Annotated in this window: 185 protein-coding genes (2 of these 185 cut by a window edge); 113 read left to right on the top strand and 72 right to left on the bottom strand. The window is 47.7% G+C overall.

The features are described from left to right. From B5Z18_RS04210 to B5Z18_RS04165, 8 genes are all read left to right on the top strand, one after another. A protein-coding gene (locus tag B5Z18_RS04210) for a homogentisate 1,2-dioxygenase (protein ID WP_079468135.1) crosses the window boundary here: on the top strand, window positions 1-541 show its 3' portion. The gene continues 617 nt to the left of window position 1, outside the view; the window shows 541 of its 1158 coding nt (coding positions 618-1158); the start codon falls outside the window, past its left edge; its stop codon occupies window positions 539-541. Window positions 542-590: 49 nt separating this feature from the next. Then, window positions 591-1721, top strand: coding sequence for a 4-hydroxyphenylpyruvate dioxygenase (gene hppD, locus B5Z18_RS04205; RefSeq protein ID WP_079468134.1), 1131 nt, complete (start codon window positions 591-593; stop codon window positions 1719-1721). A 700-nt stretch (window positions 1722-2421) separates the two neighbouring features. Next, the gene (locus B5Z18_RS04195; protein ID WP_079468132.1) at window positions 2422-3255 is read left to right on the top strand and encodes a hypothetical protein; all 834 of its coding nucleotides are present in this window, start codon (window positions 2422-2424) and stop codon (window positions 3253-3255) included. A 263-nt stretch (window positions 3256-3518) separates the two neighbouring features. Continuing rightward, entirely contained in the window at window positions 3519-4268 is a 750-nt protein-coding gene (locus B5Z18_RS04185) for a L,D-transpeptidase family protein (protein ID WP_079468130.1), read from the top strand. 181 nt (window positions 4269-4449) lie between these two features. Next, window positions 4450-5025, top strand: coding sequence for a gluconate 2-dehydrogenase subunit 3 family protein (locus B5Z18_RS04180; protein ID WP_079468129.1), 576 nt, complete (start codon window positions 4450-4452; stop codon window positions 5023-5025). A 30-nt stretch (window positions 5026-5055) separates the two neighbouring features. Next, window positions 5056-6753, top strand: a complete 1698-nt coding sequence (locus tag B5Z18_RS04175) for a GMC oxidoreductase (protein WP_079468128.1) — start codon at window positions 5056-5058, stop codon at window positions 6751-6753. Between the two features lie 80 nt (window positions 6754-6833). Beyond that, window positions 6834-8531: a GMC oxidoreductase gene (locus B5Z18_RS04170; RefSeq protein WP_079468127.1), complete on the top strand. Its 1698-nt coding sequence runs from the start codon at window positions 6834-6836 to the stop codon at window positions 8529-8531. A 181-nt stretch (window positions 8532-8712) separates the two neighbouring features. Beyond that, complete coding sequence (locus B5Z18_RS04165) at window positions 8713-10524, top strand: glycoside hydrolase family 35 protein (RefSeq protein ID WP_079468126.1); 1812 nt, start codon at window positions 8713-8715, stop codon at window positions 10522-10524. Window positions 10525-10836: 312 nt separating this feature from the next. Here the strand turns inward: B5Z18_RS04165 and B5Z18_RS04160 are convergent, their stop codons facing one another. Beyond that, window positions 10837-11535, bottom strand: a complete 699-nt coding sequence (locus B5Z18_RS04160; RefSeq protein WP_079468125.1) for a response regulator transcription factor — start codon at window positions 11533-11535, stop codon at window positions 10837-10839. After that, the gene (locus B5Z18_RS04155) at window positions 11507-12688 is read right to left on the bottom strand and encodes a sensor histidine kinase (protein ID WP_079468124.1); all 1182 of its coding nucleotides are present in this window, start codon (window positions 12686-12688) and stop codon (window positions 11507-11509) included. Before B5Z18_RS04155 ends, B5Z18_RS04160 begins: the two co-directional genes overlap by 29 nt. A 221-nt stretch (window positions 12689-12909) precedes the next feature. Here B5Z18_RS04155 and B5Z18_RS04150 point away from each other — a divergent pair, with 221 nt between their 5' ends. The 14 genes from B5Z18_RS04150 (at window position 12910) to B5Z18_RS04085 (ending at window position 28167) form a co-directional block, all read left to right on the top strand. Beyond that, on the top strand, window positions 12910-13353 hold the full coding sequence (locus tag B5Z18_RS04150) for a CBS domain-containing protein (protein WP_079468123.1): 444 nt from the start codon (window positions 12910-12912) through the stop codon (window positions 13351-13353). 252 nt (window positions 13354-13605) lie between these two features. Beyond that, window positions 13606-14088: an NADH-quinone oxidoreductase subunit A gene (locus B5Z18_RS04145; protein WP_079468122.1), complete on the top strand. Its 483-nt coding sequence runs from the start codon at window positions 13606-13608 to the stop codon at window positions 14086-14088. 49 nt (window positions 14089-14137) lie between these two features. Next, window positions 14138-14776: an NADH-quinone oxidoreductase subunit B gene (locus B5Z18_RS04140; RefSeq protein WP_079468121.1), complete on the top strand. Its 639-nt coding sequence runs from the start codon at window positions 14138-14140 to the stop codon at window positions 14774-14776. Between the two features lie 92 nt (window positions 14777-14868). Continuing rightward, a complete protein-coding gene (gene nuoC, locus B5Z18_RS04135; RefSeq protein ID WP_079468120.1) occupies window positions 14869-16614 on the top strand; it encodes an NADH-quinone oxidoreductase subunit C/D in 1746 nt (581 codons plus the stop codon). Window positions 16615-16625: 11 nt separating this feature from the next. Then, window positions 16626-17090 carry an NADH-quinone oxidoreductase subunit NuoE gene (nuoE, locus tag B5Z18_RS04130; protein WP_079468119.1) on the top strand — a complete coding sequence of 155 codons (465 nt, stop codon included), beginning with the start codon at window positions 16626-16628 and terminating at the stop codon, window positions 17088-17090. Between the two features lie 2 nt (window positions 17091-17092). Further along, window positions 17093-18376 (top strand): NADH-quinone oxidoreductase subunit NuoF, encoded by a 1284-nt coding sequence (nuoF, locus tag B5Z18_RS04125; protein WP_079468118.1) that lies wholly within the window; start codon window positions 17093-17095, stop codon window positions 18374-18376. After that, window positions 18354-21047: an NADH-quinone oxidoreductase subunit NuoG gene (gene nuoG, locus B5Z18_RS04120; protein ID WP_079468117.1), complete on the top strand. Its 2694-nt coding sequence runs from the start codon at window positions 18354-18356 to the stop codon at window positions 21045-21047. The genes nuoF and nuoG overlap by 23 nt, the downstream gene beginning before the upstream one ends. Before the next feature lie 4 nt (window positions 21048-21051). Continuing rightward, window positions 21052-22002, top strand: a complete 951-nt coding sequence (nuoH, locus tag B5Z18_RS04115; RefSeq protein ID WP_079468116.1) for an NADH-quinone oxidoreductase subunit NuoH — start codon at window positions 21052-21054, stop codon at window positions 22000-22002. Between the two features lie 10 nt (window positions 22003-22012). After that, window positions 22013-22528 carry an NADH-quinone oxidoreductase subunit NuoI gene (gene nuoI, locus B5Z18_RS04110; RefSeq protein WP_079468115.1) on the top strand — a complete coding sequence of 172 codons (516 nt, stop codon included), beginning with the start codon at window positions 22013-22015 and terminating at the stop codon, window positions 22526-22528. Beyond that, complete coding sequence (nuoJ, locus tag B5Z18_RS04105) at window positions 22525-23055, top strand: NADH-quinone oxidoreductase subunit J (RefSeq protein ID WP_079468114.1); 531 nt, start codon at window positions 22525-22527, stop codon at window positions 23053-23055. Before nuoI ends, nuoJ begins: the two co-directional genes overlap by 4 nt. Then, window positions 23052-23360, top strand: a complete 309-nt coding sequence (nuoK, locus tag B5Z18_RS04100) for an NADH-quinone oxidoreductase subunit NuoK (protein WP_079468113.1) — start codon at window positions 23052-23054, stop codon at window positions 23358-23360. The genes nuoJ and nuoK overlap by 4 nt, the downstream gene beginning before the upstream one ends. 13 nt (window positions 23361-23373) lie before the next feature. Further along, complete coding sequence (nuoL, locus tag B5Z18_RS04095; protein ID WP_079468112.1) at window positions 23374-25263, top strand: NADH-quinone oxidoreductase subunit L; 1890 nt, start codon at window positions 23374-23376, stop codon at window positions 25261-25263. A gap of 23 nt (window positions 25264-25286) precedes the next feature. After that, window positions 25287-26741, top strand: a complete 1455-nt coding sequence (nuoM, locus tag B5Z18_RS04090; protein WP_079468111.1) for an NADH-quinone oxidoreductase subunit M — start codon at window positions 25287-25289, stop codon at window positions 26739-26741. After that, window positions 26728-28167 (top strand): NADH-quinone oxidoreductase subunit N, encoded by a 1440-nt coding sequence (locus tag B5Z18_RS04085; RefSeq protein WP_079468110.1) that lies wholly within the window; start codon window positions 26728-26730, stop codon window positions 28165-28167. Before nuoM ends, B5Z18_RS04085 begins: the two co-directional genes overlap by 14 nt. Here B5Z18_RS04085 and B5Z18_RS04080 read toward each other — a convergent pair. The 3 genes from B5Z18_RS04080 to B5Z18_RS04070 all read right to left on the bottom strand — a co-directional run bounded on the left by B5Z18_RS04080 (window position 28164) and on the right by B5Z18_RS04070 (window position 32287). Continuing rightward, window positions 28164-30608, bottom strand: coding sequence for a TonB-dependent receptor (locus B5Z18_RS04080; RefSeq protein ID WP_079468109.1), 2445 nt, complete (start codon window positions 30606-30608; stop codon window positions 28164-28166). The two genes, B5Z18_RS04085 and B5Z18_RS04080, sit on opposite strands and share 4 nt — an antisense overlap. Before the next feature lie 54 nt (window positions 30609-30662). After that, window positions 30663-30944 carry a hypothetical protein gene (locus B5Z18_RS04075; protein ID WP_079468108.1) on the bottom strand — a complete coding sequence of 94 codons (282 nt, stop codon included), beginning with the start codon at window positions 30942-30944 and terminating at the stop codon, window positions 30663-30665. A gap of 74 nt (window positions 30945-31018) precedes the next feature. Beyond that, window positions 31019-32287: an aspartate kinase gene (locus tag B5Z18_RS04070; protein WP_079468107.1), complete on the bottom strand. Its 1269-nt coding sequence runs from the start codon at window positions 32285-32287 to the stop codon at window positions 31019-31021. Window positions 32288-32426: 139 nt separating this feature from the next. Here B5Z18_RS04070 and fbp point away from each other — a divergent pair, with 139 nt between their 5' ends. The 5 genes from fbp (at window position 32427) to B5Z18_RS04045 (ending at window position 36043) form a co-directional block, all read left to right on the top strand. Then, on the top strand, window positions 32427-33437 hold the full coding sequence (fbp, locus tag B5Z18_RS04065) for a class 1 fructose-bisphosphatase (RefSeq protein WP_079468106.1): 1011 nt from the start codon (window positions 32427-32429) through the stop codon (window positions 33435-33437). A gap of 158 nt (window positions 33438-33595) precedes the next feature. Next, on the top strand, window positions 33596-34084 hold the full coding sequence (locus B5Z18_RS04060; protein ID WP_200817195.1) for a CAP domain-containing protein: 489 nt from the start codon (window positions 33596-33598) through the stop codon (window positions 34082-34084). 81 nt (window positions 34085-34165) lie between these two features. Further along, window positions 34166-34930, top strand: coding sequence for an ABC transporter ATP-binding protein (locus tag B5Z18_RS04055; protein WP_079468105.1), 765 nt, complete (start codon window positions 34166-34168; stop codon window positions 34928-34930). A gap of 15 nt (window positions 34931-34945) precedes the next feature. Beyond that, entirely contained in the window at window positions 34946-35473 is a 528-nt protein-coding gene (locus B5Z18_RS04050) for a YfiT family bacillithiol transferase (protein WP_079468104.1), read from the top strand. An 18-nt stretch (window positions 35474-35491) separates the two neighbouring features. Further along, window positions 35492-36043, top strand: a complete 552-nt coding sequence (locus tag B5Z18_RS04045) for an NUDIX hydrolase (RefSeq protein WP_235015871.1) — start codon at window positions 35492-35494, stop codon at window positions 36041-36043. A 1-nt stretch (window position 36044) separates the two neighbouring features. Here B5Z18_RS04045 and B5Z18_RS04040 read toward each other — a convergent pair whose 3' ends face one another. The 3 genes from B5Z18_RS04040 to B5Z18_RS04030 form a co-directional block, all read right to left on the bottom strand. Beyond that, window positions 36045-37334, bottom strand: a complete 1290-nt coding sequence (locus B5Z18_RS04040) for a bifunctional folylpolyglutamate synthase/dihydrofolate synthase (protein ID WP_079468102.1) — start codon at window positions 37332-37334, stop codon at window positions 36045-36047. Window position 37335: 1 nt separating this feature from the next. After that, the gene (locus B5Z18_RS04035) at window positions 37336-38808 is read right to left on the bottom strand and encodes a DUF5723 family protein (protein ID WP_143313484.1); all 1473 of its coding nucleotides are present in this window, start codon (window positions 38806-38808) and stop codon (window positions 37336-37338) included. 186 nt (window positions 38809-38994) lie between these two features. Beyond that, on the bottom strand, window positions 38995-39882 hold the full coding sequence (locus B5Z18_RS04030) for a hypothetical protein (RefSeq protein ID WP_079468100.1): 888 nt from the start codon (window positions 39880-39882) through the stop codon (window positions 38995-38997). A gap of 142 nt (window positions 39883-40024) precedes the next feature. Between B5Z18_RS04030 and B5Z18_RS04025 the strand changes: the two genes are divergently transcribed. The 3 genes from B5Z18_RS04025 (at window position 40025) to B5Z18_RS04015 (ending at window position 42819) form a co-directional block, all read left to right on the top strand. Then, complete coding sequence (locus B5Z18_RS04025; protein WP_079468099.1) at window positions 40025-41236, top strand: MFS transporter; 1212 nt, start codon at window positions 40025-40027, stop codon at window positions 41234-41236. Window positions 41237-41316: 80 nt separating this feature from the next. After that, window positions 41317-42204, top strand: a complete 888-nt coding sequence (locus B5Z18_RS04020) for an AraC family transcriptional regulator (RefSeq protein ID WP_079468098.1) — start codon at window positions 41317-41319, stop codon at window positions 42202-42204. Between the two features lie 180 nt (window positions 42205-42384). Beyond that, window positions 42385-42819, top strand: coding sequence for a VOC family protein (locus B5Z18_RS04015; RefSeq protein WP_079468097.1), 435 nt, complete (start codon window positions 42385-42387; stop codon window positions 42817-42819). Window positions 42820-42924: 105 nt separating this feature from the next. Here B5Z18_RS04015 and B5Z18_RS04010 read toward each other — a convergent pair whose 3' ends face one another. Genes B5Z18_RS04010 through B5Z18_RS04000 form a run of 3 tightly spaced genes read right to left on the bottom strand, consistent with a single transcriptional unit; the run spans window position 42925 to window position 45882 of the window. Further along, a complete protein-coding gene (locus tag B5Z18_RS04010; protein ID WP_079468096.1) occupies window positions 42925-44220 on the bottom strand; it encodes a radical SAM family protein in 1296 nt (431 codons plus the stop codon). A 14-nt stretch (window positions 44221-44234) separates the two neighbouring features. Beyond that, window positions 44235-44822 (bottom strand): hypothetical protein, encoded by a 588-nt coding sequence (locus B5Z18_RS04005; protein ID WP_079468095.1) that lies wholly within the window; start codon window positions 44820-44822, stop codon window positions 44235-44237. 16 nt (window positions 44823-44838) lie between these two features. Next, a complete protein-coding gene (locus B5Z18_RS04000; RefSeq protein WP_079469967.1) occupies window positions 44839-45882 on the bottom strand; it encodes an agmatinase family protein in 1044 nt (347 codons plus the stop codon). A gap of 239 nt (window positions 45883-46121) precedes the next feature. Here B5Z18_RS04000 and B5Z18_RS03995 point away from each other — a divergent pair, with 239 nt between their 5' ends. The 18 genes from B5Z18_RS03995 to B5Z18_RS03905 all read left to right on the top strand — a co-directional run bounded on the left by B5Z18_RS03995 (window position 46122) and on the right by B5Z18_RS03905 (window position 64955). Further along, window positions 46122-46520, top strand: coding sequence for a cytochrome c maturation protein CcmE domain-containing protein (locus B5Z18_RS03995; protein ID WP_079468094.1), 399 nt, complete (start codon window positions 46122-46124; stop codon window positions 46518-46520). Between the two features lie 72 nt (window positions 46521-46592). Further along, window positions 46593-49076: a cytochrome c biogenesis protein CcsA gene (gene ccsA / locus B5Z18_RS03990; RefSeq protein WP_079468093.1), complete on the top strand. Its 2484-nt coding sequence runs from the start codon at window positions 46593-46595 to the stop codon at window positions 49074-49076. A 132-nt stretch (window positions 49077-49208) separates the two neighbouring features. After that, window positions 49209-50210 (top strand): alpha/beta hydrolase, encoded by a 1002-nt coding sequence (locus tag B5Z18_RS03985; RefSeq protein WP_235015870.1) that lies wholly within the window; start codon window positions 49209-49211, stop codon window positions 50208-50210. Window positions 50211-50289: 79 nt separating this feature from the next. Beyond that, window positions 50290-50913, top strand: a complete 624-nt coding sequence (locus B5Z18_RS03980; RefSeq protein WP_235015869.1) for a DUF4294 domain-containing protein — start codon at window positions 50290-50292, stop codon at window positions 50911-50913. A gap of 46 nt (window positions 50914-50959) precedes the next feature. Continuing rightward, a complete protein-coding gene (locus B5Z18_RS03975; protein WP_079468091.1) occupies window positions 50960-51454 on the top strand; it encodes a hypothetical protein in 495 nt (164 codons plus the stop codon). 35 nt (window positions 51455-51489) lie between these two features. Further along, window positions 51490-52218 carry a bacillithiol biosynthesis deacetylase BshB1 gene (gene bshB1, locus B5Z18_RS03970; protein WP_079468090.1) on the top strand — a complete coding sequence of 243 codons (729 nt, stop codon included), beginning with the start codon at window positions 51490-51492 and terminating at the stop codon, window positions 52216-52218. Window positions 52219-52983: 765 nt separating this feature from the next. Further along, the gene (locus tag B5Z18_RS03965) at window positions 52984-53538 is read left to right on the top strand and encodes a peroxiredoxin (protein ID WP_079468089.1); all 555 of its coding nucleotides are present in this window, start codon (window positions 52984-52986) and stop codon (window positions 53536-53538) included. A gap of 110 nt (window positions 53539-53648) precedes the next feature. Continuing rightward, window positions 53649-54236: a carboxymuconolactone decarboxylase family protein gene (locus B5Z18_RS03960; RefSeq protein ID WP_079468088.1), complete on the top strand. Its 588-nt coding sequence runs from the start codon at window positions 53649-53651 to the stop codon at window positions 54234-54236. Between the two features lie 193 nt (window positions 54237-54429). Beyond that, on the top strand, window positions 54430-54666 hold the full coding sequence (gene rpmB, locus B5Z18_RS03955) for a 50S ribosomal protein L28 (RefSeq protein ID WP_079468087.1): 237 nt from the start codon (window positions 54430-54432) through the stop codon (window positions 54664-54666). A 30-nt stretch (window positions 54667-54696) separates the two neighbouring features. Then, complete coding sequence (rpmG, locus tag B5Z18_RS03950) at window positions 54697-54879, top strand: 50S ribosomal protein L33 (protein ID WP_079468086.1); 183 nt, start codon at window positions 54697-54699, stop codon at window positions 54877-54879. 75 nt (window positions 54880-54954) lie between these two features. Then, the gene (locus B5Z18_RS03945) at window positions 54955-55128 is read left to right on the top strand and encodes a DUF4295 family protein (protein ID WP_079468085.1); all 174 of its coding nucleotides are present in this window, start codon (window positions 54955-54957) and stop codon (window positions 55126-55128) included. Window positions 55129-55288: 160 nt separating this feature from the next. Next, window positions 55289-56251, top strand: coding sequence for a signal recognition particle-docking protein FtsY (gene ftsY / locus B5Z18_RS03940; protein WP_079468084.1), 963 nt, complete (start codon window positions 55289-55291; stop codon window positions 56249-56251). A 208-nt stretch (window positions 56252-56459) separates the two neighbouring features. Continuing rightward, window positions 56460-57341, top strand: coding sequence for a cupin-like domain-containing protein (locus B5Z18_RS03935; protein WP_079468083.1), 882 nt, complete (start codon window positions 56460-56462; stop codon window positions 57339-57341). A gap of 215 nt (window positions 57342-57556) precedes the next feature. Then, entirely contained in the window at window positions 57557-58873 is a 1317-nt protein-coding gene (gene rimO, locus B5Z18_RS03930; RefSeq protein WP_079468082.1) for a 30S ribosomal protein S12 methylthiotransferase RimO, read from the top strand. A 124-nt stretch (window positions 58874-58997) separates the two neighbouring features. Next, the gene (locus tag B5Z18_RS03925) at window positions 58998-60794 is read left to right on the top strand and encodes a DEAD/DEAH box helicase (protein ID WP_079468081.1); all 1797 of its coding nucleotides are present in this window, start codon (window positions 58998-59000) and stop codon (window positions 60792-60794) included. A gap of 146 nt (window positions 60795-60940) precedes the next feature. Then, on the top strand, window positions 60941-62890 hold the full coding sequence (glgB, locus tag B5Z18_RS03920) for a 1,4-alpha-glucan branching protein GlgB (RefSeq protein ID WP_079468080.1): 1950 nt from the start codon (window positions 60941-60943) through the stop codon (window positions 62888-62890). A gap of 330 nt (window positions 62891-63220) precedes the next feature. Then, window positions 63221-64132 carry a DUF4382 domain-containing protein gene (locus B5Z18_RS03910; RefSeq protein ID WP_079468078.1) on the top strand — a complete coding sequence of 304 codons (912 nt, stop codon included), beginning with the start codon at window positions 63221-63223 and terminating at the stop codon, window positions 64130-64132. A 223-nt stretch (window positions 64133-64355) separates the two neighbouring features. Continuing rightward, the gene (locus B5Z18_RS03905) at window positions 64356-64955 is read left to right on the top strand and encodes a toxin-antitoxin system YwqK family antitoxin (protein ID WP_079468077.1); all 600 of its coding nucleotides are present in this window, start codon (window positions 64356-64358) and stop codon (window positions 64953-64955) included. Window positions 64956-65600: 645 nt separating this feature from the next. On the opposite strand, the gene B5Z18_RS03900 is transcribed toward B5Z18_RS03905, so the two are convergent. Then, the gene (locus B5Z18_RS03900) at window positions 65601-67997 is read right to left on the bottom strand and encodes a glycoside hydrolase family 31 protein (RefSeq protein ID WP_079468076.1); all 2397 of its coding nucleotides are present in this window, start codon (window positions 67995-67997) and stop codon (window positions 65601-65603) included. A 254-nt stretch (window positions 67998-68251) separates the two neighbouring features. Beyond that, window positions 68252-69355, bottom strand: a complete 1104-nt coding sequence (locus B5Z18_RS03895; RefSeq protein ID WP_079468075.1) for a WD40/YVTN/BNR-like repeat-containing protein — start codon at window positions 69353-69355, stop codon at window positions 68252-68254. A 145-nt stretch (window positions 69356-69500) separates the two neighbouring features. Between B5Z18_RS03895 and B5Z18_RS03890 the strand changes: the two genes are divergently transcribed. Next, the gene (locus B5Z18_RS03890; RefSeq protein WP_079468074.1) at window positions 69501-72602 is read left to right on the top strand and encodes a sensor histidine kinase; all 3102 of its coding nucleotides are present in this window, start codon (window positions 69501-69503) and stop codon (window positions 72600-72602) included. Window positions 72603-72650: 48 nt separating this feature from the next. Further along, window positions 72651-73319: a response regulator transcription factor gene (locus tag B5Z18_RS03885; protein ID WP_079468073.1), complete on the top strand. Its 669-nt coding sequence runs from the start codon at window positions 72651-72653 to the stop codon at window positions 73317-73319. Window positions 73320-73612: 293 nt separating this feature from the next. On the opposite strand, the gene B5Z18_RS32440 is transcribed toward B5Z18_RS03885, so the two are convergent. After that, the gene (locus B5Z18_RS32440) at window positions 73613-73762 is read right to left on the bottom strand and encodes a hypothetical protein (RefSeq protein ID WP_159454179.1); all 150 of its coding nucleotides are present in this window, start codon (window positions 73760-73762) and stop codon (window positions 73613-73615) included. A gap of 337 nt (window positions 73763-74099) precedes the next feature. Here B5Z18_RS32440 and B5Z18_RS03880 point away from each other — a divergent pair, with 337 nt between their 5' ends. From B5Z18_RS03880 to B5Z18_RS03865, 4 genes are read left to right on the top strand one after another with little or no spacing between them, the layout of a single operon-like run. Further along, the gene (locus B5Z18_RS03880) at window positions 74100-76007 is read left to right on the top strand and encodes a DNA topoisomerase IV subunit B (protein WP_079468072.1); all 1908 of its coding nucleotides are present in this window, start codon (window positions 74100-74102) and stop codon (window positions 76005-76007) included. Between the two features lie 8 nt (window positions 76008-76015). Beyond that, window positions 76016-76882 carry a DUF1835 domain-containing protein gene (locus B5Z18_RS03875; RefSeq protein WP_079468071.1) on the top strand — a complete coding sequence of 289 codons (867 nt, stop codon included), beginning with the start codon at window positions 76016-76018 and terminating at the stop codon, window positions 76880-76882. Then, window positions 76879-77283, top strand: coding sequence for a hypothetical protein (locus tag B5Z18_RS03870; RefSeq protein WP_079468070.1), 405 nt, complete (start codon window positions 76879-76881; stop codon window positions 77281-77283). Before B5Z18_RS03875 ends, B5Z18_RS03870 begins: the two co-directional genes overlap by 4 nt. A gap of 17 nt (window positions 77284-77300) precedes the next feature. Further along, on the top strand, window positions 77301-79838 hold the full coding sequence (locus tag B5Z18_RS03865) for a DNA gyrase/topoisomerase IV subunit A (RefSeq protein ID WP_227024584.1): 2538 nt from the start codon (window positions 77301-77303) through the stop codon (window positions 79836-79838). A 71-nt stretch (window positions 79839-79909) separates the two neighbouring features. On the opposite strand, the gene B5Z18_RS03860 is transcribed toward B5Z18_RS03865, so the two are convergent. The 12 genes from B5Z18_RS03860 to B5Z18_RS03805 all read right to left on the bottom strand — a co-directional run bounded on the left by B5Z18_RS03860 (window position 79910) and on the right by B5Z18_RS03805 (window position 89113). Further along, a complete protein-coding gene (locus B5Z18_RS03860; RefSeq protein ID WP_079468068.1) occupies window positions 79910-80335 on the bottom strand; it encodes a MarR family winged helix-turn-helix transcriptional regulator in 426 nt (141 codons plus the stop codon). A 10-nt stretch (window positions 80336-80345) separates the two neighbouring features. Continuing rightward, window positions 80346-80717 (bottom strand): VOC family protein, encoded by a 372-nt coding sequence (locus B5Z18_RS03855; RefSeq protein WP_079468067.1) that lies wholly within the window; start codon window positions 80715-80717, stop codon window positions 80346-80348. A gap of 101 nt (window positions 80718-80818) precedes the next feature. Then, window positions 80819-81208, bottom strand: a complete 390-nt coding sequence (locus tag B5Z18_RS03850; protein ID WP_079468066.1) for a cupin domain-containing protein — start codon at window positions 81206-81208, stop codon at window positions 80819-80821. 9 nt (window positions 81209-81217) lie between these two features. Next, the gene (locus tag B5Z18_RS03845) at window positions 81218-82192 is read right to left on the bottom strand and encodes a hypothetical protein (protein ID WP_079468065.1); all 975 of its coding nucleotides are present in this window, start codon (window positions 82190-82192) and stop codon (window positions 81218-81220) included. Window positions 82193-82218: 26 nt separating this feature from the next. After that, entirely contained in the window at window positions 82219-82740 is a 522-nt protein-coding gene (locus tag B5Z18_RS03840; protein WP_079468064.1) for a D-glycero-alpha-D-manno-heptose-1,7-bisphosphate 7-phosphatase, read from the bottom strand. After that, window positions 82737-83432 carry a nucleotidyltransferase family protein gene (locus tag B5Z18_RS03835; RefSeq protein ID WP_079468063.1) on the bottom strand — a complete coding sequence of 232 codons (696 nt, stop codon included), beginning with the start codon at window positions 83430-83432 and terminating at the stop codon, window positions 82737-82739. Before B5Z18_RS03835 ends, B5Z18_RS03840 begins: the two co-directional genes overlap by 4 nt. Further along, complete coding sequence (locus B5Z18_RS03830; RefSeq protein ID WP_079468062.1) at window positions 83429-84007, bottom strand: D-sedoheptulose-7-phosphate isomerase; 579 nt, start codon at window positions 84005-84007, stop codon at window positions 83429-83431. Before B5Z18_RS03830 ends, B5Z18_RS03835 begins: the two co-directional genes overlap by 4 nt. 27 nt (window positions 84008-84034) lie before the next feature. Continuing rightward, on the bottom strand, window positions 84035-85060 hold the full coding sequence (locus B5Z18_RS03825) for a GHMP family kinase ATP-binding protein (protein WP_079468061.1): 1026 nt from the start codon (window positions 85058-85060) through the stop codon (window positions 84035-84037). A 67-nt stretch (window positions 85061-85127) separates the two neighbouring features. Further along, entirely contained in the window at window positions 85128-86264 is a 1137-nt protein-coding gene (locus tag B5Z18_RS03820) for a glycosyltransferase (RefSeq protein WP_079468060.1), read from the bottom strand. A 30-nt stretch (window positions 86265-86294) separates the two neighbouring features. After that, the gene (locus tag B5Z18_RS03815; protein ID WP_079468059.1) at window positions 86295-87293 is read right to left on the bottom strand and encodes a glycosyltransferase family 2 protein; all 999 of its coding nucleotides are present in this window, start codon (window positions 87291-87293) and stop codon (window positions 86295-86297) included. 15 nt (window positions 87294-87308) lie between these two features. Continuing rightward, a complete protein-coding gene (locus B5Z18_RS03810) occupies window positions 87309-87842 on the bottom strand; it encodes a DUF4199 domain-containing protein (RefSeq protein WP_079468058.1) in 534 nt (177 codons plus the stop codon). Window positions 87843-87847: 5 nt separating this feature from the next. Next, complete coding sequence (locus B5Z18_RS03805; RefSeq protein ID WP_079468057.1) at window positions 87848-89113, bottom strand: dihydroorotase; 1266 nt, start codon at window positions 89111-89113, stop codon at window positions 87848-87850. A gap of 152 nt (window positions 89114-89265) precedes the next feature. Here B5Z18_RS03805 and B5Z18_RS03800 point away from each other — a divergent pair, with 152 nt between their 5' ends. The 3 genes from B5Z18_RS03800 to B5Z18_RS03790 all read left to right on the top strand — a co-directional run bounded on the left by B5Z18_RS03800 (window position 89266) and on the right by B5Z18_RS03790 (window position 93761). Further along, window positions 89266-90213 (top strand): hypothetical protein, encoded by a 948-nt coding sequence (locus B5Z18_RS03800; protein ID WP_079468056.1) that lies wholly within the window; start codon window positions 89266-89268, stop codon window positions 90211-90213. A 36-nt stretch (window positions 90214-90249) separates the two neighbouring features. After that, complete coding sequence (locus tag B5Z18_RS03795; protein ID WP_079468055.1) at window positions 90250-92418, top strand: S9 family peptidase; 2169 nt, start codon at window positions 90250-90252, stop codon at window positions 92416-92418. 113 nt (window positions 92419-92531) lie between these two features. After that, window positions 92532-93761 (top strand): alkaline phosphatase family protein, encoded by a 1230-nt coding sequence (locus B5Z18_RS03790; protein ID WP_079468054.1) that lies wholly within the window; start codon window positions 92532-92534, stop codon window positions 93759-93761. Window positions 93762-93976: 215 nt separating this feature from the next. On the opposite strand, the gene B5Z18_RS03785 is transcribed toward B5Z18_RS03790, so the two are convergent. Beyond that, complete coding sequence (locus B5Z18_RS03785; protein ID WP_079468053.1) at window positions 93977-95002, bottom strand: LacI family DNA-binding transcriptional regulator; 1026 nt, start codon at window positions 95000-95002, stop codon at window positions 93977-93979. A 282-nt stretch (window positions 95003-95284) separates the two neighbouring features. Between B5Z18_RS03785 and B5Z18_RS03780 the strand changes: the two genes are divergently transcribed. Continuing rightward, a complete protein-coding gene (locus B5Z18_RS03780; RefSeq protein ID WP_079468052.1) occupies window positions 95285-96145 on the top strand; it encodes an OmpA/MotB family protein in 861 nt (286 codons plus the stop codon). 244 nt (window positions 96146-96389) lie between these two features. Here B5Z18_RS03780 and B5Z18_RS03775 read toward each other — a convergent pair whose 3' ends face one another. Next, entirely contained in the window at window positions 96390-99092 is a 2703-nt protein-coding gene (locus tag B5Z18_RS03775; RefSeq protein ID WP_159454178.1) for an outer membrane beta-barrel protein, read from the bottom strand. A 233-nt stretch (window positions 99093-99325) separates the two neighbouring features. Between B5Z18_RS03775 and B5Z18_RS03770 the strand changes: the two genes are divergently transcribed. Next, a complete protein-coding gene (locus tag B5Z18_RS03770; RefSeq protein WP_079468050.1) occupies window positions 99326-99796 on the top strand; it encodes a DinB family protein in 471 nt (156 codons plus the stop codon). Here the strand turns inward: B5Z18_RS03770 and egtD are convergent. The 5 genes from egtD to B5Z18_RS03745 all read right to left on the bottom strand — a co-directional run bounded on the left by egtD (window position 99793) and on the right by B5Z18_RS03745 (window position 105974). Next, entirely contained in the window at window positions 99793-100782 is a 990-nt protein-coding gene (gene egtD / locus B5Z18_RS03765; protein ID WP_079468049.1) for an L-histidine N(alpha)-methyltransferase, read from the bottom strand. The genes B5Z18_RS03770 and egtD overlap by 4 nt on opposite strands. An 88-nt stretch (window positions 100783-100870) precedes the next feature. After that, a complete protein-coding gene (egtB, locus tag B5Z18_RS03760; protein WP_079468048.1) occupies window positions 100871-102022 on the bottom strand; it encodes an ergothioneine biosynthesis protein EgtB in 1152 nt (383 codons plus the stop codon). 12 nt (window positions 102023-102034) lie between these two features. Continuing rightward, on the bottom strand, window positions 102035-103603 hold the full coding sequence (locus B5Z18_RS03755; protein WP_079468047.1) for an ABC transporter permease/substrate-binding protein: 1569 nt from the start codon (window positions 103601-103603) through the stop codon (window positions 102035-102037). A 9-nt stretch (window positions 103604-103612) separates the two neighbouring features. Continuing rightward, entirely contained in the window at window positions 103613-104551 is a 939-nt protein-coding gene (locus B5Z18_RS03750) for an ABC transporter ATP-binding protein (protein ID WP_079468046.1), read from the bottom strand. 34 nt (window positions 104552-104585) lie between these two features. Then, on the bottom strand, window positions 104586-105974 hold the full coding sequence (locus B5Z18_RS03745) for a mercuric reductase (protein WP_079468045.1): 1389 nt from the start codon (window positions 105972-105974) through the stop codon (window positions 104586-104588). Between the two features lie 167 nt (window positions 105975-106141). Here B5Z18_RS03745 and dusB point away from each other — a divergent pair, with 167 nt between their 5' ends. Then, window positions 106142-107179, top strand: coding sequence for a tRNA dihydrouridine synthase DusB (dusB, locus tag B5Z18_RS03740; RefSeq protein WP_079468044.1), 1038 nt, complete (start codon window positions 106142-106144; stop codon window positions 107177-107179). A gap of 67 nt (window positions 107180-107246) precedes the next feature. After that, the gene (locus B5Z18_RS03735) at window positions 107247-107843 is read left to right on the top strand and encodes a nuclear transport factor 2 family protein (RefSeq protein WP_079468043.1); all 597 of its coding nucleotides are present in this window, start codon (window positions 107247-107249) and stop codon (window positions 107841-107843) included. A 58-nt stretch (window positions 107844-107901) separates the two neighbouring features. On the opposite strand, the gene fusA is transcribed toward B5Z18_RS03735, so the two are convergent. Next, window positions 107902-109977 carry an elongation factor G gene (gene fusA / locus B5Z18_RS03730; protein WP_079468042.1) on the bottom strand — a complete coding sequence of 692 codons (2076 nt, stop codon included), beginning with the start codon at window positions 109975-109977 and terminating at the stop codon, window positions 107902-107904. Window positions 109978-110539: 562 nt separating this feature from the next. Between fusA and B5Z18_RS03725 the strand changes: the two genes are divergently transcribed. Continuing rightward, window positions 110540-111718 carry an MFS transporter gene (locus B5Z18_RS03725; protein ID WP_079468041.1) on the top strand — a complete coding sequence of 393 codons (1179 nt, stop codon included), beginning with the start codon at window positions 110540-110542 and terminating at the stop codon, window positions 111716-111718. Window positions 111719-111730: 12 nt separating this feature from the next. Continuing rightward, window positions 111731-112564: an aldo/keto reductase gene (locus B5Z18_RS03720; RefSeq protein WP_079468040.1), complete on the top strand. Its 834-nt coding sequence runs from the start codon at window positions 111731-111733 to the stop codon at window positions 112562-112564. 35 nt (window positions 112565-112599) lie between these two features. On the opposite strand, the gene B5Z18_RS03715 is transcribed toward B5Z18_RS03720, so the two are convergent. Next, window positions 112600-113721: an aminotransferase class V-fold PLP-dependent enzyme gene (locus B5Z18_RS03715; RefSeq protein WP_079468039.1), complete on the bottom strand. Its 1122-nt coding sequence runs from the start codon at window positions 113719-113721 to the stop codon at window positions 112600-112602. Window positions 113722-113851: 130 nt separating this feature from the next. Here B5Z18_RS03715 and B5Z18_RS03710 point away from each other — a divergent pair, with 130 nt between their 5' ends. Then, window positions 113852-116008 carry a glycoside hydrolase family 3 protein gene (locus B5Z18_RS03710; protein ID WP_079468038.1) on the top strand — a complete coding sequence of 719 codons (2157 nt, stop codon included), beginning with the start codon at window positions 113852-113854 and terminating at the stop codon, window positions 116006-116008. Window positions 116009-116057: 49 nt separating this feature from the next. On the opposite strand, the gene B5Z18_RS03705 is transcribed toward B5Z18_RS03710, so the two are convergent. Next, window positions 116058-117293 (bottom strand): cation:proton antiporter, encoded by a 1236-nt coding sequence (locus B5Z18_RS03705; RefSeq protein ID WP_079468037.1) that lies wholly within the window; start codon window positions 117291-117293, stop codon window positions 116058-116060. A 107-nt stretch (window positions 117294-117400) separates the two neighbouring features. After that, window positions 117401-117745 carry a TfoX/Sxy family protein gene (locus B5Z18_RS03700; protein ID WP_079468036.1) on the bottom strand — a complete coding sequence of 115 codons (345 nt, stop codon included), beginning with the start codon at window positions 117743-117745 and terminating at the stop codon, window positions 117401-117403. Window positions 117746-117915: 170 nt separating this feature from the next. Here B5Z18_RS03700 and B5Z18_RS03695 point away from each other — a divergent pair, with 170 nt between their 5' ends. Beyond that, on the top strand, window positions 117916-118488 hold the full coding sequence (locus tag B5Z18_RS03695; protein WP_159454177.1) for a Crp/Fnr family transcriptional regulator: 573 nt from the start codon (window positions 117916-117918) through the stop codon (window positions 118486-118488). Between the two features lie 70 nt (window positions 118489-118558). Further along, window positions 118559-119284 carry an SDR family oxidoreductase gene (locus B5Z18_RS03690; protein ID WP_079469965.1) on the top strand — a complete coding sequence of 242 codons (726 nt, stop codon included), beginning with the start codon at window positions 118559-118561 and terminating at the stop codon, window positions 119282-119284. Here the strand turns inward: B5Z18_RS03690 and B5Z18_RS03685 are convergent. Then, window positions 119281-120519 carry a multidrug effflux MFS transporter gene (locus B5Z18_RS03685; protein WP_079468034.1) on the bottom strand — a complete coding sequence of 413 codons (1239 nt, stop codon included), beginning with the start codon at window positions 120517-120519 and terminating at the stop codon, window positions 119281-119283. The two genes, B5Z18_RS03690 and B5Z18_RS03685, sit on opposite strands and share 4 nt — an antisense overlap. Before the next feature lie 112 nt (window positions 120520-120631). Beyond that, window positions 120632-123490: a triple tyrosine motif-containing protein gene (locus B5Z18_RS03680; RefSeq protein WP_079468033.1), complete on the bottom strand. Its 2859-nt coding sequence runs from the start codon at window positions 123488-123490 to the stop codon at window positions 120632-120634. 184 nt (window positions 123491-123674) lie between these two features. On the opposite strand from B5Z18_RS03680, the gene B5Z18_RS03675 reads away from it, so the two are divergent. After that, entirely contained in the window at window positions 123675-125399 is a 1725-nt protein-coding gene (locus tag B5Z18_RS03675; RefSeq protein ID WP_079469964.1) for a cellulase family glycosylhydrolase, read from the top strand. A gap of 183 nt (window positions 125400-125582) precedes the next feature. Next, on the top strand, window positions 125583-126800 hold the full coding sequence (locus B5Z18_RS03670; protein ID WP_079469963.1) for a family 16 glycosylhydrolase: 1218 nt from the start codon (window positions 125583-125585) through the stop codon (window positions 126798-126800). A gap of 68 nt (window positions 126801-126868) precedes the next feature. Here the strand turns inward: B5Z18_RS03670 and B5Z18_RS03665 are convergent, their stop codons facing one another. Next, window positions 126869-127540 (bottom strand): MgtC/SapB family protein, encoded by a 672-nt coding sequence (locus B5Z18_RS03665; protein ID WP_079468032.1) that lies wholly within the window; start codon window positions 127538-127540, stop codon window positions 126869-126871. 108 nt (window positions 127541-127648) lie between these two features. Here B5Z18_RS03665 and B5Z18_RS03660 point away from each other — a divergent pair, with 108 nt between their 5' ends. The 4 genes from B5Z18_RS03660 to B5Z18_RS03645 all read left to right on the top strand — a co-directional run bounded on the left by B5Z18_RS03660 (window position 127649) and on the right by B5Z18_RS03645 (window position 131798). Then, window positions 127649-128551 (top strand): BPSS1187 family protein, encoded by a 903-nt coding sequence (locus tag B5Z18_RS03660; protein WP_079468031.1) that lies wholly within the window; start codon window positions 127649-127651, stop codon window positions 128549-128551. A 112-nt stretch (window positions 128552-128663) separates the two neighbouring features. Beyond that, window positions 128664-129080 (top strand): hypothetical protein, encoded by a 417-nt coding sequence (locus B5Z18_RS03655; protein ID WP_143313483.1) that lies wholly within the window; start codon window positions 128664-128666, stop codon window positions 129078-129080. A gap of 79 nt (window positions 129081-129159) precedes the next feature. Continuing rightward, the gene (locus tag B5Z18_RS03650) at window positions 129160-130599 is read left to right on the top strand and encodes a DNA/RNA non-specific endonuclease (protein WP_079468029.1); all 1440 of its coding nucleotides are present in this window, start codon (window positions 129160-129162) and stop codon (window positions 130597-130599) included. 389 nt (window positions 130600-130988) lie between these two features. Further along, window positions 130989-131798 carry a glycosyltransferase family 2 protein gene (locus tag B5Z18_RS03645; protein ID WP_143313482.1) on the top strand — a complete coding sequence of 270 codons (810 nt, stop codon included), beginning with the start codon at window positions 130989-130991 and terminating at the stop codon, window positions 131796-131798. A 50-nt stretch (window positions 131799-131848) separates the two neighbouring features. On the opposite strand, the gene B5Z18_RS03640 is transcribed toward B5Z18_RS03645, so the two are convergent. From B5Z18_RS03640 to B5Z18_RS03630, 3 genes are all read right to left on the bottom strand, one after another. Beyond that, window positions 131849-133669 (bottom strand): ABC transporter ATP-binding protein, encoded by a 1821-nt coding sequence (locus B5Z18_RS03640; protein WP_079468028.1) that lies wholly within the window; start codon window positions 133667-133669, stop codon window positions 131849-131851. 237 nt (window positions 133670-133906) lie between these two features. Beyond that, complete coding sequence (locus B5Z18_RS03635) at window positions 133907-135442, bottom strand: sulfatase family protein (RefSeq protein WP_079468027.1); 1536 nt, start codon at window positions 135440-135442, stop codon at window positions 133907-133909. A gap of 172 nt (window positions 135443-135614) precedes the next feature. Further along, complete coding sequence (locus B5Z18_RS03630) at window positions 135615-136217, bottom strand: DUF1349 domain-containing protein (protein WP_227024582.1); 603 nt, start codon at window positions 136215-136217, stop codon at window positions 135615-135617. A gap of 130 nt (window positions 136218-136347) precedes the next feature. Here B5Z18_RS03630 and B5Z18_RS03625 point away from each other — a divergent pair, with 130 nt between their 5' ends. The 4 genes from B5Z18_RS03625 to B5Z18_RS03610 all read left to right on the top strand — a co-directional run bounded on the left by B5Z18_RS03625 (window position 136348) and on the right by B5Z18_RS03610 (window position 140044). Then, window positions 136348-137007, top strand: coding sequence for a PIG-L family deacetylase (locus tag B5Z18_RS03625; RefSeq protein WP_079468026.1), 660 nt, complete (start codon window positions 136348-136350; stop codon window positions 137005-137007). Further along, window positions 137004-138149, top strand: a complete 1146-nt coding sequence (locus tag B5Z18_RS03620) for a glycosyltransferase family 4 protein (RefSeq protein WP_079468025.1) — start codon at window positions 137004-137006, stop codon at window positions 138147-138149. Before B5Z18_RS03625 ends, B5Z18_RS03620 begins: the two co-directional genes overlap by 4 nt. A gap of 2 nt (window positions 138150-138151) precedes the next feature. Continuing rightward, window positions 138152-139336, top strand: a complete 1185-nt coding sequence (locus B5Z18_RS03615) for a glycoside hydrolase 100 family protein (RefSeq protein ID WP_079468024.1) — start codon at window positions 138152-138154, stop codon at window positions 139334-139336. Between the two features lie 84 nt (window positions 139337-139420). Then, entirely contained in the window at window positions 139421-140044 is a 624-nt protein-coding gene (locus tag B5Z18_RS03610; RefSeq protein ID WP_079468023.1) for a hypothetical protein, read from the top strand. Between the two features lie 47 nt (window positions 140045-140091). Here the strand turns inward: B5Z18_RS03610 and B5Z18_RS03605 are convergent, their stop codons facing one another. Continuing rightward, a complete protein-coding gene (locus B5Z18_RS03605; protein WP_235015868.1) occupies window positions 140092-141357 on the bottom strand; it encodes a hypothetical protein in 1266 nt (421 codons plus the stop codon). A gap of 116 nt (window positions 141358-141473) precedes the next feature. Between B5Z18_RS03605 and B5Z18_RS03600 the strand changes: the two genes are divergently transcribed. After that, window positions 141474-142025: a GNAT family N-acetyltransferase gene (locus B5Z18_RS03600; protein WP_079468022.1), complete on the top strand. Its 552-nt coding sequence runs from the start codon at window positions 141474-141476 to the stop codon at window positions 142023-142025. An 89-nt stretch (window positions 142026-142114) separates the two neighbouring features. Here B5Z18_RS03600 and B5Z18_RS03595 read toward each other — a convergent pair whose 3' ends face one another. Beyond that, window positions 142115-142432, bottom strand: a complete 318-nt coding sequence (locus tag B5Z18_RS03595) for a hypothetical protein (protein WP_079468021.1) — start codon at window positions 142430-142432, stop codon at window positions 142115-142117. 198 nt (window positions 142433-142630) lie between these two features. Here B5Z18_RS03595 and B5Z18_RS03590 point away from each other — a divergent pair, with 198 nt between their 5' ends. The 13 genes from B5Z18_RS03590 to B5Z18_RS03530 all read left to right on the top strand — a co-directional run bounded on the left by B5Z18_RS03590 (window position 142631) and on the right by B5Z18_RS03530 (window position 157720). Next, window positions 142631-143770, top strand: coding sequence for an NAD(P)/FAD-dependent oxidoreductase (locus tag B5Z18_RS03590; protein ID WP_079468020.1), 1140 nt, complete (start codon window positions 142631-142633; stop codon window positions 143768-143770). Further along, window positions 143761-144471 (top strand): methyltransferase domain-containing protein, encoded by a 711-nt coding sequence (locus B5Z18_RS03585; protein WP_079468019.1) that lies wholly within the window; start codon window positions 143761-143763, stop codon window positions 144469-144471. Before B5Z18_RS03590 ends, B5Z18_RS03585 begins: the two co-directional genes overlap by 10 nt. Then, window positions 144468-145520 carry a type III polyketide synthase gene (locus B5Z18_RS03580; protein ID WP_079468018.1) on the top strand — a complete coding sequence of 351 codons (1053 nt, stop codon included), beginning with the start codon at window positions 144468-144470 and terminating at the stop codon, window positions 145518-145520. The genes B5Z18_RS03585 and B5Z18_RS03580 overlap by 4 nt, the downstream gene beginning before the upstream one ends. Beyond that, window positions 145514-146287 (top strand): SDR family oxidoreductase, encoded by a 774-nt coding sequence (locus tag B5Z18_RS03575; RefSeq protein ID WP_079468017.1) that lies wholly within the window; start codon window positions 145514-145516, stop codon window positions 146285-146287. The genes B5Z18_RS03580 and B5Z18_RS03575 overlap by 7 nt, the downstream gene beginning before the upstream one ends. Window positions 146288-146290: 3 nt before the next feature. Next, complete coding sequence (locus tag B5Z18_RS03570) at window positions 146291-146737, top strand: 3-hydroxyacyl-ACP dehydratase FabZ family protein (RefSeq protein WP_079468016.1); 447 nt, start codon at window positions 146291-146293, stop codon at window positions 146735-146737. Then, on the top strand, window positions 146730-148004 hold the full coding sequence (locus tag B5Z18_RS03565) for a beta-ketoacyl-[acyl-carrier-protein] synthase family protein (RefSeq protein WP_079468015.1): 1275 nt from the start codon (window positions 146730-146732) through the stop codon (window positions 148002-148004). Before B5Z18_RS03570 ends, B5Z18_RS03565 begins: the two co-directional genes overlap by 8 nt. A 10-nt stretch (window positions 148005-148014) precedes the next feature. Continuing rightward, the gene (locus B5Z18_RS03560; protein ID WP_079468014.1) at window positions 148015-148269 is read left to right on the top strand and encodes an acyl carrier protein; all 255 of its coding nucleotides are present in this window, start codon (window positions 148015-148017) and stop codon (window positions 148267-148269) included. Further along, window positions 148266-148847, top strand: coding sequence for a 4'-phosphopantetheinyl transferase family protein (locus B5Z18_RS03555; RefSeq protein ID WP_079468013.1), 582 nt, complete (start codon window positions 148266-148268; stop codon window positions 148845-148847). Before B5Z18_RS03560 ends, B5Z18_RS03555 begins: the two co-directional genes overlap by 4 nt. A gap of 290 nt (window positions 148848-149137) precedes the next feature. Then, window positions 149138-151456: a PSD1 and planctomycete cytochrome C domain-containing protein gene (locus B5Z18_RS03550; RefSeq protein WP_079468012.1), complete on the top strand. Its 2319-nt coding sequence runs from the start codon at window positions 149138-149140 to the stop codon at window positions 151454-151456. Between the two features lie 21 nt (window positions 151457-151477). Continuing rightward, on the top strand, window positions 151478-152932 hold the full coding sequence (locus tag B5Z18_RS03545) for a DUF1501 domain-containing protein (protein WP_079468011.1): 1455 nt from the start codon (window positions 151478-151480) through the stop codon (window positions 152930-152932). Window positions 152933-152948: 16 nt separating this feature from the next. Beyond that, window positions 152949-153974 (top strand): NHL repeat-containing protein, encoded by a 1026-nt coding sequence (locus B5Z18_RS03540; RefSeq protein ID WP_079468010.1) that lies wholly within the window; start codon window positions 152949-152951, stop codon window positions 153972-153974. Continuing rightward, entirely contained in the window at window positions 153974-156148 is a 2175-nt protein-coding gene (locus tag B5Z18_RS03535) for an FN3 associated domain-containing protein (protein ID WP_079468009.1), read from the top strand. The genes B5Z18_RS03540 and B5Z18_RS03535 overlap by 1 nt, the downstream gene beginning before the upstream one ends. Window positions 156149-156304: 156 nt before the next feature. Then, window positions 156305-157720: a GDSL-type esterase/lipase family protein gene (locus tag B5Z18_RS03530; RefSeq protein ID WP_079468008.1), complete on the top strand. Its 1416-nt coding sequence runs from the start codon at window positions 156305-156307 to the stop codon at window positions 157718-157720. 45 nt (window positions 157721-157765) lie between these two features. Here B5Z18_RS03530 and B5Z18_RS03525 read toward each other — a convergent pair whose 3' ends face one another. Beyond that, window positions 157766-158308 (bottom strand): hypothetical protein, encoded by a 543-nt coding sequence (locus B5Z18_RS03525; protein ID WP_133256209.1) that lies wholly within the window; start codon window positions 158306-158308, stop codon window positions 157766-157768. 171 nt (window positions 158309-158479) lie between these two features. Next, complete coding sequence (locus B5Z18_RS03520) at window positions 158480-161878, bottom strand: ATP-binding protein (protein WP_200817194.1); 3399 nt, start codon at window positions 161876-161878, stop codon at window positions 158480-158482. A 95-nt stretch (window positions 161879-161973) separates the two neighbouring features. On the opposite strand from B5Z18_RS03520, the gene B5Z18_RS03515 reads away from it, so the two are divergent. Beyond that, on the top strand, window positions 161974-163116 hold the full coding sequence (locus B5Z18_RS03515) for a glycoside hydrolase family 130 protein (protein ID WP_079468006.1): 1143 nt from the start codon (window positions 161974-161976) through the stop codon (window positions 163114-163116). 65 nt (window positions 163117-163181) lie between these two features. Here B5Z18_RS03515 and B5Z18_RS03510 read toward each other — a convergent pair whose 3' ends face one another. The 5 genes from B5Z18_RS03510 to B5Z18_RS03490 form a co-directional block, all read right to left on the bottom strand. Next, window positions 163182-165422 carry a GH92 family glycosyl hydrolase gene (locus B5Z18_RS03510; protein ID WP_079468005.1) on the bottom strand — a complete coding sequence of 747 codons (2241 nt, stop codon included), beginning with the start codon at window positions 165420-165422 and terminating at the stop codon, window positions 163182-163184. Next, the gene (locus tag B5Z18_RS03505; RefSeq protein WP_079468004.1) at window positions 165422-166873 is read right to left on the bottom strand and encodes a RagB/SusD family nutrient uptake outer membrane protein; all 1452 of its coding nucleotides are present in this window, start codon (window positions 166871-166873) and stop codon (window positions 165422-165424) included. The genes B5Z18_RS03510 and B5Z18_RS03505 overlap by 1 nt, the downstream gene beginning before the upstream one ends. 22 nt (window positions 166874-166895) lie before the next feature. Next, entirely contained in the window at window positions 166896-170309 is a 3414-nt protein-coding gene (locus B5Z18_RS03500) for a SusC/RagA family TonB-linked outer membrane protein (RefSeq protein WP_079468003.1), read from the bottom strand. Between the two features lie 139 nt (window positions 170310-170448). After that, window positions 170449-171459, bottom strand: coding sequence for a FecR family protein (locus B5Z18_RS03495; protein WP_079468002.1), 1011 nt, complete (start codon window positions 171457-171459; stop codon window positions 170449-170451). A 50-nt stretch (window positions 171460-171509) separates the two neighbouring features. Then, window positions 171510-172100 carry an RNA polymerase sigma factor gene (locus tag B5Z18_RS03490; RefSeq protein ID WP_079468001.1) on the bottom strand — a complete coding sequence of 197 codons (591 nt, stop codon included), beginning with the start codon at window positions 172098-172100 and terminating at the stop codon, window positions 171510-171512. A gap of 168 nt (window positions 172101-172268) precedes the next feature. Between B5Z18_RS03490 and B5Z18_RS03485 the strand changes: the two genes are divergently transcribed. Beyond that, entirely contained in the window at window positions 172269-172862 is a 594-nt protein-coding gene (locus B5Z18_RS03485) for an NADPH-dependent FMN reductase (protein ID WP_200817193.1), read from the top strand. A 230-nt stretch (window positions 172863-173092) separates the two neighbouring features. Here B5Z18_RS03485 and B5Z18_RS03480 read toward each other — a convergent pair whose 3' ends face one another. Beyond that, window positions 173093-175051, bottom strand: a complete 1959-nt coding sequence (locus B5Z18_RS03480; RefSeq protein ID WP_079468000.1) for a sialate O-acetylesterase — start codon at window positions 175049-175051, stop codon at window positions 173093-173095. A gap of 264 nt (window positions 175052-175315) precedes the next feature. Between B5Z18_RS03480 and B5Z18_RS03475 the strand changes: the two genes are divergently transcribed. The 5 genes from B5Z18_RS03475 to B5Z18_RS03455 all read left to right on the top strand — a co-directional run bounded on the left by B5Z18_RS03475 (window position 175316) and on the right by B5Z18_RS03455 (window position 182139). Further along, window positions 175316-175528, top strand: a complete 213-nt coding sequence (locus tag B5Z18_RS03475) for a heavy-metal-associated domain-containing protein (RefSeq protein ID WP_079467999.1) — start codon at window positions 175316-175318, stop codon at window positions 175526-175528. 46 nt (window positions 175529-175574) lie between these two features. Beyond that, entirely contained in the window at window positions 175575-176075 is a 501-nt protein-coding gene (locus B5Z18_RS03470) for a DUF3347 domain-containing protein (protein ID WP_200817192.1), read from the top strand. Between the two features lie 16 nt (window positions 176076-176091). Beyond that, a complete protein-coding gene (locus B5Z18_RS03465) occupies window positions 176092-178299 on the top strand; it encodes a multicopper oxidase domain-containing protein (protein WP_079467998.1) in 2208 nt (735 codons plus the stop codon). A gap of 11 nt (window positions 178300-178310) precedes the next feature. After that, window positions 178311-180332, top strand: a complete 2022-nt coding sequence (locus B5Z18_RS03460; protein ID WP_079467997.1) for a copper-translocating P-type ATPase — start codon at window positions 178311-178313, stop codon at window positions 180330-180332. A gap of 112 nt (window positions 180333-180444) precedes the next feature. After that, complete coding sequence (locus B5Z18_RS03455; protein ID WP_079467996.1) at window positions 180445-182139, top strand: ATP-binding response regulator; 1695 nt, start codon at window positions 180445-180447, stop codon at window positions 182137-182139. Here B5Z18_RS03455 and B5Z18_RS03450 read toward each other — a convergent pair whose 3' ends face one another. Continuing rightward, window positions 182140-183105 carry a terpene synthase family protein gene (locus tag B5Z18_RS03450; protein WP_079467995.1) on the bottom strand — a complete coding sequence of 322 codons (966 nt, stop codon included), beginning with the start codon at window positions 183103-183105 and terminating at the stop codon, window positions 182140-182142. It abuts the gene before it with no gap. Window positions 183106-183372: 267 nt separating this feature from the next. On the opposite strand from B5Z18_RS03450, the gene B5Z18_RS03445 reads away from it, so the two are divergent. From B5Z18_RS03445 to B5Z18_RS03415, 7 genes are all read left to right on the top strand, one after another. After that, window positions 183373-186807: a SusC/RagA family TonB-linked outer membrane protein gene (locus B5Z18_RS03445; RefSeq protein ID WP_079467994.1), complete on the top strand. Its 3435-nt coding sequence runs from the start codon at window positions 183373-183375 to the stop codon at window positions 186805-186807. Between the two features lie 35 nt (window positions 186808-186842). Further along, on the top strand, window positions 186843-188531 hold the full coding sequence (locus B5Z18_RS03440) for a SusD/RagB family nutrient-binding outer membrane lipoprotein (RefSeq protein WP_079467993.1): 1689 nt from the start codon (window positions 186843-186845) through the stop codon (window positions 188529-188531). Window positions 188532-188714: 183 nt separating this feature from the next. Continuing rightward, the gene (locus tag B5Z18_RS03435) at window positions 188715-189311 is read left to right on the top strand and encodes an RNA polymerase sigma factor (RefSeq protein ID WP_159454175.1); all 597 of its coding nucleotides are present in this window, start codon (window positions 188715-188717) and stop codon (window positions 189309-189311) included. Between the two features lie 84 nt (window positions 189312-189395). After that, window positions 189396-190574 (top strand): FecR domain-containing protein, encoded by a 1179-nt coding sequence (locus B5Z18_RS03430; protein ID WP_159454174.1) that lies wholly within the window; start codon window positions 189396-189398, stop codon window positions 190572-190574. Between the two features lie 246 nt (window positions 190575-190820). Beyond that, complete coding sequence (locus tag B5Z18_RS03425) at window positions 190821-194432, top strand: SusC/RagA family TonB-linked outer membrane protein (RefSeq protein WP_159454173.1); 3612 nt, start codon at window positions 190821-190823, stop codon at window positions 194430-194432. Window positions 194433-194443: 11 nt separating this feature from the next. Next, window positions 194444-195907 (top strand): RagB/SusD family nutrient uptake outer membrane protein, encoded by a 1464-nt coding sequence (locus tag B5Z18_RS03420; protein WP_079467989.1) that lies wholly within the window; start codon window positions 194444-194446, stop codon window positions 195905-195907. 57 nt (window positions 195908-195964) lie between these two features. After that, entirely contained in the window at window positions 195965-197401 is a 1437-nt protein-coding gene (locus tag B5Z18_RS03415) for a TlpA family protein disulfide reductase (RefSeq protein WP_079467988.1), read from the top strand. Window positions 197402-197746: 345 nt separating this feature from the next. On the opposite strand, the gene B5Z18_RS03410 is transcribed toward B5Z18_RS03415, so the two are convergent. The 13 genes from B5Z18_RS03410 to B5Z18_RS03345 all read right to left on the bottom strand — a co-directional run bounded on the left by B5Z18_RS03410 (window position 197747) and on the right by B5Z18_RS03345 (window position 212988). Beyond that, window positions 197747-198241, bottom strand: coding sequence for a hypothetical protein (locus B5Z18_RS03410; protein ID WP_079467987.1), 495 nt, complete (start codon window positions 198239-198241; stop codon window positions 197747-197749). Window positions 198242-198456: 215 nt separating this feature from the next. Beyond that, on the bottom strand, window positions 198457-199617 hold the full coding sequence (locus B5Z18_RS03405) for a PepSY-associated TM helix domain-containing protein (protein WP_079467986.1): 1161 nt from the start codon (window positions 199615-199617) through the stop codon (window positions 198457-198459). A gap of 66 nt (window positions 199618-199683) precedes the next feature. Then, a complete protein-coding gene (locus B5Z18_RS03400) occupies window positions 199684-202032 on the bottom strand; it encodes a TonB-dependent receptor (RefSeq protein WP_079467985.1) in 2349 nt (782 codons plus the stop codon). A 205-nt stretch (window positions 202033-202237) separates the two neighbouring features. Beyond that, the gene (locus tag B5Z18_RS03395) at window positions 202238-203329 is read right to left on the bottom strand and encodes a serine hydrolase domain-containing protein (protein WP_079467984.1); all 1092 of its coding nucleotides are present in this window, start codon (window positions 203327-203329) and stop codon (window positions 202238-202240) included. A 132-nt stretch (window positions 203330-203461) separates the two neighbouring features. Beyond that, a complete protein-coding gene (locus B5Z18_RS03390) occupies window positions 203462-204820 on the bottom strand; it encodes an amidohydrolase family protein (protein WP_200817191.1) in 1359 nt (452 codons plus the stop codon). 195 nt (window positions 204821-205015) lie between these two features. Then, on the bottom strand, window positions 205016-206158 hold the full coding sequence (locus B5Z18_RS03380) for an FAD-dependent oxidoreductase (protein ID WP_079467982.1): 1143 nt from the start codon (window positions 206156-206158) through the stop codon (window positions 205016-205018). Between the two features lie 13 nt (window positions 206159-206171). After that, entirely contained in the window at window positions 206172-206768 is a 597-nt protein-coding gene (locus B5Z18_RS03375) for a TetR/AcrR family transcriptional regulator (RefSeq protein WP_079467981.1), read from the bottom strand. 129 nt (window positions 206769-206897) lie between these two features. Beyond that, window positions 206898-207893, bottom strand: coding sequence for a S1C family serine protease (locus tag B5Z18_RS03370; protein WP_079467980.1), 996 nt, complete (start codon window positions 207891-207893; stop codon window positions 206898-206900). Window positions 207894-208258: 365 nt separating this feature from the next. After that, complete coding sequence (locus tag B5Z18_RS03365) at window positions 208259-208519, bottom strand: hypothetical protein (protein ID WP_079467979.1); 261 nt, start codon at window positions 208517-208519, stop codon at window positions 208259-208261. Between the two features lie 18 nt (window positions 208520-208537). Further along, on the bottom strand, window positions 208538-209176 hold the full coding sequence (locus B5Z18_RS03360) for a hypothetical protein (RefSeq protein WP_079467978.1): 639 nt from the start codon (window positions 209174-209176) through the stop codon (window positions 208538-208540). Window positions 209177-209196: 20 nt separating this feature from the next. Beyond that, window positions 209197-211179 (bottom strand): TonB-dependent receptor plug domain-containing protein, encoded by a 1983-nt coding sequence (locus B5Z18_RS03355; protein ID WP_079467977.1) that lies wholly within the window; start codon window positions 211177-211179, stop codon window positions 209197-209199. 97 nt (window positions 211180-211276) lie between these two features. Continuing rightward, window positions 211277-211969 carry a LytR/AlgR family response regulator transcription factor gene (locus B5Z18_RS03350; RefSeq protein WP_079467976.1) on the bottom strand — a complete coding sequence of 231 codons (693 nt, stop codon included), beginning with the start codon at window positions 211967-211969 and terminating at the stop codon, window positions 211277-211279. Beyond that, on the bottom strand, window positions 211966-212988 hold the full coding sequence (locus B5Z18_RS03345) for a sensor histidine kinase (protein ID WP_079467975.1): 1023 nt from the start codon (window positions 212986-212988) through the stop codon (window positions 211966-211968). The genes B5Z18_RS03350 and B5Z18_RS03345 overlap by 4 nt, the downstream gene beginning before the upstream one ends. Before the next feature lie 207 nt (window positions 212989-213195). Between B5Z18_RS03345 and B5Z18_RS03335 the strand changes: the two genes are divergently transcribed. The 5 genes from B5Z18_RS03335 (at window position 213196) to B5Z18_RS03315 (ending at window position 223018) form a co-directional block, all read left to right on the top strand. Then, the gene (locus tag B5Z18_RS03335) at window positions 213196-214647 is read left to right on the top strand and encodes an alpha-L-fucosidase (RefSeq protein WP_079467973.1); all 1452 of its coding nucleotides are present in this window, start codon (window positions 213196-213198) and stop codon (window positions 214645-214647) included. A gap of 132 nt (window positions 214648-214779) precedes the next feature. After that, the gene (locus tag B5Z18_RS03330; RefSeq protein WP_079467972.1) at window positions 214780-216921 is read left to right on the top strand and encodes an outer membrane protein assembly factor BamB family protein; all 2142 of its coding nucleotides are present in this window, start codon (window positions 214780-214782) and stop codon (window positions 216919-216921) included. Between the two features lie 34 nt (window positions 216922-216955). Then, entirely contained in the window at window positions 216956-217870 is a 915-nt protein-coding gene (locus tag B5Z18_RS03325; RefSeq protein ID WP_079467971.1) for a sugar phosphate isomerase/epimerase family protein, read from the top strand. Between the two features lie 27 nt (window positions 217871-217897). Beyond that, window positions 217898-219682: an SGNH/GDSL hydrolase family protein gene (locus B5Z18_RS03320; protein ID WP_079467969.1), complete on the top strand. Its 1785-nt coding sequence runs from the start codon at window positions 217898-217900 to the stop codon at window positions 219680-219682. A 123-nt stretch (window positions 219683-219805) separates the two neighbouring features. Next, the gene (locus B5Z18_RS03315) at window positions 219806-223018 is read left to right on the top strand and encodes a chemotaxis protein CheB (RefSeq protein ID WP_079467968.1); all 3213 of its coding nucleotides are present in this window, start codon (window positions 219806-219808) and stop codon (window positions 223016-223018) included. Between the two features lie 53 nt (window positions 223019-223071). On the opposite strand, the gene B5Z18_RS03310 is transcribed toward B5Z18_RS03315, so the two are convergent. The 5 genes from B5Z18_RS03310 to B5Z18_RS03290 are packed head-to-tail and all read right to left on the bottom strand — an operon-like array spanning window position 223072 to window position 227343. Further along, the gene (locus tag B5Z18_RS03310; RefSeq protein WP_079467967.1) at window positions 223072-223842 is read right to left on the bottom strand and encodes a LytR/AlgR family response regulator transcription factor; all 771 of its coding nucleotides are present in this window, start codon (window positions 223840-223842) and stop codon (window positions 223072-223074) included. Beyond that, the gene (locus B5Z18_RS03305) at window positions 223839-224915 is read right to left on the bottom strand and encodes a sensor histidine kinase (RefSeq protein WP_079467966.1); all 1077 of its coding nucleotides are present in this window, start codon (window positions 224913-224915) and stop codon (window positions 223839-223841) included. The genes B5Z18_RS03310 and B5Z18_RS03305 overlap by 4 nt, the downstream gene beginning before the upstream one ends. A gap of 18 nt (window positions 224916-224933) precedes the next feature. Beyond that, window positions 224934-225908 (bottom strand): NAD-dependent epimerase/dehydratase family protein, encoded by a 975-nt coding sequence (locus B5Z18_RS03300; protein WP_079467965.1) that lies wholly within the window; start codon window positions 225906-225908, stop codon window positions 224934-224936. 9 nt (window positions 225909-225917) lie between these two features. Further along, window positions 225918-226721 (bottom strand): SDR family NAD(P)-dependent oxidoreductase, encoded by an 804-nt coding sequence (locus tag B5Z18_RS03295; protein WP_079467964.1) that lies wholly within the window; start codon window positions 226719-226721, stop codon window positions 225918-225920. Continuing rightward, window positions 226708-227343 (bottom strand): START domain-containing protein, encoded by a 636-nt coding sequence (locus B5Z18_RS03290; protein WP_079467963.1) that lies wholly within the window; start codon window positions 227341-227343, stop codon window positions 226708-226710. Before B5Z18_RS03290 ends, B5Z18_RS03295 begins: the two co-directional genes overlap by 14 nt. Window positions 227344-227551: 208 nt before the next feature. Between B5Z18_RS03290 and B5Z18_RS03285 the strand changes: the two genes are divergently transcribed. The 4 genes from B5Z18_RS03285 to B5Z18_RS03270 form a co-directional block, all read left to right on the top strand. Further along, window positions 227552-229150 carry a beta-N-acetylhexosaminidase gene (locus B5Z18_RS03285; protein WP_079467962.1) on the top strand — a complete coding sequence of 533 codons (1599 nt, stop codon included), beginning with the start codon at window positions 227552-227554 and terminating at the stop codon, window positions 229148-229150. Window positions 229151-229227: 77 nt separating this feature from the next. Then, a complete protein-coding gene (locus B5Z18_RS03280; RefSeq protein ID WP_079467961.1) occupies window positions 229228-229722 on the top strand; it encodes an anthrone oxygenase family protein in 495 nt (164 codons plus the stop codon). Between the two features lie 24 nt (window positions 229723-229746). Beyond that, a complete protein-coding gene (locus B5Z18_RS03275) occupies window positions 229747-230541 on the top strand; it encodes a helix-turn-helix transcriptional regulator (RefSeq protein WP_079467960.1) in 795 nt (264 codons plus the stop codon). An 83-nt stretch (window positions 230542-230624) separates the two neighbouring features. After that, window positions 230625-230686: the start of a VOC family protein gene (locus tag B5Z18_RS03270; protein ID WP_079467959.1), read on the top strand. It continues 310 nt past the right edge of the window; 62 of the gene's 372 nt are visible here — the first part of the coding sequence; the start codon lies at window positions 230625-230627; the stop codon falls past the right edge of the window.

The following is a 230686-nucleotide window of genomic DNA, read 5'->3' as shown; positions in this document are numbered from 1 at the left end:
CCTGGAAACCATTGATGAGGAAGGCGACTTCCTGATCCGGATTAAAAAGAAAGGGGTGATTTATCCCATTCATTATAAACATCATCCCTTCGACGTAGTTGGCTGGGATGGATGCGAATACCCGTTTGCCTTTTCCATCCACGATTTTGAACCGATCACCGGGCGGGTACACCAGCCGCCACCGGTGCATCAGACTTTTGAGGGCAACAACTTTGTAGTGTGTTCCTTCTGTCCGCGGTTATTTGATTACCACCCGCAGGCCATCCCTGCGCCGTATAATCACAGTAACATCGACAGTGATGAGGTATTATATTATGTAGACGGTGACTTTATGAGCCGTAAGCATGTAGTGCGGGGGATGATTACCCTGCATCCTGCGGGGATTCCGCACGGGCCTCACCCCGGAGCCGTGGAAAAAAGCATTGGCGCAAAGGAAACAAAGGAGCTGGCAGTGATGGTAGACACCTTTCACCCGCTCCAGATCACCGAAGCAGCACTGGGTATTGAAGATGGCAGCTATGTAATGAGCTGGGCAGAATAAATGATACACAAAAACCAACCAACTTATAAAACCAAAACAATTGAATGTTATGGAAACAGCATTAGTGAATGCGGACAACTTAACCGGTCAGCAGGACTTTTTACCACTCAACGGTACCGACTACGTTGAGTTTTATGTAGGCAACGCCAAGCAGGCGGCTCATTATTATAAAACTGCTTTCGGCTTTCAGTCGGTAGCTTATGCCGGTCCTGAAACCGGTGTAAAAGACAGGGTTTCCTATGTGCTGGTGCAGAATAAACTGCGCTTTGTACTCACCACCTCCCTGTTACCGGATACGGAAATCGCCCGTCACGTTGCCAAGCATGGCGACGGCGTGAAAGTACTGGCGTTGTGGGTAGACGATGCCCGCTCTGCTTACGAGGAAACGGTGAAACGCGGCGCTACGCCTTACCTGGAGCCGGTTACAGAGAAAGATGAATTTGGCGAAGTAGTACGGAGTGGTATCCATACCTATGGCGATACCGTGCATCTTTTTATAGAACGTAAAAACTATAAAGGGCTGTTTATGCCGGGTTTCAAGGAATGGAAAACGAATTACAATCCAACTGACACCGGCTTATTATATGTAGATCACTGCGTAGGTAATGTAGGCTGGAATGAGATGAATACCTGGGTTGGATTTTACGAGCGCGTGATGGGTTTCCGGAACCTGATCTCTTTCGACGACAGCGATATTTCCACCGAGTACTCTGCCTTGATGAGTAAGGTGATGAGTAACGGTAACGGCCGTGTGAAATTCCCGATCAACGAACCGGCAGAAGGAAAGAAAAAGTCGCAGATTGAAGAGTACCTTGATTTCTATGGCGGGCCGGGTGTGCAGCATGTGGCCATTGCTACCAACGACATTGTGAAAACAGTAACTGAGCTGCAGAACAGGGGAGTAGAGTTCCTCACGGTGCCGCCGGTGTACTATGAAACCTTGCTGGACAGGGTGGGTAAGATTGATGAGGAGATTGCACCGTTGCAAAAGTTAGGCATCCTGGTGGATCGTGATGATGAGGGGTACCTGTTGCAGATTTTCACCAAGCCTATCCAGGACCGGCCAACGGTGTTTTTTGAAATTATTCAGCGCAAGGGCGCGCAGTCTTTTGGTAAAGGCAACTTTAAAGCGTTGTTTGAGTCTATAGAAAGAGAACAGGCGCTGCGCGGTAATTTATAATTCTTCAACTCCCGGTGGGAGGTTACAACTATTTTAACTGCAGTCCGCTCCGGTTTCCCGGAGCGGACTTTGTCTTTTCAGGATTAGGCTGATTACATTGATTTTACTTTTTTCTTTAGGAGATGAGAATTTATGGCGTGAACAGGGAATAGCTCATGCTTAGCTGATGCTTTGCATATACTTAGTTCATACTTAGCACATGCCTTTGGTATGGACTTGACGCGGAGGTGATGTGGAGGTGACGTGGACTTGATCGGTAACGTATTGTGTATCAATGTGCTATAGGGGGTTCTGAAACATTCTTTCAACAGGTTCCGTCAGAGGAATAAACTGAATATCAATGTTTTAAGCACTTTATAAAGATAAACATAATCTGGCAAAATCCGCACTTTTTTGGATGTAAAAGATGAGGGAAGATCGCAGCGCATTTCGCTGTGATCTTCCCTCATCTTTTTATTAAAATCAAAATAATTCTAAAAAATAAAATCAATGTAATCAGCCTGATCAGTCTAATCGGGAGAAAGACAGAATCCGCATCGCCGAAGGCGATTATAAAATATATTCGAATGTTAACGATATGTAAATAACGCGTTATTTTAAACCGTCCGCTGAAAATGCGCGTATATATTGCGTCTTTTCCCACATTCGCCACACTTTAGTTATTTTTACACAGTATATTTATATTTAATATTTGTAACCTATGCTCACAACTTCCGTAGCCCGCGGGGCTATCTATGCCGCTTTGGTGACATCGTTCACCGTCCTTACTGCTTTCCGTAGCGAAGGCAACCATATCAATCTCCACAACGGAGGCGATCAGCAAACGTACCTGCACAAAGTAGTATCACCGGCGGGGCAAACCCTGGTGGAGTACAACACGGACAAAACCATCCGCAGAATTGTACAACTGCGCAAATCAGAAAATGATACCTACAGCGACATCCAGCTGCCGGTATACGAAAATGGCCGCCTGGTGAAGTGCCTGTCGGCTGCCGATGAAAAAGCCGTTACCGGCGAGCCTTACCTGTCGTTTGAGTACAAGAGCGACAAGGTATCGAAGATCACCTACTATCGTGACAATGCCCTGTATTCCTACGATTCCCTGGTGTATGACAACAGTGGTAAATTAGCCAGGCGCTACCAGTTTGGCCGTAACACTGCCAAAGCCGGCTGGGAAAACAGTGGGTACCTGGAGTATGCCTGGAACCAGGAAGGAGATGTAGAACGGATGGATACCTATGGAAAACAGCCAGGGTACAGCAAGTTCGTGTATACGTCGTCCGTTAGTTATACCTACGACCGCAAACTGAACCCGCAGCAGCTGCAGCCCGAGCTGGGCATCCTGCTGGAAGGCGGCGCCGGAAGCCTGTCGGCCCACAACGTGCTTACCGAAAACATCAGCAGCCCAAACACTTCCAGGGTGGTTACCAATACCTATACCTACGCCTATAATGGAAAGTACCCGGTTCGTGCCACTTTCAGTTCCGGCATGGACGCGGCTACCGTAAAACTGGAATGGATAAAGCTACAGTAACGTAATAAACGCGTAACTTTACAATATAAAAATAAGAGTTCCGTTTTTTATGAGGATGCAAACGCTGTTCGGTGTATTGTTTTTGTTAGGTGGGATTTTCCAGGCCTTTACGGCTATATTGATCTATCAGGGGCACAAGCACTATATATTGAAGATTGCCAACAGGAAAGTGAGTATGGTAATATATTTTATTTTTGCCCTGTTATTGTTTTATCTTGCTTATATAAACCTGGTATAAACATTAAAATTTGTTGAATAGTATTATGAAGCGACTTGTTGTAATCGTCCTGATTTTGTTGGGTGCAGGTAAAATTTTTGCCCAGCAATCTTTCCTCGACAATCAGAAAATGTTTCCCAAAGTAGGGGAGGCATACCGTGAAAAGGAGGAGTTGCTGAAAAAAGAATTCGAAAAGAAGGGTCTTGTTTACCCTGCGAGATATATGTTTGTCCGTTCCTTCAAACTGGACAGTGAAATGGAAATCTGGGTGAAAAATAACCCCCAGGATACTTTCCGTTTGTTCAAATCTTACCGGGTGTGTACGCTCTCCGGTAAAATGGGACCTAAACGTAAGGAAGGCGACCGGCAGGTACCGGAAGGATTCTACTATATCAACGATTTTAACCCGAACAGTAACTATCACCTGTCGCTGGGGATCAACTACCCGAATTTTTCAGACCGCATCCTGAGCGATCCGAAAAACCCGGGCGGTGAAATCTATATCCACGGCAATTGTATCACCGTAGGCTGTATTCCTTTAACTGATGAGTTCATTGATGAGGTATACATTTTAGCAGTAAATGCAAAGAATGCAGGACAGGACTTCATACCGGTGCATGTGTTCCCTGTGAAATTTGGCAACCCAGGTTCCATGAACTACCTGGGCACCTTTACAATGACAGACAATTCCTCCAAACAATTCTGGGCGGAACTCAGGTCAGCGTACGATTATTTTGAAAAACACCACCGCCTGCCGGTTGTACTGGTAGACGACAAAGGAAAATACATCCTGTAGCAGTTGCCACATTGCACAGGCCGATGGGTAGATGGAAGTCGTCATACAGACTTACATCTACCCATCTTCTTTTTTTACTTCTTCCTGTTTTTTAACTGCTCATGCATATTTCACCCCTCTTTATTTGGTTTTTAGAAGAATTTTTTCCAACTTGTTCGAAGGTCAAATCAACTTACTATTTATGCACAGAAGAGACGCAATAAGGAATGTGGCGATTTTGTTGGGCACCGCCATTTCCGCTTCCACGTTATCAGCTTTAGAAAGCTGTACAGGTTCCGCTCCTAAGAAATACGATCTTCAAAAGCCGGAAACCAAAGCTTTATTAGCGGAGATAGCGGAAACCATCATACCCAAAACCAGTACTCCTGGTGCAAAAGATGCCAAAGTAGAAGACTTTATCATTGTGATGATGAACGATTGCTACAAGAAAGAAGATCAGCAGGTGTTCCTCGATGGGTTATTAAAAATTAATGAGGCAAGTGAGAAGCAATTCAAAAAAGGCTTCATGGATATTACTCCGGAACAACGTACCGAACTCCTGACAGGGATTGAAAAAGAGCGCGTAGAGTACAACAAGCGTAAAGATAAAAAAGAAGGGGATCCTACCCATTATTTCCAGTACCTGAAAGAATTAACCCTGCTGGGTTATTTCACTTCCGAACCGGGTGCCACCAAAGCACTGCGCTATGTAGCCGTTCCCGGTAAGTACGAAGGTTGCACTCCTTACACCAAAGGAGAGAAGGCCTGGGCGATATAATCTTCTTTTTACTTTCTAAATCCAAATTAAATGAACCTGAATATAAAAGCACAGGCTGAAAATACTTATGATGCCATCGTAATTGGCTCAGGTGTGAGTGGTGGATGGGCAGCCAAAGAGCTGACAGAAAAAGGCTTAAAAGTACTCATGCTGGATCGTGGTAAACCACTGGAGCATGTGAAAGACTATGAAACCGCTACCAAAGATCCGTGGGAGTTTAAACACCGCGGCCGTATCACCGTAGATCAGCGCGAAACACATCCTAAACTGAGCCGCGACTATCCCTACAGTGAACACAACGAAAAATACTGGATCAACGATTCCGAAAGTCCGTATAATGAAGTAAAGCGTTTCGACTGGTACCGCCCGGATATTGTGGGTGGTAAATCCATTATGTGGGGCCGTCAGTCGTACCGCCTGAGCGATATTGATTTTGAAGCCAACCTGAAAGACGGCATTGCCGTAGACTGGCCTATCCGTTATAAAGACATTGCTCCCTGGTACGATTATGTAGAGAAATTTGCCGGTATCAGCGGTACCCGTGAAGGGCTTCCGCAGCTGCCTGATGGCCAGTTTATGCCGGCCATGGAAATGAACTGCGTGGAAAAAGATTTAAAGGCCAGCGTGGAAGGAAAGTTCAAAGGCCGTAATATTACCATGGGGCGTGTAGCCAACATTACGCAGCCGCTTCCCGGCCGTGAGAAATGCCAGTACCGTAACCTTTGCAGCCGTGGATGTCCGTTTGGCGCTTATTTCAGCACGCAGTCCTCCACACTGCCGGCAGCAAGAGCTACCGGTAACCTCACGCTTCGTCCGGACTCCATTGTAAATTCCATCATCTATGATGAAAAGCAAGGCAAGGCAACGGGCGTAAAGGTGATTGACAAGCACACGAAGCAAATGGTGGAATACTATGCGAAGATCATCTTCATCAATGGTTCTACCCTGGGTTCTACCTTTGTAATGATGAACTCTATTTCCTCCCGCTTCCCGAATGGGTTGGGTAACGACAGCGGCGTACTGGGCAAATACCTGATGGATCACCATTTCCGTACAGGCGCCGGCGGTACTGCAGAAGGATACGACGATAAATACTATTTCGGCCGCCGTGCTAACGGGATCTATGTTCCCCGTTACCGCAACATCGGTAGCGATAAACGTGATTATATCCGTGGATTTGGTTACCAGGGTGGCGCCAGCCGCTCAGGCTGGAGCCGCGGTATTGCTGAAATGGGTGTGGGTAAAGACTTCAAGGAAATGCTCACCGAACCGGGTCAATGGAGCATCGGTTTAGGTGGCTTCGGTGAATGTTTGCCTTATGAATCCAACCAGGTAACCCTGGATACCTCTGTGAAAGATGCATGGGGCCAGCCTGTGTTGAAATTTGATGCAGAGTTCAAGGAGAACGAAAAGAAAATGCGTGTGGACATGATGAATGACGCCGCAGAAATGCTGGAAGCCGCAGGTATTAAAAACGTGAAAACATACGACAACGGATCTTATCCGGGTATGGCCATTCATGAAATGGGTACCGCACGTATGGGCCGCGATCCTAAAACATCGGTGCTCAACGGCTTTAACCAGATGCATGCTGTGAAGAATGTATTTGTAACAGATGGCGCATCCATGACCTCCGCTTCCTGCGTAAACCCTTCTCTCACGTATATGGCGTTAACTGCCCGCGCAGTAGACTATGCCGTGAAGGAACTGAAGAAAGGCAATATTTAAAAAATGATAAGTGCGTAGCGGTCAGGGATAGCTTTTGGGAAAGCTGATCCCTGGCCGCTTGTCGCGTTAAACACAACGATATGAATCTTAATATCAAGGCAGAGAAGGAAAATACGTATGATGCCATCGTAGTAGGTTCCGGTATCAGCGGCGGATGGGCAGCCAAAGAGCTGAGTGAAAAAGGATTGAAAACGCTGGTATTGGAAAGAGGGCGTAATGTAGAACACGTTAAAGACTACACCACCGCTATGAAAGCGCCGTGGGAATTTGCGCACCATCTTCACACCACCAATGAAATGCGGGAGAATCATCCCATCCAGAGCCAGTGTTACGCTTTTGATGAAGCCACGCAGCAATTCTGGGTAAATGATAAAGAGAATCCTTACAACGAAATAAAGCCCTTCAACTGGCTGCGGGGATACCATGTTGGTGGCCGCTCCCTCATGTGGGGCCGCCAGGTGTATCGCTGGAGCGACCTTGACTTTGAAGCCAATGCAAAAGACGGTCATGGTGTAGACTGGCCTATCCGCTATAAAGACATTGCCCCGTGGTATAAATATGTAGAAGAATATATCGGCGTAAGCGGTCAGGCGGAAGGGTTACCCCAATTGCCCGACGGCGTTTTCCTGCCGCCAATGGAAATGAACTGCCTCGAGAAGCACGTTGCTGCGCGCATCAAGGAAAAGTATAACGACCGTATCCTCACCATTGGCCGTGCAGCGCATCTCACCAAAGGATTAAAGGACCGTGGTCCGTGCCAGTTCCGTAACCTGTGCGCCCGTGGCTGTCCGTTTACCGGTTACTTCAGCAGCAACGGCGTTACCCTGCCGGCAGCCGCCAAAACAGGTAATATGACCCTTCGCCCGGATTCTATTGTACTGGAAGTATTATATGACAAAGATAAAAGTAAAGCTACCGGCGTAAGGGTGATGGATTCCCATACCCTGCAAACAGTAGAATACTACGCTGATATTATTTTCCTGAACGGCTCCACGCTGGGTACCAGCTGGATCATGCTCAACTCAGTTTCTGAACGTTTCCCTAACGGATTTGGCAACGACAGCGGACAACTGGGGCACAACCTCATGGATCACCATTATGGTGTAGGCGCCGGTGGAGAGTTTGATGGTTTTGAAGACCAATACTACAGCAGCGGTCGCAGACCAAACGGTATTTATATTCCGCGTTTCCGTAACACCAATGCCAACACCCTGCAAAAAGATTATGTGCGTGGATTTGGCTACCAGGGCGGCGCACAAAGAGGCCGTGGTATCAGCATGGATGGCATTGGCGTTCAGCTGAAAGAAGCCCAGGGCGAACCCGGTAAATGGAATATGGGCATCGGTTCCTGGGGCGAACACCTGCCTTATTTTGAAAATAAGGTAGTGCTGAATAAAAATAAGAAAGATAAATACGGACTGCCTACTCTTGATATCGACTGTGAATTTAAAGAGAATGAAATGGCCATGCGCAAGGATATGCAGGCCAGTGCGATAGAAATGCTGGAAGCAGCAGGACTGAAAAATGTACATGGCTACGACAGTGCGCCTCCTCCGGGACATTGCATTCACGAAATGGGAACGGCCCGCATGGGTAAAGATCCTAAAACGTCGGTGCTGAATGGTTTTAACCAGGTACACGCTGCTAAAAATGTATTTGTAACAGATGGCGCCTGTATGACGTCTTCCTCCTGTGTGAATCCTTCTATCACTTATATGGCGCTTACCGCGCGGGCATGTGATTATGCTGTTAAAGAACTGAAGAAAGGAAATATTTAATTTTCGCAAAAGGGGAACCAGCTTACCGGTTTCCCTTTTGCTTTTTAGCAGGTATACTGCAACGATCATTGTTATCTCCCTGAACAATCCCCCGGAAGTATCCGTTAAGCCTCCTATAAAAATCTTTAGAATCAAAGATTTTTGGCGTATTTTGTACGCTTATCTGCAACTTATTTGAACAATGAAGAAAGTAATCCTAAGCGGCATGCTGGCGCTATCCTGTTGGATGGGGCAGGCAGTGCAGGCGCAAAACAAACATTCTTTTGCATTAAGTAAAACTGATTTTATGCTGGATGGTAAACCCTTCCAGATGATCAGCGGAGAGATGCACCCGGCCCGTATACCGCATGAATACTGGCGTCACCGCATTCAGATGGCGAAGGCAATGGGTTGTAATACCATTGCGGCATATGTTTTCTGGAACTATCATGAAACTGTGAAAGGGCAGTTTGATTTCAGTACCGGTAATCACAACATTGCCGGATTTATTAAAATAGCGCAGGAAGAAGGCATGTGGGTATTACTGCGCCCCGGTCCTTATGTATGTGCGGAATGGGAGTTTGGCGGTTTACCTCCTTATCTTCTGCAAACACCGGATATAAAAGTGCGTTGCATGGATCCGCGTTATATAGCAGCAGTAACCACCTACGTAGATCGTTTGGCCGCAGAAGTAAAGCCATTGCTGGTAACCAACGGCGGACCGGTAGTAATGGTGCAGATTGAAAATGAATATGGCAGCTACGGTAACGACAAAGAATATTTAAATACGCTGAAAGATATGTGGGTAAAGAATGGCATCAATGTTCCATTCTACACGGCCGACGGCGCCACTGCCTATATGCTGGAAGCAGGAGGCGTGGAAGGCGCTGCCATCGGACTGGACTCCGGCGGATCGGAAGCGGATTTTGCCGCTGCCAAAAAACAGAATCCCGATGTACCTGCCTTCAGCAGTGAATCCTATCCGGGTTGGTTAACCCACTGGGGCGAACAATGGCAACGGCCGGGCATAGATGGCATTGCCAAAGAAGTGAAGTTCCTCATGGACACCAAACGTTCTTTCAACCTGTATGTAATTCATGGCGGCACCAACTTCGGTTATACTGCCGGCGCTAACTCCGGCGGAAAGGGTTACGAACCTGATGTAACCAGTTACGACTACGATGCGCCTATCAATGAGCAGGGAAATGCGACGCCTAAATACGAAGCGCTGCGTAAGCTGATCGGTTCCTATCTCCCGAAGGGCAAAAAATTACCAGCCATACCAAAACCAATTCCGGCAATTACAATTCCTGAATTTAATCTTACACCCTTTACTTCTGTATGGGATCATTTGCCGCAACCGGTTAAATCCCCGCAACCGAAGCCGTTTGAAGCATACGGACAGGACTATGGTTTTATGGTGTATAAAACCACGCTGATAGGGCATAAGAGCGGCAAGCTGAGTGTAAAGGATTTGCATGACTATGCTACCGTGTTTCTGAATGGCAAGTATATCGGTAAAATTGACCGCCGGCTTGGTGAAAAAACAATTGATCTGCCGGTGAGTGATGTAAAGAATCCTGTACTGGAAATCCTGGTAGAGGGAATGGGCCGCATCAACTTTGCAGAAGCGCTGATTGACCGTAAAGGAATCACGGATCGTGTAGTACTTAACGGTATGACGCTGATGAACTGGGAAGTATACAGCCTGCCAATGACGGAAAAGTTTGTAGAGGAGTTGAGTGCTTCTTCCAATAATGCTGCTAAACCAGGTCAGTTTTTTAAAGCCACTTTTAACCTTGATAAAACCGGTGATACTTACATCGATATGTCGGGATATAAGAAAGGAATTGTTTGGGTAAACGGTCACAATCTTGGCCGCTACTGGGAAATAGGACCGCAGAAGAACCTGTACTGTCCTGCTCCGTGGCTGAAGAAAGGCGCCAATGAAATTGTGGTGTTTGATTTGCACCAGGAAACGGCTGCACCGGTGAAGGGAGTGGTGAGTTTGTAATTAGTAAATATTTATTAAGGATTTGCGGGGAGATAGTAAATAGTCAGACTATTTGCTGTTTCCCCGCAGTTGCTTGAGGCTGTTGTTCCAGTGTGTGCGTTGACAGGAGCTGACCGCGGATGGTGATAAATTGTAATAATAATTTTACAAGGTACTTTTTCCTGTACTTTATTCTGCATCAAAGTAATGCCACATAACATAAACATACCAGTAGTGAGCGTGTTTTTTTTCATAACTGTTTATTTTCGTACAAAGCTAAACACTACGTGTATCCCTTGGCGTTAATGAATCTTAGTATTTTGTGAAAGAGTGTTAAAGTGGCTCGTTGCAAACAAGCCTGTATCCTAGTCCTCTTACATTAATAAGTCGCACCGTAGTGTCATACAGAAGATATTTCCGGAGCTTACTGATATAAACGTCCATATTACGGGAATTATCAATATTATCATCTCCCCAGAGTTTCTCCAGCATTATTTTACGAGAAGTAGTTTTATTCGCATTTTCTGAAAACATGCGTAGCATATCTGCTTCTCTTAGAGAAAGACTTTGATTGTCTTTAGGATGCTTTAGTTCCTGTCTGTTATAGTCGAAAATATATTTTCCTAGAGAAAATATACCGGGTATGTTTCTTTGTGGAACGAGAGGAAGAGAACGTTTGAGAAGGTTTTTTATACGGAGCATCAGTTCTTCCAGGCTGAATGGTTTTTTTATATAATCGTCAGCGTATTCCAGGCCACGTATCACGTCGGCGTTTCCAAGCTTTCCCGTAAGAAAGATAATCGGTGTTTTTTCGTCAACGTCACGTATGTCCTTTACCAGTGAGAAACCATCTTTTTCTGGCATCATGATATCGATTAGACAGGCATGTGGTTGATGGGAGAGATATTTTTCCCATCCCTGCCGTCCATCAGCGGCGTGTACAATATCGAACCCATTATGTTCGAGGGTTTCTTTGACAACGCTTGCCAATATCGGTTCATCTTCAACCAGCAGTAGTTTTATTTTTTGCATAATAAGGGAATTGAAGCGTGAATTGGGTGCCGTTACCGGGAGTGCTTTGTACATGGATCTGTGCGTTAAGTTTTTGTATTAATAGTTTTACATGACTTAGACCTATGCCGAATCCTTTTACATCGTGTCTGTCCCCCTGATGAACCCTATAGAACTTGTCAAAGATAAAAGGAAGATCTTTTTCATGGATACCATCGCCATTATCGGCAATTGTAAGGATGATGCCGGTGGGGTTAGCTTTAACCGTTATCCTGATTTCGGGAACGGGATGATGGTTGTATTTGAGAGCGTTATCCAACAGATGATTTAAGATAGTTTCAAAGTCATGTTGATCTGTTTCTATTACCGGTTCTGGCGACAGTATGTCTATTGTGATGATAGCTTGTGATTTGTAAGAGAAGCGCTGTTTGATGTTGTCAAGGATTTCCTCCGGAAATAGAGGTGCTATCTTTATATCACGTTCCTGTTCTTCCAGTCTTACAATGTTAATGATGCGCAGAATGAGCTCCTGAAGGTTATCCAGTTCCTTCTTATTATGTTTCAGGTAGCGTTCTGTCATTTCGGGATTGTTCATGCCTTTGTAGGTAAGCAGGGCTTCATTGGTGGCATGTAATACAGATAGGGGAGTATTTAGCTCATGGGTAATGTCCGTAATAAAGTTTTGTTTCAGTTGCTCCAGTTTTTTCTCTCGGTTCAGATTGCACCAGGATTCCCGCCCCCAGCGGATTATGTGCATCATGATCACAACGGAGATGGCAATGGAAAACGATGTATAGTCGAATCCGTAACCTGTCTCTTTCCCAAAAATAACACCGCTTATTTTGCCTGTATTGTTGACCGGAGGGATGATCCTTAATAAGCGAGGGTCATTTTTAACACGGTATATTGAGGTGTCTGCATAGAGTTGAAAAGGCGTGAAGATGCATTCTTCCTCTAGTCTTTGACGATACTGTTCCTGAAGGGTATAGACATTGAGATCTGTTGCATCTTTCGCCATTGTCTCATAAACCTGCTCCAGTATTTTTGTAGCATAGGATCTGAAGATCGTTTTTTCAGATCGATATGTCTGGTATATCCAATTTGCCAGGAGGCAAACAACTATAATGGAGGGAAGGATTATCCACAGGCGAATAATTTCGAGGTAACTTTTCATACCAACAAATATAAATGCCTACCTATTTATTTTCGTGTTTTTTTAACAATCATTAAGAAAAGAAATGCGATAAAGTTGCTTTTACGTTTTAGCAACTATTGATCTGCCTTTGTGTACTATTTACACAAACGATTTATTTTCACTGCCTTGCTTTTAACAATGAAAATTGGTAACTTAGAAATGGTGGTTTTTCATTTATTTACTCTTCTAAAAGTCTTGCCATGGGAAAGGTACGTAATATCCTGCAGGTAAAGGGTCATGCAGTATACTCCATAAATCCCGACAACACTGTTTTTGAAGCGCTCCAACTCCTTGTAGATCACAACGTCGGCGCATTGACAGTAGTTGATGAAGATGAACATTTCATGGGAATTTTTTCCGAACGTGATTATGCCCGCCGGGTGATCCTGAAGGGGCGTGCTTCAAAGGAAACTTTGATCCGGGAAATCATGACAGAGCGTCCTATCACGGTTACTGAGGATGATTCCATTGAGGACTGTATGGGATTGATGACAGATAAAAGGATCCGTCACCTGCCGGTAGTTGACCAGCAGAACAGGCTGATGGGTTTGATATCTATTGGTGACGTGGTGAAATTTATTATTGACGACCAGCAGCACATTATCACCAGTCTTGAATGTTATATTACGGGTACACATACCTGAGTATCGCATTTTAATCTTTTGTTTAATCGTTGTATTTTTTGTAACTTCAGTTTCATATAGTCTTTACCGTATAGCAGCATTTGAAACGTTATGAAACCGGGTCCGTATCCGGTCTTCCCTCTTGATTTGGCGGTTTACAGACTAGCATTACCAATAATAGACATGTTCAGTAGATTGGAAAGCATACTACTGGTTTTATCTGATAGACAGGCATAACGGACTTTTAAGTAAATCGCTCGGAGGGCGAACACTTTGAAAAGCGCTGTTTCTGACATCACTCCCATCTGGCCATTTTTAGCATATGGAGCTATTGTGGTGATACTCATCAGTATCATACTGGGGCTCTCTTATGTACTGGGGCAGCGGCATAAAGACCGCGCCACCGGTGAGGCTTATGAGTCCGGCATCATCTCCACCGGCTCTGCACGACTACGGTTCCCTTCCCAGTTCTACCTGGTAGCGATGCTCTTCGTTATTTTCGACATTGAAACGGTATTAATTATATCCTGGGCAATTGCCTACGAAGAAGTAGGCTGGACCGGCTTCCTCGGCGTTTCTGTTTTTATCTTCATATTACTGGCTGTACTTATTTACGAATGGCGTAACGGCGCATTGGACTTCGGGCCCGATGGGAAAAAGATTTTACGCGCGTATAAAAAAATGCGGAAGAAAACTTCCACTCACGTTAACGGTTACACGGACATTAAGACTCCAACACCACAGGCACTGACGTAGCAACAGCATGTTGATTTTATGAATCATGCATAGGTAAATCAACTTTTATATGAAATGGTGGCTGACCAACGCAAATGATGTAACGGGTAAGATATCCGGCAATACTTCTATGGAAGAAGTGATACAGCAAAGTGTAATGCTCACTTCCGTAGAAAGCCTGCTGGCATGGGGACGGAAAAATTCGCTATGGCCCTTCCATTTCGGCCTTTCCTGTTGTTTTGTAGAAATGGCTACCGCTATGACCCCTAAGTATGATATGGCCCGGTTTGGCGCGGAAGTAATCAGAGGTACTCCCCGCGAAGCTGATGTCATGATCATCGCAGGCACCGTATTTATAAAAATGGCGCCCGTCATTCAACGTTTGTATGAGCAGATGATGGAGCCCCGCTGGGTAATATCCATGGGCTCCTGTGCCAATTCCGGCGGTATGTACGACATCTACAGCGTAGTACAGGGAGTAGATAAATTTCTACCTGTAGATGTCTATGTACCCGGTTGCCCCCCGCGCCCGGACGCATTCATGTCGGGCCTCGTTATGCTGCGCGACAGCGTAGGTAAAGAGAAACGCCCCCTCAGCTGGGTGATCGGTGAACAGGGCGTAATCCGGCCGGAAAAAATCTCCATGAAAGATACCCTGCGGGAGAAACGGCAACAAATGACAAAGTTTAAAACACCCGATGAAATTTAATAACAATACTTACTAACATTAACGGATATATGAAAAATTAAACCGGAAAAGGACCACAGTATTTATCTTACCCCATCTAAACTTAATACGCCATGCCAGAGCGCATTGCAGCGGAATTAAGCTCCCGTTTTGGTGATATCACCTTCGAACCTCAGGTTACACGGGATGGGACGCCCACCTTCTGGACGCCACAGGAGCATATTGTGGCCGTACTACAGTTTCTTAAATCTGAAATACAAATGCCTTATCGCATGCTCTATGACCTCACGGCCATTGACGAGCGTGCGTATAAACGGCAACAGAACGGGCACAAACCCTATGACTTTACCGTTGTTTACACACTTTTTTCCTTCGACAGAAACGAATTCCTGCGAATAAAGGCCGGTCTCCACGGCGAATACCCAACGCTGGAAAGTATCACCCCCATCTGGACGGCAGCCAACTGGTATGAACGCGAAGTGTACGACATGTTCGGCATCCGGTTCAATGGTCACCCCTTGCTGAAACGCATCCTCATGCCTTCCACCTGGGAAGGGCACCCGCTCCGGAAGGAGCACCCCGCACGCGCAACTGAAATGGGGCCGTTTAAGCTCTATGACGAGAAGCAGGACAGGGAGCAGGAGGCCCTGCGGTTTAAACCCGAAGAATGGGGCTTAAAAAGCCATAGCGAGGACGCCGACTTTATGTTCCTCAACATCGGTCCGCAACATCCGGGTACCCACGGTGTTTTGCGCATCATCCTCCAGCTCAACGGCGAAGATATTGTAGACGCCGTACCCGATATCGGGTTCCATCACCGCGGCGCGGAAAAGATGGGAGAGCGGCAATCCTGGCACACGTATATTCCTTACACTGACCGTATCGATTATCTCGGCGGCGTGAATAATAACCTGGCCTACCTCTTATCGGTGGAGCAGCTGGGCGGCATAGATGTACCGCTCCGCGCACAGGTGATCCGCATTATGCTCTGCGAATTGTTCCGTATTGCCAGCCACCTGGTGTGGTATGGCACCTTTGCCCAGGACCTCGGGCAGCTGTCGCCCGTATTCTATATGTTCACCGACCGTGAACGCGTGTTCGAAATTATAGAAGCCATTTGCGGCGGCCGCATGCATCCCAACTGGTTCCGTATTGGCGGCGTAGCCCAGGACCTGCCCAACGGCTGGGAACCGCTCGTGAAAAACTTTATCAGCTATTTCCCGAAACAGCTGAAGGAGTACGACAGCATGGTGATGAAAAACTATCTCTTTAAAGCCCGTACCAAAGGTATCGGCATCTATACACTGGAAGAAGCCATTGAATGGGGCGTAACCGGCCCCGGACTACGGGCCTGCGGCCTGGAGTGGGATATGCGCAAGAAGCGGCCATATAGTGGTTATGAGAATTTTGCTTTCGAGATCCCGGTCGCACACAACGGAGATTGTTACGACCGCGCGGTAGTACGGGTGGAAGAAATGCGACAGAGCCTCCGCATCATTGAACAATGCGTGGCCTACATGCCGTCCGGCGATTATAAGTCGCACCACCCGCTGGCTACCCCTCCGGTAAAAGCACGCACCATGCAGGACATCGAAACCCTCATCCATCACTTCCTCAACGTAAGCTGGGGACCGGTAATACCCGCCGGGGAAGCTGCTGTTTGCACTGAGGCCACCAAAGGATGGAACAGCTACTACCTGATCAGCGATGGCAATACCGCTTCTTACCGTACCAGGGTACGAACGCCTTCTTTCCCGCACATGCAGATGATTCCGCTGATCAGCCGCGGATATACCGTGGCCGATCTGTTATCGATACTCGGAGGAATGGATTACGTACTCGCAGATATTGACAGATAATATAACAACATATGCTTTCTGCAATTGAAATAGAACAGATCACACATGAAATGCAGCAGGTGCCGGTTAAAAAAGCGGCCTGTATTGAAGCATTAAAAATTGTACAGGGACAGCGCCGCTGGGTATCTGATGAAAGCGTGGCAGACATTGCCGCTATACTGGATATGAGCACCGCGGAAGTAGACAGCGTAGCTACTTTCTACAACCTCATCTTCCGGCGGCCGGTAGGCAGGCACGTGATCCTGTTGTGCGATAGCATCAGCTGCTACGTGATGGGCTATACGGAGATCAAACAACAACTGATGGAACTGCTGCAGATCAAATACGGACAAACCACGCCCGATGAACGCTTTACGCTGCTGCCCAATGCTTGTCTTGGTACCTGCGACCATGCACCGGCAATGATGATAGACAACGACCTGTACAGGGATCTGACAACAGCTTCCCTTTCACAAATACTGGATCAATATTTATAAAGATGGAAAAACCGCTCACACAACATATACCCGCTTCCGGAGCACCTCTTCATCTGAAGGAGTATGAAGCAGTGGGCGGCTATGCCGCATTACGCAAAGTATTGCAGGAACTCACCCCTGCGGAAGTGACGGACAAAGTAAAAGACGCCAATCTAAAAGGCCGTGGCGGCGCAGGTTTCAGCACCGGTATGAAATGGAGTTTTGTTCCGGCAGAAGCAACCGGCCCGCGTTACCTGATCTGTAACGCCGATGAAATGGAACCCGGCACCTTCAAAGACCGCTGGTTACTGGAAGGTAATCCGCACCAGTTGCTGGAAGGAATGATCATTGCCGCTTATGCCATACAGGCCACACAAGGTTTTGTGTTTATGCGCTGGGCCTATAAAGAAGCCGCGCAAATCATGAACCAGGCCATTGCAGATGCCTATGCCGCAGGTTATCTCGGTAAAAATATACTCGGTAAAAATTATAACCTGGAGATGCAATTGCATACAGGCGTTGGCAGATATATGTGCGGAGAAGAAACCGCGCTGCTCAATTCGCTGGAAGGGAAACGCGCTGTACCCCGCGCCAAACCGCCCTTTCCACAGGTAAGCGGGTTGTTTGGCAAACCTACTATTGTGAACAACGTGGAAACGTTGTCTTATATACCGCATATTATCAGTAAGGGGGGCGACTGGTTCAAATCATTGAGCTATACCGCCGACGGGGGTACGAAAATATACGGTGTAAGTGGAAAAGTTAACAAGCCCGGTGCCTGGGAACTACCTATGGGCGTTACTATGCGGGAATTACTGGAGGAACATGCGGGTGGCATGAAAGCAGGATACCGTTTTCGCGGTGCATTGCCCGGTGGCGCTTCCACTGATTTCTTAACTGATGTTCACCTCGATGTAAAAATGGATTTCGCAGGAGTAGCTGCTGCGGGAAGCCGCCTGGGTACCGGCACTATGGTGATACTGGACGACCGCACCTGCCCGGTGGGATTTGTCCATAACCTGGAGCATTTCTTTGCACAGGAGTCGTGTGGTTTCTGCACGCCCTGCCGCGAAGGACTGCCCTGGACGGAGAAGATACTATACGCACTGGAACAGGGACAGGGCACTTATGCAGACCTCGAGCAACTGGAAATGCATACGAAGCTGTTAGGCCCCGGTAATACTTTCTGCGCGCTGGCGCCCGGCGCTATGGAGCCGTTGCAAAGCGCACTGAAATATTTCCGGGAGGATTTTGAACAACACATCAAAGAAAAAAAATGTCCATATGCCGATCATACACATCGATAATAAACCCTACGAGGTAAAGGAGGGAAAGAACCTGCTGGAAGCTTGCCTGTCGCTGGGTTTAAACCTTCCTTACTTTTGCTGGCACCCAGCCCTGGGTGCGGTGGGCGCCTGCCGTCAATGCGCCGTTAAGGTGTTTAAGGATGAGGAAGACAAGAAGGGCAGGATCATCATGTCGTGCATGGAGCCGGTAAAAGACCAGCTTCGTTTATCCGTTGACGATACCGATGCCCGCAACTTCCGGGAGCATGTGATCGGCTGGCTGATGACCAATCACCCGCACGACTGCGCCGTGTGCGATGAAGGCGGCTCCTGCCATTTGCAGGATATGACGGTGATGACAGGCCACTCTTACCGCGATTATCATTTCACCAAAAGAACTTATAACAACCAATATCTCGGACCATTCCTGAATCATGAAATGAACCGTTGCATCCAGTGCTACCGTTGTGTGAGGTTTTACAAAGACTTTGCCGGTGGTAAGGACCTGGATGTTTTTGCCGCGCATAACCATGTATATTTTGGCCGGCAGGAAGAGGGCACGCTGGAAAGCGAGTTTAGCGGCAATCTTGCCGAAATATGCCCTACCGGTGTGTTTACGGATAAAACACTGAAGCAGCATTATACCCGCAAATGGGATCTGACCTCTGCTGCTTCGGTATGCCAGGGCTGTGGCCTGGGCTGTAATATCCTCGCCGGTGAGCGTTATGGCGCCGTGCGACAGATCACCAACCGGTTTAATGGCGCAGTAAACGGTTATTTCCTTTGCGACCGTGGCCGCTATGGCTACGAATTTGTGAACAGCGGACAACGGATCAAAACGCCGATGGTGCATCATGGCCCTGCAGATAAGGCCAATGGCATCCCGGTGCTGCAACATGTACATCAACGGATGAAGCCAGGGAAGACTATCGGCATCGGATCGCCGAGAGCTTCCCTGGAATCCAATGCTGTACTGAAGGAGCTGGTAGGAGAAGAAAACTTTTACCTCGGTGTGTCGTCGGCAGATCACGACCTGGTATCCCTTTCCCTTAAAATACTGGAACAGGGGCCGGTGCGCAGCGCCTCCCTGCAGGAAGCGGCAGCAGCAGATGTAGTGCTGATCCTCGGAGAAGATGTAACCAATACCGCGCCGATGCTGGCGTTGTCGGTACGGCAGGCGGTACGCCGCATCCCGGTGGAAGATGTGATCAACCATATCCACATGCCCGCCTGGCAGGATGCTGCGGTGCGGGAAGCCGTGCAGGATAGCAAAGGCCCCCTGTATATTTTAAATGTACAGGAAACAAAACTGGATGAACTGGCAAAAGGAGCCTATCATACTGCGCCAGATAATATTGCCCGTATAGGCTTTGGCGTTAGCCACCTGCTAAGCAGCAAAATGCCGGAAGTAAAAGGAATGTCGGAGCAGGGAAAAGCGATTGCTGAAGAAATAGCCGGCGTGCTGAAAGCTGCTAAGAACCCGCTTATCATTGCGGGCTACGGCGGTGGCAGTGAAGCCATCATCAAAGCCGCTGCAAATGTGTCATGGGCGCTGCGGGACCTGGGTATTGATGCCATGCTTACTTACACGGTGCCGGAATGCAACAGCGTGGGGCTTGAAATGCTGGGCGGCCATCGCCTGGATTCGGCGGTAGACCGTGCATTGAATAACGAAGTGGATACCGCGATTATTTTGGAAAATGACCTGTACCGCAGGCTGAACCAGCACCGTGCAGAGAAGTTTTTTGGAAAAGTGAAAGACGTGATCCTGCTGGATCATCTTTATAATCCTACCGCAGAAAAAGCAACCATCATTTTACCGGCCGGCACGTTTGCAGAATCGGATGGTACATTGGTTAATAATGAAGGCCGCGCCCAGCGCTTCTTCCAGGTATTTGCGCCCGACTCCGCAGTGCAGGAAAGCTGGCGCTGGCTGTTACAGATCGCCGATATAAATGGTCATGCTACCCTCTCTGGTTTACAACACCTTGATGATGTGGTAAGTCACATTGCACACGCATACAAAAAATTTGAAGGGATAGATAAGCTTGCACCGCATGCTGATTTTCGTATTGCCGGTCAGAAGGTACCACGGGAGCCACATCGCTTCAGCGGCCGCACCGCCATGCAGGCCAATGTAAATGTAAGCGAGCCACGTCCGCCACAGGACCCGGATACGGCGCTATCCTTTACCATGGAAGGCTACCGGGGAGAGCCACCTTCTTCCATGATTCCTTTCTTCTGGGCGCCGGGATGGAACTCGGTACAGTCGGTGAATAAATTCCAGGTGGAAACCGGCGGACCGCTGCACGACGGTAACCCAGGCAAGCGGCTCATTGAACCTCACGCTAACGGACAAACGCCGTTCTATACAGAGGTGCCGGAACCCTTTCTGCCACTCAAAGAACACCTGTTACTGGTACCACTCTATCATATTTTCGGATCGGAAGAACTGAGCGTGCATACACCGGGCATTGCAGAACGCATTCCTGCCCCGTACATCATGCTGCACAGTGAAGACGCAAAGCGGTTGCAGGTAACCGCCGGATACCTGCTGCATTTCACGGATAACGGGCATCAATATACGTTGCCGGTGATCATTAACGATACATTACAGGAAGGCGTTGCCGGAATACCTGTAGGCCTTCCCGGCATGCAGATTTCAGAGGCGCCGCAACTGATAAAAGTATAATGCTATGATAAACATTTGGTGGATAATAGGCGGGGTGCTTTTTGCACTGTTAAATACGGCGGCGGGTCTTATTTGGGTGGAGCGCCGTATGCTGGCACTGTGGCAGGACCGCTACGGACCCAACAGGGCAGGTCCTTTCGGGCTGCTGGTGGTGTTGGCGGATACTATCAAGTTGTTTTTTAAGGAAGACTGGATTCCGCCGTTTGCCGATAAAGTAGTGTTTGTATTTGCCCCGGGCGTGGTGATGTTGAGTGTGCTCATGAGCTTTGTGGTGATGCCCTTTGCACCTGGCATTGTGGTGGCCGACCTGAATATAGGGTTGTTGTTTTTCCTGGCCATGTCGTCCCTGGGCGTATACAGCGTGGTGTTGGGCGGTTGGGCTTCCAATAATAAGTATGCGTTGCTGGGCGCTATGCGCGGGGCTTCGCAGATGATCAGCTACGAAGTGTTTATGGGATTGGCGCTGATGGGCGTAGTGGTATTGAGCGGCTCTTTTAATCTTGCTGAAATAGTAGAGGCGCAGCGGAAAGTATGGTTTATCATTCCGCAGTTTATAGGCTTCCTCATTTTCCTGGTGGCGGGCGTAGCAGAAACACACCGTTTGCCTTTTGATATTCCGGAGGCGGAAAGTGAGCTGGTAGCGGGTTTCCACTCTGAATATTCCGGGATGAAGTTCGGTATGTTCTTCATTGGTGAATACCTGGGCGTAACGCTGATTTCCGGCATGCTGGTAACGCTCTATTTTGGTGGCTGGCTTGGTCCTGCTTTTCTGCCGCCGGTATTATGGTTTGTGATAAAAACGTTTGCCTTTATTATGCTGTTCATCCTGTTCCGCGCTTCTATGCCGAGGCCGCGGTATGATCAGCTGATGGAGTACGGCTGGAAGGTATTGTTTCCTTTGTCGATTTTGAACCTGATGGTAACAGCTGCCATTAAGCTGTGGTTAAATTCTTAAAACGAAAAACATGTTTAGTCTGGTAAGAAGTATGTGGCTGATATTCCTGCATATGTTCCACAAGCGGGAAACATTTCAGTACCCGGAACAGAAGGCGCCGTTGCCGGCCCGCTGGCGGGGCCGCATTGCGTTAACCCGTGATCCGGACGGAGGTGAGCGATGTGTGGGTTGTTACCTGTGTGCTGCGGCCTGCCCGGTGGATTGTATCTCCCTGCAGGCAACAGAAGATGATTCCGGCAGAAGATACCCCGAGTTTTTCCGGATCAATTTCTCGCGTTGTATTTTCTGTGGCTTTTGTGAAGAGGCTTGTCCTACTTATGCGATACAGTTACTCCCTGATTTTGAAATGGCGGAATATAACCGTCAGAACCTGGTATATGAAAAGGAAGATCTTCTCATCAACAGTGAGGGCAAGTATCCCGGATATAACTATTACAATGTAGCCGGTATGGCCATTCGTGGAAAAGATAAAGGTGATGCGCAACAGGAGGAACCACCGGTAGATATTAAAAGCCTGATACCATGATAGGGACCGCATTTTATATTGCTGCGTTAATTGCGGTATTGTCTACCGTAATGGTGATCACCCGGTATAATATTATGCATGCCCTGTTGTATCTGGTAGTGTCTTTACTGGCGGTGGCGGTGGTATTGTATCTCTATGGCGCGCCTTTTATGGCGACGCTGGAAGTGATTGTGTATGCGGGCGCCATTATGGTGTTGCTGATTTTTTTTGTGATGATGCTGAACCTGGGGAAGGAGTCGGCAGCGCAGGAAAAGCTATGGCTGAAGCCGCGCATCTGGATCTTTCCATCGTTGCTTTGCATCATCCTGCTGGGAGAGTTGGTATTCCTGGTATTGCAGAACCGTCAGCCGGTATCCGGCGTCCAGGTGGTGAATCCGAAAGAGGTGGGTATTGCTTTATTCGGCCCTTATATCCTGGCGGTGGAACTTACCGGGATGTTGCTGATGGCGGGCATTGTAGGGGCTTATCATTTAGGGCGGCAGAAAGAGAAAACATTGCACCGGTTCCTTGAAAATAATCAATCATGATAGTACATCCTACCACAGCGGGCATGCTGCTTGCCGGCGTTTTATTTGTGCTGGGGCTGATCAGTATCCTGGTTCGCCGCGACATTATTTTTATGTTGTTGTCGGTGGAGATAATGCTGAACGCCGCGGGACTGGCTTTCGTAGTGGCTTCTTCCCACTGGGGTACTGCCGACGGACAGGTGATGTTCATCTTCATACTGGCGATGGCGGCAGCGGAAGTATCGGTAGGACTGGCATTGATCTTACAGTTATATCATCAGCTCAAAACACTGGACAGCGACGAAGCAGCAAAAATGAACGGATAAAATATTCAATTGTATGTTTCCTGCACTCATACCGCTCATTCCTTTTATAGGCGCCTTCCTGCTCATGCTGGGCTGGAAGCGTTTCGACCGTATAGGCGTTACCGTGATCGGATGCGGCAGTATCGCATTAGCGGCCATTGTGGCCATCATCATTGCCATGCAGTTTGCCACGAACGGCGAACAGGCGATTGTTCAGCATGCCGGCAACTGGCTGGAAGCCGGCGGCTTTAAAACAGGTTTCGATTTCCGGATGGATGCCTTGTCGGTGGTATTTGTGCTGGTGATCACCATTGTGGGTTTCCTGATTCATGTGTATGCATCCGGTTATATGCACGACGAACCGGACTACGCCCGTTTCTTTGCCTGTATGAACTTATTTGTAGGCGCCATGCTTACGCTGGTGATGGCAGATAATTTATTGCTGCTGTACTTCGGCTGGGAAGGCGTGGGCCTTTGCAGTTACCTGCTGATCGGCTTCTGGTATAAAGATCCTGCCAACGGATATGCAGCGCGGAAAGCTTTTATTGTAACACGTGTTGGCGATACCGCTATGGCCATTGCGTTGTTTATGTTATTTCAGTACACCGGCACCTTGAGTATTCCCGGCTTACTGGAAAACAGTACACATATCTGGTCGGCAAACGACGGGGTGATTACTATTATCGCTTTGTTGCTGTTGGGCGGCGCGGTGGGTAAGTCGGCCCAGCTACCGTTGCAAACATGGTTGCCGGATGCGATGGCCGGGCCTACACCGGTGAGTGCATTGATCCATGCTGCCACAATGGTTACAGCAGGCGTTTATCTTATTGCACGTACGCATACTTTATTTGAACTGGCGCCGGCAGCGCAAACCACTACGGCCGTAATAGGCGCTATCACTTTGGTGCTGGCGGGTTTCAGCGCCCTGGTGCAAACGGATATTAAAAGAGTACTGGCTTATTCTACGGTGAGCCAGATCGGGTATATGTTCCTCGCGCTGGGTTGCGGCGCATGGTCGGCGGCGGTATTTCATTTTGTAACGCATGCTTTTTTTAAGGCGCTGTTGTTCATGGCTGCGGGCGCTATTATTGTAGCGCTGCACCACGAGCAGGATATGTTTAAGATGGGTGGATTGAAGAAGCAGCTGCGTAGTGTTTACTGGGTATTCCTGATTGGCTGTGCTTCCCTGGCCGCCATTCCTTTTGTAACAGCGGGATTTTATAGTAAAGACCAGATCATCTGGTTGTCGTGGTCGGCGGCAGGGGGCCATGTGGGCTTCTGGCTGGCGGCCTTGCTGGGCGCGTTACTCACGGGCATGTACACTTTCCGCATGTTCTTCCTGGTATTTTATGGAGAAGAAAAAACGAAGGTGCATCACCGGCCGGGAGGCAGTATGATGATTCCGCTGTATGTTCTGGCGGTATTGTCCACTGTGGCCGGGTTTATAGAACTGCCACATACGATGGGGCATGTAACCTTGTTCAGTAACTGGCTGCAACCGGTGCTGCCGGCGGTATCCATGTTGCATGAAAGCCTTGCGATGGAATGGACTTCGCAGGCATTATCGGCTTTGCTGGCGCTGGGCGGCATTGGGCTGGCGTATGCCTGGGTGGTGAAGCATCCCAAAGGGATGTCCGATTTCCTGGAGATGCCTGCCATTATGTGGCTGCGCGGCTACTGGAGCAGGGGGTGGGACTTTGACGAATTATACAATGTGCTGCTGGTGCGTCCTTTTGTGTACCTGTCGCGTATCAATAAAAGGGATTTGATAGACACGCTCTATACCGGGCTGGCGGCGTTTATGGAATGGTGTCATAACGTGCTCGCACGTACGCAGAGTGGTTTGCTGCGATGGTATATACTGGGCGTGGTACTGGGAGCGGTGGCGATATTGTCGGTATTGATCTGGCGGATTTATATATAACCGGAACGATTAAACGAAAAGTTATGATATTGCTGGTATTGATATTAATCCTTTTTGGCGCGGCATTGTTGTCGTGGGTAGCCGGCGTGAAAAGCCACGCTGCCAGCCGCTGGATAGCCCTTTGCAGCCTGCTGGTGAACCTCGGAATTATTGCAGGGGTGTGGATAGAGCATAGCCATAGCAGCAGCAGCCGGTGGTGGTACCAGTTCCGGATGGATTGGGTACCGCATTTCGGGATCAGTCTGCACCTGGCAATGGATGGTTTAAGTATGCTGATGCTGGCGCTGACATTTTTCCTGGGGGCGCTGGCGGTACTCATTTCCTGGAAAGAGATTCAGACCCGTGTAGGGTTCTTTCACTTTAACCTGTTGTTTGTGTTGTGTGGTATCACGGGTGTTTTCCTGACAATGGATCTTTTCCTGTTTTATTTTTTCTGGGAGATGATGCTGATACCGATGTACTTCCTGATTGGGATCTGGGGCCATGAGCACCGGGAATATGCGGCCAACAAGTTTTTCCTGTTCACACAGGCGGGCGGCTTGCTGATGCTGCTGGCAATACTCGGTTTGTACTTTATACATAAAGCTAACACCAACGTATATACGTTTAATTATTTCGATCTGCTTAATACACCGATGACGCCCTTTATGGAACGTTGGCTGATGCTGGGTTTCCTGATTGCCTTCCTGGTAAAACTGCCGGCAGTGCCCTTTCACACGTGGCTGCCGGATGCGCATACGGAAGCGCCTACTGCGGGTAGTGTCGTGCTGGCCGGGCTGCTGCTGAAAACGGGCGCTTATGGCATCCTCCGGTTTGTATTGCCGCTGTTTCCCGCTGCCGCAGCAGAGATAGCGCCGGTGGCCATGTTGCTGGGCGTAATTGGTATCCTGTATGGCGGCATGCTGGCCTATGCACAAACAGATCTTAAAAGACTGATCGCCTACACCAGCGTGAGTCATATGGGCTTTGTACTGCTGGGTGCTTTCGCCTTTAACGAAATTGCTTACCAGGGAGTAGTGATGCAGATGATTACCCACGGTATCAGCACAGGCGCGTTATTCATTATTGCAGGGGCGTTGTACGAGCGCATACATACCCGCAACCTGCGGCAGATGGGCGGGCTCTGGCTACGGTTGCCTATGATGGGCAGCGCTGCCATGATTTTTGTAATGGCCTCTCTGGGCTTGCCGGGGTTAGGCAATTTTGTAGCGGAATTCCTGGTGCTGCTGGGTAGCTGGCAGGCCAATCATGTGCTTACTATCCTGGCTACTATTGGCCTGGTGGTGGCAACAGCTTATTCGCTGCGCATTATGCAGAAAGTTTTCTTCGGTCCGTGCGACCGGCAATATGCTGTGCCCGATTTAAACGGGCGTGAGCTGGTGATCATAATAGCATTGGTAATAGTAATATGCTGGCTGGGCTTCCATCCGCAACCGGTATTGAACACTTCCCAAAACATTGACTATGTCGTTCGCTGATTTTTTAAGTCTGGGGCCGCTGATAACCCTGTGCGCTGCGGCAGTGATAGCCATGTTGCTGGTAGCAGCCTGGCGTAATCACCGCATCGTGTACAGCTTTTCCCTTCTTGCTTTTGGTATGGCTATGGCGGCGGTGATTCCCGCCATTAAGTATATTCCGCACCCGGTGCCACCGCTGCTGGTAATCGATGAATTTTCCCTCTTTAATTCCGGGTTGATCCTGGTATCGGGATTCATTATCCTGTTGTTGTCGTTTAATTATTTTGAAGAAAGGGAAGAGCGGAAGGAGGAGTACTACATTCTCCTGATCCTGGCTACTATTGGCGCTTTGGTGCTGGTGGTGAGCCGTCACTTTATGTCGCTGTTCCTGGGATTGGAGATACTTAGCATTAGTTTGTATGGATTAATTGCGTACCTGCGTGCCCGTGAGCGGTCTGATGAAGCGGGGATCAAATACCTGATGCTGGCGGCGTTGTCGTCTGCATTCCTGTTGTTTGGGATGGCGCTGGTGTATGCGTTTACCGGTCATATGGATTTCCCCGGAATAGGCGCGGCTTTGCGGGAGGCGGGTTACTTGCCGGTGAGCGTAATGGCGGGTTTTGGTTTGATGTTGATAGGAGTAGGGTTTAAACTGGGCATTGTTCCTTTTCATATGTGGGCGCCGGATATTTATGAAGGCGCACCATTGCCGGTAGCGGCGTTTATTGCTACGGTTTCCAAAGGGGCCATGCTGGTGCTGCTGATCCGTTTTTACCAGGACATTCACGGTAACGACTACCCGATGTTGTGGTGGATAGTGGCTATTATTGCGGTAGCGTCTATGTTTGCTGGCAACTGGCTGGCACTCACACAGCAGAATATCAAACGTATCCTGGCGTATTCTTCTATTGCGCATATGGGTTATATCCTGGTAGCTTTTTTGTCGGGTGTGCAAACCGGGCTGGAGGCATTGGCGTTTTACCTGGTGGCTTATTTTATTACAAGCATCGGCGCTTTTGGGGTGGTGATTGTGATGTCGAGCAGTTCGCAGGATGCGGAAACGATTGCCGATTACAGGGGGCTGTTCTGGCGTTATCCCTGGGTGGCTACGGTGTTTACAGCAATGCTGTTATCGCTGGCGGGTATTCCGCTTACCGCAGGTTTTATCGGTAAGTTTTACGTGGTGCTGGCGGGAGTGGACGGGCACCAGTGGTTCCTGTTGTTTATGCTGGTGATCAATAGTGTGATCGGGTTGTATTATTATATCCGGTTGGTGGCGGCTATGTTTGCGGTGCCTGCAAAGGGGCAGCAAACAACGGTGGTACCGGCCCTGCCCATGGCCGGTAATATTACCCTGGTTATTTTAACCATACTGTTAATAGGGCTGGGTGTATATCCTACTGCTATGATGGCGCTTATTCAGCAAATGATGCGTATCCTGGTTTAACCTGCCCTGTTCTGTTCATCGCTGGTACCGGTTTTCCTTTCGCGGGCGGCTTTAATAGTGGCGCTGCCAAATTTATAGCTGAAGGAAAGGTTTACGGTGCGGAACTGCCAGGTATTGAAGATACTCATGTTCAGGTTGGCAAATTCTGCCGCCCCGCGGTAGCTTTCATTCCGCAGGATATTGTTGTAGCTCAGTTTTACGGTAGCGTTTTTATTCAGGAACATTTTCTGAACACCCAGGTTCAGGTTATACTGTGCATAGCCCCTGAAAATACCAAAAATAAAAGGCGAGTTATAGTAGCCCATTACTTCTACCTTAAAATCTTTTGGAAGGGTAATGGTATTGGTGCTGCTGATATAATAATTAAGGTTAGACCGGTAATAAGGATCATTCGTTACAGGATCTTCAAAGCGGTATTTATTATAGGAGAAATCCGCGTTGTTATCGCTGGTCCACCATTTTGTAAACTGGAAGGGCAGTGTAAACAGGATGCTGTAAATATCTGTTTTGTCGTAGTTGCGTTCCGTGCTGATGGAGGCTTTGGTACTGTCATCCTGCGTAATAAATTCTTCCATCATATCTTTAATCCGGCTATAGCGGAAGGTGACGATGTATTTGTCTTTGAACGTATAGGCCACTTCCGCGATGTTGCTGTATTGCGGCCGGAGGTACGGGTTTCCCCTGAAGTAGGTGTACTTGTCCAGGTAAAACATAAATGGATTCAACTGGCCGTATTGTGGCCTTTCTATCCTGCGTGACATGGCCAGGCTCACTTTATTTTTATCATTGAGCTTTTGTTCCACGGTGATGTTTGGAAAGAAGTCGACATAAGAGCGTTTCACATTTGTGCCGGTCGTAAAAGAAGTCCCGGTAGACTCGGTGTTCTCTACTCTCAGTCCCAGTTGCACATTTGTTTTCTGTATTTGTTTTTTATAAGTGGCGTATGCGGCATAAATATTTTCCTGGTAGTTAAAGCGGTCGCTTAAGCCAGGGGAGGGTTTATAGCTGCCATGAAACAACGAATCAAACTGCAATAGGTTGGTGGTGGTAACGAAGCTGGTTTTAGCGCCTGCTTCCAGTTTACCTTCCTTCCCGAGCGGCCAGCTCAGGTCTGCTTTCAGACTTTTGATAAGCACCTGTGTGCTGCCTGTGGTGCGGATGCTGTTGGGGTTGCGGTTCAGTTGTGTTTTGGCATCGTAGAGGCTATCGTTCAGCTGCATTAAGCGGTGGTTGTTGAACTGTGCATAGTCGGCATCAAAACTGATTTCCCTTCCGCCGGCGGTATCCAGGATTATTTTATAGTTCAGGTTAAGCGCAATGTTATCGAACTTATTGTTGTTGGTGGTGAGGGAATTTACGATAGAATCCGGCGGCATATTTGCCTGACCCAGGTTGGCATCGCTGTAAATCTGGTTGCTAAAGGAATTCTTATAGCCGTTGGCCAGTACGCCGATGGTTTGTTTATCGTTGATAAAGTAATCCATTCCTATTTTCAGGTAGTTGTTTTTAAAGCGGTTGCGCTGAAATATATTTTGCTGAAGATAGGTGGAGCTGCCATCGTTTTCCTTTACATTCCGGCTGTATACGCGGGTAACCTGCCGGGGATAGTCGCCCTGGTCGAAATTACCGAACAGGTTGAATTTTTCCGTTCTCCAGTTAACATTACCGGAAATACCATAGCGGCCGTATCTCGACTGGGTAAGGGTAGCATTTACGTTACCATTGATCCCCGTCATTTTTCCTTTTTTAGTTTTTATGTTGATGATACCACCATTCCCGGAGGCATCATATTTGGCAGATGGACTGGTTAATATTTCAATGGAGGCGATGCTTTCCCCGGGTGTTGTTTTCAGGAGATTGGTTAACTGTTCGCCACTGAGGTAGGTCAGTTTACCATCGATCATTACGGTTACGCTTTGTCCTTTCAGGGTTACGTTTTCGTTGTTATCTACCTGTACGCCCGGCGCCCGGCGGAGCAGGTCCAGGGCGGTATTGCCGGCGGCGCTTACGCTGTTTTCGATGTTCATTACGGTTTTCCCGGCAGAACTCTCAATAAAAGGTTTCTGTGCGGTTACATTCACGGCCTGGAGGTTTTTGCCTAAAGTGTTCAGGCGGATGGTATCCAGGGTGATGGCTTTATGGGAGGCATTGAGCAGAAAAGTTTTGCTGTAGGAGGTGTTGTATCCCATCTGGGACGCCTGGATAAAATAATGGCCGTAGGCTATTTTTTCAAAGGCGCAGCTGCCGTTGGTGGTGGTCAGTTCTCCTTTCACAAGGGACGAGTCCTTAATATTCCTCACCATTACGCTGGTAAAGGGGAGCGGCTTGCCTTCGTGGTCTGTAATTGTCAGTGTAATTTTTCCTGTGGAGTTAGTTTGTTGTGCGAGGGTTGTTTGCACACCAATAAAAAGCATTCCCAGGGCTACGATGATTGTTCTCATACTATCGTTTCCGTTGTAAATTTCTCAAAAGCTAATACCAAAAAAGGGGGGCTGTTATTTCCTGCTGCAGTTCTCCTGGTAGTATTGAAGTGCCTGTCTTAAAACATCCTGTATCTTACCGAGGGGCATGTTTGTTGTTTCATTCATAACACACGACGACGACGGGGTAGTGGAACAAGCAGGCGTTTCCCTGAAATTTCCGAGGGTGATCAGGTAAATAGGCAATTCATCCGGGTTGCTGGCGGAAAGGTAGCCACGGTTGACCATTTTCCCTCCGCATGCTATGATCAGCATAACCACGGTACTCAGGCTTAAAACGATAGCAACTTTTTTCATACCACATTTTTACTAAAGACGAACGGGTACGAAAAAAGTTGCACGGAGGGCGGGAATATTTTTACTGGATAAATTTATCTTTTCCAGAGACGCTGTATGGTAGCGGGTGAACGTTGTTCCAGGAGTATAGTGTGGCCGTCGCTGAGTTCTTCCAGCAGGCCGGTTTGGTAGTAACGTACGGTAAGGAGCTCCAGTCCTTCGTTGTAAACGATTTTAAACTGCTCGTGGAGCGTTTTGATCAGGAGTTCTATCTTCTCCGGGTTATTATCAATACAGCAGGAGAAATTGATCGCCCCGTTCTGCATCAGGTTAATTTTCACCTTCAGCCCGTGGAAGATCTCATAGATATCGCTGATCTTATCTTCGGTAATAAAAGAATAGTCTTTGGAGGTAATATTCAGTAAAACCTGGTTCTTTTTCAGCACAATGATGGGGGGCAGCTGTTTTACATCTACGGTTTCCTTGATCACCGTGCCGGGGAGGTTTTTATCCAGGAAGCATTTCACCAGCAGGGGGATCTGTTTGTTCTGCAGTGGTTTAATAGTTTTCGGGTGAATCACCTGGGCGCCATAGTAGGCCATTTCTATCACTTCACCGTAGCTGATCTCTGGTATATTTACGGTGTTGGGGAACAGCTTGGGATCGGCATTTTTCAGTCCTTCCACATCTTTCCAGATGGTTTGGCTTTCGGCATCGAGCATATTGGCGAAAACGGCGGCAGAGTAATCGCTGCCTTCCCTGCCCAGGGTAACGCTTTCGTTCTGGTCGGTGCTGCCTATAAAGCCCTGTGCAATCACAATATTGGTGCTGTTAAACAGGGGAACCACTTTTTCGGTTACCTGCCGCTGGGTGTAGGGCCAGTCTATATTGGCGTCGCGGAAGTTATCGTCTGTCCGGAAAATATCCCTTACGTCCAGCCAGGTATTGTGGATGCCTATGCTGTTAAAGAAAGCGCTTACAATGGAAGTGCTGAGCAATTCACCCAGTCCAACCAGCTGATCGTAATAGTAATCGTAGGTGCGCAGGGGTTTTTCGCCCAGCGTCCATTCTGCTTCGGTGAAGAATTGCTGCAGCTGGATAAATAAAGGATGATCCTTTGTTCCCAGCAGGGCCTCGGCTACATTTACGTGTTGCTGCTCGATGTTAAAGAGGAGTTGCGCGGCGATTTCCCTTTTGCGCAGGAAAAAGTTCTGTGCTACTTTTTCCAGCTCATTGGTTGTTTTGGCCATTGCAGAAATAACAATGAGGAGTTTCTCGTCCGGAAATGACTGTACAATCTGAGCCACCTGCCGGATACGTTCAACACTTTCTAAACTTGCGCCACCAAACTTGAAAACCTTCATATGATAGTTTATCTTCTTTTAAAAAATTATTTGGCAAAGTAAGACAAGTTTAGAATTGTTTTAAAATCTGTTTGCAGATAAATGACAGTTCTGTTAAAATAGTTTCAATTGACTAAATTCGCCCATACAACCTAACGTTATGAATCTTAAGCAAAAAGTAATGACACTGGATGAATTTACTATCCAGGAGTTACGGAATTACCCGGGAGCCACCGGTCAGTTATCCGGTTTACTGCGTGATATCGGTCTCGCTGCTAAAAGGGTAAATGTGGAAGTAAATAAAGCGGGTATTGCTGATATCCTGGGAGAAGCCGGCAAAACCAATGTGCAGGGCGAATCAGTAAAGAAGCTGGATGAATTTGCCAATGAGCAGTTCATTGATGCACTGGAAACCAGTATTTACTGCTGTGGCGTGGCCTCAGAAGAAAATGAAAACTTCATCCCTTTTCATGATGAGCATTCCAAAAAATCGAAATATGTGGTGTTGATGGACCCCCTGGATGGTTCCGGCAACATTGATGTGAATGTATCTATCGGTACCATTTTCTCCGTATACCGCCGGCTTACACCGGAGGGCTCGGAGTGTGAGCTGGAGGATTTCCTGCAGCCGGGCACCAAGCAGATAGCCGCCGGGTATATCATTTATGGCTCCTCTACCATGATGGTATATGCCACGCGCCGCAGCGTGCAGGGCTTCACCCTGGACCCGTCTATCGGGGAGTTCTGCCTGTCGCACCCCAACCTGAAATGCCCGCCCGACAGTGATATTTTCTCCGTAAATGTGGGTTATTACCACTTATATGAGCATAAAATCCGTAAGTCGATCGATCATTTTATGGCGAGGAACGAAAATGACCGTATTTACCGTCACCGGTTTGTAGGCTGTATGGTAGCTGAAATACACCGTACCCTCATCCAGGGTGGTATTTTCATGTACCCGGCTTTTGGGAAGTACCCGGCCGGCCGTTTAAGGCTTTGTTACGAGTGCAATCCCATGTCGTTTATCATGGAGAAAGCCGGCGGTGTGGCGATGGCTAACGGCAAACAGCGCCTCCTGGAGCTGAAACCTGTACAGCTGCACCAGCGGATGGCCATTTTTATAGGGTCCAAAACAATGATGGACACCTGGCAGCGGATCATGAACGAGTAAGCGTAAAAAAATAATATAAAAAACGGTGTATAGCGGATACAAAATATCCTTTATACACCGTTTTTAATTTCTGGCACCCGGCTTGCTAAACCTGGCCTGGTTTTAATAGTCATATTAGTACTCTTTATTCATTTTTAATTATTAACCATTTTATTTCTATGTCGATTTTGAAGAACCAGCGGATCATTGCGTTATTAGTCGCCCTGTTGGCCGTTTTCCAGGTTAGCGCGTGTTCACGTGCCACCCATGCGGCAGACAGCAGTAATGCAGGTGCCAGCATGGATGACCAGATCCTGTACTACACCAACAAGTTCCGTCAGTCGAAAGGGTTGAAGCCTTTACAGCTGGATGCCACCATCAGCCAGCAGGCGCGCCGCCACAGCCGGGATATGGCCAACGGCAGCACCGGTTTTGGTCATGAGGGATTTGAAGAACGCGTGGCCAACGTTTCCAAAAAAATGGGCCGCGTAGCCAGCGCCGCTGAAAACGTGGCTTATGGCACCCTTGATGCCGAAGCAGTGGTAAATGGATGGATCAAGAGTCCGGGGCACCGTAAAAATATGCTGGGCGATTATACGCTCATTGGTATCGGCACCGCGGATAAAGGGAGGATTACCTTCTTTACGCAGGTGTTTATCAAGCAGTAATTAAAGCGAAGGGGACGGCCGGTGGCTGTCCCCTTCGCTTATGCGCTCTTTTTTTTCGCATTCTTTCTGTAATTTGGCGGCATGGAAAAGAAAAAGATCATTGAGGTAAGTAACCTGGTAAAAAAATACGGGGAGTTTACCGCGGTAAAAGGAATCAGCTTTGAAGTGTTTGAAGGAGAGATCTTTGGCCTGCTGGGGCCCAATGGCGCCGGTAAATCCACTACCCTGGAAATTATTGAAACCCTGCGGGAAAAAACAGCCGGCAAAGTGATGGTGGGAGGTTATGACCTCGACAAAGACCCTAACGATATCAAGAAGATCATCGGCGTACAGCTCCAGAGTTCCGGCTATTATCCCGGACTGAATCTCACAGAACTCATCGAAATGTTTGGCGGCCTGTATAACCAGCCCGTGGAGCCTATGAAGCTCCTGGGGATGTTTAACCTGGAAGATAAGGCCAAAGCAAAATTCAAAGAACTTTCCGGCGGTCAGAAGCAACGTTTTTCCATTGCCACTACGCTGATCAATAAACCACAGATCATTTTCCTGGATGAACCCACTACCGGTCTGGATCCGCAGGCCCGCCGCAATTTGTGGGAGCTGATCCAGCAGGTGCGCAGCCAGGGCACCACCGTGGTGATTACCACGCATTATATGGATGAAGCAGAATTCCTCTGCGACCGTTGCGCCATCGTCGACAGCGGTCTTATTATCGCTATCGACTCACCGGATGCCTTGATTGATAAACTGGTATCTTCCGGTTTTGAAAGAAAGAAAGAAGTGAAGAAAGCGAACCTGGAAGATGTGTTCATTCACCTCACAGGAAAAGACTTACGCGAAGAATAAACCAACACATAACGGATGGAATCACTGAAATATCCTATTGGCCGCTTTGAACCATTGCCGGACTACACGCCGGAAATGCTGCGGGGATTTATTAACGACATCCGCTATTTGCCCCAGCTGGTGGAAATTGCTGTGCAGCAACTGGACGAATACCAGCTGCAAACACCCTACCGCCCGGAAGGGTGGACGGTAGCACAGGTAGTACATCACCTGGCCGACAGCCACATGAACGGATACACCCGCATGAAGCTGGCCCTCACAGAAGAACAGCCGGTAATAAAACCTTACGAGGAACAACTGTGGGCGGAACTACCTGATGTGAAATTTACGCCGGTAAATGTATCTATCACCCTGCTGCATGCCCTGCACAACCGTTGGGTAAGTTTAATGGAGCATTTATCTGAAGCCGGGTGGGAACGTACTTTTGTGCATCCTGCCAATGGCACCAGGCATAATCTGAAAACCCATGCCGCCAATTATTCCTGGCATGGTAAACATCACCTGGAGCATATCCTGCGCCTGAAAGAACGAATGGATTGGTAAAGCATTGTTATTATGAATATGGACTGGAAATTACTCTCATCGGAATATCTTTTTAAAGATGCCTGGCTTACTGCACGTATAGATACCTGCGAAACGCCTGCTGGCAAAATAGTAGCGCCCTATTACGTACTGGAGTACAATAACTGGGTAAACGGTGTGGCGCTCCGGGAAGACGGGCAGGTGATCATGATCCGGCAGTTCCGGCAGGGAGTAGGCAAAACATTGCTGGAAATCCCCGGCGGCACCATGGACCCCACTGATCCGGATCCTTTATTTGCCATGAAACGGGAGATGCTGGAAGAAACCGGGTACGCATTTAAAGAATGGGTGTCGCTCGGCACTATTGCGCCTAATACTGCTTCCAGTAACAACTACACGCATATGTTCCTGGCAACGGGAGGAGTGAAGGTGCAGGACCAGCAACTGGATCACAACGAAGATATTGAAGTGGTGATTATGCCGCTGGAAGAACTACAGCAACTGTTACTGGATAACAAAATAGTACACAGTTTGCATACCACCTGTATCTTTTACGCGTTGCTGTATCTCGGTAAAATGACGATGAAATAACTTACATCACTTCTGCCACAATAAAAAAGCTACCGCAAACGAGGATCATATCATCCGGCTGGGCATGTTGCCTGGCCGCCTGCAGGGCTGCCTGAACGGAGGCATAAGCATGGCCCTGTAACCCGCTGGCAGCCGCCATTTCCGCCAGCGCCACTTCGTCCATCGCGCGGGGAATCTGCGCTTTACAGAAATAATAATGCGCAGTAGGTGGGAACAACGGCAGCACTTTTTCTACTTCCTTATCTTTCACAAATCCTACTACAATGTGTAACTGCTGGTAATTAACATGTCCCAGTTGTTGCATCACTTCGCGGATGCCGGCTTCATTGTGGCCCACATCCAGTACGGTGAGCGGATGCCGCTGAATAACTTCCCAGCGGCCTCTCAGGCCGGTTAGTTTCTTTACATGCGATAACGCCTGGGTGATGTGATCCCAGGTGATGTGCCAGCCATTTTGCTGTAATATTTTTACCGCCGACAATACGCCCATCACATTTTTTTCCTGGTACCGGCCATTCAGATCCAGTTGTAAACGGCGCATCTGCTGTTGGCGTGTATCCAGTAACGTTATAGTGAAGTGATTGCTTTCAATGGCGCCGGAAGCTTCCATCCATTCCTGGTCTGCGAAGTGAATGGGGGCATTCAGTGCGTTGGCGGTATTGATAAATACGTCCTGTACTTCAGACTGTGTTTCGCTGATCACCACCGGTACACCGGCTTTGATGATCCCGGCTTTTTCACCGGCAATTTGCGGGAGGGTATCACCGAGGATATTTTTATGATCATAGCTGATATTGGTGATCAGCGATAGTTCGGGTGTAATCACATTGGTGCTGTCCAGCCGGCCACCGAGGCCCACTTCAATGATGGCAATGTCCACCGCTTCCTGCTGGAAGTAGCGGAATGCCATTGCTACGGTGAGTTCAAAAAAAGAGGGCTGGATGTCTGTAATGTGTGTGCGCATCTGTTCAGTGAAATCCACCACAAAATCTTCCGGTACCATTTGCCCGTTGATGCGGATACGTTCCCTGAAATCCAGCAGGTGGGGAGACGTATATAATCCTGTTTTGTAACCGGCCTGCTGAAAGATAGCGGCCAGCATGTGGCTGGAAGAACCTTTCCCGTTGGTACCGGCTACGTGTATGGTTTTAAAGCTGTGTTGCGGTTGATCCAGCTTATCCAGCAATGCAATGGTGTTATGCAGGTCTGTTTTAAATGCACTGGCGCCTACCCTGGTAAACATGGGCAGCTGTGCATACAGATAGTCCAGCGTTTCTTTGTAAGAGGTCATATCAGTAATTGTTAACCACCGGGCAATCCAACTGGCGGTTACGCTTCTTAAAGAGGCCACCACCGCCCTCACCCCGTTCGAACATGCTTGAGTTTAAGCGCAAAGCTACGAAAGCATTTGCACGGTCCACATGTTTTTGAAAGAGGTTCGTAAAAATTGTACTGGAACCAATCAGGAGGGGACCTATGCGGATACCTGCTCCTACATCGGCCTGGCCGTTGCGGTTAATAGTGAATGGCATATAGGCGCCAAACAGGTAGGTTTCATAGCGTGGCGTAATATTGAATTGCGTTAAAGCGTATGTTTTGGAGACATCGCGGTTACCGGCGGTTAATGCAATAACGGCATGTGCGCTGATAAAAAAGCGGTTGTCGATATTATAATCACCCATCAGGTTGAGCGCTGTGGGCAGCATCATATTAAAAGTAGAATCGGTGCCCAGTGGTGTGAAATAATTATTGAGCCGGCGGGCGTATTGCTGCAGGCTTTCTTTGCTCCGGTACTGGATATCTTTTGGCACTACATTATCCTTCACGAGGCTAAGGTTGGTGTTGGTAGGAGACCGGTTATATTTTATCCTGCCGATGTCAGTAATGGAAGCGCCTATACGAAATTTGTAGTCGTCTGCGTCGGAGTTTTCAGAAGCCCCGAAGCCGCCGTTATCCGGGCGGTATTCGTAGATCACACCGATATCTGCGCCGATGCCGTTATTCTGGAACAGCTGAAGGTTTTTTTGCGCGGGCGATTGCCAGTCGTCCAGTTCTTTATTATAGCCGTAATACAGGGTACCGCTGGTAATAGTGGCATTGCTGGAAGAGTTCAGTCTGAAGTTGGCATCTTTTACGGATGCGTAACCTGCGGCTACACCACTGAGCAGTTTCAGGGTAACGCCGGCTTTCCAGCGGCCGCTGTAGGTTTCTTTGATGGTGCGTGCATAACTAAAGCCCAGTTCATGCCAGATGTGGGAAGAAACGCCTGCCTGCGGGATACTCAAATTTTTGTTGACATAGCCCGGATTGGGAAAATCCACTCCAAAGAAATTAGCGATGGGCGTGGTGATGTTACCACCGCTGCTACTGCTGCGCATACGCCATACAAAGGAAACGGATTGTTTTTCATCGATGGCATATAATACAGATGGTAATACAATTTCCGCCATTTCCCAGCCCATTTGTTTCCTGTTGGCACCTTCATCAAGGAAGTAATCGCGGTTCCGTACAAAAGAGTCAGGTCTGTTAAACAGTAAGGATTTTGGACCGCTTACATAAGTGTTGCCAACGTTTACATCTGCACCAATAATGTTTACATCCCATTTATAGCGATAGCCGGCTGCACTGGCGGGGTTGGAGAATACTCCGTAAATACCCGCGTAGTTACTGTTATTGTAACCCGGGAAAGTTTGAGCCACAGCGGCTTGCATCAGCACGAGCAATATTGCGGTGCCGGAAAAGATACGGTTAAGTTTTACAATCATCGTTGGCGATAAAAAATAGGTTCCTCGAAATGACACAAAAAGTTTGCTCTTGTCAGTTTTTACAATCATAGGTAGAGATGTAGGAACGAATCAAATTTTTGGATGAAGCTATGCCGTTTCGGATCAGTTCCTGGTCCGATAAATAAAACAGCTTCTTTAAAAATCTGTATATATTATTTACTCTGCTTATTCTGCTTTGAAAAAGAAGCGTATCACTCCAAACTGCTCTTCCGGCGCGTCTGGGTTAGCATTGTATTTCAGTTGTCCGCTGGAGGCAGCCTTTTTGGCTATCTCAATCAGGCGGGGGTTACTGATAGTAGATCCTTTCATACTAAAAGTGGCGGAAGTCACATTTCCCTTTTGATCTACTTTTATATTGATGGCTACATAGCCTGTTTCGGTGCCGTCGTAAGTAACCTGTGGTCTGCCGATGAGGCTTCTGCCGTTCAGGTGGAAATCGGAGCGTCCGCCGCCGAGTCCACCGCCCGTATATCCGCCGCCGTTAGGGTTACCACCCAATTGGCCACGATCGCCGGGTTTGCCGGTATTACCTTCTCCTGTAGCATTATTGGAGCCATTGGCGCTGTTACCGCTGTTGGCACTGTTGCCGGTGCCGCCCGAAAATACCGCCTTTGGTTTTGGTGCGGGAGGTGTTGGCGCCGGTGGTGTTTCTGCAGGTTTCTTTGTAGGTTTTACAGGTTTTGGTTCTAATTTCTTTGGAATTTCTTTTGGTTTCTCTACCGGCTTTTCCGGTTTTTTTATTTCCGGTGCATCCTCTTCATCCTGGGTGGCAATGTCCTGCTGAGGCTCGGTGTTGGCCGGAGCGGTAGCAGTCGGACTTTCGGCAGCTGCTGGTTCAGGCGCCGCTGCACTGGGCGGGTTGGGGTTTAATGGTTGTTCATCTCCCATGCCATCGTCGGAAGTACCCAAATTCACTTCCATGCCCAGATCCTGGTCCGGTAACGGGGGAGGTGCAGAAAAACCGGTAAATACCAGCGCCACTAACAGCAATGCATGCACGCCGATAGTGATCCCTAAAGCCTGTATATTTTTTTTACCGTTTTTTTCCTCCATGATAACCTTATTGAGTGCCTGTTCAGACCAAAGTTAATGTTTTGATCCAGAAAAAATAATCGCTCATCAAAAGATGAATTCCGGATCTTTGCAAAAACTGTGCTGTTAATCCAATTATACTAAATTATTTTTCACCGATTTTATGAACCTTGCCAGACAAACGATCCGTCTTTATCAAAATGCTTATACTGGTCTTGCTCCTGCTACCTGGTGGTTGTCGCTTGTATTGCTGATCAACAGGAGCGGAACGATGGTCATTCCCTTTATGACCGTATATCTCACGCAACATCTTCATTTCAGTATTGCCCAGGCAGGCCTGGTAATGGCCTGTTTTGGTACCGGTGCCATCGTTGGCGCCCTTTTGGGCGGATGGCTGTCTGATAAGATCGGTTTCTACCAGGTACAGTTCTGGAGTCTTTTCTCTAACGGATTATTATTCATTTTATTGGGTCAGATGCGCACCTTTGAGCAAATATGTGTATGCGTATTTGTGATGAGTTCTGTGGGTGATGCCTTCCGGCCGGCCAACAGTATTGCTATTGCCGCCTATAGCCTGCCGGAAAACCGTACCCGGTCATATGCGCTGAACCGGCTGGCGGTAAACCTCGGATGGTCGGTAGGTCCCGCTGTTGGCGGTATCCTTGCCAGCTTCAGCTACCAGCTGCTTTTCTGGGTAGATGGCTTCACCTGTATGCTGGCCGCCATCCTGATGCGGATTTTCCTGCCACCGGTACCGGCGCCGCCAAAGACAGCCAAAACAGCCGTAAAGAAAGAAGATAAGGTATGGAGGGATCATATTTACCTTTGGTTCCTGCTTTTTGCTACCGTGAATGCGATCTGCCTGTTCCAGTTTTCCAGCATTGTGCCTTTATATTTTAAAGAAGTGATGCACATGGAAGAATGGGCGATTGGTTTGAATATGTCTGTGAACGGAATCCTGATTGCACTGGTGGAAATGGTGATGGTATACCGCCTCGACGGGAAAATGCCTAACCTGTCCTTTGTGGCCCGTGGCGCTATGATGGTTTGCTTCTCCTATATGTTGCTTTGTTTCCTGCCACCCGTATGGGCGTTGGCGGTGGTGTTTATGGTAGTGATCACCTTCGGGGAAATGTTTTGCCTTCCCTTTATGAACAGTTTCTGGATTGGCAGGAGCCTGGACCATAACCGCGGGCAGTATGCCGCGCTTTATACCATTTCGTACTCCCTGGCCAATATTGTATCGCCCACAACCGGGGCTTTTGTGGTACAGCATCTTGGATTTAAGCCGTGGTGGGGGATTACAGCGCTGGGGTGCGTGTTGTCGGGCGGCGGGTTTTTATGGTTGCAGAAGAAAGTAGGACGGGCAGCCTGAGTATTTGAGATATTGTCCAACACTTTACCATTATTGCCACATAATCGCTAATTTTGCAGAGAAATTAGTAAAATTGGTTAATGAAAGTAATTCAATTTACTGTCCCGGTTGCCGATGAAGGTGCTGTAGTAATACAGGAAGATATCCTCCCTTACTTCTATAATTACCTGCATCGTCACAAAGAGGCGCAGGTAACACTTATTATAAAGGGAGAAGGCACCCTGATTGCCGGGAACTATACCCAACCATTCAAGGCCGGAGATATTTATGTGATTGGCGCCAATCAGCCCCATATGTTTAAAGGGGATGCCCGGTATTTTGAAAATTTACAGGAGAAGAATATCCATGCCATCCATATCTTTTTCGATCATGAACATGCACTACAGGGTTTATTTTCCCTGAAAGAGATGGACTCCGTAAGGAAGTTCCTGCAACTCACTGCCAACAGTTTGCAACTGCCTGCTGAATACGCAGAGAAAACAGCTACAGATATATTAAAGATTTCCCGGCTCAGCGGTGCAGAAAGGTTACTGGCGTTTGTGGGCATGCTGGTGTATTTCTCCAAACAGGTGAAGGACTGGAAGTCGTTATCCACGGGCTTTTCCCGGCACTCTTACAGCGAGTCGGAAGGGCTGCGGATGAATGATATTTACCAGTATACGCTGGAGCATTATGCAGAAAATATTTCGCTTGGACAAATTGCCAGTGTGGCACATCTTACTACCTACGCTTTTTGCAAATACTTTAAAAAACATACGCGCAAAACCTACCTTGAATTTCTGAACGAGATCAGGATCAATGTGGCGTGCAAGAATATTATCAACGGGGATTTTGACAGCATTGCAGCAGTAGCATATGCTACCGGATATAATAACCCGATCACCTTTAACCGGGTATTCAGAAAGGTGACCGGTATGTCGCCTTCCGCTTATGCGAGGCAATACCGCTTTGCGGAAGAACTAAAGTAGCAGCAACCCCATTAAAGCCCACCTCTAATAAAGGCGCCACCTGCGAATGCTGGCCGATCACATCGTTATTATTCTCTTTGATGCAGGCTTTATCACGACCTTAAAAAACCTGGAAGATCTGTTAACCACTTTATCGCAGAAATAATAAACCGAAAGATCAACAATCTAAAAATAAAAGTTATGAGAACAATCAATCCGTGGATCAACTTCAATGGGAATGCCGAAGAAGCATTCACTTTTTACAGATCTGTTTTCGGCGGAGAATTCACCAGGGTCATTCGTTTCAAGGACCTGGCAAGCGATGAATTTCCGGTACCGGAAAAGGAAGCAAACAAAATAATGACCATCGCTTTGCCTCTTGGCAAACACAATGTGTTAATTGCCAATGATGTTCCTGAATTTATGGGACGGGTAAACGAAAACGAGAACAGGTCGAAAATTTCAGTTAGTGCAGAAAGCCGTGAAGAAGCTGACAAAATATTTAACGGATTATCGGCAGGCGGAGAAGTAGAGGGACCTATTGGTGACAGTCCGTGGGGTACATACGCCGGAATGTTTAGAGACAAATATGGTATTGAATGGATTGTAGAGTTTGACCCGGCTTATAAGGGGTAAGGTTAACAGTGTTCTTTCGTTGGCACCCCTGCTGCTTGTGCAGCACCCAGGCAAAGAGGCTACCCCTTTTTGAGACAGCCTCTTTTTTAATGTTCCTTATTATTTTCAGTGAGCAAAGTCGCTCATATAATCACCGGTAATACGCTCCATCGGAGGATTAAAGTAACCGAATTTCAGATCCGGGAATTCTTCATGGATCAGTTCCTGTAACTGTTTTATCCCTAAGCATTCTCCCGTTTCCGTTACGCCCAGTTTACCGAGGTACCAGTCGGGATCAATATTGAAATTACGCCACTGGATCATATTCAGACCGGTTTCCCGGATCAGTTTACGCAGTGCTTCATATTCATCTGCGCTGTCTGTCATGCCCGGAAATACGAAGTAGTTGATAGAGGTCCAGCCGCCGAATTCACGCACTACTTTCAGGCTTTCGATGATGTCTTCAAAAACGTAGTTGTTAGGGCGGTAATACGGGGTGTAATATTTTTCCTGTGCGGAGTTCAGGCTTACGCGGATACTGTTCAGGCCCGCTTCACACAAGGCTCTTACGGCATCCGGTTTGCTGCCGTTGGTGTTGATATTGATACTGCCTTTTGGCGTGTGTTTACGTATTTCCAGGATGGATTCGCGGATGGTTTCCCACATCAGCAGCGGTTCGCCTTCACAGCCCTGTCCGAAGCTAACGATAGGGAAAGGAGCTGATTCCAGGTGAGGTACGGTGTATTCCACAATTTCCTCCGCGGTTGGTTTAAAGCGCAAACGATCCTGTGTAGAAACAATGCTTTCTTCTTCCGGCTGGAATGAAATGCATCCAACACAATTGGCATTACATGCAGGAGAGGAAGGAATAGGGCATTCCCATCTTCCCATAAAATAATTACGCGCGGCAGGACACTCATAAGTGAGTGCGCAATTTTCCGCGAGATGCTGTACCAGCCTGTTATGCGGATATGCTTCCACCAGGGTTTTTACGCCCTGCTTTACCTTTTTATCATCAAAGCCCGCGCATTCCTGGCGGATATCTGCTTCAATACGGGTGGCGGGTACGTAAAACTTACCATCCAGCCAGCCTACTGCGGTATAGCAGAACAGCGGCAGGGTGGGGGCATCCGGCATGGTTTCGTAGGCAGCCAGGTAAAAGCCGGTATGCGCCGGCGGTATAAATGCGGCTACGGCCCATCCTTTATCACAAAGCTGCATATCGCCGGTGGTGGCATTGATACCAATACCCCGGCGGCCGGGCAACTCATACAAATTACCTCCTTCCGGTAATTCAATCCATTCATCTGCTTCTACCGGCCACGCATCCCAGCCGCTACGGCCGGTTACATGCATGGTAGTATCTTCAAAAATATTACCGTTACCGTCTGAGTATAATATGTAAGGTGTTTGTTTTAGCATTTTTTGTTTTTATGTTATTGAACCCTGCTCCGGAAAAAATCATTCAGTGCTTCCCTTTGTGCTGCGCCTGGTTCATCCAGTATTTCCAGTTGCAGAATCTTATTGTTCTTAAAGTCTATTGTGAGCAGATCGTTCCGCAAAATTACGTTATTCAGTTCGTTCCAGCCAACCAGCCTTTTTGAGAAGGTAGTGGGCAGGGTAATCCCGGTGGTATCCATCTTTACGTAAGAAGGTTGGAAAATACGGTATTCCATCCAGCCTACGTAGGCGAGCCCGGCGCCTACCAGGAACAGCAGCAATGCGGTAACCGGGTTGAGGTGCGACAGGAAGTACAAACTGCCGGTAAGACAAATGAGCGCTTCTATCATCCGTGCTACAGTGTTGGCTTCGGTAAATTTCTTAAACCTTCTCATGGTAAAAGGGAAGCCAATACATAATATGCCTATTACCAGGAAAAAAAACACCAGGAACCAGTTAGGTTGCGGACTGCGGTAAATACCGATCGCGTTAAACAGGAACAGTATGCCGGTAAGCCCATGCATTACCGGGAGCAACCGGATTCTGCTGGGGGTATTCGGATGCAGGATGCGCAAACTATGCATGAACAGGAATGTGAGATTAAGAATTAGAACTGATCAACAGGTTGCAAAGTTTGAACAACACACGGGCGCCTACGTTGGCATCCCATTCGTCGTGTGAAGTGCTTACTTCGTTCAGGTCAAAACCGATCAGTTTTCTACCGCTTTCGAGTACTTTTTTAAAGAGATAGTATACCTGTTCTGCTTCAAAACCGCCTGCTACCGGGGTGCCGGTATGCGGGCATAATTTCGGATCCAGTCCGTCGATATCAAAACTGATATATACCTGTTGTGGTAAAGCAGCTACAATGCTGTCGCAGATAGCTTTCCAGGATTCTCCTTCAAATTGTCTTTCCTTGATTTGTTTATCAAAGAAGGTAACTACGCGGCCTTCGCTGTTATTGATATAATCCACTTCTTCTTCGCAATAATCGCGGATGCCTACCTGTACCAGTTTAGAGAGCTGCGGTACTTCTGCCAGCGCATTAAACATAATAGAGGCGTGGGAGTATTTGAATCCTTCGTATGCATCACGGAGGTCGCAATGGGCATCGATCTGGAGGATACCAAATTCGCCCTTGTGTTCACCGATTGCTTTGAAGAAGCCGAGTGGCGTACTGTGGTCGCCGCCCACCAAACCAACCAGCTTACCTTTTTCCAGGAGCGCTTTGGTTTGGGTGTATACCCATTCATTCATGGCCCTGGTACCGTTGCTCACGTCTACCAGTGTTTTTTTCAGGAATTCATTTTCAGAAATATCTCCCCCTTCGGTCAGGAATTTCAGGTACAGCTCTGCTTCCTTGCGCAGGTAATCGCTGCGCAGCAGGAGGTGCTTGTCTGGTTCCCGCATGTAGAAACCCTGTTTCCAGCCGTCTTTTACATCTGCGTCGTACAGGTCTACCTGGAAGGAAGCCCTGAAAATATGTTCGGGGCCGCGGGCCGTACCATTATTATAGGAAACGGTTACTTCCCAGGGAACAGGTAATAACACCAGTCTTGCCTCTTCTTCGGAAAAAGGTAAGCCAAAAACGTTGTTGGACAGCAGGCCAACCGAGTTAGGGTCAAATTGAGATAAATCTGCCATGATAAAGTCGTACTTTTCTAAATTCCGCGCAAAGATAGGATTATGTTTACTTACAGCCGTCCTTCTCATAAAAAGAATTGCCTTTTATATAAAATTTGTCGGAAGAAGGTCATTTTGACTTAATTTTGCCGATTAATCGGAAACAAATAAAGTAAGGCAAAAAGGAAGGAATAGTAGAAGCGGCGTTGGTAAAGGGTTTTTGCAGCTTGTGTCTAATCAATAGGGAAGATAATTTTCATATGAAAAAAACAAATATTATTCTGCTGGTGGTAATTGCGGTGGCAATTGGAGTGATAGTGACTATGGTGGGTGATTTCAGTACCTATGAAACTTTCGCAACAGCCCGTGAGAAAGAAGGGAAGGAGTTTCACGTAATTGGTAAACTCGATACCCTGAAAGCAATGAGCTACGATCCGGCTAAAGATGCCAACCTGTTCAGCTTCTATGTCCACGATAAAACCGGGGAATCCCATAAAGTAGTTTTCTACGGCGCCAAACCTACCGACTTTGAAAAAGCCGAATCCATTGTACTGACCGGTAAAATGGAAGGCTCAGAATTTCACTGCAGCAAAATACTGATGAAATGTCCTTCCAAGTATAAGGACGACCAGGTTGCAGTAAGCAACAAACAGATATAATTAGCTATATGTATATGATTGTCGTCGTAGGATGATCAATGCCACAATATTCACATCTCTCAGAGGAATTTTATGAAGTTTGTAGGGGAACATTTACTGCCGGGCCAACTTGGCCACTTCTTTGCCATACTGGCATTTGTAGCATCTATGGTAGCCACTGTGGCTTATTATAATGTAGTTAAAGGAAAAGAACCCCTGATCAGGGATTCCTGGAAACGACTGGCACGCTGGTCTTTCATTATCCAGTCGGCCGCCGTAATAGGTGTATTCACCTGCCTGTACTTTATCCTGTATAATCACTATTTCGAATATAAATACGCATGGCGCAATACTTCCCGCGACCTGCCTATCCAATACCTGCTGTCCAGCCTCTGGTCCGACCAGGAAGGCAGCTTCCTGCTGTGGAGCATCTGGAACAGCATCCTGGGGATTTTCCTGATCCGCACTTCCAAAAACTGGGAAGCGCCGGTAATGACCATCTTCTCTCTCGCGCAGCTGATTATGGCCAGCATGTTGCTGGGTATTTTCATCCTGGGTTATAAAGTGGGCAGCAATCCTTTCATGCTGTTGAGGGAAGCGCCTGAAAACCAACTGGCGCCTATCTTCCAGACAGCAGACTATATGCAGCATATCCACGACGGAAACGGATTGAATGTTACGTTGCAGAACTACTGGATGGTAATCCACCCACCGGTACTGTTCCTGGGTTTTGCTTCCATGATCATTCCATTTGCTTTTGCGTTTGCCGGTTTATGGACAAAAGATTACACCGGCTGGGTAAAACCGGTACAACCCTGGGGGTTGTTTGCCATTATGATGCTGGGAACCGGAATTATGATGGGCGCTGCCTGGGCCTATGAATCGCTCAACTTCGGCGGGTACTGGGCATGGGACCCGGTAGAAAATGCGTCGCTGGTACCGTGGCTTACCATGGTGGCAGGCGTGCATACGCTCCTGGCTTATAAAGCCACCGGGCACTCGTTGAAATCTACCTTCTTCTTCTTCTTTATTTCCTACGTTCTGATCCTGTATTCCTCTTTCTTAACAAAGAGCGGCGTATTGGGCGATACTTCCGTACACTCCTTTACCGATATGGGAATGAGCGCACAGCTGTTGATTTCCATGCTGGTATTTACGGTTCCGGCCATCGCCCTGCTGATTGTACGCAGAAAGGAAATTCCTTCTGTAAAGAAAGAAGAGAACAGCTACTCCCGCGAGTTCTGGCTGTTTGTGGGTTCGCTGATCCTGCTGATTGCAGCCATCCAGATCACCTTCACTACTTCTATTCCCGTATGGAATAAATTACTGAGTCTCACCGGGCTGAAGTCAGCCTTCAACATGAACGATATTGCGCCGCCATCTGACAGTATTTTCCACTACAATAAAATCCAGATCTGGATTGCGATTGTACTGGGCGTATTAACGGCCATCGTGCAGTTTATGCGGTACAAGGATACCCCGCGTGGCGAGATCACAAAGAAACTGCTGGTACCTACTATTGTAACCATCTTATTAACGGCGCTGGTGGCCTGGAAAGGTACTATCACCTATGATAAATACGGTGCAGGTTTTCTCACGGCTATTTACCTGATGTTGTTTGCCAGCATTTATGCAATTGTGGGCAACTTCTTTTATATTTTCTCCGGTCTGAAAGGCAAGCTGAAAAATGCAGGCGCCTCTGTAGCGCATATCGGTTTCGGTATGGTGTTGCTGGGTGTACTGATTTCCTCTGCCAAAATGGAAGTGATTTCGCTGGACCGTATGAAGATGCTGGGAGATGGCATTTTCACAAAGGAAAGCAAACAGAATCCGCGCGAAAATATTATGCTGCCAAAGGATGTGCCGGTGGAAATGGGCGACTATCATGTTACCTATACCGGTGATTCCGTAGCGCAGGGAGATCCCAAAACATATTACGTAGTGCATTACGAGAAAAAGGATAAACAAACCGGCAAGGCGCTGGAGCGTTTCACCCTTTATCCTGATGCGTTTGTGAATAAAAAGGAAAATGCTTTGTCGTCCAACCCGGCTTCCAGGCATTACCTGACAAAAGATATCTTTACCTATGTATCTGCCGCGCCTAACCGCGATGAAGCCGCCCAGGCAGATACCACGCCTTATGTGACCCATGAAATGAAACAGGGCGACTCGGTATTCTTCTCCAAAGGATTTATTGTGCTGAAAGGATTAAACACCAAACCGGAAAGCCGCAACTACATTCCGCAGAATGGCGACCTGGCCGTAGGCGCAGAGCTGGAGGTATACACACAAACAGATGATCACTTCAAGCTGCAGCCGATCTATTTTATCCGCGACAGCAGCTACCAGTACAGCGTGGAAGATACGCTGGCGCCGCTGGGACTGAATGTACGGTTCTCGAAAATTATGCCCGCGGAGAATAAAATAGAACTGAAAGTAAAAGAAGCAGCCGGCTTCAATGATTATATAGTGATGAAAGCGCTGATATTCCCTTACATCAACGTGTTGTGGCTGGGTATCATTATTACCGTGATTGGTACCGCCATGAGTATTTATCAGAAAGTAAGAAGAAGATAACAGCAGATATTTTTTTAGGAAGAATCCTTCAATGGCGTGGCTGTTGAAGGATTTTTTATTAATTAAATAACCGGCGGGGCTGCGGCATTTCAGAATTCTTATCTACATTTAGCTGGAATAAATATCCTTATGATGCGTAGGTGGTTGCGTATATCCCTGATCGTTATAGCCACAGCTTCCGTGGTGTATCTTCTTGGCCCCAAACCGGCGGAACCGGTTTATGAACACAATCTGCCGGCAGTACCGGCTGCAGGTCCCGCCCTGGAAGCATATATAAAGCATAAAGAAGCCGCGCACCGGCTGAAACCCGATAATGAAGCACGTATTGTATGGCAGGATTCCGGGTTTCATAAAACGCCTTATTCCGTGGTATACCTGCATGGCTTTTCCGCCAGCCAGGAAGAGGGGAACCCTGTACACCGCAATTTTGCCGCGCGTTATGGGTGTAACCTTTACCTGTCGCGGCTCGACGGGCACGGGATTGACACCAGCGATCCGCTGCTGCATATGACGGCAGCAGGTTTGTGGAAAGACGCAGAAGAAGCGTTGAGCATAGGCAAGGCGCTGGGCGACAAGGTGATCCTGATGACCACCTCCACCGGCGGCACGCTGGCACTGAAGCTGGCAGCGGCGTATCCCAATGATGTATATGCCATGATCAATATGTCGCCCAATATTGCCATCAACGACAACCTGGCTTTTCTTGCCAATAACCCCTGGGGGTTGCAGCTGGCCAGAACGGTGAGTAAAGGTGATTTCAGGCGGAGCGATGACAAGAACCCGGAAACCGCAAAGTACTGGTACAATGATTACCGCCTGGAAGCGGTGGTGCAACTGCAAAACCTGCTGGAGTCCAGCATGGTACCAGCAACGTTCAAAAAAGTACATCAGCCGGTGCTGAACCTGTACTATTATAAAGATGAACTGCACCAGGATAAAACGGTGCGGGTGGCCGCCATCCTGGAGATGGAAAAGCAGCTGGGCACACCGGATTCTTTAAAGGAGGCCATGGCTATTCCGGGCGCCGGCAACCATGTAATGGGCTGCGCGCTTACAGGACACGATATCCCCGCGGTGGAAAAAGCGATAGACAATTTCGTAATGAATAAGTTACATATGAGGCCGGTGCGATAACACTTTTTAGTTAACCCGGATTCTGAAATCTTTTATAACTTGTGGTAACATTCTATCTATAAGCAACGTTAAGTTAACTATGCGTATCCGTATTAAACAGATCATCGTTTCATTATTCCTGGCACTGGGCGTATCCCTTTGTCACACGGAGGCGATGGCCCAGGAGGCGCATGGTGCGGATGTAATACCGTTGCATGCCATGATAGTGGGACGTGATACCGTTCCGGTAATTACCCTGGCCATATTTGATGTAGTGGCTAAAATGCCAAAGGCGCTGCGTAAGGAACGCGAGCGCTGGAGCCGTTTACGCAATGCGGTATATGTAACCTATCCTTTTGCCAGATCGGCGGCGAAGGTGCTGAAAGATGTGAACACCCGCATGGCTACCATGAATAAAAGGGAACGCAAAGCCTTCCTGGCCAGCAAGGAAAAAGAACTCAAAGCCCAGTTTGGCGATAAACTCGAAAACCTCTCCGTTTACCAGGGCAAAGTACTCATGAAACTGATTGACCGCGAAACGGGTCAGAACTGCTTTGAAATCATCAAGGAACTCAAAGGCGGCTTTAATGCCCGTGTATGGCAAACCGTTGCTTTCTTTTTTGGAGGCAACCTGAAAAGCGATTACGATAAGCAGGAAGACCGCGACATCGAGGTGATTGTACAGGAGCTGGAAATGTACCAGCAATTCCGCGCCTATAATTAATTGGGCTATCTTCGTAATATTCGCCTGTCATGAAAAAGGGCTTATTATGAAAGCAAGGATCTCACTTATCAGCTTATTATTTATTTCTGTTGGGGCAGCGGCACAGGTAGCCGATGACGATCCCGTGTATGTACTGGACAGCGTGGTAGTAACGCAGGCCGCCATCGGGCAGGTTTCGCCCGACCGTATTGGTGTGATCACCATTGCCAAAGGCGCCAAAGCCGTGCTGAAGTACGGCAGCCAGGCGGAGAACGGCGTAGTGTATATAGAAACCAAACCCTTTGCCCGTAAAAGGGTGAATGCCTTATTGAGCAGTGAATCCCCCGCATATGACAGTTTGTTGCGTAAATACGGCAACGACAGCAGCTTTTACTTCATCGTAAATGGAAAACCGGTTACCCCTACCAATGAAACCGGTTTGATGACTGTAGACCGGAAAACTTTCCGCTCCGTAAAGGTTATTTCCGACAAAGAAGTACAGGATAAGTACCAGGTGATGGACCGGAAGGCCGGGATCGTTATCACCAGTTCAGAAGATTAAATATTTTCCCATCTTTGCACCTCAATTTACAGCATATGAAACTAGATATACTGGCTATAGCGGTGCACCCGGACGATGTGGAGCTGGGGTGCGCCGGCACACTGATGGTGCATGCACGGCAGGGAATGAAGGTAGGCGTGGTGGATCTCACCCGCGGGGAACTGGGCACCCGGGGCACCCCGGAACTGCGTGAGCAGGAAGCACAGGCAGCGGCGAAGATCATGGGACTGGAAGTGAGGGAGAACCTGGGGCTTGCTGACGGCTTTTTCAGAAACGATACCATGGAGCAAATGGCGATCATTACGGCGATCCGGAAGTACCGCCCGGACATCGTGCTGGCCAATGCGATGGACGACCGTCATCCTGACCACGGAAGGGCCGGTAAACTGATTGCCGACAGCTGTTTCCTGGCGGGATTAAGAAAAGTGGAGACTATGGCAGATGGACAGCCGCAGGAAGCGTGGCGTCCGAAGCAGGTTTTTCACTTCCTGCAGGACCGTTATCATGAGCCGGATTTTGTAATAGATATCAGTGCCGTGATGGAGCAGAAACTGGATGCGATTAAAAGCTTCAGTTCGCAGTTCCTGGCGCCGAAAGACCATGAGCCGCAGACTTACATTTCCGGTACGGGCTTTTTCGACAGTGTTATTTACCGTGCAAAGATGTTGGGTAAGATGGTGGGGGTGGAGTATGCCGAGGGGTATACTTCTGCTAAAATGATCGGTATCCGGAATTTTGCGGATATGATCAGTGAAACTACCTGATTACATACCTGGGATATACCTGGAAGTGGCTGTGGACATGCTTAGGAGTAGCCTTTGACATGGAGTAATGGTGGAGGTGACGTGGAGGGGATGTGGACTTGATCTGGAAACCTTTTACTGTATTGGGTTAGCGGGGATTTTGATAGCGCTGGTTATTCACCTGGAAGCGATTGGGAGACGATAACGGAATTATCCGGTATGGTTTCCCAATCGCTTTTTAATGATAAAATATGAGTAAGGTGAAAGATAATAAAAAAAGTTAAGGGGGCAGGAGTGCAGTCCGGTCGCATCAGTACCTACCGGCATATAAAAGTCCGACCCCACTTTGGGGTGTTTTCAGAAACGGTCAATGGGACCCGCTAAACACTAAATGAACAGATCTCGGGTAGCGTCAAATTCATCGTGTTTGATGATGCTGTTTTTAATAAACGGGATCAAAGCAAGTCCAATCGTGATAACCACCAGTAAAAAGTATTTTTTCTTCATTTCCATGCTAAATTGATTAAAAAAAGTCCACTTATATAACTAAATAACGTGCCAAATTGTTACAGAAATAGCATAAAAATGTTAAGTCCGGAACATTTTTTTTGCTTATAGTTGCCGTGTTCGTTGTTACCCGCTCCACCGCAGTAAAAAGCCACATATATAGAGAAACTCAATACCACATTTTTAAAATCTATTTGATTAATAATGAATGTAATGTGATCTTTGCGCCGTCAAAGAATAAAATCATTAGTCTGTAAATCAAAAAGAGAATTAGTTATTATGAAAAATGTTATCTTATCCGTAGGGTCAGAGTTTCCCGAATTCAAAAAAACGGCTGTAGTATCAATTGAAAAAGGTAAAGAATTTTATGAATTGTCTTCTGAAGAACTGAAGAACTCCGGCAAATGGATGGTGATGTTCTGGTGGCCTAAAGACTTTACTTTTGTATGTCCTACTGAAATAGCTGAATTTAACAAACATGCGCAGGATTTTGCTGATCGTGATGCGGTGTTGATCGGTGCATCTACTGACAGTGAGTTTGTACATGCTGCATGGAGAAGAGATCATGAAGATTTACGTGGCCTGCAGTTCCCTATGCTGGCTGATACTTCCAAATCCCTTGCTACTGAGCTGGGTATCCTGGAAGCCAATGAAAAAGTGGCTTACCGTGCTACCTACATCGTAGACCCTCAGGGTATTGTACGTTGGGTTTCCCTGTACGACCTGTCTGTAGGCCGTAGCGTGAAAGAAGTACTGCGTGTACTGGATGCCCTGCAAACAGATGAGCTGTGCCCTTGCAACTGGAGTAAGGGTGAAGCTACGCTGACTGCTTAATTAATCAGGTCATTTACTGTTTTATTAGGAAGAAGGTTGTTCTGCCGGGATAAACATGGCAGGACAGCTTCTTCTGCTAATAAAATTATTAAATAAAAAAATTACATATTATGTTTGCAACTACAAATCAGGATACGGCTGTTCAATTACTGGAAGCGGTAGGGTTAGCGGCAGATTCGGTTTCAGGAAAACTGCAATCCCTTGTAAATGTGGATGCGCGGTACCTGAAGGATCTGAAGATCAATGTATCCAATTCGCTGGCGGCAGCTACCTTGTCGAAGAAAGAGGCGTATATGATCGGGCTGGCTGTGGCGGTGAATGAGAAGCATGCGGATCTGCAGGCATCATTTGAGAAGCTGGCGGTGCAGGAAGGAGCAACGGACAAGGAGATTGCAGAGGTGATCAGCTGTACTTCCCTCATGAGTGCCAATAACGTATATTACCGTTTCAGGCATTTTGTGAACAAGGAATTTTACACCACTACACCTGCAGGCATCCGGATGAGCATTATGGCGAACCCGGTATTGGGGAAAGAATTTTTTGAGTTACTGAGCCTGGTGGTATCTGCATTGAACGGATGTGAAATGTGCGTAACTTCGCACGAAGAAGCGTTGCTGAAACATGGAACGGATCAGCAAAGAGTATTGGAATCGGTAAGATTAGGAGCCGTTTTACGTAGCCTGATCGTACTGTTGTAAAAAATATTTTTCGGCAAAAGACAGATGTAAATTTGCCTGATAACCGAATGGTTGTCAATATTTTGCATTGTGTTCACTTATTAAGAAGCCGCTTTTTACAGGTGACTTTTATGCATTTGTGAATAAATTCATTTAATAATATTTGCAAAATCCATAAATAAATTGGACTTTTGCATTCCTAAATTTTTAGATCATGGCAAGAGTATGTCAGGTGACAGGAAAGAAGCCGATTACAGGTCACCATGTTTCCTTCTCCAACATTAAGACGAACAGAAGGTTTCTTCCTAACCTGCAAAAGAAACGTTTTTTCCTGGCAGAAGAGGACAAATGGATATCATTGAAAGTTTCTGCTGACGGTTTAAGAACCATCAACAAGAGAGGTTTGTATGCAGTTGTGAAGGAATTGCGTGCAGCTGGTCAGGCAATCTAATTCTAAGACTCACTTAATTTGTAATACACAATGGCAAAAAAAGGTAATAGAGTGCAGGTAATTCTGGAGTGCACAGAGCACAAAGCTTCTGGCCAACCCGGAACTTCCCGTTACATCTCTAACAAGAATAAGAAAAATACTCCTGAGCGTCTGGAGTTGAAAAAGTACAATCCTATTTTAAGGAAAGTGACTGTACACAAAGAAATTAAATAAGTAATTGTTAATGGTGAAATGGCTGTATTAGCATACTGCCAATTAGCCATTGGACCATAAAAACAATAGAATACCATGGCAAAAGTAGCTTCAAAGAACGCGAAAGTAAAAGATACTAAAGCAGCAGCTGAATCAAAGGTATGGACCAAGGTTATCAGAGCTATCCGCTCTCCTAAAACCGGTGCTTATACTTTTAAGGAAGCAATCGTGCACAAGGATAAGATCCAGGAGTACATGACCCAAAAGTAATTCGGCTTTACTAATAATACTGAAAGGCTGTCCTGTTAAGGGACAGCTTTTTGCGTTTGTGCGGAGGTTGTCTGAAGACAAAATTCGCGTCGTTAACACAAAAGATGTATTTTAGCACCCTAAAAAAACCGGAATGTACCGGACCCAATTAATCTAAATTATGAGCTTTTTCAATAAACTATTTTCCAGGGAGAAGAAGGAAAATCTGGATCAGGGTTTACAAAAAACCAAAGAGAGCTTCCTGAGTAAAATAGGACGCGCCATCGCAGGGAAGTCCACCGTAGACACCGAAGTATTGGATAACCTGGAAGACGCCCTTATTTCTGCAGACGTTGGCGTAGACACAACCGTAAAGATCATTGACCGGATCGAGCAGCGCGTGGCTAAGGATAAATACCTGGGAACCAGTGAATTGAACAGAATGTTGCAGGAAGAGATTGCAGCATTGCTGGTAGATGCGCCGGATAGTGGCTTCCGTGATTTCGACATACCGGCTGGTAAGAAGCCTTACGTGATTATGGTGGTAGGCGTAAATGGTGTGGGCAAAACCACTACCATTGGTAAGCTGGCCTACAACTTTAAGAAAGCGGGTAAGTCGGTGATGCTGGGTGCGGCGGATACTTTCCGTGCAGCAGCGGTAGATCAGCTGACGATCTGGAGTGAAAGAGTGGGCGTGCCTATTGTAAAGCAGCAGATGGGATCCGATCCCGGCGCAGTGGCTTTTGATACGGTACAGAGCGGCGCAGCCAAAGATGTGGATGTAATTATTATAGATACCGCCGGCCGTTTGCACAACAAACTCCACCTGATGGATGAACTGGGCAAAATTAAGCGGGTGATGAAGAAAGTGATTCCTGACGCCCCGCATGAAGTACTGCTGGTGCTGGATGGCTCTACCGGGCAAAATGCGCTGGAACAGGCTAAACAGTTCACCGCTACCACAGAGGTAACAGCCCTGGCTATTACCAAACTGGACGGTACCGCGAAGGGCGGTGTGGTACTGGCCATTGCCAACCAGTTTAAGATACCGGTAAAATATATTGGTATTGGTGAGAAGATGGAGGATTTGCAGGTATTTAATAAAGAATCTTTCGTGGATTCGCTGTTTAGCGTAAATGCCTGATTTTCTGACTATTGTGAATGTTATTTATCAACCAGCATAAACCTTATCTAATATTTTACTTTAAGTAAAGGCAATCGGGCTCCAACAGGAGCCCGGCTCATTTTTTGATCAACATTAAAGCTCTTTGTTTGTAATTATAAAATCGCACTGCATTTATTAAATTTGGATAATTGTTCCCTTTTTGTACCCTTTTTAACAATTCGTAAGTATGATAGTACAGCACATAGATCGAGTTGAAGATATTACACCAGCGGAATTCAAGAAGAACTATTACCAGCCACGTAAACCTGTAATTATTCCGGCGGCGGCACTTAGCAAACACTGGCCGGCCTACAACAAGTGGACATGGGATTATTTCAAATCAATAGTCGGCAGCAAAACGGTTGGGGTATACAATAATGAGCGCGCCAACGAAAATACCCTTGTAAACGGGGCGGATGATTACATTACTTTCGGGGCATACCTCGACATGATACAGCAGGGACCGGTAGCGCTCCGGATTTTCCTGTTCAACATTTTTCAGCATGCTCCCCAGCTGGTGGAAGATTTTACTTTCCCGGATGAATTTGCCTCCGGGTTTCTGAAAAAGTACCCGATGTTATTTGTGGGTGGCGCCGGTTCGGTGGCACACATGCATTATGACATTGACCTTTCGCACATTTTCCATACCCAGTTTATTGGGCGTAAGCGGGTATTGCTGCTGGAGAATAACCAATCGCCCCTCATTTACCGGATGCCTTTTACCGTGGAGAGCGCGGCTAACTTCGTGAACTGGCATGAGCAGCTGGACCAGGACCAGTTTCCGGCGCTGAAACATGCGCGGGGCTACACTACCATCCTGAACCACGGGGATACCATGTTTATGCCGGCGGGCTACTGGCATCATATGGAGTACCTGGATGGCGGTTTTGCCATGAGTCTCCGGGCGCTGGACCCTTCTTTCGTCAATAAACTCAACGGGCTTTACCACCTGGTAGGGCTGCGGGGAATGAATAACCTCATGATTAAGATGGCACCCAAGTGGTGGTACCATTATAAAAGACAAAAGGCCCGCGAGCGTGCCGACAAGGCCATGCAAACGCTGGGCTGACCTGGTTCCAACGTTATGCTAAGTAACTAATGAACAGTTACTTAGCATTAATTTCCAATTGTCAAATCTTTTTACTACCTTTGCACCTTCCTTAACCCCCACTAAGACTCAAGTCACATACAGTAAGTCTGCTGTTACATTCAATCAGTGTCTGTGTGTCTTCGTGGCGGTAGCGGCTCAACAAATGATTGACCGCTTGTTTAAAACATTCGCGCTTGAAGACAAAAACTTTAAAGAAAGACAAGGTTAATATTATTACGCTTGGTTGTTCCAAGAACATGGTGGATTCAGAAGTACTGAGCGGTCAGCTCATGGCTAATGAAATCGATGTGGTGCATGAAAGTGCAAAACGCGATCATAACATTGTTGTGGTGAACACCTGCGGATTTATTGACAAGGCCAAAGAAGAATCGATTAACACCATCCTGGAGCAGGTAGAGCTGAAACAACGTGGCAAGCTGGATAAGGTTTATGTAACGGGTTGTTTGAGTGAACGCTACCGGGGCGACCTGGAATCAGAAATAGGAGGAGTAGACGCATGGTTTGGAACGATGGAATTGCCCCTGCTACTGAAAAAATTTGATGCAGATTATAAAGCAGAACTGATTGGAGAAAGATTACTGAGTACCCCGTCTCATTATGCTTACCTGAAAATAGCAGAGGGTTGTAACCGTACCTGTTCTTTTTGCGCTATTCCGCTGATGCGGGGTGGCCATGTTTCCAAGCCTATTGAGGACTTGGTAACAGAAGCGCAGAAACTGGTGAAATCCGGTGTAAAGGAAATCATGCTCATTGCGCAGGAGCTGACCTATTATGGTTTGGACCTGTACAAGCAACGCCGTTTGGGTGACCTGATGCGTGCGTTGGCCGGAGTGGAAGGACTGCAATGGATTCGTCTCCATTATGCTTATCCCACCAAATTCCCGATGGAGATCCTGGATGTGATGAACGAGTTCCCGAATATCTGCAAGTATATTGACATGCCGCTGCAACATGCTTCCAATGCCATGTTGAAGGCTATGAAGCGTCAGATTACGAGGGAGGAAATTGAACAGCTGGTGCATGACATCCGTGCCAAAGTACCGGGTATCTGTTTACGTACTACCCTGATTGCCGGTTTCCCCGGTGAAACGGAAGAAGACGTGGAAGAGCTGAAAGGTTTCCTGGAAAGAATGCGTTTTGACCGTGTAGGGGTGTTTACCTACAGTCATGAAGAAGGAACCAGCGCCTACGAGCTGGAGGATAATATCCCGGCAGAAGAAAAGGAGAGCAGGGCGCAGGAAATTATGGAAGTACAGCAGGAAATCTCCCTGGAAAAAAACCAGGAGAAAGTAGGGAAGATCTTTAAAGTAATAGTAGATAAAAAAGAGGCAGGCAGATACCTTGCCCGTACCGAGTTTGATTCGGTGGAAGTAGACAACGAAGTGATTATAGACACTACCAAACGCCTGAAACCGGGCGACTTTGTAGAAGTACGGATCACCAAGGCGTTTGATTACGACCTCGAAGGAGAACTGGTAGCTAACAGCTAATCACTGAAAGCCACCAACAGCCGATAGCTAACGCTAAAAGCTGAAATAATATTTCTAACAGCTGATAGCTAACTGCTAAAAGCTATATCCACAGCTCCCGACGGAGCTTGATTAATGCAAATCAATGACTACATTTGAATCACTGGGCTTACAAGAGCCTATCTTAAAGGGAATTACGGACCTGGGCTTCGTTTCCCCAACTCCCATCCAGGAACAGGCAATACCAGTATTGTTAGGAGGTGACCGCGATTTCGTAGGTCTTGCCCAGACGGGCACCGGTAAAACTGCTGCATTTGGCCTGCCTTTGCTACAGCAACTGGATCTGAAAATAAATAAACCACAGGGACTGATTTTATGTCCTACCCGTGAACTCTGTTTACAGATCACCAATGATCTGAAAAACTTCAGCAAATACCTCGGCGATGTGAGCATCGTAGCGGTATATGGCGGTTCCAGCATTGTTCAGCAGCTGCGTGAACTGAAAAGAGGAGTACACATTGTGGTGGCTACTCCCGGCCGTTTACTGGATATCATTGACCGTGGTGCGGTTAATTTTGACAATGTGCGTTATGCTATACTGGATGAAGCAGATGAAATGCTGAACATGGGATTCCAGGAAGACATCAACAGCATCCTGTCTAACACCCCTGAAGGTAAAACTACCTGGTTGTTTTCTGCTACCATGCCACAGGAAGTTCGCCGTATCGCCAAGAAATACATGGAGGATCCGTTTGAACTGACCGTAGGTAACAAAAACAGCGGTAACGTTAATATAGAACACGAATACTACGTAGTGCGCCCGCGTGAAAAATATGCGGCCCTCAAACGTATCGTGGATTTCAACCCTGAGATTTTTGGTATCATCTTTACCCGTACCAAAATTGAATCCCAGGAAATTGCTGAATCGCTGATCAAGGACGGTTACAATGCAGATGCCCTGCATGGCGACTTAACCCAGCAACAGCGTGATAAGGTGATGAAACGCTTCCGCGAAAGAGCGCTGCAGGTATTAGTAGCTACAGATGTGGCTGCCCGTGGTATCGATGTGGACAACGTAACACACGTTATCAACTACGATTTACCGGATGACGTAGAAAACTACACACACAGAAGCGGCCGTACCGGTCGTGCCGGCAAATCAGGTATCTCTATTGCTATCATCAGCAGCCGTGATACCGGAAAGATCCGCCAGATTGAACGTGTGATCCAGAAGAAATTTGTAAAAGCTGAAGTACCCGATGGTTTCGCAGTATGTGAAAAACAACTGTTTGGCCTGGTACATAAAGTACATAACGTAGTAGTAAACGAAGAACAGATTGAACCTTACATGGAACGCATCAACGAAGAGTTTGCCTCCATGACCAAGGAAGACCTGATCAAACGTTTTGCTTCCCTGGAATTCAACCAGTTCCTGGAATACTACCAGGATGCGCCTGATCTGAATGCAAAAGACGACAGACGCGCCGGTACACTGGGCGATGACAGAGGTCCGCGCAGAAGCGATGGCAAATTCACCCGTTTATTCATCAACCTGGGTTCAGTAGATGACTTCAACCGTGGCGATATGCTCCGTTACCTGTGTGACAATACTGGTCTCCGTGGCAATAAAATCGGCCGTATCGATCTGAAGGGTGTTTATTCCTTCTTTGAAGTAGAGAACGAAGAACTGCCAAAAGTAACCGAAGCTTTCAAGAAAGTGGAGTACAACGGCCGCAGCGTGAGGATAGAAATGTCCCAGGATGGCGACAGACGCCCCCGCACCGGTGGTGGTGGCGATCGTGGTCCACGTCGTGAAGATGGTCCGCGTAAAAGAAGCTGGAGTGCAGAAGGTGGCAGCCGCCCGGGTGGTAGCCGCAGCGGTGGCGACAGACGTGAGTCTTTCGGCAGCGGTGGCAAACCTCCGTACAAGAAAAAATACTAATCCGGTAACGGAATAGCGATATAAAAAGAGAAAAGGTGTCCATCGGGCACCTTTTTCTTTTTATGTAAATATCTGTTTCATAGTATAGGTCATTTTCCCAAATTTAAACTATCTTGTTCATCAAGACACCCAATTCACACGTTATTATGACCGGAGATACAAATCGCGCTTTACAGTACGTAGAACCATTTACTCTTTTTTCTTCCAGTGATATAACGCTTTTCCAGGCAGGCTCACATTACCGGCTATACGAAAAGTTTGGCGCTCATGCTACGGAGGTAGAAGGCGCCCATGGTACGTACTTTGCCGTTTGGGCGCCGGACGCAGCATTTGTAGCAGTAATGGGGGATTTTAACGGATGGGATCATTACACCCATACGCTTTACCCGCGGTGGGACAGCTCCGGTATCTGGGAAGGTTTTGTGCCCGGCGTGAAGCCTGGCGCACTCTATAAGTATTTTATCCGCTCCAACAGCGGGGAAGAGCTGATCAAGGGAGATCCTTATGCCAATCACTGGGAGGTACGTCCTAAAACGGCGTCGGTGGTATGCCCGCTGGATTATGAATGGGATGATAAGAAGTGGATGGATCACCGACGGAAAAACAATGCGCTCGACAGTCCTTTTGCCGTATACGAGGTACACCTCGGTTCCTGGCGCCGCCCTGATCCTTCTGATCCGGAGCGGGTGTATTCTTACCAGGAAATAGCCGATATGCTGGTGCCTTATGTAAAGGAGATGGGCTTTACCCATGTGGAGATGATGCCCATTATGGAGCATCCTTTTGATGGTTCCTGGGGGTACCAGATCACCGGGTACTTTGCGCCTACTTCCAGGTATGGTACGCCGCAGGATTTTATGGAGATGGTGGAAGCTTTTCACCTGGCGGGTATTGGCGTGATCCTGGATTGGGTGCCATCGCATTTTCCGTATGATGCGCATGGGTTGTTCCGTTTCGACGGATCGCATGTGTATGAATATGCGGATATGCGTAAGGGTTATCATCCGGACTGGAACAGTTATATTTTCAATTATGCGCGGAATGAGGTGCGGTCGTTTTTACTGAGCAATGCTGTTTTCTGGTTCGACCGGTTCCATGTGGATGCCATCCGTGTAGATGCGGTGGCGTCGATGATCCACCTGGATTATTCCAGGGAGCGGGGCGGGTGGGAACCCAATGAAGTGGGGGGCAATGAGAACCTGGAAGCCATCAGTTTTCTGAAGAAGCTGAATGAAACGATATACGCCCTGTTCCCGGATGTACAAACCATTGCGGAAGATTCTACTTCCCACTATGGCGTATCCCGGCCAACTTTTATGGGTGGACTGGGCTTTGGTATGAAATGGATGATGGGCTGGATGAATGATACCATCGACTATTTTAAAAAGGACCCTATTCACCGGAAGTGGTACCAGAACGATCTGACATTCAGTTTGGTGTATGCGTTCGGAGAAAACTTTATGCTGCCGCTGAGTCATGATGAAGTGGTACACGGGAAGTCGCCCATGCTGTATAAGATGCCTGGCGACGACTGGCAGAAGTTTGCCAACCTGCGGTTGTTGTATAGTTATATGTATACCCATCCCGGCACCAAGTTGCTGTTTATGGGGGATGAGTTTGGGCAAACATCTGAATGGAATTACCGTGGGGAGCTGGACTGGCACCTGATGAAGCATCCCACCCATCAGGGTTTGACAGCTTTTGTAAAAGACATTAACCAGTTTTACGCCACTACTACCGCGTTATATGAACAGCAGTTTGATGCTGCGGGTTTTGAGTGGATCACGGTGAATGATTATGATAACTGTGTGCTGGCTTATGTGCGGAAAGGAAAAGAAGCCGGTGATATTTTGCTGGTGGTATTGAACATGACGCCGGTAGTGCGGGAAAACTACCTGGTGGGGCTTCCCGTAGCAGGTGAGTGGGAAGAAGTAATGAACAGCGATGCCCCGAAGTACTACGGCAGTGGCGTGGTGAATACCGGTGTAATCCGTACCGTTAAACAGATATATAACGGCAGGGATTATACGATTTCTTTGCGTTTACCACCTTTGGGGGCCACTATACTAAAGCTTCTGAGCCTGGGTGAACGTTGAGTGCCGGCCGGTAATAGTAATCGTAGTTGACTGATTATTTATTGAGATAAAATTTTTAAAGGAGATAAAGCAGGAAGATCCTGTTTTCATCTCCTTTATTTTTTTAAGATAAAAAAAAACAGAACATACAGTTTCAAGTGAATCAATCTGTTTAAAAAAACTCTCAAAAAAAGTGTTTACCCGGTTAAACTTTGCCTTCTTTTTTCCATCTATCAGCAATCTGATCCTGTTGCAATAACCGGCTATGGTGGTACGTTTTATGAGGTATCAGTATTTCAACCAGGTCAATTCGTCCATATTTTTATTTAGTTACATAAAACCGTTCTTTTTATGAAAAACATTCTCCGCAAACCGGGGCATGGTTTGGTGATAGCAGTGTTGGCTGCTGTTACATTAGCAGGCGCCTGTAAAAAGGATAATTCTGCTTCCACCACGCCGATTCCGGACAATAAGCAAAAAGTAAGTCTTTATTTGTCAGATGATCCGGGTTACTTCGACAAAGTATTACTGGACATCCGCAGTGTGGAAGTGCTGGTGGACACCTGCGGGAAAACGGACGACGACAACTGGTCGGACCGGGACCGTTGCTGGTGGGATGAGGACCGCGACCACGACCGGAACAGCGGGCGGGATACCTGCCAGTTGTGGGATTCATTGGATATTAACCCTGGTGTTTATGACCTGCTGACATTGAGGAACGGAGCGGATACCCTGCTGGCCGGCGGCGTGGTGGCAAAAGGAACGATGGAACGGATCCGTATTACCATTGGCGACCAGAATTCGCTGGTAAAAGATGGCGTTACTTACCCGGTGAAATCGATCTCGGGTCAGTCTAAGATCATTGTGAGGGTGCGTCATAACGAATGGGATGAGCTGAGTGCGGATAATCTGCAGTTGTGGCTGGACTTTGATATACAGCGTTCTATTATCAAAGTACGGAATGGACAATTCATCCTCAAACCCTACATTAATGTATTTACCATTCTTAAAATGGGCAGCATTTCAGGTAAGGTAACCCCGTGGGACGCTTACCCGGTAATTTCTATTTACAACAACAGCAATGATACTTTATATGCACTGCCGTGGAGAAGCGGAGAGTATAAGGTACGTGGTTTGAAAGTGGGCGACGACTGGAATGTTTTTGTAAATGCCTCCAACGGTTACCAGGATACTACGGTTACCGGTGTGAAGGTAGAACGGGGGAAAGACACGCGGATAGGGAATATCCAGCTGCATAAGTAACGCGGATGTTGTCTTTCTCAGGATTAGACTGATTATACTGATTACTTTGATTTTACTTTTTGGATTATAAAGGATTTGGGAAGATGAAAATGGGGGGCCTGTTTTTATCTTCCCAAATTATTTTTATGCAATACAGCGTTTAATAGCAGGGAAGGCAATACGGGAGTTGATACCTGCGTTAAATACATGCGTAAAATATTTAACTTGAGACAAAGTAATATCTATGAAGAAACTGTTGTTTTTATACCTGTTGTTATTGAGTGTTTGCAGCATGGGGATGGCCCAGGCGAAGGTGAACCAGCGCGACGGGCAAAGCCGTAAGCAGGGGCGTTGGGTAGAGGAAGTGGGGGAAGTGAGGGGAGAGCCGGGTTATACGTGGGAAGGCGTGTATAAAAACGGCCGGAAGGAGGGTGTTTGGAAAAAGACTTCTGCCATTGGTAATTTACTGGCGGAGGAAACTTATAAGAACAACGTGCTGGATGGTTATTGCAAATATTATTTCCCTAACGGGAAGCTGAGTGAGGAAGGTGCTTTCCTGGCTACTGAAATTGAGGGGCAGCGGGATACCATCATGATCATTGATCCGGTGACCAATGCAGAAACGCCCACGGAGATTGTAAGGTTAGGTAATTCCGTTCGTAACGGGGTGTGGAAGCTATATGATGAAGAAACGGGGAAGATGGTGAAGGAGTATTACAAACGGGGGGAAACCGTTACTGCAGATGAGTTGGGAGATAGTACCGAAGTTGCCGCACCTGCTGTAAAGAAGGCTCCGTTGCAGCTGCCGCATGAAAATGCCGGTAAGCAGAAAAAGAAGGGGTAACCAAAATGAACAGACGGGAGGCTAAAATGAACAAAAAGAATTGTCTGTTTTAGCTTTTTTTTATGTAATTTCATCAATAGGATGTGATCTTATAGAACCCGTAAGTCACCAATAAATTTTTATTGCAGATCCTTTTAACTTGTTTGTATGAAAAGCCTTACTATCAACCACGCGGAAAATCCTCAGGAACTACACGGAATGGAATATACTACTGACAGGATGGAAATCCTTTTCAGAGCTATTTTTATCTTTTTGGTGTTTTGTGCATTGACCTCTATTTTCTTTCTGTCTATTTTTTATTAAGCATAAACAAATATCATCAATGTGAAAAAGGCTCAATGATGGTGATTCGTCATTGAGCCTTTACGTTTTTGTGAATATTGCTAAATTGATTTTTTAAGATGTAACCCTTATCCAGAGTGAATCTACAGGTTACTTTCTGTGATTTCTGATTCCGGGACTCTTAATTCAATGTTAAGGAGTTATTCATTTTGTTCATTGTGCGTTTATCGCCTGTGAACATTTTGTACAATGATATTAAGCATCTATTTTTATATCTCTAAAGTTGGCATAGGTTATGAAACCGGCGCGAGATCTCTATCTGAAGTGCCTTTCTTTTTTCTTACCACTTTATCGGATCTGTTTCTACTTCATTGATATTTCTTCAAAGTTTCTGGGTACCACAAATGACACGGTATTATCTGCCAGCAGGTTTTCCGGCAGTAAGGCAATGGCTTGTCCGTCTACCACGAGCGTAGTGGGTTTGAAGGGAAGGCCATGTACAATAATCCGGTGATTTTTGTATGATGTTTCGTAGTTGATATAAAATTGTTTTTTAAGATAGAATTGTTGTGCGGTAGAACGTTGCTTGAAGCGGATTACGTTATACTGTCCGTTTTTGTAGCCGTAGTGATCGCCGGCATCTTCGTACAGTACGCTTTTCACTTCTGTGTCATCAAAGTAAACATGCAGCAGCATTTCTGTAACCGGTGTTTGCTGGGTGTACTGCATTTCCGGGAATTCCGGTAATACAGCGCCGGCCTTTACAAACAGGGGGATTTCATCCAGCGGTGTTTTTACTTTGATTTCTTTTGCGCCTGCATATTTCTGATCGTTCCAGAAATAGTACCAGTTGCCTGCGGGGAGGTATACTGCTTTTTCCTGCATGCCTTTTTCGCTTACATGACTGATCAGCAGGGAATCGCCGAACATAAATTCGTGCGAGCAGTTATGCGTGGCCACATCTGTTTGTGCCACAAAAGCCAGGGGGCGCAGCATGGGCGTACCGTGGGTGGCGTATTGCCAGAAGGTGGTGTACAGATACGGGAGCAGCTTATATCTTAACGTAATAAACTTGGTCACTACTTTTTCGTACTCCGGCCCGAAGCTCCAGGGTTCCTGGTTAAAGCCGGTTTCATTACTGGCGGAGTGCGTACGCATGAGCGGGTGGAAAACGGCCAGCTGAATCCAGCGGGTATACAGCTCGCCATCGGGTTCGCCGATGAAGCCGCCGATATCGCTGCCGGTAAAGGAAATACCGGAAACGGCTAAACGTTGGCATTGCACGCTGGCCAGCCAGAGGTGTTCCCAGCTGGATACGTTATCGCCGGTCCATACGGAAGACCAGCGCTGAGCGCCTGCATAGCAGGAGCGGGTAATGAGAAAGGAGCGGTTGGGCATCAGGTATTTTTTCATACCGGCTGCGGTGGCCTTGCTCATCAGGTGGCCGTATACGTTATGGGCTTTGCGGTGACTTACCTCTTCGCCGTCGTAGTCGTGGCGGACATCTTCGGGGAAGGAGCCCATTTCAAATACGGCGGGTTCGTTCATATCGTTCCATACGCCGCGTACGCCGGTTTCGGCCAGGCTTTTGAACAGGCTGCTCCACCACTCCCGTACTTCGGGGTTGGTGTAGTCGGGGAATACGCATTTGCCGGGCCAAACGTCTCCTTCCATGAGTGCGCCATCGGCGCGTTTGCAGAAGTAGTTGTTTTTGATGCCTTCCTGGTATACAGCGTAGTCGGTGTCTACCTTAATGCCGGGATCAATGATCACTACTACTTTAAAGCCTTCGGCGGCCAGTTCTTTGATCAATCCTGCGGGATCCGGGAACCATTCCTTGTTCCAGGTAAAGCAGCGGAAGCCGTCCATATAATCGATATCCAGGTAGATGACATCGCAGGGGATCTTCCGTTTCCGGAATTCTTTTGCGATTTCCTTTACGCGGGTGTCGGGGTAGTAGCTCCAGCGGCACTGGTGGTATCCTAATGCCCATAGTGGGGGCAGTTCGGGGGTACCGGTGATTTTTGTATAGGACTCGGCCACTTCCAGCAAGTCGGGGCCATAAATAAAATAATAGTTCATTTCACCGCCGCGGGCCCAGAAACTGCAGGCATCTTCCCTTTCTTTACCAAAATCAAAGATGGTGCGGAAGGTGTTATCGAAGAAAATGCCGTAGCCGACGCCATGATGCAGGCCGTAATAAAAGGGGATGTTCCGGTACAGCGGATCGGTATCTTTCTGATAACCATAGGCATCTGTTCCGTAGTTTTCCAGGCGTTTGCCCCGGAGATTCAGCTCGGTGGGCTTGTCGCCCAACCCGTAGAAGCATTCCCCTTCCTGTACTAACTTGCTGCAATACTGGATTTTACCTCCTTTGAGGAGGTAGTGTTGCCAGTGGTAACCCATTTCATCCTGGTTGATCACTTTTCCTTCCTTATCTGAAATGGTGATGCGGAGGTTATCGCGTGCTATAAATACCTTTAGTTCGTCTGTATAGATCTCAAAAGTTTCTTCCCACTCTTTGATCCCGAATGCGATGGGGGATTCTTCCAGCGTATCGCTGGTGGCGTAGGAGAAGTCCCGTTGAAAAGAGCCTTCCGCAGCATATCTGAAGCGGATGATCTTGTCGGCAATTACCCTTATTTCGAGAATTGTTTCTGTAGTATAAAAACAAAAGTAGTTTCCTTCTTTTTTCCAATCCCTGATACCATCGGGATAGTGTTTGGCGCCGTATTTACTGGACGAGGTTTCAACTTGCATAATCTCTTTTTCTGGATGCGCGGTAATGCGTTAACGAGGTCTTAAATTACATAAAAAAATCAGAGTAGTGGTAGTCCTTTTGCGTTAGATGCTTCTTTTTCTACGTTTACCCTTTAAATTAGCTGCTTTGCAAAATATCTCAGCAAGTAAATAAATTACTTATTAACTTCATATCAATAAATTTACTTTTTGCTTTAACCTATTTTAGTGGGTGCACCTTTCCAGGAGCACCTTTTTGTTGGCAGCGGGCCGGGTTAACGGTTGTCCAGCACCCCGATCTCTTTTGCGGCTACATATACTTTTGTTCCTTTTCTTGCTTTTGCGGCGACATTAAATCCTTTACCGATCGTTTTCCAGTGATGACCGCCATCTTCTGAAATATCAGTGCCGGAGGTGCCGGTGGCGATGAGCAGCTGTGGGGTGATCCAGGCCACGCAGGAGCGGTATCCGCCGGGAGGGACAGCGGGAGCTTCCCAACTCCGGCCGCCGTTGGCGGTGAGCATACAGTTGCCTTTCCGGGCGGTGTCCTGCTTATAGTCGCCCCCTACGGCGATCCCGTTGGCAGTGTCGCGGAAGGCGATGGAAAATACGCCGGTAGTACTGCTGCCCTGTATCAGCGGGATCGTGTAGGCTTTTCCGTTATCCGCGCTTTTAAAGAGCCGGGCTACCTGGCCGCCGGTGGCGAAGTAAACCTTGTTCCCGGGAAACAGCACCATGCTGGTGCCGCTGGCGGCGAAGATGGCTTCTCCTTCTGCCGCGGCCGGCAAAGTGGGCGTGGGGTCGGCTTTCCAGCTGCGGCCGCCGTTATGTGTCCGGATGACAGTAAATTTCCCGTCGATCGGATCACCGATAGCGATACCTTCCCGTTCGTTAAAAAACTGCATGGCATCAAAGAAAATGCCCGGCCTGTTATCGTAGAATACCTGCTTCCAGGAATTCCCCCCATCTTCCGTTAAAAAAATCAGCGCCGGGGCGCCGGCATTCAATACAATGGCTTTACGGGCATTAAAAGCGTACAGCGAACGCCAGTCGCAGCTATCGCAACCGGTAACGGTGGTCCATTTCCAGTGTTTACCGCCGTCGGTGCTGCTGCCTACCTTGCCGCCGGTACCGGAGGCCCATACCACCTCATCTGTTACCACGCTGAGGCCCCGGATACTTTGAACCGGAGTAGCCGATATGATGTTTATATGATAACCGGCTGCTGTTTCCTGGGCGGCTGCCGGGTGAAACGTAAATATTAAAGTATAGCATCCCAACAGCAACAGGCGGCGCAGCGCCCTGCATTTGTGAGTGATAAAGGGCCACTGCCGGGTATCTAAGCCTGGCCTGCCGGATGTAGTGTTGGCTGTATTCATAAAGTATTTCGTTTATTCCCAATCTGTTACCGGGAAGAAAATTACAAAATTGCTACAAAGTGTGACACAGATTTATATATTTGCAGATTACCTAACCTGCTTACTCATTAACAATATTCCAGTGCATCAACCGCGTCGCTTAAAAATGTTTATCCTATGCTGTATATGGGGACTCTTCTCCGGGGTACTGTATGCGCAGGACAAACCATACATTTTTGACAGCTACAGCGTTAATGAGGGCCTTTCTCAAAGCACGGTATTCGATATTACCCGCGACGATCAGGGATTTATGTGGATTGCCACCCGCGACGGGATCAACCGTTTCGATGGCTATACCTTTAATGAATACCGGTATAAACCAAGCGCTCTTTACAAGGCGGGCGAAGGAAAGGGAGAGCTGGTAGCCCGCGGATCTACCGGCAACCGCGCGGTTATCAACCGTTTTGATCTGAAAGGGTATAAAGGTTTTTCTTTTTATAAAGACAGTCGCTCCCAACTGCTGCTGGCCCATAACAACGGGATCAGCGTGTACGATAAATACAAGAACAACTTTAGCAAACTGCTGGAAGATACCACCATTGTAAATGCCGCGGAACGTGATAGTAATGTGAAGTTTGCGATCCTGGGAGAAGACACGGCCTCTAATACGCTGTGGGTATGGCGACCAATGAAAGGCATCTACGTGCTGGATAATACCACTTACGCCATACGCCGTATCATCCTGTATCCGCCGCAGTTTACACAAAGACGGATATTGCCTTCCGCGGTTATGAAAGATGGGAATACCATCTGGATGAACGGAGATCAGGGCGAGCTTTTTTCCCTGAATATCAAAAACCTCCGCATCTCCACCTATTGTTTGCCCGGTGTGGGCGATAAGCCGTTGTTGCGTAACCTGAACAAAGACTCCATGATCATCATCAGTGCAGGTCATATTACGCTCTTTAACAAGCAACGCAACAAATTCAGCGACCTGGTTTTTGATATGAAGAATGAAAAGGGGGAACCATTCATTCCTGCTGTGTCTGAACTGGATCAGTACGGCAACGTATGGATAGGCGGGAGCGATGGCGTGCTGATATACAGTATTGCGCGTAATGAAATTGTGCGGCATATTGTGAGCTTTAATACTTTTGAAACGCGGTCGTTCAATGATGTATCATGGCTTTACCGGGATGTGGCCGATAACATGTGGGTAGGCACCGATGGCGACGGTCTGAAAAAATATTCCCCGCATAAAAAAGTGTTTAACCTTTACCGGTCGCCTTACATCACGCACAACATGGTGCAGGCTGTGTACAAGCATGATGATGGCAAGTTGTATGTGGGACTGATGCGGGACGGATTGAATATTTATGAAGATGGAGGAAAATTCCTGGAGCGTATTTCCAATGAGTTATATCCCGGGAAGTTTCCCGGCAACGATCTGGGCGCTATTTGCAGGGAGAATGGAGATCAGCTCTGGCTGCACTTTGCGGGTATGCACATCGGGTTGTTCAATGTAGAAACCAAATCTTTCCTGGATCTTACAGGAAAGGTAACGGCATTGGGTTTACCTACGCAGCTTGCACCTTTTCCCTTCCTGTTTAAACGTACCAACGGACAATTGTATTTCAATTATGGCGGCTACCTGCTGATGTTTGATAATACTGAGAAAGGATACGAAGTAGCGGTAGTACATAATTTTTCGGATGAAGTATTGACTGCTTTTTATGAAGACTACCTGGGTAACCAGTACGTGGGTACGAAATCGGCGCTGTATATAAAACGTGTGGCCGACTCCCGTTGGAAAAGCGTGTTTCTTGCTCCCGGCACTACTGTAAAATCCATCAATAAAAATGCGCATAAAGAGTTGCTGGTGGCCACTAATAAAGGATTGTTCATCCTGGATGATGCAGGCCGCATCAAGCAACACTACAACAGTTATGATAATCCCAAACTGATCAATGATTATATGTACGGCGTGTTGCTGGATGATAAAGACCGGATCTGGGTGAGTCATAATAAAGGGTTGTCGCAGATCAATCCGTTGACCGGTGAAATCACTACTTATAATTATGAAGATGGATTACAGTCGAACGAGTTTAACACCGGTGCATTTTACAAGTCAATCGACGGCGAATTATTTTTTGGTGGTATCCGTGGTGTAAACGGATTTTATCCAAAAAATTTCCGCGACAATTTATCCAATGCCAAAGTGATCATCCGCCGGATGGAAGTGCTGGACAAGCCTTACGAATCTGACACGGCTATTTCGTTACTGAAGAAAATAGAGTTGCCTTATAACCAGAATACTATTGCGATAGAATTTGTGCCGCTGGAGTATACCAATCCATTAAAGAACAAGGTGCAGTATAAGCTGGAAGGCGCGGATGAGGACTGGGTGCAGGCCGGAACTTTCAGGATGGCGCGTTATACCAACCTGCATCCCGGCAGTTATGTTTTTAAGCTGAGAGCATCGAATAATGATGATATCTGGAGTACTGTTCCTACCACGCTGGAGATCGTGATCCGGATTCCTTTCTGGCAGTCGTTGTGGTTCCGGTTTTTACTATTGCTGCTGCTGCTGGGCATTGCTTATTATTTCTCCACCCTGTATCTGGATTATAAGATACGGCATGAGAAGCTGAAGCTGGAAAAGGAGCAGGCGGTAGACCAGGAGCGGGCGCGTATTTCCAGTGACATGCATGATGATCTTGGGTCAGGGTTATCTACTATCCGGTTGCTGAGTGAAGTGGCTAAACGGAAAATCCAGGATCCTTCCCAGACGCGGGAAGTAGAGCGTATTTCTGAAACGGCGGGAGAGATGGTGGACAAGATGAGTGAGATCATCTGGGCGATGAGTTCATCCAATGATTCGCTGGCCAACCTGATTGCTTATATGAGAAGTTTTGCGGCAGAATTCCTGGAGCATGCGCACATCACGCATCAGTTTTATATTCCTGAAACGATTCCCAACATTAAGCTGAGTGGAGGTACACGAAGGAATATTTACCTGGCGGTGAAAGAATCATTGCATAATGTAGTGAAACATGCGAAGGCGACAGAGGTAATTGTGGAAGTGAAGATGCATAAAAATATGACGATAATGATTAAGGACAATGGAAAAGGATTTGACCAGGAGAAGGTTAGATTATTTGGAAACGGATTAAAAAATATCCAGAAAAGAATGATATCAGTTGGAGGAAATGCGGATATCAGCTCGAATAATGGAACAATAGTTTTTCTCGATATCCCACTAAATTAACATACATTTGTTTTTAATAACATTTAAGTGTTATAATTCCTTTTAAACATGACGGTATACTCAAAGAAGAAGTCCCAGGATAACATGGACACTATCACTATTGCGATAGTAGAAGATAATCATGATATCCGCACGGCTATGGAATTGCTGATTAATGGTTCTGACGGTTACGCCTGTGTAGGGACATTCAATAATGCGGAAACTGCCGTGGAGCAAATCCCTCAACTGATGCCTAACGTGGTGTTGATGGATTTCAACCTGCCGGGTGGCATGAATGGTATTGAATGTATTGCGCAGTTAAAGCGGGAGCATCCTGATATGCAGTTTATGATGCTGACAGTGTATGAAGATGATGATAAAATCTTTATGGCGCTGGAGGCAGGTGCAAGTGGTTATATTCTTAAGAAAACATCTCCGGGCGAATTACTGGAAGCTATCCGTGATTTGTATGATGGAGGTTCCCCGATGAGTTCGCAGATAGCGAGAAGGGTGGTGGCATTTTTCCAGAAGCAGGCCAAGCCGAATCCGGCGCTTGAAGCATTGACTACACGTGAAAAAGAAATCCTGGATCAGTTGTCGAAAGGTTATTTGTACAAAGAAATTGCGAGTAACTTGTTTATCAGTATTGAAACGGTAAGACGCCATGTACATAATATTTACGAAAAGCTGCACGTACGTAGCCGTACTGATGCAGTGAACAAATATTATAACAGATAAGTCAGTAATTCAGGGATTTTATTGTTTTCTGAATAAGAAGCAATAAAATCCCTGAATGTTTTTCAACGGTGTTCTGTTTTAGGTTTGAACACCAGGTGCACAGATAATACCACAGCAGCAATCAACAGGCAGGCAAGTTTAAATAACAGACCAGTTTTCATAGGATAAGGGATTTACGGTTAATAGGTAATATGGTTAAGACATAACACTCCCTGATGGCTATTGCCAGGCTGATGTGACCAGTTGTGAATATTGTATGAAAGCCGTTTGTTGGTAAAAGCAGGTAAAATTGATCATCGCATCATTTGCCATGCATCAAATTTCCGGATAAGGCGAAGGAATTTATTTCCGATGCTGTTATCCTCTTCTTTTTTAATGAAGTAAGTAGCTACGAGTGCTACCAGAAAAACTGCGGTAAGCAGGATTAGAAATAGTATTTTCATAAGGACATAGGTTAGGATATCTCAAAATTGTTGACTTATGTAAATATAAATAAAATTCTGATATAAGGATTCATTCACATTAGTTTTTTTTATACCATTTTCATGTGATACTTCCCGAAAATCCCCAAAACTGTTCATTATCTCCCGGAAATATAAAATTTAACAGTCTTAATACATTGGTAATAAATAATGTAAGCATAGTGTATAACTTATACTTGGGATGATTCCCTGAATCCTTTATTTTTGCCAGCAATCAGATTTTGCTAAAAGATTTAGTATCCTTGCAAAACATTGCATGACCTGCGAAACAATAGTATTTTGGAAATTATAATATATTATGGCAAACACGGACAAAACGGATAACAAAGATCTATTTGCTTCCTATACGGAAGACTCCATACGGTCGCTGGACTGGCGGGAGCATATCCGCCTCCGGCCTGGTATGTATATCGGTAAACTGGGTGATGGATCGAGTATGGATGATGGTATTTACATCCTGCTTAAAGAGGTAACGGATAACTGTATTGACGAGCATACGATGGGCTTTGGCAAACAGGTGGATATCAAAGTAACGGAGCATCACGTCACCATCCGGGATTTTGGCCGGGGGATTCCTTTGGGAAAGGTGGTGGATGTAGTGAGTAAGATCAATACCGGCGCGAAGTACGATAGCAAAGCCTTTCAGAAATCAGTTGGTTTGAACGGGGTGGGTACCAAAGCGGTAAATGCTTTGTCCAGCTACTTCAAGGTGCAGTCTGTTCGTGACGGCCGCATGAAAACCGCTGAGTTTGAAAGAGGGGTTTTAATAAAAGAGCATAAAGAAACCGCGACTACGGAACCCAATGGTACCCTGGTTACGTTTACACCGGACGATACGGTATTTAAGAACTACCGTTTTATCCCGGAATTCCTGGAGAACCAGATCTGGAACTATTGCTTTTTGAATGCGGGTCTTACCGTTAGCTTTAACGGCAAGAAATACATTTCAAAGAATGGTTTGCTGGATCTGCTGCAGCGTAAAACGAATGAAGAGGATCTGCGTTACCCGATCATTCACCTGAAGGGAGAAGATATTGAGGTAGCCATTACCCATGAAAGCCAGTACGGAGAAGAGTATTATTCTTTTGTAAACGGGCAGCATACTACCCAGGGTGGTACGCACCTGGCGGCTTTCCGCGAGGCGTTTGTAAAAACGGTGCGCGACTTCTACAAGAAAGATTATGAGGCTACTGATATCAGGGCTTCTATTTGTGCGGCGGTATCCATCCGGGTACAGGAGCCGGTGTTTGAATCGCAAACGAAAACCAAGCTGGGTTCACAGGTAGTTTTTGAAAATGGTCCGTCTGTAAAGGCGTTTGTACTGGAGTTCCTTTCCAAGCACCTCGATGATTACCTGCACCGTAACCCGGCGATTGCTGATGCACTGAAGAAGCGTATTGAACAGAGTGAACGTGAGCGTAAAGAGCTGGCCGGTATCAAGAAACTGGCGAATGAAAGAGCGAAGAAAGCGAACCTTCACAATAAGAAGCTGCGCGACTGCCGTTTGCACCTGAACGATGAGCTTACCGGGAAAGATAAGGCAGAACAGGAAGCGCGCAGATTGGATTCTACCATCTTTATTACAGAGGGTGATTCTGCCAGTGGTTCCATTACCAAGTCGCGCAATGTGGAAACGCAGGCGGTGTTTAGTTTGCGTGGTAAACCGCTGAACAGTTTCGGGCTTACCAAGAAGGTAGTATATGAGAACGAGGAGTTCAACCTGCTGCAGCATGCGTTGAATATTGAAGACGGCCTGGAAGGGCTGCGCTACAATAACATTGTGGTGGCGACCGATGCCGACGTAGATGGTATGCACATCCGTTTGCTGCTGCTGACTTTCTTCCTGCAGTTTTTCCCTGACCTGGTAAAGAACGGGCACGTATATATCCTGGAAACGCCGTTGTTCCGCGTGCGTAACAAGCAGCAAACTATTTACTGTTATAATGAAGATGAGAAGCAGAAAGCGGTAAAGAAGCTGGGCAACAAGCCGGAGATCACCCGTTTCAAAGGATTGGGAGAAATTTCTCCGGATGAATTTGGCCGTTTTATCGGGGAAGATATCCGTATTGAGCCGATCATTTTATCGAAAGATATTCATGTCCAGAAGTTACTGGAATACTATATGGGTAAAAATACCCAGACCCGCCAGGAGTTTATCATCAACAACCTGCGGTATGAAAAGGATTTAGTAGAAGAAACAGTATAGAAAGGCATATGGGCTTAATACACATTGTTTTTGGTCAGTCTTCAGTTCCGGTGTTGGGAGAGGCGATAGCGATGGATGAGAAAATGAGTGGAGAGATCCGCTGTTTTGAAGATGATCTGTCCGTTGGACCGTTATTTATCCTGGACACCAAAGAGGGCCGTGCCGGCCGTCGCCTTTTCTGGCAGCAGCTGGCGGGTATTGAACCGGCGGCTCCGGCAGCCGGTGAAGAATCAGCCGCGGAAGACCTGACCGGTGATCCCGATGATGCCGATCTTTTTAAATCCCTGAAAGCGCAATTAAAGGAAGACCCCGAACAGGAAGTATGGATATGGGCCGGGCAAAACGCCCGTGATGTATGCGGGTACTACTGGCTGGTAAGTCAGCTGTATGATTTTGCAGGACGCATCCATATTATTTACCTCAACAACCTGCCTTTCCTGAATGAAAAGGGAGCGGTGTTTTATCCTACCCATCTGCACCAGATATTGCCAAAGGAATTCCTGAAGGCAAAGAAACTGGCGCGTGCTATTTCACTGGCAGAATACGAGCTGGATGGCGATGAGTGGCATCGCCTGATGAATGAGAATGCAGGTATCCGTTTACTGGAAGGAGGAAAGAAGATCAAAGGAGAACCCACGCTGTTTTACGACAAGGAGTTACTGGCGCAGAGTGGAAAAGAGTTTGTAAAAGCATGGCGGGTAGTGCAGCAGGTAACCGGTAAGCTGAAATACCCTGTGATGGACCAGTTCCTGGGCTGGCGGCTGAAAGAGCTGATCCGCGAAGGCAAGCTGGAGAGCAGGGGCGATCTGAAAACCATCCGTGATTTTGAAGTGAAGCTGCCGGGAGAAACCATTGAAAATCCAACAACCGTATGATAACCGTAACGTCACTGGAACTGATGGGTGCTGATGACCGCGGCAGCGGTTATTTCTGGAACTGCAACCGTACGGGCGATTTCCTGGTTTGCTACCGGAATGCCGGCAGCAGCAGCGGTCAGCATTATCACGAAGGTAAAAGCGACAATAAAAACCCGGAGGTACTGTACCTGTTTACCGGCAAGGCGGCCATTCACTGGTGTGCGCTTGGAGGCCATGAAATAGTGACCACGGAGGTAACGGCGCCGGCCAGGGTAGAAGTACCTGTGAATGTATGGCATCAGCTGGTTGCCATTACAGATTGCTGCTTTATAGAACTGAATTCCCTTGAAGATGTACAGAAAGACAGTGTACGTATCTGGCGGGAGGATTTTGAAAAAATGATTAACGTAAAACCGTAAGTGTATTATACATGGACATGGAAAATAAAACATCAGACGAATCTCTGCACAATGTCATCCACGTTGGAGGCATGTATGAGAGCTGGTTCCTGGATTACGCCTCTTATGTAATCCTGGAGCGGGCGGTGCCCAGCATGGAAGATGGGCTGAAGCCCGTACAGCGTCGTATCCTGCACGCCATGAGAGAAATGGACGATGGCCGTTATAATAAAGTGGCCAACGTGATCGGGCAAACGATGCAGTATCACCCGCATGGGGATGCTTCTATCAGTGATGCTATTGTTAACCTCGGACAAAAAGACCTGCTGATTGATACCCAGGGTAACTGGGGCGATGTAAGAACCGGTGATGATGCGGCAGCAGCCAGGTATATTGAGGCGCGCCTGTCGAAGTTTGCACTGGATGTTGCATTTAATCCTAAAACTACTTCCTGGCAGCTCAGCTACGACGGCCGTAAAAATGAGCCACTGGCATTACCGATGAAGTTCCCGCTGCTATTGGCACAGGGAGCGGAAGGTATCGCGGTTGGTTTATCTACCAAAATATTACCACACAATTTCATCGAACTCATAGATGCTTCGATAAAATACCTCCGTGGCAAAAAGTTTGAACTGTTCCCCGATTTTGTTACCGGTGGGATGGTGGATATTGCCAGCTATAACGATGGTAAACGCGGTGGTAAAGTAAGGGTACGCGCACATATTGAAGAGAAAGACAAAAAGACGCTGCTGATCAAGGATGTACCTTATGGTATCACCACCACGCAGCTGATGGAGTCTATCGTAAAAGCCAATGACAACGGTAAGATCAAGATCAAGAAAGTAGTGGATAACACCGCTGCGGAAGTGGAAATTGAAGTGCAGCTGGCGCCGGGTATTTCACCGGATATTACCATTGATGCGCTGTATGCATTCACGGATTGTGAAATTTCCATTTCCCCGAATGCCTGTGTGATCGTAAATGATAAACCACAGTTCCTCACGGCTTCCGATTTGCTGAAATCTTCCGCTGATTATACCAAAGACCTGCTGAAGCAGGAACTGGAAATTAAACTGGCGGAACTGCAGGAAAAATGGCACTATACCTCCCTGGAAAAACTCTTCTTTGAAAAAGGGATCTACAAGGAACTGGAGCAAAAGCATAAGGACTGGGAAACCGTGCTGAATGCTATTGATAAAGGATTTACACCGTATAAGAAACAACTGAAACGCGAAATTACCCGCGAAGATATTGTGAAACTAACGGAAAAGCCTGTACGCCGTATTTACCGTTTGGATATCAATGAGCTGAATGAACAGATCAAAGGTATTGAAGCGGAAATTAAAGAGGTGAAGAACAACCTGGCGAACCTCACCGATTACACCGTGGCTTATTACGACAACCTGCTGAAGAAGTATGGTAAAGGCCGTGAACGTAAAACGGTGATTAAAACATTTGACAACATCCAGGTAGCGCAGGTAGCTATTGCCAACACTAAAATATATGTGAACCGTGCAGATGGTTTCATTGGTACTTCGCTGAAGAAAGATGAGTTTGTGGCAGATTGTTCTGACCTGGACAGCATTATCGTATTCCGCCGGGATGGTAAAATGCTGGTGACGAAAGTAGCCGATAAAACCTTTGTGGGCAAGGATATCATTCATGTGGACATTTTCCGTAAGAATGACGAGCGTACTACCTACAACATGATTTATGTAGAAGGTAAAACAGGCGTGAGCTATGCCAAACGTTTCAATGTGACGGGTGTTACCCGCGACAAAGAATATGACCTGGCGCATAAAGGGGAGAAAAATTCCAAAGTGCATTACTTCTCTTCCAACCCTAACGGGGAAGCAGAAGTGGTGACCATCAAGCTGAGTCCGAACTGCAGCGCGCGTAACAAGGAGTTCGACCTGTTTTTTGAAACCATTGCGATCAAGGGACGTAGCTCTATGGGTAACGTGGTAACCAAATACCCTATCCGTGGCGTGAAGTTTAAGGAGAAAGGGGTATCTACGCTGGCCGGGCAAAAGATCTGGTACGATACAGAAACCGGTCGTTTGAATACAGAAGAACGTGGCGTGTATATTGGCGCTTTTGAAGGGGAAGACAAGATCTTTGTTGCCTTTAAAAACGGTACCTATGAGTTGACGAACTACGATCTTACCAACCGGTACGAGTCGAATGATGTAGTGTATATTGAGAAGTTCAACCCGGAAAAGACGGTAACGGCTATTTACTTTGACGCGGATAAGAAGCAGTTCAATGTGAAACGTTTTCGGATTGAAACGCAGACACTGAATAATAAGTTCAACTTCATCAAGGAGGGCGCGAATAATTACCTGGAAATGGTGACCACGCATACCCAGCCTGTGGTGTTGCTGAAAACAGGTAAGAAACGCAGTCCGGAAGAAGAGGAAATAGACCTCTCCGAATTTGTGGAGGTTACCGGCTGGAAGGCAGTGGGAACAAGGATTGCAGGGGATGATCTGATCAGTGCGGAGTTATTGTCTGAAGATGAAGATCCTGATCCGAATGAAGAAGGACCGGCAGGCGGACAGGGAGAATTGTTCTAGTTGCCTGTTGTGGAAGATATAAAAAGCGGATAGCAAATAATGCTGTCCGCTTTTTTGTTTTTGTAAGATGATTATATTTTGCCGCCCAGGTTTTTGATCATTTTTTCCAGGAAGTTGATGGCCGTAAGATATTCTTCTGTTGTGATACCTTCCATTACTTTTTCCCGGTTTTGCATCTGGAGGGCTTCGATAGCCGCATACTCCTGTTTCCCGGTATCTGTAAAGGAATAGAGATCATCGGTATGTTGGATCCAGTTGCGGTTGAGCAATGTTGCCAGGACTTCTTCCAGCTCCGTTTCGGTGAGGAAGCGGTTTACCTGGTGATAAAACAGCTCTTTGGAAATCTTCCCGTGCTTATCTATATTTTTCAATACCTGCCAGTGAAACCTGTTGATGCCAAAGGATTCAAAAGCTATATTGGTGTAGTGGGTAATCAGGCTGTCGGCTTCCTTCAGGTACCAGCCGATAGGCAGCTTTTGGTCTATTTCGGATTGCATAAAGTTGTTTTTAATCTTTGATGGGGGTGGTTACTTCGATCATGATGGTATCGAAAGTAAAGTAAAAGCCGAAGGTTTTACGCATGATCTGCGGCACCTGGTCCAGTACAATACCTCCGCTTTGCAGTCGCTCCCAGGTGGCAGTTACTGCGGCTTCATCTTCCAGGTAAAATCCTATGTGAAAAGTATCCGGGTAGGTGTGATTTCCTTTCTCATTCATGCGCTGGTTCATGAGTACCAGGATAAATCCACCGGGGCCATTTAAAACGGATAAGGTATCGTTCAGTTTTGGGTCGACGCAGATAAAATCGAAGTAGGTTTCAAATAGTGCCCGGGTTGCAGGCACATTTTTTACGCTGAGGTTTAAGTGATTAAGTTGCATTATAGTGTAGTTGATAAATGAATGTTCGCTCTTTTATAATGCAAATATAGGAGAATGATTGTTCTTTTAAAGAAAAAAAATCATTTTTTTTAGATGGGGTATTAACTGGGATCGGCAATAAAGTTATTGTTGCTTTCCATATCCAGGGGGATATAGATCCGTTCCCATTCGTTACCGTCGGTTACTTCCCAGGTGTGGCCGGGGCCGTCGATATCTTCTGCGATAAGGATAATACCGGGTTCAAGGATAAAGCTGTCGCCGTTGGTAACGGTAAATCTGAGTCTGCCTTTCAGCGTTACCACAAACTGGCGCCGGGGCGCGGGGTGCGGAATATTTTCCAGCTGACCGGTTCCGGTCTGACAAAAGAAATAGCTCACATCAATTTTGTTCCGGGTCGGGATCTTACCGGTTTCAAAGGAGCAGTCTGTTTCGTTGATATTGAATAGCCTGATAGCCCTGATGTATGTTGATTCGTTGTCCGTTGCTGCCATGTGATTGCTTTATTGTTTCTTCTTTTGTGCGGGTTTCTTTGGTGTTTCCTGTTGAAAATCTTCTGCCGACTTAGGCTGGGTCATACTTTTTTTCTTCTGATCCAGCGGTTGCGGAGTAGGAGCACCTTTGCCAAGCGGGATGGCATCATGGAAAATCTTGTTTACATGCATCCATTTGCCGGCCTGCCATTTGAAGCCTTCGTAGTCCATATCGGTTACGTAGGTGAATTTCTTCATGGGCTCATTGGTTTCAGAGATGAGGTGATCAAACACGATCATATCCAGTTCCTTGTTATAGTTGAGCGTAGCGGTGCTTTCTTTTTTATATTCAATGATAAAGCGGTTGCGCGTGGGTTTGGGCGTGCTGTCTTCCGCAAAACTAAAAAACGGGCCGCCCAGTACAGGGGTACCATTTTTAAACGTGAGCATTTCCACTATTTTCTTCTGGCTGCGGGGATTGTTGGCATCCCAGCCAAAGAGGGTATAATACTCTTTGTTGAAATAATGGCGGTGTACAATATTGTAATAGAGACAGCCGTACCAGGACTTGTTATCGCCGATGGTATCGGTGTTGGTAATATAATCGGAGGCATCAAACAGGGGAAAGAGTTTCAGTTGGCCGTCGGGGGTATTCATCTGGATGGCGCCGAAATGGCGATAGAAGCCATTTTCACGTTCCAGTGCCCAGGTGAAGATGCGGAAGGTGCTGTCCTGCGGATATTGTATGGAGATTGTTTTCAGGGAATCGAACGGAAAACGGAAGGAGTATTTTGTTTTCAATGTTCTTACCAGCAGCGGAATGAATGCTTCCGTAGCCCGTTGCCGGCCATCATCGCCTTTTCCGTTGAAGATATCCTGACTAAGGACCTGCAGGGTATCCTGGTTACGCATTAACTGTTTCAGTCCTGCTGCATCCGGCTGCTGTGCCAGGGCCAGCAGGGAGATAAACACGAGGAGCAGTGACAGTAGTGGTTTTTTTGCCATATCTATTATACGGTTACGGCTGAGAATTATTGTACAGCCTGTGCAAACTGCAGCAGGTTTTGATATCGCTGATCGATCAGCGGGTGTGGAAAGGGTGTTTCAGGACGGGTAGACGGGATAAAGATGGTTTGCATGCCCAGGCTTTTCCCGAACTGCATATCGCTTAATGTATTGCCCACCATTACGGAAGTGCTGAAATCAATATCCGGGAAGTCGTGTTTTGCCTGCATACCCATGCCCGTGGCGGGTTTACGGCAAGGACTGTTGCTATCTACGTCCGGGCAAAAATAAATGCCGTCTATTTTGCCGCCGTGCCGCTCAATTTGCTGCAGCATTTGTGTATGGATTTCCTGTAAGCCCGCTGTAGTGAGCAGTCCGCGGCCAATACAGCGTTGGTTGGTGATCACAATAATACGTTCGAAACGGTTGGCAAGGATGGGCATAGCGGCCAGCACGCCTTCACTGAAGTGAAACATATCCGGCCGGAGTACGTATCCGTCGCGGATTTCATCGTTGATTACGCCGTCTCTGTCGAGGAATAGGGTCATGATACCAATACTTTTTTTGCTGCTTCGTAATCTTCCGGGATACCGATATCGATGAAATAGGTATCGCTGATGAAACCGTATAATTTTCCTGCGTGTGCGCCGGGCTCCAGTACTTCTTTCTCAAAGGAGAATTTCTCCGGCAGCGACAAGCTTTCCAGGAAACCGGCGGAAGTGCGGTAGATGCCGCCATTGATCAATCCTTCTTCACAGTATTTTTTTTCATGGAACCGGGTGATCTGCTGCTGTTCATCCAGCTGGATGCTGCCATAGCGATCAAACTGTTTCATGGGTTTCAGCGCCAGTGACAGGGGGCTTTGGTGGGCCTGGTGAAAGTTATTGAATGCAGCGAGGTCCACATCAAAATAAGTATCCCCGTTAACGATGAAGATCTCGTTGCCTTTTACGGCAGACAGGGCATTGATGATACCGCCGCCAGTGCCTAATGGTTCCGGTTCTACGGTAAAGGATACACGTAGTGGCAATTCCATGCTGTTGCACCAGTTTATAACCTGTTCAGACAGGTAGCCGAGCGACAGTACCGCGTGGTTAATGCCTTGTTTGTGCAGGTATTGCAGCAGGTAATATAAAAAAGGATGTTCACCGAGGGGAGCCATGCATTTAGGCTTGTCGGCCACTACGCTTCTGAGGCGGGTGCCGAGGCCCCCGGCGAGTACGATACATTCTCTCGTCATGCGCCAAACAGGTTGTTTTCCACTATTTCGCAAATAATATGTCCTACGGTGATATGTGCTTCCTGTATGCGGGGCGTATCGCCGGAGGGGATATTGACCAGGTAATCGCTTCCTTCTTTCATTTTGCCGCCGGTGGCGCCGGTCATGCTTACCACAATCATTCCCTGTTCCTTTGCCACCTTGATGGCTTCCAGGATATTGGCCGAGTTACCGGAGGTAGAAATGCCTACCAGCACGTCTCCCGGGCGGCCGATGCCTTTCAGGATGCGGGCATATACCTGGTCGTAGCCGTAGTCGTTACCTACTGCGGTGATATAAGAAGTATTGCAATGCAGTGCCTCTGCATACAGTGGCTGGCGGTCTTTATAAAACCGGCCGGAAAATTCTGCGGCCAGGTGTTGTGCATCTGCGGCGCTGCCGCCGTTACCGCAGAAAAGGATTTTATGATCGGTTTGCAGGCTGTGTGTAATGGCTTCTGCTACCAGTTTGATGGTATTTAACAACGGTTCATCCTGGCAGATAGCTTCTTTTACAGCGATGCTTTCCCGGATCTTATTGGCAATGAATTGTTTCATCAGCAGATTTTTTGATTTGTTGTGCCCTTAAATGCTCCACGTTTGAATACCGTGATTGGTAAAGGTATAGCGTTTTACATCTCCGCCAAAACCGCTTAGTGCGTCTACTACGGCGAAGCGCGTATTTTTCGGACAATAGAAGATCATGAATCCGCCACCGCCGGCGCCTGAAATTTTACCGCCGCTGGCGCCGGCTTTGCGGGCAGCGTCGTAAATTTCATCGAGCTGGGGATTGGTGATGCCGTGGGCCATCTTCTTTTTATTTTCAAAACCGTAGTTCAGGATTTCACCGATTTTATCGATGGTACCCCGAAGTAGTGCTTCCTTCATCATCACCGCCTGTTCTTTCAGCTGGTGCATGGCTTCTATGGAAGTATCCTTTTTATCGGTTACATTTTTTTGTTGTTCGGAGATGATGGAGGAAGATAACCGGCTGGTAGATGTGTAGAACAATACCAGGTTATTTTCCAGTTCATGGAGATTTATTTCTTTGATCCGCAGGGGATTTACAATTACTTTATCATCTTTATAAAACTCCATGAAGTTTACACCGCCAAAGGTGGCTGCGTATTGGTCCTGTTTACCGCCGGCCTGGTTCAGGTCTTCGCGTTCAATAGAATAGGCGAGATGCGCCATGTCATATTCTCCCAGCGGTAATTTCAGCCATTCGGCAAATGCGCCCAGTACGGCTACCACGAGGGTAGAAGAGGTGCCGAGGCCGGAGCCGGCAGGTGCATCTACAAAGGTGGTGAGTTTAAAACCGGTAGCTGGCAGGGAACCATAATCTTTTTGTACGCGGTTAATTACGCCTTTGAGGATATCCAGTTTGCCATCTAACGGTAAAGGGTATACGGCATCATAAGTAGCGGTTTCCCTTCTGTCTGCACAGTCAAAAATCACTTGTCCGTTCTGAAGTGGTTCAATAGATGCGCGTGCATATAAAGAAATGGTGGCGTTGAGAATGGCGCCACCGTATAAGTCCGAATACGGGCTTACATCTGTGCCACCACCGGCAAGACCTATACGTAAAGGAGCTTTGCTTCTGTAAATCATGCTAGTTGTCAGGTTTAGTTTGTTGGCGATGTAGTCAACAATTATGATGCCGCTGTATTCACTACCGTCAGCGATCCGCTGCCAGCGTATGAATTTCTTTTGCCAGCCTGGCCCACGAATACTGCAGTTTCTCTTTCCGGAGGGCTTCCACCATATCCGCTTCGCGGTTTTCCACGAAATATTTTTCGATGGCGGCGGCAATAGATGCTGGTTCCGGTTCTGCCTGGAATCCTACCACGCCGTCCGGCACCATTTCCACGAGGCCGCCTACATTGGTTACCACCATTGGTTTTTCAAAGTGATAGGCGATCTGTGAAATGCCGCTCTGGGTAGCGCTTTTATAGGGTTGTACCACCAGGTCGGCGGCACAGAAATAATTTTTAACAGCTTCGTTGGGAATGAAATCGGTGTGCATCAGCACACGGTCGCCCAGTTGCAGTTTATTCAGCAGTTCCAGGTAGGGGGCTGCATCTTCATAATATTCACCGGCTACGATGGCGTGTACATCCAGCTTTTTCAGTCTTTCATCCGCCATTGCCTGCAGCAGGAGATCAAGACCTTTATACTGGCGGATAAAGCCAAAGAAAAGAATATATTTTTTGCCCGGGTTCAGTTTCAGCTGGGCGCGGGCTTCTTCTTTGGATATCAGGGCGCCGTAGTTATCGTAGATAGGATGCGGAATAAGCGAGGCTTTTTTCACTGGTTCAAACACGCGCAGGTCGTTGAGCACCGACTGGCTCATGGCAACGAAGGCATCTACCGGTTTCAGGAAATACTTTGTAAAAGCAACATCCCCGGGTCTTTTTTCATGCGGCACTACGTTATCCAGTACCGCAATTACTTTGGTATGTTTTCTTTTGCCTAACCGGAGCAGGGAGCCTAAAGCCGGGCCCATGATGGGCAGCCAGTATTTGGTGATGATGATATCCGGGTTCATTTTCCGGATCTTGCGGCCGGTTATTAACCAGTTCAGCGGATTTACGGAGTTGATCAGTCTTTTGATGCGGAGATGTGCCGGAGCGGGGTCGGTAGAGAACTGGCTTTTTCCGGGGAAAAAGAATTTGGGGTATTGTATGGTAAAGGTCCATATTTCCACCTCATCTGTTTGCTGGAGTTCTTCTGCGAGTCGCTCGTTATAAGCAGCCAGCCCACCCCGGAAAGGGTAGGCTGTACCTAAAATAAGTATTTTCTTTTTGTTAGCCATAGATTCAGATAACGATAGTGAATGAGCGGATCAGCGTCTGCGGTTATGTTGGTGTGATAACTGCAACTCTTCATCCGTAACATTACTGGTATGATCCATCCGCTCTTCCACCAGGTAAGAATTACGTTCGGTGGCATTGCGTGTTACCAGCTCGCCGATAAAACCGGTGAGGAATAACTGGGAACCGATGATCATACAAAGCAGCCCGAAATAGAACAGGGGCCTGTCGGTCATATTTACTTTATCAAAGAATATTTTTGCCAGTGCGAGGTAAGCGGCTACTACAAATCCCACGAAGAAGGAGAGGGAGCCCAGTGCGCCGAAGAGGTGCATGGGGCGTTTGCCGAATTTGCCGATAAACATGATGGTGGCCAGATCCAGGAAGCCGTTGATAAAACGTTCCAATCCGAATTTGGTGACCCCATATTTGCGGGCGCGGTGTTCCACTACTTTTTCCCCGATTTTACGGAAGCCGTTCCATTTGGCGATAACGGGGATATAGCGGTGCATTTCCCCGTATACTTCTATGGACTTCACTACTTTTTTACGATAGGCTTTCAGACCGCAGTTCATGTCGTGCAGCTTCACGCCGCTCATGCGGGTAGTGGTGTAGTTGTATAATTTTGAAGGAAGATTTTTGGTGAAGGCATTATCGTAACGTTTCTTTTTCCAGCCGCTCACGAGGTCGAATCCTTCTTCCACGATCATGCGGTAGAGTTCAGGTATTTCATCCGGGCTATCCTGGAGGTCGGCATCCATTGTGATCACTACATCTCCCTGTGCCGCATTGAAGCCTTCGTTGAGGGCGGCCGACTTGCCATAGTTGCGCTGGAACTTGATCCCTTTTACAAGGGGATTCTGCGCAGCCAGTTGTTGTATAACGGCCCATGAGTCGTCGGTACTGCCATCGTCTACCATCCATACCTCGTAGGTGAAATGGTGTGCGTCCATCACTCTTTCAATCCATGCGGCAAGTTCCGGCAGGGATTCTTCTTCGTTTTTTAAAGGAACGATTACGGATATGTTCATCTTAACAGAATAGTATTATAATGGTCTTTCGGCCGGTTTCCTGCGTATGATCAGCGCAATGATTGCTGATACTGCAAAATAGAATATAATTCCCTTCAGAAAGTCCATGAATGATTTTTTAATACCAACGTTGAAGTCGGTTTTGCTTAATTCATCCAGTTGTTTATCAATTTCCTCCTGCGGGGCTTTGAATTTGTGCATCCACTTTTCTGTAGACTCCAGCAGGTTATCTTTCAGTGCGCCTACCAGTGATGGATCAATATATTTATACAGGATATACTGGTAAACGGTGATAAAGGCGGTTCCGATGATAAACGCCGTGAACACGGGTTTCAGTACTTCTTTAAAACCGATATAACCTCCCTGTTGTTTTCTTGCTTCCAGGCCGGCGAATATTGCAATGACGATAAACACTGCCAGTTGCAACACGCTGTTCCACCATGCAAACAGTACAGATGGGCCGGCGATGTAGGTAATTACGTTCAGGAATATCAGGGATACGCCTCCCACTACGCCCCATAACAGGCCTGGGTTAGAACTTTTCTGCATATAGGTTAATTATTTAAATGAAATACGGGTCCATTCACTGTGGCATGTACTTTCCCCTTCAGTTGTTCGCCAATATACGCTGAATTTTTGGACCGGGAAGCGATGTGGGCTTTGGTAAACTGCCAGCTGGCTTCCGGGTCAAAGATAGTAAGATTGGCGGCGGCGCCTTCCTGCAGGGCAGGCTGTGGCAAGCCGAATATTTTCCGGGGGTGAATGGTAAGCATGTTGATCAGCTGTTCCAGCGGCAGCTGGGGCAGGTATTGCCTTATTACGCCGAAAGCGCTTTCCAGGCCGATCATCCCGTTTTTGGCGTATTCAAACTCCACCTGCTTAGCGTCCCAGTCCTGCGGTGTGTGATGGGTGGCGATGCAATCTATAGTACCGTGTAAAACGGCTTCCTGCAGGGCTTTCACATCATCTGCACTGCGCAGCGGCGGATTTACCTTCAGGTGGGTATCGTAGTTGATGAGCTGGGCATCGGTTAAAGACAGGTGGTAAGGCGTTACCGAGCAAGTTACTTTGATCCCTGCTGCTTTGGCGGCGGCGATCATTTCCACCGATTTGCGGGTACTTATACCGGTAAAGTGGATGCGTGAGTCCGTATATTTCGCCAGTTCAAGGTCGCGCTGAATAATGAGTTCTTCTGCCAGCGCTGGTTTGCCGGGCATTCCCAGCTGGGTGGAGTAGATGCCTTCGTGCATGAGTCCATGCGCGGAAATGCTCTGGTCATCCGGCAGTTGTATGAGGGTGCCGTCGAATGCTTTGATGTATTGCAGCGCTTTGAGCATGAGGCCGGGCGACTGCAAAGGTTTAAGGCCATCGGAGAAGGCTACGGCGCCTGCCTGCTGCATTTCATACATTTCGGCGAGGCCGGTACCTTCCAGGTTTTTAGTAGCAGCGCCAATTGGCAATACTGTGGCCGCCGAATGACGGGATCTGCTCAGTACGTATTCGATTTGCGGTTTGGTATGCAGGGCGGGCTGGGTGTTAGGTACTACCATCACGGTGGTATATCCACCCGTAGCAGCAGCCTTGATGCCGCTTTGCAGATCTTCTTTGTGTTCCTGTCCGGGGTCGCAGAAATGGGCGAAAACATCCATCCAGCCGGCGGAAACATGCAGGTTATCACCTGAAATGACCGTGGCCCGTGCATCTTCGAGGTTGTTGCCCACCTGCTGAATGATGCCGTTCTGAATAGAAATGTCTTTTTGCTGCCCGTGCAAGGGTGAGGAAGGCGCTATGATCTTTACGTTCTTGAGTAGTATGTGCATGCTTTACGTTCTATAACCGGTCCGAAAATACAGGGGCAAATGTAACATAAAACTGTTAATTGTTGAAGGGAGGGGCGCCCTACTTTTCGGATGGCTGTTCAGGTTGGTATGATAATTGAAAATGCAGGGGTAGCAGATCAAAATAACTACTGATGATTGACTACCTTTCTAACCTCGTAGCACGGATATGCGACCGCTCAGAACAATTGCATAATGGCCAGACGACCAGCTGGCAAGCCCTCCGCGAAGCAGAACAACTCGCTAATCACGCTTATATACCCCTACTTTATCAATACATTGAGCAGGAGCCCGACAAAGATAAGCGCCGCGCCGCCTGCTTTATTATCACCCAGCTTTCCAGGAACACCAATGATCCGGAAGTGATCCGTTTCCTGTTGGACCGGCTCAGAATTGAACAGGATGCTGATATGATCACAGCCATGCAGCAGGACCTGGAACGTGGATTGGCCATACCAGGCTATATTAACCTGGAACCGTTACTAAATAATACGCTTTCACTCAATAATAATATCCGCCGCTCCGCCCTGCTGGCGCTCAGAGGTACCCGCCATCCTTCGGTGGAAGACTGGGCCCTGAACCTGCTGAAGCGCACCGTGAATGAATACGACATCTATTATATTACCCTGTTGCTTCATAAAGTAGGTACCCAGAAAAGTGTACCCGCCCTGCGCAGGCTCCTGGAATATCACCGCCAGGATGTGAAAAGCCTGGCCTTCGCTGCCATTGCTGATATTGAGAAAGAGAAGGAAGCCATGTTTTATACACGCTGCCTCATGCGCGGACAACTCAAGTTTGAAGCGATGGAAGCCATTTACAAATACGCCGACGAAAACGCGATCCAGGCAGTAACCGCTCGTATTACCGAACTGTTATCAAAAAGACGCAGCAGCGCCCGGATGACGATAGAAACCGTGAAGAATGGCTTTACAGACCTGATGCTGGGCATGGAATTCCTGTTCCGATTCCGCACCGCGAAGTCGGATGTGAAAAAAACATTTTCCTGGATTACAGAAAAAAGAGCCGACTACCTGTTGCCCGAAGAAAGGGAATGGGTGAAAAAACATCTTGTGAGCGCGTAACGGGTAAAACCTTAATTTAGCTCCCCAAAAAGAAGGATGAAGAAAGCTTTCCTATTGCTTTTGACAGGATGGATGACGGGTGGGCTACAATATACCTATGGCCAGCAGCGTCAGTACACCATGACGGAAGCCACCAACGGGCTCCGGCAGCAACTGGCCCCCGAACGGTTAAAACAGTTTGAATGGGTGCCCGGCGAAAACGCCTACACCCGGGTACTATCCGAAAAAGATAATTACGCCTGGATAAAGGTGGCACTACCCGCCGGTAAAACAGATACCCTGCTTACACTGCCCCGGCTCAATGAACAGTTATTTTCTTCCAAACCTTTACGCGGCGTACCTCCGCTGCATTGGTTATCCGCTACCAGCGCCTGGTTTTCCATTGGTAACACGCTGTATAAAGGACAACTGCAAAATGGCATCATACAATTCAGCCATTGGTGCGAATTGCCCAAAGAAGCAGAGAATGTAACGGTGAATAACCAAAGCGGCCAGATTGCCTGGACCGAAAAGAATAACCTCTTTATCCGCACTGCTGAAGGCAATGTACAGGCAGTTACCAACGACGCCGATATCAATATTGTGAATGGAAAAAGCGTTCACCGCGAGGAATTTGGCATCGATAAAGGTATTTTCTTCTCTCCCAAAGGCGATCAGCTGGCATTTTACCGCATGGATCAGCGTATGGTAAATGATTACCCGGTCATCGACTGGTCGGTAACGCCCGCGCATAATACCAACATCAAATACCCGATGGCAGGCGGTACATCACATGAGGTAACACTCGGTATTTATCAGCCATCTACCCAAAAAACTATTTTCCTGAAAACCGGCGGACCGGCAGATCATTACCTGACCTGTGTTACCTGGGCGCCTGATCAGCAATCCGTTTACGTTGCGCTGCTGAACCGTGAACAAAATCACTTGTGGCTGAACCAATATAGTGCAGCCACCGGTGAGCTGGTAAAAACATTATTTGAAGAAACAGATGCCAAATATGTGCATCCTACCCATCCGTTAACTTTTGTTCCCGGCACAACCGATCAGTTTATCTGGTGGAGCGAAAAAAGTGGCTATAACCATTTGTATCTCTATAATACCAACGGACAACAGCTGCGGGAGATTACCGCAGGCAATTGGGTGGTAAATGAACTAACGGGTTTTAATCCGAAGAAAAATGAAATCATCTTAACGGCTTCTAAAGAAAGCCCGATGGAAAAACACCTGTATAAGATTAATTATAAACAGAAAGCAGCTGCGCTTTCCCCATTGGATAAAGCAGCCGGCTGGCATGATGCACAGGCCAGCACCGATGGCAGCTACGTACTGGATGCTTACAGTTCCGGTACCACACCTTATGTAGCGACGGTAACTGCCACCACTGGTAAATTTGAACAAAATATTATTACTGCTGCCGATCCGCTGAAAGATTTTCAGCGTCCGCAAATCAGGCAGGTAACCCTGAAAGCTGATGACGGTACGCCTTTATATGGTAAACTGATTCTGCCGGTGAACTTTGATTCTACCAAAACCTACCCGGTAATTGTATACCTGTATAACGGGCCTAATGTGCAGTTGATCCGTAATACTTACCCCTACAGCGGTAACCTCTGGTATGAATACATGGCGCAGCATGGCTACGTGATTTTTACAATGGATGGCCGTGGCAGCGATAACCGTGGAAAGGCTTTTGAACAGGCCACTTTCCGGCAGCTGGGTACGGTGGAAATGAATGATCAGCTACAGGGCGTGGCTTACCTGAAGTCGCTGCCATATATTAATCAGCAAAAGATGGGCGTACATGGCTGGAGCTTTGGCGGTTTCATGACGACATCGCTGATGCTGCGTCATCCGGATGTGTTCCAGGTGGGAGTAGCCGGCGGGCCGGTGATCGACTGGAGCATGTATGAAATTATGTATACCGAACGCTATATGGATACGCCGCAGGAAAACCCGGAAGGCTACGCCAGTTCCAACCTGCTTACCAAAACAAAGAATCTGAAGGGGAAGCTGATGCTGATCCACGGCACCAATGATGATGTAGTGGTTTGGCAGCATTCGCTGGATTTCCTGAAAGCCTGTGTAGACAACGAAGTACAGGTAGATTATTTCGTATATCCGGGACATTTACATAATGTATTGGGAAAAGACAGGGTTCACCTGATGCAGAAGATCACGGATTATTTTGATGCCAATCTGAAGTAGTTTTTTTAGATTTCTTTTTAAAGCGAAGATCATAGCGAAAAATTAATATTCGCTGTTATCTTCGCTTTATTATTTTATGCTACTTGCGATCAGCTAATCTTAAACAGTTAACGATGAAGTATTTATTCCTCGCTATGAGCCTCTTAACAGTTACCTCGTTATCGGCGCAGCAGAAGAAACACAAAGTGTTATTTATTATTGCGGATGGTATTCCGGCAGATGTGATTGAGTCGCAACCCACTCCTCACCTGAAGCGCATAGCGAAGGAAGGCGGGTATCGCCGTGCCTACGTAGGAGGGGAGAAGAACGGGTACTCACAAACGCCTACTATTTCAGCAGTGGGTTACAACAGTTTGCTCACCAGCACGTGGGTGAATAAACACAACGTATGGGATAATGATATTGCCGCGCAGAACTATGCCTATCCCAGCATCTTCCGTTTTTTTAAATCGGCTTATCCTGAAAAGAAGACCGCTATTTTTTCCACCTGGCTGGATAACCGCACCAAACTGGTGGGAGATGGATTAGCGCAAACGGGCAACCTGCATATTGATCATGCAGTGGACGGGCTGGAACTTGATACCGTGCGGTTTCCGCATGATAAAGACAGCTGGTATATCCACCTGATTGATGAAACAGTTGTGGATAAAGCTGCAGATTTTGTAAGAAGTGATGCACCTGATATGACCTGGGTTTACCTGGAGTACAGCGACGACATGGGACATCGTTATGGCACCGGTGAGCGGATGGATACGGCCGTGCGGATGACAGACGATATGGTAGGTAAAATCTGGGATGCGATGGAATACAGGCGGGCGAAGTTTAATGAAGACTGGCAGATCTATATCACCACGGATCATGGTCGTGATGCACATGGCGGGCATGGCCACGGCGGGCAATCTGACCGGGAGCGGACCACCTGGATCGTTACCAATGCAAAAGGATTGAATCCTTACTTTAAAACGGCGCAACCAGGTATTGTAGATATCCTGCCGTCTATTGCGCGGTTTATGAATATCTCTATTCCTGTTGAGAATGCGCGTGAACTGGATGGCGTGCCGCTGACTGGCGCTATTTCACTGGCGCAGCCCACTGCGAGCTTAGTGAAGGATCAGCTGCAACTGGGTTGGAAGGCTTATGATAAAAAGGGAACTGTAAAAATATGGGTGACTACTACTAATCACTATAAAACCGGTGGTCACGACGATTATAAGTTACTCGGAGAAGTACCTGTATCAAAAGAGAGCGCCAGCATCAGTGTAAAATCGCTGCCATCTTCATTCTACAAGATTGTGCTGGAAGGACCATTAAATTCGGTGAACCGGTGGGTGGTACAACAATAGCTAAAACAACGGAAAACAGGCTTTACGCAAACGCTTGCGCGGATAACGCAAGCGTTTGCGTACATGGAATGCCAAAAAAATCATGTAGAATCGTTGTAGCAATTAATCAGAAAGTGAACTAAGCTGGAAAAGCAGCAATTATAGACAGCGAACAATGAAGTCGAATAACCTGCCACGGTCAACTACTGTGGCAAGGTTATCGATAAGATAATGCCTCAGCGGTGATGTATCACCAGTTGCGACTCCATAACAGTGCGTTGAAAATCATTCAAGGCATGTTCCCCGTTCAGGAGTGATAATAACATATTAGTAGCCGCCTGGCCCTGTTCATAAGGGAACTGCTCCACAGATGCAGCAGGAGGAAAGGCTGTATACCCGCTTACCGGTGTATTGGCGTAAGATACAAAAGTTATATCCTTATTTATTTCCAATTTTTGTTTCAGGGCATATTGTACGGCATCCATCGCTACATAGTCGTTGAAAGTAACTACGGCGGTTACTTTTCTTTTGAGCGAAAGGAGGTACTGCATGGCTTCTTCCGTGCCTGCTGCGGTGAGATCCGCGTTGACGATCATTTTGGGATCGTATTTCAGGCGGTGTTTCTGTAACGCCCTGATATAGCCGGTAGCGCGTTCTTTGCTGGCCACCATTGTTTCAGGGCCATTGATCATACCGATTACGCGGTGGCCTTGTTTCAGGAGGAAATCTACTGCCTGCACCGTGCCTGATTCCAGGTTGCAGGATACGGCGTGCATATTCGGAAGGTTGGGAATGCGATCAAAGAAAACCACCGGGATGCGTGCCTGTTGCAGCATTTCAAAGTGTTCGTAGTTGCTGGTGTTTTTTCCGATAGATACGATGCAGCCATCCACCCGGTGCTGTTTCATGCTCTGGATGATCTGCTTTTCGCGGGCTTCATCGTCGTGCGACTGCCCCAGTAATACCGTATAGTTATTGCTGTAGGCCGTGTCTTCAATACCACTGATAGCGCTGGCAAAGAATGCTTCCGACAGCTCGGGCAAAAGGATACCGATGGTGAATGTTTTACCCTGCTGGAAATAGATAGCGGTCTGGTTGCGTTCATAATTCAGTTCAGCAGCCAGTTCTTTTACCCTGGTTTTGGTTCTTAAACCGATACTGTGATGATCATGTAACGCTCTTGATACTGTGGATACAGAGATGTTCAGCCTTTTTGCAATTTCCTTTATTGTTGGTTGACCCGAAGAAACCACCTTTCTCATACATTTCAGCAATTAATAGAAAATAGATACAGCGTATACTCTGCCGGACAAGTTACTTAGATATTGGAAAATATTAACTTTTTTTTATGAATAAAGCATCTTTAGGCTGATGGTTTTATTTTATTTAAGCGTGTCAACATCTAATACCAGCCGTATTCTAACCATCTTCTAACGGACTGAAGGGGGCTTCGGCCTGCTATTTGCTATAGAGGGATTGCTTTCCATTGTATACCCCACTATTTATATATACTTATTTTTTAGATTATTAAAAAGTATAATTTTATGAAAATAGCACAACTAGCCTTGCCGGTAGCTTTAGTAACCATTTTTGCATCCTGTTCTGCCCCTCGTAAATTAAGAGAATCACAGGCCAGGAATGCGCAACTTGATAGTCTTTACCGCGCTACCTACGGTAAGCTGAGAACCTGCGAAGAAGATGCTGCCCGTGCCGCTGCATCGTACAAAGAAAAAGTAACGAACTTAACGGAGCAACAGGAGCAACTGAAAACCAACAACACCCAGATGCTGGATCACCTGAAGGAGCTGTCCGTAATTTCCGGCGCCCAGGCAGAAAGTATCAAGAAATCCCTGGATAACATCGGCGCCAAAGACGCTTACATTAAAGACCTTCAGTCGGCTATTGCCCGGAAAGACTCGCTGAACATGCAGCTGGTAATGAACCTGAAGGGCGCCATTGGAAATATGGATGATAAAGACATCAATATTAAAGTGGACAAGGGTGTAGTATATATAGATATCTCCGATAAACTGCTGTTTAAAAGTGGTAGCTACGAAATCAACGAAAGAGCCAAAGAAGTACTGGGAAAAGTGGCTAAAGTGCTGATTGCCCAGCCGGATATTGAGTTCATGGTGGAAGGCCATACAGATAACGTGCCTTACCGTCCGAATGTATTGCTGGATAACTGGGATCTGAGTGTGAAGAGAGCTACTTCCGTGGTGCGTATCCTCCAGAACCAGTACGCCATTCCGCCGGCACGTATGACTGCCGCCGGTAGAAGCGAGTACCTGCCTATTGCTTCCAACGATACCGCGGAAGGTAAAGCAGCTAACCGCAGAACAAGGATCGTGATATTGCCACAGCTGGATCAGTTCTTCAAATTACTCGAGAAACCAGCGAATTAATGATCGCCTTCGGCGATTGTCAATTGTCCTGGAGCAGGATTAGACTGATTATATTGATTACACCGATTTGATCAGTTTTGATTTTTAAAGATTAGGGAAGATAAAAACGGATATTTTCGTTTTTATCTTCCCTAATCTTTTTATAGAAAATTCTGAAAGTAAAATCAGAACATAATCAAATCGGTGTAATCAATATAATCAGCCTAATCCTGCTCCAGGATAATTTCATCGCCGAAGGCCATGCCTACATCGCAGGCTTGGCCGCTGGTTTTTTACCAAAGAAATACGAGAGGCTCAGCATGAAATATTGAGTAAGAATAGTATTCCGTTGCTGTTCTATATAAGTAGGGGACTGCATCGTGAGCAGCGATTGATTTTGTTTCGTGAGATCGTAGGCATAGAGTTTTGCCTGGAAGCTTTTGTTTTTCCCAAAGGCTTTGGCAACCCAGCTGTTGAGCACTACAAATTGCTGATGCTGACTGGTATTGTTGAAATACAGGGCTGCGCTGCCGATGCTGATATTGGCAGGAAGAAAAACGTTTGCTGAAAGCGATACATTGTACATCAGGTAATCAGCATGTTTGTTATTCTGGATAGAGTAAACGCTGCTGATATACAGCATGCTCACAAAGCCTTCCAGTTCCAGCGCTTTTTTATACATCCAGGAGCCGTTCATCATTTGGGTGATACTCAGATCGCTGGTGCGGCTTTTCACCTGGTTGATGAATGAATTATTCCGGCTGAAATAATAGGACAATGAATAATTAAGTGTGACGGCTGGTTTGCTGAATCTTTTCCCTATTGAAAAGTCCTGGTTAAAGCTAAAGTTTCCCTCCACATTTACGGGTTGATTGATTTGCCGTCCGGCGGAGTCGGAGTAGATGGATTGTGTCATGGCGTTATTGGGCAAATCGGCGCCCAGGTTGGTACTGAAGGTAACGCCCTTCACACTGAACGAACGATAACCAATAGAGGCGGAGTTATAAATAGATGGTTTCAGATCCGGGTTGCCGAGTTGCACATACAGCGGATTCCGGGTAGACACTACCGGCAGGTATACGTTGGGAGGAGGGATGCGCGTTTCCCGGTTTATTCTCAGGTCCAGGCTTCTGTAGTTATCTATTTTATAGAAAAGCGATAAGTTGGGCGACAGGTAATGAATCCTTTGCAGGAACTCATTCCCCGCGGTGAAGTTATTGCTTTTTGAATCTGTGATGTTATAGGCAAGATTTAACTGGCCCTGTATTTTTGTTTTATTAAGAAAGAGTCCTGTACCGATGGACTGCTCATTGATGTTGTTTTTAAACCGGTAGGTCAGGTCCTGGTTAATAATATCATATCCCTTCTTTTCATTATCGAAATCAAAAGCGTCCTGGTTGTTTCTGGTGAGGTTGTTGGTTATTTTATAAGACACGTTCAGGTACACGGAAGGAAAAAGCGGATATTGGTAGTTGATGCGGGCCATCAGTTTACTGACATTTATTTTTGCATTCACCTGCTGGTTGATGGTATCCGCCAGGTTTACGGGAACGAAGGTGTTCAGCGTAGTATTCTGCTGTTCATCTTTTGTATTATTCTGTTCAATGTTGAAGGAAACGCTTACGCTGCCCAGGGTAGGGCTGAACTGGTGGTTATATTGTGTAGTCAGGTTGATATTGCTGTTCCGTCTTGTTTCCAGGTTATTGGTATTGCCAAAGTTAATAGTGTCGTTATTTTTACCACCTATTGAAATGTACTTATTGAAAGAGTGGTAAGTGTTGCGCTGTGTGTTGGCTGACATATCTATTGAGATGAGGTTTTTTTCATCCGGCTGGATGGTCAGGTTGGTAAAGAGGATGTTCATGTTGGCGGTGCTTGCCGACGTATTGTTGCTGTTGTAGCGGAAGTTGCTGTCCGGCAGTACATTGTCGCGCTGCTGCTGCTGGCTGTTATCCATATTTTGACTTTGGTGCAGGAAGTTGGCGTTGAGCTTTATTTTTTTTGAGATGTCGGTACCGAGATTTGCACTGAGGTTGTTTTTGTTGGAGATGCCTCCCATCATAGTTTCTGCCCTGCTCAGGTTTTCATCGGTGGAAGCGGGGCCGCGGGAGGAGTTTACGTTATTGATGTATCCCATCATCACGGCTTGTTTGGTATCCCGGAACATATTGACGTTGGCGGCGGCACTGTACCGTTTGTCTGTTCCATAACCCGCTCCTGCAGCGCCGTTGAGTCCTTTTTTATATTCCTTTTTAACGGTGATGTTGATCACTTTTTCATTTTTGCCTCCTTCCACCAGGCCATCTATTCTTTTTCTGTCGATGACCTGTATTTTATCAACAATATCTGCCAGCAGATTCTGTGTTATTTTTTTTGTATCACCGGAAGAACCGTTACCATCCTGGAAGAGGGGCCTTCCGTTTACCAGGATGGTTTTTATAGCGGTGCCCTGGAAAGACAGGTTCCCGTCCGCATCGATGGTGATGCCGGGGAGTTTATTGAGGAGGTTTCTTACAGAAGCATTTTCTGTTGTCTGGAAATCGCCTGCAGAAAATTCAACGGTATCTTTCCGGATGGTAAACGCCGACTTATTTACTTTTACGTTCACGCTGTTTAACTTGATGGGATTGCGCTGAAGGCCGGAATAGCGAAGGTCTACCTGTAATACCTTTGCTGATTTTTCTGATATCATGATGAGTGAGGTAGCGGCATCATATCCCATGAAACTGATCGTGATCACATAGTTGCCCGTGGGGATTTTTTTGAGGGTAAAGTCTCCGGATTCATTTGTGGTGCCCTGTGCTTTAAGAATTGATCTTTCTGCGGTGAAGAGCAGTACATTTGCTCCTGCCAATGGTCTCCTGGTGTCTTTATCATACGCATGGCCTTTTATTTCTCTTTGTGCTGAAAGTGTGAAATGACTTCCTATCAGAACTACAGTTAACAATAATGCGTAGTATTTTGCCATGCGAGGATCTTGGTTAAATTCAATACAATGATAGTATTGAAGCATCCTCATTCTGTTAATCAATATCAAATGTTGTCGGAATGGTTAAAAAATTATTAATAAGATAATGTGATTAACAAATGATTTACAAATTATGGAGAAGTGATTATTGGAGTATTTTTTGATGGGATGTCTTTCTTTTTTAATCTCCGAACCTTAATAATAAGAATTTTGTTTAGATAAATTACTATTTTATGAATACTGCTACGTTAGTTAAATCGCTGAAGGACATGTTGCTCAAACCCAATGCACACGTTACTTTCAACGACTCTGTGAAAAAACTGCCCGCCGGTTTGAGAGGCGTGGTACCAGCCGGTATGCCTTACAGCATCTGGCAACTGGTAGAGCATATCAGGATTACACAGTACGATATCCTCGACTTCTCAAGGAACCCGGACTATAAGGAAATAGAGTGGCCGAAGGCGTACTGGCCGGAGGAAACTGCTCCAAAGGACGATGCCGCCTGGAAGCACAGCGTAGAGCAGGTGGATAAGGACCTGCATGCTTTCATTGATCTGCTGGAACAGAGCGATGATCTGTTCGCGCCTTTTCCGCATGGCAGCGGTCAGCACCTATTCCGCGAAGCGGTGTTGTTGCTGGACCACACCAGTTATCATACCGGTGAAATTGTGGCGCTCAGAAGAATACTGAACGCCTGGCATTAAATACATTTCCATAAGCAATCGGTGAACCAGTGCCTGCGGTCGAAGAAGCGGGCCACTGGTTTGAAGCCTGCGTAGGCAGCCAGCTGGTCTGTTTCTTCCAGGCTGTACTTCTGCGAGATCTCCATATAAATGGATTCATTTTCCGCGAAGTGAATGGTGGTATCCTCCCCGATATGCACCTGCTGGTTTTCCAGGCTGATGAGATAACTTTTACAGGCGCCGGTAACGGGATCGTAGGTAGGGAAGTGCTCAAATTTTGAGGTGTCAAAATCTGCGTACAGTTCCCTGTTAATACGGTGTAAAAGGTTGAAGTTAAACGCGCGGGTGATACCGGCGGAGTCGTTATATGCATTCAGGATTACCTGTGGATGTTTTTTAAGATCGAAGCCGGTCAGCAGCAGGTCGCCGGGCTGCAGGTACTGCCGCATCTGCTGGCAGAAGCTCCTGGCAGCGCTCACGCTGAAATTGCCGATGTTGGCGCCCATAAAAAGCAATACCTTCTTTTTGGTGGTTACCTTATTTGCCTGCTGCAGCATATGGAAATATTCCCCGTTTAAGCCATGCAGCTGCAGGCCCGGTATCTGCGCAGGCAGGTTCTTTTCCAGCTGCGAGATCACATTGGCGGAAATATCGATCGGGAAATACGTATAATCTATACCGTTATTGATCAGCTCTTGCAGTAAGTGAACAGACTTGGTGGCATCGCCCGCGCCCAGCTCCACCACATCAAAATCGCCGGCGTATAACTGTAACGCCTGTACTATTTGTGCGGACTGCTGCCGGAGGATTTCCATTTCGCACCCGGTTAAGTAATATTCATGGCATTGCATAATCTGCTGAAAAAGCGCATCGCCTGCTGCATCATAGAAATATTTCGGGTCCAGGTATTTCTGGGGTGCAGTGAGGCCCTGCACCACGTCGTGATAAAATATATCGGTGGCTGGCTTGCGCTTGCATGGCGCAAGTACATTAGGAATTACAGTCATAAATATTTTTTGATGTTCTGAACTTGGATCTCAGGAAAACAGTGGGCTGTTTTTCTGAGATCCGGATCATTTCATAACGGTGTCTCAATCATCCTGCCAATCTTATCCCGGTAAATTGCCATCTCAGTGAAGGATGGAAAAAGTTACGGTAAGTAATACGGCTGTGGTTTGGAGAAGTTACTTCCGAGCCACCACGCAGCACCATCTGATTGATCATGAATTTTCCATTATATTCTCCGATAGCGCCGGGTGCCTTTGCAAAGCCGGGATAGGGGAGATAAGCGCTTTCGCACCATTCCCACCGCTGGCCCCATGCCAATTGGGGCGCGGCCACTTCCCACTCAAACTCCGTTGGTAGCCGCTGTCCTTTCCAGGCGGCATATGCAGCTGCTTCGTAGTAGCTGATATGCGTAACAGGTGCATCCGGCATGATTGGCTGAAGCCCCTGCCAGGTATAGTGCATCCATTTACCATCGATGTTGTACCAATACATCGGGGTGGTTACCTGGTTGTTTTTTACCCAATCCCATCCTTCTGCGTGCCAGTAACGGAAATCCTGGTAGCCACCGGCCTGGATAAAGTCCAGGTATTCCGTGTTGGTGACCAGTGTGGTACTGATCTTATAATCCGCCAGGTAAACGGTATGCCTGCCCAGTTCATTATCAAAACAGAATCCATCTCCGGCAAAGCCGATATCGTATACGCCGGCACGTATATTTAACCAGCTATCGCCGGGATTGTTCACTACGGGTATATCTTTATGATGAATATCGTAGGCCGGGAACAGGGGATTATGCCCGAGGATATACTTAATATCCGTGTACAGCAATTCCTGGTGCTGCTCCTCATGGTTCAGACCGAGAATAAACAACTCCTGCAGTTCCGGCGACAGTTCTTCTTCCAAAAAACTGATCATGGCTTCATCCACATATTTCCGGTAGCGCATTATATCTTCCACTGCCGGGCGACTGAGGTTACCCCGGTTGGTGCGGATCACCCGTGCGCCAACAGATTCATAGTAGCTGTTGAAAACATAATTATATTGAGGATCAAAAACCGTGTAGTCTTTGGCGTTAGGAAGCAGGATAAATGTTTCAAAAAACCAGGTGGTGTGGCCCAGGTGCCATTTAGGCGGACTTACATCCACAATAGGTTGTACTACATAGTCTTCCGTTTTTAACGGCGCGCAAATTTTTTCGCTTCTCCGCCGTACTGTTTCATATTGTTCTTTCAGTAACATAATTACAGGTGCTTACTGTTGATTCACATATTTTGTAAAGTCAGAAATGCTGCTGATATGCAGTTCTTTTGCTGCAGTTCTCCGCATCATTAGTGCGTAGGTATTATTAAATCCGATGGGTTGCAGCCATTTGATATGATATTGTTTTTCAAATGCTGCACTTACATAATCGTATACTTTCCGGCTGTCGCCGATAATGCTGTCGGTTACCTGTTGCGGCGCCTGGAGTAATACGAGTAAACCGGTGCCGGTATATTCCGGGTACATATCTATCTGGTCATTTACCAACGCGTCGAATACGATTTTTGTGCCGCCTAATCCTGTTTTGGTGACTGCCGCAAGGCCGGTATGCCCTTCGATCAGCATCTTGTACATGGCAGCGAGGATATAGCCATCACCGAAAATTTTTGAGCCGATGCGGATACTGCCTTTAGCGCCGTTGCCGGCTGGTTTCCAGAGTTGTCTGGCAACAAGAAAATCCTTTGCCACTTTCTCCGGGTTTTGTTTCAGGTAGTCGACCCGGTAGTTCAATTCCGTCATGATACTATCATTAATTGTACCAACCAACAGGTTGAGTGCCGGTTCCAGTTCGGGGTATTTTTGCAGGGTTTCTTCCCGTACGATGGGAGCCGCATAATACGGAGGAAAAATATGTTTATCATCTTCCAGTACTACCAGGTCAAATGCCTTTACCCTGCCGTCTGTGCTGCTTCCGCTGATAACGTCCAGCTTTTTTTCATAAGCAGCTTTATACATGATCATGTCACTGATCACGAGGGTGCGGATATGCAGGCCGTATACAGATTTCAGTCCGAGGTTGCCGTCTTTTCTACCCATAAATTCGGGGGTAAATCCCGCCAGCATTTTACCGCTGTAAGTATCGGGCAGAAGATAGAAGGAGGAGAGAAGCAGGAAGATAAAAGGCAGCGCGTATAGTGTTTTACGGGCTTTCCGGATATTGATGTGCTGAAGCAGCGACAGGAGCCAGTCGAACAGCAATGCCAGTAAAGCCGCGGGTATAGCTCCGGCCAGCATCATATTGGTATTATTGAGTGCAATGCCGCCGAAGATAAATTCCCCGAGTCCGCCTGCGGCGATGTAAGCGGCCAGGGTGGCTACGCCTACGTTGATCACGGTGGCCGTACGGATACCGGCCAGTATAACGGGCATGGCCAGTGGCAGCTGTACTTTCATCAGCAACTGCCGGCGGCTCATCCCCATGCCGGTAGCCGCTTCTGTAACAGTAGGGTCTACCCCGCTGATACCGGTATAGGTATTACGGATAATAGGCAGTAATGCATAAAGAAACAAGGCCACTATAGCGGGTTTGGGGCCAATGCCCAGTAGAGGGATCATAAATCCCAGCAGGGCGATGCTTGGAATGGTTTGCATTATACCGGCGAAGCCGAGTACGGGTGCTGCCAGTCTTTTTTTACGGGTGATGAAAATACCGGCGGGTACGCCTATGGCTACGGCCAGCAGCACGGATATAAAGGTAAGCCCGGTATGCGTGAGGGTTTGCTCCAGCAGTTTACCGGATTGTTGTTGTACAAATTCAAATAAGGTTTCGGTTGCTTCCATGCCGTTGTGTTAATTTTTGTAGGCAGCTATTGCCTCCATCAGTCCATTCCCGTCAATTATTTTTTGTTCCTGTTCATGCGTTACAGTTACCGGCTGGTGCGTGATAGCTTCCAGGGCATCCCAGCAGGTGCTGGAAGCAGCTAGTTGTCCGTTTCCCGGTGTAGCGGCAGATGGCAGCCATTGCCAAAGATCTTTTATTTGCAGGGATTTCAGTTCCAGCTGCAGTCGTTGCGGATCGAGGAACGACCTTACAAAATCGTTGGCCGGATGGAAGATCAGTTCTGCGGGCGTGCCCAGTTGCTGGATACGTCCTTCATTCATCAAACAGATCCGGTGGCCCAGTTCAAAGGCTTCTTCCACATCATGTGTTACCAGGATGATGGTCCGGTGGCTGATTTCATCGAGCGATTTGAACTCTTTCCTGACGCTGATGCGTGTGAGCGGGTCCAGCGCGCCGAAGGGTTCATCCATGAGGAGTACCGGCGGATCTGCGGCCAGCGCGCGGGCCAGGCCAACGCGCTGCTGCTGTCCGCCGCTGAGTTGTTGCGGATATACTTCTGCGTAGGTGGCCGCGGGTAAATGGAGTTTATCCATGAGCGTAGTGGTACGGTCGTGGATACGTTTTTTATCCCACTTCAGCAGGGAGGGTACGAGGCCGATGTTATCGCTCACGGTGTAGTGAGGGAACAACCCGGTGTTTTGTAATACATAGCCGATGTTGCGCCGGAGTATTTCAGGAGACAGTTCCCGTATTTCTTTGCCGTTTATAAAAATCTGACCACTGTCGGCTTCCAGCAAACGGTTGATCATGCGGAGGGTAGTGGTTTTACCGCAACCGCTGGTGCCCAGCAGCACCAGTGTTTCCCCTTCTTTTACTTCAAAGGAAATATCATCGACCGCTTTTTTTTCCGGACCAAAATATTTGGAAACATTCGACAGTTTAATCATTCGGTATATATCAGATTGTGGAAAAAATTGCTCATTATGGAGCAGGTTTCTCCAGGGTCATAAAGAGATTGTTTAATGATTCTGCATAGAGCGGATGGGCAAACACCATTTCGCGTATCTGGGTGGCGGTGATACCGCCCAGCATGGCCATTTGCAGGATAGACATGATTTCGCCGCCTTCTGTGCCTATTACAGCGGCGCCCAGGATTTTATTGGTATGTTCATGCACCAGCGCTTTCATAAAACCTCTTGTTTGCCCCGTTTCTATGGCCCTGGCAACTTTGTCCATACTCAGGCAGGCTATTTTAAACGGGATACCTTCTTTCCGCGCTTCTTTCTCCGTAATGCCGATACGTCCGAGTTGCGGATCGGTGAACATACAATAAGGCACCTGACGGTCTTTTATACCGGTGTTTGCATTTTCAAAAAGGTTCTTATAAATAATGAGATGATCGTTGTAGGAGATATGTGTGAATGCAGGACCGCCTTTTACATCGCCGAGGGCATAGATGCCAGGTTCGGAGGTTTCCAGCTTGTCGTTTACCTGTATAAATCCCTTTTCATCCGTGAGTACATTTGTTTGCTGCAGTTGCAGCGCTGCAGTTTGTGGCGTGCGGCCGGTTGCTATTAGTATATGCGTACCCGTTATAGTGTCTTTATCTTCCCCGGTAGTAATATCCACGCTGATCTTTTTCCCGTTGCGGGATATATGGGTTACCTGTGTACCCGTGTGGATCTGCATGTTTTCCGACTCCAGCATTTTTTTTATCACTGCCGCCACATCGGCATCTTCTTTTGATACCAGTTGTGAAGCGGATTCTATCACGGTAACGTGACTGCCTAAACGTTGATAGAGCTGTCCCATTTCCAGCGCGATGTAACTGCCTCCTAGAATGATCAGTTCCTTCGGAATTGTTACTTCATCGAGCAGTGTGGTGGAAGTGAGATACGGTACATCCGCAAGACCAGGGATGGGCGGAATGAAAGGCGTGGCGCCGGTATTGATAAAAATGTGATCTGCTGTTAGTATATTTTCTTCTCCCTTATGCCCGGTTACCTTGATTGTTTTATGACCGGTGAAGACAGCCGTTCCCATGAAGATGCTTACATTGTTTGATTGTAAACCTTTGATTGTTCCTCCGCGGAATTCTGTTACGATATTATTTTTCCGGGCTACAATAAAAGGCAGATCCACCATGAACCCGTGGCTGTGAACGCCCCAGTCTTTACTATGAAAAACAGTATGTGCCACTTTTGCGCAGGCGATCATTGCTTTGGTAGGGGTGCAGCCGTCGTTAATGCAGGTGCCACCGGCATAGCGTTGTTCAATGATAGCAGTTTTCCAGCCTTTTTCTTCCAGTTTTTTTGCCAGCGGGTTTCCACCCTGACCGGATCCGATTACTATTGCGTCAAATTTCTGCATACGGAAAGATTTAGGATGCGGGGCCAAAGATTATACCAACGAAAAGTAAGTAAATTTTGCGAATAAAAGGGGGATCGCCTCCGGCGATGGTCTTTCTGCGGATTTTGTCTAAGGCAAAATCCGCGTAATATCTTTATCTTTGCGGCTGCTGCGAAAAAATATAGATTTTGGTAAAGATTGATAACATAACGCTTCCTGATTTTCCTTTGCTGCTGGCGCCTATGGAGGATGTGAGTGATCCGCCTTTCCGGGCGGTATGCAAGGATGCCGGCGCTGACCTGATGTACACGGAATTTATTTCCAGTGAAGGGTTGATCCGTGATGCCATTAAGTGCAGGAAGAAGCTCGATATTTTTGAATATGAGCGCCCGGTGGGGATACAGATCTTTGGCGGGGATGAAGACAGCCTGGCGATGGCGGCCAGGATCGTAGATGTTACCAATCCTGACCTGCTGGATATCAATTTTGGCTGTCCTGTGAAAAAGGTGGCCGGAAGAGGCGCCGGCGCCGGTGTGCTGAAGGACCTCGACCTGATGGTGCGGCTCACCGAAGCCTGCGTAAAGGCCACTAAGCTGCCTGTTACCGTGAAAACCAGGCTGGGATGGGACGACGACTCAAAGAATATCGAAGAAGTAGCAGAACGGTTGCAGGATGTAGGCATCAAAGCCCTGGCGATTCACGGACGCACCCGTTGCCAGATGTACAAAGGCGAAGCCGACTGGACCCTCATCGGCAAAGTAAAAAACAATCCCCGTATACATATTCCCATTTTTGGCAATGGAGATATCAACAGCCCGCAGAAGGCGCTGGAGTATAAAAACCGTTACGGCGTGGATGGCATCATGATTGGCCGCGCGGTGATTGGCTATCCGTGGTTATTCCGGGAGATCAAACACTATGTGAATACCGGTGAAATAATGGCCGGCCCCACCCTGGAAGAACGCATTGCCGTAAGTAAGAAACACCTCCGCCTGTCGGTAGAATGGAAAGGACCGGTACAGGGGATCAACGAAATGCGTGGCTGCTATGCCAATTACCTGAAGGGGTTACCTGATATCAAACAATTCCGTACGCGGCTGGTGACTATGAAAACCGTGGAAGAGGTAGAAGCTGTACTGGATGAGATTGAAGCCTACTACAAAGGTATTGAGCTGGCTAACGCCCCGATTGAATTAATTGATTATCATCAGAAGTGCCCATTATAGACAGAAAATTTTATGATATAATAAAACTAATTATGCGTTTGTTTTGTTATATCATAAAATTTATAAGATGTCAAGATTTTTCCTATTCGCCACTGCGCTTGTTCTTAGCACCATAGGCCTCTTTTCCTGCCACACATCTCCCGAAGAAAAAACAAATACAGACAGCACTGCTGCCGTTTTACCGGATGTTTCCAATACCCATGAGCTGGGATACCGGGAACAGCAACAGATTGAAAAAGTGATTTATGGTTTCTGCGAGCATTTCGATAACAGCGATCTGAATAAATGCGTGGAGTTTATGGATGATAACATCCGTGGTGAAATAGACGGGGTGAAATTAAAAGGTAAACAAAACTGGACCGCTAAAATAGATTCCCTGGTAATGAGTATCCGGAATACGCATTACCAGTCGAGGCACCTTATTTCCAATATGCAGTTTTACCCTGGCACCAATGATACCGTGCGGGTAACGATGTACGCCAGTAACCTCTGGACAGACCTTACCACCGGGCAGATTCAACTGATGTCTGTTGGTTATTACAAAGGAAAGGTGGTGAAGAAAGACGGAAAATGGTTTATCGCCGTGTTGAACTCTTTGCCGGATAGCCGGCTGGTAAAGAAATTTTACCAGGATGTTCACAGCGATCGTGAGGTGTTACAATAGTGAATGGTTTTATCGTATAAAGAAAAGGTGAAGGATTATGTCCTTCACCTTTTTCATTTTATTTCACCAGCATATGACTGGTAATATTACCGGGAACGGTCTGGTAGCTGTCGAATGTGAGCGAAGCAGCGGCCCTTCCGGAAGAGAGTGTACGCAATACCGTTATATAACCGAATAATTCGGATAATGGTACCATTGCGGTGATGGTTTGCACAGATCCATCCATCTCCATTTGTTTGATCACACCGCGGCGCCGGTTCAGGTCGCCGGTGAGGGTGCCGGTAAATTCTTCCGGCATGGTTACCGTTACTTTCATCCAGGGTTCCAGCAGGCGGGGAGCGGCTTTCGCCGCTACGCTTTTGAACCCGGTGATAGCTGCGTGTTCAAAATCCAGGGCGTGGGAGTCGTTGCTATGAATGGAACCATCCAGCAATCTCACGCGCATGGACTTTACGGGATAACCTGCCAGGGCGCCGTTGTGCATGGCCGACTCGAAACCTTTACTGATCGCAGGGATGAATTCTTTTGGAATAGCACCGCCTTTGATTTCGTTGATAAATTCCAGTCCTGTTGCCTGTTCATCGCCGGGTGATAATTCAAACTGGATGTCCGCAAAGTTACCGGAGCCACCGTTTTGTTTCTTATACACTTCACGATGGGTAACGGCCTGCGTAAATATTTCCTTGTACGCGATCTGCGGCTGTCCTTTGTTGATATCGAGATGATATTGTGTGGCCAGCTTTTCCAGCACCACTTCCAGGTGGAGTTCGCCCATACCTTTCAAAATCGTTTGGCCGGTAGCGTTATCCACTGTTACGGTGAGCGTAGGATCTTCTTCCAGCAACCTGTTTAAGGCATCGCCCAGTTTATCATTATCTTTCGCAGATTTCGCCTCAATCGCATACCCGATCATGGGTTCCGGGAAGCTGATTTTTTCCAGCAATACCGGGTGATCCGGATGCGAAAGGGAGTCGCCTGTTTTCACATCTTTCAGTCCTACTACCGCGCCGATATCGCCGGCGCCTATCTCTTCCACTGTCTCATATTTATCGGACATGATCCGCATCAAACGGCTGATCCTGACCTTGCGGCCGGTGCGGCTGTTCCAGAGTGTATCGCCGTTGCGCAATACGCCTGCATATACACGTACTAACGTTAACTTCCCTACGTAGTCGTCGGTGATGATCTTAAACGCCAGTGCAGCCAGCGGCGCACTTTCGCTAACGGGAATCATCACTGTTGCTTCCGTTTCCGGATCAGTGGCTTTTACATCGCCAATGTCTGAAGGCGCAGGAAGATAGGTAGCCACTGCATCGAGCAGGGGCTGTATACCTTTGTTCTTATAGGCGGCGCCAGCCAGTACGGGTACGGCTTCCAGGCGGATGGTAGCACCGCGCAGTGCGGTGTAAATGTCTTCCGGAAGAATACTGTTGGGAGCAGTGGTATATTTATTCAGTAAGGATTCATCCAGCAGAGACAATTCTTCCAGTAAATAATTACGTGCTTCCAATGCTTCGTTCAGCAAGGCCGCCGGGATATCGAGCGTTTCATATGTTTTACCGTCGGCGGTGTTCCATACGAGCGCTTTCATGGTAATGAGGTCTATCACCCCGGTGAAGTCATCTTCCGCACCAATGGGCAATTGCACCGGCAGCGCATTAGCGTTTAGCCGTTGGCGTATGTCGCTTACTACGCGGCGGAAATCCGCGCCCTGCCGGTCCATTTTATTGATGAACGCAATGCGGGGAATATTATAGTGATTCGCCTGATGCCATACTGTTTCCGACTGGGGCTGTACGCCGGACCGGGCGCAGAATACGGCTACGGCGCTGTCTAACACCCGCAATGAACGCTCCACTTCAGCGGTGAAGTCCACGTGGCCGGGCGTATCAATGATATTGATCTGCCAGGTATGATCCTGGTGCTGCCAATAGGTAGTGATAGCAGCAGAGGAAATGGTAATACCTCTTTTTTCTTCCTGCGGGTCGCTATCCATTACGGTGTTGCCTTCGTCTACGTTGCCAAGTTTATGTGTGAAGCCGGTGAAGTAAAGCATGCGTTCTGTAAGCGTTGTTTTACCTGCATCGACATGTGCCATGATACCTATATTTCTAAAATCCGCTAAGCGTTTCATATATTCTTATTTAAAAAAGGAATTAAAAAAGGCCCCTCATCTGGTAATGAGCGGCCTTTGCTTTATACAACAGGAAGTCTGCATTACCGGACGAGCCGCGTAAATGACATTGATGCTTTAATAATAAATTTCCTGTTGGTGCTCATTGTGATTAATTGTTTGCTAAAGAAACTGTTGGAGATATTGGGGGGAAGCAAATAAAAAGGCCTCTTCGGATGAAGAGGCCCTTGAAAAAGATTTCAGGAGTTATATATTAACCTCTCATATCCGGGATGGATTTGCCTCCCCGTCTTGAATTAAGACAATGCGGGTACTTGCAATTACCGCTCTGATAACGGTAGTTGCGTAACTGCATGCCTGATATGTGAGATAGTTGTTCATATACTTTTTAAATTGCACCGCAAAGATAGGTTGTTTTTATTTAATAAACTAATCTGAAGGAAGGATGTCCACAGGTCCTTTTTCTTCTATTTGTACAAAAATATCTCCTATATATACTGGTGTCTCCATTTTGTTCCGTCGTAATTTTGCGTCTGCAAATCGATAAGCGCACAAAAATCTGATGAAAAAATTGAGTTTATATAGTCTCACGATGGGAGGCTTTAGTATAGGGATGACGGAATTTATGATGATGGGTGTTTTGCCGGATGTGGCCAACTCGCTTGATATCACTATTCCTGTTGCCGGGCACCTGATCTCGGCTTACGCACTGGGTGTAGTAATAGGCGCTCCGCTGATGGTAGCGCTGGCAGGTAATTTTCCTCCGAAAAAGGTATTGATAGGGCTGATGCTGGCATTTGGACTGTTCAACAGTTTATTTGCCATTGCGCCGGGGTATGAGTGGCTGGTAGTAGCCCGTTTGTTTGCCGGATTGCCGCATGGCGCTTTCTTTGGCATGGGCGCGGTAGTGGCCAGCCGTTTGGCAGAGCCGGGAAAGGAAGCCAGCGCTGTATCCGTGATGTTTGCAGGGCTAACGATTGCCAATATCATTGGTGTACCGCTGGGAACGTACATCGGGCATAATTACAGCTGGCGTATTTCCTTTCTTATAGTGGGGGTAGTGTCCCTGATGGCAGCGGGCAGCGTGAAGTTGTGGATGCCAGTGATACCGGTTACCAATAACAGCAGCTTCCTGGAAAGCCTGGGTATTTTCAAAAAGATGGATATGTGGCTCATCATCGGGGTATCTGCAATTGGTACCGGCGGACTTTTCGCCTGGATCAGTTATATCGCTCCATTGATGACGGAGGTAGCCGGTTTTGAGAGCAATATGATCACTATTATCATGATCATTGCCGGCGTGGGCATGGCAGTGGGTAATTTTATGGGAGGCCGGCTGGCCGACCGTTTTTCACCGATCGTGACTACCGGATTTTTGTTGCTGGCCATGATCCTGTCGCTGCTCATAGTAAGCCTGGTAAGTCACTATAAAGTTCCTGCCATTATCATGACCTTTGTTACCGGCAGCATTGCCTTTGCCGTGATAGCACCCATGCAGATGCTGATGATCAATACCGCCAAAGGCGCGGAAATGCTGGCCTCTTCGTCTATGCAGGCCAGCGCCAATATCGGGAATGCGCTGGGGGCTTTCCTGGGCGGACTGCCCCTTGCAGCTGGCTATAGTTATACTTCACCGGAATATGTAGGCGCGGCGCTCGCATTTACCGGGCTGGTGTTGTGTGTTATATTATACGTCCGTTTGAACAAACCGGCCTCCCTGGCGTTTCAAACAGTAAAATAAAATCTCCATTATATGAATATTACAGACATTAACGGTACTGTGCAATTATCGAATGGTGTACAGATGCCTTATTTCGGATTAGGTGTTTTTAAAACAAAAGAAGGACAGGAAGTGATTGATTCAGTGACTTATGCACTGGATGCCGGTTACCGGCATATAGATACCGCTGCTATTTATGGTAATGAAGAAGGAGTGGGTATTGCCATTGAAAAAAATGCGACAGACAGAAAGGATATTTTCCTGACTACGAAAGTATGGAATGCGGATCAGGGCTACGACAGCACCCTGAAAGCTTTTGATACCTCCCTGGAGAAACTGAAAACAGACTATCTTGACCTGTACCTGGTTCACTGGCCGGTAAAGGGTAAGTATAAAGAAACCTGGCGCGCAATGGAGCAATTGTATGCAGATGGCCGCGTAAAAGCTATTGGCGTCAGCAATTTCCTGCAACATCACCTGGAAGACCTGTTCCAGAGCGCGAAGGTACTGCCTATGGTGGACCAGCTGGAATTCCATCCTTACCTGGTACAGCCTTCCCTGCTGGATTTCTGTCAGAAAAACAACGTACAGTTTGAAGCCTGGAGCCCGCTGATGCAGGGTAAGGCGTTTGACGTGCCATTGCTGAACGAACTTGCGGAGAAATATAAAGTGTCAGTAGCACAATTAGTATTAAGATGGGACCTGCAGAAGGATGTGGTGACCATTCCTAAAAGCATTCGCCAGGACAGGGTGATTTCCAACGCGCAGTTGTTCAATTTTGAGATCAGTAAAGAAGATGTGTTGAAGATAGATGCGCTGGATCGTGGAGAAAGGGTAGGACCAGACCCGGACAATTTCAACTTTTAATATTTTTAGCGGAGGGATTTCCCTCCGCTATTTTTTTATGCTTCGGCGAGCGCCGAAAATAGTTTATCAATGTCCGCCTTGTTGTTATAGAAGTTTAAGGCTACCGTTAGTCTGTTATTTTTATATCTCGCCTGGATATTATTCTTTTCAATTTTCTCATTTTGCGTGGGTGTAATTTCCAGCAGTTGTATGGCAGAAAGATGCTCCGGCGGATAGTTTGACAACAGCCGGATACCTTGTGCAGCCGCCTTTTCCGCCAGGTAGGTGACTAGCTCCCCGACATATGCCTCTATATCGGGAATGCCCGTACGATGAAGATATTTTAGTGCCTCTCCCAATAAAAGTATATTTACAAACGGCGGTGTGCCGGGCTCAAATACCGTGGCATCTTTTTTAGGTGTGAAGTTCGTATAGTCCTTTACTGACTGGAAATCGGCCGTTTCATAATCCACATTATACCAGCTCATCACCTGTGGGGGGTATTGATCCAATATTTTCTGCGACACATACATTGCGCCGGTACCATAACCGGCAGTGACCCATTTGTATGCGTGGAAGATGAGGACATCGATATTACATTCCTGCACATCAATGTCGTTGACGCCAAAGGATTGCGTGGCATCTACTATATGGATGAGCTGATGTTGTTTGCATAGTTCGCCAATGGCTTTCAGGTTTTGCCGGAAGCCGGTTCTGAACATCACGTGGCTGGTGATCAGGATACGGGTGGCCGGGGTGATTTTAGCGGCGATGTCTGCAACGGAGATCTGGTTATGGTCATCACTATCTACGAAATGCAGGGTATGACCGTTGTGCATCCAGCCTACAAAGCTGCTGGGAAATTCATCCCGCATGGTGATGATTTCATAGTGTTTTGGAAACATCCCGTACAGGAGGATCATAGCCTGCGAGGTATTGGTGATGAACGCAATTTCACTGGCCTTTGCGCGGATCATTTCACCAACGAGCGTCCTTACTTCATTGGCCTGGTGATCCCAGCCGGGCATCACTCCGCGGCCTTTTTCACTCAGTTCTGTGAAAAGCGCCGTTGCCCTTTGCACCAAAGGAGTGCTTACCGGTCCGCCGCCGTTGGTAAAAAAATAAGCAGCGTTGTTACATACGGGGTAATCGGCCCTGATCTTTTCCCATTTAGTCATACTATTTTATTAATTTCTTCACGATAATAAACAAAATAAACCATTGGTGGGATACCGCCATACGATTATGTTTTTTATATGATAACTTGCGCAGAGGTGGAATATCTTATAGAAAAAAATCAGGTTTAGCATGTTGAGAAAACAGTTTTTCATTTTTGGTGCTTTCATACTTTTATTTACATCAAACGCAGCGGCGCAGCAGCCGGCGCTGTTCAGGCGGGCGGATGCGCCGCTGAACGACCGGGTGAACGACCTGCTGCATACCCTTACGCTATCTGAAAAAATATCATTGCTGGGATATAACAGTCCGGCGATAGACCGGTTGCAGATCCCTGCCTATAACTGGTGGAATGAGGCGTTGCATGGTATTGCACGAGGTGGCGAAGCCACCGTATATCCGCAGGCGATAGGGCTGTCGGCTACCTTTAATGCGCCGCTGGCCAGGGAAGTAGCCAACACCATTTCCACGGAAGCCCGTGCTAAATATAACCTGGCCGTGCAGCAGCACCGGCATGTGCAGTATATGGGGCTTAACTTCTGGACTCCTAACATCAATATCTTCCGTGATCCCCGCTGGGGCCGTGGCCAGGAAACATACGGTGAAGATCCTTATCTCACTGCTACCATGGCGGGCGCTTTTGTGCAGGGCTTACAGGGGGATGTTCCCGGTGCGCTGAAAACGGCTGCCTGTGCCAAACACTTTGCCGTGCACAGCGGCCCCGAAGCCGACCGGCACAGCTTTAATGCCATCATCGATGAAAAGGACCTGCGGGAAACCTATCTCTATGCGTTTAAGAAACTGGTGGATGGCAAAGTAGAATCGATCATGTGCGCGTATAACCGGGTGAACAGTCAGCCTTGCTGCACCGGCAATACACTGTTGCAGGACATCCTGCGGCATGAATGGAAATTCGGCGGACAGGTAGTTACCGACTGCTGGGCGCTGGATGATATCTGGCTGCGTCATAAAGCTATTCCTACCCGCGAGGAAGTGGCGGCAGCGGCGGTGAAAGCAGGCGTTAATCTTGATTGCGCCAATATTTTACAGGATGATGTGATGAAAGCCATTGATAAGGGCTGGCTGACAAGCGCGAATGTAGACAGCGCCCTCAGCGCCACCCTGCGTACGCGCATAAAGCTGGGGCTACTGGATGCCCCGGCAGCAAGTCCTTACAGCGCCTATGGCGCCGATAGCGTAAATAACAGCTATCACGCCCGGCTGGCCCGTGAAGCGGCCAGGGAAAGCATGGTATTGCTGAAAAACGACGGCGTATTGCCCTTAACTGCCGATAAATATGCTTCCATGCTGGTGACGGGTTCCAACTCCGCATCGCTGGAAGCCCTGATGGGCAACTATCACGGCGTATCGGGCGATATGGTTACTTTCGCCGCAGGACTGGCCAAAGCCGCCGGTCCGGGTATGGCCATGCAATACGACCAGGGATGCGACTTTACAGATACCCTGCATTTTGGTGGTATCTGGGCTTCGCAGAACTGTGATGTGACGGTAGCGGTGATTGGCTTAACGCCTTTACTGGAAGGAGAAGAAGGAGACGCATTCCTTTCCTCTTCCGGCGGCGATAAAAATACACTGAGCCTGCCCCGCTCACAGATCCTGTTCATGAAGAAATTAAGGGAAGCGCATAAGAAACCTATCATTGCCGTGATTACTGCCGGCAGCGCGGTAGATGTGTCGGCCATCGCGCCCTATGCAGATGCGGTGATCCTGGCGTGGTATCCGGGAGAACAGGGCGGTAACGCCCTCGCGGATATCATCTTCGGAAAATATTCGCCCGCAGGGCGGTTGCCGGTTACTTTTTATCAATCCCTGCAGGACTTACCGGACTACAAGGACTATAGCATGAAAAACCGCACCTACCGGTATTTTAAAGGTAAAGCAGCGTATCCTTTTGGCTACGGCCTCAGCTATACGAAGTTTGACTATGCCTGGCATACGGCTCCGGCAAAGGAGTACCGCAGCAAAGATATTATTCGTGTATCCGTAGCCGTTAAAAACACCGGCGACTTTGATGGCGACGAAGTAGTACAGGCCTATATCACTTATCCAAACATGGAACGTATGCCGGTGAAGGAATTGAAAGCATTCAGGCGGGTGCATGTAAGCAAGGGCGGAGAAGAAATAGTGGAACTGGAACTGCCGGCAGCAGAGTTACAGAAATGGGATTTACAGCAACATGCCTGGAAATTATACAAAGGCACGTATAAAATCAATATAGGAAAGAGTTCAGAGAGCTTCCTGCTGTCGCAGGAATTTAAAGTGAAGTAATAAATAGCAGCAGGGAAGTATTCAATGCTTCCCTGCTGCTATAAATCCACTATACCACCATACGGTCCACCACCTTCTTCAGCGTGAGCCCCTGTACAATAATAGAGAACAATACCACAAAGTAACTGGCTGAAAGGATAATTTCCTTGTAGGGTGATTCCGGTAATGACAGTGCCAGTGCAACGGAGATGCCCCCACGTAGTCCTGCCCACACCAATATAGTAATGCTTTTATAATCCGTTTTCAGGGAGCGTTTTAATACAATGGCGGGGATGGTAATACTCAGCGCCCGCGCGATCAGTACAAATAAAGTGGCCATCAGACCAGTGAACCAATAGTTTTGCAGGAATGGCATGATCACAATCTGCAACCCAATCATCACAAACAGGATGGTATTCAACAGCTCGTCGATGAGGCTCCATATGTTATGAAAATAGTGCTGAATTTCTTCTGCATTTTTTGTACCCAGGGAAGTATTACCCAATATCAAACCGGCGGAAACCGCCGCCAGTGGAATGGATACGTGCAGCATGGCGCCTACTACGGAAATCACCATTACCATCGATAGAGACACCATTACAATGATATTGAAATCATCTACACGCTTCATGGTTCTGTAAGCAACAATGGCGGAAACAACGCCCAGCAGGATACCGCCGAATACTTCCTGTGAAAATAACGCCGCAGCATGTGACAGTGAAACATGGCTATCTGCCTGTCCGGCTACTTCTTTCAGGATCACAAATAACAGGATGCCGGTACCATCATTGAGCAAAGACTCCCCGCCAATAATAGTTTCAAGGGCAGGAGGGACTTTTGATTTTTTCAAGATAGACAATACCGCTACCGGATCGGTAGGAGAAATGAGTGCGCCAAACAATAGGCAATATACCAGCGGAATATCAATGTGAAGCAGTGTTGTGGTCCAGTACAGCAGGAATCCGAATATAAAGGTAGAGCCGATAACTCCCACAGTACTCAGTACCAGTACGGGATACCGCTGTGCTTTTAACTTATTGAAATCGAAATGTAATGCGCTGGCAAAAAGCAGGAAGCCTAACATTACGTCCAGCAGGGTGCCTGTAAAATCAATACCGTTGGTTACATCTTTAATAAAAGTAAATGCGCCGGGAAAAATTTTACCTGTCAGCGAAATCAGTAATGACAACAGGAGCGAAACCACGATCACGCCTATGGTTCCCGGGAGTTTGATGAATCGGTTGTTGATGTAGGAAATTAATGCACTAATGGTAACTAAAGCCGTTATCAGCGTAAATGTGTTCATAAGTAATCGAATAATGCCGGTTAAAAAATCAGGTTCCTAATGTTGCTACAGTGGTTTTAAAGATAGAAAAAAATGTAGCAAATCAAAGCCGGACCGGCATTAAGGGATTATTTTTTCCTGGAAGACTTAGCATTTACGTTAAATTCTAATGCCATTTTAATCCAGTATTGTAATTGTTTTTTTGTGTGGAGTTCATTTTCATCTACAAAAATAAATCCTTTCATCTCCTTCCCGCCATGAATCATTACTTCAGCGCCAGCGGAGGATTCCACTACTTCGTCTGATTTGGAAGGGTCAATCCTTACCATCATTTTATCGGGTCGTACGCCCACGCACATTTTATCGTTTACCATGAAGCATAAACCGCCAAACATTTTCTTTTCGGTGATATTATCGGTGGAAGCAGAAAGAATTTCGCGTACGCGGTCAGCGAGTTTTTCATTATATGCCATTGGAATATTTTTTTGGGAGATGTTAAAGGTACAACTTCCTTTAATTTCCGTATTGTTTTTCCATGGCTTCTCTTAGCAGGGAGAGTGCCGGGAAAACAAATATACCGGCCCGGCAGGTATTCTCAGATTCTCTATATAATATTGTAAAGAAATTTATAGCTATGGCCTGCATGGATATTTTTTACCGCTTCCTGAAACAGCTGCATCCGGTGTCTGAAGCCGACTGGCAGCTGCTATCCGCTGGTTTGTGCGTACAGCAGGTGAAAGAAGGAACTGTGCTGCTGCCGGAAGGCAAGGTGCCACGGGAGCTGTTCTTTATCTGTGCAGGTATATTACGCCTGGTGAAGCGCACGGATGAAGGTGAAGATATCACCATATTTTTTCTGAAAGAAAATAGGTGCGCCACCATACTAGGCAACTATCTCGAAGAAACGCCATCTCCTTATGTATTGGAGGCGGTGTGTGATGCCGATGTAATTGTATTACATAAGGAATACCTGTTGCGGCTATACGAAAAAATCCCTTACCTCAAATCCCTGATAGATCAGATTACACGACAGGGCCTGCTGGAAAAGGTCCTGGCCCGGAATGAATACCTGGGGCTGGATGCCTCGGAGCGTTACCGGTATTTCCTGCAAAAAGAACCGGATATTGTTTCCCGCGCGCCATTGAGTACCATTGCTTCTTTCCTGGGTATTACGCAACAGTCGCTCAGCCGGATCCGGAAAAATGGCCATCGTTGACGCTTTTTACCATTTGTTAAATGACGCTTGCCAGCGGCTGCCGAATTTTGTGTTCATAAAAAATACAATTATGAATACGGATCTGACAGGAAAAAAAGTATTGGTATTAGGCGGTTCGGCCGGCATCGGTTTAGCAACAGCACAGGCGGCAGCAGCGGCAGGAGCAACGGTGATCATTGTTTCCAGTAACCCCGGAAAAGTTAAGAAAGCCTTGACTACGCTACCGGAAACGGCGGAGGGCTTTTCGGTGGATCTTGGAAATGAAGCAGCAGTGCGTGATTTCTTCCGTACTTCGGGCGCCTTTGATCATTTGGTATTTACAGCCGGTGGTTCTTTTCCATTCGGACAGGTGGAAGATCTTACCGCTGCTGAGTTGCAGGAAGCATTTCAACTACGTTTCTTTGGCGCATTCAATGCGATAAAACATGGCAGTAAGAACATATTGCCGGGAGGATCTGTGGTATTGACCACCGGTATCGCTAACCTGCGTCCGCAGAAGGGTTGGGCTGCCGGGGCCTGCATCTGTGGCGCTATGGAGGGTTTTACCCGTATGCTGGCCGTAGAACTGGCGCCTATCCGGGTAAATGCTGTATCGCCAGGTATTGTGAAAACAGCTCTCTGGGAAGGAATGCCGGAGGCCGACCGCGAAGCCATGTATCAACAGGCAGCAGGCGTGCTCCTGGCGGGACGTGTGGGCCAGCCGGAAGATATTGCACAAACGTATTTGTATTTGATGCAGAACGGATTCAGCACCGGGCAGATAGTGGTGGTAGATGGCGGCGCTGTATTGGTTTAATGCGCGATGGTAGCGGCGCCGGGCACCGCTGCCACAGCCGTTTTAATATTCCGGCGGCATACCAGTAATATAAACAACGCCAGCAGCGAAGTGCCGCACATGGTGATCGCCATCGGTGTGGCCGTATGTGTATTGTATAAGCTTACTACCGTGGAGGCAAGCGCACCTATTCCCATTTGCGTAGCGCCCATCAGCGAAGAGGCACTGCCCGCATTTTTACTGAACGGCGCCAGCGACAATGCAGAAGTGTTGGGATTGATAAAGCCCAGGCAGCAAAGGTATATGAACAACAACACGATGATACCGGCTAATGATAAAAAGTTATTCCAGGCGCATACTATGAAAATAAGCCCGGTGATAGTTTGACAAACCAGCGCCACCGGTACTATCTGCTGACTGCTGAACCGTTTCAACAACTGGCTGTTCACCTGGCTGGAACCTATCAGTCCTACAGAGAGGCCCGCAAAGATCCATCCGTACGCTTTGTCACTGAGCTTGTAAATATCCATGAACACCTGCGGCGAAGCCGACACATAAGCGAACAGTCCTGAAAAAGAAATGGCGCCCGCAAAGGTGTAGGTATAAAACTGTGGTTCGCTTACCACCGACAGGAAGTTGCTGATAATGGGACCGGGCTTCAGCGACATCGACGTATCCGGCTGATAACTTTCCGGCAGCCAGAGGATGGTGGCGATCAGGATCAGCGCACCCATGATACCTAATATGAGGAATACCGCATGCCAGCTAAAGGCGCTGGTTACATAACTGCCTACGGTAGGCGCAATCATGGGGGAAGTACCCACCACCAGCATCAACAATGCAAATACTTTAGCATTGTCTTTTACCGGGAAAAGATCACGTACCATTGCTACCGAAGCTACTGCTGCAGCGCAGCTGCCTATGGCCTGGATAAAGCGGAGTATGATGAGCCCGTTCAGAGATGATATATACATACAACCGATAGAAGAGATCACATACAGCACGAGTCCTATATACAACGGCTTCTTCCTGCCAAACCGGTCCAGCAGCGGACCATACAGCAGTTGTCCGGCTGAAATACCAATAAAAAAACTGGAAAGCGACAACGCCACCCTGGTGGGATCTACTCCCAGATCCTTTCCTATAGCCGGAAAGCCGGGAAGATACATGTCGATCGAAAAGGGTCCTAATGCTGTGAGCGTACCGAGAATCAGAATAAGAAAGAAATATTTCGATTTCGAAAGTTCGTTGGTCAAAATAATATGGCTTTTAAAAATGTCCCTGCAAAAGTAAGAAGAAATATGCCCCTTCCGGTAATGTGGATGTTATCTTCTCCTGATTTTACCCGGAGAAGACAAGCAGCTGCATTTATCCCTGTGTAATATTGGTGAGGAAATCGTAGAGCCCTGTTTCACCGGGTATGTTTAGTTTCTTGCGAAGCCGGTACCGGCTGGTTTCCACGCCTCGGACGGAAATGCCCATCGACTGGGCTATTTCTTTGGTAGTAAGATTAATGCGCAGGTAAGCACAAAGTTTGAGATCGGTAGTAGTTAAATCCGGGTATTGTTTTTTAAGGGTACGCAGGAAATTATTATGCACTTCATCAAAATGTTGGGAGAACTGTGCCCAGTCTTCTTCGTTATTTTCTGCTTCTTCAAACAACCGCATTACTTTTTTGAAAGAAGGAAGCGCTTCCGGGTCATTGGTTTTCTTTACGCTTTGTATCAGCTCTTCACGGATGTTGGAAATCAGTTTGCCTTTCTGTACGAGGTGCATGGTAGCAGTAGCCAACTCTTTGTTTTTATGTTGTACATCTGATTCCAGTTTCTCATTGCGCAGCTGGATCAGCTGTTTCTCATTTCTTTCCAGTTCCAGCTGGTGCTGAAAAATGAGATGTTGCTGTTCCTGCAGATGTTTATCTTTCTGCGCAGCAAATTTTTTCTTTTGACGCCTGTACAGATACCAGATCAGCCCGGTGAGCAGTAATACATATACCGCCTTCGCCATATAGGTTTGATACCAGGCGGGCAAAATGGTAAAAGAATAACTGGCGGCCGCGGAGATATTGCCGAGGTTATCTTTCGCCTTCACCGAAAAAATATATTCTCCGTAAGGAAGATTGGTGTATTCCTTTTCTGTTTTAGCCGTCCATTCGCCGGGTTGCTTATCGAAGCCAGCCAGCTGATAGCTGTAAGTGATGTGATTGCCTTGCTCCGCGGGGGGAACGGTATATTCAAAATGAAAACTGTTAAACGCATTTGGCAGTACCACTGGTGGCTGCGGACCGGCAGTGTGGTAGCCGCCATACAGCAGGGTATCTTTCCGGCTGGTGGCTTTTATTTGCCCCAGTAGCACTGACAGGCCGGCATCATGACGGGAGTATTTTTTATAGTTAAGATGATAAATGCCTTTGTCGCCTCCAAAAAAGATATTCTCTTCGTTAAAGGGATAAATGAATTCAAAGCCGCCTACTATTTTCCCGGTGAGTTCGGGGAACCAGGTAATTGTTTGCTGTTGCGGGTTCAATACGCCCGGCTTTTTATCCGCCACCAGCCAGATGTTGCCGCTGCTGTCTTCCGAAAGGTATTGCACCGCTACGTTTTTCAACGGGGTAAATACGCCTGTTGACGGAATGAATTGTTGCCGGGCTTCATCAAATTCATAGATGCCTTTCATCGTAGCGGCTACCATTCGCTGTTGAATACGGAAAACGTAATTATTGTAGGTAGAAGGCAGTCCGTCTTTTTGCGTGAACAGCCGGTAGTTCAGGGCTGTATCATTTTTGAGCGTGAGCAGGTACACGCCGCGGTAGGGGTGTGACGACCAGATACGTTGCTGCGGGTCTACTGCCAGGAAGCGCAGGGATTCATACAAACCGGAGAGGTGCCGGTTAACATTCACCTGCGAACCGTTGTAGCGGATAAGTGCCAGGCCATTGTAGCAGCCGGTGAGGATATTGTTGGGGAGCGGCAGGTATGCCCAGCAGCCCAGGTCTTTCAGCAGCGCGGTGGCTTTGTTGCCGGTGATTTCAAATGTTCCTTCCTGGTGGGCCATCAGCAGGTGGGAGCCGATAGCAGAAAGGTTCCATACCTGGCCACGGGTGTTGGCTACGGGCTGGAAGTTGCCTTTGGAATAGCTGAGGTCTGTAACCGTGTCCAGGGGCGTGCTGTATAACCCGTCGGAGGTACCGATATAAAGATGCTGATTAAACACCTTCGCCGTGTAAGTGGTGAGGGAATTATGTTTGGCGGGTAGTATCTGTTTAATAGCGGTGTTGTACCGGAGCTGATCGATGCCGTTGTCCAGCGCCAGCCAGATGTTATGGCGGGGATCAGCAAACAGCCGGAGCACATTATTGTTCTGGAGGCCCTCGTCCATGCTGAATTGCTGGATCACTTTGCCGTTGACGGCGTTGATCATAAAACATCCTTTGGAGAAAGTGCCCACGGCCAGCTGCCCGTTATCCAGGGGGATAGCACAGTAAATACGGCTGCTCCTGAAAACAGTATCAGCTTCTGTTTGCAGTGGGATCAGCTGCTGATGCGCGATGCGGAAGAGGCCATCTTTGAGGGTGGCTACCAGCAGGGTATCATTTTTTTCTTCGAGGAAAGCGGTGATCAGGAGGGATTTGTCTTTGGCGGCAACGCAAACGGGTTGCCATTGGCCGTTGACCAGTTTCAGTAATCCCTGTTGGATGTCCTGTGCATAGAGATGGTGGGCAGTACTCCCCATTATTTTCCATTCCCCGGGGGCATTGTACACTTCCATCTGCCGGTTACGCCAGCCAAATATTTTATTGTTGCTTTTGAAGTAAACGCCATTGTTGTGGAAGGCAATATTCCAGATATCCGCGAATTCTGTTTGTCCTGCGGGGATATTTTTTTTGAGAGAAGTATATTCCAGGATACCATTCTTATTGGGCAGATAATACCCGAAGTCGTCCTGTGCGCCTACATAAATCTTCCCGTCCGGCGCCACCTTTACGGCACGCAGCCGGGTATTGTTGGGAACAGGGTACAGCTTCCAGTAGTTGCCGTTGAAGGTAAGAAGCCCTTCGTTGTTGGCGAAATACAGGATGCCTTTGTGGTCGATATCGATGTCCCAGGTTTGGCCATTTCCCTGGTATTGGGCTTTGCTGAAATTTACAACAGCGGGTAGTCCGATCGTATTCTGGGCTAATAATATTTTTCCGTGGAATAAAAGGGCCAGCAACAGCAAATGCTTCATCTAAAAAGCGTTTTACTAAATGTAAAATTTTTTTGCTGATGTAGGTAAGAAGTAATGAAGATAGATTAGCAATCAATGATTTAATCCCATCTGAAGTAGAAATGACGTAGTGCCGGAAATGATTTTTTCCTTTTAAATACTGATCTTGGCCATCGTTATTTTTCTTTTTAAAGACACATTTTACATGCTAAAATTCCACGTTATAGCACTCACGTTATTATTGGCCTCAATGCTGCCTGCTAACGGGCAGGGATATCTGAAAACCCAGGGGCCCGTTATTGTTAATGAAAAAAATGAGAAAGTAATCCTCCGGGGAATGGGCCTCGGCGGCTGGATGCTGCAGGAAGGGTATATGTTCCGCCTGGGCAATATTGGCCAGCAATACAGGATCCGCGAAAAGATCCGGGAACTGATAGGACCGGAAAAAACACAGGCATTTTATGATGCATGGCTTACCAGTCATACCACCAGGAAGGATATTGACTCAATGGCAGCATGGGGATTTAATTCCGTTCGCCTGCCCATGCACTTCGATCTGTACACGCTTCCGGCAGAGGAAGAACCGGTAGCCGGGCAAAATACCTGGTTGGAAAAAGGGTTTGCTCTTACTGATTCCTTACTGAACTGGTGTAAGGCCAATCATATGTACCTGATCCTCGATCTGCACGCCGCACCCGGAGGGCAGGGGAACGATTTGCCTATCTCCGACAGACACCCTGAAAAGCCATCTCTCTGGGAAAGCGAAGCTAACAGGAATAAAACTATTGCCTTATGGCGCAAGCTGGCAGCGCGCTACGCCAATGAGCCCTGGATAGGCGGTTACGATATTATCAACGAACCCAACTGGGGATTTGAAGACGCCGGAGATAAGAGAGGCACCAAAGAAACAAAGAACATTCCCCTGAAACAGCTGATGGTGGCTATCACCAAAGCCATCCGGGAAGTAGATCAAAAACACATCATCATTATAGAAGGAAATGGTTTCGGGAATAGTTACAAGGGCATTTTGCCCGCCTGGGATAGTAATATGGTGATCAGCTTTCACAAATACGGCAACTTCACCAATGCAGCTTCCATCCGGAATTTCCTGGATTTACGGGAGCAATACAACCTCCCGCTGTGGCTGGGCGAGTCCGGAGAAAATTCCAACAACTGGTTCACTAATACCATCAGCATGGTGGAAAGCAATGACATTGGCTGGGCATGGTGGCAGCTGAAAAAGATCGGGATCAACAACCTGCTGGAAATAAAAATTACACCCGGTTACCAGGCGCTCCTGGACTACTGGAACGGCAAAGGACCCGCACCGGCGGCAGATGAAGCCTATCGCGCACTGATGGAATTTGCCGCTAACACCCGGATTGAAAATAATATTTATCATAAAGATGTGACAGATGCCATGTTCCGCCAGGTGGCTTCCGGTAAGGCCATTCCTTTCAGGGAACATATCATAAAAGACAAGGCTGTGATCCGCGCCGTGGACTATGACCTGGGACGAAATCTTTCTGCTTATAACGACCTGGATACCGCGAGTTACCATTATACGCCCGGTGTAAATACACAGGGAAACCGCGGCCATGCTTACCGCAATGATGGTGTGGATATAAAAAAGGAAAACAATGAGTTCGTGGTATTTAATATTGAAAGCGGCGAATGGTTGCAGTATACCACCCGGGTGGCCGCTGCAGGGAACTACATCCTTACCATAAAAATAAAAGCAGATACCGGTAGCGCCAGGTTTAACATCAGCAATAATGGCAAAGTGCTGGCAGCAGATCTCGCCGCGCCATCCGATGATCAGCCGGTGATAGTGAAAAATATCCGCCTGGCAAAGGGTGAGCAACGCATCCGGGTGGAATTTGTGCAGGGCGGAGGCATGTTTAGCGAGATGATCTTTGAAAGAAAGTAAGAGCGCAATTGACAGCGGTGATTGTTTTACCCCTGGGGAAGACAATCACCGCGAAGTACTTTTGACGTAGCCCTGAATTTTGTTAGCCCGGTTACAAACAGCATATTTACTCCACATGATAAAATTAGCTCCACGTTGATCCATTAGCCTTATTTGTTCACCTTTTTATTAATTGTACATTCCATGAAAGAAAAACTGATCTCCATTAGCGTAGGTTCCTTCCTGTTAATGGTAATGATGACTGCCTGTAAAAAAGAGGCAAAAACAACCAATAATCTGCAACCTTTGGAAGCCCGGCCTGCTGCGGAAGAAGTGCAGGCGGCGGCCGCAGCTTACACGCTGATCTGGTCTGACGAATTTGACGGTACCAGTGTAAACACTTCCAAATGGTCTTTTGAAACCGGTCCGGGTGTTAATAATGAGAAGCAGTATTACCAGTCGTCCAATGCCAGTGTGAGCAACGGCAACCTGGTGATCACCGCAAGGAAGCAGTCGGTGAACGGCTGGCCTTATACATCCGCACGCATGAACACCGCCGGGCATTTTACCACACAATATGGGCGTATTGAAGCGCGGATTAAACTGGCCTCCGGGCAGGGCTTATGGCCTGCGTTCTGGATGCTGGGCAACAACATAGGCTCCGTAGGCTGGCCCAAATGCGGCGAAATAGACATTATGGAGCAGGTAAATACCAGCAATACTATTTATGGCACCATTCACTGGGATGCCAACGGCCATGTTTCCTATGGCGGCACTTCCAGTACTACTATTACAGATTACCACGTATATGCGGTAGAGTGGGATGCCAGCGCTATCCGCTGGTACCTGGATGGTAACCAGTTTGCAACAGCCAATATCCAGAACAATATCAACAGCACAGAAGAATTCCACAACCAGTTCTTTATCATCCTGAACATGGCTGTGGGTGGCGATTTCCCCGGACAAACCATCGATGAAAGTAAACTCCCCGCCAATATGTATGTTGACTATGTAAGGGTATACTCCATTTCCAACAGCGGCGGTAATGCGCCCATTGGCAGCACCATTACCCTCAAAGGATTTAACAATGCCTTTGTAAGCAGTGAAAACGGCACACAGGCCATGACCTGTAACCGCGCTACTGCACAGGGCTGGGAACAGTTTACGGTAGAAGATGCCGGCGGTGGCAAGGTGGCGTTGAAAAGCCAGGGTAAATACGTTTCATCAGAAAACGGCGTTAACCCGATTACGTGTAACCGTACCAGTGTGAGCGACTGGGAGAAATTTGACTGGGTGGTAAACACAGACGGCAGCATTGCACTCCGCGGAAATAACGGGCGATATGTATCGTGTGAAAACGGTACACAGGCCATGACCTGTAACCGTACCACTATTTCCGGCTGGGAGTCGTTCCGGTATTGATTTATATAGGTTGATGGATCCGGCCGGCTGTGTTTACGGCCGGCTTTTTATTGATCCGGCAAGAAAGATCAGTTGTTCCACGATACTTCTTTTACGCCGGTATCCGCCTGTATATCTGCGATCAGTTTGCCTACAATGGCTTTATCCATGCTTTTAAAGCGAACGGTGATAAAGAAGAAGCTATCCGTTTGTTCAATATTGCAGGAGGTGATGTTGAGGGCGGTGTTTTGAAATAGTTGATCCGTTACCTCAATGGATTTACTCCGTTCGAAAGTGATGATGCGGATTGTTTTTTGTTCAAAGCGGTTGAGGAATCTTTTTTCCACCGGCTGCAGCAGCCACAGGATAATGATGGCAATAGACGTAGCAATAAATGCGGCAAAATACATACCACCGCCGGTAGCGAGGCCAATAGCGGCCACTGTCCATAAGCCCGCTGCGGTAGTGAGACCGCGTACCACGCCTTCTTTCAAAAAAAGAATGGTGCCCGCGCCGATAAATCCAATACCACTGATCACCTGTGCGGCCACCCTGGAGGGGTCCAGTACAATGTTGGGCTGGCCCAGGATATCGGAAAATCCGTAAGCGGAAACCATCATGGTTAAAGCCGCACCTACAGACACCATCATGTGCGTTCTTAACCCGGCAGCCCAGTCCTTCCGTTCTCTTTCCAAACCTATTATACCGCCAAAAACCGCTGCCAGCGATAATCTTATTAATATTTCCGTCCAGGGTATCATACTACTAATTTACGCAATAAATTTCCTTTCATCCTGATTTACGTATAGTCGTACTGTTAAAGAAGGTCAAAATTTGTATCTTGAAATCAATTCATTTATACTTTTCGCATGCTTCCAACAAAACCACGTTTATTCATTGCCGCTGCACTGCTTTGTTCCGCTGTAACCCAGGCGCAGGTGAAGTTCCGGACCATAGAACCGGCAGCCACCCAGCAGGGATTAAAAACCGTACATAGCCCGCACCTCGCTGCAGAACCCGCTGCGGGAAACAACCGCCATCAGCTGATTGTGATGATTCCCGGTACCGGTGGGCGGGCGACCGACTTCCGTACGTTCGATAGTTCGTTTGCTGCTATGGGATACTATGTAGTAACTCCTGATTATGTGAATACGGTGATCACGACGGTATGTTCCAAAAGTGAAGACAGCACCTGTTTTGATCATTTCCGCCAGGAGATCATGTTTGGTACGCCGGTGAGTGATAAAGTAGAAGTGGACTCCGCCAATAGCCTGGTGAACCGTTTTACAAAGCTGTTGGTATACCTGGCGGCACAGGATCGTGGCTGGAGTGAGTTTGTACGTAACGGACAGGTGCGCTGGGATAAAATTATTGCAGCGGGTCATTCACAGGGAGCCGGGCACGCAGCGTATTTCGGTAAGCAGTTCCGTTTGCGCGGCGTGCTGATGTTTTCCGGACCACAGGATTACCTGCAGTATTTTAATGCGCCGGCGCATTGGCAGCAGGAGCGGGGCCGCACACCGGTGAACAGGTATTATGCGTTTCTGCATGCCGCAGATCCGTTTAATTATCAGTACCAGGTGCAGGATGTAAGTGCGGTGAGCCATCGCGCAGTCACCGATACAACGATGGTGCAGCCGGGAATGCCGGTTCATTCGAGGAATAGTATTCTTGTTACGGATGTGGACCGGAAAGATAAGCACGGATCTACACTGGGAACAGACTTTATAGCCGTATGGAAATATATGATCAGCGGCGCTACAGGGAATTAAAAAAAGAAAGCCGGTTCTCAGTAAAGAACCGGCCAAAACGTTTTCCGGGAGTTATGTGTTATATTTAGAGAAGAGTCAGTACTTCATTCACCATCACTTAATCCCGTCAGTTATGAAAAGAATCATTGTTGCTTTTTCATGTGTTTGTTTATTGGGCATTGGTAGCGCGCAGGCGCAAAGCATCCTGGATCAGGCGAAGAAAACGGCCGGAAGTGTGCAGAGTCCTTTATCCAATCCGGGAGGTGTTGCCGGCAGTATACTGAGTAAGTTAGCGCCGGCATTATCATTAACGGGTGCGCAGCAACCAAAGGTACAGGACCTGGTAACGGGTTTTCTGAAAAAGAAAGCGGCTATACTCCCGTTGCAGCAATCTAACCCCAGTGGCTATACGTCGCAGTTCGGTGGATTGAAAAACGGGTTGTTTTCTAAACTGAAAACATTGCTGACGCTTAGTCAGTATACAAAGTTGCTTGGCCTGAAACCCAAAACCAATGATGCTTCCAATGTATTATCGCAACTCTTTTATTAAGCGCTGTTAAAAAACAGGGAAGACTGGTGGTCTTCTCTGTTTTTTATTCTTTATCTTCGCGGGCGTTCGTTACCATTCTATGCCAAAGAAGAAGAGGAAAAAAAAGAAGCAGCACCAGGGATTCAACAGTTTAGCCGTTATCGTTATATTGATCATCGCTGCATTTGCAGTAACTACCTGTTCCCGGAAAATTACCGGAGATAAAGAAAAACCTCCTGCAAAGAAATCATCTCACAAAAAAAATACTACTACCCGCACCAGTACATTTTTACTGGCAGAAGATTTTGAGTCGGGTTCCAAAACAAATTATAACAGCGGCGACGTGGAATTATCCAGCGGTACCTGGAAGTTCAAAGATGCGGTAACCGGCAACCTGGAGGAAGATCATAAAACAGGTGCACAGGCGTTGCGTATCCGCGATAATGGTATGGCCGGGATGAAATTCGATATTGCTGTAAAAGGAACGGTAACGGTTACACTAAAATATGCCGGGTATGGTGCAGACAAAAAAGGGACCTGGGAGTTGTGGGCATCGGTAAACCGGGGTCAAAGCTATTTTCGTGTGGGTGACCCCGTTAGTGTTAGTTCCGGTGTACTTAAAACAGCCACCTTTACCGCGAAGAGTACGGGCACCATCCGGTTTGATATCCGTAAAACAGACGCCGGCAACAGCCGGATCAATTTTGATGTGTTCCGGGTGGTGGCCGGTGGAAAAGAAACGCCCGTTAAGCCGGTGGAGAAACCGGCAGGAGGCGATGACGATAACCTGTTACTCGGTAATCCCAGCGATGCCAGTGCATCGCTGGTGATGGCGAATAATTACCTGATGGATAAAGAATATTACAAGCTGTCGTATAACCGCGACAAGGGCACGCCGAACTGGGTTGCCTGGCATGTATCGCGCAGGGATCTGGGCAAAATGTCGAGGGCCAATGATTTCAGGCCCGATGCCGACATTCCGGAAAGCTGGTACCAGGTATCTCAAACAAGTTATATGGGCAGCGGTTTCGACAGGGGGCATAATTGCCCTTCGGGCGACCGGACTGCCAGCCGGGCAGCCAATGAATCCACCTTCCTGATGACCAATATGATCCCGCAGGCCCCCAACCATAACCAGCATTTGTGGAAAAACCTGGAAGAATACACACGGGAGCTGGTGATGAAAGGAAACGAGGTATATGTGATCATGGGTAGCTATGGCAGCGGAGGAACCGGCAGCAAGGGACTGGCAAAAACAATAGATGGCCGTAAAATTACCGTGCCGGACCATATCTGGAAAATCCTGGTGGTTTTACCGGAGGGAAATAATGATTTGCAGCGTATTAATAAGAACACCCGTATTATTGCGGTGAATACACCCAATAAAAATGATGTTAATGCCAGGTGGAACGCTTACCTGACATCCATTGAAGAAATAGAAAAGGCCACCCGGTATAAGTTGCTGGACAGGGTGCCACCGGTAGTAAGACAGGAGTTAGTGAAGAAAATAGATGCAGGACAGGAGAGAATGTATCGTTAAAAAAAATATTATGTTGTTCTGGCAATTAAATTATAAATTGCATAAAATTATTATGTTTTTGTAGTTTGTAAACTAATATCCAGAAAAAAAATCATGATAAGTTCCTATAAAAACCAGATTGGCATAATTTTATTGAAAGTACGGTAGCGACATGTAACTTATTGAAGCCTTAGATCGTTATTATAATTACAAAGCTAACTTAAAGTATAACTGGCCGATTATTAATGGAAATGGACCTACACTTTTCTTGATTATATGCGTATATAACAGGAAAAATACTGTGTACACAACGAAAGGAATGGCGTAAAATAATTAGGGATAAAATGGCGTTATACCAGGGAAGCTTAACAATATGAGCTTTTTAAACATTAATTTTATATCTAACTAATATGGGTGAAAGAGTGTCGGTGGCCTTGCTTGTTACTACATACAATTGGCCGGAAGCATTGAAGCTTGTGCTGGATAGTGTACTGGTACAAACCGTCCTCCCTGACGAAGTCATTATAGCTGATGATGGCTCCGGAGAGGCTACCAGGGATGTTGTAGAGGCATTCAGACGAAAAACCAACATTCCGGTGAAGCATTTCTGGCATCCGGATGAGGGTTTCCGCAAGACTATTATCATTAACCAGGCGATTACCGGTACCTCTTCTGACTATATCATCCAGATTGATGGCGACATTGTGATGCATGAGCTTTTCATCAGAGACCATATCACGGAAGCGGAAAAAGGGTATTTTATCCGCGGCAGCCGGGTGTTGTTACAGGAGGAGATTACCCGGAAGTACCTGAACAACGGACAGTTTGAGCGGGTGTCGTCTTTCAGTAAAAATGTGAGAAACCGGATCAATTCGCTTCGTATTCCTTTCCTGGCCCCTTTGCTGATTAAAAAGAGTCAGCGTTCCCGGAACTGGATTGGTTGTAATTGCGCATTCTGGAGAGCAGATTTTCTGAAAGTGAATGGTTATAATAATGAGCTGAAAGGCTGGGGACATGAAGATATTGAACTGGCAGCGCGTTTTATTAACTCAGGACTTTATCAGAAGAAGGTAAAATTAAAAGCAGTGTGTTATCACCTGCATCATCCTTTTAATTCCCGTGTACATGAAAATATCAACTACAGGGTTTACCTGGATACCTTAAATCATGGTATTGCCTATTGTTCCAACGGCTACAGGCACCACTTAACAACGGAGTAATTCACTAAAAGATATAAATAAAAAAGGCCACCAGACGGTGGCCTTTTTATTTAGTTACTAAACGTCTGCATTTCGATGAGCCGTTTATAAATGCCGTTGTTGCTGAGCAGTTCCTGGTGGGTACCCTGTTCGGCCACCTGACCATTATCCAGCACTATAATAAGATCCGCATTCTGAATGGTACTCAGGCGGTGAGCGATGACCAGGGAGGTGCGGTTTTTCATCAGGTTATTCAGTGCGTCCTGCACCATTTTTTCTGATTCTGTATCCAGGGCAGATGTAGCCTCATCCAGTAGCATCAGTGGCGGATTGGAAAGTACGGCACGGGCAATGCAGATACGCTGCCGTTGTCCGCCGGAGAGCTTGGACCCTTTATCGCCAATGTTGGTATCATAGCCATTTTCAGTTTTGCTGATAAAATCGTGTGCATTGGCAATCCTGGCTGCTGCCTCCACTTCTTCGATGGTGGCGTTAGGTTTGGCAAAAGCAATATTGTTGAAGATGGTATCATTGAAGAGGATGGACTCCTGGTTTACCACACCCATGAGTGCGCGTAAAGACTCCATCGTAACGGACTTCAGGTTTTTACCATCTATCAGGACGCTGCCGGACTGGGGATCCATAAAGCGGGGGATCAGGTCCATTAACGTGGACTTTCCGCCGCCGGAAGGGCCTACCAGCGCCACAGTGGAGCCTTTGGGTATGCTGAGGTGAATGTTATTCAGTACTTTCTTCTCGCCGTAGGCGAAAGAAACACCATCAAAACGGATCTCATCTGTAAAGCCGTTTAATGTAACGGCATCCGGCGCGTTGGTGATGGCCGATTGCTGATCGATCAGCTCCAGTACCCTGTCGCCCGCTGCAACTCCTGAATGGATATTGCTGAACGCGGTAGAAATAGCTTTTGCCGGGCGCATAATCTGGGAGAAGAGGGCGATATACACCACAAAGGTAGATCCGTCCATATTCCCCTGGTTATTGATAATAAGGGAACCGCCGTAAAACACGATACCAGCCACCATTAACACCCCTAAAGTTTCAGAAACGGGCGAAGCCAGTTGCTGTCTTTTAGCCATAGAGCGGGATATTTTGGAATACTTGCGGTTTTGTTCATCAAAGCGGTTGGTAATAAACCCAACGGCATTAAATGCCTTAACGATCCTGATGCCATTCAGCGCCTCATCGAGGTAACTGATCATCATACCGTAAGTTTGATGCGAAGCGGTAGCCTGTTCTTTCAGTCTTTTTACAATTCTTGATATAATAAAACCGGCCACTGGAATCACCAGCATAGAAACCAGCGTTAATTTATAGGAGATGAGGAACAGGATGACGAGGAAAGAGATCAATTGGGCCGGTTCTTTAAATAACACCTGCAGGGTGCCGGTCACCGTATATTGTACTACCTGTACGTCGGACGCAATTTTGGAAATGATATCTCCCTTTCTTTCGTTACTAAAATAACCCAGGTGCAGGTTCATTACATTGTTGAATACTGTTTTACGCAGGTTCAGCAAGGTTTGTATGCGTAAGCTTTCCATAGTACGGTCCGCGAAATAGCGGAACAGGTTACCCAGTAATACAGAGGCGGCAATACAGGCGCAAACAAACTCGAGGCTTTTAATTTTACCGTATTCGCTGGCAATAGTAGTGGTGTAATGTTTAAACACCGCGAAAATATCAAAATAGCTATCCGGCATGGGAGCTATTTTCTGATTGAGATCCTTGTTAAACAGCGTTTCCAGCAAAGGCGCCAGCAATGCAAGGTTCAGCGTGCTGAATATTACAGACAACAGGACACAGATGATATAGGGGATCGCAAATTTATTAATAGGTTTAGCAAATGATAAGAGTCGGAAGTATGTCTTCATATTTTAACAATAATCGTATAATGATTAGACGGTGCATAAAAAAAACCGCATCGTTGCTGATGCGGTTCCTTAAGTTTTTAATTTTCTTTTTATCAATAACTTAAAGAATATTTTTCAGTCGCACATTCAAGCCTGCAGATCACCAGTAAAAACTGCAATCAGGGCTCAAAAATAGCCCTTTTGGCTTAATTGTCAAAAGATTTGATAGCCGCCCGGGCCTGGGGCGGCTATCAGCGATTATTGCTGCGAGAGGATTTTCAACGCCTCCGTATCTTTATATTGAACCATGAGTTGTTTCAGGTGCTCTTTCAGAGTGGCGGTGAGTTGCTCCGTGCCTTTCCGGCCATAAAGATTGTTCACCTGGTGCGGGTCCTGCTTCAGGTCGTACAGTTCCCAGCTGTTGGACTCCCCGTAGAAGCGCACCAGCGTGTATTGTTCCGTACGGATACCGAAGTGCGGATATACGTGGTGGGGCTGGGGGAATTCGTAATAGTGGTAATAGGCTTCTTTTCTCCAGGGAACATTTTTGGCATCTGCTTTCAACAGGGGTAAAAAGGAGGTGCCTTGTATATCGGCAGGCACTTTTACGCCGGCGATGTTGAGGAAAGTGGGAGCCCAGTCGATGTTCAGCATCAGCTGATTGATGGAAGTGCCGGGTTTTATTACGCCGGGGTATTTGATCACGAAAGGGGTGCGTAGTGATTCTTCGTAAATAAAGCGTTTATCGAACCAGCCATGTTCTCCCATATAAAAGCCCTGATCGGAGGCATATACGACTACTGTATTTTTTGAGAGTCCTGATTTATCGAGGTAGTCCAGCAGCTGACCGATGTTCCTGTCGAGCGATCTTGCCGTCGCCAGGTAGTCTTTCAGGTAGCGTTGGTATTTCCATTCCACCAATGCATCGCCGGTTAGTTTTTGTTCATCAAATTCTTTACTGATCTTATTTTCATAGTAATCGATAAAAGCTTTTTTCTGTTCCGGTGTGAACCGGCCATAGATACCTTTTCCGTAATCAGCATGCACTTTCAGGTCTTCTTTCAGGCGCATGGTTTTATCAATGGTCATGTCCTGGTTTTGTGCGGCCAGGCGGTTTTTGTAGTCATCTTTGAAAGTGGCCGGCAAGGGAAATGTTTTGTCGTCGTATGCGCCGAGGTCCTGGATATCCGGCAGCCATTCCCGGTGTGTGGCTTTTTCGCCTACTACCAGGAAGAAGGGTTTGGACGTATCGCGTTTGTTGATCCAGTTAACAGAGAGATCGGTGATGATATTGGTAACGTAGCCTTGTATGCGGGTAGTATCGCTGGGGCCAATGATATCAGGGTTATAGTATTGGCCCTGGCTGTTGAGGATACGCCAGTAGTCGAATCCCTTTGGCAGGTTGCCTAAATGCCATTTACCGATCCAGGCTGTCTGGTAGCCGTTTTGCTGCAGCAGGGCAGGAAACAGTTGTTGTTCCACGTCAAATTTTTTCTCATTCAGCGTATAGCCGTTAATGTGACTATACTTGCCAGTGAGCAGGGTAGCCCTGCTGGGGCCACAAATAGAATTGGTGACCAGGGCATTTTTGAAAATGGCGCCCTGAGCGGCGATCCGGTCGATATTTGGCGTTTGTACCAGTTTGCTGCCATAGGCGCTGATAGCCTGGTAGGCATGGTCGTCGGAGAAGATGAAGATAATGTTGGGACGTTGTTGCTGCGCATAGCTGTTGGCAGCGAACAGGAGTAACAATCCCCAGGTTTTTTTAAGATAGTTTGCGGAAAAGATTTTCATGTTCATGCGTTTATCTGTTGATGGGCAGTTTACCCTGGCAGGTCAAAGATATTTTATTATCCTACAAATTGTATAGGGTATTCTTTTTTTTGAAGAATGAAGAAATAACAAAGCCAGATATGCATAAACAAAATAAAATAACGGCCGCTCTCAGCGGCCGCATCTCAAAAAATCACTTCTCCGCCACCACTTTAAACTCTTCAAACACCACATCAAACGGCAACTTCCCCGGTGCTGCGGCCACAGGTCCTATCTGCACTTTACCGCCGGGAGGAAAATACGCCAGTCGCAGCATATCAAATTTCTTATTATCAAAAGAATATTCAATCTGTACATAATCTCCTTTACGCAGTAATTTCAGCCACATGCTTTTGGGGCTGTCGTGACGCGGAACTACAGACCAGTCGGATACCTCACGGGTTACTACGGCGCTTACGTTTTGTACGCCGTCTACATATTCGATACCGGTTTTAATCCAGTTTTTGGCATCCTTGCGGATCATCAGGCCGGCCTGATGGAACAGCTCTTTATAATGACCGGTGATTTTTACTGTAGCGGTAAAATCGCCTTCCTGTTCCTGGAAATAGAAAGGGCCATTATCGCGGATGAAGCCGTAGTGCGTTACCTGCCAGTAGTCGGTACCGGGGTCAACGGTCACATTTATCTTGTTATGATCTGCAGACCATTTCTGAGGAGTGTTATACCATTGCATAGTTTGTGCTTTTAGTCCCATACTCATCGCTATGAAAGCGGATAATGCTACCAGTTTTTTCATGATGTTTCCGTAAAATTTTTATGTAAGATGATAAATATTCTCCGGAATGGATAATTTTTAGTGATGGGTAGCTGCTTTGGATTTGTTAACTTTAAGAACCCTCTTAACCTGCCCGTTAAATGTTATGAATATGAACGAAGAAAACCCTCAAGTAACAAAAAGAAAGTCCGTTGCCGTTATTGTAGCCCATCCCGATGATGAAACGCTGTGGGCCGGAGGCACTATCCTGTTTCATCCGCAGTGGAACTGGACTATCATCAGCCTGTGCCGCGCCGGTGACACAGACAGGGCTCCTAAATTTTTTAAGGCACTACAATTGTACGGAGCACAGGGTGTGATGGGAGATATGGACGATGGCCCGGAACAAACGCCACTTCCGGAAGAGGTGGTGGAAAACCAGGTGCTTGCCCTGCTGCCGGTACAGCATTACGATTTGGTTATCACCCATCACCCGCGCGGGGAATATACCCGGCATCTCCGCCACGAAGAAGTAAGCAGTGCGGTGATCCGGCTATGGCAACAAGGCCGGATCACTGCCGATGAGCTCTGGGCGTTTGCTTATGAAGATGGATTAAAGTCCTATTTCCCGGAAGCTATTCCTGAAGCAACTATTTATCATGTGCTGGATAAAGATATCTGGCAACGTAAATATGAGGTGATCACGCAAACGTATGGATTTAAGGTTGATAGCTGGGAGGCAGCCACCACGCCTTTGGCGGAATCGTTCTGGTGTTTTAATAACAGCGGGGAAGCTCATCAGTGGCTCAACAGTTTACCGTTTGAATTATGAAAGTACTTTTGTTATTTGATTATCCGCCGGCTCCCGGGGGACTGGCAACACAAGGAAATTTATTGTACCACGGTTTGCTGGAAATAGGTGTAAATGCGCTGGCGGTACATTACGACTCACCGCTGGAAAAGGAATGGTATTACAGTTCGTTTAAGCCGGATGTGGTGGTGGGCGTGGGCTATTGGGGATATTGTCCACAGCTGGTTCTGCATCCGCAGCGGTTTGGCATGCAGCCGGTTCCCTGGCTGGTGGCCGATGGATATATCGCCAACTACCAGGACGTGCTGAATGATTTGCCGCTGATCCTCGTTACCTCGCAGTGGGTAAAGGAAATGTATATACGCGATGGCATCAACGGTGATAAAATAGCCGTGCTGCCGGTTGGCTGCAATACCGACAGGTTCATACCGCTGCCAAAAGATCATCCGCGGGTGAAAGCCATACGGGAGTCAATGGGCGTGGCGCCGGATGAGCTGATGCTCCTCACCATAGGTGGTGACGCCTGCTCAAAAGGCGCCAGGGAAGTGATGCAGGCGTTGTCGCAGTTAAGCGGCGAAGTGCCGGACAACTGGAAATATATCTGCAAAGTATGGCCGCAGCCGCGCACCAGCATACAAAACAAAGCGGACCAGGAGCTGGCGGAAGAACTCGGGCTGGATGGCAAGGTGCAATATATTACCAGCATTGTATCAAGAGAGGAGATGCCTTATCTCATCAATGCCTGCGATATTTATGTGGCCCCTTCGCGGCTGGAAGGTTTCGGAATGCCGCAGGTAGAAGCAGGCGCCTGCGAAAAACCGGTAATCGGCATTCGCGCAATGGGAATGCTGGATACGCTGGTAGATGGAGAAACCGCACTGCTGGCCGGTGTGGCAGAAAAAATTGTGGTGAACGAAGTAGTGCTGGGCAAAGAGTCGGGTTTTGAAGCAGATCACAAAGTGGTGTTTTCCACGCCCCGCACGGTCGACTACCGCGCAGATATAAATGATATCAGGCGGCATTTGCAACGGTTAATGACAGATGCCACCTACAGGGAACAGTTAGGAAAAGCTGCAAGGAAAAGAGTAGTAGCAAATTTTGATTACCGGGTTATAGCAAGGCAGTTTGTGCAGCTGATGCATGAAAAACTTAATATCCGTTAAACATGGAAGCTTCCTCCTGGTTAACCATCAATGCAGCCAGGGACGCCGCCCTGAAGGTTTTGCTGCATAATGTAAACGGTCCTTTTCACGGCCTCCCCCGCACTGCGGGATGGGGATACCCTGAACCATACACGAGAGATCTTCTCCTGTCGTTTTTTGGCGTGGGCGTAACCGGCAACCAGGTGCTGATCAACAGCATCCGGAAAGTACTGGAAACACTGGCGAAAAATCAAACCCCACACGGACATATTTCTTCCCTCGTACACGATAAACAAGACCTGGGCGCCAGCGACAGCACGCCGCTCTTCCTGCTCGTGACAGGTATGTATCGCAAGCTGTCGGGAAATGAACAGTTCCTCGAAGAAGCCGTGAACAGATCGCTGCAGTGGATGGAATATCAAAGTCCCTCGGACCGTTACCTGGTGGCGCAACAGCCTACCAGCGACTGGCGCGATGAACAATGGGTGCTTGGGTACGGACTATTTGTAAACACGCTTGTGTATAGTTATCTCCGTATCCTCGGGCATCATGAACGTGCGGAGAAAGTACGGCAGGCAATGGGAAGATTCACCATTACCGGTGGTGTACAACACCGGCATGTGCACGAAGGATTGGTAGTGAAACACAAACCCTACTATGCCATGTGGTCCTACAAAGTACTGAGCAGCGAACGGTTTGATCTGCTGGGCAACAGCCTGGCTATACTCTCCGGCATTGCAGCGCCCACCAGGGCCGCGGAAATGGTATCATGGATTGAAGATGAATGTGCAGAGCTGATAAAAAACAACCAGCTGGCTGTAAAACTGCCGCCTAACTTCTTCCCCTATACGAAACCGGGCGACAACGACTGGCACGAACGTTACACTTTTTTTAATCTCCCCGGAGAATACCATAACGGTGGCATCTGGCCCTTCATCTGTGGTTTTTATGTAGCCGCATTGGTAGCCGCAAAGAAGTACCGGCTGGCAGAAGAGAAACTGCTGGAACTCACCAGGATAATTACTATTTCCAACAGCGGAACAGTGGATTACGGTTTCAATGAATGGCTGAAAGCACAGGATGGTACTGCAAAAGGGCAGGAGTGGCAAACCTGGAGCGCCGCACTGTACCTGTATGCAGCGAAATGCGTGGAAGAAAGACGTACCCCCTTCTTTGAAGAAATGAGAATGCGGCAACCTGTTTCATGATAACTTGATGAAAGATTGATGAAACTCGTTCGTCAATTGATGGTAACTTTACGCCCATTATCCCTGTGTTTTAAACTTATGAAGATGAATACCTACAGATCCCTGATGCTGCTGGCAGTTTTTGCCACAACACTCGTTTCCTGCGGAAGCCTTGAAATGGCCGGCCCGGATAACGTTACCCCTACCACACCACCGCCCACCACACCACCTGTAACAGGCAATAATAAAATTGAAGGCACCTGGAACTTTGCAGGCGTTCGTGTAAACAGCGTTAGCAGCATATCGGAATCAGGCGCCAAAGCCATTGTTTACAGCGACTATACCACCTTCAATAACAAAGGCGTAGTGGTAATTGATGGAAGTACTTTCAAGATAACAGGCATGAGCTATTCTATCGATGCGGTTATCAGGAATGTGCTGTACATGAACGGAGAGCTGATCACTGATCTGCAAATGCCTTTCCAGATGGCGATGGATCCGTATAATGCTTCCAACCCCTATAAACTGGTAGGAGCAGATTCTATTTATTTCAGCGCGGGTGTAATGGAAACTCCTTCCTATGGTGGTGGTACTGTTGAAGTACAGGCTGCGGGTGGAAAAATTTCCTGGAGTGCAGATACGCTGTTGCTGACACTGAATCTTAACCAGGTAGAATCTTCCGCTGTTGTAACCGGCTTTGAAGTGATGAAACTGGTGAAACAGAAATAAAAGAGTTACCGGTTATCTTTTGGAAGAAAGATAACCGGTGATGGTCCCTACTTCTTCCTTGCATCAGCCGCCTGCCAGATGGATTTGATTGTCGCCTCATCGTTCATGCCATCCGGACATTGCGCAGAGCGGGTATTGGCCCGGTATTTCAGTCTTGGTTTTTTCCGGCCTAAAGTAACTACACGGGTAACAGGCATCTGCAAATGACCATTGGCGTCATGATCTGCTACCCATTGATGCGCATATCGCAGCCAGTTGTTCCGGTATTGTTCCGGTTGCTGATAAAACCAGCTGATTTCATCAAAGCCCCACGGATAAATGGTAGTGGTATCCGGCACACCCGGATGATCGCTGATACCAAAATTATCCAACTCCACCAGGTAAGGCATTGACGCGGCTTTCCAGCCACTGGGTGTAATACCGCCTTTGCTTCTCCCGAAAAGGGCATCCGTAAAACCCATTTCTAAAATACCTTCCTGCGGATGCGCCGGCACTGATTTAATGCGCAGCGGGAACGAGTTAAAATCCAGTAAGCTTTTATCATTGACTACCATACCACCTGATGGCGTATGTGCATCGAGCAATACCCAGTGATGGCGGGTGTGATCTTTTGCATAGGCTCGTAATTTTTCCAGGAAGGCGGCCCATTCCGTCAGTTGTGGATCTTCCATGCCTATCAGGGCAATTTGTCCGAGGTGCAACGCTTCGCAGCCCACTTCCATGTAGGTGCCCGCCAGGAACATAAACCACAGCTGCGTTTCCACGCGCGTAATGTCCGGTACGCTGTTGCCTTTACTCCAGTGATCTACCAGTTTACCTTTTGTGTTGAGCATGCCGGCGTACTGGAAGTGCCGGTCTTCCGCCGGTAACCCTAATGCTTTGAATGCCCACGCCGGAACAGGAATCGTGTTTACCTGTTCGCTGATCTGCTCAAACAGGGCAGCCTGGAAAATTACTTCCGGATCATTTTTATGCACTTCCTGTACCAGCTGTTTGGCGCGACTAAGAAAATCTTTGTTGTTGAGTACCGATTCCCCGCCCCAGCGGTATATGGCGCGGCCTATAAACTTTGCCCCGATGTTCCGGATCAGGCGGATGTCGTCTTCTTTGTGGGGATAAGGCGCATCGGAGGCGTAAGGATCTACCGAAAGAAATTCGGTCATGGTAACCGCATGATCCAGGTAATGTTCCAACGCAGGCCGGGTAATGCCTTTTTCGTTGAAGGAGGGTGATTGGGAGCGGGCGGTCATCGCCCACAAACTAATGCCTGCAGCCAGCAATGCTGCCGCCGGACGCTGAGTGAATGCTAACATGTCGTGGAATAAATTTTGAAAACAAGATACTTTTTTTTGACTGGCAGAAATAACATTTTTGGTTGTGTGGTGCAATTGTTTTTATATTGGGTTTATTAAAACGACCCAACCAGCATATGAGTTTACTGCCGGATATATTTCCCGTCTTGTCCACGCCGCGTCTTCACCTGATTGAAATTGAGCATTCGCATCAGCCGGATTTGTTTTACCTGCTGACAGATAAACGGGTAACCCGCTACTATCATGTAATACCCCTGAATGAAGTGGCCAATGTCCGACCGGTCATCGATCTTTTTAAAAAACGTTTTGCTGATAAGCAGGGGATCCGCTGGGGTATTGCCCTGGAAGAAAAAACAGCGCTGATCGGTTTTATCGGTTTCAATAATTATGAAACGGCAGATACGGTGCCGCTGGTATTTGCGCTGGTACAGGAATACTGGGGTAAAGGCTTCATGGCCGAAGCTATTGAGGCGGTGGTACAGTATTGTTTCTCCGCACTGGATCTGAAAAAGATCGTTGCAGACGTGTTACCCGGCAACGAAGCCTCTGAAAGGGTGCTGATTAAAACAGGATTCCACCATGAAGCGCTGGTGGTGAAAGGCATGATATGGGACGACAAAGGATACGACGTTAACCGGTATGTAAGGGATAAAACGCCGGACCTGTAAGTATCTCTATTGTCCGGTTGAGGACATGACAATACTGATTCCTGCAACCAGGAACAATAAAGACACTCACAGGAATTACAGATGCAGGATTAAGCTTTTTTAGCGGCAGTTTTCTTGGGAGCAGCTTTCTTAGGCGTCACTTTTTTGTCGGCGGCTTTGGGAGTGTTGGCTTTGGCTTTGGGCGCAGCGGCTTTCTCTGCTGCAACTTTCTTCTTCGGCTTGGCAGGTCCTTTTGGTTTATCTGTTAGTCCTGCTATCATCGCTTTAGTGGCCTTTTTTACATTCCGGAGAAATTTTTTCTCTCCCAGCTTCTCTTTTAAATCGCTTAATGCGGTTAATACTTCGGCTACTTTTACACCAGCTTCTTTTTTAAGATGCTTGCCGGTTGGTTTACTCGAATCAGTCATGGAGCATTATTTATTTACAAAATATATTATATTCAAAATTAACAATTAAATAATATTGGCAATGTTAAGTTTTATAAGACCATGATTTATAAAGAATATTCTGATCTTAGCGAAAGTAAAATCAACTATAAATTCATTATATTGGGGTAGGCTACCTTCTTTGTGTCGGAGCTTGTTATTGTTTTAACCATAGGGGTTATGGGTTCAAGAGATGTTATTATTATCGGTGGGGGCTTGTCGGGCCTCACCAGTGCTATTCATTTATCGAAAGCAGGATTACAGGTAACCGTGATCGAAAAAAGTAAATACCCTTCGCACAAGGTATGCGGGGAGTATGTTTCCAATGAAGTATTACCTTATCTGCAGTCGCTCGGGGCAGATCCTTCGGTATTGCATCCTTCCCGGATCAACCGGTTAATTATTTCAGATCATTATGGCAAAACGCTGGAAACACCGCTTCCATTGGGAGGGTTTGGTGTAAGCCGGTATACGTTCGACCAGTTCCTGATGCAAACAATGATCGAAAACGGGGTGGAGTTAATTGAAGATACCGTTACCAACGTGGTATTTGAAAACGACCGTTTTTTCATTGATACCAACAGCTATGGCGTTTTTTCAGCGCCGGTGGTGTTGGGCGCCTATGGCAAAAGAGCTGCGCTTGATGGAAAACTTGCCCGTCCGTTTTTTAATGAAAAATCGCCCTGGCTGGCCGTGAAATCGCACTACCGTGGCAACTTCCCGGCCGATACTGTTGGGCTTCATAATTTCGACGGCGGATATTGCGGCGTATCAAAAGTAGAAGATGATATCCTGAATATCTGCTACCTGGTGAGCTATGAGAGTTTTAAAAATTTTAAGCAGATAGAATCACACCGCGAGCAGGTGTTGTATCGTAATCAGCATCTGAAGGATATCTTTGAAAACAGCACCGCCTTGTTCGATAAACCTTTAACCATCAGCCAGGTATCTTTTACAGATAAAGAAAAGGTACTGAATCATATCCTGATGATTGGTGATACTGCTGGGCTTATTCACCCGCTTTGCGGCAACGGTATGGCGATGGCCATACAAAGCGCGCAGATAGCCTCCGATAAGGTGCTGGAATATTTTTCAGCCGCCACACGTAACCGTTTATTGATGGAGCAGAATTATACGAAAGCCTGGAACAAAATGTTCAGTGGCCGTATGCGCACCGGCCGTGTATTATCGCGGTTGTTCCGCAATGAAAAACTTTCCGCTACCATGATGAAAGGACTGATCCTCTTCCCCGGCCTGCTGCCGGGAATCATCAGGCGCACGCATGGGAAACCGTTAAATGCCGTACCGGAATGCGTGTAAAAACCCGGCACCGGAGCCAGGCTACCGAAATCATGGACGATTTCAGTATGGACGGCGATCTGCTGAAAGCTACGCTGGATAAAATAGCACAAATCAATTTCTTATTGGGAGGCAACCGCATCACCCGCAAAGGGGTAGCGGCCCTCATCAAAAATATTCCCGCCAGCGAGGAAATTACCATCGTGGATATCGGCTGCGGCAACGGTGATATGCTGCGGCAACTGTCGGATACTTTTTCTTCCCAAAGAAAAATAAAACTTACCGGCATTGATGCCAACCAGGCTACGGTAACGCATGCACGGAATTTATCAAAAGATTATCCGCACATTGAGTATTATTGCCAGGATATTACGCAGCCGGCCTTCCGGGAGCAACGCTATGATATTATTTTATGCACGCTTACGCTGCATCACTTTAAAGAAGCAGAAATCCGGGAACTGATGAAAGTCTTTTACCGGCAGGCCGGGAAAGGAGTAGTCGTTAATGACCTGCACCGCAGCGCATTGGCATACCGCCTGTTTCAACTGGTATGCTTTGTGTTTAATTTAAATAATATGGTCAGGGAAGATGGACTGGTATCCATTCTCCGGGGATTTAAAAAGAAAGAATTACAACATTTATCGGCTGAACTTAATATTGATCAGTATTCTCTCAAATGGAAATGGGCGTTCCGGTATCAATGGATAATCAATAAACTATGAGCGTTAAAATTCAGACTGTCACAAAAGCACTACCGCCTTACTCAAGAACCACCGCTGAAATTATCCCTTACTTATCCTTATGGCTCCAGGGCCAGGAAGAAAGATTTATCCGCAAGGTGATCAAGATTTTTGAAAACGCCGGCGTGGATAAACGCTATTCTATTATGGGACCTGAAGAAGTATTTACCAGTACTTCTTTTGAAGATAAAAATAATATCTACCAGCGGGAGATGATTGCCCTGGGCCGGACCTGCCTGCAAAGCGCGCTGGATAAAGCCGGTTTGAAAGGAACAGATCTCGACTATATCATCACCGTGAGCTGCACCGGCATCATGATCCCTTCCCTGGATGCATACCTGATCAATGAATTACAGCTGCGCCAGGATATTGTACGCCTGCCCGTTACGGAGATGGGTTGTGCCGCGGGAGTTTCGGGGATCATCTATGCCAAAAAAATGCTGGAGGCCAACCCCGGTAAACGAGCGGCGGTAATAGCGGTGGAGTCGCCTACCGCTACGTTCCAGCTCGACGATTTTTCGATGGCCAATATCGTCAGTGCAGCCATCTTCGGCGACGGCGCCGCCTGCGCGATCCTCTCTTCACATGAGCAGGATCCCGGTCCGGAAATTATCGCGGAAGAAATGTATCACTTCTATGATGCGGAATACCTGATGGGATTCCATCTCTCCAACACCGGTTTAAAAATGGTGCTGGATATAGAAGTACCTGAAAAAATAGAAGCGCACTTCGGCGATATCGTACATCCTTTCCTGGCAAAGAATAATCTTACTATCGAAGATATCGACCATCTCATTTTTCATCCCGGCGGAAAAAAGATCATTACCCTCGTGGAAGAACTGTTCCGCACTATGGGAAAGAAACTGGACGATACCAAAGAAATTCTGCGGTCGTATGGCAACATGTCCAGCGCTACGGTGTTATATGTATTGGAAAGGTTTATGGAGCAGTCGTTGCCCAAAGGCGATAAAGGACTGATGTTGAGCTTCGGCCCGGGCTTTTCCGCACAAAGAATATTATTACAATGGTAACAGAGTTTGCACCTTACTGGGCATTAATATTGGGAGGCAGCAGCGGGCTTGGACTGGCATCGGCACGTAAGCTGGCGGCGAATGGCATGAACATCTGCATTGTGCACCGCAATACCCGCGTGGAACTGGCAGAGATCCAACAGCAGTTTGAGGAGATCAGGTCACAGGGCGTGCAGTTGCTGACCTTTAACACCGATGTACTTAACACGGAAAAACGTGCAGACATCTTGCAGCAGTTACAGGAAGCGATGGGCACGGGCCGTATCCGCTGCCTGCTGCACAGTATCGCAAGGGGCAACCTCAAAGCGTTACCGGATCTGGAGGCAGACGATTTCAATACCACCATCGGCCATATGGCGGTGAGCTTATACGAATGGTCGGCCGATATCCTCCACAGGCAACTGTTTGCCACAGATGCACGTATCCTTTCTTTTACAAGCGATGGTAGTTATAAAGCAATGGCGCACTATGCAGCAGTATCTGCTGCGAAGGCGGCGCTGGAATCCATTACCCGGAGCATAGCGCTGGAATTTGCGCCGCATGGCATCCGGGCCAACTGCATCCGCGCCGGGGTTACCGACACCGCCTCGTTGCGAAAAATTCCGGGTAGCGAAGCGTTGTTGGAATACAGCAGGGAAAGGAACCCTTTCCGGCAGCTTACCACCCCGGAAGACGTTGCGAATGTAGTATACCTGCTGTGCAAAGATGAAGCCGCCTGGATCAATGGCGCCATTATACCGGTGGACGGAGGAACACATATTCATTAGCGTATGACAAAAGAAGAGATCCTGCAGCATTTACCATATGCACCGCCTTTCCTGTTTGTGGATGAACTGGAATATATCGATGAAGAAAAGGTAACGGGTATATATACCTTTCACGCAGATATGCCTTGCTATAAGGGCCACTTTAAAGGGCTTCCTGTTACGCCGGGCGTATTGCTTACAGAGGTAATGGCGCAAACAGGGCTGGCCTGCCTGGGTATTTATCTTTTGAGAGATGAGATACAGGAGCAGTTACCCACGGTAGCCATGACCTCTGCCCACATCGACTTTTACTTGCCTGTGGCGCCCGGTGAAACGGTGAAGGCGCAGGCCACGAAAATATATTTCCGCTTTAACAAGTTAAAATGCCGCGTGGCATTATATAATACTGCCGGTGCATTAGTCTGCGATGGAACGATGGCCGGCATGATCATCAATAGTAAAAATGAATAACAGGGTTGTCATAACAGGTTTAGGAGTAGTAGCGCCAAACGGCACCGGCATCGCCGCTTTCAGCGAAGCGATCAAAAAAGGAATATCCGGTATCCGTTATGATGAACAACTGGCCGCGCTGAAATTTTCCTGCCAGATTGCGGGTAAGCCGGATGTGCCGGAAAGTTTGCAACAGCAGTATTTTGAAGAGCTGGAACTAAAGCAGCTGAGCAGTTCCGGTATCATTTACGGTGTAATAGCCGGCATGCAGGCATGGGCTGATGCTGGATTAGCCATTGCACCGGAAACCCCCGACTGGGACAGCGGCACCATTTTCGGCGCCGGTACTTCCGGCGTGGATAAATTCCGCGAATCCGTTTATAAGGTAGATGAACTACAGGTGCGTCGTTTAGGCAGCACCGCAGTTACGCAAACCATGACCAGCGGCATCAGCGCTTTCCTCGGTGGTAAACTGGGGCTCGGCAACCAGGTAACCACCAATTCCTCTGCCTGTACCACCGGCGCAGAAAGTGTACTGATGGCTTATGAGCGGATTAAATACGGTCATGCTAAACGTATCCTGGCCGGCAGTACCAGCGATAGTGGTCCTTACATCTGGGGTGGCTTCGATGCCATGAAAGTAAGCACCTTCAAATTTAATGAACGCCCGGAAGCAGCTTCCCGGCCCATGAGCGCTACCGCAAGCGGTATTGTTCCCGGCAGCGGGGCAGGAGCGTTGGTACTGGAATCGCTGGATAGCGCGCTGGAACGCGGTGCTACCATCTATGCAGAAGTACTGGGCGGCAATATCAATTCCGGCGGGCAACGGAACGGTGGCAGTATGACGGCCCCCAACCCCGTTGCAGTGCAGCGTTGCATTACAGCGGCCCTTCAACAGGCAGGTGTGCAGGCCGCTGATATTGACCTGATCAACGGTCACCTTACCGCCACCGGCAAAGATGCAGAGGAAATAGCTAACTGGTGTACCGCCCTTCAGCGCAACGGGAAAAACTTTCCTTATATCAATGCGTTGAAATCGATGGTGGGGCATTGTCTCAGCGCCTCCGGAAGTATTGAACTGGTAGCGGTGGCATTGCAGCTGAAGGAAGGATTTGTATCTCCCAATATCAACTGTGAAGATCTTCACCCTGATATTCAGGCACTGGTAGACCGGGAAAGAATTCCGGAACAGCTATTGTATAAAGACATAAATTTAGCAGCGAAAGCGAGTTTTGGTTTTGGAGATGTAAACGCTTGTATTATTCTACAAAAATACCTGCAATCTTAAACAAAATAATATGGACAAAGAGACATTCATTGAGCAGTTGAGAGAAATAGTAAGGCCCTACGCTAAGAATCAGGAAGCGCTGGCAACCATCAATACTTCCACCGATTTTATCAATGACCTCAAAATTAATTCTGCCAACCTGGTAGACGTGGTACTGGATGTAGAAGAGAAATACGATATCGTAATCCAGAACGAAGAAATGGAACGTATGCTCAACGTGCAGGCTGCCCTCGATATCGTGGAAGCAAAGCTGAATGAAAAATGATCGGCAACGACATTATAGATCTCCGGGCTGCTGCCACCGAAAGCCGTATTGATCGCAAAGGCTTCCTGGAGAAATTGTTCCTGCCGGAGGAAATCAGGATGATCCGGGAGGCCGCCACCCCGGCAATATTCACCTGGTTGCTGTGGAGCTGTAAGGAAGCGGTGTATAAAATAGTGCATCGTAATACCCGCGAAAGGCGGTATGCACCGCAAAGGTTTTCCTGCCAGGTAGAACAGGACGTTACTTCAACCGGGTGCTATAACGGCATCGTATTATATAATCAACATACCTATTGTTATCAGAGTTTTATTACGGATCATTGTATCCATACCTATGCGGCCGAAAACCCCCGGCTGATACAACACGCGGCCGTATTTACAAAACAGGCTGCTGGTGAAAACTATGCAGATTTTATGCAGGAAGTACTTTCTTTACAGGAATTATTTTATAAAGATGATAATGGAATACCGTATATCCTTCACCGTGAGGATGGCAGGAGTATGCCGGTTTCTGTGAGCCATCATGGAAAATACTGTGGCATTGTAAAACTGAAAGACTTCGGCAAATACCCCCTTTAACCTACCTGACTTAAAAATAACATCGGACGTTTCATTGCTGTAAAAAAGCAAAACCGGGTTAACTACCCTGGTAAAAACCGGTTTAAAATCATGTTCCCACCCTCATCATGATTAATTTGTAGGTATGTATATACATAATGCTAATAAACTACCATCATGTAGCAAAATACTATCAAAATGGCGTGTTATTATACCCGATATTTACCATTATTAACAACCAGATAGCTATAGTAATGATTGACGGGCCTCCCCGTCGTACAAGTACAGTGCACAATTAATTGAAGAAAATTATGTTCCAACGTTGTGTCAGACTCACCATCTGCTCTCTTGCCTTTTTATACGCGTGTAACAATGGCGATACACCCGGTAATCAGCAGGAGAAATTACCTGAAATTGTAGACTACAATTTTGACATCCGCCCTATCTTGTCAGATAAGTGCTATGCCTGCCACGGTCCGGATGCCAATAAACGGGAAGCCGGTCTGCGCCTCGATATTGCCGACAGTGCCTATAAAGCGCTGCGTGAAACACCGGGCGCACACGCGCTGGTACCCGGTAACCCTATGGCTTCTGTATTGTATCAGCGCATCAGCACCACAGATACTTCGATGCGCATGCCGCCGCCATCCTCCAATATGTCGCTCAGCAACTATGAAGTAAAACTGATTGAAAAATGGATCAAACAAGGCGCAAAGTATAAACCGCACTGGGCCTTCGTGGCGCCGGTAACACCCGCACTGCCCAAAGTGAACAAAGAGAAATGGGCACGTAACGAAATAGACCATTTTGTATTGGCCCGCATGGAGGAAAAAGGGCTGGAACCCAACCCGGCAGCGGATCATGAAAGACTGCTCAAACGCCTTTGCCTCGACCTTACCGGCCTGCCTCCATCTCCTGAAAGAATGGAACGCTTTGCCAAAGACACCAGCGACGCGGGTTACGAACGCATGGTAGATGAACTGCTGCAGGACAGCGCCTATGGCGAAAAGATGGCGGTACACTGGATGGATGTGGCCCGTTATGCTGATTCGCACGGCTACCAGGACGATAACTACCGCACCATGTGGCCCTGGCGTGATTGGGTGATCCACGCATTCAATGAAAATCTGTCTTACAAAGATTTTATTACCTGGCAGATTGCCGGAGACATGATCCCCGGCGCCACCCGCGAACAACTGCTGGCGTCCGGCTTTAACCGCAATCATAAAATCACGGAAGAAGGCGGCGTAATAGATGAGGAATACCGTATAGAGTATGTTTCCGACCGCACCAACACATTTGGTAAAAGCATGCTCGGCATCACCATCGAATGCGCCCACTGTCATGATCACAAGTATGATCCGTTCTCACAAAAAGAATACTATGAACTTTTCGCCTTCTTTAATAATGTAAAGGAAGTAGGACTGCAATCCGTAGTAGGCGGCCCGGAAACCTATGCCAAAACGCCTTACATGGAGATCACGAAAGAAGATCTCAATGGCGTGCTGAAATTTATTAATAAACAGGACAGCAACAGGTTGATTGTATCTGTAATGGGCGAAAGGGATACTACCCGGAAAACGTATATCCTTGGCCGTGGTAACTATGACAACCCTACGCTGGAAGTGCAACCGGAAACGCCACACGCGGTGTTGCCGTTTGATGTGAAACAATACCCGGCCAACCGCCTCGGACTGGCCAACTGGCTGTTCGATAAGCGGAACCCGCTCACCGCAAGGGTTTTCGTTAACCAGCAATGGCAGGAAATATTTGGCAGGGGCATCGTGAAAAGCACCGGCGACTTCGGGATGCAGGGAGATCTGCCTACCAACCCGCAACTGCTCGACTGGCTCGCGGTGGACTTTATGCAGCATGGCTGGAATATAAAACGCCTCATGAAACAAATGGTGATGACCACCACCTACCGGCAATCGGCCGCTGTTTCCAAAGACAAACTAAAAGCCGATCCTGAAAATATTTATCTCTCCCGCGGGCCACGGTTCCGTCTACCCGCAGAAGGCGTGCGTGACCTGGTGCTGAAAAGCAGCGGCCTGCTGGTACCGGTAATCGGCGGCCCCAGTGTAAAACCTTATCAACCTAAAGGCTTATGGGAAATGGCTACTTCCGGCAGGGGAATTTTGGCCAGCTATAAACAGGATCATGGCGAAAGCCTCTACCGCAGAGGGCTATACACCTTCATTAAACGTACGGTACCGCCGCCATCCATGATGATCTTTGACGCCAGCAACCGTGATCAGTGCGAAGTGAAACGCGCCAGCACCAATACGCCGCTGCAGGCGCTCATCATGCTCAATGATCCTACTGTGCTGGAAGCCTCCAGGGTACTGGCTTCCCGGCTACTGCAAAAAGATAATAATACCTCCAGGAATATTCAACAGGCGTTCCGTTTAATTGTTTGCCGCACACCGCAACCACAGGAACTAACCTTGCTGGAGAAGTATTATGAGCAGCAACAGCAGCTGTACAAACAACAGCCGGCCAGCGCAGCAAAGCTGCTGCAACACGGCGAATACCCGATGGCACAACACCTCGATAATGCTTCATGGGCAGCCATGATGCAGGTGATCACCACCATCTATAACCTGGAGGAAACGCTTTCAAAAACGTAAAGTCACGCATAATAAAGGACGATGAAAAACGAATTCATAGAACACCACCTGAATATGAACCGCCGCAAGTTCTTGTCGCGCCTGAGTCTTGGCGTGGGCAGCCTCGCACTGGGTTCATTGCTGGTACCTGACCTCTTTGGCAAAAACAGTGGGGAGGAGGCGCCTTTTATTCCCGGCATGCCGCACTTTGCACCCAAAGCAAAAAGGGTGATCTACCTGTTCCAGAACGGAGCGCCTTCACAATTGGAGAGCTTCGACTACAAACCCAAACTACGGGAAATGATGGGACAGGAACTACCGGCCTCTATCCGTATGGGACAGCGTTTAACAGGCATGACCTCCGGGCAGTCGTCTTTCCCGCTGGTGGGCTCGCACTACGATTTTCACCAGTACGGCGAAGCACGCGCCTGGATCAGCGATCTGTTTCCACACACCGCTAAAATAGTGGACGACATCTGTATTGTACGTTCCATGTTTACGGAAGCGATCAACCATGATCCGGCCCTTACCTTTTTCCAGACAGGGGCGCAACAGGGCAACCGCGCCAGCTTTGGCTCCTGGATGAGCTATGGCCTCGGCAGTGAAAATAAAAACCTGCCTGCATTTTGTGTGCTGCTGTCGAGAGGTAAAGGAAACGGGCAAGGCGTATACTCCAAGTTGTGGTCCAACGGATTTTTAGACAGCATCCACCAGGGCGTTCAGTTCAGCAGCGGTGAAAGCCCTGTGCTGTACCTGAATAACCCGGAAGGCATTGATATGGCCAATCGCCGCCAGATGCTGGATCAGCTGGCCGCACTGAATGATCAGTCGTATAAAGAATTTGGCGACCCGGAAATCAATACCAAGATCCAGCAGTACGAAATGGCCTACCGCATGCAAACGGCCGTACCCGAACTCACTGATCTCTCTAAAGAATCAGATGATATCATTAAGCTGTATGGACCGGATTGCCTGGTGCCCGGCACTTTTGCCGCTAACTGCCTGTTGTCGAGGAAGCTCTCTGAAAGCGGTGTGCGCTTTATCCAGCTATACCACCAGGGCTGGGATCAGCATGGCAACCTGCCTAATGAAATGGCCGGACAGGCAAAGGATGTAGACCGCGCCTCCGCAGCATTGATCACCGATCTGAAGCAACGGGGTTTACTCGATGAAACGCTGGTGATATGGGGCGGCGAATTTGGCAGAACCAACTATTGCCAGGGTAAAATGACCGCCGATAATTATGGCCGCGATCACCATCCACGCTGCTTCTCCATCTGGATGGCCGGCGGTGGCGTAAAACCCGGTATCGTATACGGTGAAACAGATGAATTCGGATACAATATTGTGAAAGACCCGGTACACGTGCATGATTTCCATGCCACCATTTTACACCTGATGGGACTGGATCACGAGAAATTAACTTTTAAACACCAGGGACGCCGCTACCGCCTCACAGACGTGGCTGGCAAGGTAATCCCGGGATTGATGGCCTGATAAAAACACTGTTATAATGGAAAGAAGAAAATTCATACAGACGTCGGCGTTAGTAACCGCCTCCTTTTATATTTCCCGTGATCTTTTCGCCAAACCCAAAGGACCGGTATATGGCCACAATAACATGCGCTACGCACTGGACACCAAATGGGGCACACTCGACAGCAGCCGCTACCCGGTGAAAGATTGCCATGAAATGGTGCAGGACAAAAAAGGCCGCATTATCCTGCTTACCAACGAAACAAAGAATAATATCCTCATCTATAATAAATCCGGCAAGTTATTGGAAAACTGGGGTCATGAATTCCCCGGTGCGCACGGACTTACACTCAGCAACGAAAACGGTACGGAGTTCCTGTTCATTACCGATACCGAAAAACACCAGGTATATAAAACCACGATGGAAGGTAAAATCCTGCTGACCATCGACTATCCCGCTGAAACAGGCGTGTATAAAAAGAAAGAAGAGTTTGTACCTACGGAAACCACGGTAGCAGACAACGGCGACTTTTATATCGCAGACGGCTATGGCGCACAATATGTAATGCGTTATGACCGCAACGGTAAGCTGTTGGGGTATTTTGGAGGAAGAGGTCAGGGAGATGAACACCTGGACAATGCCCACGGTATTGTAGTAGATCATCGCAAAGGCACACCTACGCTTATTGTTACCGACAGAACACGGAATTGCTTTAAACGCTTCAGTCTTGACGGACAATTGCAGGAAGTAATTGCCCTGCCTGGCGCCTGCGTATGCCGCCCGGTTATAAAAGGTGATCACCTGTATGCCGCAGTATTACGCTCGCCCAACATGGATAAAGAGGGCAGTGGCTTTGTAACGATACTGGATAAAGACAATAAGGTGGTTTCCAACATTGGAGGTACCGCACCGGTATATACCAACGGAAAGCTGGAGCCGATGCAGCAGGCAGAGAAAATATTTGTACATCCGCATGATGTATGTGTGGACAACGACGGGAACCTCTACGTGGCGCAATGGGCCTCCGGGAAAGTGTATCCTTATAAACTCAGGAGGGTATAATGACCGTGAAACAGCCATCCAGATGGCAAAGCGCAGGCAGCAGCCTGTTATTTGCCGGTAATATTTTTATCCTTTTCCTCGTGATCTTTGGCAACAGGGTGGTGTTACCTCCCTGGCTGCAGGTGCTGGGGCGCATGCATCCCTTGTTGCTGCATTTTCCTATTGTGCTGATCCTTGTGGCAGGCATTTTAACGTTTATCCGTTTACGTGAGCCTGCCGCTGAAGCATGGAAACAACAGCTGGCGGCGGTGTTGCTGCTCACCGGCGCACTCAGTGCAGTCGTTACCGTTATCATGGGACTGTTTTTATCCGGTGAAGAAGGATACAACGGCAGCGGCACTTTACAGTGGCACAAATGGAGCGGCGTGAGCATGTGCTGGCTGGCCTCCCTCTTATACTGGTTTGGACAATCAGAGAAAAGCCGCCCGGTGTTACAGAAAGGGGGTATCCTTATCACCGCGGCATTGCTGGTGATCACCGGTCACTTCGGAGCCGACATTACGCACGGCGAAAACTTTGTGCTGGCGCCGGTAAGTCCCGCTGGAAAAGGACCACAGGTGCCCTTTGATCAGGCGCTGGTATATGAGCATCTGGTGAAACCGGTGTTGCAGGAAAAATGTATGAACTGCCACAACGCAGGTAAGGCAAAAGGAGAGCTGGCAATGGAGTTGCCGCAGCAACTCCTGAAAGGAGGAAAGAGCGGCAAACTGTTTGTAGCCGGCAAACCGGAAATGAGCCTGTTAATGGAAAGACTGCATCTGCCACTGGATGCCAAAAAGCATATGCCGCCGGCAGGAAAACCACAGCTCACACCGGAAGAAGCAGACCTGTTGTATTACTGGATCAAAGGCGGCGCCGATTTCAAAACAAAGGTAGCTGCATTACCCGCAAAGGACAGCCTGCGGTTGCTGGCCACTGCTATGTTGCAGCCCGCTGCTTCCACTGCCCCGGTATACAATTTTGCCGCAGCAGATGAAAAGCTGGTGCAAAAGCTGAATAATAACTACCGGGTTATTTACCCGATAGCATTGAATGTTGCGCCACTTGTTGTAAACTGTTATAATAAGGATCAGTTCAACAGTAAATCAATAGAAGAACTGCTGCCGCTGAAAAAACAGATCATAGAAATGCACCTGCAGAAGATGCCGGTGCAGGATGCCGATCTGAATATCATTGCACAGTTTCCGGAACTGCGGGTGCTGAACCTGAGCTTTACTAACGTAAAGGGACAAACGCTGTCGGCCCTGGCGAAGCTGCCTCACCTGGAAAGTCTTTCCCTGTCAGGCACGCCGGTTACGCTGCAACAGTTACAGGTGTTGAAAACGGCGCCTGCATTGAAGGAGCTGTACCTGTGGAACACTGCACTCACTGCAGCCGAACTGGACCAGCTGCCTGCCGTATTTAAACAGGTAGCCATCATCAAAGGATTTACAGACGATGGTAAACAACTACTGAAACTGAATCAACCTTTATTGCTGAACACCGCTTCCGTTTTCCGTAGTGCCACGCAGCTGCTGCTGAAGCACCCGATAAAAGGCGTGGAGATCCGTTATACCACGGACGGGTCGGTACCGGACAGCATCAATTCACCCCTGTTTAAAGACAGCCTGTTGCTGCAAAGTAATACGACCATTCGTGCCATTGCCTGCAAAAAAGGCTGGTATGCCAGCGACCCGGTGCAGTTCAGTTTTTACAAATCTTCGTATAGCCCTGACAGTGTGGTATTGCTCACACAGCCGGATGGCAGCTATGCCGGTAACGGCGCCAAAACCTTATGCGACGGGCAGAAAGGTGGCGTGGATCAGGGCAACGGAAAATGGCTGGGCTATGTAAAAGAGCCAATGACAGCTATGCTGCTATTCAAACAGCCCGTACCCCTGCAGTCAGTGTCGGTAGGTATCTTACGAAATATCAACGGGTATATTTTCCCTCCCGCTAAAATAGAAATATGGGGTGGTGCAGATGCACAACACCTGAAACTATTGAAACGGATCATTCCCGCTGCAGGGAAAAAAGACGATCCTGCGGCTTCAATGGAAATAGCAGCCGCTTTCCCGCTTACCACCGTTTCCTGTGTGAAGCTGGTAATGGAGCCTTTGCTGAAAATACCAGGCTGGCATCCTGGCAAAGGAGGCCGCGGATGGGCATTTGCAGATGAAGTGTTATTGAATTAGCGGTTATAATCCGCAACAGCGAACATTGAAAATAAACCACCGGTGGCAGGTATTTACCTGGCCACCGGTTACTTTTTGGTGAAGCAGGGGAATACGTGGAATGATAAAAGTAAATATTATCTTAACATTCCATTATTCCACGTATAATTTTCACTCATGAAGTCCAGGTATCTTATTTTTTTATTGATCTTGTTTTATCATGTGCCGCTGTTGGCACAACGGGTAAAGATCGCCTGCCTGGGTGCAAGCATCTGTGCGGGCGCCCGCCTGCAACATCCTGAAACGGAATCCTACCCGGCGCAGCTGGGAAAGCTGCTGGGGCCAGGCTTTGAGGTCACCAACTATGGCGTAAGCAGCACCACCTTACTCAAAAAAGGGGATCATCCCTATTGGAATACGCCGGAGTATAAAGCTGCGCTGGCAAGTGAACCAGACATTGTGCTGATCGACCTGGGCGGCAACGACAGCAAGCTGATTAACCGCATACATCTCGATGAATACGAATCGGATTACCACGACATGATCCGGGCATTCCGGGCATTGCCTTCGCATCCGCGTATCCTCCTGTTGCAGCCCATTGTTTCCTTTGTGAAAGACACTACCCAGATCTGGGACCCGGTTATTACAACACAGATTTTACCAAAGGTAAGACAGGTGGCTTATGATGAAAACCTGGAGCTGGTAAACCTGAATGCGCTGTTGATCGGTAAACCCGGACTTATGCCGGATGGTATTCATCCTGAACTAACGGGTACCACGCTGATGGCGAAAACACTTTTTGAAGTGCTGCACCCGGTGCGGGATACGGCTTTTAACGCTATCAACCACCTGCCGGGCGATAAAAAGATCACCTCATTTTATGGATACCGTTGCGCGGATTTTGAGTTCAGCGGGCGCGCCTGTAAAGTGGTAGCGCCTAAGTTTGCGGCTGCCGGGCATCCGTGGATCTGGCGCGCCCGTTTCTGGGGCCATGAACCGCAAACAGATATTGCCCTGCTGGAAAGAGGTTATCATGTGGTGTATTGCGATGTGGCGGAACTGTTTGGCAATAAGGAAGCCATACAATTATGGAACGGCTATTACTCATTGTTGCGCAAAGCCGGACTGGCACGTAAAACAGTGATGGAAGGCATGAGCAGGGGAGCGGTTTATGTGTACAACTGGGCGGCTGAAAATCCGGATAAGGTAGCGGCCGTGTACGTAGATAACCCGGTGATAGACCTGTGCAGCTGGCCAGGCAGCCAGTTTAAAAAACAGTTCACAAAACGTAACGAATGGGAAGCTTTCAAAAAGGATTATGGTTTTACTTCCGATAGTGCTGCTATGTTGTTTAAAGGAAGTCCGCTCTATAAAACAAAGGAAATTGTAAAGGGAAAATACCCGATGCTGCATGTGTTGGCAGATGCGGATACAGATGTGCCACCGGCGGAAAACACATTGCCATTTGAAGAGAAAATAAAAGCGCTGAAGGGGGATATAACGGTGATGCATAAACCGGGATTTGCCCATCATCCGCATAGTTTCCCGGACCCTACGCCCATTGTGGATTTTATCTTAAAAGCGGTAAAGTAAAACAGTTAGCTTCCGGTATTGTGCCGGAAGCTAACTGTCAGTAATTTATTTTACGAGCCACTCCAGTTTATACATACCACGGAACCGGTCGTAGGTGAGCAGTTCTGCATCACGCTTAAACTGGGCGTCCATCTGATCCGCCAGTGTTTCATGCGCGGGGAAAGCCTGTTTCACATTCCAGGCGGTCAGCGTTTGTATTTTACCATTCGGAGCGGAGAAGTACATTTTGTACTGATCTTCCGGACCGGCTTTCGGAGAAGCAGGTATTTTTCTCTTATACAGCAATAATTGCGGGTTTTTATTCAGGATCTGGTAACTATGATTACCTTCTACCCGGTATACATCACCATTTGCGAGCTGATAAGCAAATATTTCATTTTTGTTGATATGAATATTCCTGCCGTTATGCTGCAGGGTGACATAACTTTTAGGCGCAAGCGTATGCAGATGGATCCTGGGCGCTTTGTTGCCGTTATCTTTGGTGTAACTCAACTCATTAGCCAAATAATCATCCATGCTGCGGTAAATGCCGGTGATCTTCTTTTGCGCGTCTGCTGCTACATTGATACACATCAATAAGCAGATCATGTAAAAAATTCTGCTACAGTATTGCATATGTTGATCTTGTTTTGGTGCCATTATTAAGTTAGCAAAAATAGCCGATAATTTCTTGTGAAGACATGATAAAAATCATTAAAAATCTCCGGAAAAGAAGTTATTTCATCTTCACCATCAACATACAAAAATATAATAACCTCCTTACAAAACCGGCAGGTATACATAAAACGTAGTGCCCTCATTCAACTGCGATTCAGGATAAATATACCCTCCATGATTCAATACCACTTTGCGGCAAATGGTTAACCCGATACCCGAACCGGGATATTCGGAAGGCTTCACCAAACGCTTGAAAATAGTGAATACCTGGTCGGCGTATTTCTGCTCAAAGCCGATACCGTTGTCGCGGAATACCAGCTCATAATACTGTTTGTCTGCCTCCAGTCTTGGAACCGCAGCTTGTTTTTCCGGTGATATGATGCTCACGCTTACGCGGATCACCGGTTCCTGCTCATTAAACTTCAGGGAATTATCAAGCAGGTTATGAAAGAGCTGATTCATCTGTAATGGAACCGCTTTTATGTGTGGAAGCGGTGATATTTCAATATGCGCATTCCTTTTCCTTAAACCGGGTTCAAGATCACTCAGTACCTGTTCCATAACAACATTCAGGTCTGTTTCAATAAACGGATCGTCACTTTTATTCAGTTTTGAATAATTCAGAAGGTCTTTGATCAGCCCGGACATGCGCGAAGCAGAAGCGATCATTTTTTCCAGGTACTCTTTTACCGGCTGTTGTGCCGCTTCGGCGCTCATAGCAATGTTGCCAAAGGTTTGAATTTTACGCAAGGGCTCCTGCAGGTCATGGCTCGATATAAATACAAAGTCCTCCAATTCCCTGTTGGTCCGTTTTAATTCTTCATTGGCCACTTTTAATGCTGTGGTGCGGTCTTCCACATGAAATTCCAGTTTATCTGAATAATTCCTGGCAGCTTCACGTGCGGCTACAAAATGGGTGATGTCATTGGTAACACACATGATGCCGGAAACATTGCCACTTTCTTCATACAGCGGTTCAAATGTAATCCTGACAATAATATCTTCGGCTTTACCAAAACGTACGATCTTTAGCGGCAGTTCACCGGTAATATACCTTTTGCCGGTGACGTATGCTTTCTCTATCATACTTTCCATTCCCTGTGATTTCAGCTCGGGCAGGGCTTCCAGTAATGGTTTCTGCATTACTTCTTCAGCGGTTCTGCCCCAGTACTGCAATTGTATTTCGTTGGCCACCTCAATATTCATTAACAGTCCTTTCAATAAACAGATGGCCACCGGCGCCTGTTCAAATAAATTTTTCAGTTGCTGCTCCGCATGGTTACGCAGTTGCAGAATTTTAATATGCGCTTTTACTTTTGTGAGCAGTTCCCCGGCCGAAAAGGGTTTCACCAGGTAGTCGTCTGCACCGGCTTCCAGTCCGTCGATACGGGCTTCGCCACCTGCACGTGCGGAAAGAAAGATAACAGGTATCTGCGCGGTAACCGGGTTGCCACGTACCCGTTCCAGCAGATCTTTTCCATTCATCACCGGCATCATGATATCGCTGAGGATAAGATCAGGTTTGTTACGCTCCACTTGCTCCAGCGCTTCCAACCCGTTTTTGGCAGTGGTGATATAAAAATACTTTTCGAGTAGCCGTGCCAGGTAGTTACGCATATCCGCGTTATTATCCACGATGAGCACATGCGCCCGTTCGGGGCTGCCGGCGGTTTCTGTTACTTCCCAGTGCCCCATTTCGGGCATATAATGCCCCTCATGTGTTGGAGGGCTGTCGTTGTCCAGCAGGCTGTATGCCTCTTTCAGAAAAGCGCCTTTTAACAGCAGGGTATCTGTATGTTTCCCGGTTTCGGAGATCTGTTCCCGGGGAAGATGATCATTACCGAAGGGCAGGTGTATGGTAAAAGTTGTGCCCGTGCCTTCTGAACTTTCCACGCTGATGGTGCCGGCGTGTAGCCGTACCAGTTCGCTCACCAGCGACAACCCGATACCAGATCCCTCATGTGTGCGACCGGGACTGTTTTCCACCCGGTGAAACCGCTCAAACATATGTGGTAATTCTTTTTCAGGTATGCCTACGCCAGTATCTTTTACCTGGAGAATGGCGGATGTTTCAGTTTCACGGAGTATCACGCTGATACTGCCTTCCAACGTAAATTTAAACGCATTGGAGAGCAGGTTCAGGATGATCTTCTCCCATATTTCCACATCTATATACACCGGCCGGGTGGAAACGCAATCGATATTCAGTTGCATACCTGCTTTTTCGATGATCGACTGGAAGCTACTGGCCAGATCGGTGGTGAGTGTTGCCAGGTTTACCGGCTGGTATACCGCCTTTAACCGGTTGGCTTCTACCCGGCTTACATCCAGCAGGTTGTTTACCAGTTTCAACAGGCGGTGTGTATTACGATAAGTGGCGTCCAGGTTAATTTTATATGGAGGCTGCTGCAGCAGGGGTTGTTGCAGCAATTCTTCCAGCGGGCCTATCATCAGCGTAAGCGGCGTTCTGAATTCGTGGCTTACATTATTGAAAAAAGCTGTTTTAGCTTTATCAATAGCCGCCAATGCTTCGGTGCGCTGTTGTGCCTGTTCATACGCATGCACATTGGAAAAGGCGATGCTGAAAGCATTGCCCAGTAATTCGTAAAAGTTTAAATAGGCATCATCCAGCGTTCTTCTGGCACTCACACCTGCAACAACAAATCCCCACGGCCGCTGCTGCCCGGCAATATTTACCGGTAGCACAACAGCGCTGCGTGGCGCTTCGGGGTATGGACCAAAGGAAATATTGCCAAAGCGGTTGCTCAGGTCCGTTACCACTCCGGGTTGCGGGGATTGTAATACCTCGTCAAAAGGCCAGGTAACTCCCGCAGCGACCGCATTAATTCCGGCAGCAGCTATTACACAGTGGCTATCCACCTTACTGTCCAGTTGGTATAGCAGCAGGAAAGGGATATCCCGGCTGAAGTCAATCGTTTTTCCCAGTATTGCGTCACATATCTTTTCAGTAGTTTCGGCTTTGCCTATCAGGGCCGACAAATCACGTACCACCTGCGTCCGGCGCGCAGCGAGCATTTTATCCGTTGTTTCGGTAACCGTGTGAAAAATACCTCCCACTTCGCCGGCTTCATTTCGTATAGGCGCAAACGAGAATGTCATAAATGCTTCTTCGAGGTAGCCGTTCCGGTCCAGGAACATCCGCTGGTCTTTGATATAGGTGCCTTCACCTGATTGTCCGCGGGTAAAAGCATCACCCACTACCGGCAGCGCTGTTTCCCAGCATACCCGGAAGCTCTGCCCCATAGACACGGGATGTTTATCGCCACAGATAGGACGGTAGCTATCGTTATAGATCTGTATGGTATCGGGGCCCCAGGCGATTAAAGCGGGAAATGTGGAAGAAAGACAAAGACTGACTGTTGTTTTTAAACTCTGCGGCCATGATTCGACCGGTCCTAACGAAGTTGTTGACCAATCCATGCTTTGAATCAGCCTGCCCATTTCTCCACCACCAGCTAAAAATTGATCTTGATGCTGCATAGGCGTTTGTTAAAGGGGCACGTGTAGTTTTGTTTGAATGAGTCAAATGCGGAGATTATCTTTATCCTTTCCTTGCTCAATTTAAACAAACTACCTTGAATAGCAAGATTCTGTTTCTCCTGGCTGCAACTATAGCCCTTACGCAGCATCCGCTGAAAGCCCAAACCAACCGTTTACCCGATTGGGCGCTGGGTGGCTTTGTAAGACCTGCGGGCGTAAACCCCGTGATCCGCACAGACTCTACGGCACACTTTTATGATTCGCTCCTGCAAAGGGAGGTCGACTGGGAGTCGAACGACACCTTTAACCCCGCTGCCATTGTTAAGGCCGGGAAGATAGTAGTGCTTTACCGCGCGGAAGATAAATCCGGGATACAGATAGGCATGCGCACTTCCCGGATCGGCTATGCGGAAAGTAAAAACGGTACTTCTTTCAAAAGAAAAAGAATACCGGTATTATACCCGCGTAAGGATGATCAGCAAACCTATGAATGGCCGGGCGGCTGCGAAGATCCCCGTGTAGCCGTTACCGTTGATGGTACTTATGTAATCTTCTATACACAGTGGAACCGGCAGGTGCCGAGGCTGGGAGTGGCTACCAGCAAAGACCTGGTAAACTGGACCAAGCACGGGCCCATCTTCCGGAAAGCCGGCGACCGTTTCGTGGATCAGCCGCATAAATCGGCTTCTATCGTTACAGCACTGAAAGGAAAGAAACAGGTGATTGCAAAAGTGAATGGTAAGTACTGGATGTATTGGGGAGAACACGGCGTATTTGCCGCTACGTCTGATAACCTGGTCGACTGGCAACCTGTTACCGACAGCAGTGGCGCATTAAAAGCGCTTATAAGGCCCAGGAAAGGCTATTTCGACAGCGGGCTCACAGAGTGCGGCCCACCGGCTATTATCACGGATAAAGGCATTCTATTGCTGTATAACGGCAAGAACCAGCCGGGCGATAAAGGTGATCAGCGTTTTACTGCAAATACCTATAGTGCCGGGCAGGTACTTTTTGATAAACAGAATCCTGAAAAAGCCATTGCCCGCCTGGATGTACCCTTCCTGCGCCCGATGGAGGCATTTGAAAAAAGCGGACAATATGCCGCAGGTACCGTGTTCATTGAAGGACTGGTATATTTTAAGAAGAAATGGATTTTATATTATGGCTGTGCCGACAGCAGGGTAGGGATGGCCGTATTTGATCCCAAACATCCCGCGCCGGGAGATCCGCTGCCATAGATGTCCGCAGGTGATCTGGCAACAGATGGATGAACTATGGAGTAATTTCCGCTGCGGGTAACCACTCATTGTCCGCCATCCGTTGGGTAAATGTCAAATACGCCGCCCTTCATCAGGTCGGTATGCAACAGGCGCGTAGTGCTGTATGGTTTTCCATCCTTTTTGATAGTGCCGATAAATACCGGTGCGCCTTTTGGAGCTACACGGATAGTGGTGGTGGTATGCTCGCCGGTATGAATAACAATGCGTTCAAAAGCAGGAATGGTAATGGCATATTCCGGCGCTACGGGGTTCACCGGATAAAAGCCCATCGCGGTAAATACATACCAGGCGCTGATCTGCCCTGCATCGTCATTGCCGCATAACCCTCCCGGCCCTACGCCGTATTCCATTGCCCTGATTTCACGGGTATGCGCTATTGTTTTCGTTTGCGCGTTTACGTAGTTGTACAGGAAAGGGATCTGGTGACCGGGTTCATTGCCATGCCAGTATTGTTGTTTCAGAAAAAGACTATCCAGTGCCTGTTCAAATTTTTTGTTTCCACCGGTTAGTTTGATAAGCCCGGGAATATCATGCGGTACGTAAAAGCCGTATTGCCGCGGGGTTCCTTCGGTGATAAAAAACATTTTCTTATCCCGGTCCGGTTGCTCATACCATTTGCCGGAGGCATACCGGCCGTTTACATCTCCCAGCTGCGGATCAAATACATTGGCATAATTGCCGGCCCTTTTCTTTAAGATGGCATAATCCTTTCGCTTATGCAATGCTTTCGCAACGGTAGATAATGCGTAATCATCAAACGCATATTCAAGTGTGCGCGACACCTGTTCGCGGCTATGAAAGGCGTACGGCACGTTATCTTCCAAAGGTACATACCCGTATTTCAGGTAAGAAGATAATGCCCTGCGGCCCTTACCTTCTTTATAGTCTTCTATGGCAGCGGTGTCAAAAGCATTTTGCCGCATGAGGCGGTATGCTTCTTCCACATCATAATTGCGGATACCTTTATTATAAGCCGATGCGATAAACGGAATAGCATGATCGCCAACCATTGCGGCGGTGTAATTATTCCAGCAGGGGAAAATAGGCAACCAGCCGCCCTGTTGACCTTTCAGGATCAGTGAACGTACCAGGTCGTTGATCAACGCGGTGTCCAGTATTTCATACAGCGGGAGTTGCGCGCGGTAAATATCCCACATGGAAAAGTCGTCGTAGTAATTGCCTGACGCCAGTTGCTTCACCTGGTATGATTGCGCAAAGGCAGGGTAAGTGCCTTTTACATCATTGAAAAGACGCGGGTGCTGCATGGTATGATATAGCGCGGTATAAAAGATTTTTTTATCTTTTTCGGAAGAACCGGTTACTTCAATTTTCCCCAACGCTTTATTCCACACATCGCTGCCTGCTTTTGTTTGTGCGTTAAAATCCCAGTGATTGATTTCTGCGGCAAGATTTTCCCGTGCCGCATCAATACTGGTGAAAGAGGTACCTACACGTATTCTTATCACGCTGCCTTTATGCACGTTGAATTTTACTGCGCTGCCAATGCCTGCCTCGTTTTTGATACTGTCTTCCAACAGCACCGTGTTGCCACGGAATACTTTTGCATCTGTGAACACTTCTTCAAACTGCACTACAAAGTATCCGCTGAAACCTGCGGGCTGTCCCTGTCCCTGGTAAATGCGGAAGGCGGGGTTGTAACCAGAGATCTCCTGCCGCTGGCGGTCGATATACACGGCGCCTTTGCCGCGGTCGCTGTTGGGCCGGATCACTATATAGCAATCATCATCCTGCGTGAAGCTGAATTGCATCATGCTGCAACGCGCAGTGGCAGTGACTTCTGCCTTTATCTTGTTTTTACCCAGCAGGATGCTGTAGTAAGCAGGCGTGGCTACCTCACTGGTGTTTACAAACGTTGATGCGTAATCGTTAGGGCTGGTTTTAAGTTCGCCGCAAACCGGCATAATGGTCATGCTGCCGTAGTCCTGTGTACAGGAGCCGCTGAGCCAGTGCGTACCGCGGAAACCGGTGAAAAGGGAGTCTGTATAGTAATACGGCGCTACACATTTCTGTTCGGTGAGCCTGGTTTGCGGGGTCCACTGCGTCATGCCAAAAGGCATGCCCACTGCGGGGATGGTGTTGGCCAGCTGCTCGGTGCCGGCGCCGTGAACCAGTGCGGTGAGTGTAGTGCTTTTGGAGGTGCCGGTGAACGGATCTACATAAGCCAACAGCTGGCTGGTTTGTGCCCAGGCACTTGCCATACCAGCTGTTAACCATAAAAAAGTACAAACGGTTTTACGTACCATCAATATCCTTTGTTTTGTTTTATCTTATCCTTGTTAATATCTATCTGGCTTTGTGGTACTGGTATTACGAGGTTGTCGCTGGTAAGGTCCGCTACTAACCTGATTTGTGCCTTTTTGCTGTTGAGCACCGGGATTGCCCTGCCGGTGCGCACCAGGTCGTACCAGCGGTGGCCTTCAAACGCCAGTTCCACCCGTCTTTCATTTTCTATTGCCAGCCGGAACGATGCCTGGTCGGGCAGGTTGGCGGCTGTTTTTTCTGCAAGCCCAGCTCTTTTGCGGATGATGTTCAGGTAAGTGAACGCTTCTCCGCCGCCCTGGTAGCCTATTTCATTAAGCGCTTCTGCATACATCAATACAACATCTGCATAACGGATCACCGGGAAGTTGTTACCATTGTCGTTTTTGGTGGCAGGTACATCAAAGTACTTCTTCACAAAATAATAATTTACGGTAGCTCCGCTGGCATTTACATAAGAAGTAGCCATCGAAAAGCTCTTCCTGGTGTCGCCGGCTTCATAGGCGTTTTCCATATCGGGGGTAGGCTGGTTGTTGCCATCGCCGCCAAACTTCACTACCGCATCGCCGGAGTTTTCGGGCGCGAAAGAGTTAGGTAGTGGGTTGCCTTCTTTTACGCCACCGGATTTATATTGTACATCAAAAACAGACTCCTTGTTATTTTTCTTGCTTACATCAAAAACGTCGGCATATTTATCCAGTATGGCGTAAGTGCCGGAGCTGATTACTTCTTTCAGCTTTGCGGCAGCATCGGGATATTTATGTTGCGTGAGCAATACCTTTCCCAGCAACGCTTTGGCGGCGCCGCTGGTGGCCCTGCCTATATCGCCGCCGGTGTAACTTACCGGCAATGCGGCTTCGGCGGCTTTGAGGTCGGCTTCAATTTGTGCGTATACGCTGGCTGCCGGATCACGGGTATATTCATATGCCTGGTTGGCATTGGTGATTTCCGTTACCACCAATGGCACATCACCAAAGGAACGCACCAGGTTAAAGTATACCAGCGCCCGGAGAAACTGTGCTTCAGCGGTGAAGCGTTTCTTCAGTGAATCACTCATGGCTATCGGCGCAATCCTCGACAGGATGGTGTTGCTGCGGGAAATGGCTTTGTAGCTGTCGTTCCAGCGGTTGGCTACAAAGGGATTGGTGGTTTTAATATAGAACCGGTCAAATTCATCCTGGTCTGTTACAGAGCCGGAAGGTACCGGGAAGTTATTATCGGATGGAATATCGCCGTAGATGTACGCGTTGCCAAATACGCCGCCGGACTGCAACGAGCCATAGTTGGCATTGAGTGCATTTTTAAAATCGTCGGCTGTTTTGTAGAAGTTTTCCGTAGTGGCCGTGGAAGGCGGGAGCTGTTCCAGGAAGCTCTTTTTGCAGGCCGTAAATGAAACAGCTGCTGCGAGGAATATGTATAGATAATTTGTGCGCATGTTCTTTAATTTTTTAGGAAGATCAGAATCCGATATTTACACCAACTACAAATGTTCTGGCCAGCGGATAACGGCCATAATCAACGCCACTGGTTAAAGCGCCTTCGTAATTACTTACTTCCGGGTTATAGTTCAGGTAGTCGGTGAAGGTGTACAGGTTTTGAGCCGACAGGTAGATCCTGGCCTGTTGCAACCGGATGTGCTGCAATATTTTTTCCGGTAACTGGTAGCCGATACTTACGTTCTGAATACGCAGGTAGGTGGCATCTTCCACCCAGCGGCTGGAGATGGCGTTGTTGTTGCCGGTGGTGCGCTGGTTGGCACGGGGAATGATACCGTTGCCTGGTTTGTCTTCCGACTGCCAGCGGTTCAATACCGTGGTGAGCTGGTTGGCGCTGCCTTCTACGTTCTCAAAGAAACGGCGGCTGAGGTTCAGTATCTGTCCGCCCTGCTGGCCCTGTATGGCTACCATCAGGTCGAAGTTCTTATAGCGGAAGGTGTTGGTGAGGCCGTAAATAAAATCAGGCTGACTGTTACCTATTATCGTACGGTCATCTGCCGTGATCTTTCCATCTTTATTTACATCTTCATACTTCACATCACCGGGTCTGGAAGTGAGGTCATGCGGAAATTTATCCAGGTCGGCCTGGTTCTGGAAAATACCTATCTGTTTGTATCCATAGATGTTACCGATCGGTTTGCCGATCATCGTGATATTGGTTTCATTTACGCCGGAATTACTGCGGATGGGATCTCCCGTAGGACCCAGTGCCACCACGGTATTGCGGTTAAAGGAAAGCGTTGCATTGGTATTCCAGGTAAAGGCCCCGGTAAGATTGCGGGTAGCGAGGGAAAATTCCCAGCCCTTATTTTCTATGGCGCCAATGTTTTTAACGGCGGTGCTGAAACCGGTGATGGTAGGCACGTTTACGGCCAGCAGGAGGTCGTTGGTATTTCTTTTATAGTAATCGATACCAATGCCAATTCTTTCGTGGAAGAATCCGATATCAATACCGGCGTCGAACTGTTTGCTTTTTTCCCAGCCCAGTTCATCATTGCCAAGCGAGGCTGCACCCAAACCATTTACCAGCGAGTTGTTGAAGCTGTAGTTATCTGCTTCCAGCGTGGCGAGGTAAGGATAGTTGTCGGTGTACTGGTTATTACCCGCCAGTCCGTAGCTCACGCGCAGTTTGGCGTTGGAGATCACCGGGATATTTTTCATAAATGGTTCTTCTGTCAGCACCCATCCCACAGAGCCCGCAGGGAATACACCCCACCTGTTTTTGCTGCCGAAGATAGAAGATCCGTCTGCACGGAGGGATACATTGGCGATGTACTTTTCTTTATAATTATAGGTAGCGCGGCCAAAGTAGGAGGTGGAAGTATTGGCGGTTCTGAAAGAACTGACTGTACTTGGTAAACCGGCAGCGTTCAGCGTAGGCACTACGTCGTTGGCATAAGAAGTACCAATGGCCTGACTCCTCTGGTATTGATATTTATACGCCTCCATACCTAACAATACATCGATGTTATGCGGTCCGGCAGCTTTGGTATAGTTAAGGGTCTGGTTAAACAGCCAGCTGGTGGTTTGGTCAGAAGAAGCTTCACCCACGGCCTGTGTAGGCGGCAGTATCTGGTTCAGCGGCATGCGGGAAGTTTTGTAAGCATTCCTCCTGGTGGAGCCTACGTTGAAATTACCGGTAGCGCGGTAACTGAAATCTTTCAGGAACTGGTACGATGCGTACACGTTGGTAAGCAGGTTGGTGGTGATCAGTTCATTCGGATTTTCGGTGATGTTGGCTACAGGGTTGGTGATGCCAGGCCAGCCATAAGGCGTAGCCAGCGCGGCTTGCGAGGTATAGGCGCTGTGGTCCGCGTTCCATACAGGCGTCATGGGTACGGCGGATAAAGCAGCGTTGATGATACCGTTGCCGGCCCAGTGACCATCACTGTTTACATCGTTCTGGATTTTATATACCGGGTTGATATTGGCGCCCAGCTTGAAACGTTCGGTCACGTTGATGTCTACATTCGCGCGGATGGAGTACCGGTCGAGGGCCGATTTTTCAATGATGCCATCCTGTTTCAGGTAGCCACCGGTTACCAGGTACTGTGCGTTATCGTTGCCGCCGCTGGCGGTTACCTGGTAGTTGTTGATCATCCCTTTGCGGAAAATCATATCCTGGTAATCGTATGTAGGCATGGCGGCTACTTTCTGCGGATCGTCGAAATTGAACCACTCAAACAGATCGCCGCGGGGATAACGGTATCGCAGGTACGAATTTGGCCGGGCGGAGTTAGGATCGGATATATTGGCGCCGGGTACGTTATCGAGGTAAGCGTTATTGGAGGCTTCTTTGGAGAATACTGCAAACTGCTGCGAGTTGAGTACATCTATTTTTTTAGAAACATCCTGGAACCCCGTATATACGTCGGCGTTAAACCTTGTTTTGCCGGATTTTCCGCGTTTGGTGGTTACTATCAGCACTCCGTTGGAGCCTTTGGAACCATAGATAGCGGTGGAGGAAGCATCTTTCAGTACATCAATGCTTTGTATATCGTTGCTGCTGAAGTTACTGAAAACACTGGCGTCCACAATATTCCCATCTACTACAATCAGGGGATTGGTGCCTGCACTGATGGAGCCAAAGCCGCGTACTTTTATAGCGGGGGTAGCGCCGGGGGCGCCGCCTGTTTGCTGTACAATTACGCCGGGGATTTTTCCCTGCATACCCGTGGCCACATTGGAGATGGGCATGTCGCGCATTTCGGCCATTGGCACGGAGGCGATAGCGGCGGTAACATTCCGTTTCTTCTGGGTGCCGTATCCCACTACAATCACGTTGTTGAGCGAGCGGGTTTCTTCTTTCAAAATAATATTCAGCGGGGTAGCGCTGCCGGCGGCTATTTCCACAGATGTATACCCGATCATACTAAAAATAACGATGGTCTTTTCATCGGGCACCCGGATGGTAAAATGACCGTTAACATCTGTAATAGCCCCGCCACCTCCGTTTTTGATGGTGATGGTTACATTGGGAAGCCCGTTGCCTTTTTCATCGGTCACCTTTCCGCTAACGGTAATCACACGCGCGGATAGTGCGGGATCTGCCGCCCGCTTCTCGGTAATCACAATGGTATTGGCGTTCAGCGACCAGGTAAGGGCGGTGTTTTGCAGCAGCAGGTTGAGCGTTTGCAGCACGGATCTCCGTTCTGCGGGCAAAGTAATATCATCATAGGGAGAAAGCTGTGCGGCTACATAAGCAAATTTAAAAGCGCTTTGCTGCTGGATTTGCTTAATACCTTCCTTCAGGGATTGCCGTTTCAGGTTTACGGTGACTTCTACTTCTTCCAATCGCTGCGCTTTGCCGGGAGCAGCAATCAGCATATTGATGCCGAAAAGAAAAGCAGAGGCGAGTAAGCAACTTAGTTTCATATAATACGCAAACGTTCGCTTTGGGAAAAGGCGTAGCCTTCCCCTGATAAGAAATTTCATACCTTTGGGTAGTTTTTAAATGTTTACCGAAATGTTTAAGACAACCGGCTATACTAACTAGTCCTTAGTATAGCCTTTTTTAAAATCGTTTATCCAGCCAGATAATACTGTCCTGTCCTTTTTCCCATTGCGCATGCGTTAGTTCGCAGATCACATCCAGCGCCTGTTTCATGGGATCGTTGATAAAATTGCCGGTGAATTTTTTAACGCGCAGGGATTCATCCCTGAACCGGATATCAATACCATAATATTTGTTGATAAGTGGAATCGCTGCTTCAAAGGAAACATCTTCAAATACCGGCTCGTCTTTTTTCCAGACCAGCACCTCTTTCATATTGGCTTTGGTAACCAATGGGGCAATAGCGGCCTTGTCGAGTATCAGCTGATCACCGGGCAGCAGTTCCGCCACGATGGCTTTATTATCTTTTTGTACCTGTACTTTACCGGTGGTAACGGTTACGGCTATAGGAGAGTCATCCCCCGCGGCCCTGATGTTAAAAGAGGTTCCCAGCACACGGGTCACAATAGCGCCGGTATGTACCAGGAATGGTTTGTTTTTATCGGGTGCTACTTCAAAAAAGGCTTCTCCTCTCAGGTATACTTCCCTGCTATGCCCATCGAAGGCGGCGGGATAGTCCAGCTGGCTGTTTTCATTGAGTGTTACCACACTGCCATCGGGGAGGGTAATTATTTTATTGGAGGAATGCTGTGTTTCAGGAAGCGCCGCAGTAAGGGTAGGAGCGGGCTTAGTCACCGGCAGCAGCCACCAGGCGCTGAGCATTACCAGTATCACGGCGGCGGCAACGGCTATTCTTTTGTACAGCGGGTTGCGTTTTACGGTCATCACTTTGAGCATATCAATCTCTCCCTCCTGGATCTTTCCCTGCAGCTTTGTATACAATTGCTCCCACATAGGCTCCTGTGCGGGCCGCGGCGTATGCTCCCAGAGCGCTGCCAGCTCCTGCGAAACAAGGTCATTTTCCGACAGCTCCGCCATCAATGCCCAGAACTCTTCCAGCTCCTGCGGACTACAGTCGCCGGACAGGTATTTTTGCAGTAATAGTTTTAATCTTAACGGATTAGACGACATATACCAGTTATATAACTGCTATGACGACAAAAAGGAGGGGGTAGTACTAATCAGTCAGAAAATAAATCTGACAACAGCAGGATATACACAACAGGGGTAATATGGTTATTGAGCAGGTATTGTTTAATGATCTTCAGGCTGTCGGTGATAGTGTTTTTAACGGTGTTGCGGGATAAATTCAGTTCTGTGGCTATTTCTTCATGCGTCATGCCCTTTTCCCGGCTCAGGGTAATCATGAGGCGGCGCTGGGGCGACAACTGTTTATAGGCATTGTTCAGGATTTCCCGGCATTCGTTGTTCAACAGGCTGTAGTCGGCGCTTTGTTCCTGGTGGGCGGCCATTTGTTCGCTCACCAGCTTCTGCAACTTTGCGTTTTTAGCCGCCAGCTTGAAGAAGTCCATCGCTTTATTGTAGGCCACCTTGAACAGGAAGGCATCCATATGCTGGATGTGTGTGATCAACTCCCTGCCCGTCCACAACTTCAGGAATACGTCAATCACAATTTCTTCCGCCACCTCTCTCGATTTGGTAACGGCCAGCACATATTGATAGAGCTTCTTTCTATGATGTTCGAAAAGTTGTTTAAAGGCAGCTTCATCTCCTGCCGCGATTTTGGTCAGTAACTCAGTTTCATTATACATGGAATTCTTCTCTTAGTTGATATCCGGAACGTGGTCTGACAAATATATTTTTTTTCCGGAGAATATTTTTTTAAATCTCGGGAGAGATGGGAAAGGACTATGGCGCCATCAATAAAATCGATGTGCCGTTGCTGGCAGAGTGGGGGAATCCGCTTAATTTGCGGGGCAATGAACGATACGCATATGACACAACCGATAAAGCTACTGGCTATCTGTGGAAGCACCCGGCAGTCCTCTTCCAATCATCACCTGATAAAAGCGATCACGGAGCTGGGCGCCGGTAAGTTTACCGTGCAGCTGCTGGATAGCCTTACGGCCATCCCGCATTTTAACCCGGACCTGGACATGGACGCCGGCAGTGCGCCGGAGGCGGTGCAACATTTCCGCGCACAACTGGCGGCGGCAGATGCCGTGCTGATATGTACGCCGGAATACGCCATTGGTGTGCCGGGGACACTAAAAAATGCGATCGACTGGACGGTATCTTCCATGCACTTCTCACAAAAGCCGGTAGCGCTGATTACAGCCGGTACTTCAGGCCATAAAGCGCACCAGTCGCTGTTGGGCACACTGCTGATCATTGAGTCAAAGATTGCTGAAGATGCGCAGCTGGTGATTTCCTCGGTAAGAACAAAAGTAAACGGCGAAGGTGTGATTACGGATGCGGATACGGAAACGCAGGTACGAAAACTGATAGACGCGCTGGCCGCGGTGGTATGGGAAAAAGAAACTACCCTGCTGCCGGCGCCGTCCTTGTTCTAATCGCCTTCGGCGATGGAAATTGTCTTGGAGCAGGATTACGCTGATTTTACTGATTCTTTTGATTTTATTTTTTGGGTTTTTATAAATGATTAAGGGAGATAGAAGCGGATATTCGCTTATATCTCCCTTAATCATTAAAAATCAAACGTGATCAAATCCCAAAAATCAGTAAAATCAGCGTAATCCTGCTCCAAGACAATTTCCATCGCCGAAGGCGATGCACGTTACACTTATCTCACGCTATACTTCACTTCTTCTGTAACCCCCTTCCACGTATCGGTGCGGAAAGGCGCTGCCGGGAAGCCGTCTTTGTTAAAAAGATTATCTTCCAGGTTATCATCTGACCAGCCATAACGCACGGCTACCGGTGTATTTACTTCATCGGCATATACCACTACTTTATCGCCGTCAACAAATGCTTTGGCGTAATGGAATTGCTTATCGGCGCCGGCTACTTCAAATCCGCGGATATAACCATACTTATCTTTTACTTCCAGTCCGCTGCCGGTGCTGGTAAAGCTAACGGTTACCTTATTGCCGTTTACCTGTATGGACTGGTATACCGGGCCGCTGAAAACATTGTTTTGTCCGTAGGTGTCATGTAAGGCTACGGCTGCCAGTCGCTTACCTACGTCCTGTTTGTTTTTCGGGTGGATGTCTTTGGATTCGCCAATATCGGTGATAACGGCCATGCCGGTATGGGGCACCTGCAGGGTAAGGGTTTGCGCTTCTCTCAGTTCTGCCCACTTGCTGCCTTTCTGGCTGTTGCCATTGGCGGAGTTAAAGCTGGCCAGCTGTACAAAGTAAAACGGAAACTCGCCCTGGTTCCACAACCGGCGCCAGTCGCTGATCAGCAGCGGGAAGGCTTTTCGGTACTGGTAGGCGCGGTCGGCATTGCTTTCGCCCTGGTACCAGATAGCGCCTTTGATGGCAAAAGGCAGTACGGGGTTGATCATGGCGTTAAACAGCAAAGAAGGGTAACTGTTGGGACCCATGCTGGTGCCGGGGTTGATGGCCTTCTGGATGCGGAATGCCCAATCGCCTGCGAGGGATAGTTTCTGGCTGGCTGTTTGCAGAAAAACACTTTCTGCATCGCCGTAAAAACCGCCGCCGCCGGTATTATCTTCTATACTTACTGCAATCACATTATTGCCGGCTTTTAACACCCCGGCAGGGATTTTATAGGTACGGGCGGCGTCGTAACCTTTGGTACTGCCTACCTGTGTACCGTTAATGTAAGTAACGTCGTTGTCGTCTATAGTGCCCAGGCTAAGCTCTGCTGGTTTGCCGGCATCGGCTGCGGCCACCTGGAAGTTTTTCCGGAACCATACAATCCCGTCGAAGTTGGGCAGCTGTTGTTCTTCCCACAGGCCGGGTACCTTCATTTTTTTCCACGACTGGTCGTCCGCGCCGGGAGTGGACCAGGTGGCAAGTGTACCTGCATCTGGCAGGCTGCCCTGTAAATTCCGGATCAGCTCCTGTTGCCTGTTTTTGGCTACGATAGCAGCGGAGTCCAGGTTCAGTGCGGGAAGGTGCTGCATCATGTCGCTGAAGTCGCCGGCATTGGCCAGTCCGTCGCGGCTGATCCAGGTTTCCACGATGGTACCACCCCAGGAAGTATGTATTAAGCCGATAGGCACCTTTGTTTGTTCATTCAGCGCTTTGGCAAAGAAGTAGCCTACCGCGGTAAAATCGCCGGTGTTTTCCGGGGATGCAGGCAGCCAGGCGCTTTGCTTCACATCTTCCAGCGGAACTACTGACATTGCTTTGGGCAGGTAAAAGTGCCGGATGGCCGGGTTGGCGGATTGGGCAATTTCTTTATTGGCATTGGTTACCCCGTTCACATGGAATTCCATATTCGATTGCCCGCTGCAGATCCATACGTCGCCCATCAGGATATCGTGGAGACTGATATCATTTTTGCCCTTCACGGACAGGGTATAGGGACCGCCTGCTTTCTCCGGCTGCAGGAATACCTTCCATTTACCGTTCTTATCTGCCTTTACGGTTTTTTCCTGCTGGTTGAACCGGATGGTTACCTTTTCATTTTTATCGGCCCAACCCCATACCGGGATCGGCTTGTCGCGCTGTAACACCATGTTGTCGCCGAAAACGTTGGGTAAACGTACGTCGGCAAAACTGAAGGAACTTATCATGGTTGCCGCCAGTAATAAAACGTTTTTTTTCATAATTGTGGTATTGTCTGTATTGTGGGGAAGACCCCTGTTGAATCATGTGCGTATAAATGTAAGGAAGACAGGCATTATTTTATAATTTTTCAGGGCGGATTGGCGAAAATGATATAATATCACCCGTATCCCCTGAAAAGCGTAGAAACATCCGCATGAGAATTATGTAAAAGATAGCATGAATTGTATAACAGCTCCCGTCCCGTTGCATCGTAATTTTACATCATCAGATTAATTATTCATCAACAGATAAAAAGAATCAACATGAACGCAACACAATTCAAAACGAATATCAAATGCTCCGGATGTATTGCAACGGTAACGCCTGTACTAAATAAACTGGTAGGCGCCGATAACTGGGAAGTAGACCTGGCCAGCCCGGATAAAATACTTACCATTACAAAAGAAAACCTGGATAAAAGCGAAGTCAGGGTGGCGATAGAGAAAGCCGGTTACAAGGCAGACGCATTAGCGTAACAACAGCAGCATGGAAGATATTATCAACAAGTAAAAACTAACAGATATGAAAAAGATATTAATGACAGGCATCGTATTGATAGCTGCATTTATGCAACAGGGTATGGCACAGGATAAAACTGTTTCCACACAGTTATCTCCCTTACTCTCTTTATACTACAATATTAAAGATGCACTGGTGAGCAGCAATGCGGGAGTGGCCGCTGCCAAAGCAGATGAGTTTGTAAAAGCCGCCGCCCAGGTTGATATGTCATCCATGCCGCCCGCTGTTCACAACGCTTATATGCCACTGGCTGCAAAGCTGTCGGCAGATGCCAAAGCCATCGCTGAAGCAAAAGACATCAGCAAACAACGCGAATATTTCAAAACATTCTCTGATAATTTCTACCAGCTCGCCAAAGCAGTACCGCTTTCTGCGCAGCCGGTGTACCAGGAATACTGCCCCATGAAAAAAGCTTACTGGTTAAGCAGCAGCAACACTGTTAAAAATCCTTACTACGGCAGCCAGATGCTCACCTGTGGTAAAGTAAGCGATACCATTAAATAGTTATTTAATTATCCGTATGAAAGCAGTATTCCTGTATATAACATTGATGAGCCTGTGTAGTATTGTTACTGCACAGGCTTCTTTAAACACCACGCCAAAGGTGGTCCGCTACGATTTGTATGTGGGCGACAGCATGGTACACTACTCCGGTAAAATGAGCCACGCACTTACTATCAACGGCACTATTCCCGGACCAACCCTGCACTTCACGGAAGGAGATACCGCAGAAATCTACGTACACAACACATTAAACGAAGAAACGTCTATTCACTGGCACGGCCTGATATTACCCAATCAATACGACGGCGTTTCCTATCTTACCACACGGCCCGTGAAAGCCGGTGAAACACATCTGTACCGCTTCCCCATTGTACAACACGGTACCTACTGGTACCACAGCCACACCATGTTCCAGGAGCAAAGCGGTATGTATGGCGCCATTGTTTTGCATGAACGAAAGGAAACTACCGGTAAAGAATATACGTTGTTGCTGAGCGACTGGACCGATATGCACCCGCATACGGTAAACAGGTACCTGCATAATGCCAACGACTGGTTTGCTATTAAAAAAGGATCGGTGCAGAGCTACGCCGAAGCCATACAGCACAAGCATTTCAAAACAAAAGTGACCAATGAATGGAAACGCATGAACGCCATGGATGTGAGCGACGTATATTACGAACGCTTCCTGTCCAATGGTAAAGAAGCAGATACACAACCGCAGTTTAAAGCCGGTGATAAAGTAAGATTACGTATTGTAAACGGCAGCTCCTCTACTTATTTCTGGCTGAACTATGCCGGCGGTAAACTCACCGTGGTGGCCAATGATGGCGCGGATGTAGAACCTGTGGAAGTAGACCGGCTCCTGGTGGGCGTATCTGAAACTTACGATGTAATAGTAACCATCCCCGATAATATGCAGTACGAATTCCTCGCCACTGCAGAAGACCGTACCCGGTCCACCTCCCTGTGGCTGGGCCAGGGCATGAAAATGCCGGCGAAGCCATTACCCCGCCTGAAATATTTTGAGGGTATGAAGATGATGAATGATATGATGAAGATGGATGGTAACCTCGATACCAGCAGTGGTATGCAGATGAGCAACCAGGTAATGGATATGAACACCGTGATGTATCCTGAAATCACCGGCGATGATAAACCCATGAACCACGCAGGTCATGATATGCACAACATGCAAATGGATAGCGCTGCCGGGGATATCGTAACCCTGAACTACGGCATGCTGCGGGCGCCGGAAAAAACAACGCTGCCGGACGGCCCCGTTAAACTCCTGCATTTTGAACTAACGGGGAACATGAACCGTTATGTATGGAGCATCAACAACAAAGTAGTATCTGAAACAGATAAGATCTTAATAAAGAAAGGGGAAATTGTACGGATCGTGTTGTACAACAATACCATGATGCGGCATCCCATGCACCTGCACGGACATTTCTTCCGGGTACTGAACGGGCAGGGCGAATATTCACCGCTGAAAACCGTACTGGACATCATGCCGATGGAAGTAGATACCATTGAGTTTGCAGCTACAGAAAGCGGCGACTGGTTCTTCCACTGTCACATTCTGTATCACATGATGAGTGGCATGGGACGGGTGTTCAGCTACGAAAATTCACCACCTAATCCTGAAGTGCCGGACCCTGCAAAAGCATACCGCATGCTGAAGAAAGACGACCGCATGTTATACCCGATGGCACGCGTAGGACTGGAAAGCACCGGCAGCGACGGAGAAATTGTAGTGGCGAATAGCCGTTACCGTTTGTCCACCGAATGGCGCGTAGGATTAAACGACCGGAATGGTTATGAAAGTGAAAGTCATTTTGGAAGATACCTCGGTAAAAACCAGTGGCTGTTCCCTTACATCGGCTGGGACGTGCGTTACCGCAAAATGGATGAACCTGAGAAGAATCTCTTCGGTCAGCAAAATACAAAGGACTTCAGGCAGGTATTTCACGCGGGCCTGGAATATACTTTACCCATGCTGATTGTGGCCGATGCGTCTGTAGATACAGATGGCAGGGTACGGGTACAGTTAACAAGAGAAGATGTACCCATTACAAGACGGTTACGTTTTGGTTTTATGGTGAACACCGATAAAGAATATATGGCAGGGTTCCGGTACATTGTTACAAAGAACTTTGCATTTTCCACGCATTACGACAGTGATATGGGACTTGGCGCGGGCATTACATTAAGCTATTAAAACTTACAGCAATGGAACATCAGCATCAGCACAACACCATGAAAATGGAGCATGAACATGCCACCATGAACCACGGGGCGCATCACGATCATCATGCCATGATGATCGCCGATTTCAGGAAACGTTTTTATGTAGTGCTGGTACTGACGGTACCAGTAATGTTGTTGTCAAAGATGATCCAGCACTGGCTGGGTATTTCTTTTACATTTTCCGGAGATGCCTATGTTTTGCTGATATTATCTTCTGTAGTGTTTATATACGGCGGATGGCCTTTCCTGAAAGGATGGTGGGACGAAATGAAAAGCCGGGAGCCGGGCATGATGACGCTCATAGGCTTTGCCATTACGGTAGCCTATGTATATAGCGTGGCTACTGTATTCGGATTGCAGGGCATGGACTTTTTCTGGGAGCTTACTACCCTGATCCTCATCATGCTGCTGGGGCACTGGATTGAAATGAAATCGGTGATGGGCGCCTCGCGGGAACTGGAATTATTAGTGCAGCTGATGCCCGATGAAGCGCACCTGGTGCATGGCGATCATGTGATGGAAGTAAAAACCGCGGAGCTGAAAGCCGGGGACATCATCCTGGTAAAACCTGGGGAGAAAGTAGCTGCGGACGGCGTTATCCTGGAAGGCAGCACATCGCTGAATGAAAGTATGCTCACCGGTGAGTCGAGGCCGGTAGAAAAGCAGGCGAACGATAAAGTAATTGCCGGGTCCATCAATGGCAACGGCGCCATCAAAATAACGGTTACGCATGGCGCAGCGGATTCGTATTTGTCGCAGGTAGTAAAGCTGGTGCAGGATGCGCAGCAGTCCAGGTCGAAAACGCAGTTGCTGGCCGACAAAGCTGCGCGCTGGCTCACGGTGATCGCCATTTTGGCCGGTATCGCTACTTTTTTATACTGGTGGCTGAGTGGCCGGGAGTTGTCGTTTGCCATAGAGCGCATGGTAACGGTGATCGTGATCTGTTGCCCGCATGCGCTGGGACTGGCGGTGCCGCTGGTGATTGCAAAATCCACCGCTTTATCAGCACGGCATGGACTGCTGATCAAGAACCGGACTGACTTTGAGAATTCGAGGAAGATCACCACCCTTGTTTTTGATAAGACAGGTACCCTCACGGTAGGCCGTTTCGAGGTGGTGCGGTTTGAATCATTGCAGCAGGGTATTTCCAAAGAAGAGATCCTGAAAATGGCGGCTGCGCTGGAAGGGAGTTCCGAGCATCCCATTGCCACGGGTATTACCGGTAAGGCGAAAGAAATGCAGCTCACCCTGCCGGCGGCGGAAAATGTAACCGCTATCACCGGGAAAGGCATCACCGGTAATATTGCCGGGAAAACGGTACAGGTGGTGAGCCCGGGTTATGCCGGGGAGCATTTCAAGGATGCCGCTACTGCTACCATTCAGCCGGGGGAAACGCTGGTATATGTTGTAACGGACAACACGGTGGCGGGCTTTATTGCGCTGGCGGACCAGATCCGGCCGGAATCGGCAGGCGCTATTGCCACGCTGAAGGAAAACCGGATCAAAACAGTGCTGCTTACCGGCGATAATAAAGTGGTGGCAGAAAGTGTAAGTAAAACGCTTGATATGGACAGCTATATCGCGGAAGTGTTGCCCCACCAGAAACTGGATAAGATAAAAGAACTGCAGCAACAGGGCGAATTTGTGGCCATGACCGGCGACGGGATCAACGACGCCCCCGCGCTGGCGCAGGCTAATGTGGGTATTGCCATCGGCAGCGGGAGCGATGTGGCGGCGGAAACAGCCGGCATCGTACTGGTGAACAGCAACCCGCAGGACGTGGTAAACCTGATCTTATTTGGGAAGGCTACCTACCGGAAAATGATCCAGAACCTCGCCTGGGCAACGGGTTATAATATTGTGGCGCTTCCACTGGCCGCCGGCGTGCTTTATAAGCAGGGGATTTTGCTGAGCCCCGCTGCCGGAGCGGTTTTGATGACGGTAAGCACGGTAGTGGTAGCTATTAATGCCAGCCTGTTAAAAGTAAAGGGTTCCGGGAAATAAATAATCTCATTAATCATTAAATTGCAGTAGATTTATGCATGTGATATAACTGATTTTTACAACTGTTTTACTTTGTCAGCTATCTGCGGATGCCCTCTCAAAATATAGCCATATGAACATCGGTCAACTTTTTCACCGTGTTGTGAATACCGGAACCTCCCGCCAGGAGGAATCACTGGCAAAGGTGACCAGGATGGTCAATACTTTTTCTGTTATTACCACCGCTCTTTGCCTCTTATTCGGCGCCTTTATTTACCTGGGTACCGGCAAGCTGGATCTGCTGATCCCCGCCTATATTGAAGCCGGACTTTTCCTGGGTGTATTGCTCCTCAATGCCGCAAATAAACCTGTTTTAGCCAGTATAGCCTTTGTTGCCATTAACAACGTAGCCATTGTTTATTTCAGCGCCGTAATGGGCATGCTAACGGAAGTACACCTGTTATTCCTGTTCCTGCTCGGAGCGTCGCTCATGATTTTCAGGACCCGCACGCTGGTAGTAGCCAGTATTGTGGTAGCCGTGGTGTCAGTAATAGCCTGCGAAATCAATTATTATCATGCACTGATCACCCCTATGGAAATGGGGCATGACCAGCAATTTCTTATCCGCTGGATAACGCTACCCGCTATCCTCCTGCTGGATGTAGCTACTATCTTCCTGTATGTAAGAAAACTAAAAACGCTCAATACAAAGCTGACAAAAGCCACTGATGAGAAAACGATTTTTGTGAGGGAAACCAGTCATGAAATCCGGAACCCGCTGAATGCCATTTACGGTATCAGCCAGGACCTGATGATGAAAGTACATAAAGAAGAACGCTACAACGATATACGCCCGGAAATAGAGCACCTGTATTCCGCTACCCACAACGTTTTACAGATCATCAATAATGTGCTGGCCATTTCTAAAATAGAAGACGGCGCGGCGCATGCCATTCATCCCGAATCATTTAATATCCGCGAACTGGTTTCTGATAAAATCATCGTATACCAATACATCGCTGATCTGCGGGGAATAAAGATCAGGGCAGATATTGCAGAAGAGATGCCCTGCTATATACTGGCAGATAAAAACAAACTGGCGCAGGTGCTGAATAACCTGCTGTTTAACGCTATCAAATTTACCCGTACCAACAGCCTTATTTCAGTAGGCGTGTCGCACGAGGGAAGCCAGTGGCAGTTCCTGGTAAAGGACCAGGGACAAGGTATTCCTGACGCCGACCTGGTTACGCTGTTTACGCCGTTTAAATCGGGTAAAAGCGATTTTGAAGGTACTGGTCTTGGGTTGCCCATTACAAAGAAATATGTGGAGATGATGGGTGGGAAGATCACCGTTACCAGTATCCCTGAAGAAGGGGCAACATTTATTGTGCGGTTACCGCTGACAGTGAGCGAGGCGCCGTCGCCTGCCCAGGGTGGCTGGATGGAATTAACCTTGCATAAAGGGCTGAAAAGCCTGGTAATTGATGATAATGAAATGAGCCAGGTGGTATTGTCCAACTTTCTGCGCAGGCTTGGCTTCACTACCATGGTGGCCGGCAGCGGGGCAGAAGGTATTAACAAAGCAATGGATGAAAAACCGGATCTTATTTTCATAGATAGTTATATGCCGGGACTTAGCGGGAAAGATACCCTTCAGAAGCTCGGTGATATACCTGCTTTAAAAAATATTCCGGTGATCGCCGTATCTGGCGATGCATTCCAGGAGTCGATCGATGATATGCTGGGCGCGGGCGCCAGGGAATATATTTCCAAACCTATTGATCTTAAACTGTTGAACAATACGGTAAATAAAGTATTGTTCCAATAGTTACGCATATACATACTGATAGCGGGTAGTATCCTTACCACTCCAGTCGATGTTGCCTTTCATCATTTGTCCCAATGTTAAAATATACCGTTCCAGTACCGGTCGTACGCCAGCTGCGCACACAGCGGTGAGCACATCGGCGGTATTGTTGAACAATGCAACTTCAGAGTTGTGGATCTTCACGGCCTGTTCTACAGCCTGGTCCAGTGTAAGCTGCTGGTGATGCTTTAACAGCATTACCAGGTTCAGTTCATCGCCGAGTTCTGATTCCTTGGAGAAGGAGTAGAGGTCGTTGGCCCAGCAAATGGTACGACTGCAATACAGTCCCATGTTTTTCACCTGCGTGTTTGCGCGCAGGTCGGCGGGCAAATGGATGGCGCCCATGAGGGTGGCCAGTTCCAGGAAAAAGTTAGCGCCACCGATTTGTGGACGAAAGCGCATGTAATCTTTCAGGGAAATGTTGCGGGCATGATCTACATGTTGCATACGCCAAAGGTTGGCAGTAAAGGCATCCTTCAGGCTGCGGGCAAAACGTGCCTGCCAGGCCCGGTTGCTGATCCGGCACATCCGCTGCCAGATATCGCTCATGGCCGCCAGCAGGGGACCGCCGCTTTCCAGTGTGAATGTACGGCCGGCTTGCAGGATCTGCATCATGTGATGGGCCATGCGCTCAAAGCCGGTATTAAATTCATTGGGCGCCAGCGCATCGAGATGATCATCCCACAAAAAAAGAAGCGTGTTAAAATCGCTCGCAATACATAAAGAAAAGAACGGCGCATCCGGGAACATCCTGGCCACCATCCAGGTGAACTTCTGGTCGTGATAAGCATTCCAGGAGCTTTCGTCTGTGGCAAGATGAAAAGCATGAACCCAGTCGGTCGTATGCGCATCCGCTTCATATACCTGCGGGTGCAAACGCTGAGGATAAGGACAATAAAGTTCCGGGCGGGAAATGGTTGTAAACATGACATATTGTATTTAAAAGTGAATAGATAAAACTTGTTGGCTGATAGCTGGTTTTAGATTATTTTACAAAAATATCAATGTACAGGACGACCTCCGAAAAAATAGCAGAAACACATTTACGGCATTAAACAATTGACCAGTTCAGCCGTTATAGTTATAAGCAAGTCATTAACAGTTACTGTAATCAACCATCATAAGCAAGTGAACAAATCGCGCAATTCAAATCAGTCAATAGCATAAGTATTATCAACCTTAAAACTCACATGTATGTGGACATGTTTACGTTCCTGCAAACGCGGAGCATTTTCTTTATACCTGATCCTCTGCTGTACTGCTGCAGCCTTTGCCCAAAACATTAAAGTCACCGGAACAATTACTTCCACAAAAAAAGAAGTAATACCCGGTGTTTCTGTATTACTGAAAGGTACTAAAACAGGCAGCGTTTCCGATGCAGCCGGCAACTATTCCATCAACGCACCGGCTAATGGCGTACTGATCTTTAATGCTATCGGCTACCTGCGGCAGGAAATTCCCATTAACAACCAAACCACTATCAACGTTACCGTAGTGGAAGACAACAAACAGCTGGGAGAAGTAGTGGTTACGGCTTTGGGTATTACCAAAGCCAAGAAGAGCCTCGGCTTTTCGGCCACCGAAATCAAAGGCGCCGACCTCGCCATCACCAATGAAGTGAACCCGGTAAATGCCCTGCAGGGAAAAGTAGCCGGCGTGCAGATAGACCAGGGCGCAGGCGGACTTTTTGGAAGTACCAAAATAGTGATCCGCGGTAACTCCACCCTCCGCAATAACAACCAACCCATTTTTGTGATCGATGGCGTGATCGTAGATAATGGTACGTTCAACGGCACCGGGCGCGACTTTGGTAATGATCTGAAAAACCTGAACATGGAAGACTTTGAATCCGTTACCGTACTCAAAGGATCATCCGCCGCCGCGTTGTATGGCTCCCGCGCTATTAACGGGGTAATTCTCATCACCACTAAAAAAGGACATGAAAGAAAAGGTTTAGGCATTAACGTTAGTCAGACGTTTAATGTATTCAAACCTTATTCCGGACCCGACTTCCAGAACGAATTTGGCGGTGGTACCGTGGGCGGATTCTTCACCGATAACCGCGATCCCAATTATAAACCAAACGAACAATGGAGAACAAAAGTGTTCCCCACCGATCCCAGTTCAGGCAAGCCGTATATAGACCGGCAAATTGGACGGGAGCTGGAAAACTGGGGTCCCCGCTTCGCCGGCCAGGATGTGATCAACTACGACGGCACCCCCACCAAATATGTAGCGCAGCCCAATAATTTCCTCGACGCATTCCAAACCGGTCATGGTTCCGCTACCAACGTATCACTCGATGGCGGTAACGACCGATCCACTTTCCGCGTATCCTATACCCGCGACCAGAGCGAAGGTATCGTTGCCAAAAACACCCTGCTTAAAAACAGCGTAGAAGCGCGCGTTACCCATATCATCAATAAATTCCTGAGTGCCGATGTAAGTGCCAACTACACCTACTTCACCGGAAGGAACCCGCCACGGTTGGGTGGTCTCGATGCCTTTGCATCCTATAACTTTGGTAAGTTGTTTACCTGGATCTTACCACGTAACTATGATACAAAGTACTGGATGCAGAAAGAACATTATACCAGCACACTTGGCGGCGCACCCAACCCGGCAGATCCCAACGAAACCAACAAGTCGCCGGAGTCCCGCTTCTGGTTTAATTTATTTGAAAACGATTATTTCCAGAATGAGCAAACCATCCGCGGTCGTGTAGCCATTACCGCTAAGCTCACCCCCTGGGCCAACCTCGTGCTGGAAGGCAACGTGAATAACCTGTACACCAAAAACGAAAACAAGGAACTGGGACAGGGACAGAATTTCACCGGCGGCTTATACGGTCTTGGTCATACGAGCAAAGAAAGCTATTTCTTTAAATGGATGGGTACCATTAATAAAACCCTCACCAAAGATCTTGACCTCAGCGGTTACATAGGCGGTGAAACCCAACGTTTCCAAACTACCTATAACTACAGCGAAACAGTAGGCGGGCTCAGTTATCCCGGCAACTACTTCCTGGCAAACTCCGTAGAGAAACCAAAAGCAGAAGGCGGACTAAAAAGTAAGAAAGCCTTTAACTCTATTTACGCCAGTGTGGACCTGGCCTGGAAGAACCAGTTGTTTGTGCAGGGTACTTTCCGCGGCGACTGGTCCTCCGCGCTTACTTATACCAATGGCAGCGGTAATTATTTTTATCAGTACCCGGCTGTCAGCGTTTCCTGGCTGTTCTCAGAAACCTTTAAACTGCCTGCATGGATTTCCTATGGTAAGTTAAGAGGTAACATCGCCGGACTGGGTAATGATACCGATCCTTTTACGGTCAATCCCGGATTTGCGTTTAACGGTTACACCTCCTCCGGTGGACTGGATCTGCCCATCTCTACTTACAGCCGCTATCCCGATCCGCTTACCGGTAAGTTTATTGCACTGGTACCTGATCTGAAACCCGAAAGAAAAGTGGCCAAAGAGCTGGGTATGGAAATGCGTTTCCTCAAAAACAGGGTTGGCTTTGATGTATCTGTTTACCAGGATAATACCAAAAACCAGATCCTCGATATCGGCACTCCGCCGGAATCCGGACTGGAAGGCATTATTATCAACGCCGGAAATATCCAGAACAGGGGATTGGAAATTATGATAGACGGAACACCGGTGAAATCCAACAGTTTTGAATGGAACACCAGCGTGAACTACTCCCTTAACAGGAACCTCATTAAATCCCTGTATCCCGGCAGAACAGAGTACGACCTGAAAGCCAATGTAGGAGAAATCAGTACCTGGGCTATTGTAGGTAAATCTTACGGTACCCTCCGTACCACCATTCATTCAAGAACATACCAGGCTACAGATGCCAACGGCAACCCGATAGACGATCCCAATAACGGGAAACCGGAACTGGCCTGGCGCTCCGATGCGCGCGCCGGATTCCCCGCCCGCAGCAACACCTTACAGGATGTAGGTGATATCAATGCGAAGTTCCGTGCCGGATGGAGCAATACTTTCCGGTTTAAAAACATTTCGCTGAATGTATTACTGGATGGCAAATTTGGTGGCGACTTCGTATTGCTTACCTATCGCTATGGCACACATACCGGCGTATTGCCCAACACCCTCCAGGGCAGGGATGCCGAACATGGCGGCATTACCTGGACCAGCAAGTATGATCAGCAAACCTACGACGACGGTCTTATTCCCGATGGCGTATTTGCCAAAGGCCAGATGGTAACCATGCCTGATGGCTCACAGGTAAACGTTGGCGGCCTGACCTATCAGCAGGCTTATGAAAAAGGATTTGTAGAACCTACCCACGCGCCGCAGTTTTATTATCGCTATGGTTCTTCCTCTACCGGTGTTTCCGATTACTGGATCAAAAAGAATTCCTGGATTTCTTTGAGACAGGTGTCTTTAGCATACCAGTTTTCACCGGCACTCTGTAAGAAGCTGATGCTGAATAATCTTAGCGTGGCGATTGTTGGCCGCGACCTGTTATACCTGTACAATTCATTGCCTTTTAATTACAATCCTGCTTCCAATAATTCCAATAACACGGCCTTCTCCGGTGAAGAAGGATTTCTGCCGATGGTACGCTCCATTGCAGGTACCATCAGGGTTGGGTTCTAAGGAAAAATAAATTGTACAAACAAAAAATCAAGATCATGAAAAATACATTTCAATATATAAAAACCGGTTTGTTACTGGCACTGCTGGGCGTTAGTTCGTGTTCTAAAAATTTCGGGGATATCAATACCAATCCAAGTCTTGTTGCCAAGCCGGATGTAAAATTCCTGTTGAGTTACTCGCAGGATAAAATCATTACCTACCAGGGTACAGAATGGGTATGGGAAAGCATGGAACAACTGATGCGTTTTACGCAGCATGTTACTTCCAGTCCCTACGAAATCACCAACAATGTAAACACCCGGTATAATAACTATTACCTGCAGATTTTACCTAATCTCTTTGAAATAAGAAAGCAGGTAGATGCCATGCCGAATAAAGACGAGTACCAGAAGATTGCTATGGTAACCTATGTATTACAGGTGCTTCACGGGCTGAAAGTAACAGACATGAACGGTTCCATTCCTTATTCACAGGCAATTGAGGGCCGCTACCAATCGCAATACGGACCTGTATATGATGAGCAGCCTGCCCTGTTCAACAACTGGCTTTCACAACTGGATGCGGCCATTGCAGTGCTGTCGAACAGTGCGCTTCCCGCACAGGTAAGCTACGGTCAGTCGGATATTTTTTATCAGAGCGACTGGATCAAATGGGTGAAGCTGGCCAACACGCTCAAACTTCGTATAGCAGCCAGGTTAGAGAATGCCGATAAAGCAAAATGCCAGGCCGTATTCCAGCAGGTATTAAAAGATCCTATCGGGCCTATTGATGGCGACGATTCACAGGTGAAATATCTTAACAGCACGTATACGCCCTTTGGCAACGGTGGAGATATCGACTACCGCAGCCGTCGCTATGCCACCACTTCCATTATGGCGTTCCTGAAAAAGAGCGAGGACCCGCGTTTACCGGTGTATTTTGAAAAGAACGACCTGGTAGGCAGCTATAAAGATTCGCTGGCCAAATACAACGTTACCTTGCCGGCTTTCATCAATCCAAATGATCCGCTGATCATGTACCAGGGCGGTCCGGCCGACTGGACCACCAATCCCACTGTGGCAGCGTATATCGGTAATGGATTTATTGTAAGTCAGTATACCAAATACAACCTGATATCGCCTATTAACCGCCGGTTCTTTTCTCCCAAGCTCAACTCGGCTACCGGCAACTTCCTGGATGTACCGGTTACCTATGCAGAAACCTGTTTTTATTTAGCAGAGTTTATACAGAAGGGATATGCCGGGGGCGCGGATACCAAAGGAACGGCGGAAGACTGGTATAAAAAAGGCATTACGTCTTCCATTCAAACCATGAATGCGATTGCTGTTGCAGCCGGTTCTACTACGGCTTACACCGGCACGGGGTTAACTGAAATCAATGCTTATCTGAATAATGCGCAGGTGAAATTCAACGGGGTGAATAACCTTGAACGGATTTACATACAGGCTTACCTGAGCATGTACCGGCAAGCTAATGAAGCCTATGTATTTTGCAGGCGCACCGGTTATCCAAAAACGGGTTCTGCTTACTATGGCAGGGAAACGTTTAATGAGCTGATACCGCGCCGGTTCTGGCTTACAGATCCCGGTGAAGTAAACAGGGCTAACTGGAATACCGCTATGCAGCAACAGGGCTTTACGCCCAATGCGCAGGATTTGCCTACACTGAGTTCGCAAAGGATCTGGTATGATAAACAGGCGCCGGAGTTTGGAAAGGGATTGTAAAGAGAAGGAAAGGGGTGTTTCAGAAGAGACACCCCTTTTTTATTGCAACAAAAAAATAAAGTAAGCCGGATACCTGATGAGTAAACATTCCCACAATTCCTTAATATTGCGGAACGGGTGAGGCAAGCACTAAACTATCTCCCTGTCTGTGCCTTTTAATTAAATAGTTTTAAACCGATTTATTTGCCGGATATTCCTTTATATGCTGAGAAGGAGCTGCTTACAGGTATCGCAGCTGGCGATCAACAGGCTTTTGCGCAGTTATACCGGCATTACTGGAACGAGGTATACCACCTTGCGCTCTCCTTCCTGAAATCGCCTGCACAGGCGGAAGACACTATCCAGGAAGTATTTGTAAAACTCTGGCATAAAAAAGAAACGCTTCCGGCCCTGCAGGAGTTCCGTCCTTATTTTATGGTGATGGTGCGTAATGAGATCATCAATACTTTGCGCAGGAATCACCGTCACCTGCTGATCCAGGGCATGGAACCGGTTATTGCCGGCACAGCGGAATCTCCGCAGGAAGCGCTCATGAACAGCAAAGAAGCCACTGTGCTGGTAAAGGAAGCGCTAAGCAGCCTGCCGGCCAGGCAACAGCAGATCTTTAACCTCAGCCGTGAACAGGGCCTCACACACGAACAGATCGCCCAACAAATGCAGGTGTCCAAAAAAACGGTCGCTAACCTCATCACCCTTACCCTGAACCATATCCGCGGCCATCTTAGCCGGCAGGGATATCTTCCGGAACTGCTTTTCCTGGTCATTATCTGCCAGGGATAAAAAAAGTATTTTTTTTTCGGGAGTACTGCTATTTATTTCCGTGGTATATGTACACGGATGTGCAGGAACCATAATCAAACATTCATGAACACGTCATTTGTTGCGCTAATAGAAGCTTATCTCACAGATTCGCTGACTCCCGGACAGGAGACAGCATTTATTGCTATGCTGGAAGATCCTGCCAACCGTGATATACTGGACAGATTTATAGCAGAAAAAGCGGCAACGCAATTATTAACCGGGGAGGAGGATGTTGACCGCAGGGAGAAGAACCTGCTGGCCCTGCAGGATAAACTGCAACAGGCAGATCCCCCGGTTCGCCGCCTTCGTGTTCTGCGCAGATGGGGATGGGCCGCCGCATCACTCCTGCTTATCCTTGCAGCAGGAAGTTATTTCCTGTTATCCGATTCACCCCATGTGCCGCCTGTATCGCAGGACCTCCGGCCTTTGCCACAAATTACACCCGGGAAAAACGGGGCAGTGCTTACGCTGGCAGACGGTTCCCGGGTTGTGTTAGACAGCTTGGGTAACAGCGTTATTGCCAGTCAGAATGGAACACAGGTAGTATTAAAAGATGGCCAGCTGGCATATCATCCCGGCGGACAAGCAACGGCGGAAGTACTATGGAATACCATGACTACCCCACGGGGAAGGCAATTTAAAATTATTCTTCCGGATGGCACAACGGTATGGCTGAACGCAGCCTCTTCTATCCGTTATCCTACAGCTTTCAGTGGATCGGAGAGAAGAGTGGAGGTAACCGGGGAAGCTTATTTTGAAGTGGCAAAGAATGAGCAGATGCCCTTTCAGGTAAGCATTAATCATGAAGCGGAGGTGCAGGTGCTGGGAACAGAATTTAATATCAACGGCTACACGGATGAACCTATGATAAAAACTACCCTGCTGGAAGGAAGTGTGAGGATTGTAAAAGGAAAGAATACCAGGATCCTGAAACCGGGGGAACAGGCGCTCATCCATGCTGCCGGTAGCTCGGATGCGGAAATTGAGGTGATGGCAGGCGAGGCAGAAAAGGCCGTTGCCTGGAAAAAAGGAATCTTCAATATGGAAGGAGTAGAAACCGCAGCATTTATGCGGCAGCTTTCCAGGTGGTACGACCTGGAGATTGTGTATAAAGGACCGGTGCCTGAAAGAACGTTTCATGGAAAGCTTGGAAGGGATCTTCAGCTGTCACAAATACTGGAAGTGCTTTCACAATTTAATATACGGTATAAGCAGGAGGGGAAAGTTTTAACGATAGAATAAAATCACCATTAAAAATAAATAACAATGAAGTAAGATCAGTCCAGGTCTGGAAAAAGAACCGGAAGTGTTTGCAGCACTTCCGGCGGATAGCTCCGGTTGATCCTGGAAACAATTTGCATTGCTCAATACAAGACTGCTTTATTATCAACCAAAAACCGTTACGAAAGTATGCAATTTACTGCTATTTGTAACCGGACGTCATTTCTATTGGCTTATTTCCGGTTTTCATGCTCAACACTGCGAGTTATGAGGCTAACTGCTTTTATTCTTTTATTTTTTTGCCTGCACATATCGGCAAAAACCTATTCCCAGAAAGTTACCATTACCGGGAAAAATTTAAAACTTGAAAAAATCCTGGCGCTGGTTGAACAACAGACAGGATTTATTGCGCTGTATGATGAAGAGGTGCTGAAAACGGCTAATCCTGTTACAGTAGCCGCCAACAGCCAGCCGCTCGACTTATTTCTAAAGGATGTTTTCAAAGGTCAGCCTGTTGGATATTCCATTAAAAATACGTCTATTATTATCAGCAAAAACACTACACCTGTTCCCAGGATGCTTTATGTCCCACCCGTTACGGGCATTATCCGCAGTGTTTCCGGAGAGCCGTTGCAGGGCGTTTCTGTTCAGGTAAAAGGAACTTCTTATGGTACTATGACGGATGCTGCCGGAAAGTTTTCACTCAGCGCGAAAGAAGGAGATGTATTAACTATTTCCTATGTGGGATTTCTTGGATTGTCTGTGAGTGTAACCGGTTTGGGAGGTGTAATACTGATTTCAGCAGAACGGCAGGGACAAAAAGGAGAAACGCAATCTTCCCTGTTAAATAGTGCGGAAGGACTTGTGATCCACCTGTCGCCATCCGTAAGTCAGCTGGAAGTGGTGACCGTTAATACCGGTTATCAACAAATTTCAAAAGAAAGAAGCGCCGGCGCGTATTCCATTCCTGATCTGAATATTGTAAGGAACCGCAGTTCCAGTATGAATATTTTGCAAAGACTGGATGGCCTGGTGCCTGGTTTGGTGATCAACAATTCGCCCGGCGCAGCGAGGGATGGAAGCACTTTCCAGATACGCGGACTCACCACTATCAATGCGGATAAAAATCCTTTGTATGTGGTAGACGGAATGCCGATGACGGACCTGTCTTCCATTAATCCGCAGGATGTTGCCGATATCAGCGTGCTGAAAGATGCTACCGCTGCCTCTATATGGGGGGCAAGGGCTTCCAATGGGGTGATTGTAGTGACCACCAGGAAGGGCGTTAACAGCCGGAAAATAAAAGTGGACTATGATGGTTTTATCAGCTTACAGGGAAAACCGGATATTGATTATTTCCCGATATTAAACAGCCGGCAATACATCCAGGCATCGCGCGAAACCTTTGATCCCGCAGGATGGCCTTATAGTAATGCTACCGCCTACAATCCTGCAATGGCTAATCATGTAGGGCTAAGCCCCGACAGGCAGATCCTGTACGACATGTCGCGGGGCGCGATTTCTACCGGCCAGGGGAATGCGAAACTGGACAGCCTGGCGGGGATCAGTAATCTCAGCCAGATGGAAGATATCTGGTATCGCCCGGCCAGCCTGATGAATCATACTGTTTCCGTATCAGCCGGCAGTGAGAAGTATACTTTTTATGGCTCTGTGGCTTACACCAATAAAACAGACAACACACCAGGCAATCGTGATAATACCTATAAAATAAATACCCGGCAGGATATCAGCTTCAATAAGCATATCAAAGTATTTGTGATTGCAGATCTTACCAACCAGTTAACATCTGCTCACAGGGCTGTTTCACCGGATAACCGCTTTTTACCTTACCAGCTGTTCAGGGATGCTGCCGGTAAAAACATTTCCATGTCGTATATGGGATACCTGAGCGATGAAGCCAGGGCCGATGCTTCCGCCAGAAGCCGGATCAACCTGGACTATAATCCGTTGGATAATATAAATACCGGCTTTACAAAAAGTAATGGTTTTATTGGCCGTATTAATACAGGGATCACTATCAATCTCCTGAAGGGACTGCGTTTTGAAGGAATGTACGGATACATTAAAGGAAACAACAGAACTACGCTATATGATGATAATACTAATTACCAGCAGCGTATTAACATCGTTAATTTTACGGTAGCCAGTACTCCTTCCGCCACACCGGTGTATTACCTGCCAACCAAAGGCGGTCAATATACCGTTTCAAACATTCACCAGGATAACTGGATAGTGAGAAATCAGCTGGTATATGACCGCAGCTGGCAGAATACCCGTCACCAGTTTACCGCTTTAGCCGGGCAGGAAGGACAGAGCCAGAAAAACATCCTCAATAGCAGCATGCTGTATGGCTATGACCTTAATCTTCAAACCTATTCCCTGCTGGATTATAGTACACTTACTACCACTGGTGTTAAATCGCCGGTGCTGCCGCTGTTATCTTCCGGTTCTTTTCTAAATGGCAGTACGCTTTTCAACCAGTCGGAAATTGAAACCAGGTTTACTTCTTACTATATTAATACAGCGTATACTTTTAACAGGAAATATTCCATCAATGCTGCCTGGCGTAATGATCAGAGTAACCTGTTTGCCCAGAACAAATCCGCCCAGCGAAAACCGGTATGGAGCGTGGGCGCCAAATGGGACCTGTGTAACGAGCCTTTCTTTGAAACGGTAAAGGGTGTTAACAATCTTTCCCTGAGAGCGACTTATGGCATTACGGGAATTTCCCCTACGCCGGGCAGTGCCGCTTCCTTTGATGTGCTGGCGCCAAGTGTAGCGCCCAATGCGCCCGGCGGACAGGGACTCTTCGTTGCCACAGCCGCTAACCCGCGTCTTACCTGGGAAAGCACCAAAACTTTTAATGTAGGTATTGACTATGCCGTACTGGGCAGCCGCCTGGTGGGCTCGGTAGACCTGTACCAGAAAAAAACATCCAACCTCCTGGGTAACCTCCCGGTAAACCCGCTTACAGGCTATACCACCATTTTTGGAAACATTGGAGATATCACCAATAAAGGAATAGAACTGTCGGTCTCTTCCGCCAATATCACGAAAAGGGATTTCAGCTGGGTCACCATATTGACCATGTCTTATAATAAGAATGAAATAAACAACCTGGTGCAGAAAGTACCTGTTATTACAGGTTCGCAGAAAATTGCACAGAACTACCTGATGGGCTATCCTGCCTTTGCTGTTTTTGCCTACAATTTTGCAGGGCTCGACGAGCTTGGTGATCCGCTCGTAAAGCTGTCGGATAAAACAATAACAAAAGGGGTAGCAGCAGTACAGGCAGATGATGTGCTATATATGGGCGTTTACCAGCAACCCTGGAGTGGCGGCTTATCCAACAGTTTTCGCTATAAGGCATTGTCGTTGAATGTAAATATTATTTATAACCTGGGGCATGTAATGTTCCGGGATGCTAACACTGTTTACTCCGGCTATGGCTTTATCAACAACCAGGATTTCCATTCCGGTAACCTGAATGCAGAATTTGCCAATCGCTGGAAACAGCCTGGAGATGAGGCCAAAACAAATGTTCCTTCATTTGTGAGCAGTGAATCTGCCGCTACATCACGTCGTAATACGAATTATTATGTGTACGGTAATCTGAACGTAGTTGATGCTTCCTATGCCAAAATAAGAGACATCACCTTGTCGTATGCCATGCCCGTTTTTATTGTTAAAAAGCTGCATGCAGAGCAGTTGTCGTTCCGGCTGCAGGTGTCTAACCTGATGTTGTGGAAAGCCAATCATGACAATATAGATCCAGAGTTCCAGGATGCGAGGTTTGGCTACAGATCTGTGCGTGCCAATCAGGGAGCCATCACCATCGGCGCTCATTTAACACTATAAAAATTACTACAATGCTGCGTGTAAATAAAAGTATCCAAAAGCTATTACCCGGATTGCTGTTAGTTGTGGGGCTGGTTGCCTGTAAAAAGGATTTTCTTGAAATCAATCCTAAAGGAAAACTGATTGCTGAAAAAACAGCAGACTATAACCTGCTTTTAAATGGCACCAGTCTTTCCACTAATCCATTGTTACCTCAATATGCTTTGGGAGATGAAGTGGCGGCGGTAATGCCCCATTTTTCCGGCGCTAATTCCATATTAAGCGATGAGAAAGCATTCAGATGGGAAGCTGATATATATCTCCCATCAGACAATACCTCTGAATTAACAACCCTCATGAGAAATGTGTATGTATACAATAAGATCATCAATGAAGTGATGGATTCAAAAGAGGGAGAAGAGGCGCAAAAGCAATCTATCCTGGCGGAAGCGCTGGGCGGCAGGGCATGGTGTTATTTTATGCTGATCAATTATTATGGTAAGCCTTATAATGCCGCTACTGCTGCTACTGATCCTGGTGTACCTAAAGTTACGGTGGCCGATGTAACGCAAACAAAATTTACCCGTGCAACGGTGAAGGAGATCTATGATTTTATTGTTGATGACCTGACCCGTGCATTACCCTATCTGCCTGCGCAGCTCACCAACCGCATACGGATGTCGAAAGCCGCAGGAGAAGCGTTGTTGGGTAAAGTATATGTGTTCATGGGGCAATTCGACAAAGCGCTCATCCATCTTGATGCTGCTGTAAATGATTTATCAGGCGCCAGTATACCGGTAGGATTATATGATTTTCAGAAAGAGTTATCTGCAGGAGGCGCTTTTACCCCCATCAGTCCATTCTTCGGGCCGGCAAGAACCAGCTTGTACAACGACCAGGAAGTGCTTTATCTCCGTCAGTCGCTTAACTACTATACGCAATATATATCTGGTGTGGTGATCAATGCTGCAACGGCTTCCTTATATACTGCCGGTGATTTCCGGTTACAGTTTCTATCTCCTTATCCCTTACTGGTGTTTACAGAAACGTATCCCAGAGGAATGCTGAGAGGATGGGGAAGAGGATTCACCAACCTGGGCGCAGGTGTGCCCGATATCTACCTGTTAAGGGCAGAATGTAAGGCCCGGCTCAATAACATTGCCGGAGCGGTTACCGATATGGAAGCATTTCGGCAAAAAAGGATGCCGGCTGCTGAAGCAGTTATTCCTGCTGCTATTGCTGCTGATCAAACAGCGCTGACAAAATTTATTTTGGAAGAAAGAATCAGGGAGTTTGCATTGGAAGGATACCGCTGGTTTGATATGCGCCGTCTTTCTGTTGATCCTGTTTATAAATCAACGGTAGGCAGTACCCACATTGTTTATAACATGAGCGGGGTACTCCAGAATACGTATACATTAAAACCCGAACGGCTTACACTTCGTTTTCCGCTATATATTATTAACAGCAATCCTGGTATGGAGCAAAACCCTTAACCACTATAGGAAAGTGGGCTATATCTTTTTAAATAACAAAAGTATAAATACAATCAAATGAGAAAATTATTTTTCATCTGTCTGCTTAGTGCAGCATCCGCCGGATTACAGGCACAGAAAAAAACAACGATCATCGCAAAAGTAGATGGCCTTGAAAAAGACACTGCATCATGGGGGCTCCATAGCTTTGATTATTCCGTGTTTCCGCAGGCAGAAATGCATCTTAAGGCTAAGCCAGGAAGTGATCATAAAGTGAAGTTTCAGTTTGATCTCGCTCACCCGCTGGAGATAACGTTTTATACCAACCGGACGTCGGTAGCGGTTTTTGTGGAGCCCGGCGATAGCCTGGAACTGAGCTATGATGCCGCTAAAAAAGATTCCACCCTTGCATTTAGCGGTACAAGGGCAAAAAATTCTGAAATATTAAATAAGCTGAATAGTATTTTTGCAACAGACTGGAATAAACTCGACAGTACCACCACACCAAATAGTTTTACTGCATTTTACAATAATGTATATGCCAAACAAGAGGCCCTGTTAGCGCAAAATAAGAAAGTACTTAGCCCTGCTTTTTATAACTATGCACAGGCTTCTGACTATGCTTATAATTTATCAGGATTGATCAGCGTTCCAGGGCTTTTGCAGATGGTTAAGCAAAAAAAGAAATCTGATTGGTTGCCTTCCGGTTACTGGTCGTACGTCAATAAAATTAAACTGGAAGAAAAATGGCTCGTTAATCCAAACTATATTAAATTACTTAATTATTCCTATCCTTCCCTGCTGCTGGATAAAACCCGGATGGACCAGCACAAATTTGATGAGCCGATGGAGAGAGGTGATAAATTATTGAGTATGTATGAAATCCAGAAAGAAAAGTATAAGAAGTATCCTGCCATCATGGAAAGAGTGTTACCGTGGGCTATGGAAAATTTGCTCAATAGCGCTACCGATGTCAGCGCCCGGAAAGGTGTACTGGATGACTATCTCGAAAATTACAGTAAAAGTGATGCAGGAGGCACTGCCCTGAAAGCCTTGTATGGCAGGCTGGCAGCTGTTAGTGTAGGACAGGTGCCGCCAGCTTTCACCATAAAGGACCTGACAGGAAAAGATGTTTCCCTGGCCGATTTTAAAGGTAAAGTGGTGTATATCGATTTCTGGGCCAGTTGGTGCGCTCCCTGCCGGGCACAGATGAAGGACGCTGCACCTGCATTGCACAAGCGGTTTGAAGATAATAAGGACGTGGTATTTCTTTACATCAGCATAGATGAGAGTGCCAGTGCCTGGAGAAAAGCAATTGATGATGACAAGATAGAAGGTATTCACCTGTTGTCTGACAACGGCGGAAAGGGGCGTGTGGCGCAATTGTTCAACATCAGCGGGGTGCCGCGTTATATGATCATTGATAAGCAGGGAAAAGTATTTGATAATGATGCTCCCCGGCCAAGTGAAGAGAAAACAGTAACAAGAATAAACGATGCCCTTAAAGCTTCCTGATGAAATAATAAAGGGACTGGTGTTTTTGTACCAGTCCCTTTTATAGATGTTTCTTACTTCCCGGATACTTCTCCGATACTTCTTGGATACTTCTCAGATACTTAGGACTCGTCTATGTGTCGTATTCCCTATACAGTTCCCATACAGTCCCTATACACTCCCCATACTGTTCCCATACACTCACCATACACTCATCATACACTTCCAATACACTCCCCATACACTATGACCGGTTCTGACCGGACGGATTACGACATAATCCGGCAAAAAGCGGCAAAAGCGGCATGTTTATTTTTATGCACTTCCACCGATGCGTAATTTCGAATGGAGAATTTGTCCGGGTAGTTACAAAGTAGCCGCTATCCTGTTAACGGTTTCTTTCAATGCTGTTAAAGAAGTGGTACTGGTCACCTTATTTACTTTCATCCTGATAATTTTATCTTTCTTTCTTACCATGATCAGCTGGAAGTTGTTGCTGTCGCTTTGAAAGAAGCCTTCGTCGCCGGTATTGTTGAGCAGCTGGATGTTGCCATTGCGGCGGTTATCATCGAGGATGCCGGTGTAAGTTTTTTGCGCGGCAGCTACAGACCTGTACTGTTCGTAGTTGTAGTATACATGACCGGTTTCCCCGGAAACAGGGTCCGATTCCACGGCCGTAAAAGCACAGCGGTACTTCAGGGCGTCGCGCTCCTGTTTTTCCGACTTCAGGGTAAGCAGTGCGCTCTGGCCCAGTATTTTTGCGGCGTCTGTAGGAGTGAGGTAGAAGTAGGGAACGGTATCTGCGGCAAAGCCTGATGAGATCAGGGGAAGCAGCAGGAACAGAAAGAGCAGTGTTTTCATAACGGTATCAGTTAAGTGGGAATTTACACGGTTGCTACTTTTCTTGTATCACAATGTCTTATTCAGACAAGTGCTGAGGCGTCTTATTATTCGTTAATGAAGTTACAACTTCCTGTTTGATAAGACTAAAAAGATTCGCAGGTAAGAGACATTTTTCCAGTTTTAAAAGACGTGGGTTACTGGTCTTTTTAAACTGGAAAAATGAGCAACCCGGATTAACGTGGTGCAGTATGGAAATTTTTGACGCTTTCTTTTTTTATGGGACGCCTGGGTGTTGATTTCTTTTTTCTTCCCCACCAGATGAGGAAGCCGGTAACGGGCAAAGAGGCGGCTATCAGGGCGGCAAAGAACATCAGGATCCGCCCGGGGAGCCCGGCGATGCTGCCCACATGGATGTCGTAGTTCATGCGCACGGCTTTTTCTGCCACGGTTGCGTCTTTGTATTTACCAAGATAGGGAGGGGTGATTTCCCGGCTGGTATGCTGATCGAAATAGAGGTAGTCTGCGTTATAAAACTGGTGGCGGCTGGGATAGGCCCTGGTAATGATAACTGCAGAATCGTTGGCGGGCATGGAAATACTGTAGCCTGCGGCCTGCGGGTAACGGGCCATGAAGGTGGCAAACACCTGGTTGATGGCGGTGCTGTCTTTCACTGGCGCATGATTATCGGATTTCATGGGTACTGCGCCCGGTCTTTTTTGGCCACCGCTGAATACCCAGAACTCTGCCTGCGCCATCCAGGTGAAGCTCCATACCAATCCCGTTAATGCGGCGAAAACAATGATCCAGCTGGCGTAAAAACCCAGCACATTATGGAGGTCATAGTTCAGCCGTTTTGGCGAAGCATCCAGCTTGATGCGGAAGCTGACTTTCCGGCGTCCTTTGTTGCGCGGCCACCACAGCACAATGCCTGTTACGAGCATCAGAAAGAAAACCAGTGTACTGTATCCGACTATCGCACCGCCGATGTCGTGAGGCAGCCACAGGTACATGTGGCCGTTCAGGATAAAATGAAAGAATTCATCGTCGCGGTTGAGTACTTTCTGCACCTGGGCTGTATAGGGGTTTACGTATACGTTGTAGTAGTGATACGGTTTCTTTTGGAAGAACTGGACTACGGCGGCTTTGTCTTTCCCCTGGTACAGGATGCGGAACGCCTTTTCTCCGCCCATACTGGCTTCTCCCGCTGCGCGGATGGCGGTTACTGACTGGAACGGGCGGTTCTGCGGGGTTACATGGTGATAGGGCGCTGTGTATGCAGACAATTCCGGTTCCCAGGAGTAGATGGCGCCGGTAATGGAAATGATGAATACAATGATCCCGGAAATGAGTCCCAGCCAAAGATGCAGCCAACCGAATATTTTTTTGATGCGCATGTGTTAAAATATAAAATGAAAGCACAGCGAACCGTGCTTTCATGGATGTATGAATGGTTGGAAGTCCTATAATTTGATCACGAGGTTTACCGCGTAATTGCGTGGCGGTTGCGGCTCGCCCCACGGGCCCCAATACATGGTATTTGAAACGTTATCCAGCTTTATGCCGATGCGGTAACCGGGCCGGTCGTAGAACACGGTGCTGTTTACCAGCGCATAGGCAGGGAAGAATAATGTATTGGCGTCATCAAAAGGAGTTTCGCTGTTGTAAAACACGCCGCCGCCGATGCCCAGGCCCTGTAGTTTCCCTTTCACCAGCCGGTAGCTGATCCAGGTGTTGGCCATGTGTTTACCGCCGGAGCGCGCAGGCCGTTTGCCCACGTTGGCACTGGCTTTGGTGATCTCGCTTTCATTGAAGCCGTAACCGGCTGTAATGTTGAGGCCAGGGAATGGGTTGGCGATCACTTCGGCTTCAAAGCCCTTGCTTTTCTGCGTTCCATCCTGAATAGAGAAGGCCGGGTCTTCAGGATTTGAGCGCAGCTTATCGGTTACGCTGATGTCGTAAGCGCTGAGGGTAACGTTTAATTTGCTCTGCAACAGCTCTGCTTTCACGCCGCCTTCCCATTGATTGGCCTGTTCCGGTTTGAAGAGGTTGCCTTGTTTATCCGTTTGGGCGCTGTAAGTAAAGCCGTTCTGGTAGTTGGCGAAAACAGACAGCTGGTCTTTGATCAATTGGTATACCGCACCGAACTTGGGAGAGAAAGATGATTTGCTGTAACGGCCGGTTACATTGCCGTTCAGCAGGTTGGTGGTACCCTGGTTATCCACTTTATCCCAGCGAAGACTTAGCATAAGCAGCAGGCGATCCGTAAAATTGATCACATCTGAAGCGTATACGCCGTAGCGGTCAAGATGACTTTTGTAGAAGTTATTCGCCTGGGCAGTGGGAGCAGGGAACAGCGGATAAATTTTTTCCATCATCAGGAAGCTGGTGGGTGCAGCAGCGCTCACGGTATCGAGGATGAAGCGGGAAGTATAGGTTGGCTGGGTGATATCGGCCAGGTAATCCAGTCCCACCAGTACGCGGTGTTTGATTGAACCGGTATGGAAAGTACCATTCAGGTTCTGCTGGAGCTGGATGGTATTGTAGTTGTGGCTATACTTCTGAAGCTGACGGGTAATGCTGTCTGTGCCGGGGCGCCAGTTGCCGGTGAACTGGTATTGTTCGCGGGCATTCACGCCGCCGGTGGAGAATACAGTGGTAGTGTTCCAGTTGTTGTTGATTTTATAATTCATTTGTGCGAACACGTTATAACCGGGGAAAGTAGATATAAGGTCGTTCGTGTAATAGGTGCGTTTGTAATACTTGCCCATCGCTTCCTTGTAATCGGTAACGCCGGCAGCGGGATTGAGGTAAGCGATCGATGGGGTTCCGCGGTTGCGAAACGTTTCAAGGTCTACCAGGAAGCTTAACCGGTCATTGGCCTGGTAAGAGAAGGCGGCCGACAGGAAGTAATTTCTTTTGAAGCCTGCTTCCTGGAAGCTTTCCTGGGCATGCCTGCCGAAGTTCACCCGCAGCAGGGCTGTTTTTTCCTTGTTCAGCGGGGCGTTCAGGTCGACAGTGATGCGATTCAGGTTATAACTTCCCGCGGTCAGGCTAACGTCTGTTTTAAAGGTGTCGAAAGGTTTCTTGGTCACGCGGTTCACCAGTCCGCCGTATGATACCGCGCCGGTGCCAAACAGAGTGCCGGAAGGGCCTTTGATCACTTCAATCCTTTCCAGGTTGGATACGTCTACCGTTACCAGCTGGTTGGCCGTCATGCCATTGCGTATGAAGTTCTGCGTACGGAAACCGCGGATAATAGTGGAGGTACGGCCGTTGCCCACTGTTTCAGTAGAATTCACACCGGCAACGTTTTTGATGGCATCTTTATAATCCACGATCACCTGCTCCTGCATTAGTTCGGATCCTATGATGCTGTATACCTGCGGATTTTCCAGGTTCTTCAATGGCATGCGCGCTACGTAATCCGTTTCTTTCTTCGCAAATTTATTACGCCCGCTAGCCACGATTACTTCCTGCAGGTTTTGCCTGGAAGTACTGAGCTGGAAATCCACTTCCGCCGTTTGTCCTGCTGTTACGGTTACCGGCCGGCTGATCACATCACGACCGGTTATAAAGGCTTCCACAACATAAGTTCCGGGAGTAATATTGCGGAGTGTATACGTTCCGCTTTCGTTGCTGGTAGTTTGTTTACGGGAATCTTTCAGTCGAAGGCCCACACCGGGAACCGGTGTGCCGTCTTCCACCGTAACGCGGCCTTTGATGGCGCCGTGCGCCGGATTCTGCGCCTTAACAGCCGTGTTCAACAGGGCTGAGAACAGGCATGCCATTGCCAATGCAATAACTCTCATGATCAGTTTTTAATATTTAGGAGATAGGGGAAATGCTACAATAGACGAACATAGTGTAGCAAAGGTAGCAGGCAGGGGCGGGGCACAGGAATCGAATCGGGAATTTGGTTTATGCAATCGGGAAAAATAACGGTAACAGGGGTACGGACTAAATAAAGATCCCTATAAAGAAGACCGTTTACTTCTTTATAAGGATCTTTTACTTTTACTCCAATCCTTCAAATATCTTTCCTGCGGCTACGCTCAACGCATCTTGTGCAGTGCGGTCCGCTTCGTTCGTCAATATCACAATACCGGTATTCTTTTCAGGATATACCACGCAGTAACTGGAAAATCCAAACGTACCACCGCTTTGCCAGATCCTTCTTATACCGTTGCCGGTTTTGTTCATCTGCCAGCTTAAACCCATGGCATAGCTGTTGATGTCGCCCCAGGCGGGTTGATGTGTTAATTTCACTACCGGGTTACTTTCATCGGTGTGTAAACGGATGTATTGCAGCATGTCGGCTACGGAAGAATAAATACCACCGGCAGCCAGCAACATCGGCGGATTGTAGGGCATAATACGGCCCTGCTGATTATAGCCTTTTGCGGCATCATCCGGAAGCGACGCCGTAGTGTATTTCATGTGCTGCGGGCGGGTAATATATTTTCTCACCAGTTCTGCGTACGACATGCCGTATATGCGTTCCAGTATGAATCCAAGTAGCTGCGCGCCTGCGTTGGAATATTTGAAATGATAACCGGGAACGGTATCCAGTTGTACCTGGTGAAGATCATTAAGAAATGCCCCCATAGAATAATCGTGCTGCAAACTATCGATGACACCCGGAATGGAATCATCGGGGCGCTGGAAAAGATCACGATGGTCGGGCAGCATGAAGGGCAGGCCGGAAACGTGTGCGATCAGGTGTTTCAGCTGGATTGCTCGTCCTTTGTATTGCAGGTTGGGATAGTCTCCGTTCAGGTAAAAACGGATGTCATCATCCAGTTTTACTTTTTTAGCTGTTACCGCTTTTGCCAGTAAATAGCCGGTAAATGTTTTGGAAACAGAACCAATTTCATACGGTGTGTTAGGAGCGGGGAGTGTTGTTTTACTGTAACGGTAGATATAGGTTTGTCCGCCCGTATATACTCCTACTTCCGCACTCACGCGGGCATTGTTCTGCATAAACACGGAGAGCGCAGATTGTACCAGGCTGTCCACTTTTGTTTTATGAAGATTATCAGTTGTTACCTGCGCCTGTGTAAGAAGTGTTGATAAGCATAAAAGGAATGCCGGGATAAATTGTTTCATGGTTGTTTTTTGAAAACATCCTATCCTAAGAGGGTGCCATTTGGCACAGCATTCACTGTTATCTTCTTATGTATTTAAAAATAAAAATACTTGTATCAAAAATGAACACCCGGTGTACGCAGGCGTACTACACTATGGTTGCAGCGGACCTTTACTTACTTCTTCGCCTGCTTTGTATACTGCTGCTATTTTCCGCGTGTTCTTAATATCCTGTGCGGGGTTGGCATCCAGGATAATCAGGTCTGCGGTTTTACCTTTTTCGATGGTGCCATAGTGGCGATCTATTTTCAGGGCAGCAGCTGCATTTTTAGTGGCAATGGTAATAGCCTGTAAAGGAGTGAGTCCGGCCTGTACGAGCAGCTCCATTTCAAGGTGTTCGGAGAATCCCTGTGTACGTACCGGTTGTGCGCCGGAGTCGGTGCCGAGTGCTACAATGATGCCGGCATCTGCTATTCTCTTTACATTTTTCATCGCTGTTTCAAACGCATGCAGGTTCCGTTGGTAGGAGGGAGAGTTCTTCAACTTATCCTGGTAGGCGGGCGAAGTAATCATTTCATACACGCCGGGTTCCAGCGATGCTTTGAAGAAAGGGTCATTGATCCACTCCGGCTTACGGGCATAGATATACGCATATTCATCCAGTGAAAGGGTAGGGATGTAAATGATGCCTTTGGCTTTCATCTGTTGTAGTAGCGCCGCGTCAATTTCCTGGTCGCGGATGCTGTGTGCAATGATGTCCAGTCCGCTGGCGACGAGGCTTTTCGCATCTGCAAGGTAGTACAGATGTGACGCCACCGGGATATGACGTGCATGTGCACGGGTAATAAGCGCCTTGTAAATAGCAGGGTCCATTTTGGGAGTTGATCCGCCAAAATCATCTACCCACATTTTTATTACCGTTGGCTTTACCAGCGATACGCTATCCAGTTGTGCAATAGCCTGTGTCACCGTAGCAGGATGATACACATACTTCATCGGCGGACCACCCTGCGCTGCCGCAAATCCATAACCGGCGGAAAACAGCCGTGCGCCCGGTAATAAACCATTTACAGAAGAGTCGCGTAGTCCGGAAGTGAAAAGCATCGGCTGATCCGATCCCATCACCAGTATGTTGGTGATACCATAGTCCGCGTATTTTTTCAGTTGTGATAATATGTTTTCGCGTGTGTATGGATCGCTGTTGTTATCGTTTCCTTTCATCATGCCAATATGCACGTGGCTGCTGGTGATAGCGGGCATAACGGTTTTGCCTTTGCCATCAATCACCGTAGCGCCGCCGGCTGGTATATTCCTGCCGGTTGCGGCAATTTTGCCATCTTTGATGAGAATATCTGTATGCTCCGCAGGGGCGCCGCCGTTGCCATCGATGAGGGTTACATCCTTTAACAGGATGGCTTTAACAGGAGGTGTTGGCTGGAAGGCAGCCAGCGGGAAGAGGGCGAGGAGGAGTAACAGGTAGTTTTTCATAGCATTAATGTATATTAAAGACATGATAAAGATACTTATAAAAACAGGAGGTTTTTTTATAGTTACCTTGTTATTTGCATCCTGCTTTTCTAAGGATTGGCGACTACGAAAACAAAAAGAAACATGGAACAGGCGGGTGAAGGAGTACCACGAAAAAGACAGCCTGAACAAGCTGGCGCAAAGCAGGGATTCTGTTATTATGCATAATTAGTGACCAAGTTACCCCACTATCCTCATCATAAAATCAACCGCATCCTCCGAATGCAACGCTGCCGTCGACTCCATCGTTATTCTCGCTGTTTCACCAGCTCTTGCGCGCATTTGTTTTTCATATGCAGCAATAGCGGAATGAACATCCGGGAAATTTTCCCCGGTAAGGCAGCGGCCTAATTCAAGGGCATCCAGCATCGCCATATTCACGCCTTCGCCGGCGTAAGGAGGCATCAGGTGGGCGGCGTCGCCGAGCATAGTGAGATTGGGTAATGCTTCCCATGTTTGATCAAAGGGCATGCAGTATTGCGGGCGTGGTATGAAACTGGCGTTGGCATTTTCAAACAGTTCCAGCCAGATGTTATCCCAACCGGTAAAGGTTGCTTTAAACCAGGCTAATACCTGTGTTTTATCTGAGAAGTTGATGTTACTGGTTTTATACCAGTTTTCATCAGTATTTACGCCGGTATAAAACGCCAGGCTGCCGTCTCCTTTGGAACTTACGATTAATGATTGCGCATCACCGAGCGCAAATACTTTCCCACCTTTCACGAGTGCGTTTATGTTTGGGCACATCGTTGAGGCATCATACACCGCGCCTTCCACAACGGTAACGCCTGCATAAAAAGGCTGGATGGGCGTGATATACGGACGGATCTTTGAATTGGCGCCATCTGCTGCAATCACGATGTCTGCAATGGCAGTGCTGCCGTTTTTAAAGGTGAGTTGCCAGCCGTGCTGGTGTGGCAACATAGATACAAACTGGCTGTCCCATACAACGGTGTCGGGTTCCAGTGAATCCAGCAATATTTCTTTGAGGGGGCCGCGGTCAATTTCCGGGCGCGATCTGTCTTCTCCGCCGTTTTCATGGTCATCGAGAATAATGGCCGCGTGTTTATCAACGATGCGCAGCCGGTCGGCGCCCGGGCGGTAGCTGGCCCTGAATGCGTCCATCAGCCCGGCTTCCTCCAGTGCTTTTAATCCTGATTCTTCGTGAAGGTCCAGTGTGGCGCCCTGTACGCGTGCTTCCCGGTTAACGTCCCTTTCGTATACTGTTACGGCTGCGTTGTTCATCTGCAGGATCCTGGCCAGTGTTAATCCACCGGGGCCTCCGCCTACGATGGCTATTTTTTTGTGTTGAATGATGCTCATGTTGTTGTTTGTTTTATTTCAGCATTCCTTTGATCACTGCTTCGCAGCAGTCGAGTATCACTTTCTCTGTGATGATTTGTTTAGGTCTTTCTGTATAATCAAAATATTCATTGACCAGTTCCAGAAGGGGAGCGAATAATAAGGCCCGGTAAATATCCTGGTGGAAGTTGCGGACTACGCCTTGTTTTACCTGTTGTTTAAAGAACTGGTGGATGGGTTTAAAATATTGTCCCTGTTCAATGTTTGCCTGTTGATATGCTTTGTTAAGCAGGGGAGAAGTTTTCCCGTTCTGAAGCAATGCAAAATGCGTCCTGTTACGGGTGAGGTAACGGAAGCTGTTTTGCCACAGCTTTTTAACGCCTGTTGCAAAGTCCATGCTGGCATGAAAGTTTTCCAGCACGGCTGTTTCATAGGGGCCCAGTACTTCTTCAATAAATAATTTTATCAGGAGATCTTCTTTGTCTTTGTACTTTATATAAATCGTTCTAGGCGATATGTTGGCTGCCTTCGCCAGCTTCTGCATGGTGAGGTTTTCCAGTCCCTCTTCGGCAATGATCTGCAATGCAATGGTGCGGATGGCTTCCTCTTTCTCCAGGTTTTTAGGTCTCATGTGGTAATATATTACTGCAAAGTAAGTAAATGTTTGTTTACTTATGAAATATTTCTTCCGGGAGACAATAAAAAAAGCTGCCCCGGAACATCCCTGTTCCGGAACAGCCTCATCTTTCAGGTGCCACTATTAATTTTTTATTTCGCCGGGAATTACTTCCACTGTCTGTTTCCTGCCACCCCGGAGTATGTCTACCGGGATCTTTCTGCCGATTTGTTTATCGGATAATAAAAGGTGCAGGTCATCTACGGAAGTAACCGGTTTGCCATCAAAGGCAATAATGATATCGCCGATATGCAGTTCGCTGTTATAGAAGTTGCCATCCGGAACGGTTTCAAACACGTATACACCCGTGTGAGTATTGAGTTTATTGGCGCCAATCATCCTGCTGCTGAGGTTTACCGGTTGTGCGGCGATGCCCAGCTGCGCCCGCCGGATCTTTCCGTGCAGGATCAGCTGACCGGCAATCTGTGCGGCCAGGTTGGAGGAAATGGCAAAGCAAAGTCCCTGTGCGGATGCGATAACGGCGGTATTCACGCCAATTACCTGCCCCATAGAGTTGACCAGCGGGCCGCCGCTGTTGCCCGGATTAAGCGCAGCATCGGTCTGGATCACGTTGTCGATCAGCCGGCCATTGCTGGCCCGGAGCGTACGTCCTAATGCGCTCACCACTCCTGCGGTAACGGTATACTGTAATCCCATCGGGTTACCAATGGCAATCGCAATTTGTCCTACCTGCAGCATGGAGGAGTCTGCCAGCGGCATCGCTTTCAACCCCGTTTCGTCGATCTTCAATACGGCAATATCCGTGGAGGGGTCGGCCCCTTTGATCTCTGCGTTTACCCGCCTGCCGTCTACAAACGACACTTTAATACTGTCGGCGTTTTCCACTACGTGGTTATTGGTAATGATAAAACCATCGGAAGAAATAATGAAGCCGGAACCGGTGCCTCCCTGCGCACGCCTTTCCCGCGTTCGCTGGTCGCTTACCTTCTTCTGTACTTCTATATGTACCACCGATTCGGCTACAGTACCCACTACGCCGGTAACGGTTTGAGAATAGGCATCTAATAAACTCCTATCGTTCGACGCCTGATGCGTAAGAAATGAAATTGAGTTATCCATAATAACCCAGCGGCTCAAATTTATTTCCAGATTATTGCAGGTGCCGTTTTGGCATCTGATGGGCCGGCTTTATGCCATCTTTACTTTTTGAGCACTTGAAAATTATAGTTATTGAGCTATTTTGACGGGGAATGTTTTTCGTCTAATAAGGAACTATGCCGGCAATTGATTTGCAGGCACTGTGGGATGCGGTTTATAGGGCGGACAATCAGCAAAGACAACCTGGCCGTATTACCATCTGCCCTGGATACAAAAAACTATGTCTGGGAAGGCTACCACCGTCAAGACCTGGCTCGCTTTGGTAAACCAGGAATATAAATTATAAAAAAAGCAGGACCGGCTATCATGGCCGGTCCTGTTAGTTTTTACGGACGGGGTATTTCTGTTTTTACCTCACGTCCATGCTTGCACCACGGATCATTATTCCCATTATTCCACTGGCGTATAGCCATGCGGGTGAGTAGCACATTGGCCGCGATGAATAATACAATCACCAGTATAGAAGCTACTTTAGTGATAGTGCGAAGGGCCGGTTTTTTTGAAAAGCCGCCAAAAACATAACCGATAATAAATACCATGCTGGCAGCAAACAGCACACGCAGCAGGATAATAATCCCAAGTCCCATAATCATTCTTTTTAAAGGTTATTTAATTTTCGCCAGTAACTGCTGGTCGTCAGCCCGGCCCCAGTGCGGGTACACATCTGTTCCGGGGTTTCCCAGCTTTTGCAGGCTTTCTGTAGCCAGTTTCTTTGCCTGTTCCTTATCGCCACCCCACATTCTGGGAGTGTAGTATTTTACCCATGCCGATACATACAATGCCCGCGGATTACCGGGTTCGAGCGCCAGCGCTTTTTGCAGCATCTGTCCGGACAGTACGCCGTATTTGCGGCCATACGTCATTGGATTGATGAATACTTTGGTGCGGTATACCATGCTCAGCACGGTGTATACTTCTGCCAGCTCCTTCTTTTGGGTAGTACTGTCGAGCAGCGAGAGCGCCTGCTTTGCCAGCGTTTCCCCACGGTCGGCAAAAGGCTCTATCTTTTCACCGTCATCCTGCAGGAGGAAACCAATTTTTGCATTACACAATGCTGCATAGTAAGGAGGCAGCCATGCAGGTTGTTCGCTGATACCGGCAAATGTTTTCTCCAGCACCTGGTAGTCTTTTACGGTTTGTGCCTGATCCAGTTTGTTCACGGCCTGTTGTAATGCGCCGGATTGCGCCATGCCACTGTAATAGCCTACTACCACGAGAAGTACACAGATAAATAACTTTTTCATGTTGATGTGTGTTTAGTGTTTTATAAATTATTATTAAGAAAGTCGTCGGTACGGTCTATACCGAAACTCATAAATACGCCGATGAAATAACCGCGTGTAGCCGGCAGCGTTACAGGTTCCCTCAATTGTCCGTTTGCGCTGTATTGATACCCGAACACCTGTTTGGTGCCAAAGAGGTTGTTAACCCCCATCGCAAAGCCGGAGAAGTCTTTCCACTTCCGGTTTTTAAAGAAGGAGCAGAGGTAAGCTATATGCAGGTTAGCGATGTTATACGCCTTAGTAGTACCCTGATCGGTAATGCCGTGTGTATTGATATGGTAGTAGGGGCGTCCCGCAGCCAGCGCCCAGGAAACATTCACATTGGTGCTGATCTCCCGGAAAAACTTTTTAACAGCCACGGTAGTAGTATGCGGCGCTGTAAAGGACGGCCGGAGGGCGTAAGGATAATCAAGATAATTGCGTTTGGTATCCAGGTAGGTATACGTTATCCAATAGTCGAGGTCCTTGACACTTTTTTTATCCCGCCAGAAAAGTTCCAGTCCCTGCGCATAGCCGTTCCCGTTATTACTCAGCGTGGGCGTTGTTTTTACCAGGTGGTGGTATTTTTTATAATACAGCTCTGCCCGGAAGAAGCGGTTGTTCGCTTTTTTAGTATAGTTCAGTACATAATGGGTAGCGCTGGAAAAGTTGAGATCACGGTACCGGTACAGAAAATCGTTGGCCGGTTCCTGGTAAAAGATGCCATAGGCCAGGTTAAACTGGCTGGCATCGGGCAGGCGGTAAGCAATGCTGAGCCTGGGCGCTACCACCAGCTTACGCAACACAGAAGCGTATTCCATGCGTACACCGGCTTTGGCAGCGAGGTTGGGGGCGAGGTAAATATCGCCTTCCGCGAAGGCCGCCGACAGGTGATCCGTTAATGCAAGGGCGCTGTCGTTGGACATGCCTTTATCACGGGTATAGAAATGTTCGCCGCCAAAACGCAGTGCCTGTCCTTTGGAGAAGAAGCGGGTGAATACAACCCTGGCCTGTGCAAAATCGGTGCGGATCGTTCTATTGCCTGTTTTATAAGGGAGAGATGAAACGGCGGTATTGCCTTTCGCATCCGTGAGACTGTTGGCCGTTGCTTCCCGGTTATAGCTGTACACCGCGCCGAGGTCCATTTTCCAGTTGTTGTTCAGGTAGCTGCGGAAGCTGAGGTTATTGTAACTGTTCCAGCCGCGCACCTGGTAGCCGGCGTTAAGAGCGGCGCTGTCGATGTCTGGTTTACGCATGCCTACATCGCTGTAGCTCCAGTTGCTGTATAGTTTGAGCATACCTGTTTTGCCGGTACGTATCCTGAAGTTGAAGTTGCCGTCTGCATAAGCGGGGCCGGCGAAGTAGTCGGGTACCTGCGGCACTACGCTGTTATACAACGATTGATTGCTGTAGTTCAGATTCACGCCATAACTGCTTTTATTATTCTGCGCCAGGTGCTGGAAACCTGCGCCCAGGTTGGCGGGGAACACGCTGAAGCTGGCGGAGGTTTTTTCCGGCAGGTCGGTGCTTTCCATGATAAGCGCGCTGCTCATAGCGGAACCATATAAAGCGGAGTATCCGCCTGAGCTGAACAGGATGCCTTTGAACAGGAAGGGGTTGATCCGCGCATATTGCGGCACGCCGGGAACAGCGGGGTAGTTGGGTGTTTTCAGCAGGGTGCCGTCGATGAACTGCCGGGTTTCATCGCCGGTACCGCCGCGTACAAAAAGCCCGGATTGTTCCCCGATCTGTTGCGCGCCCGGCAGGGAGCGCAGCGCCTGTGAGATATCGGCATTACTGCCTGCTACTGTTACGGCATCAATTGGTGTAAGCGAGGCGCCTTTGGCACGGTCGCTGGCTTCAAAGCTGCCGGCGCTTACCACTACTTCCTGCAGGGGGCGTTTGCTTTTTATAGTGGTGTCCTGTTTGCTTTGCGCAATGGCGGCAAAAGGAAGCAGTGCGATAAAAAATAACCCTGTTTTCATGACGGTTAGTATTATAACCGCAAAGCTACCGGGAAGTATTACTGGTATTTTGAAGAGTAGACGGGAGGGGGAAGTGTTGCGACAAAACGGGAACGGTTCAGGATTGCAGCATCCTGTTTACATTCTCTTTATAGAATTCACTCACGGGTATTTCGATGTTGCCGATGCAAACCAGGTCGCGTTTAACGGTCGTAATTTTCTTCACCGCCACGAGGTAGGATTTATGTGTGCGGATAAACGCGCCGGCAGGAAGTTTCTCTTCCATGGCTTTCATGGTCATGCGGGTGAGGATAGGTTTAGCGGTACCGGAGAGGTGTATCTTGATATAATCTTTCAGTGCTTCTATATAGGTAATGTCTGCCGTGAGGATCTTTACCTGTGTGTATTCCACATTTACAAAGAAAGAATGTTCTTCTGCCGGCGCCGGTTTTTTAAGGCGGAACAACTCACTGGCACGGTTACACGCTTTCAGGAAACGTTCAAAGGAAAAAGGTTTAAGCAGGTAATCCACTACCTGCAGGTTAAATCCTTCCAGCGCATATTCTTCATAGGCGGTAACAAGAATCACCATCGGCGGCTGTTGCAGGGATTGCAGCAGCTGCAGGCCATTCAGCCTGGGCATTTGTATATCCAGGAAAATAAGATCAATGGGTTCCTGCTGTAATACCTCCAGCGCTTCCATGGCGTTGCGGCAGGTTTTTACCAGTTGCAGGAAAGGCACCTGCCGGATATTATCTTCCAGCAGCTCCCTTACCAGTTGTTCATCATCTACGGCTATACAACGTATCATGTGAGCTTCAGTGTTAAGGTGATATGAAACAGCGGCGGTTCATCCCTGATCTGCAGCTGATGCCGTTCCGGGTAAAGCAGCTGCAGTCTTGTTTTTACATTTGCCAAACCAATGCCTGAGTTCTCATCCTTGCTGGCGTTGGGATCATTATCGTACTCATTCAGCACTTCAAAGATAAGTACATCTCCTTTCATCACCAGCTGTATATCAATAGCAGGATGCGGCGTATAGCCGGTACCGTGTTTGAAAGCGTTTTCTACAAATGGAATCAGCAGCATGGGTTCTATAGTATAGTTGCCGGCAGCCTCACTGGTAGCCATCTTCACGTTAATGGCCACTTCGCTGCCGAAGCGCAGCTTTTGCAGGGCAATGTAACTGTTGAGATACAGTATCTCCTGGGAAAGCAGCACCTTTTTCCCCGTATCGTACAGCATGTAACGCATCAGGTCGGATAGCATGAGGAGCGCCGGTTCCAGCTGATCGGATTTCTTCCGGGCCAGCGATACCAGGTTGGTAAGTACATTAAACAGGAAATGCGGACTTACCTGCGAACGCAGGAACTTCAGTTCTGAGCTGAGCTGCTCCGCCTGTTGTTCTTTCTGCCGCCTTTCCGCGCGCAGCATATCTGTTACACGGCAGTATACCAGGCTGATAATATAGATACCCACCGACGGGCCAAACACAAATTTATAAGCCGCCAGATCCCGGACCACATCCGGGAACCAGTGTAGCATGATGGCATATTTTAACGGGAAAGATAAAAATACCAGGAGGAATACCGCCGGGAAATAAAGCCACCAATATCGCCTGTTCCACAGCCTGGGATATAGCACCAGGGCATGAATATAAAAGATGGCCATATGGATAACACCGGAAATAGTAAAGAACAAACCCGGCAAACTGCCTATCCGGTAGCCGTTGGCTGCGCTGGAAACGATATAGGGCAGCAACAATATCACACTCCATATAACAATATGCAGTGTGATAGTAATTTTTTTCAGGGAGATATTTTTTTTCATCTGCTGTCCGGATAAAGCTACTGATTTTTATAAAGCTACCCGCATTAACGGCCCTCATAAAGATAGAATAGACATCCCCGGTAAATGTGCCGGCAACATCCGCAAACAGCGCGACAGGGAAGTATTTATTATATTCAGAGAAAATACCATTATTATGGGTGAACGCAATGATTAATTTTGAGGACGATTAAGATTTAAATTTCTGTTATGATAAAACGCGGTATCGGGATGCTCATTTTGCTGATGAGCACCTCCCTGGTTTTTGCCCAGCAATATGAAGCCAACTGGAACTCGCTCAACAAACGCGGTATCCCTGCCTGGTTCAGCAACGCCAAGTTCGGCATCTTTATTCACTGGGGTGTATATGCAGTGCCTTCTTATGCAGTAGTAGGCCCCGGTGGTTATTCCGAATGGTACTGGCACAACCTGAGAGGCACCAAAGAAGGCTCCCATCAGCAGGTACAGGCTTTTCATGATAAGAATTACGGGAAAGATACGCCGTATGAAAATTTTGAAAGCCAGTTTACCGCCTCATTGTATAACCCGCAGCAGTGGGCAGAAGTGTTTCGCCGCTCCGGCGCTAAGTATGTAGTGCTTACTTCCAAGCACCATGAAGGCTACTGCCTGTGGGATAATAAGCAGGCTAATGAATCCTGGGGCCATTCCTGGAACGCTGTTACGGGAACGCCTAAACGCGATCTGCTCGGCGATCTTACAGACGCCGTGCGCAAGGAAGGACTGAAGATGGGCTACTACTATTCCCTGTACGAATGGTTTAACCCGCTTTGGTTAAAAGATAAGCAACGGTATGTAAAGGAAGTGATGACGCCGCAGTTCAAAGACCTGGTGACCCGTTACAAACCTTCCATTATATTTTCAGATGGGGAATGGGAGCTGACAGATACCGCCTGGCAAAGCCCTTCGTTACTGGCCTGGCTGTTTAATGAGTCGCCGGTAAAAAATGAAGTAGTGGTAGATGACCGCTGGGGCAGTAATACCCGTGGTAAAAATAATGGCGCCACCTATCTTACTTCTGAATATGGCAGCGGGATGCAACCCGGTGTTATCTGGGAGGAAAGCCAGGGCATCGGACAATCGTACGGCTATAACCGTATGGAAACCGCCGACGACTACAAGAAAAGCGCTGACCTGGTGCTGATGCTGGTAGACATTGTATCCAGGGGCGGTAACCTCCTCCTGGACATAGGCCCCACAGCAGACGGCCGTATTCCTGTGATCATGCAGCAGAAACTGCTGGACATCGGCAAATGGCTGGAGGTAAACGGCGAAGCGATCTACGACTCCAAACCCTGGACAGTAAGCCAGCAGTGGAGCGCCGGCAAACGCCCGGAAACAAAGGAAGCCAGCTTTATGTCGGGTTACAACATTTCCCAGCTGGTGAAAAAATCTGATCAGCATGCCAACGTGGAACTATTCTTCACCCAAAAGCCGGGCGCAGTGTATTGCTTTGTGCCTTCCTACCGTCAGCAGGTATGGATCCGTAACTATACGCCGGCCAAGGGCGTTATAGCCAGCGTACTGGGCAGCAGCAAAGCCATCAAATGGCAGCAGAAGGGGAAGGATTGCCTGGTAGATCTCTCATCCCTGCACCCCGGGGATGTGCCGGAAGGCTTGCTGGTAGTGAAAATGAAAGGATAATATCTATTACATACCCAGCGCAAAGAGAAGGCAACCTGCCTTCTCTTTGCTATTTTTACCGTTGCCGTAGTTTTCTTAAAAAAGAATTTTAAAAAGTATATTTTTAAAGGAACAGAAATCATTTTCTTTCCGATGCGCTTGAATTTCACCTATGGGTTGATAGTTTCCACGTTATTACTATCCTGCACCTCAAAGAATACTGCTCACCGCACCTGGCAGGTGTATGGCGGCAGCAGGGAAAACATTCACTACAGCGCCTTAACGGAACTGGATACCGGTAATGTTTCACAATTGAAAGTAGCCTGGGAATACCGCACCGGCGACACCGCAGAACGGACACAGATCCAGGTAAATCCAATAGTGGTGGGCGAAAGACTGTATGGCGTTTCGCCGCAGTTGAAATTGTTTGCCGTGCATGCGGCTACCGGTAAGCCTTACTGGACATTTGACCCCGTAAAACCCGGTGAAAAGGCCGCTTTCCAGTTTAACCCCTGCAGAGGTATTACCTATTATGAAAACAACGGCAAAGAACAACGCATTTTTTATACCGCCGGTGGCCGGCTGTATTGTATAGATGCCCTGAACGGTACGCCTGTAAATACTTTCGGTGATAGCGGGTATGTGGACCTTCACCGCGATATGGGCCGCAATATGGATCAACTGGATATCACTTCCACCACACCGGGCGTTATTTATAAAGACCTGCTGATTGTAGGCACCCGCGTAGGAGAAGCCGCCGGAGCGGCTCCTGGCTATATCCGCGCTTACGACGTGCATAACGGCCGGCTGAAATGGATTTTTCATACCATCCCGCAGCCGGGTGAAGAAGGCTACGATTCCTGGAACGACAAAGATGCCTGGCAACATACCGGGGGAGCTAACTCCTGGGCGGGCTTCAGTCTTGATGAAGAAAAAGGCATCGTATATGCGCCTGTAGGATCCGCCACTGATGACTTCTACGGTGGTAAAAGACCCGGCAATAACCTGTTCGCCAATTGCGTACTGGCACTGGATGCCGCCACGGGTAAAAGGATCTGGCATTTCCAGACCGTGCATCATGACTTGTGGGACAGGGACCTGCCAACCGCACCAATGCTGGTAACGGTGAAAAAGGACGGCAAACAGGTGGAAGCAGTGGTACAGGTCACCAAAACAGGATTCATTTTCCTGCTGGACCGCCGTACGGGCCAGCCTTTATACCCGGTAACGGAAACCCTTGTGCCGGCAGACACGGCATTGCCCGGGGAATGGGTGTCGCCCACACAGCCGGTGCCTACTTTTTTTAAACCATTTGTGCGGCAGTCGTTGTTGGAAAAAGACCTGAACACATTGATACCGGATTCGTCCTACGCAGATATCAGGGCGCGGTTGGCGTCCTACAAAACCGGCCGGCTTTTCATGCAGGCATCCAAACAGGGCACGGTGATCTTTCCCGGCTTCGATGGAGGCGCTGAATGGGGTGGACCCGCAGCAGATCCGGAAACGGGTGTGATGTATGTAAACGCCAGCGAAATGCCCTGGGTGCTCACGATGGTGGAAACAAAAAACCAGCATGCCCCGGTTACGGAAACACAACTCCAGGCAGGGAAGCGGTTGTATACCGCCAATTGTATGTCGTGCCACGGACCGGAGCGAAAGGGGGGCGGTAATTTCCCATCTCTCTTAAATATCCATACAAAATATACGGAAACAACGTTAACACAACTGGTAAATACCGGCAGGAGAATGATGCCGGCCTTCAAACAACTGGACAGTACCGAACAGCAGGCGCTGGCCGTTTTTTTACTGGATGTAAAGTCGAAACAACAGCAACCGTTTACCGCGCCGCGGAAGAACGTGGATGCATATACGAATTTACCTTACCGCACTACCGGCTATAATAAATTTTTAACGAAAGAAGGATACCCGGCCGTAATGCCGCCCTGGGGCACGCTGAGCGCCATTGACCTTAACACGGGAAAAGTGCTGTGGAAAGATACCCTGGGCGATTATCCCGAACTGAAAGCGAAAGGTATTCACAGTGGTACGGAAAACTACGGAGGACCCGTGGTAACCGCCGGCGGCTTGCTGTTTATTGCAGCTACTGCCGATAGTAAGTTCCGGGCGTTTAATAAAAGAACAGGACAGCTGCTGTGGGAAGTTGATTTGCCCGCCTGTGGCTTTGCCACACCGGCAGTATATGAAGTGGAAGGAAAACAATTTGTGGTGATCGCCTGCGGTGGTGGTAAACTGGGAAAGAAACCGGGAGATACATACCTGGCATTTGCCCTTTAATAGTAATCATTCAACAACCAAAATATCTTTTATTATGAGCATTTCAAGAAGAAATTTCCTGTTGAAAGGGAGCCTGGCTATCGCCGGCACCGCACTGTTGTCAAAGGATCTGCTGGCTGCCACTGTACGCAAGCCGGTGCTGGGCATACAGCTGTATTCTATCCGCGATGATATGAAAAAAGATCCGTCGGGTACGCTCAAACAGCTCGCCGCCATGGGCTACAAAAATGTAGAACATGCCGGATACAGCAAGCGGAAATTTTATGGTTACTCCGCCAAAGAGTTTAAAAAACTCCTGGACGATCTCGGGTTGCTGATGCCAAGCGGACATACCGTAATGGGTAAACAACATTGGGACGCCGCAAAGAATGACTTCACCGACGAGTGGAAATATACGGTGGAAGATGCTGCCATCGTAGGACAGCACTATGTGATCAGCCCGTGGCTGGATGAAAGCCTGCGTAAGAACTACGACGACTTCAAAGCTTACATGGATGTATTCAATAAAAGCGGCGCGTTATGTAAAAAATCAGGGATGAAGTTCGGCTATCATAACCATGATTTTGAATTCAGCCAGCAACTGAACGGACAAAAGATCTTTGACCTCATCCTGCAGAACACGGATCCTTCCCTGGTAGCGCAGCAGCTGGATATTGGCAATATGTATCACGCCGGCGGCATCGCACTGGATATTATAAAGCAGTACCCTGGCCGTTTTGAGCTGATGCATGTAAAGGATGAAATTAAAACAGACAAAGGTGAAATGGGCGGTAAGTACGAAAGCACTGTATTGGGCAAAGGTATTATACCGGTGAAAGAAGTAATTGATCTCGGTAAAAAATCCGGTGGTACCAGGCACTTTATTATTGAGCAGGAGTCCTACCAGGGACAGGCGCCGTTGGATGCAGTGCGCGATGACCTGGCAGTAATGAAAAAATGGGGCTATTAATTTATAGAAACAACGAACGATTGTGTTATGAAGATGAAAATGATGCCCGCTATTGCGGCGCTGCTGTTATCCGCAGGTATGTGCTTTGCGCAAACACCCCGCGCTTTTAAAACATGGACACCAGCCACTACCGACAGCGTGTATGCGCTGGAAGGGCAGGGATGGAAAACAGGATTAAAAAACTATTACGACCGCCTGCCCGCTATATCAGAAAAAGAAGTACGGCCGCCGGTATGGAACTTGTCTAACAACAGCGCAGGGCTCAGTCTCCGCTTCAGAACAGACGCCGATGAAATAGTGATTAAATATACCGTTTCCGGCCCTGCAGCTATGCCGCACATGGCTGCCACGGGTGTAAGCGGGGTAGATCTCTACGCCAAAAGCATCGATGGACAATGGATGTGGTGCGCAGGGAAATATGACTTCCGTGATACCATCGTATACCGGTTTACACGCCTGAAAAAATACGATCAGCATGTAAAGAATATCGATTATACGCTTTATCTGCCGTTGTATAATTCCGTAAAGTGGTTGTCTGTTGATGTGCCGGCAGAAAGCATGTTGAAACCGCTGCCGGTGCGTAAATCTGCGCCCATTGTGGTATACGGCACCTCTATTGCCCAGGGCGCCTGTGCATCGCGGCCGGGTATGGCCTGGACTAATCTCCTTTCCCGGCAGCTGGAAACGCCCGTGATCAATCTCGCGTTCTCCGGCAACGGCCGCCTCGAGAAGGAAGTACTGGACCGGGTGGCTGAACTGGATGCCCGTCTCTTTGTACTGGATTGCCTGCCTAATCTTACCGGCGCCCAATACGCCGGCGCTGAACTGAAAAAACGTATCACCAACGCCGTTACTTTTTTGCAGCAGCAACGCCCCGGCACGCCTATCCTGCTCACGGAACACGACGGGTACACCGATGGTGAAATGGACTCCACCCGCAAAGCCCTGTATACGCAGGTAAACATCACCCTGCGCGAAGTAAGGGACTCCCTGCTGAAAGCCGGCGTGAAAAATATCAGCCTGCTCACAAAGGACGAAATAGGCCAGGACATTGAAAGCATGGTAGATGGCACTCATCCCAACGACATTGGCATGATGCACTACGCTAACGCCTATGCGAAAAAGATCCGTGAAATTTTTCATCAGGAAAGTGGTAACACTGTTACCACTACGCCCATTACACAACGCCGCGATGCCGCTACCTACGACTGGGAAACCCGGCATGAGGAAGTATTGGCCTGGAACAAAGCGCATCAACCCAAAGTAGTGTTCATGGGCAACTCCATTACGCATTTCTGGGGAGGCAACCCCGTGGCAAAAGTGCGCAGGGGCACCAGTTCATGGGACAAATACTTTGAGCCCAAACAGGCCGTGAATATGGGCTTCGGCTGGGACCGGGTTGAGAACGTGTTATGGCGTGTACAACACGGCGAACTGGATGGTATTACGCCGGGCTATATTGTATTAATGATTGGTACCAACAACCTGCAGGCAAATACCGATGAGGAAATTGCGGATGGTATAAAGTACCTGTTGCAGCAAATACAGGCCAGGCAGGGTGCTGCTAAAATTATACTGATGGGTATCCTGCCCCGCCGAAATATGGAAAGCAGGGTAGTACGCATCAACCAGCTGATCGCAAAACGCGCTGCCGGTAAAAATATCCAGTACGTGGATGCGGGAAAACTGTTCCTGAAACCGGGAGGGAAAATTGAAGAGCAATTGTTTACGGATGGGCTGCATCCCAATGAAACAGGGTATGAGAAATTAGGCGCGTTGATCAATAGATATCTAAAAATGCAGAATAATTAATATTTAAGGGCAGGTAATAAAAAAATGGTGGCCGGTTATTATTTCCTACATTAGATGAAATATAACCGGACACTTCCCGGTGGTCTCATCAGAATAAGAAGGAAAGTAGCTTAAATATTTTGCATGAGTACTCATTATAACCAGGAACCACATTTTATTATTGCCATAGGCGCTTCTGCCGGTGGTCTGGAAGAGCTGCAGTCTTTTTTTGATCACACCCCGCTGGCGCAGGCCTCTTACGTGATTATACAACACCTCCCTGCCGATTATAAAAGCCGGATGGCGGAAATACTTTCCAGGCACAGTCAGTTAAAGGTAACGGAAGCAGCCAATAATATGCTCGTAGAGCCTAACCAGGTGTATCTGATCCCCAGCCAGCAGTGCATGACCATACAGGACGGCCGCCTGTTGCTGAAAGACAAGGACAGCAGTTCCGCTCCCCATAAAACTATCAACACCTTTTTCAACTCACTGGCAGCAGATAGTGAATATCATATCATAGCCGTCATACTTTCAGGCTCCGGCAATGATGGCAGTGAAGGAATCGTGAATATCAGCAGGGCAGGAGGATTAATTATTGTACAGGACCCGGATACCGCCCAATATAACAGTATGCCCCTGGAGGCTATTGCTACCGGCGTGGCAGATCATATACTGGCGCCGGCAGATATGCCCATGGTGATCACACAGTATGTAAGTAAGGCGAAGAGAAGTATTTTGCCTCCCGCCGCGCAGGCAATGGAAGATAAAAGTGTGATCGCTATTATTGACCTGATCAGGGAGCGTTTACCATTTGATTTTTCAGAATATAAGCCCACCACCATCCTGCGGCGTATCAGGCGACGCATGGTATATCTCGCTTTAGATGCTGTGGAAGCTTATTATCAATACCTCCTGGCACACCCCGGCGAAGTGGAAACGCTGGCCCAAAGCTTTATGATCAGTGTATCTGCCTTCTTCAGGAACCCGGAGGCTTTCCAGGTGATTGCGGAAACGGTATTGCCGGAAATTGTGCAGCGAAAAAAGGAAGAAGAAGAAATAAAGATCTGGATAGCAGGCTGTGCCACCGGAGAAGAAGCCTATACAATGGCGATCCTGTTACACGAACAGTTAGAAAAAGCCGGTAAGGATATCCAGGTAAAAGTATTTGCCACCGACATAGATAAGCCAGCATTGGAGTTTGCCGGTAAAGGTTTATATGGAGATGCCATCCGGAGTGAGCTGTCGGCAGAGCGACTGGAGAAATATTTTAACCAGGAAGGCAATGGGTACCGCATCAAACAGCATATCCGCAAAATGCTGATCTTCGCACAACATAACGTAGTAAAGAATCCGCCATACTGTAACATGGACCTGATCAGTTGCCGCAATCTGCTCATCTACATGAACATATCTCTGCAGAAAAAGGCGCTTTCGATGCTGCATTTCGGACTTAGCCAGAAAGGATACCTGTTCCTCGGCTCCAGCGAAAATCCCGGGATGTTATTACCCTATCTCACAGAAATTAATAAGAAATGGAAAATATACCGTAACCAGGAATCGGCCCGGTCTGTAAGGTTCGATATATTTACGCCGGTGATGATAGCAGATAATAGTTTGGCGCCTTTAATTCCATCAAAAAAAACCGGTAATACCGGAAAGCGAAGTATTATGCTGGAAGAAGTAAATGAAATGTTGCTGGAAGAAGTAAATGTTGCCGGTATGTGTGTGGACCAGGATAACCAGGTTGTTAAATATTTCGGCAAGGTAGAACACTTCCTGTTGCAGCAGGTCTTCAGTTTTGACCTGATGGAGCTGCTGCCAAAATCACTTGGGGTGGTGTATGTAACAGCCGCCAGGCAGGCCAGGAAGGATAATGAGCGTATAACCGTAACCGGTATTCCGGTGGCAGATTATGATCCTGCGAAAATAATTGATCTTACTATCCGCCCGCTTCGTGCAAGGGAAGGGGACCGCTCCCTGCTGCTGGTACTTTTCAGCGAAAATAAGGAAGAACAAAAACAGGAAGTACAGCCTTTTGATGTACAAACTTATCTCAATGCAGGCCTGCAAAGCCTGGAAGAAGAACTGAAAGATACCCGCGAACGGTTACAGGAAGCTACCGAAAAGCTGGAAGCATCCAGTGAAAATATGCAGTCGTTCAACGAAGAGCTGGTTTCTGCCAACGAAGAAATGCAAAGCGCCAATGAAGAAATGCAATCGGTAAATGAAGAGCTGCAAACTATTAACACCGACTACCAGCTGAAAATAAAGGAACTCAATGTGCTGAACGATGATATGGATAATTATTTCAGGAGTAACCTCAACGGGCAATTGTTTGTAGACAATAACCTGATGCTGAAAAAGTTTTCTCCTGCCGCCGTAAAGCATATCAATCTGCAGGAAAGCGATATCGGCAGACCCATTCAGCATATTACCGTCAATTTTAAATACAATTCCCTCGAACAGGACCTCCTTTCGGTAATCAAAAATGGCGCGGTGTTGTTGAGAGTAGTAGAATCGCTGAATGGAAACTGGTACCAGATGATGATAATGCCCTATATCCGGCAACTGGATCATGAACAGGATGGTGCAATTATTTCTTTTAATGATATCACTCTTTTGAATAAAGCCCAGCTGGAGTTACACCGTTCCAACCTGAGCCTGCAGCGCATTAATGAAGACCTGGATAATTTTGTATACTCTGCCTCTCATGATTTGTTAGGACCACTTACGAATATAGAAGGTTTGATGAGATTGCTGGATGAGAAACTGGATATGGAAGACAATGAGGTTGTCAGGTATACAGATATGATTCAATCTTCTATTGTCAGGTTTAAAGAAAACCTGCGGGAGCTGGCGGAAGTAGGGAAAATTGAAAGCGAGTCGCTGAAGGAAGCACAGGAAGTTGATGTCAGTACCATACTGGATGAAGTTTTTTTTAGTATCCAGGATAAAGTACAGGCTGCTAAGGCGGTTGTTATAAGAAATCTTGAAGAAAGCCATCTGGTATTTTCGAAGAAGAACTTTCGCAGCATTATCTATAATCTCCTCACCAATGCCATCAAATTCCGGTCGCCGGACCGGCAGCTGAAAATTCATATCAATACCCGCAAAGAAAACGGATTCCTGTTGCTGGAAGTAAAAGACAACGGGATCGGAATAGAACAGGATAAACTCGGGACCGTATTCAATATGTATAAGCGCCTGCATCCGGAAATGGAAGGGTTAGGCATCGGTTTGTTCCTTGTCAGGAAAATTGTAGATGCTTCCGGTGGCATGACGGAAGTGAACAGCATCTTACACGAAGGAAGCACCTTTAAAATCTTCTTTAATCCCAAACAAACGCAGGGCTGATAGCCTGTTTTTATTTTCCTGTTCAGCAAGGGACCGCCTTCGGTAATTCCTCTTCACCCCCCGGCGCTTTCGCTTTTTCCTTCGAGCCAGTTTTTGAATTCAGAAACCCTTTCACGGCTAATAATAACATCAGTATCAACATCGGGTGCTAATTGAAGAATTAATCTGCTATTGTAATAAGTGGTGATCTTTTTAATGGCATCTATCTGGATAATGAACTGCCGGTTGATGCGGAAAAACTGGTGCTTGTCCAGCAGTTGTTCAATCTGATCGAGAGAATAATCCAGTGGTACCCGCTGATTGGTAATGGTGGTGGCCCAGGTGGTACCCCTCGCAAATTGCAGCCAGGCAATATCTTTCGCTTTTACATAGATCAGCTGGTTGTTGATCCTGCCGATAAAGCGGGCACTGTCGCGGCGCAGAAACTCTTCCGCGATCCTGCTGATGTCTACGGTGTAATTATTGGCTGGTCTGAACTGTTCGTATTTGTTTAAGGCATTCTTTAAATCGTCGGGGTCGATTGGTTTTAGTAAGTAATCAATACTGTTTACCTTGAACGCCTGTAGTGCGAAGCCATCATACGCCGTGGTAAAAATGATGGGCGTACGTACTTTTGTTTTGCTGAATATTTCAAAACAGTTGCCGTCAGATAACTGGATATCCATCAGCATCAGATCCACCGGCTGCTGCTGTTCCAGCCACCGGATTCCTTCTTCCACGGAAGTAATAACCGCAACTACCTGTATCGCTGCATTACACTTGTGCAGTAACTGAATGAGCCGCTCGGCATTATGCATCTCATCTTCAAAAATAACTATTCTCATGATCCACTGATGATGGGTAATTTTACAATAAACATTTCTGCTGTTTCGCTGATTTCAATATTGCTGTTGCTGATCAGCGCATATCTTTTCTGAATATTTTCAAGTCCTATACCGGAAGAAATTTCCGGGTGAACTTTGGGTCTTTTGTGATTGGATACTACCAGGAAATTACCATCGCTTTTAATAGTGATCAGCAGCGGGTCCTGTGCGGAAAACCGGTTGTGTTTGATGGCGTTTTCAATGAGCATCTGCAGGGTTACCGGTGGAATCATCCCTTTGGCTTTTACCTTTTCCGGGATATCGGCGCTGAACTGTATGCTTTGCTGGTGGCGGATATGGATCAGGAAAAGATAAGCATCGAGGAAATCCAGTTCCGTTTGTACGGGTACCAGGTTCTCAAACTTTTTATCAAGAATGTACCGGTATGTTTTGGCCAGCTGCGTAATATAATCGGCGGAAAGGTCCGGGCTTTTATATACCAGGTTGGTCAGTACACTGAGCGAATTAAAAAAGAAGTGCGGATCTATCTGGTTGCGTAACGCATCATATCTTGCCTGGATATTTTCCCGCATCAGTCTTTCTGTTTGCAGCTGGTATTCTTTCCAGCCGGAATAGTAAAAGATGATCCCGTTAAATGTTAAGATCAGCAGGTAAAACATAAACGTGCCGAAGTTCAGGTCGTAGCTGAAGCGGATGAAGCTTTCCCATGCTTCATAGCGGTTAAACAACAGGATATCGCTCAACGAATAGAAGAGGCCAAACAGGTACGCCACCAGCACACCATATATCAGCAGAACGGCGCAAAGGAACACCAGTTTGCCGGATGTGTGTTTGTTCATTGTTTTCCTTTCTACCGTGCGGGCCAGCCAGGCGGCGCCTTCCCAGGCAATAAGACCAAACACCACATAGAACAGGCTGAACATCTGTCCCCTGAAATCCATCATCTGCAAACCTGTTACGAAAGTATGGTCAAAGGATTTGAAGATGATACTGAAGGTATACAGTATCAGTATCCTGGAAAGGTACAGGAACAGTTTGCTGGAGAATAATTTTTCATTTTCCTGGAAGTTCATCTGATGGCTTGTGTATTACTAAATGTAGTTATTTTCCTTAAACCACGTAAATGCGCCTGTAACAGCAGCTTCTACGGGGGTATAGCTGAGCTGCAGTTCCCGTTCCGATTTTTTGCCGGAGTAATAGTTATCGAGGCATAGCATGTAAGCAGTGGTATAATTTAATTTTCCGGAGATGCCCGGCAGGGAACCTATGATACCGGCTGCTTTCAGGATAAACCCCGGGATAGGGACGAGCAGCTGCCGTTTGCCGGAGATCTTTTTCAGCAACCGGAAGAATTCTGCATAGCTGAGGTTCTGACCGGCCAGCAGGTAGCAGTCGCCTGTTTTACCTTTTTCAATAGCATTGATGATACCCCGGCATACGTCTTTGATATGCACAAAGTTTTTACCGCCGGGCGGATAAAAAAGTAACCGGTGTTTCAGTCCGTACAGGATCAGTTTACCGGAGCTGGGTTTCACATCATGCGGGCCTATCATAAAGGTGGGGTTTACCACGATGCCCGGCAGTTGCCTGCTGGCCACCTGTTCCAGCACATATTGTTGTGCAAGGTATTTAGTATTGATATAACCGGAGTTGGCATTGAACAGGGTAAAGCCGTTTAGTTCGTTACCCGGACTGTTTTTATCACCTGGCCCGATGGTATTGGCAGTGCTCACGTAAATAAATTTCTGCACCTTGTGTTCGAGGCAGGCCGCGGTAATATACTTAGTGGCGGTGAAGTTGGTATGTTCATATTCGGCAAATGAAATGCCCCACTGTGCGGTAATACAGGCTGCATGGATCACGATGTCGCAATCCTTCACAGCTTCATGTACATCATCGTTGTTATTGATGCTCCCGTAAAAGATTTCACAGGGGATGTCCTCAATGCCTTTCATATCGGCCGAAGGCCGGATTATAATTTTTATATCAAACCCCATGCGGTATAACTCCCGTGTTAAATTAGAACCGAGAAAGCCATTGGCGCCGGTGATCAGTACTTTTTTCATGAATTTTTTTTAGACAGATAAGCTATATGGGATTTCTTTTTTTACTTCCCTGGATACGATCCTCATCCGGAATGATAGTGGGAGCAACTGCATCAGCACATGATTGATCTTATTCATCAGGCCGGGTATGATCACCGGGTGTCCGGCCAGCGTGCCTTTCAGCGCAATGTGCGCAATGTCGGGGGTAGACAGCAGTCCCATTTTTCCTTTCAGTCCCTGGCTGATGATCCGCCGGGAGGTATGGGAGTTGGTCATAATAGGACCAGGGTATATAACGCTTACGGATAAACCGGTACCGGCCAGTTCTTCTTTTAATCCCAGGAAAAAAGACGAGATAAATGCTTTGGATGCAGGGTACACCGTTTTATAGGCAATAGGCGTGAAAGCCGCCATACTGGCTATATTCATGATATAACTCTGCGGGTGTTTCAGCAGGTGCGGGATCAGCAGGTGGGTAAGTAGTACGGTGCCTCTTACATTGAGCATAATAATATCGTCTATCCGTTCCAGTGAGGTGTGGGTGATGGAAGATGTACCGCCGATGCCGGCATTGTTGATCAGGAAATTGATATCATGGTTGCGGGTAATGATCTGCAGTTGCTGCTTCAGTATGTCGCTGTCGGACAAATCAAATTCAAACACTTTTACGTGGATGTGATATTCCAGTTCCAGGCTCTCCGCTACAGATTGGAGGCGGCTTCCCGGCAGGGCAATGAGGATAATATTCATGCCTTTCCTGGCGCACTGAATAGCGAATTCTTTGCCCAAACCGGAGCTGGCGCCGGTGATGAGCGTATATTTATTGTCTGGCATACGTTTTATTTTCAAGCAGGCTTTTGAATTTTGTCATGGTCCTGAACAGGTTATCATGAATAATAGGATCGGATACCCAGCGGGGAATTTTCTTACTACGGTCGGTGGTGACCATATAAGTGATCTGCAGCTGCCCGTTCCCCAAGGGCGCCATGATCCATTTTCCCCGCGTGCCGGTGATCCGTGTTGTTTTATTGTATAAAGGGAAGCGGTGATCGGTGATGCTTTCAAACGCCACTTCCGCCGCATCGCCGGTCATTTCCTGGTAGCGGTATAGCAGGCAGCAGTCCTGGTCGTCTACCGGCCAGGGGATATCATACTTAATATAGGTGATCCAGTGATGAGGATCGGGCGCTGTGGCTATCCGGTAATCGCTGGCATTGGTATTCCACTCGCGACCGCGCGCCTGGTCTTTGAAAAGCCCGATCACTGCCGGTATGGCGCATTTTACCTGGAAGATGGTTTTGATCTCCCTTACATTTTCACCACCGGCGCCGGGAATCCATCTTTCATATAACGCGATGGCGTTATCCTGTTTCACCAGTTTGAATTCGCTGGTATCAACGAATAATGACCGGACGAACATCATACTGCTGATCACTAAAACGGAGAGGTGTTGCATACATCATCATTTATTGCAAATATGCCACTGGTATACCGGCCGGCCATTGATTAAGTGTTGAACTGTAGGATTAAGCCGTTGACCTGTAACTAAACCGGGGATACAATAATGGAGAAATATTTATATATTATTTTATGGAGAAGTACTGGCGATATTTTATTATTTTGTTCGCCGGTGCACCGTTTGCTCCTGAAAATCAGCTTTGAACATGAAAAAATGCCTGCTGGCCATCGCCATTGTATTTACTGCTATTCCCGTTGCCGCACAGCAAATATGCCCGGTGATCCCGCTGCCCGTAAAAGCAGGGAAGGCGCGCGGCTCTTTTGAAATCAGCGCACAATCTACTATCAGCTGGGAAGACACGTCCATGGTTCCGCTGGCTACCTGGCTGCAGCAGGAACTGCTTCGCCGTTATCATATCCATGTTCCGCTGCAACGGAAATCCGGCAGCACCGTTATCTTACTGGAAAAAAAGTCCGCTACTAACATAGATGCCTATACGCTTATTATGAATAAGCAAACCGCCACCATTTCAGGAGGCGCACGGGAAGGCGTGTTTAACGGTATCATCAGCCTGTTGCAGCTCGCTGCAGTGGCGCCGGTATCCGGAAAAGCTTTGCAGGTACCCTGCTGGAATATCACCGATGCCCCGCTATATGCGTGGCGCGGCGTAATGCTGGATGAATCGCGGTATTTTTTTGGTAAAGAGAAAGTGAAGTCTGTCCTCGACTGGATGGCTTTTTATAAACTGAACCGTTTTCACTGGCATTTAACAGACATGCCCGGATGGCGGCTGGAGATCAAAAAATATCCTTTGCTCACTACCGTTGGCGGCATCGGCAATATCAGTGATCCAAATGCACCTGCGGCCTATTACACCCAGAACGATATCCGGGAAATAGTTGCCTATGCCAAAGCGAGGTGCATCGACATTATTCCTGAAATAGATATGCCGGGTCATGCCGGGGCTGCTAACAGGGCTTATCCCGCATTTGACGGCGGCGGTACCGCTAAGTATCCGCAGTTCACCTTTAACCCCGGCAGGGAAGGAACTTACTCCTACCTGGCGGATATACTAACGGAAACGGCTCAACTGTTTCCCGCGCAGCTCATTCACCTCGGCGGCGACGAAGTAACCTTTGGCAACGCCGGCTGGGACCAGGATACCGGCATCATCCGGTTAAAAGAAGCCCAGGGCCTGAAAGACCGCAAACAGGTAGAGGACTATTTTATTCAACGGATGGCCGATACCGTTTTGAAGCTGCATAATAAAGTAATGGCCTGGGATGAAATTGCCACGGCCTCCCTGCCTGCCGACAGCACCATTGTATGCTGGTGGCGTCACGAAAAACCGGAGAACCTGGCGATGGCATTTCAGAAAGGATATTCTGTAGTGCTATGCCCGCGGCTACCGTTTTATTTTGATTTTGTCCAGGACAGCAGCCACAAAATCGGGCGCAGGTGGAAAGATGGTGAATTCAATCCTTTACAATCTGTATACGATTTCTCCGCCGCCGCTGTTCCTGCCACACGGGGGCATGAATCCCTGATATTAGGCGTACAGGCATGCCTGTGGTCAGAAACCATTCATAGCAACAACCGGCTGGATTTCCTGCTTTTCCCCCGCATAGCTGCGCTGGCGGAAACCGCCTGGACCCAATCCCCGGCAAAGGACTTTAACGGCTTTAAAACCCGTTTAAAAGCGCAGCTGCCCCTATATGCAAAGGAGCATCTCTATTACTTCGATATTTTCCAGCCGGCCAAACACCAGGAGTCGGGCAAAGCGGCTGCCGGCTATATAGATTGATGTGTCGGTTTTGTTCTATTTCCGGAAATGGGGGGGAAGTAATATTGCAATGGGATTAAAAATACCCGGTTAACGTAATGAAGACTTTTATACTGGCGCTTGCCACCATCACCACCGCCCTGGTAGCGGGTTTATTTTATGCGTTTGCTGTTTCTGTGAATATAGCATTTGCGCAGTTGCCGGATGCCGCCTATATAACAGCTACCCAGGCGATCAATGTGGCCATTGTGAATCCTGCCTTTATAGTAAGTTTTTTAGGCGCGCCGGTATTGCTGCCACTGGCTACCTGGCTCAATGCCCGGCCCGCGTTTACCCGCCGCAGCGGGTACCTCCTGGCAGCTACGCTGATATTTGTGATTGGCTCTTTCGGGGTAACGGTGCTCTCCAATATTCCCCTCAACGATAAGCTGGCGGCCTTTCATACTGAAGGGGCTTCGGCGGCGCAACTGCATGATATGCGCGTAGCATTTGCCACGCCGTGGAATAACTGGCATCTTGTACGCACACTGGCAGGGATTGCCGCATTGGTATTGCTGGTGATGGCCTGTTTACAACGCGATGCCAAAAGCTGAAATGCTTTTTGTAAATTTAGGGTAATGCAGTACCAAACCATTCCACCACCGCCCCATCTTGCGCACCTCATCCGGTTCTTCTGGGTGCTGGAGGGGGACACAGGTTATACGCATTACAATATGGCCGATGCCTGTGTGGAGCTGGTGTTCCATTACCGCGGGCTGTTCGATGAACTGGCGGATAACGGTGATACCAGTAAATCGTTTACCTCCGGTGTGCAGGGCGCCACACACATCCTGCGGAAGTATACCATTGATGCAGGCTTCAGTATTTTTGGTGTGTACTTTTACCCGCAGGCTGTACCCCTGTTGTTTAATATTTCCGCCGCAGATCTCACCAATACTACTGCTGAATTAAGATACCTGCTGAAAGGTGAAGGCAGCATCCTCGAGGAAAAGATCATGCTGGCGAAGAATAACCGGGAGCGTTGTGATATCCTTTGCCGGTTTACAGAGCAGCGGCTGGCAGCCAGCCGCGTGGCGGACCTGCCGGTTTTTGCGGCTATCAGGGATATCATCCATCACCGGCCTTCCATGAACATACAATCTCTTTCACAGGCATACTATTTGTCGGAGCGGCAGTTTGAGCGCCAGTTCAAACAGTACGCAGGACTATCCCCCAAATTGTTTTCAAGGATTGTCCGTTTCCAGTCGGCCACCGCCTTTTACAACCGGCAGGTGATGAGCCTGGGACGCCTGGCGCTCGAATGCGGGTATTATGATCAGTCGCATTTTATCAGCGACTTCCGCGCCTTTTCAGGTATGCATCCCAAACAGTATTTCTCCGGCCGCTCCGGGGCCACCGACTGGCGTGACTAACAAGAATGTCGGTTTCTTCCAATTTTATCAGGGGATACTATTGCAATTTTGTGCAAGAGACGTTTAACCTTAAAATAAATGTTATGAAATTACCAGAAAAACATCAACAGGTAATGCCCTATCTGATCCTGCAAGATGCAGAAGC

It is taken from the genome of Chitinophaga ginsengisegetis (assembly GCF_900168065.1).
GTDB classification, from domain to species: Bacteria; Bacteroidota; Bacteroidia; order Chitinophagales; family Chitinophagaceae; genus Chitinophaga; species Chitinophaga ginsengisegetis.
Note: the sequence above shows the minus strand (reverse complement) of the source record. Positions and strands in the feature narration are given on the sequence as shown.

Excerpts from the sequence above, each read along its gene's own strand:
- hppD (WP_079468134.1), top strand. The coding sequence starts at position 591 with ATGGAAACAGCATTAGTGAATGCGGACAACTTAACCGGTCAGCAGGAC.
- B5Z18_RS04195 (WP_079468132.1), top strand. The coding sequence starts at position 2,422 with ATGCTCACAACTTCCGTAGCCCGCGGGGCTATCTATGCCGCTTTGGTG.
- B5Z18_RS04185 (WP_079468130.1), top strand. The coding sequence starts at position 3,519 with ATGAAGCGACTTGTTGTAATCGTCCTGATTTTGTTGGGTGCAGGTAAA.
- B5Z18_RS04180 (WP_079468129.1), top strand. The coding sequence starts at position 4,450 with ATGCACAGAAGAGACGCAATAAGGAATGTGGCGATTTTGTTGGGCACC.
- B5Z18_RS04175 (WP_079468128.1), top strand. The coding sequence starts at position 5,056 with ATGAACCTGAATATAAAAGCACAGGCTGAAAATACTTATGATGCCATC.
- B5Z18_RS04170 (WP_079468127.1), top strand. The coding sequence starts at position 6,834 with ATGAATCTTAATATCAAGGCAGAGAAGGAAAATACGTATGATGCCATC.
- B5Z18_RS04165 (WP_079468126.1), top strand. The coding sequence starts at position 8,713 with ATGAAGAAAGTAATCCTAAGCGGCATGCTGGCGCTATCCTGTTGGATG.
- B5Z18_RS04160 (WP_079468125.1), bottom strand. The coding sequence starts at position 11,535 with ATGCAAAAAATAAAACTACTGCTGGTTGAAGATGAACCGATATTGGCA.
- B5Z18_RS04155 (WP_079468124.1), bottom strand. The coding sequence starts at position 12,688 with ATGAAAAGTTACCTCGAAATTATTCGCCTGTGGATAATCCTTCCCTCC.
- B5Z18_RS04150 (WP_079468123.1), top strand. The coding sequence starts at position 12,910 with ATGGGAAAGGTACGTAATATCCTGCAGGTAAAGGGTCATGCAGTATAC.
- B5Z18_RS04140 (WP_079468121.1), top strand. The coding sequence starts at position 14,138 with ATGAAATGGTGGCTGACCAACGCAAATGATGTAACGGGTAAGATATCC.
- nuoC (WP_079468120.1), top strand. The coding sequence starts at position 14,869 with ATGCCAGAGCGCATTGCAGCGGAATTAAGCTCCCGTTTTGGTGATATC.
- nuoE (WP_079468119.1), top strand. The coding sequence starts at position 16,626 with ATGCTTTCTGCAATTGAAATAGAACAGATCACACATGAAATGCAGCAG.
- nuoF (WP_079468118.1), top strand. The coding sequence starts at position 17,093 with ATGGAAAAACCGCTCACACAACATATACCCGCTTCCGGAGCACCTCTT.
- nuoG (WP_079468117.1), top strand. The coding sequence starts at position 18,354 with ATGCCGATCATACACATCGATAATAAACCCTACGAGGTAAAGGAGGGA.
- nuoH (WP_079468116.1), top strand. The coding sequence starts at position 21,052 with ATGATAAACATTTGGTGGATAATAGGCGGGGTGCTTTTTGCACTGTTA.
- nuoI (WP_079468115.1), top strand. The coding sequence starts at position 22,013 with ATGTTTAGTCTGGTAAGAAGTATGTGGCTGATATTCCTGCATATGTTC.
- nuoJ (WP_079468114.1), top strand. The coding sequence starts at position 22,525 with ATGATAGGGACCGCATTTTATATTGCTGCGTTAATTGCGGTATTGTCT.
- nuoK (WP_079468113.1), top strand. The coding sequence starts at position 23,052 with ATGATAGTACATCCTACCACAGCGGGCATGCTGCTTGCCGGCGTTTTA.
- nuoL (WP_079468112.1), top strand. The coding sequence starts at position 23,374 with ATGTTTCCTGCACTCATACCGCTCATTCCTTTTATAGGCGCCTTCCTG.
- nuoM (WP_079468111.1), top strand. The coding sequence starts at position 25,287 with ATGATATTGCTGGTATTGATATTAATCCTTTTTGGCGCGGCATTGTTG.
- B5Z18_RS04085 (WP_079468110.1), top strand. The coding sequence starts at position 26,728 with ATGTCGTTCGCTGATTTTTTAAGTCTGGGGCCGCTGATAACCCTGTGC.
- B5Z18_RS04080 (WP_079468109.1), bottom strand. The coding sequence starts at position 30,608 with ATGAGAACAATCATCGTAGCCCTGGGAATGCTTTTTATTGGTGTGCAA.
- B5Z18_RS04075 (WP_079468108.1), bottom strand. The coding sequence starts at position 30,944 with ATGAAAAAAGTTGCTATCGTTTTAAGCCTGAGTACCGTGGTTATGCTG.
- B5Z18_RS04070 (WP_079468107.1), bottom strand. The coding sequence starts at position 32,287 with ATGAAGGTTTTCAAGTTTGGTGGCGCAAGTTTAGAAAGTGTTGAACGT.
- fbp (WP_079468106.1), top strand. The coding sequence starts at position 32,427 with ATGAATCTTAAGCAAAAAGTAATGACACTGGATGAATTTACTATCCAG.
- B5Z18_RS04060 (WP_200817195.1), top strand. The coding sequence starts at position 33,596 with ATGTCGATTTTGAAGAACCAGCGGATCATTGCGTTATTAGTCGCCCTG.
- B5Z18_RS04055 (WP_079468105.1), top strand. The coding sequence starts at position 34,166 with ATGGAAAAGAAAAAGATCATTGAGGTAAGTAACCTGGTAAAAAAATAC.
- B5Z18_RS04050 (WP_079468104.1), top strand. The coding sequence starts at position 34,946 with ATGGAATCACTGAAATATCCTATTGGCCGCTTTGAACCATTGCCGGAC.
- B5Z18_RS04045 (WP_235015871.1), top strand. The coding sequence starts at position 35,492 with ATGGACTGGAAATTACTCTCATCGGAATATCTTTTTAAAGATGCCTGG.
- B5Z18_RS04040 (WP_079468102.1), bottom strand. The coding sequence starts at position 37,334 with ATGACCTCTTACAAAGAAACGCTGGACTATCTGTATGCACAGCTGCCC.
- B5Z18_RS04035 (WP_143313484.1), bottom strand. The coding sequence starts at position 38,808 with ATGATTGTAAAACTTAACCGTATCTTTTCCGGCACCGCAATATTGCTC.
- B5Z18_RS04030 (WP_079468100.1), bottom strand. The coding sequence starts at position 39,882 with ATGGAGGAAAAAAACGGTAAAAAAAATATACAGGCTTTAGGGATCACT.
- B5Z18_RS04025 (WP_079468099.1), top strand. The coding sequence starts at position 40,025 with ATGAACCTTGCCAGACAAACGATCCGTCTTTATCAAAATGCTTATACT.
- B5Z18_RS04020 (WP_079468098.1), top strand. The coding sequence starts at position 41,317 with ATGAAAGTAATTCAATTTACTGTCCCGGTTGCCGATGAAGGTGCTGTA.
- B5Z18_RS04015 (WP_079468097.1), top strand. The coding sequence starts at position 42,385 with ATGAGAACAATCAATCCGTGGATCAACTTCAATGGGAATGCCGAAGAA.
- B5Z18_RS04010 (WP_079468096.1), bottom strand. The coding sequence starts at position 44,220 with ATGCTAAAACAAACACCTTACATATTATACTCAGACGGTAACGGTAAT.
- B5Z18_RS04005 (WP_079468095.1), bottom strand. The coding sequence starts at position 44,822 with ATGCATAGTTTGCGCATCCTGCATCCGAATACCCCCAGCAGAATCCGG.
- B5Z18_RS04000 (WP_079469967.1), bottom strand. The coding sequence starts at position 45,882 with ATGGCAGATTTATCTCAATTTGACCCTAACTCGGTTGGCCTGCTGTCC.
- B5Z18_RS03995 (WP_079468094.1), top strand. The coding sequence starts at position 46,122 with ATGAAAAAAACAAATATTATTCTGCTGGTGGTAATTGCGGTGGCAATT.
- ccsA (WP_079468093.1), top strand. The coding sequence starts at position 46,593 with ATGAAGTTTGTAGGGGAACATTTACTGCCGGGCCAACTTGGCCACTTC.
- B5Z18_RS03985 (WP_235015870.1), top strand. The coding sequence starts at position 49,209 with ATGCGTAGGTGGTTGCGTATATCCCTGATCGTTATAGCCACAGCTTCC.
- B5Z18_RS03980 (WP_235015869.1), top strand. The coding sequence starts at position 50,290 with ATGCGTATCCGTATTAAACAGATCATCGTTTCATTATTCCTGGCACTG.
- B5Z18_RS03975 (WP_079468091.1), top strand. The coding sequence starts at position 50,960 with ATGAAAGCAAGGATCTCACTTATCAGCTTATTATTTATTTCTGTTGGG.
- bshB1 (WP_079468090.1), top strand. The coding sequence starts at position 51,490 with ATGAAACTAGATATACTGGCTATAGCGGTGCACCCGGACGATGTGGAG.
- B5Z18_RS03965 (WP_079468089.1), top strand. The coding sequence starts at position 52,984 with ATGAAAAATGTTATCTTATCCGTAGGGTCAGAGTTTCCCGAATTCAAA.
- B5Z18_RS03960 (WP_079468088.1), top strand. The coding sequence starts at position 53,649 with ATGTTTGCAACTACAAATCAGGATACGGCTGTTCAATTACTGGAAGCG.
- rpmB (WP_079468087.1), top strand. The coding sequence starts at position 54,430 with ATGGCAAGAGTATGTCAGGTGACAGGAAAGAAGCCGATTACAGGTCAC.
- rpmG (WP_079468086.1), top strand. The coding sequence starts at position 54,697 with ATGGCAAAAAAAGGTAATAGAGTGCAGGTAATTCTGGAGTGCACAGAG.
- B5Z18_RS03945 (WP_079468085.1), top strand. The coding sequence starts at position 54,955 with ATGGCAAAAGTAGCTTCAAAGAACGCGAAAGTAAAAGATACTAAAGCA.
- ftsY (WP_079468084.1), top strand. The coding sequence starts at position 55,289 with ATGAGCTTTTTCAATAAACTATTTTCCAGGGAGAAGAAGGAAAATCTG.
- B5Z18_RS03935 (WP_079468083.1), top strand. The coding sequence starts at position 56,460 with ATGATAGTACAGCACATAGATCGAGTTGAAGATATTACACCAGCGGAA.
- B5Z18_RS03925 (WP_079468081.1), top strand. The coding sequence starts at position 58,998 with ATGACTACATTTGAATCACTGGGCTTACAAGAGCCTATCTTAAAGGGA.
- glgB (WP_079468080.1), top strand. The coding sequence starts at position 60,941 with ATGACCGGAGATACAAATCGCGCTTTACAGTACGTAGAACCATTTACT.
- B5Z18_RS03910 (WP_079468078.1), top strand. The coding sequence starts at position 63,221 with ATGAAAAACATTCTCCGCAAACCGGGGCATGGTTTGGTGATAGCAGTG.
- B5Z18_RS03905 (WP_079468077.1), top strand. The coding sequence starts at position 64,356 with ATGAAGAAACTGTTGTTTTTATACCTGTTGTTATTGAGTGTTTGCAGC.
- B5Z18_RS03900 (WP_079468076.1), bottom strand. The coding sequence starts at position 67,997 with ATGCAAGTTGAAACCTCGTCCAGTAAATACGGCGCCAAACACTATCCC.
- B5Z18_RS03895 (WP_079468075.1), bottom strand. The coding sequence starts at position 69,355 with ATGAATACAGCCAACACTACATCCGGCAGGCCAGGCTTAGATACCCGG.
- B5Z18_RS03890 (WP_079468074.1), top strand. The coding sequence starts at position 69,501 with ATGTTTATCCTATGCTGTATATGGGGACTCTTCTCCGGGGTACTGTAT.
- B5Z18_RS03885 (WP_079468073.1), top strand. The coding sequence starts at position 72,651 with ATGACGGTATACTCAAAGAAGAAGTCCCAGGATAACATGGACACTATC.
- B5Z18_RS32440 (WP_159454179.1), bottom strand. The coding sequence starts at position 73,762 with ATGAAAATACTATTTCTAATCCTGCTTACCGCAGTTTTTCTGGTAGCA.
- B5Z18_RS03880 (WP_079468072.1), top strand. The coding sequence starts at position 74,100 with ATGGCAAACACGGACAAAACGGATAACAAAGATCTATTTGCTTCCTAT.
- B5Z18_RS03875 (WP_079468071.1), top strand. The coding sequence starts at position 76,016 with ATGGGCTTAATACACATTGTTTTTGGTCAGTCTTCAGTTCCGGTGTTG.
- B5Z18_RS03870 (WP_079468070.1), top strand. The coding sequence starts at position 76,879 with ATGATAACCGTAACGTCACTGGAACTGATGGGTGCTGATGACCGCGGC.
- B5Z18_RS03865 (WP_227024584.1), top strand. The coding sequence starts at position 77,301 with ATGGAAAATAAAACATCAGACGAATCTCTGCACAATGTCATCCACGTT.
- B5Z18_RS03860 (WP_079468068.1), bottom strand. The coding sequence starts at position 80,335 with ATGCAATCCGAAATAGACCAAAAGCTGCCTATCGGCTGGTACCTGAAG.
- B5Z18_RS03855 (WP_079468067.1), bottom strand. The coding sequence starts at position 80,717 with ATGCAACTTAATCACTTAAACCTCAGCGTAAAAAATGTGCCTGCAACC.
- B5Z18_RS03850 (WP_079468066.1), bottom strand. The coding sequence starts at position 81,208 with ATGGCAGCAACGGACAACGAATCAACATACATCAGGGCTATCAGGCTA.
- B5Z18_RS03845 (WP_079468065.1), bottom strand. The coding sequence starts at position 82,192 with ATGGCAAAAAAACCACTACTGTCACTGCTCCTCGTGTTTATCTCCCTG.
- B5Z18_RS03840 (WP_079468064.1), bottom strand. The coding sequence starts at position 82,740 with ATGACCCTATTCCTCGACAGAGACGGCGTAATCAACGATGAAATCCGC.
- B5Z18_RS03835 (WP_079468063.1), bottom strand. The coding sequence starts at position 83,432 with ATGACGAGAGAATGTATCGTACTCGCCGGGGGCCTCGGCACCCGCCTC.
- B5Z18_RS03830 (WP_079468062.1), bottom strand. The coding sequence starts at position 84,007 with ATGAAACAATTCATTGCCAATAAGATCCGGGAAAGCATCGCTGTAAAA.
- B5Z18_RS03825 (WP_079468061.1), bottom strand. The coding sequence starts at position 85,060 with ATGATTTACAGAAGCAAAGCTCCTTTACGTATAGGTCTTGCCGGTGGT.
- B5Z18_RS03820 (WP_079468060.1), bottom strand. The coding sequence starts at position 86,264 with ATGGCTAACAAAAAGAAAATACTTATTTTAGGTACAGCCTACCCTTTC.
- B5Z18_RS03815 (WP_079468059.1), bottom strand. The coding sequence starts at position 87,293 with ATGAACATATCCGTAATCGTTCCTTTAAAAAACGAAGAAGAATCCCTG.
- B5Z18_RS03810 (WP_079468058.1), bottom strand. The coding sequence starts at position 87,842 with ATGCAGAAAAGTTCTAACCCAGGCCTGTTATGGGGCGTAGTGGGAGGC.
- B5Z18_RS03805 (WP_079468057.1), bottom strand. The coding sequence starts at position 89,113 with ATGCACATACTACTCAAGAACGTAAAGATCATAGCGCCTTCCTCACCC.
- B5Z18_RS03800 (WP_079468056.1), top strand. The coding sequence starts at position 89,266 with ATGATTGACTACCTTTCTAACCTCGTAGCACGGATATGCGACCGCTCA.
- B5Z18_RS03795 (WP_079468055.1), top strand. The coding sequence starts at position 90,250 with ATGAAGAAAGCTTTCCTATTGCTTTTGACAGGATGGATGACGGGTGGG.
- B5Z18_RS03790 (WP_079468054.1), top strand. The coding sequence starts at position 92,532 with ATGAAGTATTTATTCCTCGCTATGAGCCTCTTAACAGTTACCTCGTTA.
- B5Z18_RS03785 (WP_079468053.1), bottom strand. The coding sequence starts at position 95,002 with ATGAGAAAGGTGGTTTCTTCGGGTCAACCAACAATAAAGGAAATTGCA.
- B5Z18_RS03780 (WP_079468052.1), top strand. The coding sequence starts at position 95,285 with ATGAAAATAGCACAACTAGCCTTGCCGGTAGCTTTAGTAACCATTTTT.
- B5Z18_RS03775 (WP_159454178.1), bottom strand. The coding sequence starts at position 99,092 with ATGGCAAAATACTACGCATTATTGTTAACTGTAGTTCTGATAGGAAGT.
- B5Z18_RS03770 (WP_079468050.1), top strand. The coding sequence starts at position 99,326 with ATGAATACTGCTACGTTAGTTAAATCGCTGAAGGACATGTTGCTCAAA.
- egtD (WP_079468049.1), bottom strand. The coding sequence starts at position 100,782 with ATGACTGTAATTCCTAATGTACTTGCGCCATGCAAGCGCAAGCCAGCC.
- egtB (WP_079468048.1), bottom strand. The coding sequence starts at position 102,022 with ATGTTACTGAAAGAACAATATGAAACAGTACGGCGGAGAAGCGAAAAA.
- B5Z18_RS03755 (WP_079468047.1), bottom strand. The coding sequence starts at position 103,603 with ATGGAAGCAACCGAAACCTTATTTGAATTTGTACAACAACAATCCGGT.
- B5Z18_RS03750 (WP_079468046.1), bottom strand. The coding sequence starts at position 104,551 with ATGATTAAACTGTCGAATGTTTCCAAATATTTTGGTCCGGAAAAAAAA.
- B5Z18_RS03745 (WP_079468045.1), bottom strand. The coding sequence starts at position 105,974 with ATGCAGAAATTTGACGCAATAGTAATCGGATCCGGTCAGGGTGGAAAC.
- B5Z18_RS03735 (WP_079468043.1), top strand. The coding sequence starts at position 107,247 with ATGTCAAGATTTTTCCTATTCGCCACTGCGCTTGTTCTTAGCACCATA.
- fusA (WP_079468042.1), bottom strand. The coding sequence starts at position 109,977 with ATGAAACGCTTAGCGGATTTTAGAAATATAGGTATCATGGCACATGTC.
- B5Z18_RS03725 (WP_079468041.1), top strand. The coding sequence starts at position 110,540 with ATGAAAAAATTGAGTTTATATAGTCTCACGATGGGAGGCTTTAGTATA.
- B5Z18_RS03720 (WP_079468040.1), top strand. The coding sequence starts at position 111,731 with ATGAATATTACAGACATTAACGGTACTGTGCAATTATCGAATGGTGTA.
- B5Z18_RS03715 (WP_079468039.1), bottom strand. The coding sequence starts at position 113,721 with ATGACTAAATGGGAAAAGATCAGGGCCGATTACCCCGTATGTAACAAC.
- B5Z18_RS03710 (WP_079468038.1), top strand. The coding sequence starts at position 113,852 with ATGTTGAGAAAACAGTTTTTCATTTTTGGTGCTTTCATACTTTTATTT.
- B5Z18_RS03705 (WP_079468037.1), bottom strand. The coding sequence starts at position 117,293 with ATGAACACATTTACGCTGATAACGGCTTTAGTTACCATTAGTGCATTA.
- B5Z18_RS03700 (WP_079468036.1), bottom strand. The coding sequence starts at position 117,745 with ATGGCATATAATGAAAAACTCGCTGACCGCGTACGCGAAATTCTTTCT.
- B5Z18_RS03695 (WP_159454177.1), top strand. The coding sequence starts at position 117,916 with ATGGATATTTTTTACCGCTTCCTGAAACAGCTGCATCCGGTGTCTGAA.
- B5Z18_RS03690 (WP_079469965.1), top strand. The coding sequence starts at position 118,559 with ATGAATACGGATCTGACAGGAAAAAAAGTATTGGTATTAGGCGGTTCG.
- B5Z18_RS03680 (WP_079468033.1), bottom strand. The coding sequence starts at position 123,490 with ATGAAGCATTTGCTGTTGCTGGCCCTTTTATTCCACGGAAAAATATTA.
- B5Z18_RS03675 (WP_079469964.1), top strand. The coding sequence starts at position 123,675 with ATGCTAAAATTCCACGTTATAGCACTCACGTTATTATTGGCCTCAATG.
- B5Z18_RS03670 (WP_079469963.1), top strand. The coding sequence starts at position 125,583 with ATGAAAGAAAAACTGATCTCCATTAGCGTAGGTTCCTTCCTGTTAATG.
- B5Z18_RS03665 (WP_079468032.1), bottom strand. The coding sequence starts at position 127,540 with ATGATACCCTGGACGGAAATATTAATAAGATTATCGCTGGCAGCGGTT.
- B5Z18_RS03660 (WP_079468031.1), top strand. The coding sequence starts at position 127,649 with ATGCTTCCAACAAAACCACGTTTATTCATTGCCGCTGCACTGCTTTGT.
- B5Z18_RS03655 (WP_143313483.1), top strand. The coding sequence starts at position 128,664 with ATGAAAAGAATCATTGTTGCTTTTTCATGTGTTTGTTTATTGGGCATT.
- B5Z18_RS03650 (WP_079468029.1), top strand. The coding sequence starts at position 129,160 with ATGCCAAAGAAGAAGAGGAAAAAAAAGAAGCAGCACCAGGGATTCAAC.
- B5Z18_RS03645 (WP_143313482.1), top strand. The coding sequence starts at position 130,989 with ATGGGTGAAAGAGTGTCGGTGGCCTTGCTTGTTACTACATACAATTGG.
- B5Z18_RS03640 (WP_079468028.1), bottom strand. The coding sequence starts at position 133,669 with ATGAAGACATACTTCCGACTCTTATCATTTGCTAAACCTATTAATAAA.
- B5Z18_RS03635 (WP_079468027.1), bottom strand. The coding sequence starts at position 135,442 with ATGAAAATCTTTTCCGCAAACTATCTTAAAAAAACCTGGGGATTGTTA.
- B5Z18_RS03630 (WP_227024582.1), bottom strand. The coding sequence starts at position 136,217 with ATGAAAAAACTGGTAGCATTATCCGCTTTCATAGCGATGAGTATGGGA.
- B5Z18_RS03625 (WP_079468026.1), top strand. The coding sequence starts at position 136,348 with ATGAACGAAGAAAACCCTCAAGTAACAAAAAGAAAGTCCGTTGCCGTT.
- B5Z18_RS03620 (WP_079468025.1), top strand. The coding sequence starts at position 137,004 with ATGAAAGTACTTTTGTTATTTGATTATCCGCCGGCTCCCGGGGGACTG.
- B5Z18_RS03615 (WP_079468024.1), top strand. The coding sequence starts at position 138,152 with ATGGAAGCTTCCTCCTGGTTAACCATCAATGCAGCCAGGGACGCCGCC.
- B5Z18_RS03610 (WP_079468023.1), top strand. The coding sequence starts at position 139,421 with ATGAATACCTACAGATCCCTGATGCTGCTGGCAGTTTTTGCCACAACA.
- B5Z18_RS03605 (WP_235015868.1), bottom strand. The coding sequence starts at position 141,357 with ATGTTAGCATTCACTCAGCGTCCGGCGGCAGCATTGCTGGCTGCAGGC.
- B5Z18_RS03600 (WP_079468022.1), top strand. The coding sequence starts at position 141,474 with ATGAGTTTACTGCCGGATATATTTCCCGTCTTGTCCACGCCGCGTCTT.
- B5Z18_RS03595 (WP_079468021.1), bottom strand. The coding sequence starts at position 142,432 with ATGACTGATTCGAGTAAACCAACCGGCAAGCATCTTAAAAAAGAAGCT.
- B5Z18_RS03590 (WP_079468020.1), top strand. The coding sequence starts at position 142,631 with ATGGGTTCAAGAGATGTTATTATTATCGGTGGGGGCTTGTCGGGCCTC.
- B5Z18_RS03585 (WP_079468019.1), top strand. The coding sequence starts at position 143,761 with ATGCGTGTAAAAACCCGGCACCGGAGCCAGGCTACCGAAATCATGGAC.
- B5Z18_RS03580 (WP_079468018.1), top strand. The coding sequence starts at position 144,468 with ATGAGCGTTAAAATTCAGACTGTCACAAAAGCACTACCGCCTTACTCA.
- B5Z18_RS03575 (WP_079468017.1), top strand. The coding sequence starts at position 145,514 with ATGGTAACAGAGTTTGCACCTTACTGGGCATTAATATTGGGAGGCAGC.
- B5Z18_RS03570 (WP_079468016.1), top strand. The coding sequence starts at position 146,291 with ATGACAAAAGAAGAGATCCTGCAGCATTTACCATATGCACCGCCTTTC.
- B5Z18_RS03565 (WP_079468015.1), top strand. The coding sequence starts at position 146,730 with ATGAATAACAGGGTTGTCATAACAGGTTTAGGAGTAGTAGCGCCAAAC.
- B5Z18_RS03560 (WP_079468014.1), top strand. The coding sequence starts at position 148,015 with ATGGACAAAGAGACATTCATTGAGCAGTTGAGAGAAATAGTAAGGCCC.
- B5Z18_RS03555 (WP_079468013.1), top strand. The coding sequence starts at position 148,266 with ATGATCGGCAACGACATTATAGATCTCCGGGCTGCTGCCACCGAAAGC.
- B5Z18_RS03550 (WP_079468012.1), top strand. The coding sequence starts at position 149,138 with ATGTTCCAACGTTGTGTCAGACTCACCATCTGCTCTCTTGCCTTTTTA.
- B5Z18_RS03545 (WP_079468011.1), top strand. The coding sequence starts at position 151,478 with ATGAAAAACGAATTCATAGAACACCACCTGAATATGAACCGCCGCAAG.
- B5Z18_RS03540 (WP_079468010.1), top strand. The coding sequence starts at position 152,949 with ATGGAAAGAAGAAAATTCATACAGACGTCGGCGTTAGTAACCGCCTCC.
- B5Z18_RS03535 (WP_079468009.1), top strand. The coding sequence starts at position 153,974 with ATGACCGTGAAACAGCCATCCAGATGGCAAAGCGCAGGCAGCAGCCTG.
- B5Z18_RS03530 (WP_079468008.1), top strand. The coding sequence starts at position 156,305 with ATGAAGTCCAGGTATCTTATTTTTTTATTGATCTTGTTTTATCATGTG.
- B5Z18_RS03525 (WP_133256209.1), bottom strand. The coding sequence starts at position 158,308 with ATGATCTGCTTATTGATGTGTATCAATGTAGCAGCAGACGCGCAAAAG.
- B5Z18_RS03520 (WP_200817194.1), bottom strand. The coding sequence starts at position 161,878 with ATGCAGCATCAAGATCAATTTTTAGCTGGTGGTGGAGAAATGGGCAGG.
- B5Z18_RS03510 (WP_079468005.1), bottom strand. The coding sequence starts at position 165,422 with ATGGTACGTAAAACCGTTTGTACTTTTTTATGGTTAACAGCTGGTATG.
- B5Z18_RS03505 (WP_079468004.1), bottom strand. The coding sequence starts at position 166,873 with ATGCGCACAAATTATCTATACATATTCCTCGCAGCAGCTGTTTCATTT.
- B5Z18_RS03500 (WP_079468003.1), bottom strand. The coding sequence starts at position 170,309 with ATGAAACTAAGTTGCTTACTCGCCTCTGCTTTTCTTTTCGGCATCAAT.
- B5Z18_RS03495 (WP_079468002.1), bottom strand. The coding sequence starts at position 171,459 with ATGTCGTCTAATCCGTTAAGATTAAAACTATTACTGCAAAAATACCTG.
- B5Z18_RS03490 (WP_079468001.1), bottom strand. The coding sequence starts at position 172,100 with ATGTATAATGAAACTGAGTTACTGACCAAAATCGCGGCAGGAGATGAA.
- B5Z18_RS03485 (WP_200817193.1), top strand. The coding sequence starts at position 172,269 with ATGAACGATACGCATATGACACAACCGATAAAGCTACTGGCTATCTGT.
- B5Z18_RS03480 (WP_079468000.1), bottom strand. The coding sequence starts at position 175,051 with ATGAAAAAAAACGTTTTATTACTGGCGGCAACCATGATAAGTTCCTTC.
- B5Z18_RS03475 (WP_079467999.1), top strand. The coding sequence starts at position 175,316 with ATGAACGCAACACAATTCAAAACGAATATCAAATGCTCCGGATGTATT.
- B5Z18_RS03470 (WP_200817192.1), top strand. The coding sequence starts at position 175,575 with ATGAAAAAGATATTAATGACAGGCATCGTATTGATAGCTGCATTTATG.
- B5Z18_RS03465 (WP_079467998.1), top strand. The coding sequence starts at position 176,092 with ATGAAAGCAGTATTCCTGTATATAACATTGATGAGCCTGTGTAGTATT.
- B5Z18_RS03460 (WP_079467997.1), top strand. The coding sequence starts at position 178,311 with ATGGAACATCAGCATCAGCACAACACCATGAAAATGGAGCATGAACAT.
- B5Z18_RS03455 (WP_079467996.1), top strand. The coding sequence starts at position 180,445 with ATGAACATCGGTCAACTTTTTCACCGTGTTGTGAATACCGGAACCTCC.
- B5Z18_RS03450 (WP_079467995.1), bottom strand. The coding sequence starts at position 183,105 with ATGTTTACAACCATTTCCCGCCCGGAACTTTATTGTCCTTATCCTCAG.
- B5Z18_RS03445 (WP_079467994.1), top strand. The coding sequence starts at position 183,373 with ATGTGGACATGTTTACGTTCCTGCAAACGCGGAGCATTTTCTTTATAC.
- B5Z18_RS03440 (WP_079467993.1), top strand. The coding sequence starts at position 186,843 with ATGAAAAATACATTTCAATATATAAAAACCGGTTTGTTACTGGCACTG.
- B5Z18_RS03430 (WP_159454174.1), top strand. The coding sequence starts at position 189,396 with ATGAACACGTCATTTGTTGCGCTAATAGAAGCTTATCTCACAGATTCG.
- B5Z18_RS03425 (WP_159454173.1), top strand. The coding sequence starts at position 190,821 with ATGAGGCTAACTGCTTTTATTCTTTTATTTTTTTGCCTGCACATATCG.
- B5Z18_RS03420 (WP_079467989.1), top strand. The coding sequence starts at position 194,444 with ATGCTGCGTGTAAATAAAAGTATCCAAAAGCTATTACCCGGATTGCTG.
- B5Z18_RS03415 (WP_079467988.1), top strand. The coding sequence starts at position 195,965 with ATGAGAAAATTATTTTTCATCTGTCTGCTTAGTGCAGCATCCGCCGGA.
- B5Z18_RS03410 (WP_079467987.1), bottom strand. The coding sequence starts at position 198,241 with ATGAAAACACTGCTCTTTCTGTTCCTGCTGCTTCCCCTGATCTCATCA.
- B5Z18_RS03405 (WP_079467986.1), bottom strand. The coding sequence starts at position 199,617 with ATGCGCATCAAAAAAATATTCGGTTGGCTGCATCTTTGGCTGGGACTC.
- B5Z18_RS03400 (WP_079467985.1), bottom strand. The coding sequence starts at position 202,032 with ATGAGAGTTATTGCATTGGCAATGGCATGCCTGTTCTCAGCCCTGTTG.
- B5Z18_RS03395 (WP_079467984.1), bottom strand. The coding sequence starts at position 203,329 with ATGAAACAATTTATCCCGGCATTCCTTTTATGCTTATCAACACTTCTT.
- B5Z18_RS03390 (WP_200817191.1), bottom strand. The coding sequence starts at position 204,820 with ATGTCTTTAATATACATTAATGCTATGAAAAACTACCTGTTACTCCTC.
- B5Z18_RS03380 (WP_079467982.1), bottom strand. The coding sequence starts at position 206,158 with ATGAGCATCATTCAACACAAAAAAATAGCCATCGTAGGCGGAGGCCCC.
- B5Z18_RS03375 (WP_079467981.1), bottom strand. The coding sequence starts at position 206,768 with ATGAGACCTAAAAACCTGGAGAAAGAGGAAGCCATCCGCACCATTGCA.
- B5Z18_RS03370 (WP_079467980.1), bottom strand. The coding sequence starts at position 207,893 with ATGGATAACTCAATTTCATTTCTTACGCATCAGGCGTCGAACGATAGG.
- B5Z18_RS03365 (WP_079467979.1), bottom strand. The coding sequence starts at position 208,519 with ATGGGACTTGGGATTATTATCCTGCTGCGTGTGCTGTTTGCTGCCAGC.
- B5Z18_RS03360 (WP_079467978.1), bottom strand. The coding sequence starts at position 209,176 with ATGAAAAAGTTATTTATCTGTGTACTTCTCGTGGTAGTAGGCTATTAC.
- B5Z18_RS03355 (WP_079467977.1), bottom strand. The coding sequence starts at position 211,179 with ATGAAAACAGGGTTATTTTTTATCGCACTGCTTCCTTTTGCCGCCATT.
- B5Z18_RS03350 (WP_079467976.1), bottom strand. The coding sequence starts at position 211,969 with ATGATACGTTGTATAGCCGTAGATGATGAACAACTGGTAAGGGAGCTG.
- B5Z18_RS03345 (WP_079467975.1), bottom strand. The coding sequence starts at position 212,988 with ATGAAAAAAAATATCTCCCTGAAAAAAATTACTATCACACTGCATATT.
- B5Z18_RS03335 (WP_079467973.1), top strand. The coding sequence starts at position 213,196 with ATGATAAAACGCGGTATCGGGATGCTCATTTTGCTGATGAGCACCTCC.
- B5Z18_RS03330 (WP_079467972.1), top strand. The coding sequence starts at position 214,780 with ATGCGCTTGAATTTCACCTATGGGTTGATAGTTTCCACGTTATTACTA.
- B5Z18_RS03325 (WP_079467971.1), top strand. The coding sequence starts at position 216,956 with ATGAGCATTTCAAGAAGAAATTTCCTGTTGAAAGGGAGCCTGGCTATC.
- B5Z18_RS03320 (WP_079467969.1), top strand. The coding sequence starts at position 217,898 with ATGAAGATGAAAATGATGCCCGCTATTGCGGCGCTGCTGTTATCCGCA.
- B5Z18_RS03315 (WP_079467968.1), top strand. The coding sequence starts at position 219,806 with ATGAGTACTCATTATAACCAGGAACCACATTTTATTATTGCCATAGGC.
- B5Z18_RS03310 (WP_079467967.1), bottom strand. The coding sequence starts at position 223,842 with ATGAGAATAGTTATTTTTGAAGATGAGATGCATAATGCCGAGCGGCTC.
- B5Z18_RS03305 (WP_079467966.1), bottom strand. The coding sequence starts at position 224,915 with ATGAACTTCCAGGAAAATGAAAAATTATTCTCCAGCAAACTGTTCCTG.
- B5Z18_RS03300 (WP_079467965.1), bottom strand. The coding sequence starts at position 225,908 with ATGAAAAAAGTACTGATCACCGGCGCCAATGGCTTTCTCGGTTCTAAT.
- B5Z18_RS03295 (WP_079467964.1), bottom strand. The coding sequence starts at position 226,721 with ATGCCAGACAATAAATATACGCTCATCACCGGCGCCAGCTCCGGTTTG.
- B5Z18_RS03290 (WP_079467963.1), bottom strand. The coding sequence starts at position 227,343 with ATGCAACACCTCTCCGTTTTAGTGATCAGCAGTATGATGTTCGTCCGG.
- B5Z18_RS03285 (WP_079467962.1), top strand. The coding sequence starts at position 227,552 with ATGAAAAAATGCCTGCTGGCCATCGCCATTGTATTTACTGCTATTCCC.
- B5Z18_RS03280 (WP_079467961.1), top strand. The coding sequence starts at position 229,228 with ATGAAGACTTTTATACTGGCGCTTGCCACCATCACCACCGCCCTGGTA.
- B5Z18_RS03275 (WP_079467960.1), top strand. The coding sequence starts at position 229,747 with ATGCAGTACCAAACCATTCCACCACCGCCCCATCTTGCGCACCTCATC.